Raw genomic sequence first — 164,918 nt, forward strand, 5'->3', positions numbered from 1 at the left:
GATTGCTCCACCGCGGCGAAGTTCAGGTTGCGTGCCGGAACAAATGTGCGGGCTCGCGTGCGTCGTCCGTCATTTGTTCTGGAAAGGCACCCGGTTCTAACCAGGCGGCGGCGGGGAGGGGGCTATGGGAGCCGAAATGGAGGCGCTGTCTGGCAGACCGCGACGGCAGGCGGTCTTCAGGAGCAAGCGCATCAAGCTCGCGGCGGCAACAGTGCCGAAAGCAGCCGGCGCAACTGCGCCAATTCGCTTGCCGTCAGCCTTTCAGTGAGAACGCGCTCGACCTGCTCGACGCGCGGACGCAAGGCCGAGAGCTGCTTCTTACCGGCAGTGGTGAGAAACAGCACATAACTGCGCTTGTCGACAGGATCGTCCGCGCGCTCGATCTGGCCATTGCGCACCATGCGTGCAACGAGATCGGCAATCGTCGAACGATCCACGTCGAGTTTGTCTCCGAGTTGCCGCTGACTGACGCCAGGCGTCTCGTGCAAGACCTCGAGCGCCGCGTACTGCACGCTTGTGATCTCCGCGGAAACCTCGCTCAGCCAGACCGCTGCATGGCGCTGTTGGGCACGGCGCACCAGGCTGCCAGTAAATTTGGGGAGCGCGCCGGCGTCTTCGGGTTTGATCGGCAATTTCGGAGGTTTGGGTTTCGTTGTGGTTTAACGCACGCGAAAGATGGGCCGAAAGAAGGCGTTCAACTCCGCATACGCATTCAATGGAAGAACATGGGCCACGTATTGATCGGGACGTACCACGACGAGTGCACCTTGTTCGCGATCGATGCCGCGCTCGTCGAAGATATCAGTCGTCGCGTCGCTCGTAAATGCCTTTTCGTAGTCGATGAGGCCGTAGCGACCCTTGCGCGGCATCAGGACGGCGGGGACGTCTTCGAGGCGGACTTCGCGATGCGGCTGTTGCAGCACCGCGCGCAGATCGAGAACGCTGTCCACGTCGGCGTCCTTCGGCGTGAAGAGCCTCAAAACGGAATCGGGCGACTTGTCGAGATGCTCGCACAGCGCATCCAGCGCACGACGCGACGCGTCCGCGAAAGCGTACAGGCGCCAGCGGCCGTCCGCTTGCGCGGCATGCCCTAGATGGAACGGTTTTGCATCAGCGAGGCGAACGACAGGCGACGAGTGAAAGCGCGTACCGATCGCAAAGCCTTTGGCGAGCGCCTGATGCGTCGCTTCACCGGTCAGGGTGGCCGGCCGGTAACGCGTTGCGACGCCAGCCGTGTAGCGGCCAGCACGAACGAAGTACGCCTGAAGCTCCGCGGGATCGACGCCGCCCGCCTCGGGCCGGTTCGGATCCTTCGGCGGCGCGGCCATCATCGCCGACCATTCCTTGTCGAAATCGATCAGCTCCTGCGCAATAGGTTGGCGCTCGTCCGAATACGTGCGCAACAGAGCGGCGTCGCTGCGCCCCTCCAGCACCGCGCCGAGCTTCCAGCCGAGATTGAAGCCGTCCTGCATCGACACGTTCATGCCCTGACCCGCTTTGGCGCTATGCGTGTGGCAGGCGTCGCCCGCGATGAACACGCGAGGCTCGCGCGAAGTGCCGTCGGCGGCGATGGCATCGTCGAAGCGGTCGGTGAGGCGCTGCCCGACCTCATAGACCGAGAACCACGCCACTTCTTTTACGTCGAGCGTATAGGGATGGAGGATGCGCTGCGCCGTCTCGATGATGCGATCGACCGTGATCTGCTTGATGCTGTCGCGGTTCTCCGGGGTGACATCGCCGAGGTCCACGTAGAAGCGGACCAGATATCCGCCTTCACGCGGAATGATCAGCAGGTTGCCCCTGCTCGCGGACTGAATCGCCGCTTTCAGCCGGATGTCCGGAAAGTCGCTGACCGCCAGCGCATCCATCACGCCCCACGCATGGTTGGCCGCGTCACCGCGCAGCGTTTGTCCGATGGCGGTGCGTACGCGGCTGCGAGCGCCGTCGCAACCGACGACATAGCGCGCACGCACGGACATCGTCTCGTCGAGCCGCGCGGGATCGGTATGGCGCAGCGTGACCAGCACCGGGTATTCGTGCGTATCGTCGCGCTGAACGTCGACCACTTCGAGGCCGTAGTCCGGTTCGATCCGTCGCGCGGAGCGGCGCATCACGTCGAGCAGATATTCCTGGATGCGGGCCTGATTGACGATGACGTGCGGAAATTCCGAAACGCCTGTTTCGGTATCCTGAACTCGGCCGGTACGACTGATCGCGCCGCGGTCATTTGCATCGGGTCGCCAGAATACTGTTTCATTGACCCAATAGGCTTCTTGCAGCAGGCGGTCACTGAGGCCGAACGCATTGAACATCTCGACGGTACGGCACGCCACGCCATCGGCCTGACCCATCTGCAACGGTCCGTCGCGACGCTCGACGACGCGCGTGCCGATCGACGGGAATTGCGACAGCTGCGCCGCCAGTACGAGGCCGGCAGGGCCGCTGCCGACGATCAGCACGTCGACCGTCTCGGGCATCTGCGCAGCATGCGCATTGCTGATGACTGGCTCGATCGTCGGATCGCCGACCCGGAAACCGTTGAGATGAAATTGCATGACGTCCTCCTCCGTTCAGTAGATATCTGCTGAACGCGAATATACTCCGTACCCAAACCATTTTGAAGTGCTTCGTGGGAGGATGGATGTTTACCCTGGTTCGGTAGAGCGCTCGTGGACTTTCGGGAACGGCTGTTTCAATGACCGTGCGAATGGCCCCCATGGCCACCCCAGTAGCCGCCAATGCCGATGCCGAGGCTCACGGAGGGCGCGACGTAATACCCGGGGGCATAGCCATAGGCGGGCGCTGGCTCATAACCGTAGCCATAGCTGGGCGGCGGCGGGGCGACGACGCAGCCCGCCAGGCCGGCCGATATGATGATTGCAAAGAGTAGTCTGATCATGATCGTTTTCCTCCAATCATTGAGGAGGCGCAAGATTCAGTCCAGCCGTCTTGTGCCACCACGTCGACAGTGTCGTCCTCGGCAATGGCACCCAGAAACTCAGCGTCAGCGATGCACGTCGTTAATCACGGATGACCTCGCGCAGCACATGACGCGCGTCGAGCTGTTCGGACAGGCACTCGCTGACCCATTCGCTCATCTGCTGGAAAGAGGGATCGTTGGCCATTTCTTCGCCGAACTCGCGCAGCAACAGCAGCTCGACCACGGCACGAAAGAACTGCCGCTCGTCGTCGACACCTGCCGCGCGTAACGTGTCGATCCGCGTTCGAATCGCATCAGGCAGACCTTCGGCAGTCGACGGCGGTCCGCCAGGCTGCATGGAAGATGCCCCCTTGCGGCCGGAGGCCGTCCGTTCGCCCCGCTGCTCCTTTTCGGCGAGTTGTTGCCGTAGCACCTGCATTGCCTGATTGAGCGTCGAAATGGGGTCCATGGCGCGGCCGCGAATCAGTGACGGGTCTGATTGTTCTGATAGCCCGACAGCAGCAGATGGTCGTGTTGCGCCGCGGAGCTTTCTTTCGCCTGATCCGCGGGCTCGGCCCCGGCGGTCAATGTCGCGATCAGCGCGCGGACATAGGCGTTGATCAACGGATACTGCCGATTGAGCTCCATGCCGCGATTGAGCTTGTCGAGCGCGTCATCGAACTGATCGTCGGCAAGCCTCAGCAGCCCATCCTTGAGCACGCGCAGTGCGTCGTACTCAGCCAGGCGATCGAGTGGCAACCAGCTTCGCGACGCCTGCGCGACGAGCCCGTTTTGCAGTTCGAGAAGCCCCAGCATGAAGCGGGCGACGTGAAGATCCGGCACGAGCGTCAACGCCTGAACGAAATCAGTACGCGCTTCGCCGTGTCGACCCTGGTTGGCGTACACCGAGCCGCGCAGGAACCACAGGCGTGCATCGAGCGGCCAGCCAGCGAGCGTCTCGTTCAGCACATCGAGCGCATGTTCATCGGTGCCCTGCATCGCGGAGAGGACGGACGACATGACGCCATCGTTGCAGTGCGTAGGAGAATCGTGTTCATGAGTCATAGTTCTAGCCAGTGATATGCAGATGCTCGGTATTGCCGAGCAGGTTGCGCAGATCGAGCAGCGCACCGCGATGCAACTGTGAGATGCGGCCCTTGGTTACGCCGAAAATGTCGGCGATTTGCTCGAATCCCAGTCCATGAAAATAATGGTAGCGGATAATCTTCTGCTCGCGCGTCGATAATCGTGCGACGGCCGAATGCAGTTGCTCCGTTGTCTGCCTCCAGGCGATGATTTGATAAGCGGTTGCATACGGCGCGGCCTGCGCGGCGGATTCCTCGACGATGCCGGTATCGTCGAGCATGAAGCCGATCGCGAGGCCCGCGGCGAGCGTCGCGAGAGCCTGGAACGTATCGGACTGCTTGCTCGTGCGAGCGGGCGTTTCTAGTGATGCAACACGCTCGCGCCGTATCCGTTTGCGCAGCGCGATTTGTTCCTGCGCATCGCTCAGACGCTGTACGCCGGTCAAAACGTTGCCTCTGAGGCGTGGGGTGCAGAAGGTGCGAAACGACACGCCGCGCCCGGATTCGAAGCGGTCGATTGCTTCGAGCAGACCGACGCAGGCAAGTTGCAGAAAGTCCTTGAACTCGACGTCGTCGCGGTGCCGGCCTGCGTATAGTTGCGCCGCGAGCGCCTGTGCGTAGGGCAGAAAGTGCGCGAATACGGCTTCGCGCGCTTGCGGACCGCTTTCGTCGCGTAGCGCTGCCCATAGGCTCTTCTCCAATGCGGACGCCGCGGCGTCACCGTGGGTCTCGTCGGCATTCGCATACTCCGCCGGCAAGTTCATTTGAAGCTACCCAGCACGCCGCGCAACACGAGGCTCCAGCCGTCCACCAGCACGAACATCAGCACTTTGAGCGGCAATGAGATCGTTGCGGGCGGCACCATCAGCATACCGAGCGACAGCAGCACGCTCGACACGACGAGGTCGATCAGCAGGAACGGCAGCAGGATCACGAAGCCGATCTGAAACGCAACGCGTAATTCGTTGAGGATGAACGCGGGCGTCAACTGCACCAGGCTGACGTCGGCCGGCGTCTGCGGCAGCGCCTGTTGCGACATCTCGTACATCAGCCTTAGCTCATCCTCGCGCACCTGGCGCAGCATGAAATCGCGAATCGGCGCGGTACTGCTGTCGAGCGCGTGAGCGAGGTCGATCTGGCCGTGCATGAATGGCTGCAGCGCGTCGTGATTGATCACCTGCAGTGTCGGCAGCATGGCGAATGCCGTCAGGAACAGCGCGAGGCTGATCAGCACGGGTGTCGGCGGCGTTTCCGGCATGCCAAACGCGTGCCGGATCATCGACAGCACGATCGCGATGCGGATGAATGCCGTCATCGACACGATCAGTGCAGGGGCGACACTGAGTAGCGTGAGCAGCGTCGCAATGCGTACCGCTTCAGATACGCCCTTACTGTCCGCGATGACTCCGGATGCGGAACCGGAGAGCGACAGCATGCCTGCGTCACCGCTGTGCGCGATTGGCGCGATGGGCGCAGCGTCGGCGAATCCGGCATACAGGCAGAAGACTCCTGGCAGCAGCGCGATCAGCCAGCGCCACGCGTGAAACCGACTTCGTTGCATCATGCTTCGCGCGCTCCGTCAGGTCGATCGCGCGCGTCCAGCAGCTTGACACCGGTTGCATCCGAGGCGAGCAGGACGACGCGGCTATCGTATTCGATCAGATGAAGCGTCGTGCGCGGGCCCAGACGCAGCGATGCGGCTGCGGTGATCCGCGGCGTGCGGCTCGACGACGAACCGCACGCGCCGACCCGATGGCTTCGCCGCAAAAGCAGAATCGCAACGATACCAAGCGCGATGCAACACACGAGTGTGATGCCGACGCGCATGACGTCGACCCCCGCGAGTGCGAGGCCGGTTGCCGATAACGCATGTTGGCCTGCGGTTGCGTCGCTTGCGCCTTGCAGCCATGAGGCCGGGGTTGAAACGGTCATGGGTGCGTCGAGATTTCAGTGATTCGAATGCCGAACTGCTCACCAAGCGCGACGATCTCGGCGCGCGCAACGCTCTTGTCGTTGAGCAACACGTCGACGGCATCGCCGAGATGACGATCGAGTTCGACCACAGCGCCGGATTGCAGCGCCAGCAGTTCCTTGATCGACATCTCGGCTGAGCCGAGGCGGATGTCGACGGTGACCTTCACTTCTTCGAGCAGCGCCAGCTGCGGGCGTGTCGTGTTGCGGTCGTCGTAGACGGGTTCTTGTTCGGGAAGGTCGACACGCATGACGAGCGGTCGGGTGGGTGGGGTACTCAGAGTCATGGGGTATCGGGCCCGGCTATCGAAGTCAGTTGAATGGATAATTTGCCGCCGTGTTGTCCAGGCGTGCCGGCGGCGATGGGGGGGAGTCGTCCGCAATCGGACTGCGCCAACAGCAACGGGATCGGCTCGGAAATCGTCTGGTCGAGTCGGATGACGTCGCCAACGGCGAGCGTGGCCAGTTGCGGCACGCTCAGTTCGCACTGCCCGAGCATCGCCCAGAGCGATACGCGGCTCGATTCGACGGCCGTGCTGCGACGCGTGGTGGCCGGTGAGTTCGCTCCATGAACCGTCGACTTGCTGACGGGCAAACACGACCACAGCGCCGGCGCGCCGCAGACGAGCGTCAAGACGGTCTCGCCGCTCGTGTTCCGTATTCGGAAGCAGGCGCCGCCAAAACGAAGACGCGGTGTATCGGTGTTTCCTGTCGTACGGACGCGGGCAGCGGACTGTTGCCCTGGAGATAACGCCGCACCGATCGCATCGAGCAGTTCGTCGACAAGCTGCTTGCCGACGTCCGCGAGCAGGGGCGCGCGGGCGTCGTCGGTCAGGGCGAACGTCTTCGGCAGATCGAGCGTCTCGTTGACCAGCATGTCGATCTGCCGAGACTCGGTGAATAGCCAGACGTTGTCGCCGATTGACCACGACTCGCATTGGCCCGAAGGCGGCGCGCTGTCGAACGGATCGAGCAAGTCCACGGCTTCGACAGTGAGCTCGGGCGCGGCTAGCCACGCCTGCCGCCACGGATCGATTGCGCGCGCAAACCACGCCGCGCCGGCTGCGAGATCGCGCGCGCCGAGCGGCCGCCAGCGGATTGGCACGACGCTCATCCCTGACCTCGCATCTGGAACAGCTGCATGATCATTTCGTTGGCGGTACTGATAACCTGCGACGACGCCTGGAAGCCGCGCTGAATCAGGATCAGTTGACCAAACTCCGTCGATAGATCGACGTTCGACGCCTCGGTCGCGCCCGCGAGCAGTTGCCCAACGCCCGCGCCATTGCTGGTGCGATATTGCGGCGGCGACGCGTGCGACGCATCGAATAGACCATTCCCCTGTTGCACCAGTTGCTGCGGATTCGCAAAGCTCGCGAGCGCGATCGTGCCGAGCTCATCGGTTTGTCCGTTCGAGTATTGCAGCACCAGTCGCCCATCGACGTCGACGTTCATCGACGACAACGTACCGGTCCCGTAGCCGTCCTTGTCCGACACACGCAGGCTCGAGAAGCTGCCGGCGGAGAAGCCGGTGACGCCGGTCGAGAAATCGAGTGTGACGGTGAGCGGCAGCGCGTCGGCGGAAGTCAGCGTGAAGTCGATCCGGTCGCGTCCGGGCTCGGGAATACCACCGTTGAACTGCAGCGTGCCCTGCTGGACCGGTATGTTGTTTTCGTCGGAGACGGTCACCTGCCAGCGCCCGGGAACGATGCTCGAATCGGGCGCGAACGCGATTGTCAGCGTGTGCTTGCCGCCGTTCGCGTCAAAGACGTCAACGTCCGGAATCGAGAAGCTGGTCGAACCCGTCGACAGATTGTCGGAAAACCTGATCACCGTCGTCGCTTGCGGTGGGCTGATCTGTTTGCCGGCGAGCGAAATCGGACCGAGGCTGCCCGATGCGCTCAAGGCCGCGAGTTTCAAACCCGTCGCCTTGTCCTCGATAAAGCCGTCGTTGCCGACCGCGAACTGACCGGTGCGGGCGTAACGTGCGGTGTCACCGTCGAGCAGCGTCAGAAAGCCCTTGCCCTGAATTGCAAGATCGAGCTGGCCGTTACTCACGCGCAGATCACCCTGCGCGAAATTCAACGACGAGTAACCGTACTCGACGCCGCTGCCGAATTGCGTCGTGTTCATCGCGCCTGGTTCGCCCCGCGCAAACTGCTGGCCGTAATACAGATCGGCGAACCCCGGCGTCGAGGTCTTGAAGCCCGCGGTGTTCAGGTTCGCGACGTTATTGCTGATGGTTTGCAGGCCCTTCGCGTACGCCGTCAACCCGCTCATGCCGATGTAAATGCTTTCCAGCATGGAAACTCTCCTTTAAGAACCACTCGTCTGGCGCACTGCGACGATCTGCGAAATATTGGCGTTCGTCAGGAATTCGCCGCTCTCGGTTTCGATCGTCAATTGCGGCTGAGAATCCTTGAACGACACGCTCTTCACGATGCCGCTCAGCAGCGCCGTGTCGGTCTGCACGTCGACGTTGCGGCCGAGCAGGCCGAGCGTCTGCGTGGCTGACTGAACCGACAGCAGGTCGTTGATCTTGTCCGTGATCTGGCGTGTCTGTTCGAGCGACGTGAACTGCGCGAGCTGCGACACGAACTCGAAGTTGTCGACCGGCTTTAGCGGGTCCTGATAGGTGAGCTGCGTCAGGATGATCTGCAGCAGCGATTGCATGTCGAGACCGATCGAATCGATGCGGTTGCCGACGTCGCTGCTCGAGCTGATCGGATTAGTGGCCATGAGCGATGCCTTGCGATGTAGTCGGAATGTGTTCGACGCCGTTGACGACGACTCGCACGGCGCGCGGTACGGCGCGGCGCAGCTCGTCGAGGGCGCGCTGGGCGCGGGCGTCGGGTTCGTCCGCGTTCGTGATCGCATGGTTGATGCATAGTGCGATCGACACGCCGGCTTCGCCGGTCATCACGGTCAGACGATAGGGCGTTGGCGCGCTCCCGGCGCTGGCGCCGCTCTCGGTATTAGCGGCCTTAGCGGCTCGTGAGGCGATCGATGCGGCGGACGAAGTGATACGAGCGGCCCGGTACGGTACGGCCTGTTCGCGCGACAGTGCGTCGTGAACAGTGCTGCCCGATGCTGAGAAAGACGAACTGGCGACCGTGATCGGCGACCTGGTGACGTGCCCGGCGTGAGCGCCATCGTGGTCAGGGAGCGCAGGCTCGGTGTCGCGCGCATGCGATTCGACATCGATGCGAGCGGATCTCGCCGATGCACAGCCGCGCGGCTCGCTCGCATGGTCAACGGACCTATCGCGAGCATAGGAGCGGGCGTCGAATGCCGGCGCGTTGTCGTAACGTTCCGCTGGCGTGCGTTGCTGTCGTGCGGGCGTAGGATCTTCGTTCAACGCGCCGGCCTTCGCGCCCGACCACATGACTTTCTCCATCACCCGCAATACCTGATCGAACGCCGCATGCCTGGCATCGGGCTTGGGCGAACTTGCTGTGGACACCGGCGCATTGCGCCACGTTGGAAATACGGTGAGCTTCATTGGCGCTCCTCCCGCGACAGATACATGTCCTCGATCCGGCTCGCACGCTGCTCGTCGCGCTGAAGTTCGAATTGCCGCTCGACTCTGGCGGCCACGCCGCAAGCGTGCTCGGTTTGCTGTTCGTGGCGCGCCAGCACTGCGCGCTGTCGTTCGACACGGCTTGCGGCATCGCGTGTGTCCTGTTGCGCGTGCAGATGGGCGGCGCGAGCCGAGGCGAGCGCGCCTGCCCAATTGGCCGCGAGCGCAGGCGACAAGCCGTCCGGCGCCTGCAACGCGTCGCGCCATTGCGCGACATGGGCGTCGAGGCTCGCACAAAGCGATTGTTCGCGTGCGTGGCTGCGCTGATGGAGTTGAATGACTCGCACGGTATCCAGGCGCGCGCGTTCCAGTTGCAGTCGACGCAAGTCGGCGATCTCTCGTGCCGTTTCAAACTGGTGGCGTTTTTTCATGAATGACTCGTCATGCAACTTCCCGAAGCAAAGCAGCGAGCGCGTTGATGGTCGTCGCGCGCGGCGTCGTCGCATCAGGGGCCTGACGCAGAAAATCGATTAGCGCGGCGCGCTGTTGCAGCGCGCGATCGAGCGCCGGGTTGCTGCCTGGCGCGTAAAGCCCCGATTCGACGAGCGTGCGCGACGCTTCGTACGCTGCAAGCTGCGCGACGGCTTCGGCGGCGAGCCGCCGTTCGTTGGGCTCAGCGACGTACTGCATCACGCGGCTAATGCTTCTCGGCACCTGAATCGCCGGGTAGTGACCCTGTTCGGCGAGTTCGCGCGTCAACACGATATGGCCGTCCAGCAGCGCGCGCATCGTCTCGGCCATCGGATCGTCGATGTCGTCGGTCTCGGTGAGCACGGTCATCAGCGCGGTGATCGCGCCACTGTTCCTGATTGCGCCGCACCGCTCGACGATTTTCGGCAGCGCGGCGAACACGCCCGGTGTGTACGCGCGAACGGTCGGCGGCTCGCCGGCGGCGAGGCCGATCTCGCGCAGCGCGAGCGCATAGCGCGTGACCGAATCGAGAAGCAGCAGCACGTGCGCGCCCTGCGCACGAAAATACTCGGCGAGCGACAGCGCCACCTGCACGCTGCGGGCGCGCATCACGGCAGGCTGGTCGGAGGTTGCGACCACCATCGTGGAGCGGGCGCGCGCGCTGTCGGACAGCGCACGCTGCCAGAACTCCTCCGCTTCGCGGCCCCGCTCGCCGACGAGGCACAGCACGCAGACGTCGGCTTCGACGTGGCGCGCGAGGCTCGCGAGCAGGGTCGTTTTGCCGACGCCGCTGCCCGCAAAAATGCCCACGCGCTGGCCGACGCCAAGCGTTAGCAGGCCGTCGAGCGCGCGAATGCCGGTCTCCAGCGGCTCGACCGGCGACAGGCGATCGAGCGGCGGCGTGCAGACGCCGGCGAGCGGCCATGAGGCGTCGTTCGCGGGAAGCGGTGCACCGCCGTCGAGCGGCCGGCCCAGGGGATTGACGACGCGTCCGAGCCAGCGTGGCCCAACGGGGATCGTTGCTCCCACTCGCATCGCGCATACCGGGTCGCCAACGCAGATCCCTGCCGTCGACGTGTACGGCGCCAGCGTGACGCGGCCCACCTCGACCTTGACGACTTCCGCCTCGCATTGCTGCGGACCCGGCGCGCCGAGTGAGCAGCGCGAGCCGAGCGGCACGCCGGGTCCGTCCGCTTCGACGAACGTCGGCATTACGCGCGTGATCGCGCCGACCCGGGTCGCCGGATCGACCTGACGCATTGCGGCAAGATAGCGGTGGAGCGAGGGACGGTCAGTCATCGGCGCGAAGTTCGTCGAGCGTGCGATTGAAATGCGAGAGCTGCCGCGGCAGGCTCACGTCGAGGCGGCCGAGTGTCAGATCGATCAGGCACGCGCCGGCAGCCAATTGCGGATCGGCGTCGACCGTCAGTGCGGTATCGCGCGTGAGCGTGGCGAATGCGTCGCGCAGCGCATCGGCGTCAGGAAAGTCCTTCGCGGACACGCGCACGCCGATCGCCGACCCCGCCGCGATCTGCGCGAGATGATGGCGCGCGGTTTGCACGACGAGCGCCGCACACGCAGTGGTGTCGCCGAGGGTTTTCCGCAGCGCGGCTTGTGCGACATCGAGCGCGAGGCTTTCGACTGCTTGCAGGCGGTCGCGCAACGCAGCGAGCGCCGCGTCGATGCCGGCGACGAGTGCTTCGATCCGCTGCACGTGATCGAGCTTGACGCGCGCTACCCCCTTTTCGATGCCTTCTTCGATGCCTCGCTGATAGGCGGCGCGTTCCCGTTCCTCGAAGTCGCGGATTTGCTCGGCATGCGTTTGCGCGAGTTCCGCCAGCTCGCGTCTGAGTTCGTCGATCTGTGCGTTGGTTTGGAAAGCATGCTGAACTTGCACCGGCACGTGTTCGGACGGCTCGGCGGCTACGGCAACCAGCGTGGCTCGACCGAGCGTCTTGCGTCCGCTGCCCAGCGTGACCTGCGCGGCTTTCAGCAGCAGACTCATGCGGACCGCCCCATCCAGCGGCGAAGCTTCTGGTGGAGCCGCAATGGTTCGACCTGCGGCGGCTTGCCGTCATCATGAGAGATATCGCCGAGTTGCGCGCTGGCTGTGAGCGCCGCGGCCTGCAGCGCCGTACGCGCGCGCTCCGTGATGTCATATGCACGCCCATGTGGCGCGAGCATTGCGCGGCGCTCGGGCGGCAACGCAATGATCACGGCCTCGCGGGTCGGTGCGTTCACGCAAGACATCAACCGGCAAAGCAGTTCATGCGGCAAGGTCTCGGCGAAACGCGCAAGCCGTGATGCGGAGAGTCGCGCGTCTTCAGGCGAATGGCCGTCGCTGGCAATCGCAACGCGGTCATCCGTCGCCGGGGCCGTCATCGCCGCCACCAGATTTCCGGGTGCGACGCGCGCCGCGTCAGCGAGCAGTGGTCGCAAGCGCGCGCGCTCGTCGTGCGAGAGCGCGCTCCAGATCGCCTCGATATCGTCGATCGCAAGCCCGCTCAGATCGGCAACCGCGCGCCTCAGACGGCGTTCGCGCGATGCGTCGCGCTCAGGCGTGGCCATGCTGCTCTCCTTCTTCGGCGAGCAGCGCACGCAAGCGCAGCACGTAGGCTTCGCGCTGATGCAGACTCAAAGCACGTGACGACGAGCGGCGGGAAGCACGACGCCGGCGCATCGCGAGCAACGCACCAATGATGCCGACGAGCAACAGGGCAGAGCAAACGCCGGCGGTCGGATGACTGGCCATCCATTGCGCGAGGTGTTCGACCACAGCCTCCACGTGCCGTGCGTCGGCGTCGCGTGCAGCGGAATTTGCGACGGCCAATGCGACGGGTTCGGATGCGTCGCGAATCGTGGCGCCGGCCTCCAGATCCGCGCTCGCGTCGGGCTCGACTGGTGCCGCAACGCCGGCGTTCGCGGGCGTCGTTTGCGCAACCACACTCGTCGCTACGTCGCCGGAGTGACGCACATAGATAGACAGCACATCACCGCGCGCCGCGTCGAAACCGATCGACGCGCCCAGCATCGCGTTTATGCGTGCCATATCGTCTTGCGGCAAGGCATAGTCGAGCACGATGCCGACTGATAGCCGGCGGATCGAACCGGGTTCCGACACGATCTGCTCGAGACGGCGATCGGTCTTTGTCCCCTCCACGGAGGGCATTGCGGGCAGCGGTGGCGTGCCAGCGGGCGGCAACGCATTTGCGTTTTTCGTTGACGGTAGCGGCGGCGTGGCGCTGGCCGCGCCGTCGGCGTTGACGATGGGCCGGGTGACACCCGACTCGCGCGTCGTGCGCGTCTGCGCGAAGTCAAGCGCCGCGTCGACGCTGACGCTCACATGACCGTCGCCGACCAGCGGCGCAATCTGCGTAAGGATCTTACGTTCGTAGCGTTGCTCGATCGCCTGCTTCAACGTGAAGTGCGGGTCGTCGGTCATCGCGTTTTCGCCGGCTTTCGTGCCCGCGACGCCGCCGCGTTGATCGAGCACAGTGACGTCGTTGGCGGACAGCTCGGGCACCGCTGCGGCCACGAGCCGCTGGATGCCGCGCACCGTTTCGGGAGCGAGCGCCTGGCCGTCGCGCATGAACAGCGCGACCGAGGCCTTGGGCCGCGCCGCATCGCGCCGGAACAGCGACGACTCGGGCAGCGTCAGATGCACGCGCGCGAGGTCGATCTCGTCGAGCGTCATGATCGTGCGCGCGAGTTCGCCTTGCAACGCGCGCTGATAGTTGACCTTCTGCGCGAACTCGGTGAGGCCGAGATCTGAGTTATTGAACAGCTCGAAGCCGACCGCGCCGTGCAGGCGCAGATCGCTGCTCATCAGCTTCAGACGCAGTGCGCGCGTATCGCCGGCGGGCACCAGAATCGCGGAGGTCTCGTCGTCGATCCGGTAGGGTACCTTCTGTTTGTCGAGTTCGGCCACGAGTGCGGACGCGTCCTGCGGCTTCAGATCGCGGAACAGGACCTGATAGCCGGGCCGTGACAGGAAGAACGCGGCTGCCATCGCGCCGCACAGCAGCAGTGATAGCGCGCCGACCATCAAGAATTGCCGCTCGCGCGGCGCATCGGCAAAAAACGACTTGAAGCGGGACATGCTGGCTTCCATTTCAGAGTTGCATCCGCATCAGTTCCTGGTAGCCCTCGACGAGGCGCGAGCGGATCTGCAACGCGAATTGCAGCGATATGCGGGCCTGTTCGAGCGCCATCATCACTTGATGCGGCGGCAGGTCCGCGCCGAGCGCGAAGTCGGCAATCGCTGCATTGGCGGTGCTGACCTGCGTGTCGACCGATTGCAGGCCATCGACGAGTAGAGCGCCGAAGCCGGGTTGAGTGGTCGCGCCGAGGCCTTGCTCCACTTGCGACGCGAGCGACGGCGCCAGGCCGGTTTGCCACGTCGGCGCGAGAAAGCCCGGTTCGAGCGCGGAGATGACGGCGATGCTCATCAGTGGCTCCCCATTTCGAGGGCACGCATATACATCGAGCGTGCCGCGTTGAACATCACCGTGTTGGCTTCGTACACGCGCAACGTCTGCACCATGAGCGCCATCTCGCCGGCATGATCGAGACCGGCGTAGGACACGAAGCCTTTCGCGTCCGCGTGCGGATGCGACGGGTCGTAGACGAGGCGCGGCGGCGCGTCGACCGTCTCGATGCCATACGTCTGCACGCCCCCGAGCCCATGCGTGGTGGGAAGTCCCGCGGCGCTGTGCGCACCGGGCGTGCCGCCGTTGCCGAGCAGACTGGGGAAGTCCCCTGCGGCCAGGCGCGGCCCCGACACGAGCCGCAGCGGCTGATAAGACGCGCCGCTTGCCGTGCGCGTCGTGCCCGCATTGGCCAGGTTCTGCGCAATGACTTCCATGCGTTGGCGCTCGACGTCGAGTCCGGAGCGCGCAATCGCGAAGATGGAATCGGTCATCGGTTCAGCCTCCGCCTATCGCGAGTTTCTCGATCTGCATCGTGCGATCGAGCATGCCGGCCAGCATCGCGTAGCGTGCCGAGGTTTCAGATGCCGTAGCAATTTCGTCGTCGATTCGCACGGTATTCGAGGCGAGCGGCAGCGGCGCGTCGATGCGAGGCGCGACACCCGCGACACGCGCGAGCACGCTGGCCGGCGTGTCGCCGGGGTGCAACGCGGCGGCGTCGCGCAAGGCATCCTCGAACGACACCCGCAGCGGCGTGAAATTCGCCGAGCCGGCGTTGGCCACGTTCTGCGCGGTGGCCGTTTGCCGTGCGAACAGCCCGTCGAGGGCCTTGCCGGCGATGGCGGCGACGAGGTTGAGCGTCATAGCGGTTCCTCCTGTTATTGAACGATGATGTCGGCGTGCAACGCGCCCGCCGCCTTGATGGCTTCGAGAATCGCGATCACGTCGCGGGTGCTGACACGACTGCGCGAGAGCGCTTCGCTTGCACGAGTTCGCCGACCGAGCCGTAGGGGAACGTTGCGGCGACGGTCTGGCCGGGTTCGTCGACGGAAAGATCGCTGTTGCCGATCACGAGGCTGCGCACACCGCGGCCCGCAATGCCGATCTGCTCGGGTTGCGACGCCGAGTATTCGGTCGTGACCGTCACGCGAATGTCGCCGTGCGAAATCGTGATCGGCGAGATGTGCGTGTCGCCGCCAGCGACCACGGTGCCCGTGCGTTCGTTGATGACGACACGTGAGCCCTGATCGGGCACGACGCCGAGCGTCTCCACGCGCGCTACGAAACTGTTGAGCGCGCTGCCTTCACCGGGCGCGCGGATCTGGACGGTTTCCGCGTCGAGCGAGCGCGCGCTGCTGGCGCCGAACGCCTGGTTGATACGCTGTGCGATGCGCTCTGCCGTGGTCGCATCCGCGTTGCGCAGGACGAAGTTCAGATAGCCGTCCTGCGTGACGAGCTCGGCGCGCACCGGTACTTCGACGATCGCACCTTGCGGCACGGTACCGACCGTCGGATGATTTTTCTGGCGCAGATTGCCGTTGGCGTCGAAGCGGTAGCCGCCGACCGTTATCGGTCCTTGCGCGAGTGCGTACGTCTTGCGGTCGGGGCCGCGCAGCGGCGTCATGATCAGCGTGCCGCCCGACAGGCTTCGTGCATCGCCCATCGACGTGACGTTGATGTCGATCCGGTCGCCGATGTTGGCGGTCGGCGGCAGCGAGGCCGTAATCATGACCATGGCGACGTTGCGGCTCTGGATCTGGTCCTGGGTCAGATTCAGATCGAACTGCGACATCATGTTCATCATGGCCTGACGCGTGGCCTGATTGCGCGGCGTGTCGCCCGAGCCCGCGAGACCCGACACGATGCCGTAGCCGACGAGCATGTTGTCGCGCCAGCCGAGAAAGCGTCCGAGGTCTTTGAGGCGCACTTCATTTGCCGCGTGCGCTGGACCGCTGCCCGCGGCCATCGCGCATACGAGCAGCAGTACGGCCTGGATGACCCGCATCGTGCGAGAAGAGAGCCGCATTACCATAAGCCCAACCATGCGAGAAAGCGGGGAATGAGGCCGGGTCTCGACCGATCGGTGATGAAGCCTTCGCCGACGTAGTCGATCTTCGCGTCCGCGAGGCGGTTCGACTGCACTGTGTTGTTCGCGGCGATGTCGACCGGACGCACGCGGCCTTGCAGATGGATGCGCGTCTTTTCGCCGTTGACGTCGATGGCCTGTTCGCCGGCGACGATCAGGTCACCATTCGGCTCGGTCACCTCCACACGCGCGCTGATCTGCGCGAGCAAACGGCCCGTGCGCTGGATCTGTCCGCGTCCGCCGTAGCTATCGCCGAGGCCGATCTGCGCAGCATTGCTGCCGGCCCACATCGTCGACACGTTGCCCTGCACCGCCACGTTCGTTTTGGTCGACGTGTCCGCAGTATTGCTCGCGGTCGAGTTCTCATAGACGAGGATCGTGACGATGTCGCCCGGGCGCGAGGCGCGGCGGTCCGAGGTCAGCGACTGGTAGGCGTCGCTGTGGAAGAGGTCGGCGGCGTGGGTGGGCGTGAGCGCGCACCAGGCGATGCCTATCGTTGCCAGCGTTGAACGGATCTTGGGTTGCATGACTGAGTTACTTCGACAGCGAGGTGGTAGCAGGAATGGCCACGATGTCGTGATCGCCTGTCGCGATCATGGTTACGCGGCCACTCGCGCTGTCCGTTAATGCGATGCCGGTTCGCCAGACGGTGACGGCACCCGTTCGTACGACGGCCACAATGCGTTCGCCGCGAATGACCTGGGCGAGACGTTGTGAGGGGATGCCGGTTATCACGTCGCCGGGCACGAGGTTTTGAGCCGCACGCGCGACGCGCGCTTTGTCGTCGTAGTGAACACCACGTGTAACCGCGTCCCGCGGGCAAGCGATATCACGCACGCCGTCGAACGTGATTGCATCTCCTTTCGAGAGATCACGAAGTAGTTCGACGCAGCGTGCCGCCGGCACAGACCGGACTTCGCGCGCTGGATCAGGCGTAGCGCGAACAGGTCGGCTGATGATGACGGCCGGTTGTCCGTCCTGCGTCGCAAGCCACGGCGTGAGAGCCGGAATCTGCCGTCGGGCCGCTTCGGTCAGACGCCGCGGCTCGATGGCAACACTCGCATCCGCTTCGCGTAACCTTGCGACGACGAGATCGGCCGCCTGCTTTTGCAAGGCGACAGGCAAAGCGCTCACCTCCGCGACATCGCCGAATCGCACTATGCTGCTGTCGAAGTCGGCGACGTTTCGGAATGTCAGCGTTGTACTGGACGCGTGAACCGCCGCGCTCGCCGCCATGCAGGCAAGCGCGATGGCTAACGGGTCGAGCCGGCGAAAACGGATAGGCGACATGAGATCGGGCACGCCTGGATTGAACACGGGGCGGCCTTATCTGATCGTGAGTGCGAAGCCGGCGACGACCTCACCGAACGGAAACGTCGACCAGTTGGTGTAGTTCAGTACTCCACCAATTTCCTCGCCTTTGGGGCCGTAGAACCGGCCGCTGATCCGTCCGGTCGATGGATAGCCGTCGTTCGATTTGAGATCGCACGAGAACGCGTCGTTGACCACATCGATGTGGGCGTCGCAGGTGAACAGAGGCGGTGACATTTCGGCTTCCGCCACGCTCCAGTCATTTGCCACTGAGATCTTGGTCACCTTCGGCACCTGAAAAGAGATCTTCCTCGCGTCCATATCGGCCACGCCCTGAATAACAGCCCCGGCGAGCGGATAGCTCGGCGAGCCTACCCAGTCGGTCTGATAGCGCAACTTGCCGACCAACGCTCCGGCATACGTGCGCGAGTGAATCTGGCCAAAGTCTTCCGGGCGAGTCTGGCTGCCAAATGCGAATCCGCCCGATGTGACCCAATAGTCGGTGACGTAGATAGCGGTTTGGCTCGCCTCCCAGGCGCCGGCCGCGACATAACCGCTACCGTTCTGTCCGCGTACGAGCGCGAACCTCAACGGATTGCCGGATGAGATGTCGTAGTTGATGCCGAGGATCCGCTTCTGACTATTTATCAGGGAAACCACGAGTTCGTCGAATGACGGCGCGGTCGGTGCACCGTCGACGCTGGCCGTGGCCGGCATGCTTGCGCCGATCTGCGAAAGATAGCCGCCGGTGACCGATGATTTGGAAACCAGCCGCAGTTTGATATCCCCGGAAACCGGGTTCGTAATCGTATCGATCACAGCAACAGGGTCTGGCGGGAAGGTATAGCTGAGCTTCGAACGAGCGTTCATCGCGACGCTTTGCACGCCTTCGATGGACCCGAGAGGGAGGTCGGCGATCTTCACGTAGCCCGGCGTCGGCGGCCCGACTTCGGCGTCGGGCGGGGGCGTCGCGCCTGCGTTGTCGGGCGGTGAGGTTGGCTCGCCGGGTAGCGTCACCGCAGACGTTTTCGGGGCGGACGCGTCGACGCTGCCCGAATCGCGATCGGGATTCGACGCCGCGTTTTGTTCGCTGGCGTTGGACGAACTCGCATTGTCCGAGTTACCTCCGCCCCCGCAGCCGATGAGAGTGAGCGTGCAACACGCTGCGAGCAGCGTTTTTTTGAACGTAAATTGCATGGTGTGTTTTTGGGTTCGTCCCACTGTTGAATGTCGGTCGATGCATTCCAGCGCTGATTACCGCTTCAATCCATTCGCAATCGCCATCAACTCATCGCCGGCCTGCACGAGTCGCGCATTCGACGCATACGCACGCTGATACAGCATCAGACTGACGAGCTCATCCGACAGCGACACGTTCGAGGCTTCGCTGAATCCTTGCGCCAGCGTCCCAGCGTTGTCTTCGCCGGGACGCACGCGGCTGACAGTGATCCCGTCGTCCTGAATGCGATAGATTCCGTCGCCGGCCGATTGCAGCGCGCGCACATCAGTCGGCATCACGAGTTCGATTTCGCCGAGATCAATCGGGTCGGTCTGGTTCGGCAGAACCGCCTGCACCTGGCCGGTCGCCGAAATGGTGATGCTGGAGGCGTCGCGCGGAACGGAAATCATCGTTTTGAGCGGCAGGCCGTTCGACGCAGTCAGATAACCGTCGGCCCCGACGTGCAGCGTGCCGCCGCGCCACAACGTGGCCGGTCCCGAGTCCGACGCCAGTTCGATGAAGCCGTCGCCCCGAATCGCGAGATCGAGCGCGCTGCCGGTCGGGCGCAACTCGCCCGCCGTGAAAACGTGCAGCGACGGGTCGGCCGCCACGCCCGCGGCGATGGTGACGGTTTCGTTGGCCGGGGCGCGGCTGAGTGGGGCGGCCGCCGACGTCAGCAACTCGCTGAAGGACACCGTGCCGCGCTTGAACGCCGGTGTGTTCATGTTCGCGATGTTGTTCGCGGTGACGTCGACGGCTGTCTGCTGCGCGTTCAAGCCCATCGCGCCGATATAAAAAACGTTGTTCACGCTTACATGTCTCCCAAACGCTGCAAAACGGCGCCGACCATGTCGTCGTACGCATGCACGAGCTTCTGGCCGGACTCGACGCGGCGCATTGCCTCCATCATCTGCATCATGTCGTTACCGAGCGCGACGTTCGACGATTCGATAAAGCCCTGCGCGATGTGCGGCTGTTCGGCGTCGACGGCCTGCGCGTCCGTGGCATGGAACAGGCCGTCCGCGCGGCGCTCGAGTTGGGTCGGATCCGTAAAAGTTGCGACGCGTATCACGGCCGAAGGCGTGCCGTCGTCAATCAGCGTGCCGTCGCTGGCGATCTGCCAGTTGCCCGAACGCAAGACCACGTCGCCGCCACCCGCGGCTTGCAACGCCCAACTCTGAGCCGTGACGAGACGTCCGTCGGCATCGCGCTGGAATGCGCCGAGCCGAGTGTAGGCCGGACCGCTCGCTGTCATGACCTCGAAGAAGCCGGAGCCGCTGATCGACAGATCGAGCGGATTGCCGGTGTGGACCAGCTTGCCGGCGGAGAAGTCGGTGGCGATGCCGGTTGGCGGCGGCGCGAGCATGGCAGACACTGGGACCGTCCCGGTGCGTCCGGCTGCCAGCACGTCGTCGAACGCGATCTGCCGCTTGTAGCCGGGCGTGGCCACATTCGCGAGGTTTTGCCCAGCGGTTTCGATCCGGCGCGTTTCGTGCGAGATCAGGCTGGCCGCGACAGTCATCATGTTATCCATCAGGAATCCGTTTCAATTTGGCAGGCAGGTGGCAAGCTGCTCGACACTCAGGCGGCGAGCGCTGTAGCGTTCGAGGGCTGCGCGGCGCGCGCGGGAGCCCGAGCCGCAGTTGCGTCGAGACTGACCATCGCGAACGATCTCAGGCTGATCGAGTGCGGAACCTCGTTCATCGACAGCACGGCGAGCCGTGGCGCAACACGATGCGTGAAGGTTTTCAGATGACGACGAATTTCCGGGCGGCACAGCAACGCAGGTTTGAGGTTCTGCCGCATCATCGCGTCGACCTGCGCGGCGAGCCGGGCGAGGAAGCTTTCGGCCAGACGCGGGTCGAGCACGAACGCGCCTGCGCCGTCAGCACCCTGCAGGTTCTGCACGATCGCGTTTTCGAGCGCGGGGTCGAGCGTCAGCACCGCAAGCGCATCGTGATCGCTCTGGATTGCCTGACAGATGCCGTGGCCGAGCCGCTGGCGCACACGCTCGCTCAACGCGGCAGGGTCTTTTTCATGCCGACCCGCGTCGACCAGCACTTCGACGATCAGGCCGATATTGCGGATCGCGACCTGCTCGGTCAGCAGATTCTGCAAGACGTGCTGCACGTCGCTGACGGCGAGCACGTTCGGCACGAGTTCCTCGACGAGGCCGGGTATGCGTGAACGCACTCCTTCGAGCATCGCAACGACTTCGGTGCGCGACAGCAACGCGGGTACGTTGGCCTTGATCACCTCGGTGACGTGCGTGATCAGCACGGTCAGCGGATCGACCGCGGTGTAACCGAGCGAGCGCGCGCGCGACAGGTCGGCCGTATCGATCCATACCGCGGGCAGCCCGAAGGCCGGATCGTGAGTGGCGATGCCGGGCACCTTCTCACCCTTGTCCGACGAGTGAATGGCGAGTGTTTTTTCCGGATACAGCGTTGCCTGACCGAAGCGGTCTCCGAACAGCAGGATCCGGTAGTCGTTGGAGCCAAGCTGCGCGCCGTCGCGGAACACCACGGGCGGAATGGACACGCCCATCTCGGCCGCGTACTGTTTGCGAAACGCCGCGATGCGTTCGGCCAGCAAGCTTTGCGTCGGGATCCATGCGGACGTCAGCGCGGCGCCGAACGACACTTCGACGGCCGGCAGATCGGTGGCCTGGGTGGCCGCGGCCGCGTCGCTGTCGTCTCCGTCCGTCGCGGCCTGGTTATCCGGCGCCGCACTTCGTTTGCGGCGCGCGATCCACCAGGCGCAACCCGCGATCGTTGCAAGGATCAGCACGGGCCACTTCGGCATGCCCGGCAGCGCGAGCAGGCCGGTCAGCGCGACCATGACGAGGATCTGTATCTTCGGGAATTGCACGAGCTGACGCAGCACCTCGTTGCCGAGTTCCCCGTCCGCAGACGAGCGCGTGACGATGATGCCGGTCGCGACGGAAATGATCAGCGCGGGCACCTGCGTGACGATGCCGTCGCCGATCGTCAGCAGCGTGAAGGTCTGCATTGCCTGGCTGAGCGGCATGCCCATCTGCGCGACGCCGACCGCCCAGCCGCCGAGAATGTCGATCAGCAGGATCATGATGCCGGCTACCGCATCGCCTTTGACGAACTTGCTCGCGCCATCCATCGAGCCGTAGAAGCCAGCTTCCTTTTCGAGCGCCTTGCGTCGGCGCTTCGCTTCGTCCTGATCGATGAGACCCATGTTGAGGTCGGCGTCGATACTCATCTGCTGGCCGGGCATCGCGTCGAGTACGAAGCGCGCGGCGACTTCCGACACGCGCTGCGCGCCGGTCGTGACCACCACGTATTGCACGACGATCAGGATGAAGAAGACGATCAGGCCGATGACGAAGTTACCCTGCACGACGAATGCGCCGATTGCCGCGATGACCTGGCCCGCTTCGGCGCCGGACAGGATCAGACGGGTCGCGGCGATGTTCAGCGACAAGCGGAACAGCGTCGCGATCAGCAGCAGGGAAGGGAACGTCGAGAACTCGACGGGTCGCGACACGTAAAACGTCATCAACAGGATCGTGAACGCGAATGCGAAATTGACGATGATGAACAGGTCGAGCGCCCCTGCCGGAATCGGTGTAAACAGCAGCAACAGGATCGCGACGACGGCGAAGACGAGCGCGAGGTCGGAATGATTGCGCAGGCGGGATCGAAGCGTCATGCGGACATCACCTGCGACGGCGCACGTCGCGCCTGCAAATACATCGCCGCGGTATCGCGATACAGATCGCCCGGCACCTCGCGTTCGAGCACTGCCTTGAAATAGAGCGCGCGGGCGAAACGTGGCGACTCGATGACCGGCACGCCATAGATGAAGGCGAGCTTCTTCAGACGCAGTGCAAAATCGCCGGCCCCTTTGGCGACGACATGCGGCGCGGCCATCCGTGACGGATCGTATTTCAGACCGACCGCATAATGCGTCGGGTTCGCGACGATCACGTCCGCACTACGCACCGCCTTCATGCTGCGCGAACGCTGCAGCAATTCGCGCTGCAACTGGCGGCGCCGCTGCTTGATGCGCGGATCGCCTTCGCGCTGCTTCATTTCCTGCTTCTGCTCGTAGCGGCTCATACGCATCTTTCTCGCGAATGAGCGTCGCACCAGCACCTGGTCGAGCAACGCGAACACCGACGCGGCCGCGAGCAGCATGAAAAGCAGGTGGACGCCGCTAGCGAGCAGCGTCTGCGCAATGCGTATCGCGGACAGGTCCTCATGTGCGAGCGAGACGGCCGCATCGACGATCGTGAAACGGATGATCGCCACATAGACGACCATCTTGAAGCATGCCTTGGCGGCTTCGATCAGCGTCTGTATCGAGAAAACACGCCTGAGACCTTGCACCGGATTCAGCTTGCTGGTGTCCAGCCTGAGTGCGCCGGGGGCGAACAGGAAGCCGGTCTGCATCAGCGCTGACAGTAGCGCGCTACCCATCGCAATCGCAATCAGTGGCGCAACCGCGTGCGCGCCCTGCAGCAGCAGCGCCGCGCACGCGACCAGCATCGCACGGCCGCCTGCGTCGAGTGACGCGGCTTCGCTCAGCGCATGAGCGCCGAGCGAAGCGAGACGTGCCGCCATTTCTCCGCCCCACACTGACAGGTAGCCGGTACTCGCAAGCAGGCCGAGCACCATGCCGAGTTCCTGGCTGCGCGGCACCATACCCTTCTTGCGCGCCTGCTCGAGCTTGTAAGCGGTGGCCTGTTCCGATTTGTTCTGTTCCGTATCCGACATGACTAATCCAGGGACGGTACGAAAGTCAAGGCGTGCGTCAGCAAACGCAATGTTGCAGGTGCGAGTAGACCCGCTGATAGCGCGATCATGACGGGCGTCGCGATGACTTTGATTTGCAGACCCAACATCAGTGCGTTCATTTGCGGCAACGCGCGGGAGAGAAAGGCGATCGCTACATCGATTAGAAACAGTGTGACCATTGCGGCCGCGATGACCGACAGACCCGTGCCGAGCGCAATGCCGAAATAGCCGATCAGCGCATCGGGAGTGACGGCGACTCGCGCGTAGCCAACTGGTATGACGCTCGTTAGCGCCATCAAAAGCCGTACCAGCTCGAGATGACCGCCCGAAGCAAAAAACAGCAGGCCCGCGACGAGCGTGAGTATCGTGCCGAACAGCGGCGCCTGTGCACGCGAACCCGGATCGATCACCATCGCGAGACCGTAACCGGCCTGGACGTCGAGCACGCGGCCAGCAAACGTTAGCGCGGCAAACGCGGCCTGGAACGCGAAGCAGATCGCGAGGCCCAGCATCAATTCGGCTGCAGCGGCGATGAGTAGCGCTGCGCCGTCCATGTAGACGTCGGGTGCAGCGCTATGTGCCAGACATGCGGCGAGCGCCAGCACGAAGCACACGCGGACCCGCGCGGGCACCTGCGTTTGTGAGAACGGCGGCGCAAGAACGAACACCGGGCCGATTCGCAACGAAAGAAGAAGAACGCCGAGCGTCCAGCTCGTGCTGGCTTCAATTGTCATTGCGTTAGCCCAGATCAGGAATGCTGCGGAAAAGCGACGCTGCGAAACCGGTAAGACGCGCGAGCATCCACGGGGCGAGCGAAACCGTCACGATGACGGCAACCGCGAGCTTTGGCACATAGCTCAGGCTCATTTCCTGCAGCTGCGTGACGACCTGAAAGACACTGATCAGCAGACCGACCACGAGCGTGGCAATAACAATTGGCCCCGCAATGAGGAAGCTGTTCCAGAACAGCTGCGTCATCATTTGGATTGCCTGGTCGGCCGACATGGATGAGGTCCCGTGTTTAAGTGGGCCGCATTATGAAGAGTTTTCTTTCGAATTGGAAGTTGTGAAATTGAAAAAAATAGTGAGGCAAACGAATGAAAATAGTGAGGCAAACGAATCAAAAACGAATGTAATCAGAGAGGTAGGTGCTTATATCAAAATAGTCGATCGTCACGTATTTTTAGGACAAGTTCTATTTCGCAGATGATCGACCATTCGCGAAACATTAGGCGTTTGCCTATTCCAGTTCTTGTGACGATTTGTTAAGGGGAGGGGTCTTATTGCTCCGGGTCACCCTTCTCGCGATCGCTTTTGCAAGCGTATTGCCTTGTGGGTCCAAGGGCCGATTCAATGCCGCATCAAGGACTTGACTCGCTGTAGTTTGATCGCCTGCGGAGGTGCTGAGCAGACTCTTCGCAAGCGCGGCAGACAGACACTCGGGGTCCAGCCGCAACGCCACCTTCGTGTGCGCACGCGCCTCGTCGAGTCTGCCTTCGCGCAGCGCCACGATGGCCAGTGCGCCTGGGGCTTCGGCAAAACCGCGATCTATGTGAGCGCCTTGTTCGAAACGCGACCGCGCCAGTTGTAGATCGCCATTGAGCAAATGGGCCCAGCCGGCCGCAATCCAGGAGCCCGCATGGGTGCGGAACGATTCGGATGGGGCGTCGATGTGTTGCGCGGCCTGCTCGAAGCGGTGCTGTTCGAGCAGCACGAGCCCTGTGCCGAGAAGCGCGCGGCTGTGTGCCGGCTGGATGCGCAGTGCCTCCGCGAACAGCGCCATAGCGTCGAACTCGCGGCCTTCGCCGAGTGCCAGCAAACCACCTATGGCGAGACCGTCGGGAGAGCGCTTTGCAAGAGACGCGAACTGTTGCGCGCTGTCGGGATGTCCGGCATCGAACAAAGCAGCGGCGAGGAGTCCGCAGACTTCGATGCCGGTCTCCGGATGATCCGCATACCGCTTGCCAACTTCGATGACCTCGTCGAGGCGGCCTTGATGGTGAAGCGACCGCATTTGGAGCGTGATGGCTTGCGGAATCGTTGTCAGCACGCCTTCATCCAGCAGCGCTAGCGTTTCGTCAAAAGCGCCGAGCATGGCGTGCGCATAAGCTTTGTTATAGCGAATCGCGGGATGGCTTTCACCGTCCGGTAACGCGGCGAATGCCCGGAGCGCGTCCTCGAATTTGCCACGAGCCATGGCACACAGTCCACGCAGATGCATCGACTCCGGCGGCACCGCACCGAGCGCTTGCTGACGTGCGAGCAGTTCATCGCACCGTTCGAATTGCTGTGCGTCGAATGCGCACGCGGTGGCGTCTCCTAGCAACGACAGGTTGTTGGGGTCGGACTCAAGGAACGCAAGCAGCCGGGTCAGTCGGGCAGATGCCAAAGCAACGGCGTGTTCGGAAGTGGAGTTCATTTGGCGTCGGGTGTTCGCTGCGTCGGTGGACAAAGCCGAAAGTGAGGAATCGGAAGTGAGTAGCCCTTTTCTAGCATAGCAGTCTGGAATTGCTGCGGGATCCTTATTGCGAGATCAGGCCGGCAATCGCCGCCACAATTTATGCTTCATCGCACGCAAGGACGCACGAGATCCTGAGCGCCTGAGATTTTCGCTAAACAGTTCTAAAAATCTTCGGACAACTTGTTCGGAAGCGGTTCGGGAAACCAATCGCGCAAGGCTTAACGAACAGGTACGGGGCATAGATGGTAGCGATCGTTACGGGCAATGGTTTGGGTTTGCAGTCGTCGTCGGCATTGGGGCTTGGAGCCCATGGCCAGGTCGGCAATGCGGCATTCGGGCAGACCGGAGAGCAGCTCTATGTGAACGCGGCGAACGGCAATCTGGTGATTCAGGATCGTGACCAGTTGCTGCTCGGCCAGGGGGTGAACAGTTCGATCTACCGCGCCTATAACAGCCTCGGACAGTTTGCTGGAGACAACTGGCGCCCAGGCGGATCGCGCACGGTGGATGGCCTCACTGGGACGCTGAATAGCATAGGCAGTACGGTAACCCTGACAGACTGGGATGGTTCGAGTACGGTGTACGAGTACGATGCGTCGCGCCAGTTGTATGTGTCGACCGCGTGGCTTGGCGCCAGCGTTGTCCAAGGCGACTTTGAGCCCGGCTATGCCGATGCTACTGGCACAGGGGCGTACGCGACGCTGTCCTTTGATGAGGCGACCCGCAACTGGCAGTGGAACGACGGAAACAACGGGCTGAGCGAGCTTTACGATGCCACGCGAGGCGGCAGGCTCGTGTCAACCCGCGACAGGGACGGCAATACGGTCGACTACGCCTACAACGCCGCAGGGCAGCTCGCGCAGGTAACGACTGCAGGGGGCGACGTCACCTATCTCGACTACAACGCAGCCGGCGGAAATTTTCAAGCTAGTTGTCGCCTCAACGAATAAATTTCAGGCGGCCTTTCGCTCCAGATTGCGGCGTTGTTGATGGATGCCCTGGTCATCGATGCGATCAGGGTTCAGATGCACAGCATCGACGCGCTGCCAGTTGCGCGTGCGGCCCTTCCATCGAAGCGGATTGCGCTGCCGAGCACTCGCGTAAAGCGCCGTGCGTCGTTCCAGAATATCCTGATCGAGGTTGGCATGACGCTGCGCGGGCGTCACAAACCGGATTGCGCTGTGACGATGCTCATCGTTGTACCAGCGCACCAGTGCGCCGACCCAGGTACGTGCGGCCAGCAGGGTATCGAACGCTTTGAGCGGGTAAGCGGGCCGGTACTTCAGGGTCTTGAACAGCGACTCGGAATAAGGGTTGTCGTTGCTCACGCCCGGGCGACTCAACGACGGCATGACGCCCAGCGCCTGGAGGGTGGCGAGCATCGTCGCGCCTTTCATCGGGCCGCCGTTATCCGAATGCAGAATCACCTGGTTGGGCCGTATCGCTTCGCGCGCGCAGAGGTCCCTGAGGACTTCGCTGGCCAGTACGCTGCTTTCCTCGGCATAGACCTGCCAGCCGACGATCTTGCGACTGAAGACATCCAGAAACAGGTAGAGATAAAAATACTGTCCACGGATCGTCGTCGGCAAATACGTGATGTCCCAGGAATACAGCTGGTTCGGCGCGTCGGCGCAAACTGAACGGGGTTTGCTGCGAGCGTGGGCCGGCCGTTCGCTGCGCCGGTGGGCGAGTTGCTTCTCGGCCTTCAGTACCCGGTAGAACGTCGATTCGGAGGCAATATAGCGTTGCTGGTCTGCCAGTCGCGGCACGATCTGGCTTGGCGGCAGATGACCGAATTCGGCCGAGTTCGCGACTGCCAGAAGCTCGGCGCGTTCCTCGGCAGAGAGCTTGTGGCGCGGCTCGTGGTGCCGTAACGAGCGCCCGTCCATCGCGTCAGGCTCGCCCCGCTGCCAGCGCTGAACTGTGCGCGCGCTGAGCCCCAGAATCTCGCACGCGTGCGCCTGCCGAGCCCCGGCCAGGGTCGCCTCGTTGATGAGGCCGATCAATGCCTTGCGCTCTTCAGGGGCCGTCATTCGGCCTCGTCCCCGAGGAGCGCGCGGTACTTTTTTTGCAGCACCAGTAGCGCCGCAGCTTCGGCCAGCGCCTGCTCCTTGCGCTTCAGTTCGCGCCGCAGTTGAACATTGGCCTGCTTCAGATCCCGTACTTCCTGGGCGCTCTCACGTCGGCTACCGGCTGCGCCAACGGCGCAAAAATCCGCTCGCCACTGCGCGAGATGATGCAAAAACAGGCCGCGCTCCCGACACCAGCCGTTCAATGCTTCGTCCGCCAGGCCGTGGCTCTCCTGCAAGGCAATCAGGCGTTCTTCCAGCGACCAGTCTTCCGGACGCCTTGTGTGCCCAGAACTCGAGCTCCGGTTCGCGGCGGCGGTGCCTCTCATCCAATTCCTTAATGTCAGTACGTTCACGTTCAATTCGTCAGCCACGGCGCCAACCGTTCGGCTCCCGCGCTGCAGAACCTTCGACAGCGCCTGCTCCTTGAACTCAACAGAATACGTTTGTTTCGTCTTCAACTTGTACCTCTGACTCTTCTTGATAAGAAAGTTCAGAGGCGACAACTACTATGACGCCGGGGGCCGGTCAACTGACGGATCTGCGCTCGGTCTACCGGGGGATGGGCAACAGTCTGGTCACGTCGACCACGATCCGTTACGCGTACGACACACAGGGCCGACTGTCGCGGGTGACAGTCGACCTGAGTCCGGAAGACAACAGCATCGCCGACGCTCACGTCTATACGACGACCTATACGTACGACGGCACGAGCAGCCGGATCGCCTCGATCACCCAGTCGGATGGATCCCAGGTGATGTTCACCTATCTTCAGGTGAACGGCGAGTACCGGGTGGCGACGATTGGCGAAAAGGCCGACGACGGGGTGTTTCGGATCACCACGCTTAGCTATGACACCGCGAACAGGCAGACGACGGTGACCGATCCGCTTGGCTACAGGAAGGTCTTGACGTATGACGATGCCGGCAGGTTGACCAGCATCCGGTCGACTTCGTCTCTGGACGGACAGTGGGTAAACCTGAACTTTACGTATAACGTCAACGGCGACAGCGACCTGCGGATTCTGAATGATGGTAAGGGCAAACCGATCTACTTTATTTACGATGCCGCGGGCAATCTGATCAGCCAATCGGACAGCTCAGCCGACGTTACCCGTACGTACGGGTCGAACAATGAACTGTTGACCGAGACGGTCTTTGACAAGACCAGCAATTTTGCCAATGGTTACGCGAACCAGTACCTGACGACGCGCTATGTCTATGACGCAGCCGGGCATCTGCGATACGTGGTGAGTGCGGCGGGCCGCGTCACGGAGTTCAGGTACAACGCGGCGGGCCAGAAGGTCAGCGAGATCCAGTACACATCGGGGGCATTCGACGTCAGCGCCTTGAGCAACACCGATGCAGTGTCGGAGGCGACGTTGAATGCATGGGCGGCGGGCCTTGTGAATCCCAGCGAGGCGATCCGTATCGATTCGACGTATGACTACCGTGGGAACCTCGCAACGGTCACGCGCTATGAGAAGCTGCTGGCCGACGGCACAGGCGATGTGACGGGAGCAATCATCCAGACACGGTACGTCTATGATGCTGCCGGTCGTCTCCTACAGCGTTTTGCGGGCAGTCCGGGCAACGAGAAGGCTGAAACTTTCACGTATGACGGGCTCGGCCGCCTCCTCTGCGCGATTCAGTTCGACGGCGTCACGACGCTGTATCAGTACGACGATGCGCACCACACGGTTTCAGTCACCTTCAGCAACGGGCTGACGCGTACCTCTACGTATAACGCCGCGGGGGAACTGGTCGCCGTGGTCGATTCGGTGCAGGGCAAAGTGCAGTCGCAGATCAGGAACTACTACGACACCAACGGCCGGTTGCAGATGACGACCGATGCCAATGGACTGAATACGCACTACCTGTACAACGGGCGTGGCCAGTGTGTCGCACAGATCGCCCCTGATGGAACATTGACGGAGTATGTCTACGACACCACATTCGCGAGGCCGCTGCGCACGCTCACCTATGCAACCAGGCTTACGGCCGCGCAACTCGCCTCGTTGACCAACGTCGACGGGACACCCGCCGAAAGGCTGAAATCGGGGGCATTGCTGACGCTCGACTCCTCGAAGCTGCGCCCGCCTGCATCGGTGGACGACCGGACGGTATGGGCTTTTTATCTCAACAACTTCATCGACCATACCGTTGACGCGGACGGAACCGTCACCCAGGTTCAGTACGACGGCAGCGGACGTCCCGTGGTGAAGACGGTCTTTGCGAACCGGGTCGACACCAGCGTGGCGCCGACACAGGTCTTACCAGATGCCGATCCGGCCAACGATCGCGTCACGCGCTACTTCTACGATCAGGATGGTTTGTTGCGCGGGGAACTTGACCCGGAAGGTTTCCTGACCGAATACCGGTACAACGGCGCAGGGGAGCGTGTTGAAACGGTTCGTTATGCCGCGGCAACGGACGCCTCGTTGCGCAGTCAGGGCATGTTTGCGCAGCTGATTCCCGGTAGCAGCGACGCAGACGCTCACCTGAGCTACTTCTATGACTCGCGCGGCCTGTTGTGTGCAGAAGTCGATGCCGAAGGTTACGTGACGCACTATAGCTACGATGCGTGGGGCAACGTCACACAGCGCGTGCGCGGCCAGCAAGTCGATCTCGGCTCGATGCAGGCGCCACAGCAGATCCCGGTCACGATTAACGTGACCGGGACGCTGGGTTCAAGCGGCAGTGTTGAAATCTGGATCGATGGCGTGCAGGCGGGAGCGCTCACGTTCGACTTACCATTCGGAGGCTTCGCCACCGGTACGCTTGACGTACCGAACGTAGTGCCGCTTGCGCATCATACGATCGAGTTCCGCTATCCGGCGGACAGCGGCCTCTCGATAGGGTCCGCAACCTTTGGCGCATCCTGGCTGAGCAAGGCTGACGAGCTGAGCACGCCGGTAGGCGGTAACCCCTCGCAGCAAAGCCTGCGCTATGTGCTGCGGGCCGACGCCATGCTCGCGTGGACAAGTCGTCCCGGGCAGATGGAGTTCACCTACTACACCTACGACGCAATGGGACGGCTCACGGGCCGCACTACGTATTCGCAGGACGGTATGGGCGGCAATGTCTCCACTAGCTGGACCTGGGACGACGAGGGCCGCGTGGCCAGCGAGACGACCGCTGGGCGCACGACGACCTACCGCTACGATCTGCAGGGACGGCTGATTGCGCAGCTGGGCGGCGAAGGCAGCACGGCGCTCGCAGCGCTTGGCGCGAACGCAACGCTTGCACAGATCGATGCCGTATGGCAATCGTGGGGGGTGAGCTACACGTACGACGCGGCGGGCCTGCGCACCTCCATGACGGACGCGAACGGCAACACCACGTACTACTACTACGACGTGGCGGGCCACCTCACCCACGTTGTCAATCCGATCGGCGAAGTCGTCGAGTACCAGTATGACGCATTCGGTGACGTGACGGAGACGCTGGTCTACGCGACGCGCGTTGCAGCGGACACGCTGGCCAGTCTGGTAGGCGGTCTCCTGCCCGACCCGCTCAGAAGCACACTCGCGGTGCTGGGCGATGATAGTGACGTCACGCGCACCGCTTTCACTTACAGCGCCGCCGGCCGCCTCGTCCAGCGTACCGATGCGTTAGGTCTGAGCACACGCTATACCTACAACACGTTTGGCGAGCAGATTTCCACCGTTCGTGACATTGCCTCCAATGTTCAGGTGCGAGACACGATCGACTACGACCGGCTCGGTCAGGCGATCCGCCATACGTCCGACGCGGGCGGCCTCAACCTGATCACTCAGGCAATCTACGACGCGTTTGGGCGTGTGATCGAATCGATCGATGCCAACGGTGTGCTGCGCCGCCAGGACTACGATCGCAACGGCAATGTGGTGGTGGTGACCGACGGCACTGGCGCGCGTATGCACATGACGTACGACGCGTTCCGCAACATGCTCACCCGCACCGACGCGACGGGCAGCACGACGACATGGTCATACTCGGAGTTCGACCGCGCGGTGACAGTGACGACCGCCGAGGGCATCAGGACCACATTGACGTACAACGACGCCGGCCAGATCGTAACGCTGACCGACGGGCGCGGCAACACGACAGGCTACACGTACGACCGTGACGGCAACCTGGTCACCACGACCGATGCAACCGGTGCGACGACCACGCAAAACTACGATCACGCAGGCCATCTGATCGATACGGTTGACGCGCGCGGTGTTCACACCACGTATAGCTACGACGCGACGGGCCGCGTGCTGAGCTGCACAGTCGACCCGAGCGGCCTGAATCTCACGACCCGCTACGAATACGACGGCAAGGGTCAGGCGACCCGCGTGACGGACCCGTCTGGCGTCGTGACTGAGACCCGTTATGACGCAGCCGGACACACGGTTTCCGTGACGGCCGACGTAGGTGGACTGAACCTGTTGACGACGTTTGCTTACGATGGTGTTGGCAACGTCCTCACCGTGACCGAAGGTGCGGGCAGCAGCAACCCGCGTGTCACGCAGAACGTATACGACACGGCGGGGCGGTTGACCAGTACGGTCGTCGACCCGGCAGGACTCAGACTCACAACGGGCTACGCATACGACGCCAATGGCGTTGTCGTGTCCGTGACCGATGCGGCGGGTGGCGTCACGCGCTACGTTTACGATGAGGAGGGGCGGCAAATATGGTCGGTCGGACCGACCGGCGCGCTCGTCAGGAGCGTGTACGACGCCGCAGGGCGTGTCGTCGCGCGAACGGCGTTTGCCTTCCCTCTGGACGGTTCGCCGGACAATCTGACCGACGCGTACATCACGGGAAGTCAAACGCTTCAGCCGCTGCTCGACCAGACCACGCAATACGTGTATGACGCAGACGGCCGCTTGCGCTACGTGGTGAACGCGCTGAACTACGTTGCCGAGAACGTCTACGACGCCAACGGCAATGTGATCAGCACGATCACGTATGCAAGCCCCGTCAATATAGCGGGTGCCCTCACCGTCGACGCCGTTGCCACAGCGCTGAGCGCCCAATCGGCTCAGGCGCATGCGAGCGATCGCACGACGCGCATGGTTTATGACGTGGCAAACCGGGTGGCAGCCAGTATCGATGCGCTCGGCTTCGTCACATCCAACCGTTACGACGCCGGCGGCAATCTCCTCGAACGCACGCAGTACCAGACGCCGTATGCGGAGGCCGGCATTCCAGACGCCTCGGCGCTGGAGCTCTGGCTCGCGTCACCTGGCGTCGCGAAGCCGTCCGGGGATCGCGCCACTACGTGGATTTATGACACCGCCACCCGGCCGGTCTATGTGATCGATGCCGAAGGCTACGTCACGGAGCAACGTTACGATCCAGCGGGCCATCTGCTGACGACCATCCGCTACGCGGACAGATACGAAGCGGCGCGCGGCGCCAGCCAGAAACAGGCTGCCGCTCTTCTGCCGCAAATCATTCCGGCTTCGACGGCCGCGACGGGATACGACTATGACAGCGCCGGACGTCTGACGAGCACGACGAATGCGGCAGGCGTCGTCACGCGCTATGAACTTGACGCGCTTGGACGCGCGGTGAACACGAGCGTCGCCGATGGTCTGCCCGAACAGAGCGTCACGCACGCGGTATTCGACGCAGCTGGGCGCATGATCGAACAGACCCGCGCGTACGGTACGTCAGTCGCTGCGACATCACGTTACACGTATGACGGGATGGGACGTGTGACTGCTGAGACCGACCCTCGCGGGGTGGAGCTTTCCGAGCGGGACACCGCCTGGGCACTTGCCGAGCGCAAGGCGCGTGGCTATGTCGACGCGAATGGCGAGGCGCTCGAGGCAGCAGCGCTCAGCCCCAGCCAGCGGAGCAATCTGCAGGCGGCGTATCGCATGCGCTATATCTACAACGCGAGGGGTGATCTACTGGTTACGGTCGATGCGCTCGGCTATATAACCAGTAACACCTATGACGCTTTCGGCAATAGGGTGACGGCGGCCGACCAGAACAGGAACATCATCAGCCAGATCTCCTACGACGTGCTGAACCGCGCGGTGCAGGTCGTCTCGCCGACGGCGAGCATCGTGCTGACCGAATACGACGCGTTTGGCGATGCGGTCAAGGTGACGCAGGACACGAAGGCGGTCACCCGCATGGAGTACGACCGGCTCGGCCACGTGGTGAGGTCGACCGACGCCGAGGGCTACGGCGAAATCTACGCGTACGACGCATTCGGCAACCGCACCGGCTATACGAACAAGGTCGGCGGGCAGTTTTCTTATACGTATGATCGCCGTGGACTGATGCTGTCGGAAACACTACCGGTTACTTCGGGTGGCAAGGCGGTTGTCAACACGTTCGAATACGATGCGCGCGGCAATCGCATCGCGACGATCGAAGCGCAGGGGCTCAAAGAGGAGCGTGTTACGCGCTATGGGTATGACCTGCTCGACCGGCAGATCACGCTGACCGGCGTGTCGGTGTACCAGGCTGGCTTTCCTGCGAGCACGACCGAGACACGGGTCTATGACGCGCAAGGCAATCTCACATCGATTACCGACGCGAATGGACATACCACCACGTTGTACTACGACGTAGCGGGCCGGAAGACTGCGCAGGTCAGCCCGACCGGCACGCTCACGCTATGGGCGTGCGATGCGGTGGGCAATGTCATCGCGACGAAGGTCTACGCGGATCCGATCGTGGCGCAACCTGGCTCGCAACCGCCTGTGCCTGCCGATGCGGCCAACGTGCGCGAAACGCGATACGTCTACGACGCGGATAACCGGCTCACTCAGTCCCGCGTGCAGAATGTAGCGACAGGCTATTTCGATCCGAGCGCGGGTGACGACGCGCGGGGCGAATACTTCATCACGTCTGGCAGCGAGCTGGTGACGACGTGGGAATACGATGGTTGCGGCCAGGTTACCGCGACCGTCGATCCGGCCGGCAATCGCACAACCTACTTCTATAACAAGGCCGGACAGAAGACGCTCGAAATCGACGCGAAGGGATTCGGCATCGCGTACACGGTGAATGCGCAAGGCAACGTCACGCAGGAAACGCGGTTTGCACTGCCGTTCCCGGACCCGGTTTCGGCGAGCGCCTCCGTCAATACCATCGTCAGTTCGTGGCCCCGCAGCCCCGACGATCGCATCACCAACTACACCTGGGACAACAACGGCCGGTTGCTGAGCGAGTCGCGCGTCGGCGTTGAGTTCGCGAAGGTCGACGCCAACGGCAAGCTCGTGCAGTCGACCGGTGACGCCACGTCGAACTATTCATACGACGGAGAGGGGCACCTGCTGCGCAAGGTCGACGCGAACGGCAGCCAGTACGACTTCACCTACGACGCGCTCGGACGTCTGACGGGCGAGATGCTGCCGCAGTTCGCCGACTATCAGAACCGGCAGGTGCGCGTCACCACGATATACGACTACGACGGCCTGAACAATGTCGTCAGGGAAACCCGCAAGGGTGAGTCGGACCAGGTGACCACGTACCTCTACGACGCGGGTGGTCGACTTCATTCGAAAGTCAACGCGCTGGGTGTGGCGACGAATTTTCGGTATGACGCCGTGGGCAATGTCACGAGCGTCTTCTATCTACGCAGCGATGTGGACGGGAACCAGCGGCTCGACTCCACCACAATCACCTATGACGCGGAAAACCGCGAAATTTCGCGCGTCACCCAAACGAGTGACGCAGCGACGGGTGCACGGGTGTCAACTGGTGCACTGATCGAGCAGCGCTACAACGCGTATGGCGAAGTGACCGGACGGCGTACGGGGGGCGGCGGCGCGAACGGTGAATGGCAGGAATATGCGGACTATGACAACGCCGGCCGGGTGGTGCGCACGAACTTTGATGACGGGGTGTCGCATCTGTTCATGTATGACCGCAATGGCAATGCGACGCTGAAGGTCGAGTCGATGGAGAGCGATCTGCGCTATCGCGTGATCACGACCGGGGACGATCTCGTCGCGCTGCTGCAGAGCGTCGACATGATGCAGACTTACACGCGCTATGACGAGCGGAATCAGGTGATTCAGATTCGGCAGCCGAAGACGTCGGGCGGGATACCGACCATCAGCTTTAGCCCGGTCGATATTCCGATCGATGGTGGGGTGTTCGCGAATACTGAATTGAGCATCTCGGGGTGGATCGATTCGTCAGCGCGGAAGGTGACCGGGCCGACGTTAAGTCTCGTCGACGGAGACGCAGGAATTTCTGCAGGAGGCGGGAGCGTCGCGGTATCCGTTTCCGGCCAGTGGAGTTTCACGCCCTACATTGACGGCAGTATTGGCGGTCGAGCCACAGTTTCATCGCTTTCGATCAATCTTCCAGACCTCAGCGGAATCTACGGCGCGTATCAGATCCAGGCGGTCGTCCACAGCACGGCAACGATCACGCAGTGGACTGGCGCCAATACGAACAACGGAGGCCTTGAGCACCTCGGCACGTCTCAGGACTCGACGGACTCGCCGGTGGTCACCAGTTCGATCAATGGAACGCAAATTACCGTACCGGTCAATTGGTCGGAGTTCGGCAGCATTACCAACGTAGATTTCGCCTATACGGTCGATCTGACGTTGATCCCGCTTAATGGAGGGGCACCGCGCAGCTTGGGCTCTATAGGCAATTCGGCCCATCTGTATGGTTCGGATAACGGACTGTCGAACGGAAAACCGGATGCGCTCAATACGGATACGGTGTTGGGCGACATGTCTGTGACCAACGTTATTTCGGTCGCGCGTGGCACATTGCCCGACGGTTCGTATGGGATGTTGTATTACCGACCTGCCGGAACAGATCAGCCCTTTCAGACTCTCGGCAATAGCACCGCCAGTCTGGCAAATTCGTTTAGTGCCGACATCAGCGGTTTGCCCGACGACGACTACGAAATGATCTTCATGGCGGTCAGCGACGGTGGCTACGGTCCAGTGGGGACGCTGCTCCGACGCGACAGCTTTGCAGTCCACCTTTCCCGCAGCGACAATTCGACCATTTTTCAGACCGACCTCCCGGCGCATGTCCCAAGCTCCCGCCCGGGCTTCACGGTTGACGCATCGGGCAGCTATATCTGGTCGGCACCGCAGGTACTGAACATCTACTCGCTGGAAAGCACGGAGTTGCAGCTGGCCGATCACATCGTCGTCCATCTGCGCGACCCCAACAATCCAGGTTGGGCGCTGGATTATCCGGTCTGGCGCGATCCGGCCACCGGCGCGTTCCCGATAGACATGGCCGCGCTTGGTGCGGGGAAGTACGACATATCGCTTGACCTGTTCGACGCGGCTGGGACACAGATCGATGCACTGCGTGGCTTGGTCAATCTGCCGGGCAATGGGCAGTCACCGTCGCTGTCGTCGTTTGGCTATCTCGCTGATCTGAAGTCGACGGTCGTTTTTCATACGCAGCCCGCGGACACAGACCACGTGATCGTTTCGTGGGAGCAGAACGGCTTGACGCAGTACCAGACGTTGTACCGCATGGGCAACGCCTTCCAGTGGGACACGACGCAGTCGGGCTTGCTGCCGGACACGGATTACGCAATCAAATTCACCGCTTACGACACGGCGGGCCGGCCGCTCTCGATGGGTCAGGGCGACATCAGGATCGGCGTCAACACGGATTCGGGCGTGACGCTGACGGGCAGCGCACTGCCGTCGATTTTCCAGTTTTCGCCGACGGACAGCAGCGGCGCGCCGCTCACGAACGTCGATACGATCACGCTGTACTACCGCGAATCGACAAAGCAGGATGGCGACTATGATCGGCCGTTCAAAACGGCGATCCTCACTCGCGACGCTGCCGGCCGCTTTCTGTTCGACGCGGGCGATCTGCCGACGAATGTCGAGTACGAGTATCGCTACCTCGCAATGGACGCCGCGGGCAACGTGCTGATGGAGCGCCAGAGCTACTTCCTCACCGGCACGCGTAACAACCCCGTCACCAATGTCGACATCGTCGGTGTGATCGAGGAACTCGCGAAGGACATGACGATCGATCGTCTGCAGCAGCACGACGCGTTCGGTGAGGTGTCGGCGGAGAGGGACGGGCGCGGCAACTGGACCTACTCGTCGTATAACACGATGGGTTCTCTCACGCTCAAACGCGAGCCGACTGTCATGGTCACGCTGGAGAACGGGGCGCAGATAGAGATGGCTCCGCTCACCACGTACTACTACGATCTGACCGGTAACCTCGTGGGACTGAGGGACGCCAACGGCCACCTGAGCACCCAGCAGTGGAACTATGGTCTCGCGCAGCCGGCGGTGGCGCAGTCGTGGGATGCGATGGGGTTCAGCAAGAACTTCTCGTATGACGCCGTGGGAAATCTGCGCGTGTCGACCGACGAGCTGGGACGACGCACCGATTACACGTACGACAGGGCCAACCAGCTGATCGAGATCGCCCGGCCGGTGTTAGCCAACGGGCAGCGCAGCATCGACCGCTATGAGTACGACAGTGCGGGTAACCGCATTGCCCACACGGACGCGTTGGGCGGACGCGAACGCATCTACTACGACGCCGACGGTCGTATCGTGAAGACCGTCAGCGCGGCGGGCCGCACGGTGCAGTACGACTACCGCTGGGCGAGCACGATCAGCTCGATCGGCTCGGTCGCGAGCGGTGGATGGGTAAAGACGACGATCGATGCGAACGGCCGCTCGATGGTCGACGAGGTGGATCTGTTCGGCCGGGTGACGAAACATACCGATCTTGGTGGCCACGTGTTCCAGTACACGTACAACTGGGCCGGTCTGCTGACAAAACAGGAAGGCACGAGTGGCCAGCATGTCGAATACAGCTATTACTCGCACGGTCTGGTGCGCTCGATCATGGATTACGGCACGCAGACCCAGTCGCTCTACGAATACGACGGCGACGGCAACCGTACGGCGGAATTTTTCACGGACTTCGGCAACTCGTACGTGTTCGCGCAGTCGCGGGTCGAATACGACGCACTGAATCGCGTCGTGGCGATCCGTGACAACAGCTACCAGGTCGGTTACGAGTACGACGCGCTCGGCAATCGCCGCCGGATGATGGCGACCTACACGGACATGGTGGGTTATCACGCGACGGAGCAGGAGTACTGGTACGAGTACGACGCGTTGAACCGCTTCACGGTGTCGATGGGATCGCTGTCGGGCGCGCGCGCCACCGATCCGGACGACACCGGTGTGCATATCGTGGCGGGCGCGGCGGGCGGCGACGGCGTGCAGCTTGGCTATAACGCGGCCGGCGAGCGGACGATGGTGGTCTATGCCAAGGATGGACGCACGGAGTACTACACGTACGACGCGAACGGCTTGCTGGCGACGCAGACGGTCGACGGCATGGTGATCCGGCAGCGCACCAATGATCTGCTGGGGCGCGTCACGGAGATCATCGAACGGGACAGGAGCAGCGGTCAGATCGTGACGGCGGTGACGCGCGACTGGGACGCCGACAGCCAGTTAATGTCCGAGCATGACAACATCGAAGGTACGACGACGACCTATACGCGCATGGCCGACGGCACGCTCGGGCAGGTCGCCACGCGGCCCGACAATGGCAGCGGCGCGACCATGACATCCACCTATTCGTACGAATGGTGGGACAGCGCGAAACAGAGCCAGATCCTGGCGCAGGGGAGCAACCCGGACGCGCCGGGCTGGAGACCGGCATCGAGCTATTTCAACTACGACGTCAACGGCAACCTGAAGGCCACCTACGACGATGGTGGCGGCCAGGCGGGCAGCGCACGCGCGTTCACGTACTACACCGATCTGCGCGGCCAGGTGCAGCGGCGCGACGAACTGGTGGGCGTGACGGTGGCGGATGACGGCACGATCCGGGGCGCGACGGGAGACAGGAAACACAACTACTACTACCTGAACGGCAACCGGGTGGGCAACCAGGGCAACGACGGGGTCGAGACGGTCGACTACGTGCAGGAACTCGCGGGCAAGCTCGCGAAGGGCAGCGAGAGTCAGTACAAGGTGTTCACGCCGGTGGGCAGCGCGGACTTCGACGAGAACTTCATGGCGATCAACGGGGTGTATCCGGGCGTGAGCCCGGGTACCTGGACGGTGCGCGATGGGGACACGCTGCAGTCGATCGCGTCGTCGCTGTGGGGGGATGCGACGCTGTGGTACATCCTGGCGGACGCGAACGGGCTGAAGGGCGATGACGTGCTGAAGGCCGGGCAGATGCTGACGGTGCCCAACCAGGTCACGAACGTGCACAATACGGCGACGACGTTCAAGCCGTATGACCCGGGCAAGGCGATCGGCAATACGCAGCCGACCTTGCCGGATCCGCCGCCTCCGCCGGGGAAGGATGGGGGATGTGGTGGGGTGGCCCAGATTTTCGCGGTAGTCATCGCGGTCGCGGTATCGGTCGTGTCGATGGGTACGGGCAGCATTGTTGGCGCAATGCTGATTGGCGCCGCGGGAGCGGCCGCGACGCAGGGCGTCATGATCGCCGCAGGCGAGCAGCATGGATTTGACTGGAAGGGGATGGCAATTGGAGCTGTGTCAGCTGGTATCGGGGCGGCGGCGGCCCCTGCCACCAGCTTCTGGACCGCGGCTGCTCAGGGGGCGGTGCGTTCAGCCGCGACTCAGGGTATGGCGCTCGCTGTTGGTGCTCAGCGCGGGTTTGACTGGAAGGGCATGGCAGCGTCCGCTGTGGCATCTGGAGTCGGCTTCCAGGCGGCACGGACGATTAATGTCGGCGGCAGCAACGTGGGCTTTAACATGGGCTCGGATCCAGGCAGGTTTGTAACGGGCATGGGTGCGGGAATAGCTGCAGGGGCTGCTAGTACAATCGTGCGTGGTGGGAGCCTTGGGCGCAATGTTGGGGCGATCACGATGGATGCCATCGCCAGCACCATTGGCAGCCTCGTAGTAGACCAGGTGCAGGCGGCGTCGGTTGGGAAAACGGACTACACGAAGCAGGCCATCGAGAACATGAACGCCCAACTCTTGCCGGGTGGGTTGGGTGGTGTCGGCAGTGGGTTCGTGGCGCCAGAAGCGCCGTACAGCAGTAACGCTGCACTGTTCGGTGTGTATGGTGGGCTGGTTGATAACAGCGCATCGTCATATAGCGCATCGTCGACGCTGTTTGGCCCATCGATGGGATTGCAGGGCCGGCAGCGGGCGATCATGCTGGCCGATGCCGGCGGCAATCCGGAAAACACGCTGCTCGCGTGGGAGCATGCAGCGAAGCAGGCTGCATCGGATAGCGTCAATTTCGTGAAGGGACTGGCCAACACGCCGATCCAGTTTGTAAACGGCGGCTTGGCAGCGGGTCACGCGGGCGTGGCTGGACTGGAGGCGCTGGGCGTGTTCCCTCCGGGAGCTTCGGCTGGCAAGACGCCGCAGATTCCGTATTTCCAGGCCGAAGATACCTTTGCGGCGCGCTCAGGCAATGCTGCGGGATTTGCTTTGAGCATGATCGGGCAGATTCCTGAGCAACTCGCCATGAAGGGAATGCAGTTGCTTGACGCAGTATTGCCTGGCCAGGTTGCTCGATCAGTTTCCATCAGTAGTAGCTCAAATGCGATTCGTGAAACGGTCCTGGCGAACATTGCGGAGAGTCAGGCTGCACGTGCTGGTTCAAACTTCAGCCAATTCAGCAAGGCTGAAGGTCAGCTTCAAGGAACCCTTGGTATTTGGCCGCCAAATAGCGGTGGCTATTCTCCTGTTTCGAATGTGACGCTGGATGTTGGAATGCAGCTTGATCGTTATGGATTTCCTGGCGGTAACTATGTTTCCCCACTTGGAGCGTCGTTTGCTGAACGTGCGTTGCCTTCTTCATATGAAGCCACGAAACCGTACTTCCAATATGAGGTTACGCAACGGCTTCCTGGGGTAACACAAGCGAGAATCTTGCCATGGTTTGGGCAGCCGGGTATGGGGACACAGTTTCAACTACCCAACTCTGTTCAATGGTATTTGGATAATGGATATTTAAAGGTGATTCCGAAATGACACGAGACCAACTGGAGTCGAATCTCGCCGCAATCGGCGTTCATACCAACAGCTATTCACTGGACGGCATTCGGCACAGCGATTGCGTTTGCGTCGTCGGCGAGGATGAGAAGTGGAAAGTTTACTACGTGGAGCGTGACAAGCCGGTTGAGCTTGCCGTGCTTGATACGACGGAGGAAGCGTACGATTTCGTGTATGCAACATTCTGCAAATGGCTTGGTGTGAAAAAGCCATAGTCATAACCTACAGCTAGCAGATCGTTTCGGCAGAGGAAGAGAAACCAAGGGCGGCGAAGGCGGCCCTTGGTTCGTCTGGCGGTGATTGGGTTGGTCGTATGATGAGTTGATCAATCCGTGATGAACGGGTTGCGCCGCCTGATCTCCTGCTCGGTCATTTGCTTGCCCGCGATGGTGTAGTTGCGATCGAGAGAAATGGTGATCTCGCCGAACCTGTGGTCAACGCTGAGCATGACACGCTGGCCGGGGAGGAAGCCCACCTGTTCGAGCAGTGCATCGGCGATCTGCATCCACGGAAAGGCGAGGCGAGGCGGGACGAAGACGAATAAGGAGATGGCGTGGAGGGGCATCTGTGCGGCTAGAATCGTCGGTTGGGAAAACGGACACCACTGCGTGGCGTAACCAGCAGGCCATCGATGACATGAACGGGCAGATCCTGCCGGGAAGGATGCCGAGATCCAGGCGCGGCAGGACACCTTCCTGAACGATCCAAACACGCCGAGGCTGGTGCCACTTTATGGCAGTGCTGCACCACGGGCGAGCGACGACGCGGCCTTCCTGCGATTCATGGACTCCCAGCAACAACAGCCGATCGGCGGGCTGATGGCAAGCGCGGCGATGCTGGCCACACAAGACACACGCTACTCGGTGGCAGTGGCCGAGGCAGCGGGGCTGCTGGATGCGTTGTGGGCACCGGGCGGGGTCCGTAGTGCGTCGTTGGCGGGCGTAAGGCGAAGTGAATCAATCCCGCATGGCTTTGCGAATGCGGAGACTTTCTCGCAGTTTGGCAATGACATACGTATTGGCCTTAGTAGAGCGGGTTACGCTGACGCCGAACCGATACTTCAGGGAAGTGCTGTAACCGGTAAGAGCTTCAGGACGGGGCAATTCTTCGATGTTGGCCGGGTAAGCGATTTCGATATCGGACTTGCGAGCCCCTCATAGTTAAATCGTGCCGACGTGATGGGTATCGGCTTACGTTCAGGCGGAACCCGCACTGGACCACTTTCGGCAAGAGATTTGCAGTTGCTAGGCTTGAGAGACTTAGCAAACCAGATGAGCCAGCAGGCTGGCAGAGATGTCAATTTTATGATTTACAACGCGCCGTCTCCAGCTATTCAGAGGGCGCCGAGTATCGTTCTACCTAATACGGCGAAATAGCAATATGACGATCTATGATCTGTACGGGTCTTTATCGGCTGACATAGACGAAGCGAAAGCCCTTCTGGAAGCCGCGATAGGCATTCAATTTGAAGCCCATGACAGCTCCTATCAGGGAGGGGGTTACTTGCGTTCTGGGAAAGTCACGGGCGAACACTTCGTCTTAAAAAGGAATCTAGATCCGTTCGATGATGAACCTGCAGAACTCTCATTTCCAGACCATGCGATCTTGCTATATGTGAATGACACGCTGCGTTCGGCAGATTTGCGAAACAGCATCACTCTCATGGCAGGGAGCTTTGCGTTGCTAAGGCATGAAGAATTATGAAGGGCGTCGCCAAATTCGCTTTGCAAGCTTGAGGGGGATGAGCGTCGCGATGACCTCGATCCAGTAGCGTTTACGGGCGTCGCATCGCGCGACGCCGTAAGCAAAGAAAAATACATTCGTTGGCGTAGTAGAAGAAACAATAAATGAAAATTTACACCCGTATTGGAATTGCTCTTTTTAGCTGTGCCCTCGTAGGCTGTGCCTCAATTCAACCCAAGGCTCTCGCTCCTGAGCAAGGTGAGGCACTTCGTGGCACGACGCTCGTCGTAGACGAATATCAGCGGCCGACGTTTGCTGCCACGACGCCAGGAAAAGCCATGTTTGGCATGATCGGCGCAGCGTTGATGATTGCCGAAGGCAAGCGATTTGTTACGGAGAGTGAGATTCACGACCCCGCAGCGCACATTGGTAACCAGGTTGCACAGCGTATCGCATCTCAGCATGGCATCACGCTCAGATCGATTGATGCCGCGCCACTTGATAGCAACGCAATCGATGCGATTGTGGCTCGATATCCGGAGAGTGATCTGGTGCTGGACAGCCAGACAACGTACTGGTCTTACGTCTACTTTCCGACGCACTGGGATAGTTACCGGCTCATGTATGTCGTGAGGTTGCGCCTGATCGACACGCATTCCAGGAGCGTACTAGCGGAAGCAGTCTGCAAGCGTATTCCGGAATACTTAGATGATGCGCCGAGTCACGACAGATTGATTGCCAACTCTGGCGAGTGGGTGAAGCAGCGTCTCATGATCTATGCCGATTCATGTGTTGACGAACTCGCCAGCACGATTCTTGGCGTTGCAACTGCCACCGCACAAGCCGCCGAAGATCATGCGGAAAAAGAGTCGACGGCCGCTCTGAAGTGAGTGATTGGGCGCGAGAGCGGGCCGCTATGGATCGGGGATTCACGCGGCGGTGCGTCTTCTGATGTGCGACACCGTACTTCCGAAATGTGCGACGTGCCTCTCGATGGCTCGCCTGTCATTCGGGCCGGTTGCGTCGAGCGGGCACCGCAGTTCGGCCTGCTGCAATTCGAGCAATTCGATGCGCTGCGTGTCCGGCACCGGGCGATGCAATTCGTCGTGAATTGCTGTGGCGAACTGAGCGATGCGCCGGTCGATGACGCTGCACATGGCCTCGTAACCGGCGGTCGCGGTAAATCCATCACTGTGCGTTGGGATGTTGGACATGGACGGTCCTGAGATCGGCCAAGGATGGCGACTACGACCGGACTTTCAGCACGATAACGCTCACTCGCGACGCCGCCGGTCGCTTCTTGTTCGACGCGGGCGATCTGCCGACGAATGCCGAGTACGAGTACCGCTACCTCGCCATGGACGCCGCCGGCAACGTGCTGATGGAGCGCCAGAGCTACTTCCTGACTGGCACGCGCAATAACCCCGTCACCAATGTCGACATCGTCGGAGTGATCGAGGAACTGGCGAAGGACATGACGATCGACCGTCTGCAGCAGCACGACGCGTTCGGTGAGGTGTCGGCGGAGAGGGACGGGCGCGGCAACTGGACCTACTCGTCGTATAACACGATGGGTTCTCTCATGCTCAAACGCGAGCCGACTGTCATGGTCACGCTGGAGAACGGGGCGCAGATAGAGATGGCTCCGCTCACCACGTACTACTACGATCTGACCGGTAACCTCGTGGGCCTGAAGGATGCGAACGGTCATCTGAGCACCCAGCAGTGGAACTATGGTCTCGCGCAGCCGGCGGTGGCGCAGTCGTGGGATGCGATGGGGTTCAGCAAGAACTTCTCGTATGACGCCGTGGGAAATCTGCGCGTGTCGACCGACGAGCTGGGACGACGCACCGATTACACGTACGACAGGGCCAACCAGCTGATCGAGATCGCCCGGCCGGTGTTAGCCAACGGGCAGCGCAGCATCGACCGCTATGAGTACGACAGTGCGGGTAACCGCATTGCCCACACGGACGCGTTGGGCGGACGCGAACGCATCTACTACGACGCCGACGGTCGTATCGTGAAGACCGTCAGCGCGGCGGGCCGCACGGTGCAGTACGACTACCGCTGGGCGAGCACGATCAGCTCGATCGGCTCGGTCGCGAGCGGTGGATGGGTAAAGACGACGATCGATGCGAACGGCCGCTCGATGGTCGACGAGGTGGATCTGTTCGGCCGGGTGACGAAACATACCGATCTTGGTGGCCACGTGTTCCAGTACACGTACAACTGGGCCGGTCTGCTGACAAAACAGGAAGGCACGAGTGGCCAGCATGTCGAATACAGCTATTACTCGCACGGTCTGGTGCGCTCGATCATGGATTACGGCACGCAGACCCAGTCGCTCTACGAATACGACGGCGACGGCAACCGTACGGCGGAATTTTTCACGGACTTCGGCAACTCGTACGTGTTCGCGCAGTCGCGGGTCGAATACGACGCACTGAATCGCGTCGTGGCGATCCGTGACAACAGCTACCAGGTCGGTTACGAGTACGATGCGGTCGGCAATCGCCGCCGGATGATGGCGACGTACACGGACATGGTGGGTTATCACGCGACGGAGCAGGAGTACTGGTACGAGTACGACGCGTTGAACCGCTTCACGGTGTCGATGGGATCGCTGTCGGGCGCGCGCGCTACCGATCCGGACGACACCAGTGTGCATATCGTGGCGGGCGCGGCCGGCGGCGACGGCGTGCAGCTTGGCTATAACGCGGCCGGCGAGCGGACGATGGCGGTCTATGCCAGGGATGGACGCACGGAGTACTACACGTACGACGCGAACGGCTTGCTGGCGACGCAGACGGTCGACGGCATGGTGATCCGGCAGCGCACCAATGATCTGCTGGGGCGCGTCACGGAGATCATCGAACGGGACAGGAGCAGCGGTCAGATCGTGACGGCGGTGACGCGCGACTGGGACGCCGACAGCCAGTTAATGTCCGAGCATGACAACATCGAAGGTACGACGACGACCTATACGCGCATGGCCGACGGCACGCTCGGGCAGGTCGCCACGCGGCCCGACAATGGCAGCGGCGCGACCATGACATCCACCTATTCGTACGAATGGTGGGACAGCGCGAAACAGAGCCAGATCCTGGCGCAGGGGAGCAACCCGGACGCGCCGGGCTGGAGACCGGCATCGAGCTATTTCAACTACGACGTCAACGGCAACCTGAAGGCCACCTACGACGATGGTGGCGGCCAGGCGGGCAGGGCACGCGCGTTCACGTACTACACCGATCTGCGCGGCCAGGTGCAGCGGCGCGACGAACTGGTGGGCGTGACGGTGGCGGATGACGGCACGATCCGGGGCGCGACGGGCGATCGCAAGCACAACTACTACTACCTGAACGGCAACCGGGTGGGCAACCAGGGCAACGACGGGGTCGAGACGGTCGACTACGTGCAGGAGCTGGCCGGCAAGCTCGCGAAGGGCAGCGAGAGTCAGTACAAGGTGTTCACGCCGGTGGGCAGCGCGGACTTCGACGAGAACTTCATGGCGATCAACGGGGTGTATCCGGGCGTGAGCCCGGGTACCTGGACGGTGCGCGATGGGGACACGCTGCAGTCGATCGCGTCGTCGCTGTGGGGGGATGCGACGCTGTGGTACATCCTGGCGGACGCGAACGGGCTGAAGGGCGATGACGTGCTGAAGGCCGGGCAGATGCTGACGGTGCCCAACAAGGTCACGAACGTGCACAATACGGCGACGACGTTCAAGCCGTATGACCCGGGCAAGGCGATCGGCAATACGCAGCCGACCTTGCCGGATCCGCCGCCTCCGCCGGGGAAGGATGGGGGATGTGGTCCGGTGGCGGCGATCATTGCCGTCGTGGTTGCGGCGGTGGCAACGGTGTTCACTGCAGGGGCGGCATCGATGGCGCTGGCCGGGACGCTGTCGAGCTTGACCGTGAGTGGCGCGATGACGGCCGGCGCCGCCGCGCTGGTAGGCGGCGGTGCGGCGATGGGCTTCGGTACTGCGGTAGCGGCGTCTGTGATCGGTGGTGCCGTAGGAGCGGCAGCGGCCCAGGGCGTCATGATCGCGGCTGGCGAGCAGAGCGGCTTCAACTGGAAGGGGGTGGCGATGGGCGCTGTCGGCGCAGCGGTCGGCTCGAGCGTTCTTGGCGTAACCGGAGTTGGCACGGCGGTCGGTAGCGCGTTCGGCGGAAGTACCGCCAGCCAGTTTGCCGGTGCCGCCGCGCAAGGAGCAATCCGGTCGGTAACTACGCAGGGTATTGGCGTGCTGACTGGCGCACAGCACAGCTTCGACTGGAAGGGGGTAGCTGCTTCTGCGATCGCGTCGGGAGTCGCGTATGGCGTGGGCGCCGCAGTGCGTAGCGTCGGGGCGGACTTTGGCTTCAATATGCAGTCCGACAGCGGTCGATTTGTGACGGGCGTGAGCGCGGGGGTTGCTGCAGGTGCGGCTAGTACAATCGTGCGCGGTGGGAGCCTTGGGCGCAATTTTGGCGCCATAACGGCAGACGCACTGGCATCGACCGTTGGCAATCTCGTCGTCGACCAGGTGCAGGCCGGCTCCGTTGGGAAAACCGATACGACCGCGCAGCGTGTGCAGGAAGCGATCGGCGGCATGAATGCGCAGGTGCTGCCGGGCGGGCTTGGTGGCGTCGGCAGCGGGTTTGTAGCTCCAGAGGCGTCATACAGCAGTAGCACTGCACTGTTCGGTGTGTATGGCGGGCTCGTTGACAGCAGCCAGACGCTGTACAGCGGGGCTGCAGCGCTCTTCGGCCCGTCTTCTGGGCTGGCAACCTCACAAATCGATCCACGTCCTGCAGTGCTGGCCGATAACAGCGGCGGTTCCGATAATCTTCTCTACGCGTGGGATCGTGCGAAACAGTACGGGGCTGATGGCTGGAATGCGACCAAGCAGTTCGCGCACGACATGGTCGGCGCGACCAGCATGGATGCCGCACGGGCGAACTGGGATGCGGGGAATTACGGCACGGCTGTAACGAAGGGTGCCCAGTCGTTTCTGGAAGCGGGCATGACTGCTTTTACCTTGGGAGCGGCTGCGTCGATCAAGACGGGTATTACTGCGCTCGTGAATGGCGGTAGCGCGTTGCGCGCGAGCGAAATACTCGGCGGCGGAGCGCCGATCTTCAGTTCCGGTGGCTTGCTGGGTTCGCAGATGTGGGCCTCATCGGTAGGCACGGGAGCGATTAGCGCGGGTGTCAATGCGGGAGCGCAATTTTACGCGACTGGGAATGTCAATCCCATTGATATTGGTGTGAGCTTTGCAGCAGGAGCACTGGGTACGCGCGGTGGCTTGCGATGGAATATGGGAGTGAATGCGGTTGGCGGGACTGCTGGTACTGCGATTAATAACGTTGTCTATAACAAGGACGATAGTATCGTAGGGGCTGGTCTTGCGAGTGGATTGTTTAGCATGGTCGGTTATGCCTCAGGGGGATTGGCTGGGAATGCAGTGAATTACCTTGGCAGGCCAACCATCAGTAATCCTGGGGTATGGTCAGCTACTGACGTTTGGTCTCGGAGTGGGTATAACATATTCTTGCCGAACAACACGGCGTCTATTGGAGCTACCTTCTCCGGTGGCGTGACGCAGGAATTAGCACAAGGCACGTTTTATGGATTATTTAATCAAGAGGCCAAAAAATGATTGGTCGATTGATTTCAATATTCACCGTCGTTCTTGGCATATGGTTTGTCGCATGCTCGATTTCATGGGTCGGCGGGGCATACGTGTACGCATTATTTAACAGCAAGAGTTATTCTCCTGGATGGATCGATATTGAAGGGATAATAAAACTTGATTTAACAATATCCTTTTCGTTTACTTTTTTTGCTTGGTTAAAGATTCGTCGACAGTAGTTAGGTGGGGAGGCTTGCGCGGATGACGAGTCCGGATCGACTCTGTCATCCGCGTTTTTGCGACGAAATTCGAGGGGTGGTTAAGATTATGTTGTTCATTCGACGCGTCTTTGCAACATTGATGGGACTTCTTGCTTTTTCATTTTTCTGGGTGGCGTTGGTCATCGCTTTGCCTGTCTTGAAGTTTACGATCAGGGACTTGCTAGCGTTTGCCGTAGTCATATGCCTTGGCACTCTGGGGGGGCGAACGGCAATCTGGTTATGGCGCCGCGAACCATTATCGGAGAATGGCGCAAGGCGTGCCGAAGTAGTAACTTTTCTCGTGGCCGCCATAGGGGTATTTGCCGGAGCTAGATTTGAATCCATGCTATCCCCCATCGGTAAGGATGCCGCCCATATTGGGTACCTGCTTTCGCTCCTCGTGATCTATGTTGCGGTTCGCCATTTCGCGCGTTCATCTAAAGTAGCCTGACGCGCGAGTAACAACCGGCGAAACATTGGCGCGATCTCGATGGATGCCATCGCCTCGACGGTTGGCAATCTGGTCGTCGATCAGATGCAGGCGGGGTCTGTCGGGAAAACGGACTACACGCAGCAGGCGATTGATGCCGTGACCGGGCAGATCCTGCCGGGTGGACTGGGTGGCGTCGGCAGCGGGTTCGTCGCGCCGGAGACGACGTACAGCAGTGGTACCGCACTGTTCGGTGTGTATGGCGGGCTCATTGACAGCAGCCAGACGCTGTACAGCGGTGCTGCCGCACTCTTCGGGCCGTCCTCTGGGCTGGCAACCTCACAAATCGATCCGCGTCCTGCAGTGCTGGACGATAACGGCATAGTCCCAAGCGAAGTGAGACTTGGTATCGGTGTCGGATTGGGTGCTCACGGATATCTGAAAGCGGCAGGCTCTTCCGCGCAAGGCTTTTCTGTCGATTTCATTTCCAAGGGAGATAGCAATCTCCAAGTCGGCGATTATCGGATCGGCGCGTCACTGGGCGCCAACGCAGTAGTTGGCCCTGCGTCGTTTCAGTTGGGTTCGGCGGGGATCGGCGGCTATTCCAACATCATGCAAACGCCGAAAGCCGGCACGTACGCGTACTTCAAGAATGGCACGGCCCTCACTCCCTCGCTTGGACTGGGCCTTGAATTCAAGGGAAATATCATTGAATTTGATTACAAATGGAGATGAGTCAGTGAGATCCGATCTGCAACGCGTTCACCGATTTAATATGATCAGATGGACTTTGATTCTTGGTATCGCGATATGGCTAGGACTGATGGTTCTCCTGAAATTCTATGGAGCGGGACACTATGACTCACTTGCGGTGTACATGTTTTTTCCAGGGATACTCGGAATGGTGCTCGTAGCAATCCAATACAAGTGTCCATTCTGTAAAACGATTCCACGGGGGCGTTTCATCCGGTTTATCGATCTCAACCCGAGAGCCTGTGCAAAATGTGGTCGCTCGCTCAGAGTAAAAGGATGCGAAAACAAGAGCTGAATAGTGTTCTTTGGGCCATTTGCGGTGTCGAGCTCTTACGCACTGGGCGATATCGGGGGCGGACAGCACGATGCACGTATGGGCTGGCTCAACGAAAAATTTGCGAAAAAGACGTATTGCGGTATTGATCTTCGGATCGGACACCGCACAATCCGGCCGAGGATGGCTTTATCTGTGAAGAATACCAGGTGGGTTTGTCGTTTCCTCGGGCGTAGGCATTAGCCCGGCCTGCGTTCGGGTACCGGTGGTTTCTCGAAGGTTGTTTCCTCTATCACTAGCTTCACGGGCAGCAGCTCGCGCAGCCGATCGAGCTTGAATTTGTAATATAAATCAAAGAAAAGGGAGTATCTTGAAGAAAATCCGTGCTGTCGCAATGCTTGCGAGTCTCGTTGTTCTTACCGGGTGTGCTCGCCCGCCGCTCACCCAGTCTGTGGAGCACGATGTTCTGACAACCATGCAACCCGTCGAAGTTCGGGTGGGTATCGCGCAACCAGAGTTGTATGCGGCGTTCGTCCCGTCGACCACGGGCTTGGCTGCGGCCGCGACCTGTGGGGTGATTCCCGGCATTGGCATTCTACTGGCCGCTGCCTGTGGCGGTGCTCTCGGCGCGGTGGACGCAGGTATCAATGCTTCGCGTGCTAAGAGCGCTGAGGAAACGATCCATCCTCTAAAGGACCAACTGGTCGAGCTAATTTTCGACCAGCAGATGCGCGAATCGATATTGAATGCGCTTCGAGAAGCGCCGGAGATGCAAGTCGAGCGCGTTGAAGTGACTAAGGATGTAAAGGACCAAGCCTATAATGAATTGTTCATCGCCTCGCAGTCAGGCTCTGTGATGTTCGTGACTGTTGACTATCACCTATCGCCTGATTTTTCCACATTTGAGCTTTCGACACGCAGTCTGCTGTTTCCGCGTAGCTCCAAGGCTCGCGCCGCGGCCAGACTGCAGCCAATCGTTCAAGCGACGGCACCCGACAACGGACTAGCGGTTGCCCCGAAGAACTCAGTGTACCGGGCCAGTATCACGTACCGCGCCAAGCTAGTGACCTCTGGCAAAGATTCGACACAGAACGTCGCGATATGGAATGACAACAATGGCCGTCTGCTGCGAGCAAGCATGCATGATGGTATTGCGCAGATGGGCCGTTTGGTGGCCGAGAGCCTGCAGCGCAAGTATGAGATCAACGGAAACGACACTCAGGTCAAGGACGATAACGGCATTGCCGCGAGTCAAGTATCGATGGGGAACACAGGGTCGCTGCTGCGCTATCCTGATGGGTCCCTGCAATTTAACGCCAACCTTGAGGTAGCGCTGGCGAACTTCGACGTAGTGCGACAAGCGGCGAGTGTATCTGAGGCATCGGCGCAAGCGGCTACTCCCAATGCGGATTAGAGGTCACGGTAGGTGTTGCGCACTTCGTATCCATTGCATTTTCGAAAGAGAAACGGCACGACGCGCCACGCGACCTTCTTGAACATCGAATCGTCACTCGCGACGGGCGCGGCGCAGCCGATCGCGTTGCCATCGAGGGAATGCTGCATGTCGCGCTCCGCGTGCGGAGCGCGCCTTCATGGTCTAAACGGAAGTGAGGAAAGACCGAACGGCCTTTCCCCCAATGCACAGAACGATCAGTTCTGCAGCGCATCCCACATTTCCTTGTCGCGCTGCGCGGTCCAGATGCGCGGATGGCTGATGCCGCTCGCTTCGTCGTAGGCTCGCGACACGTCGAACGGCAGGCAATGCTCGTAGATGAAGACGTTGCCGAACTTCGGGTCCATGGACTTGCGCGTGAGCGCCATCGCGCCCTTCAGATCGAGCTTGTCCTTGAATGCGTCACGGCCCGCCTGCAACAGCATGGTGACGAAGTCTTTCGTGTAATCGAGGCCCTTGTTCACTTCCGCCGGCGACAGCAGCGCGGGGCCGCGACCCGGCACCAGCTTCTCCGCGTTCAGGGCGCGCAATGCTTCGAGCGTTGCCGGCCATTGTTCGAGTTGCGCGTCGCCGCAGTAGCAGGCCGCGTCGTACTCGACCAGGTCGCCGGAGAACAGCACCTTCTGCGACGGCAGCCAGACGACCGTGTCACCCTTCGTGTGGCCGGAGCCGAGATGCGCGATGCGCACTTCGAGCTTGCCGAGAAAGAGCGTCATTTCCTTTTCGAACACCAGCGTCGGCCACGTCAGACCGGGCACCGTTTCGACGCCTGCAAAAAGACGCGGGAAGCGTTCGATCTCCGACTTCATATCGGCTTCGCCGCGCTCGACGATCATTTCGTAGGTGCCGCGGCTGGCGATCACCTGCTGTGCCCCTTCCTTGAAGTACGCCGACGCACCCAGCACACGCACCGCGTGATAGTGCGACAGCACGACGTATTTGATCGGCTTGTCGGTGACGCTGCGGATCTTCGCGATCAGGTCTTGCGCCATGGCCGGCGTGGCGGTGGTGTCGACGATCAGCACGCCGTCGTCGCCGATGATCACGCCCGAGTTAGGGTCGCCCTCGGCCGTATACGCATACGCGTTTTCCGACAATTGGGTCCACGTGATCTTCTTCTCTTCCAGGTCGGCCTGGGATGCGAAAGCCTTCGCCATGTCTGTCTCCGTCTCACGACTCGTTGGGGGATGACTAATAGTCGTCGTCACAGTTATATTTGTCAATGACAAAATACCTTGTCATTCACTAAGCTAGGGTAAACTCCGTTGGTTGGTCGGCACGGTCCGATCGGATACCATCTAGGCCTTCCACGGGCGACACCGGACGGGTCGAATCTCCTTCGGGTCAAGGGCGGACAACACGATGGCTGATACGACAAGCGAAAAGAAACAGCGGGGGATTCAGAGCGTCGAGGTCGGCGGACGTCTGCTGCAGGCGCTGGCGCGACAGCGCGAACCGCTCGGGCTGACCGAACTGGCCGGCGAGGCGCAACTGTCGTCGGCGCAGGCGCATACCTATCTCGTGAGCCTGACGCGCCTCGGCCTCGTCAAGCGCGATGCCCTGACCGGCAACTACGAGCCGGGGCCGCTGTCGTTGCGGCTTGGCCTCATGCATATCGAACAGCAGCCGGTCTATCGCATCGCGGCTACCCACGCGGCTTCGCTCGCGGAGCGGATCGGTCTTAGCGTGGCGATCTGCGTGGCGGGCGTGCATGGCCCGACCATCGTCCGATACGAGCGCAGCGGTGCGCCGCTGCATGTCAATCTGCACATCGGCACGGTGATGTCGCTCGAAGCGACATCGACGGGCCGCGTATTCTGCGCGTTCTGCGCGCCCGAGCAGGTCGCGCAAATGGCGCGAAGCCAGGCGCATTCGGCGGACCCGACGCCGGCGCGCGGCCGCGCCGCCAAAGGGCCGACTAGCACGGAGTGGCGCAAACGCTTCGATGAGATCCGCGCGCGCGGCATCGAGCGAGGAATCGATGCGCCGAGTCCGGGCATCAGCAGTCTGAGCGTGCCGGTGTTCGATGGCGATCAACGGATGCAACTCGCGTTGACGGCGATCGGCTCGTCGGGCTCGATCGAAGTCGCGTGGGATGGTGTGGTCGCGCGTCAGTTGCTCGAAACTTCCCGACGTATCACCGAAGCGCTGGTCACACCCAGCTGAGAATCATGCAGATCGAAACCCCGGACGCGTCCGACGCGAACACGCCCCAACTCAACGACACGAAAGCTCAGCGCGGAATCAGCGCGCTCGACAACACAGGCGAACTCCTGCTGGCACTCGTTGCCGCCGGCCGTCCGCTGTCGCTGCGCGATCTGGCCGCGGCCGCCGATATGCCTGCCGCCAAGGCGTTTCCGCATCTGGTGAGTCTGCTCAAGGTCGGCTTGCTGAGCCGCGACGACGCCGGTCTTTTCAGTGCGGGACCGCTCGGCATGGAGCTCGGCCTGATCGCGTTGCAGCGCATGTCGCCGATTCGCGATGCCGAACCGGAGATCGTCACGCTTGCGGCGGAGTCCGGCATGAGCGTCGCGGTGGCGATTCTTGGACCTTTGGGTCCTACGGTAATCCGCTTCGAAGAATCGGCGAGACCACAACACGTGAGCCTGCGCGTGGGCACCGTGATGTCGCTCGTCAACACGGCGATAGGGCGCGTGTTCGCCGCGCATCTTGCGGACGACGTATTGGTCGGGCTGTTGTCGCAGGAATCGATCAGACTCGCGGGCGCGCCGGTGGCGGAAGTGCTCGTGGCGCCGAAAAAGGGCCCGCCGTCGTTGGCCCCGGCCTATCTGGCACGTCGTGCGAAGGTTGTGAGCGACGGCATCGATGACGCACTCGATGCGCCGGTGCCGGGCATCGGCGCGTTGGCCGCGCCCGTGTTCGATCATACGGGCAGCGTCAGTCTCGTGGTCGCGGTGATCGGTCCGTCGGGCGGCTTTGATTTCAGCACGCACGGCACGACCGCACAGAGGCTGCTCGCCACGACACGACGGCTGTCGTGGCGGTTCGGCTGGATCGGACGCTGAGCCTGGGTCGTCAATCCGCGCGCGCCAGCGCCAGCGCTTCGAGCAGCACGTCGGCATCGCCGATGTGGTTCGCGAGCAGCAGCACGAGCTTTGCGTTCATGAAATGGCTTTGCTCGTCGGTCAGTCCATTGTGCGCGTCGATGAGCTTTTCATAGAACGCATCGGGATCGGCCATATTCGTTTCGATGTTCAGCTTGGTCATGATGGTTATCCGTTGCAGGTTGCGCGATCCACGGCCTTGGCGACCGAGGCGGTGTCGAGGGCGCGCCAGCGCGCGCAGACGTGCTGGTCCGGACGCAGCAGATAAAAGGTGCCGGGCCGCGCATCGAAGCGATGCGTGACGATGCCTTCGACGTCCTCGATCACCGTGACGTGAGGCATCTCCGGCAGCGCGGTCGCGGCCGCGCCACGCGGCACGACGATCAACGAGTGAACCGGCACCGCGAGGCATGCGAGCGCGCGAAGCCGTTCGGCGCATTTCGTCAGGTCGTCTCCCGGGCCGCAGAATTGCACACCCGTGAAGCCGCCATGTCCGGTCTGATTCAGGAACCAGGCGTCTTCGCCAGCGAGCCTGACCGGCGCGTCGGTGCTGACCGCGCCGGGCACCATCGCACCGGTGACCGCGTCGGCGTCGGGCGTGTTCAGCGGCGAGTCGCGCAGCACCGCCGGCACCGACAGACGGCCGCTGTTGACGATGCGCCGCGCGAACGGACACTCTTTCGCGAGCTTAAGCGTGGCATCGCGGAACATCCGCGAAACCGCGCTTTTCGGCGTGATGAAGTCGGTGGCGCGCGATGAGTTCAGGATGTTTTCGTCCGCCGCATACTCGCGCTCGGATGCATAGGTATCGAGCAGCGCCGGCGGCGCGTCGCCGTTGACGACGAGCCGCAGCTTCCAGGCGAGATTGTCGGCATCCTGCACGCCGCTATTCGCGCCGCGCGCGCCGAACGGTGACACGCCATGCGCCGAATCGCCCGCGAACAGCACGCGGCCATGCCGGAAACTGTCCATCCGCAAACACGAAAACGTGTAGACGCTGACCCATTCGAGCTCGAACCCGGCATCGTCGCCGAGCAGCGCTTTCACGCGCGGAATCACTTTTTCAGGCTGTTTTTCGGCGACCGGATCGGCGTCCCAGCCGAGCTGGAAATCGATGCGCCAGACGTTGTCGGGCTGCCTGTGCAGCAGTACGGATTGATTGCGATGGAAGGGCGGATCGAACCAGAACCAGCGTTCGGTCGGAAACGGCGCCTTCATTTTCACATCCGCGATCAGGAAGCGGTCCTTGAAGGTCCGACCATGACTGTCGAGACCGAGCGCCTTGCGCACCGCGCTGCGCGCGCCGTCGGCGGCGACCACGTATTGCGCGCGCATCGGATAAATGCCGTCGGGCGTTTCGACCCGCAACTCGACGTGGTCGTCTTGCTGGGTCACACCGATCACGTTGCTTTTCCAGCGCATCTGCAGATTCGCGGTTCGCTTCGCCTCGTCTACCAGATAGCCCTCGACGTAGTACTGCTGCAGATTGATGAATGCCGGGCGCGCGTGGCCTGTCTCGGGCAGCAGGTTGAACGTATAGATCAGTTCATCCTGCAGGAACACCTTGCCGACGTTCCAGCTCACGCCTTTGTTGACCATCTGCTTGCCGCAGCCGAGCCGATCGAAAATTTCCAGCGTCCGCTTCGCAAAACAGATTGCGCGCGAACCGCTCGACAGCGTGTCGTCATTGTCGAGCAGCACGGTGCGAACGCCCTGCTGGGCCAGATCGATGGCCGCTGACAACCCGACCGGGCCAGCGCCGATCACCACGACCGGATAGGTGAGCGGTGCACCGGCATCGTGGTCGGCGGCTCGCTCGTAGTCGAACCGCATCGTTTGGTAGTCGATCTGCATGGCGTCTCCGGGTTCTGCGGGATGTCTTTTATTAATCTATAGCAAGCAGTATTGCTCCTTGCTAATATTAGCCATTCTATAAAGCTTTTTGAGCGATCGAATCTGTATTTACCCTGGTGCGGTTCCATTGCACGCAAACCCGGCAACGAATATCCCGGCGAATCGCACTTTCGACAACGTCGAGGAAGCGCACGCCGCGCTAGAGGAGCGTCGGCAGGCAGGGAAGACGGCGGTCGAGATCGGCTGAAGGCAGACGCGTAGCGCGCCGCCAAGCATTGAAACGTCGGGTTGACCTTGGCAAGTGGCATTCGTGATACGTTAGCTGGCACAAGCAGCGATGGAGACCACCCATGCTGATTCCTCTGCTGTTACTTGTGGGGCTTCTTTGGTGGATGTTCGCGATCCATCCGGGGCATGCGGCGCTCGAGCGACTTCGTGCGATGATGGAATTTGCCCGCTTGGACTTCAAACATTTTCCGAAGCTTGCCTCGCAATCGACTGCCCGGTCTGCGATTGCCCTGGCTCTTTACGCCATCGCTTGCGCGATCAGCACAGACAACCTTGGCCTCGCGCAGGCTCAAGCACAGCCGCCGTCGTTCGAGAGCTTCGCCGTCCCGGCCGGCAGCGCACCGCATGACGTCGCACCGGCGCATGACGGCACCGTCTGGTACACCGCGCAGGCGCGGGGAGCGGTCGGGCGGCTGGACCCGCGCAGCGGCAAAACCGACACGATCGCGCTCGGCGCCGGATCGGCGCCACATGGCGTGATCGTCGGCCCCGATCGTGCGGTGTGGGTCACTGACGGCGGCCAGAACGCAATCGTGCGTATCGATCCGAAGACGCTCGCCGTCACGCGTTTTCCGCTACCCAAGGACCGGCCGGACGCCAATCTGAATACCGCCGTGTTCGACAAACAGGGGCATCTGTGGTTTACGGGGCAAAGTGGTATCTACGGCGAACTCGATCCGCAGCGATCGCGCATGCGCGTCTTTGATGCCCCACGCGGCGCCGGGCCCTACGGTATCTGCGTGACCCGCTCCGGGGATCTGTATTTCGCTTCGCTGGCGGGAAATTACGTAGGTCGCATTGACCCGACCACGGGCGCGGCACAGGTCATCGAGCCACCAACGTCGAATCAGGGCGCACGCCGCGTCTGGGCCGATTCCAGGGGGCGCATCTGGGTCAGCGAGTGGAACGCCGGAAAAGTCGGCGTGTACGATCCTGGCACGCATCATTGGCGCGAATGGCGACTGCCCGGCAACGATCCGCACGCGTATGCAATATTCGTCGACGACCAGGACATCGTCTGGCTCAGCGAATGGAGCGCTAATGCGCTAGTGCGCTTCGATCCGCGTGCCGAGCGGTTCGACGTGTTGCCGCTGCCGCGTGACCACGCGAACGTGCGTCAGATGATGGGTCGTCCGGGCGAGGTCTGGCTGTCCGAATCCGGCACGGATCACCTGCTGCTCTTTCGATCCCGTGCAGCCGATGTGAGCGGGCAGTGATCACGCACTGCACCGGGAGCGGAATTGCGCGGTCCGCTGCGCCCCGCGTGCGCGGGACCGCTACCAAAATGGTCTAGAGCAGCTGGAGGGTCCGCGGATCGGCTTCTCCGCCGAAATACTTGCGTAAAGCTTCGACGAATACGTCGTTGTCGTTCGTGGCGCGCGCAAACAAGGTGACCGACGAGCGAAACTTCAGGTCATCCGGATACCCGAATATTTCCTCGACGGAGCGGTCGCTAACGAGGTTGACCAGGTGCGTCGTTTCGCGCAGCCGTGGGCCGAGTATCGGGTGGCGCAGATAGGCTTGCGCTTCGTCCAGCGACGAAAGCGCGAATCGCTGAGCCATTGCGCTGGTTCCGAGCCCCTCGATTTGAGGAAACACGAACCACATCCAGTGGCTTCGCTTACGTCCGTGCCTCAGTTCATCGCATACCTGGTCGTAGACCGGCTCTTGTGCATCGAGGAAGCGCTGAAGATCATAGGGATCGTCCATTTCGTACTCCGCTGCAGGTGTGGAAACCATCGTTAAACCACGATTCTCGAGCGCATGCAGGCACGGGTCTACGATGGATCTTCGCGCCGAACCGACCATGGAAGAGACTTAAGTAGCCTCACGAGCCTTGCTCGCTGCAACGGAGTCAGCCCTTGTGTAGCGCTCAGTTGCTGAACCCGTGCGCGCCAGTAGACACCTGAGCCGTAGCCCATGAATGGCCGCCGCCGCGGCGGCCGCAGCAACGATTGCTGCCCACGGCGCACCAAGCGCGTCCAGCAGAAACGCGAGCAGCGTCACCGGAATGACGGTCGCTTCGACGAATCGCCAGCGTCTCGCGCTAAAACCCGGAACGGCATTGGCAGTAAGCGACGGAATGATGCGCCCGCCGATGATCGTCACGAACAGAACGAGCATACCGACCGCGAGCCACGCACTGCGCAGCGCGCGGTCGCCGTGACCATGCGTTGCCCACACATGGAAGAGGGCATTGAGAAGCGCGAGCAATCCGACTGCGACCGGCAGAAAGACGTTGTGGCGATTCTTCGCCCGCAGGAGCACGCGCAGCAGAACAAGCGCAACCACGGGCAGAAACGCCACGTTCACGACGACGCCGACCGGACCCGAACCGCGCCACATCAAGATCCGGCCCACGAGCCAAAGAAGCAACAGTGCCGCGAGACCGGCGCCATGCGCGGGATTCGTGCCGGTCCACGCGCGAACCGCTGTCAGCAGAAATCCCGCGACGATCGCGGCGCCAAATCCAAAGATCATTTCGTGAACGTGCCACAGCTTTCCCGACATATAGGACGCGGAGTCCAGCAGCAACCACCCTGCCAGCGCGCCGAGCCAGAGCAGCATGGCAATCCTGCCGAACAGAGCACCGGCCAGATAGAAAGGCCTGAATCAGAGCGCCCACAGAGCGATGCGCGGCGATGTGTCGACTTGATCTGATTCGATCCTGATGGTCCGCTTCATGACTGCTCCAAACGGCAACTAGCTGTTGATTTATCTTATACGCAGGCCCTTTTCGCCGCATGCGACGAATGTTCGCGATAGGGGAAACGGCTGGATTCCGATCGCGCGCAGACTATTTCCGATCGAACGTTGATTCGCTCCGTCATTAGCGATACCTTTACGTCTATCCAGGTCGTCGGGTGCTGGTCAACGAAGGGAGAACCGTTTCGTGAAGAGAGCGTGGGCTGTCTCCTGCATCGTCGCATTGAGCGCGATCTTCGGCGGATGCGGCAAGCAGGGACCGCAAAGCGCCACTGAGGCATCGGGCGCATCCGCGAGCTCGGCGCCGGTTCAGCCAGCACAGGGTGCGAGCGATGCAACCGCTGCATCAGGCGCCCAAGGAACGGGCGCGCTGGTCACCGTCACCAAGGCGCAGTTGCCGGCGGAGGCGGCCGAAACTCTGCGACTGATCAAAGCGGGCGGCCCCTTCCCGTTTAGCGATGACGGCGTCTTGTTTCGTAACAGTGCGGCTTTGCTGCCGAAGCATCCGCGCGGTTACTACCACACCTATACGGTTCGCACACCAGGCGCGACGGATCGCGGGCAGCGTCGGATCGTATGTGGTGGGCCGCGCAAGCAAACCGGCGAGTGCTATTACACCGACGATTACTACGCCAGCTTCAAGCGCATTGGAGAATAAAGACGTCGTGCCATTGAGGCCCACAACGATGAGATACCTGCCGACAGCATCAATCCATCGACCAAAAGTGTGAACGTCGATGGCTTCATCCTGATCACCACAGATCTGGCGAAGAACGACCCCCAGCCGTCAGCGCGGCACCTACGATCATCCCTTTGACGACCACACCGAGTGGAAGGGCGCCGAACTGCGTTCAGCAGTACGTTGGAGCGCCTGGCCATCGCGGCGAGCCGACTGCGCCGAAGTGAAGTCGCGCGTCGGGTCTTGGGGCTCGTGCGTGTGAACCTGGAGGGGTTTCCAGACAGTGCGAGTACGCCGTTGAGGGCGAGGTCAGTAGGAGATCTCTCAATCAGAAAACCTGAAGGCAACCATCAGAACTATGAGATTTTCCTGCTGTCGGGCTTCTGCGATAGTTGTTCTCAACCATTGTGTTGGATTTCCGTACCGCGCGTCGTCGACCTGGGAGAATCTGCATGCATCGTTTTGTGATCGTGGGAGGAGGGGCGGGCGGCATCGAACTCGCAACGAGGCTAGGCGATCGTTATGGTGGTCGGCGAAGCGGGGCGCAACGTGCCTCCATTACGTTGATCGACCGCAACCCGACGCATATCTGGAAGCCCCTGTTGCACGAGGTCGCAGCGGGAAGTCTGGACCCATTCGCACAGGAACTGGCGTACGCCGCGCAAGCCCAGTGGCACGGCTTCCAGTTCATCCATGGCGAACTTGTCGGACTGGATCGTGGCTCGAGGCACGTCCTGCTTTCGCCACTGCTCGATGACGACGGAGCCGAACTGGTACCGCCGCGCCGAATCGGGTACGACTCGTTGATTCTTGCCATCGGTAGTACGACGCATTACTTCGGCGTGCCGGGCGCGGCGGAAAATTCTCTCGCGCTTGACAACGTCGCTCAAGCGGAACGCTTCAGAAAGCGCCTGATTGCAGCTTGCATTCGCGCCGAACAACAACGAGACGCCGGTGAGCGGAGTGCATGTGGAGTGCCCGTCGATCACGCGCCTCGTGTCCAGGTCGCGATCGTTGGCGGGGGCGCTACGGGCGTGGAATTGTCCGCCGAATTGCGCAATACGGCGAAGGTACTTTCATCATACGGCTTGCATCGGCTCGACCCCACACACGACGTCGGGATCGTGCTCATTGAAGCTGGGCCGCGGATTCTGCCGGCGTTGAAAGAACGCGTGTCCACCGCCGCTGCCGGACTGCTGGGCAAACTCAATGTCAAGTTGATGGTCGACGAGCGGGTCGCGGAGGTCGGGCCCGGACTCATCCGCACGAAAAACGGCAAGACGATACGTGCGGATCTCACGGTGTGGGCCGCGGGCATCAAGGCACCCGCGGTGCTTTCAACGCTCGATGGGCTGACCGTCAATCATCTGGGGCAACTCAGTGTGCGTCGCACGCTTCAAACGGATCTTGACGACCATATATTCGCATTCGGCGATTGCGCGGCCTGTCCATGGTTGGGTTTCGAGCGCAATGTTCCACCGCGCGCCCAGGCGGCTCATCAGCAGGCATCGTTTTTAGTCAAGGCACTTGCGCGACGCATCGAGGGGCAAAAGCTTCCGGAGTTTGCCTATCGCGATCTCGGCTCGCTAGTGTCGCTCGGGCACGCGAATGCGGTAGGGAGTCTGATGGGAGGTCTTATCGGCGGCAGCATGCTCGTGGACGGACTGCTTGCTCGCTTCATGTACTTGTCGCTGTATCGGATGCACGTTGCAGCGCTGCATGGCTATGCACGCATGATCGTCAATACCCTCGCGCATCGGCTCCGTCGAAGCACCGCGCCGCACGTCAAACTGCACTGAGCACCATTTCGCTTTGGATGGCGAAAGGGTCTGGCCGCCACAAGTCAATCAACCGGTTCTAAACCCTGGAAGACGGAGGGAACGCTATGAACAGCTCCGATCTATCGCCTTTGGATCGTCCTCTTCAACGGTGATTGCACGTTCCCCGTATGCTTTATCTGCACGGGCTCGATCAGCACGATCCAGCATTCGTCGTGCTCGTGGTCGTGCCACACGAGCTGCCCGCGCACTTTCGCGACCTTCACGTACTGATCGTTGACCTGTGCGACGACTTTCGGCGACCAATGATCCGACACATCGGCGAACGCGGCTTCAAGGTCGAACGATTCGGCGAACGGATGGGAAGACATGCTTATCTCCAGGTCGGAATGAGGGATGCGGCGAGCAGCACACCCATCGCGAGATTGAGAATGCGCCAGTGGCGCGGCGTCCGAAACAGCCGCGCGAATAGCACGCCGAGCGCACACCACAGCGCGAGCGACGCGCACGCAGTCACCCCGAACGCTGCACCGAGCAGCATCGCGAGGCGGTTCGGATTGTTTGCGAGCAGCGCGAACGACGCCGCCGCGCCAACCGTCATCGCCCAGCCTTTCGGGTTGAGCCAGAGCAGCAGGAAACCGTTGACGAGCGAAACCGGGCGCACGGGGCCATTGCTCGCGTTTGGCGGCCCGCTGCGCGCGATGCGCCACGCGAGCCACAGCAGATACGCGGAGCCGAGTGTCCTCACCGCCGTTTGCAGCGACGGCAGCGTGAGAAGCAGACCGCCAAGCCCGAGTGCGGCGAGCGCAGCGAGCAAGGCGAGGCCCATAGCGATGCCGAGCATCAGCGGTATCGAGCGTACGAAGCCGAAGCGTGCGCCTGAGGCGGCGGCGAGCGTGGTCGCGCCGCCGGGCGTCACGGTCGCGACGGCGACGAACAGCAGAAGCGGCAGAATCGAGGTCATCGGTGCACAATCGGATCATTGAATTCGCACTGTACGGATCGTCAAAGCAACGTGAAAGCTAATAATATTGATGCGGTACATTACGCCGCATAATGCATAGATGAGCCGAAATCTCGACCTCGATCTGATCCGCACCTTCGTTGCCGTCGCCGATAGCGGCAGCATGACGGTCGCCGCGAATCTGCTGCACATGACGCAAGGCGCCGTGAGCCAGCAGGTGAAGCGTCTCGAAGACGTACTGGATTGCCTTCTATTCGTGCGCAAGACGCGCAAGCTGGAGCTGTCGCGCCAAGGCGAGCAGTTTCTTGTGAATGCGCGCAAGCTGCTGCGGCTGAACGACGAAATCTGGGCCGACATGACCGGCCAGCCGTTGCGCGGCGCCCTGCGTGTGGGGGTGCCATACGATCTCGTGATGCGGCTCGGGCCGGCGCTGAAGGCATTCGCCGAGGCGCATCCGCACGTCGACATTTCGTTGGTGTGCGCGGCGTCGCCAGAGCTGAGCGAAGCGGTGAATAGCGGTCGCGTTGACGTGTCGTTGGCCGAATACGTCGCGAGCGAAGCCGAAGGCGAAGTGGTCCGCGTCGAGCCCTTGGTGTGGGTCAATGGGCGCGGCAGCGACGCGTGGCAGAAGCGGCCGTTGCCGCTGTCGATGGTGGACGAGCGTTGTGCGTTCCGACCGGTGGTGCTCGGCGCGCTCGCAGACGAGGGCATTGCGTGGCGCACGGTGTTCGAGAGCGGCAACATCGAGGCGACCGCTGCGACGGTACGCGCGGGCCTCGCGATCGCGACCTGGCTCGTCTCCACGGTGCCGGCCGATCTGGAAACGCTCACGCCTCAAGCAACCGGCTTGCCTGCGCTGCCTCCGTTCGCGATCTGCCTGCGATTGCCTGCAACGGTTCAGCCCGCGGCGCAGGAATTCGCGCGCCGCGTACGCGAATCGATGTCGAACGACGCAGGCACTCGACGCGCGCAGCTTGCGAACATTGCGTGACGGACGGCGTTTGAAGTGCGCGCCGGAATCGGCTGATTCAGACGCACGCAGTGCCGCCAGCCAGCTTTTAGTTCACGGACGTCGCTCCTACAAGCGCTGCGGCAGCGCAGCCGAAAAATACTCAGTCACCCTGCGCACGCGCGCAGGCACGAAACGACGCCTCGGCCAGATGATGCTTACATCACGGGCGTCGCGAATGAAGTCGTCTAGCACGGTCACAATGTCGGGATGCTTGAGTTCGTCGGCGAGCGAGAGCTTCGCGAAGAGGCCGATTCCCACGCCCGCGAGCACGGCCGATCGTATTGTCTCGACGCTATTCGACGACAGGTTGCCTCGCACCGGTACGCTGAATCGGCCTCGTGGCCCATGAAACGGCCAGTTTGCCGACTCCATCAGACCGCCGTAGAGCAGGCAGTTGTGATTGGCGAGTTCGGTAGGATCCTTCGGTACACCGTATTGCTCGAAATAGCGACGCGATCCGACGCAGACCAGCGGGGTGCTGGCAATCCGCTTCACGACCGAATCCGGATCGTTGACGGAGCCCACTCGAATCGCGAGATCGATTCGATCCTCGACCATATCGCGTACGAAATCCGACAACACGAGATCGACCCGCAGACCAGGATAGCGCGACAGCAGCTCGGGAATGAGCGGAACAACGTGCAGGCGACCGAACGTAGAGGCAGAGGCGATCCGGACAAGCCCCGAGACATCCAGCGTGCTGCTGGTCAGTTCGCTATCGGCCACCTCAATCTCGTCCAGCAACGGCTTGGTGCGTTCGTAGTATTTCTGCCCCTGATCCGTCAGGGTCACGCTGCGTGTGCTTCGGTTGAATAGCAGCACGCCCAGGCGCTTTTCCAGCGCGCCGATCGACTTACTGATCGCGGACTGTGACTCGCCGGTTCTACGCGCCGCGGCGGAAAAGCCACCCGCTTCAACGACGGCGAAGAAGGCGTTCAATTCGTGAAACCGATCCATTGTATTTCTCTCGTGCGATCTATTCTCTCGGTGAATGGATCTTATGATAAATCCGCCGATTATCATTCGCAGTGGCCGCAATTACGATGTCACTTCCATTCACCAACAGGCAGAAGCTTCAATGTCTACTCTCACAGGGAAGATCGCCGTGATTAGCGGCGGAACGACGGGTATCGGCCTGGCGATCGCCAGGCGATTCGTCGCCGAAGGTGCTCACGTCTTTATCTTCGGTCGGCGCCAAGGCCAGCTCGACGAGGCCGTCAAACTGCTCGGACCCAACGTTACCGCGCTTCAGGCCGACGCCGCGAATCTCGATGACCTCGACCGTGTCGCTGCGGCAGTCAGGGACGAAAAAGGTGTCGTCGACATCATCGTGTCGAACGCGGGCTTTACCGAGCAGGCTTCGATCGACACCATCACGCCCGAGCATTTCGACAAGGCATTCAACCTCATGGCGCGCGGCCCGGTATTTCTGGTGCAGAAGCTGCTGCCGATGATGACAGGTGGCGGGTCGATCATCCTGGTTTCGTCGGCCATGCACGTCATGGGCATCCCAGGTCATACCGCCTACGCGGCGACCAAGGCCGCGTTGCGTTCCTATGCCCGCACCTGGGCCGCCGAATTCAAGGATCGCGGCATTCGCGTCAACATGCTGAGCCCCGGTGTCACCGACACCCCGATTCTCGACTCCCAGTCGGCGACACGCGAGGATCTGGTGAGCATGTACAAGAGCATGGTCCCGATTGGTCGACTCGCCCGCGCCGAGGAGATGGCCAGCGCGGCGCTCTTTCTCGCCTCCGAACAGAGTTCCTATATGACGGGCGCGGATTTGATGAATGACGGCGGCATCGGCCAGGTCTGAGGCCCGAGGCTCTCACCTCCGCGATTTTTACTCGTGCGATTTAGCGGCCGCGTGGTACCACTCGACAGCGTCCTCGCCGGCGGGGATGTGGAACGGGCTCGATGAATCGGTCGCTGCGAGCCAAACCGCTTCGGCGACATCCGATGCGTGCGTGACGGCCGTTTCTTTCTGCCAGTTTGCGAAAATCTGCTCCACGAGCGCGCCGTACGGCTCGGCGAATCCGTCTTTCATACGTGCCTGCGCGTTCTCGCCGAAGCGGGTGGAAGGCGCGCGTCCCGGCAGCACGACACGCACGCGCACATTGAACTGCTCCAGTTCGAGCGCGAGCGATTCGCTGAACGCGTTGACCGCGGACTTGCTCGCGGTGTAGACCGACAGCAAATGCAGCGGTCTGCAGGTGACGGTCGACGTCACATTGATGATCACACCTTCGCGGCGCTCGCGGAACTGCGGCAACACGGCCTGCGCCATCGCAATGGTACCGAGCGTGTTGGTCTCGAAGATATCGCGCACGGTGTCCATCGGCGTTCCTTCGAGCGCGTTCAGAAAACCGATACCCGCATTGTTGACGAGCACGTCGATCCGACCGGCGGCCTCGATGACGGCGCGAATGCTTTGCGGGTCCCTCACGTCGAGGGCGAGAATCGAAAGACGATCGGAGCGCGGCAAGACGTCTTCGCGTGGCGCGCGCATCGTGGCGATAACGCGCCAGTCGCGATCCAGAAAATAACGCGCGATTTCGAGGCCAAAGCCGGACGAGCAACCGGTAATCAAGACGGTCTTCATGTCGAATCCTGAGGTTGGTGACAGTCCCAACACAATAAGTCCTGACCACCCGGACTCGCTACAATTGAGCGTCCAGGTTTCATTCGAAATCGTCCGATCATGATCGACCCGCTCGCCGAAATCGTCACATTGCTGAAGCCGACGCCCACGTTCTCGAAAGTGCTGAGCGGCGCCGGGCGCTGGCGCGCGAGCCGCACGGAAGTCGGCCAGCCGTTCTATTGCGTGGTGCTCGAAGGTTCCTTCCGTCTATCCGTCAATGGTTGCGAGCCGCTCATTCTTCAGGCCGATGACTTCGTGCTCGTGCCCGAAGTTTTTAGCTTCACGATGACGAGCATCAACCCGCCCGACGATGACGACGTCTCCGATATCGCGCCCGCGGCACTGCCCGACGGCAGCTTTCGTTTCGGCGATGCATCGGTCGCGCCAGAAGCCCAATGGCTTGCGGGCCTCTGCGAGTTCGGTTCGCCGGATGCGGCCTTGCTTGTCTCGCTCTTGCCCAAGCTCGCGCACGTGCGCGGTGAACCCAGGCTGGCGACGCTCGTCAAGCTCGTGAGGGAAGAATCGCGCGCGCAGCGGCCCGCGCGCGAGGTCGTGCTGGCGCGACTGCTCGAGGTGCTCTTCATTGAAGCGTTGCGAGCCACGGGGACGGGGGCGTCGCCCGGACTCGTCCGCGGCCTCGCCGACGCCCGTCTCGCGCTCGCCATCCGTCATATGCACGAGAGTCCGCACAAGCCCTGGACGATCGCACAACTCGCAAAAACCGCCGCGCTTTCACGGTCCTCTTTCTTCGATCGATTCAGCCGCGCAGTCGGCGTGGCACCGATGGAGTATCTGTTGTCGTGGCGCATGGCCGTCGCCAGGAGCCTGCTGCGCCGGAACGAAGTCAGCATCGCGGTGATCGCGGAGCGTGTCGGTTACGGCTCGGCGAGCGCATTCAGCGTCGCGTTCACGCGTCATGTCGGGCTGCCGCCCACGCAGTATGCTCGAGACGCAGCGAATGTCGTCGCTCGATAGCGTCATAAAAAGGCTATCGGGCCTGGGGCCGCGAGCTTTCGCCGGATTGCAATCCGTTCGAGGCAGGCCTGGCGTTCGCCTGCAAGCTCGACCAGGACATCGCCTTCCGCGGTCGCGACGCCCTTCTGCGTCTGCGCGAGGCGCCGCTGCGCCGGCGTCTCGTTACCCTGACGCTCGACGGCGCCGCACATCTGACGCTATGGGGTGGCGAAGCAATCTTGCGCGACGGCAAGCCAGTAGGGGCGGTAACCTCAGCCGCGTTTGGGCATACATTGCGATGTCCGGTTGCAATGGGTTTCGTGAACCGTGCCGATGGTGCCGCCGATGCCGGGTGGCTCACGCAAGGCCGCTATACGATCGACGTGGCGGGCGAACAGGTGAGGGCAACCGTGCATCTTAGGGCGCCGTACGATCCGCGATCGGAACGCGTGAAGGGCTAAATGCAGCGAGCTGAGGCGCGAACGACCCCAAAATCAGGTTTTCGCCCAACAGTCGCGCGTTGCGCCTTCGTGGAGCTTCAGGTCGATCCGGAGATTCTCACGAGAGCATCGTCTACGCCGAAGTGATGAAATCAACATCGAGCCTATCCGGCCGATGCCGCGAGACGTTGCTCAATGCTTGCTGCATCGCTCTTTCGCACTGTCAATCTGTTCGTCACCGCCTTGACTCCCAGCACTGATCTCGATGCATTGCCAGCGCGCGAGATCTGCCAGCTTTCCGGCACCGATCCGGTGAGCGTGACGACGCCGTGGCTCGCCCTGATGTGAATTTCTGAATCATCCATATCCGGTACCCGCCTGAGGGCGCGGCGAACGTCACGAACTATCGAAGTATCCGGCCTAGGTCGAGGCGGCGAGCTTGAGGCCGCCACCCTTTGTGCGACCGCGCCGGCCGTCGCGCTCATACCTTGTTGCGCGTTCGCATAGGCCGCGCCACTCGCGATGGCCGCAATTAACATTGCGCCGATTATTCTGCTCGCATTGCTTATGTTCATGCTGGCTCCTTTGGGTTCTGCCAACCTTGCAAAATCCGCTGTCCGTGTCGAACGATTTCTTTGACCAGCAGATCCAGGTCGCCCTTGCGAGTTCGGTGGTTGCATATCGCGACCCTGAGACAATGCACGCCGTGCACCGTTGTGTCGGACAAGGCCGCGATGCCAGCTTCCTGAAGCTGCAACATGATCTCGATGTTGAGCGCCTTCAATGCTGCCTGTTCCATCTCCTCCGGTCGATATCTGAAGCATACGATGTTGATGTTGGTTGGCACGACCAACTCGAGGTGTCGCTCGGAGTCGATGAGGTCACCGAGGTAGCGAGCCTGCGCGATGTTTTGGTCGATCAGACGGCCGAACTTCTCGACTCCATGCTCTTTTAGAGCCATCCAGACTTTTAGCGCACGGAAACCTCTGGACATCTGCAATCCATACTCGTAGAGCCAGGGGGCCGAAGCAATTCCGCGCGCTGTTGGTTGCAGATATTCCGGTGTCACCGCGAATGCGCCTCGATGCGCCGCGGCGTCGCGAACGAGGGCGCAGCCGACCTCAAACGGAGCGTGCAGCCACTTGTGAGGATCGAGGGCGATCGAATCAGCGCGTGCAATGCCCGCGACGCGATATGAATTGTCGGGTGCGATCGCAAGCAGCGCGCCGATGCATCCGTCTACGTGTAACCAGACGTTCTCTTCAGCGGCCAGATCCGCCAGCGCCATCAGATCGTCGATCGCACCTGTATTGACTGTCCCCGCCGTTGCGATCACGCAAGCAGGCTGAAATCCCGCTGACCGGTCCTCTGCGATCGCAATCCGCAGCGCGTCGACGTCGATTCTCAGCGCCGCGTCTGTCGGGATCCGCCGCAACGCCGCGTTTCCCAGGCCTAGCGACTCCATCGCCTTACGATGGCAGCTATGCATCTGATCCGAGCCATAAAATCGCAACGGTCGGTCGATGGCGGCTACACCATGCTCGCGCACGTCGATTCCAGCCTTCGCATTGCGTGCCACTGTCAGGGCAATGATATTTGCCATTGAGCCGCCGCTGACCAATGTGCCGCTGGCGGAAACTGGAAAGCCAACCATCTCCTTGCACCAGTTGACGACCTGCTGATCCATCGAAGCCGCCGCATGATTGCCGCCACCCAGATTAGAACCCTGAATTGCCGCCAGGAAGTCTCCCAGTGCGCCGGTGAAGTTGCTTGCCCCCATATACCACGACCAGAAGCGAGGATGTACGTTGCCCAGTGGATAGGGCATCAAATTCTCGTCAAGCTCGTGATAAATACTTTCCACTGGTGACGCCGAGCGTGGCAGCGTCTGCTCGAATAAGGCCTTGGCGCTCTCGGGCATGCTTCGCCACACTGGCCGGCTGCGCACGTCGCGCAGGTAGTCGACCGCATCGTCGACGATGCGGTGCGAGAGTGTCCGCAGCGCGGTCCAATCGTCCGGATCGAGCGTTTCCTCGGAACGCGGCTGAACGCCGTGCATAGGGAGCAAACCGGCTGCGTTGTTCTTCTCCATCTCGGCACCTGTCGGGTTCGACGTTGAGCAAACAAGAATAGCCTCCAAGAGGAGGCAAGATCGGCGCCGTAAGCCGTCACCACTCGGACACGATGCGATACACGCTTGCCCTGCCCTGGAGGCCGCGAAGCGGAGCCTCAAATTCGACGACAGTGCGGCCACCAAGGAGGTCGCGGACCCCAGGCGCACTATAGAGCGCTTCCGAAATGCAAATCTCCCCGGCGTCGGCGAGAGACTGCACGCGCGCGGCGACGTTGACGGCCTGACCGAAATAATCGAGATTGTCGTTCAGTGTCACCGCAATCGACGGCCCGCAATGTGCCCCGATCTTCAGGATGATCGCCGGTTCTCCACGTTCGCGATTGAAGCGCCCGATTTCCTCCACGATACTCAACGACGCGGAAACTGCGTCCGTTGGTCGACAAAAGACGGCCATCACAGCGTCGCCAATCGTCTTTACGATAGCGCCGGAATACCGTTGTGCGATCATCTCAAGCAAGGCGAAATGCTGTCTGACGAGGCCGTACGCATTCAGATCGCCGATGCGTTCATACATGGCCGTCGAACCCTTGAGATCCGTGAAAACGAACGTCACTTGCCGAATCCCAAGGCCTTCCTTCTCGTCAACGTTCTCCGAGCGGAACAGGCGCCGGAAGGTTTGTCGCGCCACCAGCGCCCCGCCGGAGAGATACGGTTCGAATTCGAGCGGCGGCTTGATGGCCTGAGCGACGACCTCTGGAGGCCAATTGATCAAGAGCAGCGACCCGCGCGTGCTCCCGGTATTCCTTACTTGAATGACGACAGGACCCGGCGGCACAACGGAGAGCGCCGGGGCAAACCGTTGACCGTCATAACCGACCTGCAACAGTGTCGGCGAGGTAGCGGCCTCACCAGCGATCGGAACGATGAGAGCGGCTTGTGTCTCGACATTCACACCCGTCAAGGCACCGGGGCCAAGAACAGCCTGCAGGGTCGTCGTCGAAGCTGGCGGCAGGAACGTGAGGCCGCGCACGAGCCCCCGCAAGAAGTCGAGAAACCGGACTTGCTGGCCGGCGAACCGACCGTCACCGTTAAATCGCAGTTTCCAGTGGAAATCTTCAACGGAAAGCGACTCGGGATCGTGGAACGTCAGCCTCCGAAGTTCGGGCGATATTGAAAACGTGACCTGGATGAAATCGTCGAGGTCGGTTTCGCCCGTAACGTCGCATAGCCCACAGACGTAATGGGTCTTAAGAGTGCGCAATGATCCGAAGCTGTGGAGGACCATTCCCGACTGCGGACAAAGAACGTCCCAGTTCATCTCGAACAATCCGTATCGCGCCGCATGAAGAAAGAGGTCAATGCATTCAGCCTCGCTTATGCCGCGATCTCGCGCAAACGCCAGCGGATTGACCCGGTAGACGGACAGCTCGTCGCCGCTCCTGATCAGAGTCTCGAGCTTGGAAATGACGCGCGGACTCCATGATCTCGCCTGCTCGATCGCGATCATTTTGCTCTCGAGAAGCCGATCGTCAATGTTCATCGTCGTGGCCAGGTCAACGGAAAACAGTCAGACACAACTGCCGTGTCATGTCGCTTTACCTTGGATTGCAAGATACGGTGATGGTTGGACGGCGTCAACAGGAGTGAGCGCGGCGACCTTATCCTCCTCTATCGGCCTCGCCCGCAAGCGCGGCCTCGATCGCCTGGAGCGCATAAAGGAAACCCAGGCCGGGGCCCTCCTGCCGTAGCCGCTGGAGTTCCTTCAGCGATGCCGGATCGCGATTGCCGGTTCCATGCGAGACAAGCGCCCGTGCGCGCGCCACGAAAAATCCGGAAAAAGGCGATGGCTCGCGGCGTGCGTAGTCTTCAAGGGCCGCAGCATGGTGCGCGGCCGCATCCCAGCGTTTGCGGTCGATGCATGCATCTATCGCATCACGTCGAAACAGAAAGTGGTTGTGGCTCACCGCTCCGGCCGCGAGCAAAGCCTCGCCTTCCGCGAGCGCCTGTGCGAAGACAACGGGGTCGTCCGTCGTGCGCGCGAGCACGCCGAGATAAGCGGGGCCCAGGTAGTTCATGCCGGTCTCCCGGCTGATCGACAGCGCCGCTTCGATATCGGCGCGCGCTTCGCGCGGACGGCCGGCGACCCGATGCAATTCCGCGCGAAACGCGAGCGCTTCACCTTCGAAGCGCCTTGATTTCAGCTCGCGCGCGCACTGTAGCGCAGGAGCGACGTGCTCCCACGCACGATCCCACTCCGCGCGATCGTGCAGGCAGTGCCAGGCAGCGTGATGGGCGACGGCGAGTGCGCGGGGATGCCCCACCTTCTGCGCTGCGGCGACGCTGGCAAGCGCGGCGTCGAGCGCGCGCGCGGCTTCGCCGGTAAACCACGTCGTGATCGCCCGCATCGGAAGGTTGGCCACCTCGATCCGTCCGAAGCCATGGCATTGGCAGAGTTCGATGCAGCGGCTGAAGGCCGCGTGGGCGCTGATCATCCGGCCGCGCATGTACTCGCCATCGCCAAGGCCGCCGAGTGCGGCCGCCTCCTGTTCGGGATCACACGCGTCGCGCGCGAGTGCAAGGCTGCGCCCGTGCTCACGCACGCAGCCGTCGATATCGCCGCGGGGAAAACACAGATTGCCGCGCAGGAAGTGAATGCGCGCCTCTTCGCGCAACAGGCCTTGGGAGGCTTCAGCGGCGTAGTCGAGGTCGGCCCATGCACCGTCGAGATCGTCGATGATCCGCTTCACCGTGGCCCGCCCGATCCATGCGCGGCAACGCTCCACGTCCGTCGTCGCATATTCGAGGGCGATTTCGAATGCATGAAGTGCCGACTTCATGTCGCCGAGGTCATGCAGGACGTTGCCATGTAGACACTCGAGTGCGGCGCGCCGAATACTGCCATGACGCAGTCGCCGACGTGCTTGTCGACGTGCCCGCCATGCTGCTCGATGGTGCGGTCAACCTGCTCGAAGTAGCGATCGAGCACGGCGAGTACTTCCTCCGCGTCGACTTCACGGCTCATCCGCGTGAAGCCACACAGATCGGCGAACAGGACGGCGACCTGCCGTCGTTCGCCTTTCGCCTCGCCTGGGCTCGCGGCGCTATGCCGGGGCCCGGTTCGCGCCCGCAATTCAGTCAAGGCATCGAGCAGTTTGCGGCGATGACCAACCGACGCAATACCCAGTTCTTTCAGATCGTCCGCGGTGAGATCGCGAAGCACGTCGGCGTCGATGGCGTTCTCGCGAAACACCGGTTCATACCGCTCCATTCCGAGGCTGTGCAGCCACACGGCGACGTCCACCAGCCCTCCTGAGAGGAAGGTGTCGAATCCGTCAAAGATAGCACGGGGCTGGCTTCGTGGAGCCCTGCGCCCCGGGCGGCGGCAGCTTCGGCACTGGCTCGAAATGAGCGCGGTGGCCGTCAAGGAAATCACCAGCCGCGCGAAACGGCAGTGAGGCTACACCGCGCCTGTGCTGGGCTTTGAGCGTGCCAACGCTAGCGCCAGCCTTGCGCCGACCTCGGCGTTGTGTTTCACGAGCGCGATGTTTGTCGCCAGGCTGCGCCCGCCTGTCAACGCCTTGATGCGCGCCAGCAGGAAGGGGGTGACGGCCTTGCCGGTGATTCCTTGTGCAGCGGCCTCGTCGAGCGCCTGCTGGGTCAGCGCGTCGATCTCTTCGAACGACATCGCTGCGGCTTCCGGCACCGGAGTGCTCAACACCACACCGCCGTCGAGGCCCAGGTCCCACTTGGTGCGGATGAACCGTGCCTGTTCCTCCGCGTCGTCCAGCCTGAAGTCCGCGCGAAAGCCGCTGTCCCGCGTGTAGAACGCCGCAAAATTGTCCTGTTCGCAACTGAGCACCGGCACGCCGTGGGTTTCCAGGTATTCCAATGTGAGCCCGATGTCCAGGATGGACTTCGCACCGGCACAGATCACCGCCACCGAGGTCTTCGCCAGTTCCTGCAGGTCGGCCGAGATGTCAAAGGTTTCATGCGCGCCTCGATGTACGCCGCCAATGCCTCCGGTGACGAAGACCTCGATGCCGGCCAACGCCGCACATATCATCGTGCCAGCGACGGTCGTGGCGCCCAGCCCGCTGCCGGCCAGCACGGCCGGCAGGTCGCGGCGGCTGACCTTATGTACGCGGTCCGATCGGCCGATCGTTTCCAGCTCGTCATCCGAAAGGCCGATGTGGATTCGCCCATCGATCAGCGCAATAGTCGCCGGCTCGGCACCCGCGTCACGGATCAAGGCTTCCACTTCGCGCGCAGTGCGAACGTTCTCCGGGTAGGGCATGCCGTGGGCGATGACGGTCGATTCCAGCGCCACGAGCGGGCGACCGGAGGCCTGCGCAGCGGCTGCAGGCGCGCTCCAGGTCAACCAGGAGCGTGCAAGGTCAGCAACCATGTCGATCCTTTCGGTGGTGTGATTCACTGAAGTATGCGGTACAAGACCGGTCCACTCAACGCGCGAGCGAAGGCCGCGGCCCGTCAGGGGCGTCGGCCTTCAGCGAGTGGTTAGGCGTCCGTGTGCCCTTGGCGCCTTAGGACGACATGCGTGGCCTTCTCCGACGCTACGAATTCAACGCATTCGTATCCAAGAGCCCGCAAGTCGACCCCTTCGAACAGCGATTCTCCCCGGCCGAGCAGGACCGGCGCGACGGCAATGTGCAGATCATCGATGAGGCCCTCGCGAAGATACTGCTGAATTGTGTCCGGCCCACCGCCAATGCGCACGTCCATTCCGGCAGCGGCCTCGCGTGCACGGTCGAGCGCCTCGCGAATGCCTCCTGTTATGAAGTGGAACGTCGTGCCGCCTGCCATCTCGATGGGGGCACGAGCGTGATGGGTCAAGATGAAGACTGGAACGTGATACGGTGGATTGTCTCCCCACCAGCCTTTCCAGTTTGTGTCCGGCCAGTCCCCACGAATGGGTCCGAACATGTTCCGCCCAAGAATCCAGGCCCCGACATTCTGAAAGCCACGGGCGGCGAAATCATCGTCAACCCCGGTCGTACCGTCGTCCTTGCCGAACAAGGCTTGCTGGAACGTGTGTGTTGGGACTAGCCACTGATGCAGTTCCGTCCCGCCAACGCCGAGCGGATTGTTGATGTCTTGATTCGGGCCTGCACCGTATCCGTCGAGCGAAATGGTGAAGCCCGCAACGCGAACGCGTGTCATTGTTTGCCTCCGTTTAGACGCCTAACGTAATGTGGACCGCAAACCTGCATGGTTTGCCGGAACTACGCGAAATAGTCTGGCAGCAGATTCTTGCTCAACCCTATGTCTCCAGGAGAAGTTTTCAGAATTTGTAAGCTGGCATACAGCGGCGACCATCCATCCAAACACGGCACGCACCTGCCCGGAGCCAACTTTTGCCTGCCGCAGGCGTACGATGAACGGCATCGTCCCGTTTGAGGACGGCTTGATTGATGGAGGGTCGAGATGAGACGTCTTTATTTCCTCACATCTGACATGACGACGGCGAAGGCGATCGTAGACGACTTGCTGCGGGCGCGGATCACATGGCGACATATCCATGTTCTCGCGAATCACAGCGTCGCACTCGAACAGTTACCCGAGGCAACTTTGCTGCAGAGCAGCGACGTCGTGCACTCGCTCGAACGAGGCGTGGCGCTCGGCGGTGCGACCGGAGCGCTTGTCGGCCTCGTGGCGCTGGCGTTTCCTCCCGCGGAGCTCGCCATTGCGGGCGGAGCCGTCATCGCATTGACGTTGGCGGGTGCCGGCTTCGGGGCCTGGACGGCCGCGATGATCGGCGTCGCCGAACCGAATGCACGGCTCGAGCGCTTTCGGGACGCCATCCGTGACGGCCAGCTCCTGATCATGGCCGACGTGCCTGGATCGCGCGAACAGGAGATCGAGCTGATGGTCGCGCAGCATTTTCCGAAGGCCGATATCGAGGGCGCGGAGCCCACGACACCGATCTTCCCCTGAGAAGCAGTCGGGAGGAGGCGAGCGGCGCCACCTTTGGGGCGACTGCGATCGAAGAAGGGCGGGGGCGTCCCGGCCGATGCCGTTGCAGGCAGCTTTCGTTAGAATCTGTTTTCGATTCTTTTACTCGTCAATGACCGGAGGCGAACGTGCCAGGTTTACTTCCCGATGTCGACCGCGATGGACTCCTCGAATATTCGGTCGTCTACACCGACCGATCGATCAATCACATGTCGCAGCTCTTTCAAGGAGTCGTACGCGATATTTCCGGCGCCCTGAAAAAAGTCTACAACGCGAAGTCGGCCGTTATCGTCCCGGGCAGCGGGACTTTCGGCATGGAAGCCGTCGCCCGGCAGTTCGCGACGAACAGGAAGTGTCTGGTCATTCGCAATGGCTGGTTCAGTTTCCGCTGGTCGCAGATTTTCGACATGGGCGACATTCCGTCTGAATCGGTGGTGTTGAAGGCGCGTCCGGTCGAACGAGGTAGGCAGGCCGCATATGCACCGGCTCCGATCGAAGAAGTCGTCGCTGCGATCAAGGAAAACAAGCCGGATCTGGTCTTTGCGCCGCATGTCGAAACCGCATCCGGGATGATGCTGCCTGATGCCTACTTGCGCGCGGTGTCCGACGCGGTGCATGCCGTCGGCGGCATGTTTGTACTGGATTGCATCGCCTCCGGTACGATCTGGGTGGACATGCAGGCCAGCGGCATCGATGTCCTGATCAGCGCACCGCAAAAAGGATGGAGCGCGTCACCCTGCTGCGCAATGGTCATGCTCAGCCCTCTCGCCCGCGAAAGAATCGACGCAACGACCAGCACCAGTTTCGCTTGTGATCTCGGGAAATGGCTGCAGATCATGGAAGCCTACGAGAACGGCGGGTTCGCGTATCACGCCACGATGCCCACGGACAGTCTCGCGACGCTGCGCGACGTCATGAAGGAAACCGAGGCATATGGCTTCGAGAAAGTCAAAGCTGAGCAGCTTGAACTCGGCAAGCGCATTCGCTCGCTCATGAGTGACAAAGGTTTCAAAAGCGTGGCGGCTGAAGGTTTTCAGGCTCCTGGCGTCGTGGTCTGCTATACGGACGATGACGGCATACGATCCGGCAAGAAATTCGCCGATGCCGGCTTGCAGATCGCGGCCGGTGTTCCCCTTCAATGCGACGAGCCAGAAGACTTCAAAACCTTCCGCGTCGGATTATTTGGCCTGGACAAACTGCATGACGTCGAAGGCGTGGTCGCCAGGCTCGCCAAGGCGTTGGACAGTATTCTTTAGAGCGTTTTTCCAAAGCACGTGCGCGTGGCTCGCTCTCGCGACCGGCCGCCGCACGGCGCCGCGAAACTTCATTTCTCATCCGACGCATCAGTCGGATAACCTTTTCAGTCTGCTCTTTTCATCCCGCCAGGATCCCAGCTCTCAATCGGAGTTCCTAACACGCTTTAATTCGGCGTTTTTTGAGATGGTGCCTTGTTGCACAATCCGGCCTCCTTTATTGCCTGTGAGGCACTATGCATTCAGTTTCCCTGGGCTCTCATCGCGGCGCCCATGAAAGGCGGCACGGACATTTCTTTTCGATCAGCCTTAGCAGATCGTTCTACCTTCACATCGAGTCTCCCTGGCTGTTTGACGTGGACCGGTGGTTCCACTTTGCATTGCCGGCGAGCGTACCTCGCGAAGCACACGACGACACTGTGCAGGCCATGGAAGAAGCGCGCGCAGCGTGGCTACAACATAGCCCATCCGTGCTGGTGTCGCATCAGTCATACGAGTTACGCGATATGCTCGGCCGGAGTGAAAACCGCTTTCATATGCACAGGATGGACGACCATGAGATCGCCAAGGCCCTCTACAACGAATTGAAGAACTGCCTATCGGATGGCAATGGGTGGGCAGAGATTCATGGATGTGTGCTCGCAGAGAGCATTTCAGCACTATCAACGATGCAGAGGATATTGAATGGCAACTCACCCCCAAAAGCGATGTGTCGTGGTCATGTGGTCGGAGGAAAAGCAGGCACTGGTCTCCTATACGCTTGACGTTGAAAAGGTGCTGGCGGTTACCACGCGACAGTTTCCTTTAGAACTGCCGGTGGCCGACTACAACAATACGCTGGACGATGAGTTCGCGCGTCGGTTCGGCGGGGCGACGCTCAATCTTCTCGCTCTCTCAAATCCTGAACTCAGGCCGTTCATCAAGATTACCTCGGCTAACGACTGACTTGCTGAATGGAAGCCCTCGACGGGATCATCGGGGGTAACGAATGCCTGAGGAAGTCAACCGAATGTTAGGTTCACTGCACTGAACAGTAGTCGACCCGATCCCCTCGACCGCTCGCGCCGCCTCGACGGCAATTTTCAAGTCGAAGCGGGTACCGCTTCGAAAATAGGCCGGTGTATAGCGTGTTCGGGGCTTTGCGAATGCTACGGAGTCACGGGATCGTGACAACAAACGCAAATCCTGTTTCCCTCCGGGTCGCGGAAGTACGCCCCGTAATAGTCCGGGTGATAGTGTGCTCGCAAGCCGGGAGGACCTTCGCAAGAACCTGAGTTTGCCAGCGCGCTAGCGTATGCGTTGTCGACTGAACGACGATCAGGCGCAAGCAATGCCACCATTTGACCGTTTCCGTGTTCTGCTGAGTTGCCATCATATGGCCTGCCGATAAGGAAGAGCGGACGCGGCATACCCTCAGCCATCCAACCAGCCCACGGTTTATCTGGCTCGCAAAACTTCAGTCGATGTCCCAACTCGCTCATGACGGCCGAATAGAATTTCAAGGCTCGGTCAAAGTCATTAACCCCAACGAAAACATGCGAAATCATCCTGATCTGTTCCTGTTCGAGTTGCGATGTCTTTGCACGTTATCACGGCGGAGTTGCGCTCGACCTCTTGAACGCTCGCGAGCGTCGGGCGTGCGAGTGGAAACCTGGAAGCTTCGATTAATGAATATGTAATGACGAGCGGCAGAACCGTGCACGCATGCCCCCGATTGGACGGACGACAGGGGAACGCGCTCGCACATGGTGCCTGGGTACATTCAGTCCGTCCGCCGCATTCCGCCAAGAAGCCTTCTGACAGTGCTGCCGCCCAATCCCGCTCCCTTCCTCACAACATCCGTCTGACCGCTGAAGGACCCGAAGTTCGGCTCCTCCGATAATTCCCCGCTCCAATACCTGTCGTGCGAATGGCATGACAGTTGCTTTGAACGTCTCCGCGCGCTGAGCCGCGGTCATTCGCAGCGAGCATCGGGATGGGCGATCAACGGAGAGGCAAATTGAAACTAATCAGTGCGGTCATCAAGCCATTCAAGCTTGATGAGGCTCGAGAAGCCTTGTCATCGCTTGGCGTCTCTGGAATCACGGTTACGGAGGTCAAGGGTTTTGGGCGTCAGAAAGGGCACACCGAACTGTATCGGGGCGCGGAGTACGTCGTCGATTTCCTGCCGAAAGTGAAGATCGAGGTCGCCGTCCCGGACGACATCGTCGATCAGGCTATCGAGGCGATCGAACGTGCGGCGCGTACCGGAAAGATTGGTGACGGGAAGATCTTCGTGACGCCGATCGAACAGGTGATCCGGATCCGCACCGGCGAGACCGGCGCCGACGCCCTATAAAAAAACACTGGGATAAGAGGAAAGAGAGATGCGCAAACTGTTGATGACGTTGTTGATGGCCGGCTCATTGCTCGCCGGCGGCCTGGGCTCCGCATTCGCGCAAGACGCCTCGGCGCCCGCGGGCGCCTCCGTACCGGTCGCGCAAGCGTCCGCGGCTCCAGCGGCACCGGCCGCGGCGGATGCCGCTGCATCGGCACCGGCCACCCCGACCGCGCCGTTCTCGGTCGATTCATCGAAGATCAACTCCGGCGACACCGCGTGGATGCTGACCTCCACCGCGCTGGTGCTGTTCATGACGATCCCGGGTCTCGCGCTGTTCTACGGCGGCATGGTCCGCAAGAAGAACGTGCTCGCGACGCTGATGCAAAGCTTCGCGATCACCTGTGTCGTGACAATCGTCTGGACCGTGGTCGGCTACAGCCTCGCGTTCACGCCGGGCAGCTCGTTCATCGGCGGCTTCTCGCGCGTGTTCATGACGGGCATGAACTACATCAAGGGCGACAAGGCCACGACGCTGACCGTCAGCCACCTCGCGCCGACGATCCCGGAGACGGTCTACTTCGTCTACCAGATGACCTTCGCGATCATCACGCCGGCGCTGATCACCGGTGCCTTCGCGGACCGCATGAAGTTCTCGGCGATGCTGGTGTTCATGACGCTGTGGTCGATCATCGTCTACTCGCCGATCGCGCACATGGTGTGGGAGCCGAGCGGCTGGCTGGCTAGCGCGGGCATCCTCGACTTCGCGGGCGGCACGGTGGTGCACATCAACGCCGGTATCGCGGGTCTGGTCTGCTGTCTGGTGCTCGGCAAGCGCGTCGGCTATGGCAAGGAAGCAATGGCGCCGCACAACCTGACGCTCACGCTGATCGGTGGCGCGATGCTGTGGGTCGGCTGGTTCGGCTTCAACGCGGGTTCGGCCGTTGCAGCGGATGGCCGTGCCGGCTTCGCGATGTTCGCGACGCAGGTGGCGACCGCCGCGGCGGCGCTCGCGTGGATGTTCGCCGAATGGGCGGCCAAGGGCAAGCCGTCGGTGCTCGGTATCGTGTCGGGCGCGGTCGCGGGTCTGGTGGCGATTACGCCGGCGTCGGGCTTCGTCGGCACGCTCGGCGCGCTCGTGATCGGTATCGTCGCGGGTGTGGTCTGCTTCTGGGCGGCCACGTGGCTCAAGCACAAGCTCGGTTACGACGATTCGCTCGACGCGTTCGGCGTGCATTGCGTGGGCGGGATCGTCGGTGCGCTGCTGACCGGCGTGTTCGCGGTCAAGGACATCGGCGGCGCGGACGGTGACGTGATGCTGCAACTCAAGGGTGTCGCGACGACGCTGATCTACAGCGGGGTGGTCTCGTTTGTTCTGCTCAAGGCAATCGACGCAGTGATGGGGTTGCGTGTCGCCGAGGAAGAAGAGCGCGAAGGACTGGACCTGGTGCTGCATGGCGAGGCGGTCGAATAACGGTTGCGCCGCGGATGGAGCGGGTACGACGGTCACCGCCCCTCCTTTGGGGTGCCGCGTACCTGCCGGGATCGCTGCCATGCGGGGCAGGGCGCCTGCGTGCCTTGGGTTGGGGCCTGGCGCTTACAGCGGCCAGGCCGCGACAGAAGTCGGAGCACCCTCCGTACTTGAGAGCATGCGGGTGTCTACCAGGTACGCGCCCGTACTGCCGAAGTTCGGCCAGACGAGCGAGGAGGTCGTGCCGGGTTCGAGCAACCGGATTTCCGCCAGCCGATGAAAAAGAATAATCAGCAGCGTGTTGTCGTACTGGTTGTTCTCATATCGCAAATCGCCTTTTTGGCAATGTTCGCATTCGCCGAACATGTCGTCAGGCATAACAGATGGCTCGCCGCAGGATTCGGATTCGACTTTTTATTCGGGCTGATTCTGTCGGTCGGCTTTGTCGGGATGTGGCGCACGCGCGCCGTCGATTCAGACTTTCTCGGATTTCTTCTGGCCAATCCGGTTGATCTGGCGATCGTGATTGCGACCGCCGGTCAGCTAGTGGCCATTCTGCTTGTTTGATGCGATTGGAAAGCACATTTCGATTTAGAAGCAGATCGGCGCGAGCTGACCCTCCCAGGTGGAATGTCCCGGGATGGAACTCCAATTATTGATTTTTCCGTAAATCATGACAACCGTTGAGTGTCTCAAGCGTTATATTTTCAGGACGGTCCTGGAGACAAGTTGGCATGGCGCAAAGGCGAATGAGCGAAGCAGCAAAGAAGCGATTGAAGGCGGGTCGGCTGCTGCTGGCGGGCAAGGGCTGCGCCGAGGTGGCGTTGGCGGTGGGTGTGGCTCGGCAGACGGTGTACACATGGAAGCGGCTGCTCGATGAAGGCGGCATCGATGCGCTGCGAGAGGTGGGCGAGCGAGGGCGCCCGGCCCAACTCGATGAGCAACAGTTGGCGGCTGTTCGCGCCGCCCTGCTGCAAAGCCCCGTCGAGCATGGATTTGGCACTGAACTGTGGACTCTCAAGCGCGTGGGCGCGGTCATCGAACGCATGCACGGCATTCGCTTTGGCCAGACGCAGGTTTGGCGCATCCTGGGCTCACTGGGCTTTAGCCCGCAAAAGCCCGAGAAACGGGCCATCGAGCGCAACGAGGATGCCGTGCGCAACTGGAAGCGCCGCACCTGGCCCGCCCTTAAAAAAAAGCCCGACGAGAAGGCCGGCTGATTGTCTTCGTGGACGAGTCCGGCATCAGCGAGCGCCCGACCAGAGTCCGCACCTGGGCGCCCAAGGGACAGACGCCCATCATCCAGTTTCACTTCAACTGGAATCACGTCTCGGTCATCGCCGGGCTCACGCGCACCAACTGTTTGTTCCGGCTGCACGAGGGGAGCATCAAGAAGGAAGAGATCGTCCAATTCCTCAAGGCGCTCAAGGCCCACCTGAAGCAGCCGCTGCTGGTGATCTGGGATGGCCTGAAGGCGCATCGCAGTCGTTTGGTGCGCGAGTACCTGGACAGCCTGGACGGACACATCCAGATCGCGTTCCTGCCGCCGTACGCGCCGGACATGAACCCGGTCGAATACCTGTGGGCCTGGCTGAAGCGCCACGCGCTGGCCAACTACTGCCCCAATGATCTCGGCGAACTGCACGCGAGCGCCCGCAACAAGCTCAAGAGCGCTCAAAAGCGGCCTTCGATCATTGCCGCTTGCTGGATGCAGGCTACGCTGTGGTGATGTCATGAATTATGGAAGTCTCAATAAGAAAAAGCTGTTCTATTTTTCTGTAATCGCAAATGGGGCATAAAGACATGAAAAAAGCCTTGCTGGCAATCGGAGTCCTCGGCGCATTTTCGGTTTCCGCGTATGCGCAAAACAGCGTGACCCTGTACGGTCTTATCGACACGGGACTCATCTATACCAACAATCAGGCCGGTCATAGCAATTGGCAAATGGCGACCAGCTCCACGCAGAATACGGTGTTTGGCCTCAAGGGTACTGAAGATCTGGGAGGTGGTGTTCGTACGATCTTCAAACTCGAGCAGGGCTTCAATCTAAACAACGGTAGCCAGGCCTTTCCGGGTGACGCCTTCGGTTCTCAGGCCTGGGTCGGGTTGCAAAGCGACAATCTCGGCACCGTGACGTTGGGCCGCCAGTTCGATGTACTGAACGACCAGCTCGGACCGATCACCGCGGGGAGCAACACGTGGGGTGGCAACCTCGCCGCACACCCGTTCGAGAACGACAACCTGGCGGCTGATTCCGTGGTCGTCAACAACTCGGTCAAGTATGTGAGCCCGAGCTATGCCGGCGTGACGTTCGAAGGCATGTATTCGTTCAGCAACAAGGCGGGAGGATTCGCTGACAATCGCGCGTACGGCTTTAGCGTAGGTTATGCGCAGGGCCCAGTGAATCTTGCTGGCGGGTACCTGCAGTTCAATAACGCAGGCGGCGGCGTATCGGGCACGAATCCGAATGGGGCAATCGCGCAGGGCGACGGCAGCGCGAACTTCATCGCGGAGCGCCAGCGTATCTGGGGCGCCGGCGGCAATTACACGTTCGGCCCCGCAACTGTCGGATTCGTGTGGAGCCATACTCAGATCGACAACATGGCGGGCGTCATCTCGCTGGGCCTCGGCAGCTATCTGCCGCTTGGCGGTAATCTGCGATTGGACAATTACGAGGTGAACGCACACTACTCGGTGACGTCCGCGTGGAGTGTATCCGGTGCCTATACGTTCACTGACGGTGCTTACAACCAGGGGGCCACGAAAGCCTCTCCAAAATGGAATTCGGTCATGCTGCAGACCGACTATTCGTTGAGCAAGCGTACCGACGTGTACCTGGAAGGCGTCTATCAGCATGTTCATGGCGCGCCGGCGGATTCCGTGCTCGCAGATGCGATGATCAATACCCTCTCGCCATCGTCGACGGGCACGCAGGTCGCGGTCACCGTGGGACTGCGACACCAGTTCTGATCTTCTGATTGCACGAATCGTGCGCTGTAGCGATGCGGCTGTGGGCGTAACGTGATGCACGGACACAGCCGCGTTGCAACAGAGGTCGCCTGACTCTCGCAACTCGTCGCCCCGGGCTACGAGACGCCCCGGGCTACGAGACCTATCGCGGTCTCGGCCGGGACGGGTTATCCGTCAACGTCTCACGCAGGTCGAATTGACCGTAGGCAGCGCGCGGACTCAGCGAGTGCGCACGCTCAGCTATCGGGATGGCTCGCGACAAAACTCGCGAACGCATTGTACGGAAGCGCAAGCGCCGTGCCGTTGATCACCAGACCGTAAGTTGCGTCCCCGCTATCGAGCTCGTAATACATCGCCGATTGAATGTTCTTCGTCTTTCTCGCCTGATAGTAAGTGAGCAGGCGCGACGTGATGTAGTTGGCCCGGTACGCCTCGGTCTTCTCCGGTCCTGTGTTCCATTCCGAGATCACGAAGGGGACGCCATATCGGGCCTTGCAATAGGTGGGCAAATCGAAGCCCGGGCCGGACCCGTCGGAGCCGATATCGAAGATGTCGCCGTACACCTCGTAGTTGTGCCACGTAGTCAAGTCCCACCTGACGGTCGGATGGCCGCTCGTGCCATCGGGCTGCTTGCCATCCCACAGAGCGTCGGATGCGCCGGTGTCCGCGACGCAAAAGTTGACGCCGCATTTAGCATCCGCCTGCACCGACTTGACCCCGTCGATCATGCCGCGCATCACGCCGCGCATCAGCGGCCAGTTCGCATTGTTGAAGTCGACGACGCTCGTTCCTGCGTTGGTGGGGTCGAGAATGATCCCGTTCGCGCGCGTCAGTTCGTTGCCGCATTCATACAGGGTCACGCCGTGGGGTTGCAACGTCGTCGCGACAGTTACCGCGCAATTGAAGCCGCGTGTATAGGCCGCCGATTCGCTCGTGAACAGGTTGCCGTTACTGTCGTAGATGCCGGCATCGATCAGCACGAAAAGGGTCAAGCCCGCTGGCTGGAATGCTTGTGCCAACGCCACGACCGCGGCGAGTTGCGGTGCGTAGTCGGTACAGCTGAGCCGGTACGTCGAGCAGCCCAGGGCTTGCATGATCGACACGAGCTGCGACGTCGAATACAAATAATCGTAATGCCCGTTGATACCGTGAAACGAGCCGGCCGGCGCCGCGGTCGCGATGCGCGGATCGTTGCACGGCAACCATTCATCCGCATCGGCGCACACGTAGAACTGACCGCCGGTCGATTGTGCCCAGAACTTGCCGCCGTACCACAGCAGAAGCGCAGCATTCGACATTGTGCCGACGGCACTCCGATTGCGGTACACGACACCGTTCACGACGGTCCATATCGCGCCGACCTTGTCGATCAGATACGACGCGGGCGGGATCATGGTGCCGTCGACGGAGGTGCCGCCCAAACGTGGGTCATTGCACGACTGCCATCCCGAACCATTCCATCCGTAAAATTGGCCGCCGGTTCCCTCGTGATAGATCGTACCCCCGTACCAGAGTATCAACGAGACGTTGTAGGTGTTGCCCGCCGCGACACCGTTCCTGTAGACGGATCCGCCGACCAGGGTCCACGACGCGTTCTGGCTGTCGATAATCACCGTCGCCGGGGGGATGGTCGTGTTCTGTGGCGAAGCGTTCGAAGCGTTGCCGGGTGACCCCGAGTTCGGGTCCGATGGAGCGCCAGAACTGTCGCCCGAGGTCGAGCCGGACGTACCGGTGGAGGCCGTTCCAGTCGAGGCGGTCGGCGACGAGCCGTTCGCCACCGTCGTCGTGCCGCTAGTCGAAGTCGTAGTACCGGAACTGGTCGTGCCCGTCGAGGTCGCGATACCGGAGGTTGCCGTGCCCGTAGAGGGTGCCGCCGTCGTGCTCGACGGGTTCGTGGAATTGCCCGTGGACGAGCCGCCGGCATCCGCAGTACCGCTATCACCACCACCACCACCACCGCACGCGCTCAATACGACGCTTCCGCCGAGCGCAGTGAGACAACCAAGAAATTGACGTCGCGCAATCATGACAATAGCGCGAGCTGCCGCGAGGCGGCCCGCAAGGAATCCGGAGAGAAGTTGGGGAGTCCTTCGGGTCGCGAGTGCTTCGCGTGAGCCGTTCAGGACATTCGATGCGCGGTCGTGGGTGGTCTCTCGTTGCGACCGATCACTGAGTCCGGCAAGTCATGCCTGTCTGTCGGCACAAACTGCGCGTGGGAGCAGGGTTGTGCCGAAATAAAATCTTTTCGCTCGCGATGGACGAACTGCGAAAAGATTTCACTCTGCGGGTGAGGGCGTGGGAATCGGACGCTGTCTGCACAGCGGCAGACTCAGACGGGCGATCGCAATGCCGCTTATGTGCGATGCGGCCCGACGATGCCCAGCCGCGCGATGCGCCGGTACAGCGTCGCGCTGCGCAAGATTGCCGCGTCCGCGTTCGAAGGCGGCGTGCAGCGCCGCGTCTATCGCGAACGGCTCGACACGCTCGCGCCGCGCACGCTGGTGATCTGGGGCGCGCAGGACCAGATCATTCCGGCCGCGCATGCGCAGGGGCTACCCGCTCAGGTGCGTGTGCACGTGATCGACGGCAAAGGACACATGGTCCAGATGGAGGCTGCATCGGAGGTGAACCGCCTGCTCAACGAGTTCTTCGGATAACCGCGATGGACGCCGCTCCTCATACCGACAGCCTCACGGCGCTTGGCCAGCATGGCAAGCGCAACCACGACAAGCTCGCCCGCATTCCGGTGAAGATCGTGCCGGCGGACCATTCGACCGTATTGCCGAAGCCGCCCTGGCTGCACGCGCGGCCGATGATGAGCGAAACCGTCGCGGGCATGGCGGCGGTGCTGCGCGAGCACAGCCTGCATTCGGTCTGCGAGGAGGCGATGTGTCCGAACATCGGCGAGTGTTTCGCGCAGCGCACCGCGACATTCATGATCATGGGAGGGATCTGCACGCGGCGCTGTGCGTTCTGCGACGTGGCGCACGGACGGCCGCAAGCGCTCGACGACGACGAGCCCGCGCGGCTTGCCGACGCCGTCGCGGCGCTCGGGCTGCGCTACGTCGTGATTACATCGGTGGACCGCGACGATCTGCGCGACGGCGGCGCCGCGCACTTCGCGCGTTGTATTGCGCTCGTGCGCGAGCGCGTGCCGGGCATTCGCGTGGAAATCCTGACGCCGGATTTTCGCGGGCGAATCGACCGCGCGCTCGATGCTCTGTCCGAGGCGTGGCCAGACGTTTTTAATCACAACATCGAGACGGTGCCGTCGCTGTATCGGGCGGCGCGGGCCGGCGCGGACTACCTCGGTTCGCTCGAACTGCTATCGCGCGCGAAACGCCAGAACGCGGCGGTGTTGACCAAATCCGGCCTGATGGCCGGGCTCGGCGAGACCGACAGCGAACTGCTCGCGACGATGCGCGATCTGCGTGCCCATGACGTCGACGTGCTGACGATCGGCCAGTATCTCGCGCCGTCGCGGTTTCACATGGCGGTGCGGCGATACGTGCCGCCCGCGACGTTCGACATGCTACGCGACGAAGGTTTGAAGATGGGGTTCATGGAAGTGGTGTCGGGGCCGCTCGTGCGGTCGTCGTATCACGCGGATCGGATCGCCGGAAAGCTCTGAATGCATGTGTGCCGGACCTTTGGTGGCGCAATCCGATGAATACCTCCCCGTAACCTCGGCTTTTCGAACGATTGACCGCCGGGGAAGTACTCGACAATTCGTAGGTATGCGAGGCGAGTCCCAGCGCGGGGCCGCCTCCCGAACGACGAAACGGTATTCGTCACCACGTGCACTTTGTCGAGGCAGGCATGTCAAGCAACATTACGATCACGGACGAACTCGTCGCTGAAATCGCAAACCGGTTGGCCGAAGAAGGCGAGAAGGTGTCTCCGGTAGCCATCTGGTCCGAAGTCCATACAGGCTCGGTGGTCGCGGTGGCAGCGGCATTGCGCAAGTGGCGTGAAACGCGCGCCCCGCGCGTGCCGCAGGTCGTCGAACGTCCTGCGTTGCCGGAAACCGTGACCGACACCATGCGCGATGCGCTCGACCGGCTCTGGAGCTCAGCGCAGGATGAAGCGGAACGCGCGGTGGCGCGACGCCTCGCCGCGATGCGCCAGCGCGTCGAGGACGCCAGCGACGAGCGCGACGACGCGCTTGCGGAACTGCAAACCACCGTCTAGGAACTCGATGCGCTGCAAGTCCAACTGGATAAGATGACGAGCGCCTACGACGAGAAAGTCGACGCAGTAGCCGGTCTCGAAGAGGACATTGCGCTCGCCGTGCAACGGACCGACGCGGCGGAGAAGCGCGCGCAGGAACTTGCTGACCGCGTTTCGCTCCTCGAAGCGGAACTGCAGAGCGCGGAACTGGCCGCGGAGCGCCGAGCCGTTTCGCACGAGGAGACCGCCGCCGCGGGCGAGGGCGAGGTGGCGAACGAGTCGGCTGGGTCAGTCGTCGAAACGCCGGCCGACGAAACGGAGCGTGCGGCGCTGGAAGCGGCGCATTCCGAAGCGGTCGCTCGTCTTCAAAGCGAGCTCGAAGCGATTCGCGCGGAGCTGCAGGCCGAGCAGGAAGCGCACGCGGCCCGCCGGGAAGAGGTCGCGGGCGCGCAGGCTGAACGCAATGCCGCCGCACTTGAATTGCAGAATGTCCAGACGCAGATCGCCGGCCTGACCGATGAGCGTGACGCGGGCGCCTCCGAAATCGCGAGACTGTCGGCCAGCTTGTCGGAGGCGCAGGAGCGTGCCGACGCGGAGCAGCAGCGCGCGGCCGAACTGGCCGAAAGCGCGGTGGCGAGCGAGAACGTCGCGGGCCCGGAGTCGGCGTCGCCGGTGACTGCCGACTCTCAGCAGCTCGAGGCATTGAAGGCGCAGATGACGCGCGACGCGGACGCGCATGCCGCCGCAATTGCCGAAGCGCGGGAGACCGTCAGGAAATGGTCCGACTACTCGAACGCACTGAAGCAGCAACTGGCTCAGGCGAATGAAAAAATGGTGGTCGTCCTTGCCCGCGGCGCAGGCGAAGCGACATTGAGCCGCCGGCTTGCCGCTGAACTGGGCCAGATCAAGCCGGAGCATGAATTGCTGCGCAAGGAGATTCAGCAGCAAGTGGTCGTCGAAACGATCAACGCTCACCTCGAGAAACAAGGCTACCGCTACGACGAGAAGACGGGTGCGGTGTCGAAGCTGAACACCGAAACCTCGCCGGCGTGACGGGATCGTCGATGGGATGGCGCGCGTCGCGAGCATGGCGACGCGCAATGGGCTCGTAGGGAGGGCTCGCATTACGGGATCGATGATTACCTTGAAGTACCTGTGCATGGCGGTTTGACGCCGGTCCGATAGTCAGCGTGCGGCGCGGCCAAGCGTAGAATTGCGGGCGCAGCGGCGAGTCCATTCGTCGCCGGACCGGAGACCGACGGCTGATGGAAATCAAGTGGATCGAAGACTTCATCGCGCTCGCCCGCTATCAGAGCTTTTCCCGGGCGGCGGAGTTTCGCAACGTCACGCAGTCGGGTTTCAGCAGACGGATCCAGTCGCTCGAACAATGGGTCGGCGCCGATCTCGTCGATCGCAGCGGCTTTCCGCCGACCCTGACCGCGGCAGGGCAACTGTTTCGTGACGCGGCCGAAGACGTCCTCGACAAGCTGTTCGACACGCGCGCCATCATTCGCACCGAACAGCGCATCGCCGGCACGAGCCTGCAGATCGCAGCCGGCCACACGATCGCGCTCAACTTCCTGCCCGCGTGGCTGCGCACGCTGTCCAAGCATGTCGGCGAAGTGCGCGCGCGCGTGATTCCGGCGAACGTGCACGATTCGATACTGATGCTGGTCAACGGCAACTGCGAGCTGATGTTCGCTTATCACCATCCGCAGCTGCCGTTGCATCTCGATCCGACCAGGTATGAATGCGTGACCGTGGGCGTCGATACTTTCATGCCGGTATGCAGGCCCAATCAGCGGCTTGCGCACGTGTACCGTCTGCCCGGCGTGATCGAACATCCGATGCCGTTCATCGCCTATACGGAGACGAGCTACTTTGGGCGCTGCTTCGCGTTGCTGATGGAGCAGAGCAAAGCGTCGCCCGCCTTGCATCTTCACTATGAATCCGACATGGCCGAGGTCTTGAAGAAGCTCGTGCTGGAAGGCGAGGGTGTCGCCTGGCTGCCGAAGAGCTCGATCGCCGCCGAACTCGACAGCGGCCAGCTTGTCGCCGCCGGCCGCTCCGAATGGCAACTGGAGCTGGAGTTGCGCGTGTATCGCGACCTCACGAACCGCACTGAACTGCTCGATACGCTGTGGCGGCATCTGCGGGCCTCGTCGGGGTCAGCCGAATAGCGCCGCTAGGGTTATCCCGCGTTATGCGAAACTTGCATAGCCGTATGCAACACTAGCATTCACGTCTTTTCTGCCGTCTCTAGAATTCCGTCCAGTCACAAATAATCTCAGGACGGAGACACATGAAGAATCGGCTTACCCTCTACATCCTCGCCGGCATGCTGCTCGGCGTGGCCGTCGGTTATGTCTGCCATCGCACGGCGGCCGATGCCGCGCAGGCGAAGGAGATCGCCGGCTACTTTTCCATCGTCACCGATATCTTCCTGCGGCTCGTGAAGATGATCATCGCGCCGCTGGTGTTCGCCACGCTCGTGTCAGGTCTCGCCGGCATGGAAGGCACGAGCGACGTGCGCCGCATCGGTCTGCGCTCGATCGCGTGGTTCCTGTGCGCGTCGCTGTTCTCGCTCGCGCTCGGCCTCGTGCTCGCGAACCTGCTGCAACCGGGCGCGGGCTTGCATATGTCCCAGACGAGCGCTGACGTGGCCACCGGCCTCAACACGTCGAGCCTGAACTTCAAGGACTTCGTCACACACGCGTTCCCCACCAGCATCGTCGATGCGATGGCGCGCAACGATATCCTGCAGATCCTCGTGTTCTCGGTGATGTTCGGCATCGTGCTCAGCGTGATCAAGTCCGACCCGCGCGTCGCGCCGCTGATCGCGGGCGTCGAAGGGCTCGTGCCCACCATGCTGAAACTGACCGACTATGTGATGCGTCTCGCGCCCGTCGGTGTGTTCGGCGCGCTGGCATCGGCGATCACGGTGCATGGCCTCGACGTGCTGACGACGTACGGCAAGCTCGTCGCCAGCTTCTATACGGGGCTCGCGCTGCTGTGGGCGGCGCTGATCCTCGCCGGCTACGCGTTTCTCGGCAAGCCGGTCTGGGCCTTGCTCAAGGCGATCCGCGAACCCGCGATGCTGGCGTTCTCCACCGCGAGCAGCGAGGCGGCATATCCGCGCCTGACGGAGAAGCTGGAGGAATTCGGCGTCGACAAGAAAGTGGTCGGCTTCACGTTGCCGCTCGGCTATGCGTTCAATCTCGACGGCTCGATGATGTATCAGGCCTTCGCCGCGATCTTCATCGCGCAGGCGTTCGGCATCGACATGCCGATCGGCACGCAGATCGTGATGCTGCTCGTGCTGATGGTGAGCAGCAAAGGCATGGCGGGTGTCGCGCGCGGCTCGGTGGTGGTCGTCGCGGCCGTGGCGCCGATGTTCCATCTGCCGCCATCGGGCGTCGTGCTGGTGCTCGCGATCGACCAGATTCTCGACATGGGGCGCACGGCGACCAACGTGATCGGCAACAGCATCGCGACGGCAGCCATCGCGAAGTGGGAGGGCCAGCGCGTGACGCGGCAGGAACGCCGCACGGCGATGGCGACGGCTTCGTTCGGCCGGCTCGAAGGCGAGACGAAATGAGCGGCATGGACGCAACGTCTGCCACGAGCGCGCGCAAATTCGGCGTGGTGGGCGGGCTCGGCCCGCTCGCGAGCGCGGACGTGTTCTTCAAACTGATCAAATCGACGCCGGCCACGCGCGACGCCGAGCACTTCGATGCGATCTTCGAGCAGCAGCCGTTTCGCAGCGCCGATGCCGACAGCGAGACGTTGACGCAGCGCAAGCTGTACATCTTCGATCTGATCAGCAGCTTCGAGAAGCGCGGCGTGACGACGGTCGTGCTGCCGTGCTTCCTGAGTCACACGTTCATCGACGAACTGAAGGCCAATTCGCCGCTGCAGATCGTCGACATGATCGATGCGGTGCGCAGCCACGTGCGCAGAAGATTTCCCGCGGTGCGCCGCGTGGGCGTGCTCGCGTCGGCGCATACGCGGCGCAGGCGCCTGTTCGAGAAGTACTTCGCGGCGCCCGAGTTCGAAGTGATCCACCCGTGCATCGGCGACGGCATCGATTTCGTCACCGAGGCCGTTTATGGCGAGGATGGCGTGAAGAGCGGCAATCTGCGTGGCCGTCCGGCCGAGTTGCTGCGGGCGGCGTGCGAGGACCTGATCGAACAGGGCGCCAACGTCATCGTGCCGGGGCTCACCGAGATCGCGCTGGTCGCGGACGAACTCGGTGCGTTGCGCGTGCCGCTCGTCGATTCGAACCTGGCTTATGCGCAGTACGTGGTGTCCGGCCAGTACCACACGCCCGAGACGATTTTCAAGGTCGGCGTGGTGGGCGGCGTGGGTCCGGCGGCCACCGTCGATTTCATTCACAAGATCGTGCGCGCGACGCCCGCGCGGCGCGATCAGGACCACATCAAGCTGCTCGTCGAGCAGAACCCGCAGATCCCGGATCGCACGGAGAATCTGATCGGCGATGGACCCGACCCGACCATCTCGCTCTATGCGACCTGCAAGAAACTCGAAACGGGCGGCGCGGATCTGATCGCGATCCCGTGCAATACGGCGCATGCCTTCGTCGAGCGGATACAGCCTTATCTCGGCGTGCCGATCGTCAATATGCTGACGGTGACGGTGCGTTACCTGCGCGAGTCGTTTCCCGCGCTGCGCTCGGTCGGCGTGCTCGCGACTTCCGGCACGCTCGCGAGCGGCGTCTACGAAAAGGCGCTCGAATCGCACGGCTTGCGGCAGGTCGTCCCGGCACCCGCGCTGCAGGCGCGCGTGATGGACGCGATCTACGGCAAGGAAGGCGTGAAGGCCGGATTCACGGCGGGGCAGTGCCAGCAAGACCTCGCCGCGGCGATCGACGGGCTTGTCGCCGACGGCGTCGAAGTGATCGTTCTCGGCTGCACGGAACTGCCGCTGCTGATTCGCGAGCCGTATGTGATCGGCGCGAACGGCGTGCGCGTGAGCGTGGTCGATCCGACCGACGTGCTCGCGAAGCAGTGTGTCGCCTGCGCGACAGCGCCGCCTCGATAACCCAACCGCATCACCCAGTCAATGCGACGGACCTGCACACGAGGTGTGCCGGATGACCCCGCTCGCCTGTCGATTTCAGAACCTGAGAGGTAATCATGCTTGCACCGACCGAACGTATCGAACACGACCTTCTCGGCAATCTCGCCGTGCCCGCGACCGCGTACTACGGCGTACACACGCTGCGCGCGCTGCAAAACTTTCCCATCACGGGTATTCCGATCTCCGTGTATCCGAACCTCGTCAACGCACTGGCGAGCGTGAAAGAAGCCGCCGCGCTCGCGAATTACGATCTCGGCCTATTGAGCGCAGTGAAGATGCAGGCCGTCGTGCACGCATGCAGGCAAGTGCGCTCAGGCACCGCGCACGAGCATTTCGTCGTCGACGTGATTCAGGGCGGCGCGGGCACGTCGACCAACATGAACGCGAACGAGGTCATCGCCAATCTCGCGCTCGAACATCTCGGGCAACAGCGCGGCGAATACGCGGTTCTCCATCCGAACGAGGACGTGAATCTCGGCCAGAGCACCAACGACGTCTATCCGACCGCGCTCAAGATCGCCACGTACGCGGGCATCATGCAACTGGTCGACGCGATGGGCGTGTTGCGCGCATCGTTCGAACGCAAGGCGGTGGAATTCGGCAACGACCTGAAGATGGGCCGCACGCAGCTTCAGGACGCCGTACCGATGACGCTCGGCCAGGAGTTCAGCACCTTCGCTGTGATGCTCGGCGAAGACGAAGAGCGGCTGAAGGAAGCGGCCCAGCTCATCTGCGAGATCAATCTCGGCGCGACGGCGATCGGCACCGGCATCAATACACATCCGGAATACGCGCAGCTTGCATGCAGGCACTTGAGCGAAATAACCGGTATCGGGTTGACTACGTCGCCGAATCTGATCGAAGCGACGCAGGATGTCGGTTCGTTCGTGCAGCTCTCCGGTGTACTGAAGCGCGTCGCCGTAAAACTCTCCAAGACCTGCAACGATCTTCGCCTGCTTTCGAGCGGTCCTCGCGCGGGCCTCGGCGAAATCAACCTGCCGCCGGTGCAGGCGGGTTCGAGCATCATGCCGGGCAAGGTGAATCCGGTGATTCCGGAGGTCGTCAACCAGATCGCGTTCGAAGTCATCGGCAACGATGTGACGGTGAGCTTTGCCGCCGAAGCGGGGCAGCTCCAGCTCAACGCGTTCGAGCCGATCATCGCGCACAGCCTGTTCAAGAGCGTCGCCCATTTACGCGCAGGGTGCCTCACGCTCGCGTCGAAATGCGTCGACGGCATTACCGCGAATCGCGAGCGGCTGCGCGCGATCGTCGAGAGCTCGATCGGCATCGTGACCGCGCTGAACCCGTACATCGGCTATACGCACTCGACCGAAGTCGCGAAGGAAGCGCTTGCGTCGGGCAAAAGCGTCGCGCAGATCGTGATCGACAAAGGGCTGTTGAGTCAGGCGCAGCTCGACGAGATTCTTCAACCCGCCATGCTGACGCAACCAAGAAAGATGTCGTCGGCGGCGTGAGCGACGAAGCTTGTTCCGGTCACAGGTCGCGTGCATACGCACGCGACTCTTTTAAACGATGGAGGAGAGAAAGATGAACGGCAACACGATCGATCGAAAAGCAAGGCGGCTGTGCGGTTCGGCGGCACTGCTGATCGCGGCACTTGCCGCGGGTACCTGCGCACAGGCTGCCGACGCGCCATCGCAACAGGCAAGCGCCGTCACGGCAACGCCGCGTGTTCTGGTGCTGGCCACCGGCGGCACCATCTCGGGAACCGCCGATCCCCGTTCGGCGATCGGCTACAACTCGGGCAACGTGAAGGGGCAGGAACTGGTGCGCGGCGTGCCGGGCATCGAGAAGCTCGCGAGCATCAGCGCGGAGCAGATCTCGAACGTCGGCTCGCAGGACATGAACGACAAGATCTGGTTGCAGCTTGCGCGGCGGATCGACGAGGTCTTCGCGCGGAACGAGGCCGACGCCATCGTGATTACGCACGGCACCGATACGATCGAGGAAACGGCGTTCTTCCTGAGCAACGTGCTGCGCTCCGATAAGCCGGTGGTGCTGGTCGGCTCGATGCGACCGGGCGGTTCCGCGAGCGCCGACGGTCCCGGCAATCTGTACGAAGCCGTCGAAGTGGCGGCGAGCCCGCAGTCGCGTGGCCGAGGCGTGATGGTCGTGATGAACGACCAGATTCACGCGCCGCGCTGGATCACCAAGACCAATACCACGGCGGTACAGGCGTTCGCGTCGCCGAATGCCGGCGCAATCGGTTATGTCGATCCGGCCAGCGTGCGCTTCGTGATGCCGGCGGTGCAATCGACGCGCGCTGCGCTGAGCCTGCCCGCGAGTGGGCAATTGCCGCGCGTCGATATCGTCTACGCGCATAGCAACATGGATGGCCGCCAGATCGATCATGCGATCGCCGATGGCGCGAAGGGCATCGTCGTCGCCGGCGAAGGCGATGGTGACATGTCGAAGCAAGCCCTCGCGGCGCTCGACCGCGCGGCGGCAAAAGGCATCGTGGTGGTTCGCTCGACGCGCCTGGTGTCGGGGTTCGTGAACCGCAACGTCGAGGTGGACGACGACAAGCGCGGATTCGTCGCATCGCTCGATCTGAATCCGCAGAAGGCGCGATTGCTGACGCAATTGCTGGTGGTCAACGGCGTGACCGATCCCGTCAAGGTACAGCAGGCATTCAGCGGGACGTGGTGACGGGTTGGGGGCGCCGCCGGTCAGGGGCGCTGCCGCTCATAAAGCCGCGCGTAGTGCCTCATCGGCCACGGCAAGACGCAACGCAATGGTCTTCACGAGAAACCGATGCAACTGTTGCGCCGTCGCCGGATCCTGCTGTTCGAGTTCGAGCAGCCGGGAGATCGACAGGCGGTACACGCGCGTCGGTGCCTCGGCAATCACATCCGCGCTGCGCTGTTGCTGCGTGTACACCGCCATTTCCCCCACGACCGTGCCCGGGCCGAACGAGCGCAGACGCGCCGAGCGGCCATCGCCGAGCGGCAGCGAGATCGCGACACGTCCTTGCTCGACGAAATACAGCGCGTCGCCCGGCTCGCGATGACGAAACAGCGCCTGCCCAGAAAGCAGATCCTGCACCTCCAGACACGCGATCAAGCCGTTCAACGCGCCGGCCGTGAAATGCGGCTCGAGCATCGCCCGCAGATCGCCGCCATGCGCGATCGCGAGCGAGTTCGACGCAAGCAGTTTGTCTTCGATCCACTCGAGACCCGCATCGAGCGTATCGAATTCATGGATCTTCAGGTTGAGCGTGCCGGTCTTCACGAGCAGATCGCGCGAGCGCGGCGGCAGCGCGGTCAACACGAGGTCCACGCTTCTTGCTGCGCAGAGCTGCCTGAGTTTGACGAAGCTGATGGATACGGATGCATCCATGCCATGTGTCGCCGCAAAGTCGAGCACGACGAAGCGGACCTGCGACGGAGTCCCGGCGCCGAATCGCTCGCGAAGGCGCTGCAGAATCGAATTGGCCGTGCCGAAGAAGAGAAACCCTTGCAGGCACATTCCGCATACCTGGGGGCCGATTGCGCGCAGAGCCTGGGTGTCTTCGATGCTGCGCTCAACATTCGAGGTCCGCGCGCGCAGGTCGAACTCCATGCGTATGCAGCCGACCCGACCGTAGAGCAGCGTGAACATCACACACGCCGCAACGACGCCGACCCCTACGCCGACGATCACGCCATACGCCGCGATAGTGCCGAGAATCACGGGCACGAGCAGATACTCATACCAGTTGAGCTTGGTCCAGGCGCCCGCCAGCCAATGCACGAGCAAGCGCAGCCCCATGAAGAGCTGAAGGCCGACCAGCACCGGCACCGGAAAGAGCGCCACGATGCCCGGCGAAGTGGCGAGCACGACCACACACGCGAGCGAGGCGAACACGCCCGCCACCCGGCTCGTCGCGCCCACCCGCGCGTTGAGCATCGAGCGATTGAACGACTGGTAGCCGACCATGCCGCCCAGCAGTCCGCTCGCGAGATTGGCGAGGCCGGCGGCGCGCATCTCGCGATTGAGGTCGACGTCCTCCCCGGTGGCCGCGCCGATCGCCGTTGAATTCATCAGGATCGTCACGGCCGACACCGAGGTCACCACCAGACTCTCGGGAAGATGCGCGCCGACCGCCGACCAGTCGATGCCGCCCCGTCCGAGCCTCGCGGCCAGGTGCAACTCCGGCAGCCCGGAAAGGTGCAGCTTGACGCGCGGCAGCAGCAGGCCCATGCCGCGCGCGTCGTCGATCGAAACTCCGGCAACCTGCAGCAGAACGTAGAAAAGCACGACGCCGAAGGCCAGCGTGAGCGGCAGCGCGGCAATGTGCTGCCACGTGCGCATCAGTACCGTGGCCAGCACGCCCACCACCAGCGCCGGAACCCACGTGAGCCAGTGAAGGTGCGCGAGCAACGCGAGCGTGTGCCACTGCAGCGGCTGGCCCGTCAGCACGCGGAACGCCCCGGCGAGCAGCAGGTAGCCCGTGCCCGCGAGAAATCCGCCGAGCACCGGATAGGGCAGGAACTGCAAGGAGCGGCTGCGCTTCGACGAGCCGATCGCATAGAGCACGACGCCCGTCATGAGCGAACAGAGCGCGATGGCAATCAGCACAGTGAGGATCAGCGTCTGCGGTGAACCGCCGTCCGCGCGCACGCTGCTGGCCACCCCCGCCGCCACGCCGGCGAGAAAGGCGGCGGCGTTGCTGTCGGGGCCGCCAATGTTGACGCGCATCGAACTCGTCAAGGCGATCACGAGCGCCGTGACGACGCAGCTCACGAGCGCGGTGGGCACGCCCAGCATCGCGTAGCGGGCAAGATCGGCGCTAAAGATCATCGTGCCGAGGCTCATCGCATAGCACAGCATGACGAGCGTCGAAACGGCGCCCGCCGCCACGTCGCCTGGCAGACCCGCCAAACGCGAGCGCAGCGGAATCTCGGAGACGGAAACGGAAACGGTCTTGCCCGGCTTCACGTGGATTCCCGGTCGAATGCAAGGGCGCCGTGAGGCGCGCCAGCCAGTATCCTGCGCGGCTCGAACGGCTGTCAAACGCGATGCAGCGTGCTTATCGGACACCTACACTGGTTATTCATCGGCTCCGTACCTGGCGAACTCCACGCAAAGGCCATGCAGCTCCGGAGCCGTTCACACCGGCGGCCGGCACGCGCGCGATTCGTCTGAGCTTTTGCCCGCGGGGCCACGCATCGGAGGCGGGGCGACGAACATGGATATCGAGAAATGGCTGCGGGACCTCGGGCTCGAGCAGTACGCCCACGCGTTCGCGGCAAACGACATCGACATGTCGCTGCTCGGGCAGCTGACCGACGTGGACCTGAAAGAGCTGGGGGTACAGTCGCTCGGCCACCGTAAGCGCATTCTGGCCGCGGCGGCAGGCGCCCTAACGGCGGCCGCGCCGCTACCGTCTCAGACATCCGCCGACAACGAGGTGCCCGCGGACGAGCGCAGGCAGGTCACGATTCTGTTCGCCGATCTCTGCGGCTACACGATGCTGTCGCGCTCGCTCGATCCCGAAGACTTGCGCGCGCTGATCGGACGCTACACGGCGCTGGTCGACGGGATCGTGCTCGCCTATGGCGGCACGATCGACAAGCACATCGGCGACGCGGTGATGGCGCTGTTCGGCGCGCCCCGCTCGCACGAGACGGACACGCTGCGCGCCGCCCGTGCCGCTCTCGACATTCACGACGGCCTGGCGCGGCTGGCCGCGCAGACCGGGCGGCCGTTGCAGGCGCACATCGGCATTGCGAGCGGCGAGGTCATCGCGGGCGCGCTGGGCCGCGCCGACGCGCAGGACTACACCGTGCATGGCGATCCGGTGAACCTGGCCGCTCGGCTCGTGGCAGCCGCGGCCGCCGGCGAAACCTGGATATCCGACGACGCAGCGCGCACGCTCGGCGACGCCGCCAGTTGCGAAGCAATCGGCGAGCGGCGCTTCAAGGGCATCGACACGCCGGTGCGGGCATGGCGGCTCGTCGCGCTTGGCAGCGAGCCCGTCAGGACGAGCCGCAGCCGCTTCGTCGGACGCGAAGCCGAGCTCGAACAGTTTCACGGCATCCTTCATGCGTGCATGGCAAGGCGAGCAGGGCATGTCGTTCATGTGCGGGGCGAAGCCGGGATCGGCAAGACGCGGCTCGTCGACGAGATGCGCCGCCATGCGCAGACACAGGGCTTCACGCTCCATCGGAGCCTCGTGCTCGATTTCGGCGTCGGCAAGGGCCAGGATCCGGTGCGAACCATCATTGGAAGCCTGCTCGGCTTACCGGCCGGTGCATCGAGTGAAGCGCGGCAGGCCGCCGCCGCGCAGGTCGCGACCCAAGGTATCGTCAAGGCCGAGCAGATCGTGTTTCTGCACGACTTCCTCGATCTCCCGCAGGCCGCCGAATGGCAAACCATCTACGAGGCCATGGACCACGGCGCGCGCAAGCGCGGCAAGCAGGCGCTCGCCGTGAGGCTGACCGAGGACGCTTGCGCCCATGCGGCGACGCTCATCGTCGTCGAAGACCTGCATTGGGCCGATGCCGAAGTCATCGGCTACCTGTCGGCGTTCGCGTCAGGCATTGCCAACGGCACGGGCCTGCTGGTCACGACTTCGCGCGTGGAAGGCGATCCGATCGACGCAGGCTGGCGCGCACGTTGCCGCGACACCCCGTTCGCGACGATCGATCTCGGACCGCTTCGCAAGGACGAGGCCCTGAGTCTGGCGGGCAATTTCATCGATGCGACCCAGCGCGTCGCGCTCACCTGCATCGAGCGCGCGGGCGGCAATCCGTTGTTTCTCGAACAACTGCTGCGCAACGCTGAAGAAGGCAGCGGCGGCAACGTGCCCGCGTCGATCCGCAGTCTCGTGCTCGCGCGGATGGACCGGCTCGCGCCCCGTGACCGCCTGGCGTTCCAGGCGGCCGCCGTGATCGGTCAGCGTTTCGACCTCGCGCTGCTGCGAGAGCTGGTGGACGATCCTGGCTACGTCTGCGACGGCCTGCTCGTCAATGCACTCGTGCTGCCGGAAGGCGAGGACTTCCTGTTCGCCCACGCATTGATCCAGGAGAGCGCCTACTCGACGTTGTTGCGCGCGCGCCGCCGTGAACTTCATCTGCGCGCGGCCGAATGGTTCGCACAGAGCGATGTCACGCTGTACGCCCAGCACCTCGACCGCGCCGAAGACGAGCGCGCGCCGCACGCCTACCTGGGCGCTGCAGCCGCACAGCGTGCCGCCCATCGTTTCGAAGCGGCACTGCGGCTGGCCGAGCGCGGCATCGAAATCGCGCAGTCGGAGGCAGACCGCCATGCACTGAGCTGCTGCAAGGGCGAACTTCAGCGCGACCTGGGCGACATCGCAGGATCGATCGTGACGTACCGCACCGCACTCGCCGCCGCCGACGACGACGCCGCCCGATGCGACTGCCAGCTCGGGCTCGCGGAAGGTCTGCGTGTCAGCGAGGGTCTCGACGAAGCACTCGGCTTACTCGCGCAAGCGCAAAAGATCGCGGAGCGAGACAACCGGCTGGCGGAGCTTGCAAGCCTCCACTATCTGCGCGGCAACATTCTCTTTCCGCTCGGCAAGATCGAGGCCTGCAGCGCCGAGCATGAGCGCGGTCTTGGCTACGCGCGGCGTCTCGGTCTGCCCGAGGCAGAGGCTCGCGCGCTCGGCGGCCTGGCGGATGCGGCGTATGCGCAGGGGCGCATGCGGACCGCGTTCCATCATTTCAGCGAATGCGTCGCGATGAGCCGCGAACACGGGTTCGGCCGCATCGAGGTTGCCAATCTGTCGATGCAGGGCTTCAGCCGCATTTACCTGAACGACGCAAGTCAGGCTCGCGAGGACGCAAGCGCCGCCGCCCGCGCCGCCGAGTTGATCGGGCAGCCTCGCGCGCAATTGCTGGGGGAGACGCTGGGGGTGTTCGCCTGCCAGGAACTGGGCGATGCGCAGGCGGCCAGCAAGCATCTGGTGCAGGAAATGCGTGTGATCCGGCAATTGGGTGCGCGCCGCTTCGAAGCGCAGAATCTGGAGATGCAGGGTCGCCTGTTACTGGACGAAGGATGCCGTAGTGAAGCGGTGAAGGCGCTGCGCGAAGCACTCGCCATCTCACGCGAGGTAGGGACTCAGTTTTCCGGGCCAAAGGCCTTGAGCGCACTGAGCCGCGCGGTTGACGATAACGGCGAGCGTACGCGGCTACTGGCTGAAGGCGAGGCGCTGTTGCGCCTCGGCGCGGTCGGCCACAATCACCTGTGGTTTTATCGCGACGCCGTCGAAGCGATGCTGGGGGCGGGCGATCCTGCTGGCATGCTGCACTACGTGGACGCACTCGAGGCCTATACACAGCGCGAACCGTTGCCGTGGTCCGAGCTTTTCGCGGCGCGCGGCCGTGCGCTTGCACTCGCGCTTCAGGCGCCGCTCAGCGAAGCCACGCGACATGAACTGCTGCGGCTGCGAGAGGCGCTGCAGCAGGCCGGCTTTCGCAATTACGTAAGCGCGGTCGAAGCGGCCCTTGCGGCTTGAGGCACGCGCGTAGCCGATCCTCAGCGTGGCGCGGAATCGTCGTCGGGCGGGTCCTTGTGGACGACCTCCATGTCGATGGTGCGGGCGTCGTCGCCATACGCGACCGTCTGCCGGCGCAACGCGCGCATCTTCCACCACAGATACCCGACCACGATCGTGCCGACCGCGAACAGCACGGCGAACAGCACGATCGACAGCATCGCGGCCACCACGAACAGGATCGCGCTCAGGGCGACGGCCAGCAACCGGCCGAACCAGCCGGGGCCGCCGATCCGGATCCCTTTCTCATATGTCACCCGCCGCGGCGGCGGTCTGTCGTTTTGCATCGCTCGTCTCCCGGCCGCCGTTCGGCGGATGATGCGGGTAAATCCTCATGCGTGGTCATTATGCAGGATGCGAACCGCTAACGTCGTCGGCGCGGCTCAGCGTATAGTCGACTGACGTCGTTAAGAAGCCCACGCGTTGACTCGTTTAACTTCGGTAGTAAGTTCCCGCTCGCCAAGGCTGACAGGCGTGGTGTTTAGCGTGCAGGCCTTCTCTGTCTACCCGGTTGCAACTGCCAGGGCACGTTATGAAATCCGCCGGTTTTCAGTTACCTCGGTTGCCCGCGTGATCATGCGACGCCTGCATCTGCTCGAAATCGAAGACCAGCCGTGGTGCCCACGGGCGATCCGTGACGGCGGGACGGACTGGCTGCATTTCCTGGCCAATACCCTCAAGGGCTTCAACGTCATCGCGGGCAAGCTGCGCGAAGCGATGCGGCGGGTCGGCAACGACCGGATCGTCGATCTGTGTTCGGGCGGCGGCGGCCCGTGGCAGACGCTTGTACCGTTGCTCGCGCAGTCCGGACGCGTGACGGTGCAGCTGACCGACTTCTATCCCAATCGCGCCGCGTACGAGCGCGTATCCGCCGGGGCAGCCGGCCGCGTCACCTATGTGAGCGAACCGGTGGACGCGATGGACGTGCCATCGGGATTCGACGGTGTGCGCACGATGTTCAACGCTTTCCACCATTTTCGGCCGGACGATGCGCGGGCGATCCTCGCCGACGCGGTGACGAAGCGTCGCGCGATCGTCATCGTCGAGGGTGCCGATCACCGGCTGCTCGGTATCGTGTTGATCCTGGCGATGCCGCTGATGATGCTCGCGCTGACTCCGCTGATCCGACCGTTTCGCTGGTCGCGACTAGCGCTCACCTATGCGCTGCCGGCTATCCCGCTGCTGTGTCTGTTCGACGGCATCGTGTCGATGCTGCGCATCTACAACCCCGACGAATTGCGTGAGATGGTGGCGAGTATCCCGGACCAGCAGAGCTTCGAATGGGACATCGGCACACTGCCGGTGCAGGGCTCGCCGATCGGTCTGACTTACCTTGTGGGCGTTCCGCGGGGACGCGCCGGCTGAACGCAAGCGGGCGCCGTCGGCAGCGGCGGGCCGATCACTTGCCGGCCAGCTGGTCAGGTGTCTGGCTGCTGCCCGCCGGCAGCTCGCCCATCGCCTGAAACAGCGTCGCCGTATCGGCCAGGCGCCGGCCGATCAGGCGGATTTCTTCGAGCCTCGCTGCTTCGTACTGCTGCTCGCCGCCGCGGGCGGATGCAGCGGGCAGCGCGCCGAGCCGGTGACGCGACGTGGCATCGTCGAACGCCTCGCGTGCCTCACGGGCAGCGCCGCTCGCGGCGTCGAGCGCCTGCGCGTCGTGTTCGAGCGACGCAAGCGTGTCCGCGACGTTTTCGAACGCCGCCAGCACGGTCTGCTTGTACTCGAACACGGCGGCCTCGTAGGTGTCGATTGCCGCGCGCCGCTGTGCGACGAGCGCGCCGCCATGAAAAAGCGCTTGCGACATCGTCGCGGCGATGCTCCAGATCGCGCCTGCGCCCGACAGCGCGAGCGGCCAGTTGAAGCCGCCTTGTCCCATCGAGGCGTTCAGCTTCAGGCTCGGAAACAGCTGTGCCGTCGCGACGCCGACGTCGTCTGCGGCGGCCTTCAGCGCCGACTCGGCGGCCGCGATATCGGGCCGCGCGCGCAACAGGTCCGATGGCAGCACGACGGGCAGGTCCTGCGGCAAGTGCAGGCTCGCCAGCTCGGGCTCGGGCGGCGCCGCGTCGGGCGTGCGGCCGAGCAGCACCGCAAGCGCATGTCTCGTCACCGTCAGCCGTTGCCGCAGATCGGCCACGCTGACCTCGAGCGCGGCGATGCTTTGCCGGGCAGTCGACACGTCGCCGCGCGTCAGCGATCCGAGTTCGTAATGCCGTTCGGTATCGTGAGCCTGATCGCTCGCAAGCGCGATCAATCGCTCGGTCGCGTCGATCTCGGCGCGCAACATCGCCGCCGCGATCGTCGCCGTGACGATGTTGGTGGCCAGTGCGCGGCGCGCGGCTTCGCGTTGATACGCGTCGATCTCGACACGCGCTGATCGGGCCGCGTTGGCTTTACGCGCCGCGCCGAACAGGTCGAACGTATATTGCGCCTGGACTACGCCGATGAACTCGTTGTAAAGCAGCGTGTTCGGGCCGCCGGGGACCGGAATGCCGAGATCGCGCCCGCGCGAGGCCTGCCCGACCAGATCGACCGACGGCAGCAGCGAGGCGCCGATCTGCGCCCGTAGTTGTTCGTGTGCGGCGGCCAGGTGCCTGTCGGCGGCAGCGAGCGTCGGGCTGTTGCGCAGACCTTCTTCGACGAGCTCATTCAACGCTGTCGATTCGAACAGCCGCCACCAGTGCGGCACAGGTTGCGCGCCGGTGGTGAAGTGCTGCGCGACACCGAGCGCGGCGACCGTTTGCGCGGGCTGAGGCTCGACGCCGTAATGGGCGGGAGAGGGCATCGCGGGCGGCTCGCCGTTCGGACCGAACGAGCATGCGCCAAGCGCGATCGTCGCGGCCGCGCCGAACGCCGCGCGCCAACCATGGATCGCCGCTGCCCGCGCTCGACCCGGCGCGCCGGCGAAATGCGGCGCGCTCGCGAGCGCCGGCCCGTCGACGGGGTTGCAGTCTGTGCCCACGATCAGCTCCACGTATATTCGATTGGCGGGGTCGCGGTTCGCACACCGCGTTCGAAGTGCCGCACCTTGAACGCGGTCGCGTACAGCGCGGGAACGAAGAACAGCGTCAACACCGTGGCGCCCGTGATGCCGCCCATCAGTGCGGTCGCCATCGGTCCGAAGAAGGCCGATTGCAGCAGCGGGATCAGCGCGAGCACGGCTGCCGCGGCGGTCAGCATGATCGGGCGGAAGCGCCGGACCGTGGCACCGACGATCGCATCGAAGCGCCCCTGGCCCGCGGCGATATTGCGTTCGATCTGATCGACCAGAATCACCGAGTTGCGCATGATGATGCCGGACATCGCAATGACGCCGAGCATCGCCACGAAGCCGAACGGCTTGCCGAACAGCAGCAGTGCGGCGACCACGCCGATGAGCCCGAGCGGCGCGGTGAGCATGACCATCAGCACGCGCGCGAAGCTGCGCAGTTGAATCATCAGCAGCGTCAGCACCACGACGAGCATCAGCGGAAGCTGCGCGATCACCGACGCCTGCGCCTTGCCGCTGATCTCGCCGGCGCCGCCGGTCTCGATCCGGTAGCCGATCGGCAGCGACGCGCGTAGCGGCGCGAGCGTCCGATCGATCGCCTGGGTCACGTCGATATCCAACGCGTTGCCGCGCACGTCGGCCTGGACCGTGATCGTCGGTTGACGGTCGCGGTCCCAGATCACCGCGTATTCGAGCTCGTTGTTGAGGTGGGCGAGCGCGCCGAGCGGCACCGGGCCGTTCGGCGTCGGCATCGCGAGGTTCACGATCTCGTCGGGATCGACCCGCTCGCGCTGGGGCGCGCGCAGATCGACACTGATCGAGCGGTCGCGGACCCGGTACTGCGTGAACGTATAGCCCGACAGCGTCATGGCGAGGAAGCTCGCCACGTCTTCCGACGTGACGCCGAGCTCGCGCGCCTTCTGCTGGTCGATCTCGAAGCGCACCGAGCGTTCGCCGGGTTCGTCCCAGTCGAAATGGACGCCCGTTGTGCGGGCATCGGCTTTCATCGTCGCCGCGACCTTTTCCGCGATCTCCCGCACGGTGGCGAGGTCGCTTCCGCTGACGCGAAACTGCACCGGATAGCCGACCGAGGGGCCCGTCTGGAGCGGCGAAACGCGCGCGCGCACGGCGGGAAAGCTGTTTTGCAGCGTGCTCGCGAGCCAGCGTTCGAGCTTTGCGCGGTCGTCGACGGACTTCGCGGTGATCACGAGCTGCGCGAAGTTGGGCTGGGGCAACTGCACGTCGAGCGGCAGGTAGAAGCGCGGTGCGCCCGCGCCGACGAAGTCGACCAGATGATCGATCTCGGGCCGGCCGGCCAGCGTCTTTTCGAGGCGCGCGGCTTCGCGCAGCGTCGCTTCGAACGACGCGCCTTCGGGCAGCCGCATGTCGACGAGCAGTTCGGGCCGCTCGGAGCTCGGGAAGAACTGTTGCGGCACGAGCGCGAAGCCGGCCAACGCGGCAACGAACAAGGCGGCCGTGACGCCGAGCACGACGAGGCGCCGCTTCACGCACCACGCGATGCAGTCGCGCAGGCGGTCATGAAAGCGGCTGGCGCGCGGCGCCGCCACCGGGGTCCGGCGCGTCTGCGCGTCGTCGCGCCGGCGGAGCTTGCGAAGCGCGCGCCGAGGCGTCTCGCGTGCGGTCGTGTCCTTGCGTTCGGGTAGCAGGTGATAGCCGAGCAACGGAATCAGCATGACCGCCGCGAACCACGAAGCGATCAGCGCAATCGCGGACACCTGAAAGATCGAGCGCGTGTATTCGCCGGTGGCCGATTTCGCCAGCGCGATCGGCAGGAATCCCGCCACCGTGACGAGGGTTCCCGTCAGCATCGGAAATGCGGTACTGCTGTAGGCGAACGCCGCGGCCCTCGCGCGGCCCCAGCCCTGCTCGAGCTTCACGGCCATCATCTCGACCGCGATGATCGCATCGTCGACGAGCAGGCCCAGCGCCAGGACCAGCGTGCCGAGCGAGATCTTGTGCAGGCCGATGTCGAAGCCGTTCATGCATAGCGCGGTGACCGCGAGCACGACCGGGATCGAGATCGCCACCACCACGCCGGCGCGCCAGCCCAGTGAGATGAGGCTCACGGCCAGCACGATCACGATCGCTTCGGCGGCGGCCCGCAGAAAACCGTTGACCGAATGCGAGACCGCGTGCGGCATGCTCGACACCTCGACGAGTTCGAGCCCCGCGGGCAGACGCGCACGCAATTCCGCTGTCTGCGCATCGAGCCGCTTGCCGAGCTGAATCACATCGCCGCCAGCCTGCATCGTGATGCCGATGGCGAGCACCGCGCGGCCGCCGGTACGAACCTGCGAGACCGGCGGATCGTCGTAGCCGCGCCTGATCGTGGCAATGTCACCGAGACGAACCAGGCGGTGATTGATGTCGATCAGCGTGTCGGCCATCGCCTTCAGGTCGGTGAACTGGCCGCTCGGACGCACGTACACGCGGTCGAACGCGGTGGTCAGCGTGCCGCTCGGCGTGACCGCGTTTTGCGCGTTGATCGCCCGCGCGAGCTGTTGCGGCGTGATACTGAGCCGCGTCAATTGCGCGTTGGGAATCTCGATCGTGATGTGCTCGTCGGGGTCGCCGAAATAATCGACTTTCGCGACCCCGGGCACGCGCAGCAGCACGCCGCGCAGTTCGTCGGCATAGTCGTGCAATTGCGCCGGCGAGAACCCGTCGCCGGCGAGCGTATAGATGTTCGTGTAGACGTCGCCGAACTCGTCGTCGAAGTACGGCCCCCGCACGCCGGGCGGAAGCGTATCCGCGATGTCGGCCATTTTCTTGCGTACCTGGTACCACGTCTCGCGCACTTCGTTCACCGGCGCGGAGTCTTTCATCGTGAAGACGATCAGCGATTCGCCGGGACGCGAGTAGCTGCGCAGATAGTCGAGATGAGGCGTTTCCTGCAGCTTGCGGCCGATCCGGTCGGTCACCTGTTCCTCGACCTGGCGTGCGGTCGCGCCGGGCCAGAAGGTCCGGATCACCATCGCGCGGAACGTGAACGGCGGGTCCTCGGATTGTCCGAGCCGGGAATAGGCGAGCACACCGAACAGCGTCGCGAGCACGACGGCGAAGATGACCAGCGCCTGGTTACGGATCGCCCACGCGGACAGATTGAAGCGGCCGGTATCGTCCGCTGCCGGCCGCCGCGGTCCGCCCGCTCCACCGGGTCCGCCGGGTCCGCCCGCTCCGTCGGGCCCCTGACCGAACGGCGCTCTCATGATGCGAAGTCCTCGGGATGCAACGGCGCTACCGCGCGCACGGTTTCGCCGGCGCTGACGGTATGCACCCCTTGCAGCACGACGCGCTCGCCGTCGTTGAGGCCTCGCGCGACCGAGATCGTGCGGTCGTCGTAGCGGCCGACCTGGACCCGGCGCAGTTCCAGCGCCTGGTCGCCCGGCCGAACGACCCAGACGGCCGGCGCGTTGCCGTCGTGAAAGAGCGCGCTCGCGGGCAGCGTGATCGGGTCGTCCGTTTGCGCCTCGCCGGCCGCGGCGAACGTGACGGTGGCCGTCATGCCGAGGCGGACCTCGGGGCCTGGCGCATCGAGCGTCAGTTTCGCGCGATAGGTGCGGCTGCCGGGGTCCGCGGCCGGCGACAGCTCCCGCACGTGTGCCGTGAAGCGTCTGCCCGTAGCGGCCGGCAGCGAGACGCTGGCCGCGCTGCCGATCGCCAGCGCGTTCAGCAGACTCTCGGGTACGTCGCAGAGAATATCGACCTCGCCGGACCAGGCGAGATGGTAGACCGCTTGTCCCGCCGCGACGTTCTGCCCGGTATCGGCGTCTTCCGCGGTGATGACGCCGGCATGGTCCGCCGTGAGGACCGTGTACTGCGTCTGATTCGTCAGCAGCGCGAACTGTTGTAGCGCCTGATCGCGCTGCGCGGCGGCCGCCACATACGCATCCTGGGTCTGCTCGAGCTGCGCTGTCGAGATCAGCTGTTCCTGCGCCTGCGCCCGGTCGCGATCGAGTTGCTGCTCGGCGAAGGTGAGCCGATGCTGCGCCGCCATCAATTGGGCCTGCGCGCTCGCGAGGCTGCGCTGCGCGTCGTCGGCATCGAGCCGCGCGATCGCCTGGCCGGCCGTGACCGTATCGCCGAGCCGCACCTTCCGCTCGATCAGCTTGCCCGCGATGCGAAACGACAGCGGCGTCGCATAGCGTGCGTTGACTTCGCCCGGCAGCGTCGCGAGCACGGGCTTGCTGTCCCGATGCACGACCACGGCGATGACCGGGCGCGGCAGCGTCACCTCGGCTTCTTTCGCGTGACAGGCGGCGAGCGTGAGCGCGCCCGACAGCGTCAGCATGATCTCGCGCCAGCGCATGCTCACGAGTGTTCCTCCAGCTCGCCGGCTTCGAACTGTGCCTTGGTCCGGCGGCGCTGTACCTTGCCGCTCGAGGTCCGCGGCAAGCTGCCCGCCTGCACGATCGCAACGTGACCGACCTGCAGGCCCGCGCATTCGGCGACCTTCTGCGCGATCGCACGCCGCAGCGCCGTGGCCTCCGCCGGCTTGCCCTCGGCACAGACGACCAGTGTCTCGTCGCCGTCGCGCATCACGCTGAACGCGATGACGCCGCGGCTTTGCACGCTCGGCAACTCGGCCACCGCCCATTCGATGTCCTGCGGATAGAGGTTCGAGCCGTGAATGACGATCAGGTCCTTGCTGCGGCCGCAGATATAGAGCTGGTCGCCGGCGAGGTAGCCGAGATCGCCGGTCTGCAGCCAGCCGTCGCGGTACGCGTCGGCGCTCGCGTCGGCCTGGCCGTAATAGCCCACGGTGATGCTGGGCCCGCGCGTGACGATTTCGCCGACGCAGCGTTCGGGCAACGCTCGCCCGGATTCGTCGACGATCCGCAACTCGTGGCCGGGAAAGCAATGGCCGCAGCCGACCAGTTCGATCGTGCGTAAGCCGTTATCACGCGCAGCCGGTATCGCCCGACCAAGCCCCAGCGCGGCCGCATAGACGACGTCGGTGACGAGTGGCTGGCCGTGGTCGTGAAACGTGATCGCGAGTGTTGCTTCGGCCATCCCGTAGCACGGCAGCAGCGCTTCGGCACGAAAACCGGCCGGCTCGAAGCGCGCGCAGAACTGGCGCAGCGCTTGCGCGTTGATCGGCTCGGCACCGCAGCCGGCGACGCGCAGCCGCCGCAGATCGAGGCCTTCGAGGTCCTGGTCGCGGCTACGGCGAGCGGCGAGCGCGTACGCGAAGTTCGGCGCGAAGCTGATGGTGCCGCGGTATTTCGTGATCGCCTCCATCCAGAGGCCGGGCCGGCGCACGAACGCTTCGGTTGCCAGCAGCACGCACGGCAAGTCGCAGATCAGCGCGCCGAGCACGCTGATGAGCCCCATGTCGTGGTGCAGCGGCAGCCAGCTGACATAGACGTCCTGCTCCCGCAGATCGATGCCGCGGGGTCCGAGGAACGCTGTCGCATTCGCGACCAGATTGCGATGCGTGACCATCACGCCTTTCGGCAGCGACGTGCTGCCCGACGTGTATTGCAGGAAGCACAGGTCATCGGGATGCAGCGTGGGCAAATCGCACGCGGGCGGCTCGCCGTCGAGCAGCGCTTCAATGGTCACGATACGTTCGAGACCGGTGTCGACGGCGAGCACGTCCTCGATGGTCTCTCTTGTCGAGTTCGACGTGAGCAGCATCCGGGCGCCTGCCGAGCGCACGATGTGACTGACGGTTTCGGCGTAACGTGTGCGGGTCCTGAAGTTCAGGCTTCCGCGCGGAAATATCGGTACCGGGACGAGACCGGCGAACGAGGCGCCGAGGAAGCTCAGGATGAACGCTTCCGGGTCGAGGATCACGAGCGCGACGCGCTCGCCCTTGTTCAGCCCCAGTGCCACGAGCTTTTTCGCGTGGTTGCGCGCCTCGCGTTCGAGCGCCTCGTAAGGATAGTAGTGCTCGTCGCCGTGCGTGGAGACAAAGCGAAGGCCTCGAGCGTCGCCGCGCGGCAGCGCTGCAACGGCGTCGACTAGCGTCTGGTTCATGGTGACGGGTCCCCGGTCAGGTAATCGAGATTCAGTGATCGAGCGAAGCAGCGGGCGTCCAGTCGCGGATCGGCTGCAGACGGCGACGCAGCAGCGCGATCACCTCGTCGTCGCTGCGCACCGGCGCGCCCGGCAAGCGCACGAAATGCGTGGCGAGCTTGCGGTGCTGGCGCGTGACGAGCAGCAGCCAGATCTGCGCGATGTCGATGCGATCGAACACGACCGCGTCCTCGCGACCGTACTTCTCGAGGTTCGCCGCGAATTCCTTCGTGAGCTCGCTGAAGTGCGTGCCTTTGCGGACGTGGTGGTAGATGTGATAACCGGCGTTGAAGACGCGCGCATTGAAACGCGAGTCGATCGTATTGGTGCTGCTCGTGTACGGGTTGTCAGGCTGATCGGGGTCGATGAACGCGTGCTGGACCCAGTTGCCGATCATCATCATCAGCCGCACGAACACGAACGGAAACACGAACACGACGAGCGTCGCCCGCAGGTTCCAGTACGCGGCGGCGGCGACCGCCGCGTAGAACGCGACCTCACCCACGAGCAGTTGCCTGATCAGCTTCGTATTACGCGAGCGCCACAGATAGACGGACAGATCGAGCGGCACCAGCGCGGCGAAGCGCAGGTAGTAGTGCAGAAAGCCGATGACGCTATCGCGCTGAAACCGCATCGTGGAGCTCAGGTCGCGTGGCAGGTTGTCGTCGATGTGATGCATGCCCATGTGATGGACATAGAACGTGCCCGGCGTCTGACCGAAGAACGGACACAGCACCCAGTCGAGCAGGATCTCGAGCGCCCGGTACTGCTTCCTGAAGAGCCGCCGATGCAGCGTGCAGTGGTAGCTCATCGTGAAACGGTCGCCGAACGCGTTCCAGACGAGCACGTATGCAACGCCTGACCACCAGGGAAAGCGGCCTAGCCCAAACAGCACGGCTGCGGCGGGAATGAATATCAGCGCGCACTGGAGGTAGAGCCGCAGATGCGGCAGGTCGCGACGATCGTTGAGCAGGCGGTACATGGCGGTTTCCTTCAGGGGCGGTTTCAGTGGTCAACGGGCGGTCAATTCATGTCAGGTCGGCTCGGGCAGTTCGATCACGCCGCTATGGCCATCGACCTTGAGCTGCATGCCCGACTGCACGCGCGTGGTGAGGCCCGGAATCTGGACGACGGTCGGGATGCCGATTTCGCGGGCGACGATCGCGGCGTGGGTCAACGGACTGCCACGCTCGATCAGCAGCCCGGTCGCCGACGCGAATACGGGCACCCAGCCGGGATCGGTCCGATAGGTGACGAGGATGCCGCCGTCGAACTCGTTCGCTTCGCACACGACCTTCGCCCGTCCTTCGGCGAAGCCCGGCGAGCAGGGCGTGCCGCGCAGCGTCGCGCCGGCCGCGTGGGCAGGCGCCGCGCGCAACGCGGCGAGGTTCGCCGGGTTGCTGAGCCAGGCCGCCACCGGGCCATGCGTGACGAAGCGTGGCGGCAGGTCAGCCATGTCGCGATAGGTGGCATCGTCGCGCTTGCGCTGCTCGATGAGCGGGCGCAGTTCGCGGTGGGAGACGGTACCTTCGAAGCACCCGCGAATTTCCTCGAGGCGCAGATGGAAGATGTCGCGGCCCGTCGCCAGCACGCCGTCGGCGGCGAGACCCTCGCCGATTGCGCGGAACATCCGGCGCGCGACCCCGAACGCGCGCGAACGGCAAAAGCGCACGGTCTCGCGCGCCCGGATCGCGGCGCGCACGCGGCCGCGCGCGCGTGCAAAAATCCAGCGCTGCAGCGGATTGAGCCGCTCACGCAACAACGCGTCAATGCGCGCTTCGGTGGCGCTGCGATCGATCGACGCGGCACCATGCGCGAGCGCGGCCTTCAACATATCGAACAGCACGGCCGGGTCTTCGCGCAGATCGGGCTCTTCGAGCTTCAGTTCGTTGTTGCTGCGGTACGCGAAGTCGGCGAGGTAGCGCTCGATGTCGGCGACGATCTCGGGCGCGCCGCATCCGCGCAGCGCCGCATACGCAACGGCAGACGGCGTGTTGCGGATCAGCGCTTCGACCTGAGGCTTCGCCCGCACGGCTTGCGCAATCGCGCTCAGCCTGCGGACCGGCTCGATCGACTCGAGGTCGTCCATGCCGCCGATCACCGCCACTTCGAGCCAATCGGGCGCACCGGGCATCCACCGCTTGATCAGCCGCCGGACGACGCCGTAACTGAGACCGATCGCCGACTCGAGCACGATCATCATGCCCCAGCGTGCTAGCAGCGCCTGCTCGAAGCGGCAGTAGTGCGCATAGACGGCGTCGGCGGGAAGCGAGCGATAGTCGAGCGCGTTGAACTCGTCGTAGACCGGATAGAAAAACGCGCGGAAGCGCTCGACGTTGCGCACGAGACGCGCGAAGTGCCACGCGAACTTCGTGCCGCTCAAGGCCCGGATGCAGGCGAGTCCGGCGCGCGAGCCGGTCTTGTACGGCGCGATCAGCGCGGCGAAGCTCGCCAGATCGAGCGGCTCGTCGACGCCCATCTGGACTTCCATCATTTTGCGCCCGAGGTTCTGGAACGGCGCGAGCCCGGAAAGCTTGTACCAGTGCAGCAGGTTGTAGTACACGCGCCCGTTCAGGAACGCGAGCGTCGAGCCAAGGAAGCCATCCATCTCGCGCCGCTGCTTGTGCGGAATCGCGAGCAGCCGGCAGAACTCGCGGAACACCTGCGCATAGACGTGCTGCGCGAAGGTGAAGGTCAGTTGCGTCGTCACGCCGGGATAGTTCTCGACGATGTTGGAGTTGTCCCACAGCTGAAATTCGCCGGTCCGCGAGGGGGCCGGTGCGATCGGCGTGGTCACGGGGCGCGCCTGCAGAATCCACAGTTGGTGCTCCGCGATACACCATTCGATATCGAGCGGCTCGCCGAGCTCGCTTTCGAGCGTGCGGGCCGCCGCCACGACGCGCTCGATCTCGTCGTTAGAGAGGGCCGCTGCGTCGCGCAGCGCGGCCGGCACCTCGCGGATGTGGCGGCCGTCATGACGCTCGTGTTTTTCACCGATCACCACCTGCCTGGGCTGTCCGGTGTGGCGATCCACGGTGATCGTGTCGGCGTCGACCGCGCCCGACACGAGTCCTTCGCCGAGCCCGTAGACGGCGCTCAGCACGAGCTCGTCGCGGTTGCCGTTGGCCGGGTTGATCGTGAACACGACGCCGCTCGTGTCCGCCTGAACGAGGCGCTGCAGGATCACGGCCATACCGGCGCCGGCGATATCGAGTCCGTGCTGATGCCGGTAGCGCAGCGAGCGCTCGGAATACGCGGAAGCCCAGCACCGGCGTACATGTTCGAGCGTCGAGTCGAGACCGCGGACGTCGAGGAACGTGTCGAACTGGCCTGCGAACGAGAAGCTGGCGCTGTCTTCTTCGATGCCGGACGAGCGCACCGCGAGCGGTCCGTCTCCAATGATGTCGTGCGCGCGTGCGATGTCGGCGCGCAACGCGGCGCTGATGTCGCACGTCAGCACGGCCTCGCGGATCGCGCTCGCGATCGCCGCGGCGTTCGCAGGCGTGAAGTCGCTGAGCAGCGTGGCGATGGTCTGATCGAGGCCGCCGTCGCGGCGGAACTCCGCGAAGCAGTCGGTGCCGAGAATCGCCCAGTGCGGCACCGCCACGCCGAGGTTCGCAAGCCGATGGAGCGATCGTCCCTTGTTGCCGGCGAGCCGCTCGATCGTTTCGGCCGGACTCGCCGCGGTCAGGATCAGGCGTGGCGATGCTGTCGGGGCGGCGCAGCTTTCGGCCGATTCGAATTCGCCGCGTGCGCGCGTAGTGGTGTCGAAAGTCATTGAGGTCCCCGTTGCTCAGGTGCTCGACGAAGCGAGCAGGTCTCTTGCTTCCTCGGCGGTACCGCGCCCGCCGTGAGCGGTCTGCGGGAAGCGCGCGTGCAGATGCGCGCCGAGGTTGATCCAGTCGTAGGCGGCGTGGATCGTCCCGCGCCAGCCCGACGCCGTATCGAAGCTCGCCGGAAACTGCGGGTCGCCGCCGAGGTCGCGCAGACGCTGCGCGAGTTCATCGGCGAGCGCGACGTAACGCTGTGCATCGCGAGCCGATCCGATCGAGCACTGTTCGAGTTCGCGGATGCCGTCGATCAGCGCCGCATCGAGCGGCAGCAGCCGGATGGCGTCGAGCGTCGCTTCTTCCATCGTCGACTGCGGCGTCACGCCATGCGCGCCGAGCGTGACCATGCAGGCGGTCTGCATCATCCGTTGCAGCGCGTACTCGAGCACCTTCCATTGGCCGCGCTGGAGTGCGCCCTGGGCATCCTCTCGCGCGTTCTCGAGACCGATGTTGGCCCAGATCATCTCGAGACCCGCTTCGGCGAAGCGCCCGGCGGGCATCGGCAGCAACTGGGCACCGCTCGCGCGGCCGCCCGCGAGGCGCGCGCCGTCGATCGAAATCAACGGCGCGCGCGACACCGGCATCGACGTCGCCTGCTGACGTGCGTGGATTTCTCCGCTGCCCTTCCAGCGCAGGCTGACGAGACCCAGCCGGCTGAAGTCCGCGATCAGCGCGCGCTGCCGGCTCGCCGCTTGCGCGTCGCCACGGTTGGCGATGGCCGTGCATGGCGTGTCGAAGGTGATCGCTCGCCAGGCCTCGGCCGCTTCGTCGTCGAGCGCAAAAACGTCGCTACCTCGCAGCACGTGGAGCCGTTCGCCGATCTGCCAGGTCGTCGTGTCCTTGCCGGGGCCAATCAGCACGTTGTCGGCCATGAGGCTCACACCGTTGACGCCGAACTCGCGGATCAGCGCGACCCCCGCCGCGAGGAACCCGCTTTCGGCGCCATGCTCGCGCGGCGCGTGCAGCAGGCTCCACAGACGGCCGACGCGGCCGGCGTCGACGGCCGCGCGTTCGAGTTGCAGCGACAGCCATTTCGGGCTCATGTAGCACTCGCCGAGGCGCGCCACGTGACTCTTCGCCGCATGAAACGCGGCGGTCCTGATCCAGGCGCGTGCGTAGTCGGGCTCGCCGAGCGCGAACATCGCCACCGCATAACGGCCGGTCTGACGCGCGAAATCCTCGAACCACAGCGCCACCGCCTCGCAGAGCGCCTCGCGGCCAAGCTCCGCTTGCAGCGTCTCGATCAACGCCGGGTTGTCGATCGGCAGCGCGCCGATAAAGCGCTGGCACCGTTCGAGCAGATTCCACGACAGACGCGCGACCGCGCGCCGGCCTTTGCCGAGCGCTGCGCGAACCTGCGCGAGTTCGCGGCGCAGCCGCGCCGGACTCAGCAACCTGACCTCGACGCGCCGGCCGTCGATGAACAGGATGTACGGCATCGTGGCTGGCTCCAGCCCGCTATCGACGATCGCGACGAAGTCGACGTCGGAGCGCTCGTTGCCAAAGCCTTCGGCGATCGAGCCTTCGAGAAACACGGCGCTCGGTGCCCGCTGTTCGAACTGGGCGCCGAGCGCGGCCCGCGCTTTTTGCCAGAGCTCGGAGAGCATCGGATCAGTCATCAACATGGTTAGGCTCCCTGAGCGTCAAGCCGTACGCGGCACGAAGTAGCCCGCCGCGATCCCGTAACGAAAGATCCTGCGCAGCAGCGTTTTGCCCGTCGCGCGAGGCAGGGCCGGCAGGATCGCGGCGGTCGCGTCGCGTGCAAAGCGCACCTGGCGCGTCAGGTACGACTCGTACAGTTTCACGACCTCGTCGTAGTAACGCCGCTCGAGCGGTTTCATCGCGGCGGCGTCGAAGACATGCCGCGGCACATAGCGAGGCACGTGAAACGAGGGAAACTCCGCGCAGACGTCATTGATTTCGCGCAGCGTCGTCGGCGTGCCCGAGGTCAGATGCAGCGTGCGTCCGCGCACGAGCGGAAACTTCGCCAGCGCTTCGACGACGCAGTCCGCGACCCAGTCGATCGGCACGATGTTCAGCGTCGCGCCGTAGTCGCCCGGCATCGTGCGCACGAGTCCCGCGGCCGTCAGGCGCACGACGGTGTACAGCGTGTCGAACTTGCGGATCACGCCGCTCGCCGAGTCGCCGACGATGATCGACGGGCGCAGCACCGCGGCCGGCAGACCGCTGCGCATCGCCGCTCGCACCGACTGTTCCGCGCGGTACTTGCTCTGCTCATACGGGTTGCCCAGACGCTGACCGAGCTCGAGATCGTCCTCGCTGAACACGCCGGGGCGCTCGCCGCAGACATAGGCGGTGCTCACGTAGAGCAGCGGAATCGGCGCGTCGCCGCTACCTTGCGCGAACTCGACGATGCGCTCGGTGCCGCGAAAGTTGATCGCGTCGTAGACCTCGGGCTTGCGCCCGAAGCTGGTTAGCGCGGCACAGTGGACGATCGCGCCCGTTGCCGCGCGCAGTGCCTCGTAGGTGTGCGGATCGAGCCCAAGCCGTGACTCGGCGACGTCGCCCCGCACACATGCGAAGGTTCCGGCAGCGGGTGTGTGGCCGCCGTACGGTGTTGCCGCGAGCGGTGTGCCGTCGTTGCGGACAACCGGTCCATCGGAGCGCAAGAATGCGACGACCGGGTACCCCATTGCCGTCAGCCGGGCGATCACTTCGGCGCCCAACAGACCTCGCGCACCGGTGACGAGAACGTGCTTATCCATCGTGGGTGACCATCCAGGGTTGCGTGTCATTTGAGGAGAAGCCCGGCCAGCAGTCCGAGCTCGACGGCGACGATGAAGCGGGTGCCAGCCCAGCGTGGCCGGCCCGGTCTGCTCGCGGGGCCCGGCCAGCTCGCGTTGAGCCAGACGAGCCACACGAGCGGCAGCGTTGCGGCATAGATCGAATACGTTTGCGACAGGCTTGCCAGGCGCGAGAGCGACACGTTGATGCCGAGCGCCAGAATCAGCAGGGCATTCAGCGCGACCCGAATGGCGCGCGCCGACAGGAGATAGGGCTGCAGTGCGTTGGTGCCGACCTTGCGCGAGAACTTCCAGAATTCGTATCCGGTCCACATCGAACCCGCTACGCACACCACGACGTAGAAGCTCAGTTCGCGCCCAGCAACGTCGCGCCACAAGAAAAAGCCGTACATGAAGATGGCGAAGGGCGCGCCCTCGAAAACGGGTAGGCACGGCAGCGGGTGGGTCGGGAGCAGCCGCTTGAAGACGAACGGCGCAGCGAAGGCCAGTGCGGTGGCGGCAGCGGCGGCCGTCCTCGCGTGCCCCATGCCGGTGTTCAGCGCAACGAGCAGGATCGCGCTTGCCGCGAGGCTGGCGACGAGGCGTGTGCGTCGTGCCGCGCGTCGCGCCAACAGCGCGTGCCCGGCGGGATAGTCGCGTTCGAGGTCGTCGAGGTCGTCGATCAGGCGAAGCTGGACGAACAGCAAAAAAAACGACGCAAGACCGGCCAGCAAGCGCCAGCCCGGTTCAATGGCGACGCCGGCTATCCGTCCGTATAGCAGCAGCGAGCAGACGAACGCGCCGGCGATCGGCACCGCCTCGGCCGCCAGAGGCAAGCGGCCGAGCGTGTTGCCGAAAGCGGCTGCCGCGGCGGCAAGCCGGCCACGTCTCGCATGCGCGGTGGCCAGCGAAAGGCGCGGGCTCATGTGCGCATCCCCTCACTGGCGTCTATACGGACCGCCGCGTGCCGGATGCACAGGTCCACTAGCGAGCCGACCGTGAAATACGCTTCGGCGCGCTCTTCGTTCAACGCTTCCAGAGGCAGACGCTCGATGCCAAACGCCTGCTCGATTGCGACCACGGCTTCGACGAGCGACAGCGAGTCGAGGCCAAGATCGGCGATCAGCGAACTGTCGAGGTGAATTTCAGTGTTGAAGTCACGCTGATGCTCGCGGCAGACGCGCAGTAACTGCGTGCGTACGACTCCGAATACGGTGTTGCGCGTCGACGCATTTTTCGATGTGCTGGCCATGCTGGATCCCCTTCCGTTCACGCGTTGCTCGACGCGGCGTAGCGCCACGGCAGTGTCTGGCCGCCGGCCAGGATGCCCTGTGGATGCGCGAGCGCGACAGGCTCGATCGCCAACTCCAGGCGGACGGCTTCAAGTGGCCGCTGCAACGCTTCTTCCCAGCGGTAGGAAAGGGGAATGCGCGCGCGCTTGCCACGCAGCCACGCGCGCCGCAGAAAACGATGGACCCAGAAGTTCGGCCACCACGGCGCAGTCAACGCGGTGCCGAGCAGACCGACGATGCGCGCGCGCATCGGTTCGAGCCCGCAGTCGAATGCGAGAAGCGAGGTCTCGCCGGCCCAGTCCTGGCCATAGCCCGTCAACACGTGCAGCAGGTCATGAATGCAGCCGGTGCGCTCGATGAACCACTGACGGTCCGGGCCGGGGAGGATTTCTTCGAGGCCCGCGGCAAGTCGGCTCGCCTGCAGCAGACCATCGGCGCTGTAGCCGCTGTGCTCCATCATCGCCATATAAGCGCGGCCGAACGATCCCGGCGGCAAGCGCAGCAGCGTGTCGGAATCCGCGAGCGTGCCGAGCAGTGACGGCTGCTCGGCAAGCAGCGCGCCGGCGCCGGGCTCGCCGAGAAAACGCTGGTACATCGCCTCCATCTGGCCGCCGTCGAGCGCGATCATCACTTCGTAGGCATGCTGAATATCGTCTACGTTCGCCCTCAACGCCTTGATCGCCCGCAACGCGCGCGGCCAATCGATGTGGCGTCGCGCCAGCGCGTCGTCCTTCAAGGTTGCTGTCATCTGCGGCTCCCGGCAAAGATCAAGAGGGCGAGTCACGAGTGGCAATCGACCGGTGCCTCGCGATTCGGGTTCGGCTACGGCAAGAAGGAATCGAGGCAGGCCGGCCACCAACTGCGGATGCTTTTTGCAGGGTTCATGCCAGTCGTGCGTCGGCAGCACGAAGGTCGTCCTCATTCCCTGCAAGAACGGACCGAAGTGCCCAGATCTCAAAAGGCGGCGCGGGTATCGCGCCGATTGAAGCGGAGTCTGCGATTTGCCGACGCACGTTCGGAGCGAGCCCGTCGCAGCCTGCTGGATGTCGGTGCCGGGCCAACAGGTGAAGCGCATCTGTTGGTTGCAGATCGACTGCGGGACATTCGAGACCGGCCCGGTACGCATGCCGACGTCCAAACATCTAAACGTGCGCATGTATCGCGCTGCCCTTTGAAATCTGGCTGCCCGCTTGCGTCATTGCTTTTGACGAGGACTCACGTCGCGCTGCAAGAGCGTGCCTGGCACGAACCGTGCGCCAGGAGCGCGAACAGTGAGTGGTGCGCATTGATGGTCGCGAAACGTATCGCTTGGGAATACTCACGAGGATGGAGGTAGAGCAATGAATCAGGCATGGAAGGCGAAAGCGGGGCAGTTCCTGCCGGGCGCGAATCTGACTGTGCTGCCGCACTGGGAGCGCGACGCGGTACCGAGCTACGATCGTGCCGAGGTCTCGGTGCCAGGGCGCCTTCACTTCGCGGTATTCGACTTTATGCAAATGGCGCCCGGCTTCGGCGGCGGCGGACTCGGCGTATCGACGAGCACGGTCGGACACCGGATCACCGTCACGAAGACGACCAACGGCGAGGGCGGCTGCGACGTGCCGAGCGGGCGGCACATGCTCGAGTTGTTCAAGCGAGCCGTCGGCTACGCACGTGACGACATCCGCGTCGATCGGGTGCGCAGCATCCAGCATCAGCACAGCGGCTTCGGCTCGAATGTCTCGTTCAATACCGCGACGCTCGCCGGCTTGAACGCGTTGTTCGGCTCACCGTTTTCGCCGCACGACATGTGGGAAATGATCACCCGCAACTACGTCGAGACCGCGAAGGATGACGAGCACGTGTATTTCGGACTGGAGACCGGCGTCGGCGAAGCGTGCCTGTTCTTCGGCGGTCTGGTCTGGGTCGACGAGAAGCACGGCAACGGCCGTTTCCTCGGCAACCTGAGTTCGGAAAACCTGTGGGTGACCACCGCCGTTGGCAACTACGACACGCTATCGACCGAAGCGCTGCGCGCCCATGGCGAAGGCGCGGACATGTCCGGTACCACCGAGGCGGGCTTCGTGCCGACGCATTTTGTCGAGTGGCAGAAGCGCTACGGCATCGCGTGGCGCAACTTCATCGAGCAGAAGTTGCGGCCGGCACTGCATCGCAACGACCTGTTCGCGTTTCTGAAGCACGGCTGGGAACTCAACAGCATGAGCAACATGAAGGTGCTCGAAGGCATTTTCCGGACCGACGTGATGCGTGAGTTCGACGAGACGATGCAACGCGAGGGCGCGGTGTACGCGGGGATGAGCAGCGCGGGTCCGGGCTTCTATGCATTCTCCGACTGCGAGGACAAGGCGAAGCACCTCGCGGCGGTGATGATGCATCGGTTCGGTGAATTCATGAGCGAGATGACGGTGGCCCGCGCGGGCCAGAAGATGTCCATCGACGTCGCCGTCTAGGCGCATTCCTGCGAGCCCTCGCGAACCTTTCCACCGAGACCGATCGAACATGGCCAAGCGCGTCACCTTCGTCAACACGAACCAGATCAAACCGGCGATTGCGCCGATTGCGTTCGACTACCTTTCGGCGCCGATGGAGCGAGCCGGGTTCGAGCTCGATTTGCTCGACCTGTGCTTCTCCGACGATTGCGAGGCGGCCATTGCCGCGCACTGCCGCACCGCCGCGCCGGATTACTGGGGGGTGACGCTGCGAAATACCGACGACGTCTATTTTTCCAGCGGCTACAGCTTTCTCGACAGAATCAGGGACATCGTCGCGTTGCTTCGGCGCGCGCGCGCGGTTCCGGTCGTGATGGGCGGCGCGGGCTACTCGGTGATGCCGGAAAAACTGCTTGCTTACCTCGACGCCGACTTCGGCATCGTCAGGGAAGGCGAATTCAGCTTTCCCGAGCTGCTGACCTGCCTCGAAGAAGGCAGGAGTTTCACGCACATACCCGGCGTGGTCTACCGCGATACGGCCGGGGTGCGCGCTACGCCGCTCGCCCCGAACGCATGCGGACCGCTGGCCGGCATAGGGCCTCACAAACGCGAGCTGGTCGACAACCCCCACTACTTCGCCAAAGGCGGCCAGATCGGCATCGAAACGAAGCGCGGTTGCAATCGCTCCTGCATCTATTGCGTCGAGCCGCTGATCAAAGGCCGCACGGTGCGCATGCGCGAACCCGATGATGTCGTCGCCGAGATGGCATCGCTCGAAGAGCGCGGGGTCAACGTCTTTCACATCAACGACTCGGAATTCAATCTGAGCGTCGCGCATCCTCTTGCGCTGTGCGCGGCCATCATCCGGCACGGGCTCGCCGGCAAAATCCAGTGGTATGCGTACGGTATGCCGCGGCCGTTTCCCGATGAACTCGCGGCCGCGATGAAAGCAGCCGGTTGCGTCGGCATGAACTTCGGCGTCGACACCGCCAGCGAAACGATGCTGAAGATACTGCGCCGCACCTTTAGCGCCCACGACATCGAGCATGCGGTCGATACGGCGAAGCGCCACGGCCTCGAGCACATCATCGAGCTGCTGTTCGGCGCGCCCGGCGAGACGCAGGAAACCGCGCGCGAGACGATCGAGTTCATCAAGCGGGTCGATCCGGAGCGCGTTTCGGTGACGGTCGGGCTGAGGATTTTCCCCGGCACCGAGCTCGAGCAGATGATTCGCCGCGAAGGCCTGCACGTCGGAAATCCGAATCTTCACGGCCATATCGAAGGCAACGACGATCTGCTGCATCCGGTGTTCTATCTGCCGACCGCATTGGGCCCGGACCCGCAGCAATTCATTGCCGATCTGATCGGCAATGATCGGCGGTTCTTCGGGACCAACGCGAGTCTGTTCAACTACAACGCGAACGACGCGCTGGTCGAAGCGATCGCGCAAGGCGAACGGGGCGCGTATTGGTCGATCCTGAACCGGATCGAGAAACGCTTCGAAGCGGCCCACGACGCGCGCGGTTGTCACCGCACGTCCGCGGCCGGCGGCGATGCGGATCGGGCACCGATCGAGGTTGTGCCGATCGAGCAAAGTGCCTGATGCGGTGTGCGATGCCCGAAGCGGCCAGTCATCCAGTGGCCTGCGTACTTTCAACCCAGGAGGAGTGCATGCTTTTAGAAAACAGCCAGCCTGAGCCGTACAGGATCAAGATGGTCGAGCCGATCAGGCTGATCGACCGCGAGCAACGGCAGGCGCGGCTTGTCGCCGCCGGGTACAACGTCTTTCGCCTCGAAGCAGACGACGTCTACATCGATCTGATGACGGACAGCGGCACCTCCGCGATGAGCGCGAACCAGTGGGCCGGCATCATGACCGGCGACGAATCATATGCCGGTTCCCGCAGTTTCACGAAGTTGACGCAGGCCGTGCGGGACATGCTCGGCTTCGAATACGTATTGCCAACCCATCAGGGCCGGCCGGCCGAGCACTTCCTGTTCCGGACCCTCGTGCGCCCAGGCCAGGTGGTGCCATTCAACGCGCCGTTCGATTCGACCGAGGCACACGTATCGATTGCCGGCGGGACCGCGATACCGTGCGTCGCCGAAATCGGCTACCAACCCGCTGTCGAGCACCCGTTCAAGGGCGACGTGGATGTGCAGAAGCTGCGCAACGTGATCGAGAGCGAAGGGCGCGACAATATTCCGCTGATCATGGTCTCGCTGACGAACAACGCGGGCGGCGGCCAGCCGGTATCGATGGCGAACCTGCGCGCGGTGAGGGCGTTGGCCGATGAGTTTGCGATTCCGGTCTACTTCGATGCGGCGCGCTGCGCGGAGAATGCTTACTTCATCCAGCAGCGCGAGAGCGGCTATGCGAACCGGTCCGTGGCGGAAATTCTGAAGGAGCAGTTTTCCTATGCCGAGGGCTGCACGTTCAGCTGCAAGAAGGACGCGCTGGTCAACATCGGCGGCTTGCTCGCGACACGGTCGCGCACGCTCTATGAGCAGGTCGTGCCGCTGCTCGTGCTGTACGAAGGTTTCGTCACCTACGGAGGGATGGCGGGCCGCGATCTCGAGGCGCTCGCGATCGGTCTGCGCGAGATGGTCGACGACCGATACCTGCAACACCGCGTAGGTCAGGTCGAACGGCTAGGGGACACACTGCTTGCCGGTGGCGTTCCGATACTGAGGCCGACCGGTGGACACGCGGTGTACGTCGATGCGGCCGCCTTCCTGCCGCACCTGCCGCGCTCGCAGTTCCCGGCCGAGGCGCTGGCTGCCGAGCTTTATCTGGAGGGCGGCGTGCGCGCCGTCGGTCTGGGCTCGTTGGCGTTCCTGAAAGAAGTTCCGTCGACGGGCACTGTCAGCGCCCCGAGGCTGGAACTGCTGAGGCTGGCCATTCCTCGCCGCGTCTACACCGATAGCCACCTCGCGGCGGCTGCCGCCGCGTTGATCCGGGTCTACCAACGACGCGATGCGATCCGGGGAATGCGCATCGTCTCGGCACCGTCGATGCTCAAGCACTTCACCGCGGTCCTCGCGCCGATCGAGGACCGTGACGAGATGCTCGCGGAGTCTCGGGAAGTTTTGGTCTGAGGTGATTTCATGTCGAATGCTGTCTTCGAAACGCTCGAGCTCAAACCGCATGCTTATCCGGGGGTTCTGGTCACGTTGTGCGGTGTGGATGGGGCGGGGAAGTCGTCACTGATGGAAAGGCTCGAAAGCGCGTGCACGCGTGCGGGGCTCAACTGCGTGACGACGTTTACGCCGACCCGTAGGATCCGCAAAGATGCGCTGTTCCGGGATATGGTGGACAGCCACTGGCATACATCGAGCGCCGGTTCCGGACTCGACGTAAACCGACGGCGCGTCGACATGCTGGGCATTCTGCTGTCCATCATGGGAGACCTCGTCCAGCATCTGACCGACACGGTCATACCGGCACTGGAACGCGGCGACGTCGTTTTCTGCGACCGCTACGTGTTCACCTCTCAGGCTGAAATCGGCACGCGTTCCGATCCCGCTGAGACTGCGCCTGTGCTCCGCAGTATCGCTGGTCATTTGCTGCGTCCCGACGTCGCCTTTGGTCTGAACGTTTCCGGCGCGACTTCACACCGTCGCGTGCGGGCAAGGAACGACGAGAACGACCAGCCGCCGCCGATGAGCTTTCTGACGCGTCAGGTGGCGGCCTATCGCGCCGTGTTCGAGGTCAACGGCGTGGTCGCGCTGGATGCGGAGCGGAGTCTCGACGAGACGTTCTGTCAGGCACTCAGTCATCTCGTGGCGATCGACCGTGTTGCGGGGCGGTTGGGCTCTCTCGGGGCGGAACGTCCTACACGAAGCGTGGCGGCATGCTGAGGCTTCGACCTGCCCCCCGGAAGCCGGAATCGGGCATCGAGGTATGCGACAAAATGCGCGTCGACACGTTTTGATGAGCATCTATCCTTCGAGGAAGGACCATGATGCATGGAACATCAGAGCCAGGGAGACGACGATGCTTAGCCCACATGAGATCGCAACGCTCATGCTTCTCGAGACAAACCCCCGTCCAGAAAATATCGATCCCGGCGATCTCGACGCGTTGTGCGAGCGCCAACTTGTATTTCTGGAAAAGCTCGCATCTGGATACGCGCGAGGGCGTCTGACTGCGCAAGGACGCTCGGTATTGCGGTGGGTCGGGAGGGTGAACTAGTGCCTCGCTCTGCATCGCCTGGGAGCTGTGACCTTCAGGAGCAATCACATGCAATACCCAGTCGCGCGGCGGGCGGTGCAGACCATTGTTCGCGAACATCAACACGAGGCGTTCGACGCCAATCGCGATCCGTTCGGCGGCAGCGAGATCGAAGGTGAAATGGACCGTTTGTTTTCGTTGATCGTCAGTACCGTTTCCGAGTCGATTCAATAAGAGTGGGCAGCACCGGAATGTGACGGGCGACGCTCGCGCTCAGCGGGCTAGGCCGCCAACGGGACAGCGCCCGTACATTTGATTTCATCGAGGCAAACGCTGGACTTGACTCCGCTCACGCCCGGAATGCGCATCAGCGTATCCAGCAGAAACTCCGACAGCGCTTTCAGGTCTTGCGCCACGACCTTGAGCATGTAATCGATATCACCCGTTACGACGAAGCATTCCTGAACCTGGGTGAGTTCCGAGATCATTCGCTTGAACTTCGACAGGTCGCGGACATGGCCTCGCTCCATCGTCACCTGGATGAAGGCCACTACGCCAAAGCCCAGCAACTGCGCGTCGAGCCGCGTCTCGTAGCGTTTGATCACACCCATTTCCTCGAGCCGGCGATGCCGCCTCAGCGTTTGCGCGGGCGACAGTTTGATCGCCTCCGCAAGTTCGAGATTGGAGATGCGCCCCTGGGACTGAAGAATCTCCAGTAGACGCACGTCGATACGGTCGATGTCGATTGTATGCACTTTTATTTCCCCGTTAGCCAGCGAAATGAAATATTAATGCACAAATCAGGGTTTGTCTGCGTCTGCAAGGAAATCCAATTGCGTCGATAAAAACTTACACTGAATCCAGATGTCGCTGCGAGGCCGCCGGCTAATGCGTTGAGAGAGTGGTCCGAGGACGCTGCCTGCGTGGCGATTGGAGAAATTTTCTTTCATTATTCCGACACCCAGCGCCACTCGGTGCCGGTTGCTCGCCGCAAATCATTCACCCTCTGCTGAACCTGAGAGATCATGGCCGACCTGTTTGACAATCCAATGCAACTGATGGGCTTCGAATTCGTTGAATTTGCCTCGCCCGTACCCAATGTCCTTGAACCGCTGTTCGAGCAGATGGGCTTCACACTGGTGGCTCGCCACCGTTCGAAGGACGTGCTGCTTTACCGCCAGGGCGAAATCAACTTCATCGTCAATCGCGAGCGCAACAGTGCGGCCGCTTACTTTGCCGCCGAGCATGGCCCGAGTGCGTGCGGCATGGCATTTCGCGTGAAGGATTCGCACAAGGCCTACGTCCGCGCGCTGTCGCTAGGGGCTCAGCCGATCGAAATCGCAACCGGTCCAATGGAGCTGAGATTGCCGGCAATCAAAGGCATTGGCGGCGCACCGCTTTATCTGATCGACCGCTTCGAGGACGGCAAATCGATCTACGACATCGATTTCGAGTTCATCGAAGGTGTCGAGCGGCGGCCGGCCGGTCATGGCTTGCGCCTCGTCGACCACCTCACGCACAACGTCTATCGCGGCCGCATGACGTATTGGGCCAACTTCTACGAGACTCTGTTCAACTTCCGTGAGCTACGCTACTTCGACATCGAGGGCGAATACACGGGTCTCACGTCGAAGGCGATGACGGCGCCGGACGGCAAGATCCGCATTCCATTGAACGAGGAATCTGGCAAGGGGAGCGGGCAGATCGAGGAATTCCTGATGGCCTTCAATGGCGAGGGCATTCAACACATCGCGTTCCTGACGGACGATCTGATAACGGTTATCGACAATCTGCAGATGGCAGGCGTGCCGCTGATGACGGGGCCGAACAGCTACTACTACGATGCGCTCGAGACGCGCTTGCCGGGCCACGGTCAAGCGGTGGGCGAATTGCAATCGCGCGGCATCCTCCTCGACGGAACGACGGCAGACGGGTCGCCGCGCCTGCTGCTGCAGATTTTTTCCAAGCCGCTGCTTGGCCCTGTCTTTTTCGAATTCATCCAGCGCAAGGGTGATGAAGGTTTCGGCGAAGGCAATTTCAAGGCGCTGTTCGAGTCGCTCGAACGCGATCAGATCGAGCGGGGCACGCTGAAGGTTTGACGCGCGGTACAACCCCGTCGATAGCTCTCGACCAGAGCAGGCGAAAAGCGAGGCGTGGCGTCCAGAACCAACCGCAGGACACAGGAGACAACATCGTGGCACACCAGCAACAGGGCACGCTACAGCGCGGCCTGAAGAATCGTCACATTCAGTTGATCGCGCTAGGAGGCGCAATCGGCACCGGCCTCTTTCTCGGCATCGCGCAGACCATCAAGACGGCAGGACCGTCCGTGTTGCTCGGGTACGCGATCGCGGGCATCGTCGCCTTCTTCATCATGCGGCAACTCGGCGAAATGGTCGTCGACGAGCCGGTGGCGGGATCCTTCAGCTACTTCGCAGGCAAATACTGCGGCCAATTCTCGGGCTTCGTGTCCGGCTGGAACTACTGGGTGCTGTACGTTCTCGTGTCAATGGCAGAACTGTCGGCCGTTGGCATCTACATGCAGTACTGGTGGCCCGGTCTGCCCACGTGGGTCTCCGCGCTCGCCTGCTTCTGCGTCATCAACGCGATCAACCTCACCAGCGTGAAGTCGTACGGCGAGCTCGAGTTCTGGTTCTCGATCGTCAAGGTCGCTGCGATCGTCGGCATGATCGGCTTCGGCGGCTACCTGTTGATTTCGGGCCACGCAGGCCCTGACGCGGGCGTGGCCAATCTCTGGCGCCACGGCGGCTTCTTTCCGAACGGCGTGTCGGGCCTCGTGATGGCGATGGCTGTCATCATGTTCTCGTTCGGTGGACTGGAACTCGTCGGCATTACGGCCGCCGAGGCGGAAGATCCTTCGCACACCATCCCGCGCGCGACCAACCAGGTGATCTACCGGATCCTGATTTTCTACGTCGGCGCACTCGGCGTGCTGCTGTCGCTGTATCCGTGGGAAAAAGTCGTTACGGGCGGTAGTCCGTTCGTGCTGATCTTTCACGCGATGAATAGTAACTTCGTCGCCAACGTGCTCAATGCGGTGGTGCTCACCGCCGCGCTGTCGGTCTACAACAGCGGCGTCTACTGCAACAGCCGCATGCTTTACGGCCTCGCAGGCCAGGGCAATGCGCCGCGCGCTCTGCTGAAGGTGAACGCCCGCGGGATTCCGCTCGTCGCGCTGGGTGTTTCCGCCGTGGCGACGGCCACCTGCGTGGTGATCAACTACCTGATGCCCGGCAAGGCATTTGAACTACTGATGGGGCTCGTCGTCTCGGCGCTCATCATCAACTGGGCAATGATCAGCATCATTCATTTGCGCTTTCGCAGCGCGAAAGCGCGAGCCGGTGAGACGACCGTATTCCGCAGCCTGGGCTATCCGCTTACCAACTATCTGTGTCTGGTGTTCCTTGGCGGCATCCTGGTGGTGATGTGGCTGATACCGGATCTGCGCATGTCGGTCTACCTGATCCCCGTTTGGCTCGTTGCGCTGGGCGTCGGCTATCGCTTGCGCAATCGACGCGCGGGCGCCTCGGTACCGGTTGGCGTGCCGATGCGCTAGGCACCGCGCTTTTGCAATCTTTTGGCCTAATCCAGGGAACCAGCATGTTTGAACACATCGATGCCTATGCGGGCGACCCGATCCTCACCTTGAACGAGAACTTCGCGAAGGATTCGCGCGACCATAAGGTCAATCTGAGCATCGGCATCTATTACGACGATCAAGGCCGCTTACCGGTGATGCAAGCCGTACGCGAGGCCGAAGGACAACTGCTTGCCGAGCTCGGTCCAAAGCCGTACCTGCCGATGGCGGGCTTCGCCCACTACCGCGATGCCGTGCAATCGTTGCTGTTCGGCGACGACTCGCCCGCACGTACCGAGGGGCGCATCGCGACTGTGCAGACCTTGGGCGGCTCGGGCGCGCTCAAGGTCGGTGCGGATTTCATCAAGCGCTATTTTGCGGGCTCACGGGTATGGGTCAGCGATCCGACGTGGGAAAACCACCGTTTCATCTTCGAGCGCGCGGGATTCGAAGTCGACACGTACCCGTACTACGACGAATCGAGCGGCGGGCTCAAGTTCGAAGAGATGCTATCGGCCATCGACGCGCTGCCGGCGCGCAGCGTCGTCCTGTTGCACGCGTGCTGTCACAACCCGACGGGCGTCGATCTGAACGACGCGCAATGGGTGCAACTGATCGAGGTCATCAGGAAGCGGACCCTGCTGCCATTCATCGACATGGCGTATCAGGGCTTCGGCGCGGGCATCGACGCGGACGCATTTGCGATTCGTGAACTCGTGCGCCAGAACGTGCCGGCGTTGGTGGCCAATTCATTCTCGAAGAACTTCTCGCTGTATGGCGAGCGGTGCGGCGGACTGTCGGTGATTTGCGAGTCGCCGGATGTTGCCGGGCGCGTATTGGGTCAATTGACGAGCGCCGTGCGCGCGAACTACAGCAATCCGCCGACGCACGGCGCAAAGATCGTAGCGCGCGTGCTGACAACACCGGCAATGCGGCAATCATGGCAACGAGAGCTTGCATCGATGTGCCGGCGCATCATGCGTATGCGTGCGGAGATCCATGAACGCCTGCGCGGCAAGGTGCCGGACACGATGCTCGCGCGCTACCTCGAGCAGCGCGGTATGTTCACGTACACCGGGTTGTCGGCAGACCAGGTCGACACGCTGCGCGAACGGCACGGCGTCTACTTGATCCGGTCCGGGCGCATGTGCGTCGCCGCGCTCAATGACAACAACGTTGCGACGGCTGCGGAGGCCATCGCGAGGGTCATCTCGCGGGCAGGCGATTGAGACTACTGCCGCAAGCCTGGAGCCGCGGCTGGACACGCGATCGGTCCGGCTAACGTGCGCGCGATGGCGGATCGGTTCCAGACCGACGTCGAAGCCGTCGCTAGCGCTCTCAATGCGGTGCGCGGCATGGAAATCGTCCTTTTCAGTTTCGTCGCGCGCTCGCGTTGCCGCTGTGCTTGAGCGTCGGATCGAGCAACGAACCCTTGACGTCGAGCGAAGACGCTTGCCCGAGTTTCGCGTAGTCGTTCTCGAGCCATACGTTCGCCACTTCGCGGCCACGCTCGAAGAGCGTTTTGAGCAATGACCAGGACGTGCTGCTCTTGGAAACAAAACCGAACTTCGCGAGAAAATCGTCGTCGCGAATCAGGTGAAACCTGACGGGCTTGAAGCGGCTTTTGCGCGCTGCTTCCTCGCCGACCGAGTCGAGCACACGGTTGACCGCTTCGATCGCGTTGATCTCCAGTACGACGGACGCGTTGAAACCGATTTCATTGAGCCGGTCGAGAATGCCGCGCGCGTCTTTAGGCGGCATGTCGTGGCGCACGAACGGATTCGCGAGAACGAGAATCAGGTCCTGGGCATGGGCGATCAACGGTGCCAATGGGGGGTTGCCCAGATAGCCGCCATCCCAGTACGGTATGCCGCCCACGCTGATGGTGCGAAACTCGCTCGGCAGGCATGCGGAAGCGCGCAATACGTCAATGGAAATCTCGGGGCGGGTGAAAATTGCGCGTTGGTTGGTTCGTACGTCGGTTGCGCAAATGAACAGTTGCGGGCCATCGCGCGTGGTATTGAGCGCGGCGAGATCCTGTTCGGGGAGGGCGGAACGAATCAACGGCCCGAGCGGATCGCGGTAAAACGGATTGCCGTAAGGCGAAGTGACGAGTCCCACGGCCTCCAGCATGATGGCGGCGGGATTCCAGTCGATATTCCAGCCGCCGAATGGGCCGGGTTCGGAAAAGCCGAGGAGCGCGTTGCCCGCTAGCGCACCGGCGCGCGATACCGCTTCCCAGAAGGCGCGCAGCATCTCGCGTGCTTTCGGTGCGCCGCTAGTTGCGAGACCCGCCGCGCACAGCGTCGCATTGATTCCGCCCGCGCTTGCGCCGCTGATTGCCGCGATATCGAGCGGGGTTGCCTGCGACGAAGCCTCCAGCAGACGGTCGAGCACACCCCACGTGAAGGCGCCGTGCGAACCGCCGCCTTGCAGGGCAAACGCGACCTTGGGGCCGTTCTGTCGCGTCGGGTTCCGGGGTTCCTCCATCGCCATCGCTCCTTCGCGTCTTCATCGCCTTCCCGGCAATCTTACGCGCACGCGAGGATACTTGCGTCGGAAACGTCGAGCTTTCAATGGTTCGTCCTGTCCCGCATGCCATGGCGGCTCGCCCTGGATACTGCGATACTATTTATAGTCGCGCGCTGCGTAACCTACTAAAACGGTCCATGACAAAGAGGTTGACTGACACAAGCCGGTGTGCCGGGACGGCATCGCGGGCTCACAGCTTTCGTCCGGGGGTACCTGGATGAATCGGGATCTCGATCTGGATTCCCGAGGCGCGATCACGCTAAACGGGCTGGCGCGCAGGCTGGGGCGTACCCGTGAGCAACTGATGCATCGCTGGATCGCCGAGACCTCGGAGCAGGGAGCGCACACCGATGCGGACAGCGGGCAGGGACTCATGGGCTGTTTCGCCTATATGCTGGCCGAAGTATGCGCTGCCCTGCTGGTCGCCGAGCGCGACGCGTCACTATCCGCGCATGTGGCTGTCGCGCATCCCGGCAGGTTCTGGCCAGAGGGCTGGCGGGTCACGGATCTGTTTCGCAACATCGATCTGATGCAGCGCTTTCTGAAAGACGAGATCCGCGCGTATTTCGGTCCGGTTGCGGCTTCCATCGACGTTCACATACGGGCACACGACATCGTCGAGCGCACGTTTCGCGCGATGATCGAAAACGCCATCGAGGCGCAAATGCAACGTCAGGCCGCCGAGGTGGCGGCGGCGCAGGACAGCCTGCACACGGCGCTGACTGCGCTGAAGCTCACGGAGGAGCGGCTGCGTGTCGCGACGAGCGCGGCCGGCATCGGCATCTTCGAGTGGTGTGGCGCCTCGCGACAAGGCGTGTGGGAAAACCGCCAGATGTACGAAATCACCGGGCAGCCCGAGGAGAGGGGGCCGTTGACGGAAACCGAGTTCATGACGTCGGTCGTTCATCCCGACGATGTCGAACTGCTGAAATGCCATTTTCAGTCCCGGCTGGTCTCCGGCGAGCCGGTGCATGTCGCGTTCCGGCTGCACCGCGTAACCGACCGCGCGCTCAGGACCGTAGAAATGTTCGGGTATCTGCGTCCGCCCGTTCAGCAGGACGATTACACGTTCATTGGCAGCTTGTGCGACGTGACGGAGCGGACCGACGCAGAGGCGAAGTTGCAGGACGCCGATCGCCGCAAGGACATCTTTCTGGCCACGCTCGCGCACGAGCTGCGCAACCCGTTGGCGCCCGTGCGCAACGCCGCGCATCTGCTGGGCCACGGCGCGGGAGCCGATCCCGCCAAACGTGAGTGGCTGCGCAATGTGATCGAACGCCAGACCGGCCACCTGTCGCATCTGATCGACGACCTGCTCGATGTATCGAGGATCACCACCGGCAAGATCGAGTTGAAGCGCGAGGTCTTCGATATCAGGCTGGCACTCGACCACGCTCTCGAGATCACGATGCCGGCTGCGTTGCAGCGGCATCACGACATCGTGCGTCTGCCGCTCGCGCACCCAGTGTACGTCCACGGTGACCCGGCGCGGATCACCCAGACATTTTCCAATCTGCTGGATAACGCGATCAAATACACCGACGAGGGTGGCCGGATCGTCGTATGCGCGACGCTCGTCGGTCAGGAGGTATCCGTTACCGTGTCGGACACGGGCACGGGTATTTCGGGCGACGCACTGCCTCACGTGTTCGATCTGTTCGTACAGGGTTCCTGCCACGGCGAGCCGTCCAGGGGCGGTCTTGGGATCGGGCTCTCGGTGTGCAAGACGCTGACCGAGATGCACGGCGGGACCATTGTCGCCAGGAGCGAAGGCAAGAACAGAGGCAGTGAATTCGAAATACGTCTACCCGTTTGCCAGGGCAGCAACCAGCAGGCGAAGGACGGTGCCGAAGCAGGTCGACCGCCGTCCGACCCATTGCGTATTCTGATCGTCGACGATAACAGCGATGCCGCGCTGTCGCTCGCAATGATTCTCGACGCGCACGATGTGCGCACCGCACACAGCGGGGAAGAAGCGCTTCAGATTGCCGCTGCCTTCGAGCCGCAGATCGTTTTCCTTGATCTTGGTCTGCCGGGAATCAGCGGCTATGAGGTTGCGCGTCGGCTGAGGGATCGTCAGGCGGCCGGCAAGCGCCTTGAAATCGTCGCCGTGTCGGGCTACGGACAGCCCGAGGACGTGGCTCGCTCAGCGGGAGCGGGGTGTGATAGTCATCTCGTCAAACCCGTCGATATCGAAGAACTGCTTGCGATCATCAGGCGAATGACCGGCGAAAATCCGTCCACCGCGTAGTTTTCGATCGACCTTCTTTGTGCGAGGCGGCGTTCTGGGGCGACGACGAAAAGCACTGTTCGGATTTTCCCGCTTATCAGTCGAATTCCCTCGCGGGAACGACGTGGTAATTTTCGCACTGCTCCACCATCAATCCATCCAGGAGGTAGTGATGTCACGGACCGTCAGGTTTGCCGAGGCCGGTGGGCCGGAAGTGCTTCGATTCGTCGACGAATCGGTCCGCGGCCCCGGCCGCGGTGAAGTTCGCATCAACGTGAAAGCGATCGGTCTCAATCGCGCGGAATCGATGTGGCGCACCGACCAGTATATCGAGCCAGTCCGCTTTCCGGCCGGGCTCGGGTACGAGGCGGCCGGCATCGTCGACGTGGTGGGCGAGGGCGTCGGCGGTTTCGCGCCCGGAGACGAGGTCAATGTGATCCCGTCGTTCTCGATGAATCAGTACTTCACCTACGGCGAAGTCATCATCGTGCCGGACCATGCAGTCGTCAGGCACCCGAAATCTCTTTCCTTCGCCGAGGCCGCGTCGGTGTGGATGATGTTCGTCACCGCATATGGCGCGCTGATCGAAGATGCGAAGGTGGGCGCCGGCGACTATGTCGTCATACCGGCCGCTTCGAGCAGCGTTGGACTGGCAGCGATCCAGCTAGCGAATTACGCGGGGGCGACGTCGATCGCGGTCACGCGCCATGCTGGCAAGCGGCAGCAGTTGCTCGACGCGGGTGCCGCACACGTGGTCGTGACGGACGAGTCGGACCTTGTCGAAGCGATCATGCGGATCACGGATGGAAAGGGGGCTCGCGTCGCTTTCGATCCGGTCGGCGGCCCGAACTTCGCGAAACTGGTCTCGGCGCTGTCCTTCCAGGGGATCGCGTATCTGTACGGCGCGCTAGACGAACGTGCCACGACGCTGCCCGTGCTGCCGATGATCGCCAAAATGAATTCCGTGAAGGCGCACAACATCTGGCTGACGAGTGGCGACCCAACGCGCCGAAAGGCTGCGGTGGAGTTCGTGCTCAAGGGGCTCGAAAGCGGTTCGCTGAAGCCGGTCATCGATCGCACCTTTGGGTTAGACGAGATCGTCGACGCGCACCGCTACCTCGAAACCAACGGGCAGTTCGGAAAGATCGTGGTAACGGTGTAGCCCGCGAACCGACATTTCCGTGTATTTCTGCGATCCGAAACACCCTTGGCAACGCGGCTCGAATGAAAATACCAACGGCCTGTTAAGACAGTACTTTCCGAAAGGCATCGACCTGTCGGTCTACTCACAGGCCAAACTCAACGCCGTGGCACGAAGGCTGAACGAGCGACCACGAAAGACCCTGGATTACGAAACACCGGCTGAACGATTCCATCGAACTATTGCATCGACCGGTTGAATCCGCCGTAGGAAGCGGTCAGTCCCGCGGATGCCGCGACCAGCAGCATCCGCTCGAGCGCCTGTCCCGCCGCGAGCCATGCCTCGGGGTCGTCGCGCATCGTGGCGATGCCGACCATCAGCGGCGAGCCTTGCACGAGGTGCTGATGCGTAGCGGGCTGTCCCGCGCCCACATCGAATACGCGGACGGCCAGGCTGACGAGCGGCGCCGCGAAGTCGAGCAATGCTCCGACGGCGGTACCGTAAGCCGGCATGCCATCGTCGCGCCGGCGCGGGTGGATCCAGCTGGCGAGCTCGCGCCGGAAGCGTGGGTCCGCGAACTGCGCGTGATCGGCGTCGGCGATCAGTTGCGCCAGCGCCTCGCGCGCGGTCGTTTGCTCCACGCAACAGGCAATCGCACCCTCGTCGTCGCAGGCGTCGCTGAGCTTGCGTTGCAGTGCCGCCGGAACGGCTTCGTCGACGAACGGCGCACGCGTCGTCACGCGCGCCGTCAGCGCGTCGAAGAGTTCGCGCAGGTGGGGATCGCGAGGCCCGTCGCGCGACACGCGCACGAGCGCCACGATGTCGGGGTCGGCTTCCGATGGAAACAGCGTGATCGCATAAGCGAGACCGAGACGGCACAGCGCCACGCGAAGATTGAGCAACGCCGCGCCGCAGCTCATCAGAAGTTCGCGATCGAAAGGATCGACCACGGGAAGCGCGCGCATGCGGTCGGCGCAGATCTGTACGGTCTCGCCGTCGACGATGAACCGCCACGGTTGCGTGTTGTGATTCGACGGCGCGAGCACCGCATAATGCAGCGCAAAGCGCAGCTGGTGTTCCAGTGGCGTGGAGGCGTGGAAGTGCGGTTCGCCGATTTCCCACGCGTCATGTTGGGCGGCATCGTTCATCTCGAAGTCTCCTTTCGGATCGTTCCCGCGAGCACGCGGTTCGTGTCGTCATCGTGTCGCCGGGTACCGTGGCAGGTTTGTGGCAGGTCGACGTTTCAGATGTCTCGCGTACGCTTTGCGCGGGTCTCGCAGCGGAGAAGCGCTACAGGTCGTGTTCGTCGTCGAACAGCTTATGGCGGATCGCATAGCGAACCAGCCCGTTCTCGTTCGGCATCTGCATTTTTTCGAGGATGCGCGTCTTGTGCGTGCTGATCGTCTTCACGCTGACGCATAGTTCGTTGGCGATCTCGGTGATGCTCTCGCCTTCGACCAGGCGCCGGAACACGTCGAATTCGCGATCGGACAGCCGCTGGTGCGGCAGCGCGTCGGCAGGCTCGTTCAGGTTCTGGGCAAAGCGTTCGGCCATCGCGAGGCTTACATAAACGCCCCCTGACGCGACCTTCGTCACCGCGCCGACCAGTTCCGCGCTCGCGCTTTCCTTGGTCAGATAGCCGGACGCGCCCGCCTTGAACGCTCGCACCGCGTATTGCTGCTCGGCGTGCATCGTTAGCACCAGAATCCGCAGGCCGGGTTTTTCCTCCTTGATCTGCTTGATCAGTTCAATGCCATTGCGCCCCGGCATCGACAGGTCGAGCACGAGCACGTGGGCCTGCGTCGCGCGAATCAGCCCGATCGTCGTCGCGCTGTCGCAAGCTTCGCCGGCCACTTCGAAGCCGCTCGCCTGCTGCAGGATATGGCGCAGTCCGTCGCGCACGAGCGTGTGGTCGTCGGCCAGCAACACCTTGATCATGGGGTGATCTCTCCCGGTTGCATCCATTGCCAGGGAAACCTGACCGCAATCGCGAAATCGGCGCTTTGCGCTGTATCGATCCGCATGGAGTCGCCGAGCATCGGCGCGTGTTCGCGCACGCCGATCAATCCGAACGGCATTTCGTGACCGCTGGCTCCAACCGTCTCGCGATCGGCGTCTCGTTCGCGATCCATTATCCGCTATCCGTGGCGGGCAGTCGGGCCGTTTGTGTGAGATGTCACTTCGGCCGTGTTTCGCCTTCGCATGGCGGCGACCTGGGTCGCTGCCCTCCACGTAGAGGTCGCCGGAATTCCCGCATGATCTGGCCGAATACGCCCAGCTCGAAGAACCGGCGGTGCAGCATCCGGCTGTCCCGGCCGTGTGGGAGCACCGCACGCTCCCATTTTCTGGAAGCCAGTTCAGCGGCAGATTCGCGAGGTCGTTGTCGGTCAGCAGCAGGTATTCGCGGTGCGCGTTGCGGAAACCTTGCAGCCACGCGAGCGCGACCAGCACCGCGCGGTCCTGCGAGCTCGATTGCAGCGGCAGCACGTCCAGGCACTGGAACAGCAGCGAGCGCTGGGTGCGGTACGGCACGAGCATGAAAGGCAGATCGAACTGCCCGGCATAAGCGATGTGCTCGTTGCATTGCGCGAGCGCTTCGGCCGGGTCGCCGAGCGACTCGCGGATTTTCGGTAACCGCTTAGGCTCCGGTACGCCCCCATCCTGGAGAATCTGCAGGACGTCCCGGAACTGCCCGACCAGCCCCTCCGCCATACCGGCGTGTTCAAGCTGGTATTTTTGCAGTCGGACCTTTGCGTAGGACTCCAGCTTGCGCACCACCTTGATGAAGATCTCGGCGACGTCACTCATCAAAACTACGCCAGTAGCGGGGCTTTCGGATCCCAGCGCTGCGGTGTCACTGGCAGACGCCTCTGGACGAGGTACTGATCGAGTGCAACGCGCGCGAGTGGCGGCAAAGCCACCTTGCCGGGCTTGCCTCCCTTACCCACGAGATTGAGCCAGTGGGCACCGCGTTCATCTATCCGGATGTCACCAAGCTTCGCGCCGACAAGTTCGCTCGCACGCAGACCGGTCGCGTAGGAAAAGTCAAGCAGGAAGCGCAGCCGCTGCGCGGCGGGTGCTTCCAGCCGTAGGACCATTCCAGTCCGTTGGCGATCGTGCGAGCCAGCCCCCATTCGCTTTCCGTGAAGCCGCGCGACGTGTCCAGTGGCGTGACGCGCGTTTTGCCGCGCACCTTGATGCCGGCAAACGGATTAGGGAAATTACGGGCGGCATTGACACTCGACCGCAGGGTACACCGGGAACCGTCTGCTTAAGATCGCGCGCGAAGGCGCGCAAATGACACCTCACGATCTGGCGAAGTTCGAAGCGCAACGCCGTCACGCGACCTTGGCGGCCATCGTCATGGAAGCTACGGCGACGGTCACCGACGAAATCGACCACCTGCACGATCGCATCATCGGCCGGCTCTTCAATGCTGCGAAAAAGCCAACCATTTGGAAGCGGCGGTGGCTCAAATATTCCGTCCTCCAGCGAACGAGTCCTTAGGCCGTGTTCACATTTAAAAGCGGCCCAAACGAGCAGGCAAGGGACGCGAACACGAGATGGCTGTCAGCGAGCTTGTCATACCGGGTGGAGACACGGCGAAAATGCTTGATACGGTTGAAGAAACGCTCGACCAGGTTGCGTGTGCGGTACAGCGCTCGACTGTAGCGGCGCTTTGTCTTGCGATTCGAGCGCGGAGGAATGACAGCCTTTGCACGAGCGGCCCGAATCTGATTCACGAAGGCATCGGAATCGTAGCCCTTGTCCGCGATGACTGCTTCGGTGCGCAGATGCTCGACCAGTTCTGCGGCGCACGAGATGTCGGCAACCTGTCCTTCAGTGATGATCAGTCGCAACGGACGACCTGCCGAGTCCACGGCCAGATGCAGCTTGGTACTCAATCCGCCCCGGGAACGCCCGAGCGCTTGCGGCCCACTTTTTTGAGGCTCCGGCCGAATGCTGGTGCGCTCGCACGACGGTCGAATCGATCAGGACGTGGTCGATTTCCGTCTCGCCTGCCAGTGCATTCACCACCTGTTGCCAGACACCTGTTTGCCGCCAGCGTGAGAAGCGCATGTACACCGTATGCCATCGGCCGAATTCCGAGGGAAGATCGCGCAATGGACTACCAGTGCGGGCAATCCACAGCACCGCTTCGACAAACCAGCGATTGTCGGCCGCCGTGCGACCCCGATCGCCTTCCTTGCCCGGCAGGATGGGTTCGATCTTTTTCCATACCTTGTCGCTTAGTAACGTGCGAATCATCCCGTCTTGCAATTGCAAAAAACAAGATGTAAACACATTTCGTCAAATGTAAACAGACCCTAGGACTGTCAGGCGCGGATCCCGTCGAGGTGCGGGGAGTGATTCTCACAACGACGCCGAATAGATTTATGCAAGCCAACAACGACATCGAAGATCAGGGTTGCAAAAATGGGGGGTGACCATAGATTTTCTGAAGCGCCCCCTCTCCAGATCGGCAATACCCGCTGATCGCAACGTCGGCGCTGGACGGATTGCCATCGGCCATGTGCGGATGCAGTTCGTCTTCCGGCAGCCTCATCACCAGACAGTCCAGAGCTAAAGATTCGCTCCTATCACATAGATATCTCTTTACAACCTACTTCTTTTGATAGGTTTGTCTCAAAATTATTCGGGGTCAGAATTGAATCTATCACCAGCGGATCTACGAGCTGGGGTTCCGATGCGCAATTATCCGAAATCGTTTTCTTTTGGCTAGCGACCTCATACAGCGCCGGCGGCAAATTTGTAAGACCAGATTTTCTGGATGCGCCATATGGAGAGAAATAGTTATTAGATGGATATTGGGTAATCAAGTATATCCCAATCATTGAAGTTGAATATCTTTTTACTGGCAATTTAATCCGAAATGTCACTCGTCATAGAAAGCAATGTTGGGTCGGTCCGTGTAATCGCACTTAACCATCAAAACAGGAACAATCCGTTTAGCGAAGATCTCGAGAATAGTATCAAGCGCGCCCTTGCCACGGCTAACAACGACACGAGCGTAGACTCGATCGTGGTGACAGGTGGGTCCAATCGCTCGTTCAGCGCCGGTGGCGACTTCAATGAAGTACGGCAATTGTGCGGTGGCGAAGACGTCGATAAATGGATCGATCGTGTCACGGACCTCTATCTGAGCGTACTACGGGTTGACAAGCCCACGATCGCGGCAATCGACGGCTACGCGATCGGGATGGGATTCCAGTTTTCGATGATGTTCGACTGGCGGGTCGCGGCCTCATCCGCGGAGTTCCGAATGCCGGAGCTGAGGCACGGAATCGGGTGTTCCGTTGGAGTTGCGATTCTTCAGCATGCGATCGGATACACGGCCATGCAGGAGATCGTATTCGCCTGCGAAAGTATTTCCGCAGACAGGGCTGTTCGTTATGGAATTGTCAATCAACTTACAGAGCCTGACGGTCTGCTCGTGGAAGCGATTTCGCGAGCAAACAGCTTCGCAAAATACCCTCAGGTTCCGTATCGCTCCACAAAGCGCACCATCGTAAGCAGCATGGAAGAGGTTCTGCTGCGCTCAGCGCAATCCTCGAAAGAGGTACACAGAGCCGCTTTCTCCTCGCGCAGTCCTCACCCTCATTTCGACCGGGTTCTTGGTAACAGCAATCAGAACAATCGTGCATCGCCAATATCGGTTGATTTATGAATGTGATTCCCGAAATCAGGACTGTCAGTCCTACATGCGGCACGCAAGTAAAATTTCAAAATACGATCTATCGTAGTCGTTATTCAAAAGACGGAGTATTGAATGAGTGAAATTCTTTGCCTCTACGAGAATGAGTCAATGTTGCCCAGCGGTTTCGGGGCACACTTCAACAAAGATGCGTTCCTGAGCGCCGATCCTGAAATGGTCAAGGATATCCTGAAGCAGAAAGGCTTTGCTCTTGTGCGAGGACTTGACCTGGACAAGCGGGACTTCCTGAATCTCTACTCGAAATTCGGAAACGTCGTCGCGTACGTCAACGATCGCGAGAAGGTTGGGTAGCCGAGCTATTGACGTCAAGCGTATCGTCGAGCGTCGATACCGCCGGGCGCATTCTGATTCCGCTTTCGGGTGGACTGGACTCGAGCATGGTAACGTCGTTGGCTTCAAGAAAACGTGCTGATATCGAAACGTTCGCGCTTGGTACTGGTCGGAGCAACGAATTTCCATTTGCACGAATCGTGTCGGATCACCTGAAGACCCGGCATACAGAGATTGACTACTCATCGTCCGAGATCATTGACGGTGTGCATCAGGCCATTTACCACAACGAAATCTTCGACGGACTGTCCGCCGAGATCCAGTCAACACTGATGTGCTTCTACCGAAGTGTTGGCGCAAAGGATGCACGCGTCGTTACCGGTTATGGATCTGACCTGCTGTTCGGGGGCGTGCTCGGTCAGAACGATGCCATGGAAGACATCAATGCGCGTCTGTGGGCACAAATTTATCGTACCCGTTGGACGGGAGAGTTCTCCCCGTTCGGTGCAGCTGCGTTCGGCCTGGATGTTCAGCATCCCTTCTGGCGCCCGTCGGTCCTAGGCTTCGCGGCGAGCCTTGCTCCGCAACTGAAGCTGTCCGAACGCGACGTAAAGATTGCATTGCGCGAATGTGCCGAAGAGCGTGATTTGCTGCCCGCGAGCATCGTATGGCGCAAGAAGATCGGCATTCACGAAGGTTCGTCGGTGAATGCCATTTTTGCTGATCACGTTCGGGCGAGTGCCTTGGATTACACGTCGAAAACGGCTTATTGTTACGAAAAGTACAAGTCGTACATGAACGGTCAAGCCACGCCACAAGATTGTCTGGCGTAAGCGTCGCCTGAGTCCGACCTGCTACATGCGCCACTCTGCGGTCATCGGCCGGGCTTCGAGCCGATGACATATTACCTCGCGAGTCTTTTTCCAAGGGGAGTTCCAATGCCGGGAACCTTCTCGCACCTGATCCAGGGATCGTAACGTGGATTTATACGATAATATGCCCCAACCGCTGGGGTTTAAAACACTTGTGGGAAGTATCGGGATCAAGGATGGAAGTGACGATTTCGCCTGCGTCTTCTCTACCGAGCCATGCTCGGTGTCGGCGATGTTCAGCCAGAACCTGTTCGCTGGACCCAGTGTCAAGCTTAGCCGGCAGCATATGGTGCAGGGCCAGCCGCGCGCAGTTGTGGTTGTAGCGAAAAACGCCAACGTTGCTACGGGCAGGGAAGGACGGGCCAATGCGGTCGAACTGACGCAACGGGTCTCGGCTAAACTTCATTTCGCACCACATGACATTCTGGTGGCGTCGACCGGCATCATCGGACGACCCTATCCGATGGACAAGGTTCGCGTTTTCGTTGACGGCCTTGAACCCGAGACGGCCGACTGCAGTTTTCCCGCGATCGCGCGGGCGATCATGACCACCGATACGGTTCCCAAACACGTCGCTGCACGGGTGGGTGGCGCGACTATCGTCGGCATCGCCAAGGGCGTTGGCATGATTGAGCCCAACATGGCGACGATGCTGGCGTTCTTCTTCACCGATGCAGCACTGGCGCAACCGGTGCTGCACCGTATCTTTCGCAAGGTTATTGATGCAACCTTTAATTGTCTGAGCATCGATAGTGACACGTCCACGAGCGATACGGCAGCCATTTTTGCGAACGGGTTGGCTGGTGCGGTGCCGGAAGATGAGTTCGAAAACGCGCTACATGAGCTGGCTCTGGCGCTGGTCAAAAAGATCGCACGCGACGGCGAGGGCGCGACGAAGTTACTGGAAGTCGGCGTCAAAGGCGCGCGTGACAACGCACAAGCCAGGCGCGTCGCGAAGGCGATCGTCAATTCCCCGCTGGTCAAGACAGCGATTCACGGTGCCGACCCGAACTGGGGGCGTGTGGCGATGGCAATCGGCAAGTGCGAACAGGACATCGACATCGAACCCGAGCGCGTGCGTATCGGATTCGGCGATCTTCAGGTTTATCCGGTTCAGTTGGCAGCACGTGAACTTGAGCGACTTTCGGATATGATGCGCGCTGAGCACGTGCGCATTGCTGTCGATCTTGGTTGCGGCGGAGAGGAAGCTACCGTCTGGGGATGTGACCTGTCTGCCGAATATGTCAGCATTAATGCCGACTACTCGACCTGATTGCACCGCTTCCAATGAACGGCCTCACGGTGCGGCAGGATCGATCAACGCTCTTGGTGATGGCATCGCAAAAAGTGACATGTGCGAGCCGACCCGCTCCGGTTCGTCGGTCCAGTCGCGAGGGGTCACCTGGAAACAGCTCCCAGTCCGAAGCGATCGCATTGCGCCCGGAGCGCATACTTTGCTTCTTCGATTCCTCGCGCGCCCGCCGTGCAATACCAGTACCCGGATTTACAGAAATTTCGGGGTGTCCCGTACCCCTCAAAAAACATAAATCCCAGAATAAATGAGGCTTCTACATCACCCCGCATCGCCGCTCTTTCGAAAAGACGTAGTGCACGCGAGAAATCCTGTGGCCCTTTCGCATTACGGAAGTAGCTAGTCGCCAGCGTAAAAGGATCCGATCTGATTTGGTCGCTGTCAACTGACCTGATGTCCATCATCGTATTGACGTCCTGCAATGTTCCGACACTACGCAACAGTTCCGCATTGACACTACAGGTCATTGCACTGCTATTTTGCGCGAAGGCAAGCGACCACGTCGCCAGGATGCCCATCATGATACCGCCCAAAATGTATTGCTTACGAGGCATCGTCGTGTCGCTATTCGGCTCACATAAACAGGTTAATGAGGAGTTTAAAACAATCTCATTATATCTGCCATGACGAGTCACGACGATCGCCGTCGAGTACGCGGCGTCACGCAAACCCAGAACAGTCCGACCGGAAATCACGCATGAATTGCTTGATAACAAATTTTATTCCTCTCCCATTAAAGGCGTCTCCGATGGGCCGGACCTGCATAGTGGCCATCGACTTCGCATTTAAATCAGTGGCTTAGGTAGAGATGTGGCGGATTTCTTGCGAATCCCGGCCAACCCTCAGGACGGTGTCGCGTCTCGCCGTGAATGGTTCGCATTGAGCGGACCGAGGCGGCGCGGGAGTTGATGCGCGACGCGCAGGCGCGCGGCGTGTACCGTCCCACGCCGCGCAGCAGCGTTCGTTCGGCACGGCGCCCTGTCAATGCGCCATTAGCACGGGCACCGTCATCGATTCGAGCATCGTCCGCGTGACGCCGCCCCACACGCGCTCACGCGCACGCGAATGGCCATACGCGCCCATCACGAGCAGATTGGCGTGCAGATCCGACACCCGGTTCAGCAGCGTCGCGCCCGTTCCGGCGATGCCGAGGCGCGGCGTCGTCGAGAACGACGCGCGCACGCCGAGCGCTTCGAGCCATGCCGCGACGTCGATCGCGCTGGGTCCCGCTTCATGGTCATGCGTGGGCTCGACGACGGCGACGCCAACGAAGCGCGCCCGTTCGAGCAGCGGCATCGCGTCGGCGATCGCTCGCGAGGCTTCGCGGCTGCCGTCCCATGCGATCAGCACGTTCTCGCCGAGCGTCGGCACGGCGCCCGCGCGCGGGATCACGAGCGCGGGACGCCCCGCGCCGAGCACGACCTCGCCGACGAAATGCCGGTCGACGTAGCTGGCGGGATCTCGGGGGTCGGGCTGGCCGAGCACCAGCAGGTCGGCGTGCCGCGCGTGAAGCGTCGTCACGGCGACGGGGGAGCCCTCCGGCGCGCGCCATTGCGCTGCGCGGCCGGCGCGCTCGGCCGCGGCGAGAAATGCATGCCGCGCCGTCTCGCGGCGATCGGTCGCCAGTGCGGCGCGTTGGGCAACGAAACTGTCGTCGGTGCCGAACAGCGGTTTCGCGAGGCCCTCGCACACGACATACAGACCGATCAGGTGTGCATCGCAACGCTGCGCAAGATCGAGCGCGAGCGCGACGCGAGTGTCGCAGCGGCGGCTGTCGTCGATCTGAACGAGCAGGGTCTTATAGCTCATGTCAGTTCCTTTTCGGCTGAGGCCGGGACGGAATGGTCGGCTGGTTCGACGCCTGCATGGGCCGGGATCGTCAGAACCAGGCAGCGGGCACTGCGCAGCACGCGCTCGGCGACGCTGCCGAGCATCAGTCGTTGAACACCACGGCGGCCGTGCGTGCCCATCACGATCGCGTCGGCGTGCCATTCGAGCGCCGCCGCGACGATGCGCTTCGCGACATCCTCGCCAGGTGTCGAGGCTTCCACCGTGCGTGGCTTGTAGCTCATCGCCAAAGCGCCGTGACAGAACATGGGGACACCGGCGTAAGCCCGTTGTCAAATGGAGTCTATGGGCCGGCCCGGCGCGACTATTGACGCAGATCAAGCGCGCCGATGCCGCACGCCAGTTGATGTAGGTCAAGCGCTGCCGGCTGCGCGCAAATACAGTGATAGCAGCGGACGTCGCGCCGTAGCGGTGCCTGCAGTTGCGTGCCGTCTGTGGAGGGCAACGATCACGGCCAGGGAATGTTCCGGTTAATCCGGGCTGCGTCCACACCCCGGCTCGGCGTGCGCGCTTCGCGCACGCAACGAGTGACGCCCAATTGGCGGACGGAGCGCCCAGTGTCTGCTGCTGGAGAAGGAACATGACCGAGCATTGCGGGATTCTGATCGCCGACATCGAACCGATCCGCGAACGCGCCGGGCCAGGATCGCGTGATGGCGCACGCGGCTACGTCAGATCGGTGATCGATGCGCTGTGCCATCGGCGCGCCGCCGTGATGCCGGCGCTGCTCGACGTCGCCGCGTACGACCTGGTCGTCGTCGGCGCGCCCGTCTGGGCAGGCGGCGCGTGCGCGCCGGTTCGGGCGTGGCTGGAATCGAACGGAGGACAGATCCGTCACCTGGCGCTGTTCTGCTGCAAGGGCGCGCGCGGCAGCGGATCGGCGCTGAAGCAGATGTCGGAGGCGGCGGGCAAGACGCCGCTTGCGGCCTGCGTGATCAGCGGCAGCGATCTGTACCGCCGCAGGGACGCCGACAAACGCGACGCGTTCGCGCAGAAGATCAGGCAAAGAATGGCGGCGCGGCGGGAGACGGAGTGGCTGGTGTAGCGCGGGCGGTCGCACGCGCGGTCGGGAAGGATGCAACTAAACCCGCAGCGAACCGCGCAACGCGCCGAAGTCGGTGCGTGGATGACGGTGCACCGGCGTTGCGTCCGGTACCGTGAAAGCCGGCTTGTCGAGCTCCGGACGAATGACATCCGCGAGGTCGAAAGGGAAACGGTGACGCGCCGCGTCGTAGCGCCGTGCCGCTTCGTCATAGCGCTCGCTCGCGCGGTTTGATCGTCGTCAATGGAACGTGGCTCGGCATTGCCGTGCGGATGTCTCCGAAGGCCGTGGATACGCGTCGCTTGCAAGGTTTGATCCGGATCAGCTTGCATGCTGGGCGGGCCGCTATCGTGAGGGAGTTGCGGAGCCGCTCGTCGAGCGCGCGATGCACGAACGTGCGCGCGCGGCGCAACCAGCAGGGAGTCCCGATGAGCGGCAAGCTCAGTGAGATCGAAAGCCGCACCGCTTCGGCGAGGCAACTCGAAACGGTGATTGGCGCCATGCGCGGCATCGCCGCCGCGCGCGAGCGCGAGGCGCAGGCGCGGCTCGCGGGCATCCGCTCGACGGCGGCGACCGTCGGCGAGGCGATCGGGATGGTGCTGGCTGCCGTATCGTCGGCACATGCGGCGCAATACGCGCCACCGGAAGGCACCGCGCGCATTCTGATCGTGCTATGCACCGAGCAGGGTTTCGTCGGCGGCTTCAACGAGCATCTGCTGGCGCGTGTCGAACGACTGAAGGCGGACGAGCCGGGCGAGATTTTCATCGTCGGCACGCGCGGCGTGATGCTCGCCCAGGAACGCGCATTGCATTACGGCTGGTCCGTGGGAATGGCCTCGCACGCGGAGGACGTGATGCGCGTGGCCAGTCAGCTCGCGGACGCGGTGTTCGCGCGCTTTCGCGATCAGGCGTCGTCGCAGGTGTGGCTCGTGCACGCGACGCCCGGCCCCGCCCTCGACGAGCGCATCGTGACGCGGCGGCTGGTGCCGTTCGATTTCACGCGTTTCCGGGTGGCGTCGCGCGGGCAGGCGCCGCTTTTGAACCTGCCGCTCGACGGCTTGCTGAGGGGCCTCACCGAGCGCTACGTGTACCTCGAACTGTGCGAAGGCCTGATGCAGTCATTCGCGGCGGAAAGCGCGGCGCGCGTCGGGGCGATGCTGGCGGCGAGCCGTCATGTGAAGGACCGGCTGCAGGAACTCACGCGCGACTATCGGATCGTCCGGCAGGACGAGATCACCGCCGAAATCGCCGAACTGGCCGCGACGGGCGCCTGCGTGCCGCCGGCTACGTCGGCACGGGGGCAGTCGTGAAGCGCGCCGCGTGCTGGCTCTGCGTGTCGCTGCTCGGTTCGGTGACGTGCGTTTGAGCCTCGGCGGTGGAGCACGGACCGTGTCGTCCGATCGTTCAACTGGGGTCAGCCGATTCCTACGACCGGCTACGACGGACTAACCCCATTTCCGCCGTCGCTGATTTAGATAACGCCAGCCGTTGCCGATAATAGATTCGACGACACGCCGCGATGTCCGGCGCCAAGGTCGGCGAGTCCAGGGAGGCGGCAATGAACGACACCATCATCCCGCTGCGCGCACTGGTCGAGAAATGGCTTGCGCCGACCGGCACGACACCGGCGCACGTGGTGCGCACGGGCCGCCTGGCGATCACCCGGGCGCGGTATGTCTGGCTCGAGGGCGCGATTTCTTCCGGACCGCTGACGATCGTATTTTCCCGGCACGGCAAGGGTTCGTGGGACGTGTTTCCGCCCGTTGAACAGGCACCGGCAATGAGCGCGCGCTACTTCTAAGCGCCCACCGGTATCAACGGATCTGGTGAAGCATCGGCCAGCCGTGGTCGACGCGCACGCGACCTCGATCACGCGCGCAGATCAATGACCCCGCTTCGCGTCGGAACATGATCAGCGGGTCGCAAACGGCGCTGACTGCATCAGTGCAAGCACGGGTCGCCAGAACGCGGGGGAGTCGAACGCCGCCATCGGTACCGCGGTGTCGAATGACAAGGTCAACGCCTGTTCCGCCGGCGTCAGTGCGTCGGCGCTCGCGAGTTGACGCGCGAGCGTCGCGGTGTCGGCGTCGGATAGATCGCGCGGACCATGCCGGCGCGCTTCGACGCGTTGCGCGAGCACCGTTGGTTCGGCACGAAAGTCGAGAATGCGAGCCGGTACGCCAAGCCGTTGGGCGAGCGCGAAAAACGTGTCGCGGTGACGGAACTCGAGAAAGGTCGCGTCGACGATCGCGCTGTGGCCGCTTTGCAGCACGCGGTGCGCGAGTCGAAGAAGGTGGTCGTAGATCGCGTGACGTGCAGCTGGCGTGTAGTGTTCGGCGCCAAGCGAGGTTTGCGCGTCGGGCGCCGGCCGCAGACGCTTGCGTTCGGCATCGCTCGACACTCGCACCGCGCCGCACAGGTCCGCAAGGGCCCGGCTCGCGACCGATTTCCCCGAACCGGAGTAGCCATGGCACAGCAGCAAAACGGGTCCCGGCTTCTGCGTTTGCGCCCGTGCCACCTCGAGGTAGCGCAGGGCCGGATCCGGGATGGCGACGTTGCGGCCCGCTACGTATCCCGCTTTCAGGCACGCGACCCACGCCCGCACCAGCGCGCGATAGGCGACGTACAAAGGCATCAGCGACAGCGCCGCATAATCGCCCGACGTTTCGAGCCAACGGTTCAACAGTCGATTGGCCAGACGGGGCTCCGCTCGCGCGCACAGGTCCATCACGAGAAACGCGACGTCCGCTGCGACGTCGATCCAGCGTAGCGCATCGTCGAAGTCGATACAGTCGAACATCGCGATTGCGCCGCGCCAGCGAACCACGTTGTCCAGATGCAGATCGCCATGGCAGCCACGCACGAAACCCTCGGCGCGGCGCCGCTCGATCAGCGGCGCGAGTTGGTCGAGCTGTCGCGCGCACCACGCGGCAATGCCGGGCAGCGCGGGATGGCTGCAATTGGCCAGCAGCGCCGCGTTGATCGTTTCGATCTGCGTTCGCACCAGCGTGGCGCTCCCGTAGCGCGACGACGGCGCGTTGCGGGGCGCCCTCAGGTGATAGTCGGCGAGCCGCTTCGCCGCGCCGTCGATGTCGCGCGGCGTCAGTGCTCCCTTCGCCGCGAGACTCGAAAAGAGCATCGCCTCGTCGAAGCGGCGCATCTTGACCGCGTGATCGACGGTCACGCCGCCGTCCCCGAATGTCAGCACGCCGGCGTGGCGCGCAATCGGCAGCACGCCGGCGTAAATACCTTGCGCGAGTGGCCGGTTCAGACGGAGCTGGGCTTCGCAGCAGCGCTTGCGGGTCGCGGTGGCGGTAAAGTCCGCGAAACCCGGGGCGACGGGTTTGATGATCTTGTACGCGAAGCGCCCGGCGAGATACACGACGGATATGTGCGTTTCGACCCGGACGATCCTGCCCGCCGGATGACGGTACGTGCCCGGCCTGCGCAGCGTCGCGTCGAGTCCGCGCACGCTGCGGCGCGCGGCGCGGAGCCGGTTGGCGAGATGCTGGATGCCGCGCATGCCTGCATTGGCGCGTGCTGAAGAAAGCTTGCGGCTCCGTGGCGAACTCATGCCGGACTCCACCTCGCGGGCAGCTGCGCGCCCATTTCTTCGTGGCGACCGCTCAAATCGACCGAGCCCGCGACAACCAGGCCGGAATTCGCGACGAGCGGCACGCCGGGCGCGCGTTCGACGATCACGCTGCGGCCGCCGAAACCAGGCATGACCTTGACGGCCTCGGCGAGCGCATTGACGCCATCGAGCAGCCATTGCCGGGCGTCATGGTGAAGCACGAGCGTCTCATTCGGCACGGTTGACCTCCGCGTGGTGGGACGGCCGGCGCCCGCCTTGCGCGCGAGCCGGAATCGTCTACTCATTTAAGCCATCGGGTATGGTAACCGGCTTGATCTGAATCAACGAGGCGGTAGCCGGGCATCGCCAGTCGGTCGGCAACTGCCTGTACGCTTCCATACGAAATGCAGCGTGGGCCACCGATTGACCGCAGTCAAGCCGCGTGCGATCGTGGCAGCAACGCGCCGGTGGAGCAGCGGATGAAGCGATTCGATATTTTCAATGGCGACGCCGACGGCATCTGCGCGCTGCATCAGTTGCGGCTCGCCGAGCCTGCCGACACCATCCTGATCACGGGAGCCAAGCGCGAGGTAACGCTTCTGCAACGCGCGAACGCGCAGCCGGGCGACAGCGTGACCGTGCTGGATATTTCGCTCGACTCGAACCGCGAGCCACTCATCGCGTTGCTGGATCTTGGTGTAAAGATCGACTATTTCGATCATCATTTCCCCGGTCCCATCCCCGCACACGCGCTGCTGACGACGCATATCGATATGTCACCGGATAGGTGCACTGCGCTGATCGTGGACCGCCATCTTCAAGGCCGGTACACGCGATGGGCGGTGGTCGCGGCCTATGGCGACAACCTGCACCGGGCGGCGCATCGGGCCGCCAGTGCGTGCGCGGTGAACTCGTCCGATGAGCGCAAACTGCGCGAACTCGGCGAAGCGATCAACTACAACGCCTACGGGGACAGCGTCGTCGATCTTGCCGTCGATCCTGTCGAGATGTATCGCGCCATTCAACCCTATTCGGATCCGCTCGAGTTCATTGCGTCGACCGGCGTGCTGCCCGAACTGCAGGCGCGACGAACGGAAGACCTCGAACTGGCCTTGGGACTCGCGGTAACGCGGCGGGTCGCCAATGGAACGCTGCACATTCTTCCCGACGCGGCGTGGGCGCGGCGCGTGCGAGGCGATTTCGCCAATCTCGTCGCGCGACGCGACCCGGCGCAAGCGCACGCGGTGCTGACGGCCGGCGCCGATGGCCGATACACGGCGAGCGTACGGGCTCCGCTCGATTCTCCGCGAGGCGCCGACGTCCTTTGCAGGAAGTTCGGAGGAAACGGCAGGGTCGCTGCCGCCGGTATCGACGGGCTCGATCGCGCGCGGCTCGACGAATTCGTGACAGCGTTCAGCGTTGCGTTTTGACGCGACGTTCGTGGAGCGGGTGACCGGTAATTCACCGCCGCATCGCAGTCGGCAGTGCGAATTCCCCAGGTGGCGCATCGACATGGGCGCCGTCACTGTCGCTTGGACAGAGGAGGGCGGGCTTGATGCTTGATGCAAATCAACAATGGTCCGCCGCTACGCATCGATCATTGGGCTGTACTCGAACCCGGGGCTCATCACGAGTGGCCGGATCTTTGCGATAGGCGCATCGCACGGCGGAATCGAGGCGTTGCAACGACTGGTCGACGCGGACTTCGTCCTGGCGGCGCACCGCGCGAGCGGATTCGAAGTTGGCGCCGAAGGGAGCACGGCGACGCGTCCTTCAGCGCCTGTCAATTGCGTCGCCTCGCGCCTGCCTGCACCCATGTGCGACAGCGCAGGGCACTCGATATGGAGATCACTATGCAAGCCTCGGACATCATGACGACCCGGGTGGTTTCAATCGCAGCGGAAAGTTCGGTCTATGACGCGGCAAAGCTGCTTGCCGACAGCCGGATCAGCGGCATGCCCGTCGTCGACGACGCAGGCAGCGTGATTGGCATCGTCAGCGAGGGCGATCTGCTCCGGCGCGTCGAAACCGGCACCGAAACGCAGCGGCGCTCGTGGCTCGCGGAGTTCCTCGCGCCTACGCGTCAACTCGCGGTCGAGTATCTGAAGGAGCGTTCGATTCGGGTGCGTGACGTGATGAGCGCCCCCGCCGTCACCGTCGACGAATCGACGCCGCTTGGCGCGGTCGCCGAACTGCTTGGGCGCAAGCACATCAAGCGGTTACCGGTCTTGAGCAAGGGCAAGCTCGTCGGCATCGTCAGCAGGGCCAATCTGGTGCGCGCGCTCGCGAGTTGCGCACCCGCGCAGCTCGATGCGCAACCGTCGGACGATCAGATTCGCAGCGCGATCACGAAGGAACTCGACGGACATCGTTGGGCGATGGTCGCCGACGGCCTGATCGTCACGGACGGCGTCGCTCATTGCTGGGGAGCGGTGCGCTCCGAGGAAGAACGCGAGGCGATCCTCGCCGCCGCCGCGCGGGTGCCAGGGGTAAAAGGCGTAAAGGATCATCTGGAATATCCGGACGCGTTCACGCCTATGTGAACAGGGGCGCGGCAAATCGCGGGCATTCCGGCATGCCCTGCACGCCGTGCCGCGCCATGGTCCCGACGCAGTGCCTGGACCTCGACCGTCCGTTCCAGACGTCGCAGTTCTTCCGCTCGGTGACGATCTTCGCGCCATCGCGCTACAACCTACAACCGTGATTTTTCTTGATGCGGCCGATTGATGGCATAGTGGGTCTGGCAACGCGCACCGACGTTGCGGGAGGAAAAGCGATGGGCAACCTGTTTCGCGACCGCGCCGACGCTGGCAGACAACTGGCCCACGCAGTGCGCGACTATCAGGGTCGCGGCGATCTGGTGGTGCTGGCTCTGCCGCGCGGCGGCGTTCCTGTCGCGTTCGAAGTCGCACGGGCATTGCATGCGAAGCTCGACGTTCTCGTCGTCAGAAAGCTTGGGGCGCCGCAAGACGAGGAACTGGCGATGGGCGCCATCGCGACGGGGGGCGCCCTTCATCTGGAAAGGTCGGTGCTTCGCGAACTGCAAATCAGTGACGCCGAATTGGCCGACGTGATCGCGCGCGAAACAGCCGAACTCGCGCGCAGGGAACTGGCGTACCGTGGGGAATGCCCGCCGGTGCCAGTACAGGGCAAGACGGTGATCGTGGTCGACGACGGCATCGCGACGGGGGCGTCGATGCACGCGGCGCTCGACGCACTCCGCAGCAGACATCCCGCTCGGATCGTGGTGGCGGTCCCGGTGTCGCAATCCGATGCGTGCACGGCATTCGAAGGAATCGCGCACGCGTTCGTGAGCGTGCTGCAGCCCGACTGGTTGATGGGGATCGGCGGGTTCTATGCGAATTTCGACCAGACGACCGATGAAGAAGTCCGCGCCTGTCTCGCCGCCGCGCGCGGTTGGGAGCCCGAGCAGGGCTCGGCGGGATGATCTCTGTCTCGCCGCCTCGCGAATGCGTTTGAACGGCGTGCGGCGCCTGCCCGTCGTCGACGCCGCTGGCGGGCTGACCGGCATCGTCTCGCTCGACGATCTGCTCGAGGCGGTGTCTGGGCTTCTGTCGGAGCTATCGCTCGTGACGGGTCGCCAGCCTCACATCGAGCAGAAGAACCGCGGGTGACGGCAAGGCGGCTCATGCATCGACCCCGATCAACATTCACGTCACCGGCCGCCGTGGGCCTGGAAGTGGAACGCGGCTCGGAGAGCGGCCCGCATGGCGGCGCAATTGACCGGATGCGATTCGATTGTCTTGATCGAAGGCTCCGCGAATCATGGAAGACGCTCTCGAAAGGCGCGCCCTGCTGCTTCGTCCGGGGCGGTTGATTGGAGCCCATGACCGAAGAGTCGCGCTACGGCCGGAGTTTGAGCATCGACGGCTCACGTTCCGACCGACACGTACAAGAGCACGATCGGCGCCTTCGAACCATTTGGTGTCGCCGAGCGTAATGGCGCGCCATAGGTGCAGCGCAAATCCACGAATCTCGACCATTGGACGCGCACGCCCGCGCCGACGCCCGCGAGCAGACCGGGGTTATTTTCGGCTGGCTGGTCGATCGTGCTCCATACGCGGCCCGCATCGAAAAACACAAAGGGTTGCACGACTGCGTTGCTCGCGCCGAGCGAGATCGCAGGCGTGCGCACCTCGGTCTGAATGTTCCAGCCGCGATCGCCCAGCGTGACGTATGGGTCGTAGCCTCGCACACTGGACTCCCCGCCGAGCCCCATCTCCTCGCTCGGTAATAACGTGTTCGGCGTCCACTGGAACGTTCCGTTCGTGATCAGCGTGAAGCCAGCCCCAAGCGCGGTGGCACGAGACGCAGTCAACTGCATATAGATGTAGCGGGCCGTCGCGCCCTGCCGCGCGGCGTTAAATGCCGAATCCTGATTGTTGCCATCCAGTCCGCCCGGACTGGCGACGAGTGTCGCCGCGGCGTGCGCCGTGCCAGCCTCGGTCGGTTTGCTGATGTCGTAAGACAACACGAACTGATGTATGTGCGTATTCGAGTTGAAAACCTGGGAGCCGCCGAATTCCAGATCGTTGTTGCTGCGCTTGAAGTCGTATCCGATCTGGATCAACTGTGTCGTGTCCGTGATGGTCGGCAGACGCAAGTCGTAGCGAAAGCTGAACTGCGCAGAAATGCCCGTTTGCCCATACGTGTCGGGCAACCGTGGCGTGCTCTGCGCGTAGACGCCGAACAACTCGATACTGTCGAGCCAAGGCAGCGGCGCCGTGTAGTTCAGCGCGTGCGCGGTGAAGCGGGCACGGTTCGGGCGGCCTTCGATATTCGGATTGCCGCTGAAAAAATCGTTGCTGGCCGTGAATTGATAGGCGATCTGCTGATCGAGACCAAGCAGGTTGCCGTAGCCTATGCCTGCAAAGAACCGATCACGGCCGAGCTCCTGCACGCCTTCATTGTCGTAACCCGCGCTTACGCGAAGCGGCAGCCGGTCTTCGGTTTGCAACACGACGTCGGTCGTGTCGGCGGCCTCACCGGGCGCAAAAACAGCATCGACCCGTCGATAAGGATTCGCGTTGAGCACCGCAAGTCCCTTCGAGACCGCCGATTGCAGGACCGGTCCGCCGGGCTCGAGCGGCATTTCACGTTCGAGAAGCCTGCTCGAAAAGTAGGTGTTGCCGCTGGCATGAACCCGACCCAGTTTGAATTCGGCAATGGCGATACGCACGACACCCGAGCTCACGTCCTGTTCCGGCACGTAGACGTCGACGAGCGGCTTTCCCGCCGCCCGATAACGCGCGACCACGGCGCGGCGTATCTCGGCGAGGCGGCCGAAGGTCAGCGGCTTGTCGAGGTCCGTGGCGAAGCTCTGCAGGAAGGCGGCGTCGAGTACGGGCAATCCTTGCGCGACGATACGACCTTGCTGCCTGGGCGATGCCGCCGCGGACGCGCCGGCCGGTTCGAAGATGAGCCCGGCAAGCCGCTCGACAGCGATCCGTGCGGACTCGGCCTGCGCTTCCGGGGAGGAGGGTGACGACGCGCTTCGCGGCGCCTGCGGTGCGGGTTGCGGCGCGAGGTCGCGCCATGCCTGTGCCGCTACTGGTGAGGTCTGCATGATGCCCGCAATGCACGTTGCGATCATCAGGACAGCAGTGCAGGCGGCGGATCGCGATTTCATCGATCGCTTATATGCAAAGCGCTGTGCCTATTGGCAGCCTGGCAGCAGGCTGCGGCGACCAGCAGGCCGCCGCCCTCAACCCGATGTCGCGCATGTAATACGAGCCTTCCGTCGTTCATGGCGATACCTATTAACGGGTGTGGTGCATCGAATCCGGAGCCGCACGTCGAAATTATTCTAGTCGAAGCGCCTGCGCGAGTTTTCCAAAGCAACCCGAACCAAGTTCACGCCTCGCGAATGGTATGGAGGAAACATTTGGTAAGGGTTTCCTCCATGTGTACGGACCCGCGTCTTGTCTTTACTCTTTGGACTTGTCATACAACATGCGCGATGACGATTCTCTCGTGCGCCTACAACTATTTGTCCAGAGGGGACTCCATGTCCAAGCTGTCGTGCGATCTCGATAAAAATGCGCCCGCAACGGGCGACACCTTGCGCATTTCGCGCCGTGGCTTCATTGGCCTCGGAGGCGCGCTCGCCGGCAGCGCACTCCTGCAGGCTTGCGGCGGCGGCAGCGGAGTTTCCGCTGCCGCGGCAGGCGGAAGCAGTAGTTCCACGCCAGCGACGGGGAGCACGCCGTCAACGGCTGCGGCCGACCCGATCTGGGGTCCCAACGGCTCAGCGACGAACATCATTAATGCGCTGCAGAAGATCACGCAGAGCGCGTTCCCGGCCGTTGATTTCCAGGTCGAACAGTACGGTGCGCAACCGTGCGCGGTCATTGCCCAGGCCAACCCCTACACCGGCAGTTCATCGCCCGTGAGTACGGGGGCCGGCGCGACCAACGCACCGGGATCGTTCGATTCACGTCCCGCTTTCCTCGCGGCAATCGCGGCCTGCAGTGCAGCCGGTGGCGGCCGGGTCGTGGTGCCGGCGGGCACGTGGTATTGCGCGGGTCCCATCGTGCTGCAGAGCAACGTCAACTTCCATCTGAGTGCGAACTGCACGATCTATTTCAGCCCGAATCCCGCCGACTATGCGAAGGACGGTCCGGTCAACTGCGGCGCCAACGGCAATCTTTACTACAGCCGCTGGCAGGCGAACGACTGCCTGAACTTCGGCTCGCCCGTGTACGCGCGAAATGCGAACAACATCGCGGTGACTGGCGAAGGCCCGACCTCGGTGCTGAACGGTCAGGCGATGACGCCGTTCGCCGGAAGCGGAAACACCAGCACTTGCTGGTGGACCTACAAGGGTTCCAGCGGCGCATACGGCTGCGCGGGGTCGACCACGCCGTCCCAGGCCTATACGAATCCGAATAACGTCGATCTGATGGTGGTCGCCCCCACCATTTCGGCCTCGCTCTACACGCTATTGACCAATCCGGCTACGCCGTGGCAGCAAGACCAGAACTACCTGCCGGCGCTCTCCGAAGCGGGCGTGCCGGTCGCGCAGCGAATCTTTGGTCTCGGCCACTATCTGCGGCCGTGTATGGTTGAGTTCATCGGTTGCACGAACGTGCTGATGGAAAACTACCGAACCAACAACACGCCGTTCTGGCAGCATCATCCGACGGACTGCACGAACGTCGTGATCCGTGGCGTGACAGCCGACAGTATCGGACCGAACAACGACGGCTTCGACCCCGACGCCTGCAACACGGTGCTGTGCGACAGCGTAACGTTCAACACCGGCGACGACTGCATCGCGATCAAGTCAGGCAAGGATCTCGACACGGAGTACGGACCCGCGCAGAACCATGTGATCCAGAACTGCATGATGAATAGCGGTCACGGCGGCATTACGCTCGGCAGCGAGATGGGTGGCGGCGTGCAGAACATCTACGCGCGCAATCTGACCATGCTCAATCAGTTCTGGGCAACGAATTCGCTGAACATCGCGATCCGTATCAAGACGAACATGAACCGTGGAGGCTACGTCAAGAACTTCTACGTGAATGGCGTCACGCTCCCGCACGGCGTGAGCCTGACGGGTGGAGGCTACGGCAGCAAGATGCTGACGGGCAGTCCGATCAACGGCACCGTGCCCATCGGTGTGGCCACCGCAACAGCCGCCAACCCGTCCGCGTCTCAAGGCGGCCTGATCACGTTCGATTGCGATTACCAGCCTGCCGCCGACGCGATTCGCACACGCCCCGCACTCATTGACAACGTCAACATCACGAACGTCAATGCTTCGAACGTGGCATTGGGCAGTACAACCGGCTCCTGTTTCCAGGCCATCGTTGCACAAGGTCCAGTTGCGTTCGATTACAACGGTCCGGCGCCTGCGCCGACCGTACCGGCAATCACGGGAGTGACGATTTCCAACTGCGACTTCGGCACGCCTGTGGCCGCAGGCCCCGCGAGCGCCAGCACGCCGGGTCCGATCTACCTCTACAACGTGCACGACATTACGTTGCAGAACGTGATCATCGCTGGGCAGACGCTCAATCAGACGCTGTCGGATCCGCGTTAAAGACGACGCACCAATGAGCGGCGAGGCGCCGCTCATTGGCGTCGCACAGCTAAAGTGAAGTCGTCGCGCCGGGGGCTCTCAAGACGAGCCACTTTGCAGCTCGCTCATCAGGCTCGCCGCGTAGGCCGGAATATTCGCCGCTGGCTGTGGCGCGGCGAAGTAGTATCCCTGAACGATCTCGCAGCCGGCCTCGGCAAGGAAAGCCAATTGTTCGGCTCGTTCGACGCCTTCCGCGACGACTTCGAAACGCAGATTGCGGGCGAGTGCGATGATCGCACCGATAATCGTCTCATCCGCAAGACTGCTGCCAATGCCGCGGATGAACGACATGTCGATCTTCAGACGGTCCGCGTGAAAGCTGCGCAGGTAAGCCAGGCTCGAGTAACCGGCGCCAAAGTCGTCGATCGCTATGGACACGCCAATGTCGTGCAGGGCGCGCAGGGTGGGCAGGGCGCCCGGTGCAACCAGGCCTCCTTCGGTAATCTCCAGTTCGAGCCGGTCCGCGGCCAATTGTGACGCGGCCAGAGCACGACGCACGACGGCGCCGAAATCACTCGAAGTAAGCTGGCTGGGCGACACGTTGACCGACATGCGCAGCTCCGGCAGCACTTCCTCCCAGCGCTTTGACTGTGCACAGGCAGTTTGCAGTACCCATTCTCCGATTGACGCAATCAAACCGATGTCTTCGGCCAGGGGTATAAACGTCGTTGGGCTGACCGTGCCGAAGTCCGCGTCGTGCCATCGGATGAGCGCCTCGACTCCAGTCAGCCGGTAGCTGCGTATGTCCACTTGCGGCTGGTACGCGAGCTCAAAGCCGTTCTGCTCGACGGCGTTGCGTAGCTTGTGCGATAGCGCGATGCGCTGAGTCGCCGCATGCGCGAGCGAAGGGGCAAATCGCTCGACGCCGTTACGCCCGCCTGCCTTGACGCGATACATCGCAAGGTCGGCGTGTTTCAGCAGAGTTTCGCAGTCCGTGCCGTCTTGCGGATAGCAGCTGACCCCGATGCTCATCCGGACCCGCAGTTGCATGTCGTCGATTTGCACTGGCTTGTCCAGCGCTTGCGTCACGCGCGTCAACAGCGCGGAGAGTTCGTCATCGTCGGTTGAACCCTTCAACATCGTCACGAACTCGTCGCCGCCATATCGCGTCACCACGCCATCCGTTCCGACCGATGTCGACAACCGCCGCGCAACTTCCTGAAACAGGCGATCGCCTGCGCCGTGGCCCAAGCTGTCGTTGATGTCCTTGAAATGATCGAGGTCGATGAACAGCAACGCGAATTCGTGACCATCGAGAATCACCGTGTCAATCAGTTCACGCAGCGTCACGCGGTTCGGCAAATCCGTCAGCGCATCGCGACGTGCCTGCCTGACCAGTAGATCGCGCGATTCAATGAGTTCCGTCAGGTCGCTCACCACGCTGATGTGATGCGTAACCTTTTCCGCCTCGTCGCTCACCGGTGCCACGTACAGCTGATACCAGAACTCTGTTCCGTTCGCGCGTCGGCTTTTCGTGAGCGTGGTTGCCTCGCGTTTCTCGGCAATAGCGGTACTGATCTGTTTCCACAATCCAGGTGTTTCCGGCCGCGCGGAATGATCTGCGATCTGCGGGCACTCATAGCCGGTTATTTTCTCGAATGCCGGGTTCGCGTATTCGACCACGTCGCCGCTCGGATCGGGTCGGGTGATGAGCACGCCGTTGCCAATTGCGTCGAGTGCACGGCTTCGCAGCAATAACGCGAGCTCGGCGTGCTTGCGCTCCGTTACGTCGACGGCCGTAGTGAAGCACGCCCGACGGCGGGCATAGGTGAGGAAGTGATACGACAGCTCCACGTACACGGGCGTGCCGTCGCTGTGTCGATGCCGGCATACGCCGGCCGAGCCGTTCGTGGTAGCCGCGGCCAGCAGCGCGTGCAGATCGTGCAGAAATGACGGCAAGTCGGCGTTCGCATACAGAGAGGCCATGTCGAGCGAACACAGCTCACAGCGCGTGCGTCCGTATTGCGATGCGGCGGCCCGGTTCGCAGCGAGAATCGATAGCGTCTCGACGTCGAAAATCAACATCGGAAGTGGATGATGATAAAAGTACCGACGAAACCGGCGCTCGCTTTCTGAAGCAATGACCCGCGCGCGCTGCCGTGCGAGACGGGCGCGATAGTGAGCAACCAACGCATAGCAAAGGAGAAAACATGCCGCCAGCGCCGTGATTGCAAGCACGGTCCGCTCTATCACCAGGTGGCGCGCCGCGCTGTCGGATGCAGCCCTCAGGGAAGCGGTCTGCGCGTCGCGGAGAGTCACCAGTTGGGTGACGATGTTCGCCAGCATACGGTTCGCTTCGAGCAGCGCCGGGCTGTCGACCGACGCGCGGCCATCCGCCGCGCGCGCATGTACCGCGATGTCGGCAAGAAGCCACGCCCAGCGAGCCGTCTCACCGCGCAGGTGCCTTACCATCAGTTGGCTTCGCGGGTCGCTGGCGTAACTTTGTTCCAGGCGGTCGAAACTGGTGGCGGCCGAAACTACCCGCTGCACTGGCCACGCGAAAGATGCCACCCGTGCACTGTCGAGCCCCACCAGGAAATCGGCGTTCGCCCGGATGTTCACTGCCTGCAGCGTCTCGATGTCGTCGCGGGCACGCAGAGCGTGAATGCGCTCCGCGTCGGACCGCTCATGCGATATAAGCGTGTAACCAATGCCGAGAGCGAAAATGACGAGGCCAGTCAACACCAGTGCGACGGTAATGATCAGTTGCCGGTCGACGCCATGTCGCCGCCTCCACCGGCCAATAATGCCGGCGATGCCTAAACTCGAAATAGATTGCATCGGTCAAGAATCAGCGCGCGCACGAGTACATAACATTGATACTCGACGGCGGCGTGGCTGTGCGTCAGCATCTTTTACCGGTTACTGCGCGCGGTAACCGGGCTATTGTCTCCTCGATGGTGATATCGGCAGCGATACGAAGAACTTGAGAATGACTTTGCAAGAGCCACACGACCGGGTGCATACCGCGCCGCCTGGCTGGACGGAGAAGATTTGAAACGTGAGCCGCCATCAGCTTGAGATTTCGCCAGGAGTTTGCGCGTAGAATTCATTCACGAATCCAATACGCCAGCGTCCGGCCAGCCATGCATGCCACGTCACGATACGATGCATCTGCGTGTGTTATCCACTGGCTTGCCGTGTCGCGGTCGTGCCTACCGTTCGTCGATGGGCACACATCGGGAGCGCTATAGTGAAAAGCTCTGCCACACGCTACGGTTCGATTGCCCAATTCCTCCACTGGTGCACGGCAATTGTCGTGCTCGTGACGTTCATGTATGGGCCCGGCGGATCTGAACAGCGCGTCTACTCTTCGGTGCACGAGTTCGACCGGCGACTGCACGAGACTTTGGGTTTGTGCGTGTTCGCGCTCACCCTCATCCGCCTGCTGTGGCGAGCATACGACGCGCGTCCCGAGACACCTCCAGTTTCTCGCTGGATGGCTGTGATGGCAACAACCGTTCGATGGATGCTGTATCTGCTTCTCCTCGCGCTACCGCTTACCGCCATCTCGGGCGCGTGGCTCGAAGGGCATCCGCTGACGCTGATCGGCGGTTACGACATTCCGCCTTTACTCAGTAGTTCGCACGGAGCAGGCTCAGCCCTCGCGTCGCTGCACGCGTGGCTCGGCGACGCCATTATGTGGCTTGCGGGGTTGCACGCATTCGCGGCTATTTTTCATCACGCATTCCTTAAAGACGACGTCCTGATCGCGATGCTTCCACGCTGGTTTCCGGCGGGACGGGCACGTACTGGCCGATAAGCCCCGAATGCCACGAGGCGAGATTGGGCGACGATGTTCCTTGAACACCCGTGGTTGGGCCGCCAGCTTCGCCGAGAATCAGGTCGCTTGCGTTCCCAATGATCCTGTCGACACAACGGAAATCCATGTTGTCCGATGCCCAGTGGCCGATCCAGCTTCCATCGCTTCCCTGATGGTCGTAGTTCGAGTAGGTAAATTGCGTGAACGCACCGATCCTGTCGGTGATCTTGCCGGCGAGGAAGATGCTGGCTGAATCGAAAATCGGCAGACCGTCTTTGGGAGAGACGATATTGCCGCTGGCATCATGGTTGAGCCTCGTCCTGGTCACGTCGAGCATCGCCATCACGGCCACTGGAATCGTACGTTCGCCGAAGGTATATCCGTTCAGCTTGAACATTCGACCGTACGGCGTCAGTTCGGGAAACTGTCCGCCCGCGTGACATGCCACGCAGCTTTGCCCTGTTTGACGGGCAAATGTAGGCAGCGCTCGAACTACCGCTAGATCTTCATGCGCTGCAGAACGCGGTCGCCGGCGACGAACTGATGAAACATCGCCGCTGCGATATGCAGGCAGATCACGCCGAATAGAACCCAGGCGAGGACGCCGTGAACATCGCCCATCGCATGTCCGAATGACGAACCCGGTGCCGACAGTGAGGGCAACGAAGCAAGTCCGGCGAGGCGGACCGTCCACGTGCGCGACGAAGCGTTGATCCAGCCGAGCAGCGGCACCAGCACCAGCAGCACATACAGCGCGAGGTGCGTGAGCTTCGAAGCGGCGCGAAACAGCGGCGGCAGGTTGTCCGGCGGCGACCGATGAGTCACGCGCCACAGCACCCGCAACACCATCGCTGCGAGCAGCGCGGTGCCGACGCCAAGGTGCCAGGCGATTTCGCCGTCCGGCACGGTATCGCGGTGCACGTCCGGCATCGTCCAGCCGATCACGAACTGCGCGGCAACCAGCCCGACGACGAGCCAATGGAGCAAACGTGCGACGATGTCATAGCGGTGTTCAGTGGAGACTTGCATAGGGGGAGCCTGTGAGTTGGATTCAGTCGAAACAGATCGTACACGACCGCGCCTTAAGGCCAGGTTAAGGGCCGGTTGCCAAGGCCACCTGTCTGCGCCGTTCCAACGACTCGAAGACCGCCATTCCCGCGATCATCGCCGCCACGAACACCCACGCTTTCACCGACCCGAGTCCGAGCGCAACGAGCGCCGGGCCGGGACAGAGCCCTGCAATTCCCCAACCGACGCCGAACGCGAGGCTGCCCACCATGAGCCTTCGCGTGACGTGCGTTGACGCGGGAATCTGCATCGGCAATCCGAGCAGCGACTTGTCGCGGCGCTTCGCGATCGCGAAGCCGATTGCTGCGACAGCCACCGCGCCGATCATCACGAACGCGAGCGACGGATCCCAGCGTCCTGCGAAATCGAGGAAGCCCAGCACTTTGGCGGGGTTGGCCATGCCCGACAACAGCAGGCCGAAGCCGAACAGCAGCCCGCATACGAATGAAACGACTGTTGCCATCCTAGGCTCCGAGAAGATGTCGCATGATATAGACGGTGACGAAGCCGGCCGCCATGAACGTCGCCGTCGCTACGAGCGAGCGCGTGGCGCCGCGTGAAATGCCGCACACGCCGTGTCCGCTCGTGCAACCGCTGCCATAGCGGGTGCCGATGCCGACCAGAAAGCCGGCCGCGATCACGGCCGGCCACGACGCGTCGACGGTGATCGCGACGGGCGCACCGACCGCGCGCGCGATTACCGCGGCAGCGACCAGCCCGGCAACGAAGGCGGCGCGCCATGCGCCGTCTCGCCTGGTCCAGCGCAGCAGGCCGCCGACTATCCCGCTGATTCCGGCGATGCGGCCCAGCAAAAGCACCATCGCCGCAGCCACGGCGCCGATCAGCAGGCCTCCGCACAGGGACGCGATCGGGGTGAAATGGTCGAGATCGATCATCGTTCAGGTTGACTGTCGTGTGAGTTGGAGGGAAGCGGCAGCGCTTACATCAGCGCCGCTTTGACCAGCAGGCCGAGCGCCACGCAGACGAGGATGCTCGCAAAGCCCAGTTGCACCTGACGCGCGGCGATGTGATGCGATGCAAGCCGGCCGCTGAGCATACCGGCGGCGGTGGCGCCAGTGAACCACAACGCGACTTCGAGTGGAAGCGTTGCGCCGTGCGTGGCCGTCGCGAGAACGCCGCCACTGCCGACGAGTGCGATCACCATCAGCGAAGTCGCGACGATACCGTGCATCGACACGTCCGTCAGCTTGCGCATCATCGGCACGATGATGAAGCCGCCGCCGACACCGAGCATCCCCGTCATCAATCCCGTCAGCGAACCGGTGGCCGCGAGCGCGGCTGCGCGTTTCCGATTCATTTGCCCGCGGTGCGCG

At 62.7% G+C, this 164,918-nt stretch carries 140 protein-coding genes and 12 pseudogenes (1 of these 152 running past the window's edge); 65 read left to right on the top strand and 87 right to left on the bottom strand.

From position 1 onward, the window contains the following. The 14 genes and pseudogenes from OKW30_RS03560 to OKW30_RS03625 all read right to left on the bottom strand — a co-directional run. Window positions 1-20 (bottom strand): annotated as a pseudogene (locus OKW30_RS03560) (sulfonate ABC transporter substrate-binding protein) (its annotated part extends 361 nt beyond the left edge of the window); the annotation flags it as partial. A gap of 171 nt (window positions 21-191) precedes the next feature. Next, the gene (locus OKW30_RS03565) at window positions 192-632 is read right to left on the bottom strand and encodes a MarR family winged helix-turn-helix transcriptional regulator (protein WP_184040718.1); all 441 of its coding nucleotides are present in this window, start codon (window positions 630-632) and stop codon (window positions 192-194) included. A gap of 27 nt (window positions 633-659) precedes the next feature. Continuing rightward, window positions 660-2,555 carry an FAD-binding monooxygenase gene (locus OKW30_RS03570; RefSeq protein ID WP_429345975.1) on the bottom strand — a complete coding sequence of 632 codons (1,896 nt, stop codon included), beginning with the start codon at window positions 2,553-2,555 and terminating at the stop codon, window positions 660-662. Window positions 2,556-2,692: 137 nt separating this feature from the next. Further along, complete coding sequence (locus tag OKW30_RS03575; protein WP_429345976.1) at window positions 2,693-2,899, bottom strand: hypothetical protein; 207 nt, start codon at window positions 2,897-2,899, stop codon at window positions 2,693-2,695. 121 nt (window positions 2,900-3,020) lie between these two features. After that, window positions 3,021-3,389, bottom strand: a complete 369-nt coding sequence (locus OKW30_RS03580; protein WP_429345977.1) for a hypothetical protein — start codon at window positions 3,387-3,389, stop codon at window positions 3,021-3,023. A 14-nt stretch (window positions 3,390-3,403) separates the two neighbouring features. After that, window positions 3,404-3,940 (bottom strand): tetratricopeptide repeat protein, encoded by a 537-nt coding sequence (locus OKW30_RS03585; RefSeq protein WP_429345978.1) that lies wholly within the window; start codon window positions 3,938-3,940, stop codon window positions 3,404-3,406. A gap of 49 nt (window positions 3,941-3,989) precedes the next feature. Beyond that, complete coding sequence (locus OKW30_RS03590) at window positions 3,990-4,769, bottom strand: sigma-70 family RNA polymerase sigma factor (RefSeq protein ID WP_429345979.1); 780 nt, start codon at window positions 4,767-4,769, stop codon at window positions 3,990-3,992. Then, on the bottom strand, window positions 4,766-5,569 hold the full coding sequence (gene fliP, locus OKW30_RS03595) for a flagellar type III secretion system pore protein FliP (protein ID WP_429345980.1): 804 nt from the start codon (window positions 5,567-5,569) through the stop codon (window positions 4,766-4,768). Before fliP ends, OKW30_RS03590 begins: the two co-directional genes overlap by 4 nt. After that, window positions 5,566-5,937: a flagellar biosynthetic protein FliO gene (locus tag OKW30_RS03600; RefSeq protein WP_429345981.1), complete on the bottom strand. Its 372-nt coding sequence runs from the start codon at window positions 5,935-5,937 to the stop codon at window positions 5,566-5,568. The genes fliP and OKW30_RS03600 overlap by 4 nt, the downstream gene beginning before the upstream one ends. Further along, complete coding sequence (fliN, locus tag OKW30_RS03605; RefSeq protein ID WP_260328418.1) at window positions 5,934-6,263, bottom strand: flagellar motor switch protein FliN; 330 nt, start codon at window positions 6,261-6,263, stop codon at window positions 5,934-5,936. Before fliN ends, OKW30_RS03600 begins: the two co-directional genes overlap by 4 nt. Then, window positions 6,260-6,952, bottom strand: coding sequence for a FliM/FliN family flagellar motor C-terminal domain-containing protein (locus OKW30_RS03610; protein WP_429345982.1), 693 nt, complete (start codon window positions 6,950-6,952; stop codon window positions 6,260-6,262). The genes fliN and OKW30_RS03610 overlap by 4 nt, the downstream gene beginning before the upstream one ends. 134 nt (window positions 6,953-7,086) lie before the next feature. Next, window positions 7,087-8,280, bottom strand: coding sequence for a flagellar hook protein FlgE (locus OKW30_RS03615; protein WP_429345983.1), 1,194 nt, complete (start codon window positions 8,278-8,280; stop codon window positions 7,087-7,089). A gap of 12 nt (window positions 8,281-8,292) precedes the next feature. Continuing rightward, entirely contained in the window at window positions 8,293-8,715 is a 423-nt protein-coding gene (locus OKW30_RS03620) for a flagellar hook assembly protein FlgD (protein WP_429345984.1), read from the bottom strand. After that, window positions 8,705-9,478, bottom strand: a complete 774-nt coding sequence (locus OKW30_RS03625; protein WP_429345985.1) for a hypothetical protein — start codon at window positions 9,476-9,478, stop codon at window positions 8,705-8,707. The genes OKW30_RS03620 and OKW30_RS03625 overlap by 11 nt, the downstream gene beginning before the upstream one ends. On the opposite strand from OKW30_RS03625, the gene OKW30_RS03630 reads away from it, so the two are divergent. After that, a complete protein-coding gene (locus OKW30_RS03630) occupies window positions 9,478-9,933 on the top strand; it encodes a hypothetical protein (protein WP_429345986.1) in 456 nt (151 codons plus the stop codon). The genes OKW30_RS03625 and OKW30_RS03630 overlap by 1 nt on opposite strands. 4 nt (window positions 9,934-9,937) lie before the next feature. Here the strand turns inward: OKW30_RS03630 and OKW30_RS03635 are convergent, their stop codons facing one another. The 19 genes from OKW30_RS03635 to OKW30_RS03725 all read right to left on the bottom strand — a co-directional run bounded on the left by OKW30_RS03635 (window position 9,938) and on the right by OKW30_RS03725 (window position 26,201). Further along, complete coding sequence (locus OKW30_RS03635; protein WP_429345987.1) at window positions 9,938-11,266, bottom strand: FliI/YscN family ATPase; 1,329 nt, start codon at window positions 11,264-11,266, stop codon at window positions 9,938-9,940. Next, the gene (locus OKW30_RS03640; protein WP_429345988.1) at window positions 11,259-11,972 is read right to left on the bottom strand and encodes a FliH/SctL family protein; all 714 of its coding nucleotides are present in this window, start codon (window positions 11,970-11,972) and stop codon (window positions 11,259-11,261) included. The genes OKW30_RS03635 and OKW30_RS03640 overlap by 8 nt, the downstream gene beginning before the upstream one ends. Next, a complete protein-coding gene (locus OKW30_RS03645) occupies window positions 11,969-12,535 on the bottom strand; it encodes a hypothetical protein (RefSeq protein ID WP_429345989.1) in 567 nt (188 codons plus the stop codon). The genes OKW30_RS03640 and OKW30_RS03645 overlap by 4 nt, the downstream gene beginning before the upstream one ends. Next, on the bottom strand, window positions 12,522-14,066 hold the full coding sequence (gene fliF / locus OKW30_RS03650) for a flagellar basal-body MS-ring/collar protein FliF (RefSeq protein WP_429345990.1): 1,545 nt from the start codon (window positions 14,064-14,066) through the stop codon (window positions 12,522-12,524). Before fliF ends, OKW30_RS03645 begins: the two co-directional genes overlap by 14 nt. A gap of 13 nt (window positions 14,067-14,079) precedes the next feature. Continuing rightward, window positions 14,080-14,415, bottom strand: coding sequence for a flagellar hook-basal body complex protein FliE (gene fliE / locus OKW30_RS03655; RefSeq protein WP_429345991.1), 336 nt, complete (start codon window positions 14,413-14,415; stop codon window positions 14,080-14,082). Further along, entirely contained in the window at window positions 14,415-14,888 is a 474-nt protein-coding gene (gene flgC / locus OKW30_RS03660; protein ID WP_429345992.1) for a flagellar basal body rod protein FlgC, read from the bottom strand. The genes fliE and flgC overlap by 1 nt, the downstream gene beginning before the upstream one ends. A 4-nt stretch (window positions 14,889-14,892) precedes the next feature. Next, complete coding sequence (locus OKW30_RS03665; protein ID WP_429345993.1) at window positions 14,893-15,258, bottom strand: flagellar basal body rod protein FlgB; 366 nt, start codon at window positions 15,256-15,258, stop codon at window positions 14,893-14,895. 14 nt (window positions 15,259-15,272) lie between these two features. Continuing rightward, complete coding sequence (locus OKW30_RS03670) at window positions 15,273-15,338, bottom strand: hypothetical protein (RefSeq protein WP_429346101.1); 66 nt, start codon at window positions 15,336-15,338, stop codon at window positions 15,273-15,275. Further along, window positions 15,335-16,426, bottom strand: coding sequence for a flagellar basal body P-ring protein FlgI (gene flgI / locus OKW30_RS03675; RefSeq protein ID WP_429345994.1), 1,092 nt, complete (start codon window positions 16,424-16,426; stop codon window positions 15,335-15,337). The genes OKW30_RS03670 and flgI overlap by 4 nt, the downstream gene beginning before the upstream one ends. Then, entirely contained in the window at window positions 16,420-17,007 is a 588-nt protein-coding gene (locus OKW30_RS03680; RefSeq protein ID WP_429345995.1) for a flagellar basal body L-ring protein FlgH, read from the bottom strand. The genes flgI and OKW30_RS03680 overlap by 7 nt, the downstream gene beginning before the upstream one ends. 7 nt (window positions 17,008-17,014) lie before the next feature. Further along, window positions 17,015-17,797, bottom strand: a complete 783-nt coding sequence (locus OKW30_RS03685) for a hypothetical protein (RefSeq protein WP_429345996.1) — start codon at window positions 17,795-17,797, stop codon at window positions 17,015-17,017. 9 nt (window positions 17,798-17,806) lie between these two features. Continuing rightward, complete coding sequence (locus OKW30_RS03690) at window positions 17,807-18,988, bottom strand: hypothetical protein (RefSeq protein WP_429345997.1); 1,182 nt, start codon at window positions 18,986-18,988, stop codon at window positions 17,807-17,809. A 57-nt stretch (window positions 18,989-19,045) separates the two neighbouring features. Further along, the gene (locus OKW30_RS03695; protein WP_429345998.1) at window positions 19,046-19,819 is read right to left on the bottom strand and encodes a flagellar hook-basal body protein; all 774 of its coding nucleotides are present in this window, start codon (window positions 19,817-19,819) and stop codon (window positions 19,046-19,048) included. 2 nt (window positions 19,820-19,821) lie between these two features. Then, window positions 19,822-20,544, bottom strand: coding sequence for a flagellar hook-basal body protein (locus tag OKW30_RS03700; RefSeq protein ID WP_429345999.1), 723 nt, complete (start codon window positions 20,542-20,544; stop codon window positions 19,822-19,824). Window positions 20,545-20,591: 47 nt separating this feature from the next. Continuing rightward, window positions 20,592-22,694 carry a flagellar biosynthesis protein FlhA gene (locus OKW30_RS03705; RefSeq protein ID WP_429346000.1) on the bottom strand — a complete coding sequence of 701 codons (2,103 nt, stop codon included), beginning with the start codon at window positions 22,692-22,694 and terminating at the stop codon, window positions 20,592-20,594. Further along, complete coding sequence (locus tag OKW30_RS03710) at window positions 22,691-23,761, bottom strand: EscU/YscU/HrcU family type III secretion system export apparatus switch protein (RefSeq protein WP_429346001.1); 1,071 nt, start codon at window positions 23,759-23,761, stop codon at window positions 22,691-22,693. Before OKW30_RS03710 ends, OKW30_RS03705 begins: the two co-directional genes overlap by 4 nt. 2 nt (window positions 23,762-23,763) lie before the next feature. After that, window positions 23,764-24,516 (bottom strand): flagellar biosynthetic protein FliR, encoded by a 753-nt coding sequence (locus OKW30_RS03715; RefSeq protein WP_429346002.1) that lies wholly within the window; start codon window positions 24,514-24,516, stop codon window positions 23,764-23,766. Between the two features lie 4 nt (window positions 24,517-24,520). Then, window positions 24,521-24,787, bottom strand: a complete 267-nt coding sequence (locus OKW30_RS03720) for a flagellar biosynthetic protein FliQ (RefSeq protein WP_184058948.1) — start codon at window positions 24,785-24,787, stop codon at window positions 24,521-24,523. A gap of 235 nt (window positions 24,788-25,022) precedes the next feature. Beyond that, window positions 25,023-26,201 carry a tetratricopeptide repeat protein gene (locus tag OKW30_RS03725; RefSeq protein ID WP_429346003.1) on the bottom strand — a complete coding sequence of 393 codons (1,179 nt, stop codon included), beginning with the start codon at window positions 26,199-26,201 and terminating at the stop codon, window positions 25,023-25,025. 284 nt (window positions 26,202-26,485) lie between these two features. Between OKW30_RS03725 and OKW30_RS03730 the strand changes: the two genes are divergently transcribed. Then, complete coding sequence (locus OKW30_RS03730) at window positions 26,486-27,193, top strand: RHS repeat domain-containing protein (protein ID WP_429346004.1); 708 nt, start codon at window positions 26,486-26,488, stop codon at window positions 27,191-27,193. 3 nt (window positions 27,194-27,196) lie between these two features. On the opposite strand, the pseudogene OKW30_RS03735 reads toward OKW30_RS03730, so the two are convergent. Continuing rightward, a pseudogene (locus OKW30_RS03735) lies at window positions 27,197-28,773 on the bottom strand (IS3 family transposase). Window positions 28,774-28,823: 50 nt separating this feature from the next. Between OKW30_RS03735 and OKW30_RS03740 the strand changes: the two are divergent. Then, window positions 28,824-42,263 carry a glycohydrolase toxin TNT-related protein gene (locus OKW30_RS03740; RefSeq protein WP_429346005.1) on the top strand — a complete coding sequence of 4,480 codons (13,440 nt, stop codon included), beginning with the start codon at window positions 28,824-28,826 and terminating at the stop codon, window positions 42,261-42,263. Continuing rightward, entirely contained in the window at window positions 42,260-42,499 is a 240-nt protein-coding gene (locus OKW30_RS03745) for a hypothetical protein (RefSeq protein WP_429346006.1), read from the top strand. The genes OKW30_RS03740 and OKW30_RS03745 overlap by 4 nt, the downstream gene beginning before the upstream one ends. A gap of 110 nt (window positions 42,500-42,609) precedes the next feature. Here the strand turns inward: OKW30_RS03745 and OKW30_RS03750 are convergent, their stop codons facing one another. Further along, the gene (locus OKW30_RS03750) at window positions 42,610-42,849 is read right to left on the bottom strand and encodes a hypothetical protein (RefSeq protein WP_429346007.1); all 240 of its coding nucleotides are present in this window, start codon (window positions 42,847-42,849) and stop codon (window positions 42,610-42,612) included. An 815-nt stretch (window positions 42,850-43,664) separates the two neighbouring features. Between OKW30_RS03750 and OKW30_RS03755 the strand changes: the two genes are divergently transcribed. Together OKW30_RS03755 and OKW30_RS03760 are read left to right on the top strand one after the other, a co-directional pair. Continuing rightward, on the top strand, window positions 43,665-43,988 hold the full coding sequence (locus OKW30_RS03755; RefSeq protein ID WP_429346008.1) for a hypothetical protein: 324 nt from the start codon (window positions 43,665-43,667) through the stop codon (window positions 43,986-43,988). A 143-nt stretch (window positions 43,989-44,131) separates the two neighbouring features. Next, window positions 44,132-44,857 (top strand): hypothetical protein, encoded by a 726-nt coding sequence (locus OKW30_RS03760; RefSeq protein ID WP_429346009.1) that lies wholly within the window; start codon window positions 44,132-44,134, stop codon window positions 44,855-44,857. 39 nt (window positions 44,858-44,896) lie between these two features. Here the strand turns inward: OKW30_RS03760 and OKW30_RS03765 are convergent, their stop codons facing one another. Further along, entirely contained in the window at window positions 44,897-45,181 is a 285-nt protein-coding gene (locus tag OKW30_RS03765) for a hypothetical protein (RefSeq protein WP_429346010.1), read from the bottom strand. Between the two features lie 86 nt (window positions 45,182-45,267). Here OKW30_RS03765 and OKW30_RS03770 point away from each other — a divergent pair, with 86 nt between their 5' ends. From OKW30_RS03770 to OKW30_RS03785, 4 genes are all read left to right on the top strand, one after another. Beyond that, window positions 45,268-49,617 (top strand): LysM peptidoglycan-binding domain-containing protein, encoded by a 4,350-nt coding sequence (locus OKW30_RS03770; protein ID WP_429346011.1) that lies wholly within the window; start codon window positions 45,268-45,270, stop codon window positions 49,615-49,617. Window positions 49,618-49,905: 288 nt separating this feature from the next. After that, window positions 49,906-50,301: a hypothetical protein gene (locus OKW30_RS03775; protein WP_429346012.1), complete on the top strand. Its 396-nt coding sequence runs from the start codon at window positions 49,906-49,908 to the stop codon at window positions 50,299-50,301. Window positions 50,302-50,340: 39 nt separating this feature from the next. Continuing rightward, window positions 50,341-51,015: a hypothetical protein gene (locus OKW30_RS03780; RefSeq protein WP_429346013.1), complete on the top strand. Its 675-nt coding sequence runs from the start codon at window positions 50,341-50,343 to the stop codon at window positions 51,013-51,015. A 662-nt stretch (window positions 51,016-51,677) separates the two neighbouring features. Continuing rightward, window positions 51,678-52,721, top strand: a complete 1,044-nt coding sequence (locus OKW30_RS03785; protein ID WP_429346014.1) for a hypothetical protein — start codon at window positions 51,678-51,680, stop codon at window positions 52,719-52,721. Here the strand turns inward: OKW30_RS03785 and OKW30_RS03790 are convergent. Further along, a complete protein-coding gene (locus OKW30_RS03790) occupies window positions 52,718-52,870 on the bottom strand; it encodes a hypothetical protein (protein WP_429346015.1) in 153 nt (50 codons plus the stop codon). The genes OKW30_RS03785 and OKW30_RS03790 overlap by 4 nt on opposite strands. 87 nt (window positions 52,871-52,957) lie before the next feature. Next, a complete protein-coding gene (locus OKW30_RS03795) occupies window positions 52,958-53,917 on the bottom strand; it encodes an MBL fold metallo-hydrolase (RefSeq protein WP_184058923.1) in 960 nt (319 codons plus the stop codon). Window positions 53,918-54,122: 205 nt separating this feature from the next. On the opposite strand from OKW30_RS03795, the gene OKW30_RS03800 reads away from it, so the two are divergent. Then, entirely contained in the window at window positions 54,123-54,926 is an 804-nt protein-coding gene (locus OKW30_RS03800; protein WP_429346016.1) for an IclR family transcriptional regulator, read from the top strand. A 5-nt stretch (window positions 54,927-54,931) separates the two neighbouring features. Beyond that, entirely contained in the window at window positions 54,932-55,786 is an 855-nt protein-coding gene (locus tag OKW30_RS03805) for an IclR family transcriptional regulator (RefSeq protein ID WP_184073859.1), read from the top strand. Between the two features lie 10 nt (window positions 55,787-55,796). On the opposite strand, the gene OKW30_RS03810 is transcribed toward OKW30_RS03805, so the two are convergent. Next, window positions 55,797-55,988: a DUF2783 domain-containing protein gene (locus OKW30_RS03810; RefSeq protein ID WP_013094246.1), complete on the bottom strand. Its 192-nt coding sequence runs from the start codon at window positions 55,986-55,988 to the stop codon at window positions 55,797-55,799. A 5-nt stretch (window positions 55,989-55,993) separates the two neighbouring features. Beyond that, complete coding sequence (locus OKW30_RS03815) at window positions 55,994-57,679, bottom strand: FAD-dependent oxidoreductase (protein WP_429346017.1); 1,686 nt, start codon at window positions 57,677-57,679, stop codon at window positions 55,994-55,996. A 350-nt stretch (window positions 57,680-58,029) separates the two neighbouring features. Between OKW30_RS03815 and OKW30_RS03820 the strand changes: the two genes are divergently transcribed. Then, on the top strand, window positions 58,030-59,184 hold the full coding sequence (locus tag OKW30_RS03820) for a virginiamycin B lyase family protein (protein WP_429346018.1): 1,155 nt from the start codon (window positions 58,030-58,032) through the stop codon (window positions 59,182-59,184). Between the two features lie 73 nt (window positions 59,185-59,257). Here the strand turns inward: OKW30_RS03820 and OKW30_RS03825 are convergent, their stop codons facing one another. After that, window positions 59,258-59,677 carry a DUF1810 domain-containing protein gene (locus tag OKW30_RS03825; RefSeq protein ID WP_184073894.1) on the bottom strand — a complete coding sequence of 140 codons (420 nt, stop codon included), beginning with the start codon at window positions 59,675-59,677 and terminating at the stop codon, window positions 59,258-59,260. Window positions 59,678-59,875: 198 nt separating this feature from the next. After that, window positions 59,876-60,652 (bottom strand): annotated as a pseudogene (locus tag OKW30_RS03830) (NnrS family protein); the annotation flags it as partial. Between the two features lie 208 nt (window positions 60,653-60,860). Here OKW30_RS03830 and OKW30_RS03835 point away from each other — a divergent pair. Next, window positions 60,861-61,331, top strand: coding sequence for a ribonuclease (locus OKW30_RS03835; protein WP_184039907.1), 471 nt, complete (start codon window positions 60,861-60,863; stop codon window positions 61,329-61,331). 473 nt (window positions 61,332-61,804) lie between these two features. After that, the gene (locus tag OKW30_RS03840) at window positions 61,805-63,151 is read left to right on the top strand and encodes an NAD(P)/FAD-dependent oxidoreductase (RefSeq protein WP_429346019.1); all 1,347 of its coding nucleotides are present in this window, start codon (window positions 61,805-61,807) and stop codon (window positions 63,149-63,151) included. 101 nt (window positions 63,152-63,252) lie between these two features. On the opposite strand, the gene OKW30_RS03845 is transcribed toward OKW30_RS03840, so the two are convergent. Next, window positions 63,253-63,501 (bottom strand): hypothetical protein, encoded by a 249-nt coding sequence (locus tag OKW30_RS03845; protein ID WP_429346020.1) that lies wholly within the window; start codon window positions 63,499-63,501, stop codon window positions 63,253-63,255. 2 nt (window positions 63,502-63,503) lie between these two features. Further along, window positions 63,504-64,094, bottom strand: a complete 591-nt coding sequence (locus tag OKW30_RS03850) for a LysE family translocator (protein ID WP_090811625.1) — start codon at window positions 64,092-64,094, stop codon at window positions 63,504-63,506. A gap of 100 nt (window positions 64,095-64,194) precedes the next feature. Here OKW30_RS03850 and OKW30_RS03855 point away from each other — a divergent pair, with 100 nt between their 5' ends. Further along, window positions 64,195-65,085, top strand: coding sequence for a LysR substrate-binding domain-containing protein (locus OKW30_RS03855; protein ID WP_429346021.1), 891 nt, complete (start codon window positions 64,195-64,197; stop codon window positions 65,083-65,085). A gap of 87 nt (window positions 65,086-65,172) precedes the next feature. Here the strand turns inward: OKW30_RS03855 and OKW30_RS03860 are convergent, their stop codons facing one another. After that, the gene (locus OKW30_RS03860; protein ID WP_184073855.1) at window positions 65,173-66,063 is read right to left on the bottom strand and encodes a LysR family transcriptional regulator; all 891 of its coding nucleotides are present in this window, start codon (window positions 66,061-66,063) and stop codon (window positions 65,173-65,175) included. A gap of 121 nt (window positions 66,064-66,184) precedes the next feature. Between OKW30_RS03860 and OKW30_RS03865 the strand changes: the two genes are divergently transcribed. Beyond that, on the top strand, window positions 66,185-66,925 hold the full coding sequence (locus OKW30_RS03865; RefSeq protein WP_184073854.1) for an SDR family NAD(P)-dependent oxidoreductase: 741 nt from the start codon (window positions 66,185-66,187) through the stop codon (window positions 66,923-66,925). A 27-nt stretch (window positions 66,926-66,952) separates the two neighbouring features. Here the strand turns inward: OKW30_RS03865 and OKW30_RS03870 are convergent, their stop codons facing one another. Continuing rightward, a complete protein-coding gene (locus OKW30_RS03870) occupies window positions 66,953-67,711 on the bottom strand; it encodes an SDR family oxidoreductase (protein ID WP_429346022.1) in 759 nt (252 codons plus the stop codon). Between the two features lie 99 nt (window positions 67,712-67,810). On the opposite strand from OKW30_RS03870, the gene OKW30_RS03875 reads away from it, so the two are divergent. Together OKW30_RS03875 and OKW30_RS03880 are read left to right on the top strand one after the other, a co-directional pair. Further along, the gene (locus OKW30_RS03875; RefSeq protein ID WP_429346023.1) at window positions 67,811-68,725 is read left to right on the top strand and encodes an AraC family transcriptional regulator; all 915 of its coding nucleotides are present in this window, start codon (window positions 67,811-67,813) and stop codon (window positions 68,723-68,725) included. 8 nt (window positions 68,726-68,733) lie between these two features. Further along, window positions 68,734-69,165 (top strand): annotated as a pseudogene (locus tag OKW30_RS03880) (glycine cleavage T C-terminal barrel domain-containing protein); the annotation flags it as partial. A 143-nt stretch (window positions 69,166-69,308) separates the two neighbouring features. On the opposite strand, the gene OKW30_RS03885 reads toward OKW30_RS03880, so the two are convergent. From OKW30_RS03885 to OKW30_RS03915, 7 genes are all read right to left on the bottom strand, one after another. Next, a complete protein-coding gene (locus OKW30_RS03885; protein ID WP_429346024.1) occupies window positions 69,309-69,824 on the bottom strand; it encodes a BON domain-containing protein in 516 nt (171 codons plus the stop codon). Then, complete coding sequence (locus OKW30_RS03890) at window positions 69,716-71,236, bottom strand: pyridoxal phosphate-dependent decarboxylase family protein (RefSeq protein ID WP_429346025.1); 1,521 nt, start codon at window positions 71,234-71,236, stop codon at window positions 69,716-69,718. The genes OKW30_RS03885 and OKW30_RS03890 overlap by 109 nt, the downstream gene beginning before the upstream one ends. Window positions 71,237-71,312: 76 nt before the next feature. Then, complete coding sequence (locus OKW30_RS03895; protein WP_187618609.1) at window positions 71,313-72,758, bottom strand: adenylate/guanylate cyclase domain-containing protein; 1,446 nt, start codon at window positions 72,756-72,758, stop codon at window positions 71,313-71,315. Between the two features lie 118 nt (window positions 72,759-72,876). Beyond that, window positions 72,877-74,055, bottom strand: a complete 1,179-nt coding sequence (locus tag OKW30_RS03900) for a hypothetical protein (RefSeq protein ID WP_429346026.1) — start codon at window positions 74,053-74,055, stop codon at window positions 72,877-72,879. Continuing rightward, entirely contained in the window at window positions 74,052-74,642 is a 591-nt protein-coding gene (locus OKW30_RS03905) for an adenylate/guanylate cyclase domain-containing protein (RefSeq protein WP_429346027.1), read from the bottom strand. Before OKW30_RS03905 ends, OKW30_RS03900 begins: the two co-directional genes overlap by 4 nt. Window positions 74,643-74,675: 33 nt before the next feature. After that, complete coding sequence (locus OKW30_RS03910; protein WP_429346102.1) at window positions 74,676-75,623, bottom strand: pseudouridine-5'-phosphate glycosidase; 948 nt, start codon at window positions 75,621-75,623, stop codon at window positions 74,676-74,678. A 110-nt stretch (window positions 75,624-75,733) separates the two neighbouring features. Beyond that, on the bottom strand, window positions 75,734-76,396 hold the full coding sequence (locus OKW30_RS03915) for a dihydrofolate reductase family protein (protein WP_429346028.1): 663 nt from the start codon (window positions 76,394-76,396) through the stop codon (window positions 75,734-75,736). Window positions 76,397-76,660: 264 nt separating this feature from the next. Here OKW30_RS03915 and OKW30_RS03920 point away from each other — a divergent pair, with 264 nt between their 5' ends. The 3 genes from OKW30_RS03920 to OKW30_RS03930 all read left to right on the top strand — a co-directional run bounded on the left by OKW30_RS03920 (window position 76,661) and on the right by OKW30_RS03930 (window position 79,386). Beyond that, window positions 76,661-77,170 carry a DUF1269 domain-containing protein gene (locus OKW30_RS03920; protein ID WP_184073845.1) on the top strand — a complete coding sequence of 170 codons (510 nt, stop codon included), beginning with the start codon at window positions 76,661-76,663 and terminating at the stop codon, window positions 77,168-77,170. A gap of 146 nt (window positions 77,171-77,316) precedes the next feature. Then, entirely contained in the window at window positions 77,317-78,444 is a 1,128-nt protein-coding gene (locus OKW30_RS03925; protein WP_184058865.1) for an aminotransferase class V-fold PLP-dependent enzyme, read from the top strand. Between the two features lie 681 nt (window positions 78,445-79,125). Beyond that, entirely contained in the window at window positions 79,126-79,386 is a 261-nt protein-coding gene (locus OKW30_RS03930) for a hypothetical protein (RefSeq protein WP_184055669.1), read from the top strand. Window positions 79,387-79,589: 203 nt separating this feature from the next. Here the strand turns inward: OKW30_RS03930 and OKW30_RS03935 are convergent, their stop codons facing one another. Then, window positions 79,590-79,988: a VOC family protein gene (locus OKW30_RS03935; RefSeq protein ID WP_184055671.1), complete on the bottom strand. Its 399-nt coding sequence runs from the start codon at window positions 79,986-79,988 to the stop codon at window positions 79,590-79,592. A gap of 452 nt (window positions 79,989-80,440) precedes the next feature. On the opposite strand from OKW30_RS03935, the gene OKW30_RS03940 reads away from it, so the two are divergent. From OKW30_RS03940 to OKW30_RS03960, 5 genes are all read left to right on the top strand, one after another. Further along, the gene (locus tag OKW30_RS03940) at window positions 80,441-80,779 is read left to right on the top strand and encodes a P-II family nitrogen regulator (protein ID WP_026226100.1); all 339 of its coding nucleotides are present in this window, start codon (window positions 80,441-80,443) and stop codon (window positions 80,777-80,779) included. A gap of 28 nt (window positions 80,780-80,807) precedes the next feature. Continuing rightward, window positions 80,808-82,232 carry an ammonium transporter gene (locus OKW30_RS03945; protein ID WP_429346029.1) on the top strand — a complete coding sequence of 475 codons (1,425 nt, stop codon included), beginning with the start codon at window positions 80,808-80,810 and terminating at the stop codon, window positions 82,230-82,232. 273 nt (window positions 82,233-82,505) lie between these two features. Beyond that, the gene (locus OKW30_RS03950; protein WP_184073140.1) at window positions 82,506-82,796 is read left to right on the top strand and encodes a hypothetical protein; all 291 of its coding nucleotides are present in this window, start codon (window positions 82,506-82,508) and stop codon (window positions 82,794-82,796) included. A gap of 167 nt (window positions 82,797-82,963) precedes the next feature. Further along, a protein-coding gene (locus OKW30_RS03955) for an IS630 family transposase (protein ID WP_184074580.1) occupies window positions 82,964-83,958 on the top strand; the annotation gives its coding sequence in 2 pieces (ribosomal slippage) (window positions 82,964-83,429 and window positions 83,429-83,958; 996 coding nt in all). A gap of 74 nt (window positions 83,959-84,032) precedes the next feature. Beyond that, a complete protein-coding gene (locus OKW30_RS03960; protein WP_429346030.1) occupies window positions 84,033-85,199 on the top strand; it encodes a porin in 1,167 nt (388 codons plus the stop codon). Between the two features lie 236 nt (window positions 85,200-85,435). On the opposite strand, the gene OKW30_RS03965 is transcribed toward OKW30_RS03960, so the two are convergent. Beyond that, window positions 85,436-87,226, bottom strand: a complete 1,791-nt coding sequence (locus OKW30_RS03965; protein ID WP_429346031.1) for a hypothetical protein — start codon at window positions 87,224-87,226, stop codon at window positions 85,436-85,438. Between the two features lie 381 nt (window positions 87,227-87,607). Here OKW30_RS03965 and OKW30_RS03970 point away from each other — a divergent pair. The 9 genes and pseudogenes from OKW30_RS03970 to OKW30_RS04010 all read left to right on the top strand — a co-directional run. Then, window positions 87,608-87,856: pseudogene (locus tag OKW30_RS03970) on the top strand (alpha/beta fold hydrolase); the annotation flags it as partial. A gap of 5 nt (window positions 87,857-87,861) precedes the next feature. Continuing rightward, complete coding sequence (gene lipA, locus OKW30_RS03975) at window positions 87,862-88,830, top strand: lipoyl synthase (protein WP_429346032.1); 969 nt, start codon at window positions 87,862-87,864, stop codon at window positions 88,828-88,830. Between the two features lie 188 nt (window positions 88,831-89,018). Further along, window positions 89,019-89,390, top strand: a complete 372-nt coding sequence (locus OKW30_RS03980) for a DNA-binding protein (RefSeq protein WP_429346033.1) — start codon at window positions 89,019-89,021, stop codon at window positions 89,388-89,390. Between the two features lie 33 nt (window positions 89,391-89,423). Continuing rightward, window positions 89,424-90,422 (top strand): DNA-binding protein, encoded by a 999-nt coding sequence (locus OKW30_RS03985; protein WP_429346034.1) that lies wholly within the window; start codon window positions 89,424-89,426, stop codon window positions 90,420-90,422. 212 nt (window positions 90,423-90,634) lie between these two features. Next, on the top strand, window positions 90,635-91,549 hold the full coding sequence (locus tag OKW30_RS03990) for a LysR substrate-binding domain-containing protein (protein WP_429346035.1): 915 nt from the start codon (window positions 90,635-90,637) through the stop codon (window positions 91,547-91,549). Window positions 91,550-91,671: 122 nt separating this feature from the next. Then, window positions 91,672-92,967 (top strand): dicarboxylate/amino acid:cation symporter, encoded by a 1,296-nt coding sequence (locus OKW30_RS03995; RefSeq protein ID WP_184073154.1) that lies wholly within the window; start codon window positions 91,672-91,674, stop codon window positions 92,965-92,967. Further along, on the top strand, window positions 92,964-94,430 hold the full coding sequence (locus tag OKW30_RS04000) for an aspartate/glutamate racemase family protein (RefSeq protein WP_429346036.1): 1,467 nt from the start codon (window positions 92,964-92,966) through the stop codon (window positions 94,428-94,430). Before OKW30_RS03995 ends, OKW30_RS04000 begins: the two co-directional genes overlap by 4 nt. 95 nt (window positions 94,431-94,525) lie before the next feature. Continuing rightward, the gene (gene aspA / locus OKW30_RS04005; RefSeq protein WP_429346037.1) at window positions 94,526-95,944 is read left to right on the top strand and encodes an aspartate ammonia-lyase; all 1,419 of its coding nucleotides are present in this window, start codon (window positions 94,526-94,528) and stop codon (window positions 95,942-95,944) included. A 73-nt stretch (window positions 95,945-96,017) separates the two neighbouring features. Further along, complete coding sequence (locus OKW30_RS04010) at window positions 96,018-97,139, top strand: asparaginase (protein ID WP_429346038.1); 1,122 nt, start codon at window positions 96,018-96,020, stop codon at window positions 97,137-97,139. A gap of 36 nt (window positions 97,140-97,175) precedes the next feature. On the opposite strand, the gene OKW30_RS04015 is transcribed toward OKW30_RS04010, so the two are convergent. Further along, entirely contained in the window at window positions 97,176-99,410 is a 2,235-nt protein-coding gene (locus OKW30_RS04015) for an SLC26A/SulP transporter family protein (RefSeq protein ID WP_429346039.1), read from the bottom strand. Window positions 99,411-99,660: 250 nt separating this feature from the next. Between OKW30_RS04015 and OKW30_RS04020 the strand changes: the two genes are divergently transcribed. Beyond that, entirely contained in the window at window positions 99,661-102,954 is a 3,294-nt protein-coding gene (locus OKW30_RS04020) for an adenylate/guanylate cyclase domain-containing protein (protein WP_429346040.1), read from the top strand. A gap of 20 nt (window positions 102,955-102,974) precedes the next feature. On the opposite strand, the gene OKW30_RS04025 is transcribed toward OKW30_RS04020, so the two are convergent. Beyond that, entirely contained in the window at window positions 102,975-103,280 is a 306-nt protein-coding gene (locus OKW30_RS04025) for a hypothetical protein (protein WP_184011883.1), read from the bottom strand. A gap of 289 nt (window positions 103,281-103,569) precedes the next feature. On the opposite strand from OKW30_RS04025, the gene OKW30_RS04030 reads away from it, so the two are divergent. Beyond that, window positions 103,570-104,358, top strand: coding sequence for a class I SAM-dependent methyltransferase (locus tag OKW30_RS04030; protein WP_429346041.1), 789 nt, complete (start codon window positions 103,570-103,572; stop codon window positions 104,356-104,358). 34 nt (window positions 104,359-104,392) lie between these two features. On the opposite strand, the gene OKW30_RS04035 is transcribed toward OKW30_RS04030, so the two are convergent. Genes OKW30_RS04035 through OKW30_RS04085 form a run of 11 tightly spaced genes read right to left on the bottom strand, consistent with a single transcriptional unit; the run spans window position 104,393 to window position 120,635 of the window. Further along, entirely contained in the window at window positions 104,393-105,952 is a 1,560-nt protein-coding gene (locus OKW30_RS04035; RefSeq protein ID WP_429346042.1) for an efflux transporter outer membrane subunit, read from the bottom strand. A 2-nt stretch (window positions 105,953-105,954) separates the two neighbouring features. Further along, window positions 105,955-109,209 carry an efflux RND transporter permease subunit gene (locus OKW30_RS04040; RefSeq protein WP_429346043.1) on the bottom strand — a complete coding sequence of 1,085 codons (3,255 nt, stop codon included), beginning with the start codon at window positions 109,207-109,209 and terminating at the stop codon, window positions 105,955-105,957. Continuing rightward, window positions 109,206-110,309, bottom strand: a complete 1,104-nt coding sequence (locus OKW30_RS04045; RefSeq protein ID WP_429346103.1) for an efflux RND transporter periplasmic adaptor subunit — start codon at window positions 110,307-110,309, stop codon at window positions 109,206-109,208. The genes OKW30_RS04040 and OKW30_RS04045 overlap by 4 nt, the downstream gene beginning before the upstream one ends. A 2-nt stretch (window positions 110,310-110,311) precedes the next feature. Then, window positions 110,312-111,982, bottom strand: a complete 1,671-nt coding sequence (locus tag OKW30_RS04050; protein WP_429346044.1) for a fatty acyl-AMP ligase — start codon at window positions 111,980-111,982, stop codon at window positions 110,312-110,314. A 31-nt stretch (window positions 111,983-112,013) separates the two neighbouring features. Beyond that, entirely contained in the window at window positions 112,014-113,003 is a 990-nt protein-coding gene (locus tag OKW30_RS04055; RefSeq protein ID WP_184073170.1) for a fatty acid desaturase, read from the bottom strand. Between the two features lie 51 nt (window positions 113,004-113,054). After that, window positions 113,055-115,799, bottom strand: coding sequence for a phosphoenolpyruvate synthase (locus OKW30_RS04060; protein ID WP_429346045.1), 2,745 nt, complete (start codon window positions 115,797-115,799; stop codon window positions 113,055-113,057). Between the two features lie 15 nt (window positions 115,800-115,814). Then, entirely contained in the window at window positions 115,815-117,476 is a 1,662-nt protein-coding gene (locus OKW30_RS04065) for a nucleotidyltransferase domain-containing protein (RefSeq protein WP_429346046.1), read from the bottom strand. A gap of 18 nt (window positions 117,477-117,494) precedes the next feature. Further along, window positions 117,495-118,577 (bottom strand): SDR family oxidoreductase, encoded by a 1,083-nt coding sequence (locus OKW30_RS04070; RefSeq protein WP_429346047.1) that lies wholly within the window; start codon window positions 118,575-118,577, stop codon window positions 117,495-117,497. 26 nt (window positions 118,578-118,603) lie between these two features. Further along, window positions 118,604-119,521: a hypothetical protein gene (locus OKW30_RS04075; RefSeq protein ID WP_429346048.1), complete on the bottom strand. Its 918-nt coding sequence runs from the start codon at window positions 119,519-119,521 to the stop codon at window positions 118,604-118,606. Then, entirely contained in the window at window positions 119,518-119,847 is a 330-nt protein-coding gene (locus tag OKW30_RS04080; RefSeq protein ID WP_429346049.1) for an acyl carrier protein, read from the bottom strand. Before OKW30_RS04080 ends, OKW30_RS04075 begins: the two co-directional genes overlap by 4 nt. 17 nt (window positions 119,848-119,864) lie before the next feature. Beyond that, window positions 119,865-120,635 carry a Coq4 family protein gene (locus OKW30_RS04085; RefSeq protein ID WP_187629297.1) on the bottom strand — a complete coding sequence of 257 codons (771 nt, stop codon included), beginning with the start codon at window positions 120,633-120,635 and terminating at the stop codon, window positions 119,865-119,867. A gap of 592 nt (window positions 120,636-121,227) precedes the next feature. On the opposite strand from OKW30_RS04085, the gene OKW30_RS04090 reads away from it, so the two are divergent. The 6 genes from OKW30_RS04090 (at window position 121,228) to OKW30_RS04115 (ending at window position 126,724) form a co-directional block, all read left to right on the top strand. Further along, window positions 121,228-122,337 carry a hypothetical protein gene (locus OKW30_RS04090; protein ID WP_184073184.1) on the top strand — a complete coding sequence of 370 codons (1,110 nt, stop codon included), beginning with the start codon at window positions 121,228-121,230 and terminating at the stop codon, window positions 122,335-122,337. Window positions 122,338-122,386: 49 nt separating this feature from the next. Beyond that, window positions 122,387-123,919 (top strand): B12-binding domain-containing radical SAM protein, encoded by a 1,533-nt coding sequence (locus OKW30_RS04095; RefSeq protein WP_429346050.1) that lies wholly within the window; start codon window positions 122,387-122,389, stop codon window positions 123,917-123,919. A gap of 68 nt (window positions 123,920-123,987) precedes the next feature. Next, window positions 123,988-125,415: a tryptophanase gene (locus OKW30_RS04100; protein WP_429346051.1), complete on the top strand. Its 1,428-nt coding sequence runs from the start codon at window positions 123,988-123,990 to the stop codon at window positions 125,413-125,415. Window positions 125,416-125,424: 9 nt separating this feature from the next. Beyond that, window positions 125,425-126,177 (top strand): dTMP kinase, encoded by a 753-nt coding sequence (locus OKW30_RS04105; RefSeq protein WP_429346052.1) that lies wholly within the window; start codon window positions 125,425-125,427, stop codon window positions 126,175-126,177. A gap of 136 nt (window positions 126,178-126,313) precedes the next feature. Further along, a complete protein-coding gene (locus OKW30_RS04110; RefSeq protein WP_262421515.1) occupies window positions 126,314-126,511 on the top strand; it encodes a hypothetical protein in 198 nt (65 codons plus the stop codon). Between the two features lie 48 nt (window positions 126,512-126,559). Beyond that, window positions 126,560-126,724 (top strand): hypothetical protein, encoded by a 165-nt coding sequence (locus OKW30_RS04115; RefSeq protein ID WP_429346053.1) that lies wholly within the window; start codon window positions 126,560-126,562, stop codon window positions 126,722-126,724. Between the two features lie 47 nt (window positions 126,725-126,771). Here the strand turns inward: OKW30_RS04115 and OKW30_RS04120 are convergent, their stop codons facing one another. Beyond that, a complete protein-coding gene (locus OKW30_RS04120) occupies window positions 126,772-127,245 on the bottom strand; it encodes an Lrp/AsnC family transcriptional regulator (protein WP_184073192.1) in 474 nt (157 codons plus the stop codon). A gap of 270 nt (window positions 127,246-127,515) precedes the next feature. Between OKW30_RS04120 and hppD the strand changes: the two genes are divergently transcribed. The 3 genes from hppD (at window position 127,516) to OKW30_RS04135 (ending at window position 131,317) form a co-directional block, all read left to right on the top strand. Beyond that, window positions 127,516-128,589 carry a 4-hydroxyphenylpyruvate dioxygenase gene (gene hppD / locus OKW30_RS04125; RefSeq protein ID WP_429346054.1) on the top strand — a complete coding sequence of 358 codons (1,074 nt, stop codon included), beginning with the start codon at window positions 127,516-127,518 and terminating at the stop codon, window positions 128,587-128,589. 95 nt (window positions 128,590-128,684) lie between these two features. Then, entirely contained in the window at window positions 128,685-130,067 is a 1,383-nt protein-coding gene (locus OKW30_RS04130) for an amino acid permease (RefSeq protein ID WP_410452456.1), read from the top strand. A 44-nt stretch (window positions 130,068-130,111) separates the two neighbouring features. Continuing rightward, window positions 130,112-131,317, top strand: coding sequence for an amino acid aminotransferase (locus OKW30_RS04135; protein WP_429346055.1), 1,206 nt, complete (start codon window positions 130,112-130,114; stop codon window positions 131,315-131,317). A gap of 142 nt (window positions 131,318-131,459) precedes the next feature. Here the strand turns inward: OKW30_RS04135 and OKW30_RS04140 are convergent, their stop codons facing one another. After that, window positions 131,460-132,578, bottom strand: a complete 1,119-nt coding sequence (locus OKW30_RS04140) for a patatin-like phospholipase family protein (protein WP_429346056.1) — start codon at window positions 132,576-132,578, stop codon at window positions 131,460-131,462. Window positions 132,579-132,837: 259 nt separating this feature from the next. Between OKW30_RS04140 and OKW30_RS04145 the strand changes: the two genes are divergently transcribed. From OKW30_RS04145 to OKW30_RS04155, 3 genes and pseudogenes are all read left to right on the top strand, one after another. Continuing rightward, the gene (locus tag OKW30_RS04145) at window positions 132,838-134,871 is read left to right on the top strand and encodes an ATP-binding protein (RefSeq protein ID WP_429346057.1); all 2,034 of its coding nucleotides are present in this window, start codon (window positions 132,838-132,840) and stop codon (window positions 134,869-134,871) included. Between the two features lie 151 nt (window positions 134,872-135,022). After that, entirely contained in the window at window positions 135,023-136,012 is a 990-nt protein-coding gene (locus OKW30_RS04150) for a zinc-dependent alcohol dehydrogenase family protein (protein ID WP_429346058.1), read from the top strand. A gap of 7 nt (window positions 136,013-136,019) precedes the next feature. Next, window positions 136,020-136,250, top strand: a pseudogene (locus OKW30_RS04155) (IS30 family transposase); the annotation flags it as partial. Window positions 136,251-136,257: 7 nt separating this feature from the next. On the opposite strand, the pseudogene OKW30_RS04160 reads toward OKW30_RS04155, so the two are convergent. The 4 genes and pseudogenes from OKW30_RS04160 to OKW30_RS04175 all read right to left on the bottom strand — a co-directional run. Next, window positions 136,258-137,139, bottom strand: a pseudogene (locus tag OKW30_RS04160) (Acg family FMN-binding oxidoreductase); the annotation flags it as partial. A 142-nt stretch (window positions 137,140-137,281) separates the two neighbouring features. Continuing rightward, window positions 137,282-137,929 carry a response regulator gene (locus tag OKW30_RS04165; protein WP_184073202.1) on the bottom strand — a complete coding sequence of 216 codons (648 nt, stop codon included), beginning with the start codon at window positions 137,927-137,929 and terminating at the stop codon, window positions 137,282-137,284. A 279-nt stretch (window positions 137,930-138,208) separates the two neighbouring features. Continuing rightward, window positions 138,209-138,793, bottom strand: a pseudogene (locus OKW30_RS04170) (Tn3 family transposase); the annotation flags it as partial. Window positions 138,794-138,810: 17 nt separating this feature from the next. Beyond that, a pseudogene (locus OKW30_RS04175) lies at window positions 138,811-139,205 on the bottom strand (tyrosine-type recombinase/integrase); the annotation flags it as partial. Window positions 139,206-139,252: 47 nt separating this feature from the next. Here OKW30_RS04175 and OKW30_RS04180 point away from each other — a divergent pair. Further along, window positions 139,253-139,435 (top strand): annotated as a pseudogene (locus OKW30_RS04180) (hypothetical protein); the annotation flags it as partial. A gap of 59 nt (window positions 139,436-139,494) precedes the next feature. Here OKW30_RS04180 and OKW30_RS04185 read toward each other — a convergent pair. Then, window positions 139,495-140,260 (bottom strand): IS5 family transposase gene (locus OKW30_RS04185; protein ID WP_429346059.1). Its coding sequence is split into 2 segments (ribosomal slippage): window positions 139,495-139,930 and window positions 139,929-140,260, totalling 768 coding nucleotides; the frame shifts between segments, so codons are not numbered across the junction. 625 nt (window positions 140,261-140,885) lie between these two features. Between OKW30_RS04185 and OKW30_RS04190 the strand changes: the two genes are divergently transcribed. The 4 genes from OKW30_RS04190 (at window position 140,886) to argJ (ending at window position 144,143) form a co-directional block, all read left to right on the top strand. Beyond that, the gene (locus OKW30_RS04190) at window positions 140,886-141,680 is read left to right on the top strand and encodes an enoyl-CoA hydratase/isomerase family protein (RefSeq protein ID WP_429346060.1); all 795 of its coding nucleotides are present in this window, start codon (window positions 140,886-140,888) and stop codon (window positions 141,678-141,680) included. A gap of 102 nt (window positions 141,681-141,782) precedes the next feature. Continuing rightward, a complete protein-coding gene (locus tag OKW30_RS04195; RefSeq protein ID WP_429346061.1) occupies window positions 141,783-142,019 on the top strand; it encodes a hypothetical protein in 237 nt (78 codons plus the stop codon). Between the two features lie 8 nt (window positions 142,020-142,027). Beyond that, window positions 142,028-142,831: an asparagine synthase C-terminal domain-containing protein gene (locus OKW30_RS04200; RefSeq protein WP_429346062.1), complete on the top strand. Its 804-nt coding sequence runs from the start codon at window positions 142,028-142,030 to the stop codon at window positions 142,829-142,831. Between the two features lie 145 nt (window positions 142,832-142,976). After that, the gene (argJ, locus tag OKW30_RS04205) at window positions 142,977-144,143 is read left to right on the top strand and encodes a bifunctional glutamate N-acetyltransferase/amino-acid acetyltransferase ArgJ (protein WP_429346063.1); all 1,167 of its coding nucleotides are present in this window, start codon (window positions 142,977-142,979) and stop codon (window positions 144,141-144,143) included. 125 nt (window positions 144,144-144,268) lie between these two features. Here the strand turns inward: argJ and OKW30_RS04210 are convergent, their stop codons facing one another. The 3 genes and pseudogenes from OKW30_RS04210 to OKW30_RS04220 all read right to left on the bottom strand — a co-directional run. Next, the gene (locus OKW30_RS04210) at window positions 144,269-144,817 is read right to left on the bottom strand and encodes a tetratricopeptide repeat protein (RefSeq protein ID WP_429346064.1); all 549 of its coding nucleotides are present in this window, start codon (window positions 144,815-144,817) and stop codon (window positions 144,269-144,271) included. Between the two features lie 346 nt (window positions 144,818-145,163). After that, window positions 145,164-145,991, bottom strand: a complete 828-nt coding sequence (locus tag OKW30_RS04215; protein WP_429346065.1) for a universal stress protein — start codon at window positions 145,989-145,991, stop codon at window positions 145,164-145,166. Then, window positions 145,988-146,242: pseudogene (locus tag OKW30_RS04220) on the bottom strand (universal stress protein); the annotation flags it as partial. The pseudogene OKW30_RS04220 and the gene OKW30_RS04215, both read right to left, overlap by 4 nt. A 368-nt stretch (window positions 146,243-146,610) precedes the next feature. On the opposite strand from OKW30_RS04220, the gene OKW30_RS04225 reads away from it, so the two are divergent. The 3 genes from OKW30_RS04225 to OKW30_RS04235 all read left to right on the top strand — a co-directional run bounded on the left by OKW30_RS04225 (window position 146,611) and on the right by OKW30_RS04235 (window position 148,873). Then, on the top strand, window positions 146,611-147,075 hold the full coding sequence (locus OKW30_RS04225; RefSeq protein WP_429346066.1) for a flavodoxin family protein: 465 nt from the start codon (window positions 146,611-146,613) through the stop codon (window positions 147,073-147,075). A 425-nt stretch (window positions 147,076-147,500) separates the two neighbouring features. Then, window positions 147,501-148,382, top strand: coding sequence for a F0F1 ATP synthase subunit gamma (locus tag OKW30_RS04230; protein WP_429346067.1), 882 nt, complete (start codon window positions 147,501-147,503; stop codon window positions 148,380-148,382). 248 nt (window positions 148,383-148,630) lie between these two features. Next, window positions 148,631-148,873 (top strand): hypothetical protein, encoded by a 243-nt coding sequence (locus OKW30_RS04235; RefSeq protein ID WP_429346068.1) that lies wholly within the window; start codon window positions 148,631-148,633, stop codon window positions 148,871-148,873. A 111-nt stretch (window positions 148,874-148,984) separates the two neighbouring features. Here OKW30_RS04235 and OKW30_RS04240 read toward each other — a convergent pair whose 3' ends face one another. Together OKW30_RS04240 and OKW30_RS04245 are read right to left on the bottom strand one after the other, a co-directional pair. Beyond that, window positions 148,985-150,646 carry an AAA family ATPase gene (locus tag OKW30_RS04240; RefSeq protein WP_429346069.1) on the bottom strand — a complete coding sequence of 554 codons (1,662 nt, stop codon included), beginning with the start codon at window positions 150,644-150,646 and terminating at the stop codon, window positions 148,985-148,987. Next, the gene (locus OKW30_RS04245) at window positions 150,643-150,951 is read right to left on the bottom strand and encodes a hypothetical protein (RefSeq protein WP_429346070.1); all 309 of its coding nucleotides are present in this window, start codon (window positions 150,949-150,951) and stop codon (window positions 150,643-150,645) included. The genes OKW30_RS04240 and OKW30_RS04245 overlap by 4 nt, the downstream gene beginning before the upstream one ends. Window positions 150,952-151,125: 174 nt before the next feature. Between OKW30_RS04245 and OKW30_RS04250 the strand changes: the two genes are divergently transcribed. The 4 genes and pseudogenes from OKW30_RS04250 to OKW30_RS04265 form a co-directional block, all read left to right on the top strand. Beyond that, window positions 151,126-152,076: an acetyltransferase gene (locus tag OKW30_RS04250; protein WP_187629309.1), complete on the top strand. Its 951-nt coding sequence runs from the start codon at window positions 151,126-151,128 to the stop codon at window positions 152,074-152,076. Between the two features lie 423 nt (window positions 152,077-152,499). Next, window positions 152,500-153,189 carry a CBS domain-containing protein gene (locus OKW30_RS04255; RefSeq protein ID WP_429346071.1) on the top strand — a complete coding sequence of 230 codons (690 nt, stop codon included), beginning with the start codon at window positions 152,500-152,502 and terminating at the stop codon, window positions 153,187-153,189. 233 nt (window positions 153,190-153,422) lie between these two features. Then, on the top strand, window positions 153,423-154,094 hold the full coding sequence (locus tag OKW30_RS04260; RefSeq protein ID WP_429346072.1) for a phosphoribosyltransferase: 672 nt from the start codon (window positions 153,423-153,425) through the stop codon (window positions 154,092-154,094). Next, window positions 154,090-154,281: pseudogene (locus tag OKW30_RS04265) on the top strand (CBS domain-containing protein); the annotation flags it as partial. The gene OKW30_RS04260 and the pseudogene OKW30_RS04265, both read left to right, overlap by 5 nt. Before the next feature lie 257 nt (window positions 154,282-154,538). Here the strand turns inward: OKW30_RS04265 and OKW30_RS04270 are convergent. Then, window positions 154,539-156,260, bottom strand: a complete 1,722-nt coding sequence (locus tag OKW30_RS04270; RefSeq protein ID WP_429346073.1) for a ShlB/FhaC/HecB family hemolysin secretion/activation protein — start codon at window positions 156,258-156,260, stop codon at window positions 154,539-154,541. A 414-nt stretch (window positions 156,261-156,674) separates the two neighbouring features. Between OKW30_RS04270 and OKW30_RS04275 the strand changes: the two genes are divergently transcribed. Continuing rightward, the gene (locus tag OKW30_RS04275; protein ID WP_429346074.1) at window positions 156,675-158,714 is read left to right on the top strand and encodes a glycoside hydrolase family 28 protein; all 2,040 of its coding nucleotides are present in this window, start codon (window positions 156,675-156,677) and stop codon (window positions 158,712-158,714) included. A 78-nt stretch (window positions 158,715-158,792) separates the two neighbouring features. Here OKW30_RS04275 and OKW30_RS04280 read toward each other — a convergent pair whose 3' ends face one another. Next, window positions 158,793-160,778 (bottom strand): putative bifunctional diguanylate cyclase/phosphodiesterase, encoded by a 1,986-nt coding sequence (locus OKW30_RS04280; RefSeq protein WP_429346075.1) that lies wholly within the window; start codon window positions 160,776-160,778, stop codon window positions 158,793-158,795. A gap of 237 nt (window positions 160,779-161,015) precedes the next feature. Between OKW30_RS04280 and OKW30_RS04285 the strand changes: the two genes are divergently transcribed. After that, window positions 161,016-161,516, top strand: a complete 501-nt coding sequence (locus tag OKW30_RS04285) for a hypothetical protein (RefSeq protein WP_429346076.1) — start codon at window positions 161,016-161,018, stop codon at window positions 161,514-161,516. 496 nt (window positions 161,517-162,012) lie between these two features. Further along, on the top strand, window positions 162,013-162,516 hold the full coding sequence (locus OKW30_RS04290; RefSeq protein ID WP_429346077.1) for a cytochrome b: 504 nt from the start codon (window positions 162,013-162,015) through the stop codon (window positions 162,514-162,516). Here OKW30_RS04290 and OKW30_RS04295 read toward each other — a convergent pair. The 5 genes from OKW30_RS04295 to OKW30_RS04315 all read right to left on the bottom strand — a co-directional run. Next, window positions 162,446-162,913, bottom strand: a complete 468-nt coding sequence (locus tag OKW30_RS04295) for a hypothetical protein (RefSeq protein WP_429346078.1) — start codon at window positions 162,911-162,913, stop codon at window positions 162,446-162,448. The two genes, OKW30_RS04290 and OKW30_RS04295, sit on opposite strands and share 71 nt — an antisense overlap. Before the next feature lie 101 nt (window positions 162,914-163,014). Continuing rightward, a complete protein-coding gene (locus tag OKW30_RS04300; protein WP_184058744.1) occupies window positions 163,015-163,545 on the bottom strand; it encodes a cytochrome b in 531 nt (176 codons plus the stop codon). Window positions 163,546-163,609: 64 nt separating this feature from the next. Then, window positions 163,610-164,047 (bottom strand): DUF6691 family protein, encoded by a 438-nt coding sequence (locus OKW30_RS04305; RefSeq protein WP_429346079.1) that lies wholly within the window; start codon window positions 164,045-164,047, stop codon window positions 163,610-163,612. A 1-nt stretch (window position 164,048) separates the two neighbouring features. Then, the gene (locus tag OKW30_RS04310) at window positions 164,049-164,480 is read right to left on the bottom strand and encodes a YeeE/YedE family protein (RefSeq protein ID WP_429346080.1); all 432 of its coding nucleotides are present in this window, start codon (window positions 164,478-164,480) and stop codon (window positions 164,049-164,051) included. 44 nt (window positions 164,481-164,524) lie between these two features. Continuing rightward, window positions 164,525-164,918, bottom strand: a 394-nt coding sequence (locus OKW30_RS04315) for a TSUP family transporter (protein WP_429346081.1), incomplete at its 5' end; no start/stop codon positions are given.

The organism is Paraburkholderia sp. Clong3, from assembly GCF_050436485.1.
Classification (GTDB): domain Bacteria; phylum Pseudomonadota; class Gammaproteobacteria; order Burkholderiales; family Burkholderiaceae; genus Paraburkholderia; species Paraburkholderia tuberum.

What these genes read in the sequence shown, in the direction of transcription:
- OKW30_RS03570 (WP_429345975.1), bottom strand. Translation starts at nt 2,555, where the DNA reads ATGCAATTTCATCTCAACGGTTTCCGGGTCGGCGATCCGACGATCGAG.
- OKW30_RS03575 (WP_429345976.1), bottom strand. Translation starts at nt 2,899, where the DNA reads ATGATCAGACTACTCTTTGCAATCATCATATCGGCCGGCCTGGCGGGC.
- OKW30_RS03580 (WP_429345977.1), bottom strand. Translation starts at nt 3,389, where the DNA reads ATGGACCCCATTTCGACGCTCAATCAGGCAATGCAGGTGCTACGGCAA.
- OKW30_RS03585 (WP_429345978.1), bottom strand. Translation starts at nt 3,940, where the DNA reads ATGTCGTCCGTCCTCTCCGCGATGCAGGGCACCGATGAACATGCGCTC.
- OKW30_RS03590 (WP_429345979.1), bottom strand. Translation starts at nt 4,769, where the DNA reads ATGAACTTGCCGGCGGAGTATGCGAATGCCGACGAGACCCACGGTGAC.
- fliP (WP_429345980.1), bottom strand. Translation starts at nt 5,569, where the DNA reads ATGATGCAACGAAGTCGGTTTCACGCGTGGCGCTGGCTGATCGCGCTG.
- OKW30_RS03600 (WP_429345981.1), bottom strand. Translation starts at nt 5,937, where the DNA reads ATGACCGTTTCAACCCCGGCCTCATGGCTGCAAGGCGCAAGCGACGCA.
- fliN (WP_260328418.1), bottom strand. Translation starts at nt 6,263, where the DNA reads ATGACTCTGAGTACCCCACCCACCCGACCGCTCGTCATGCGTGTCGAC.
- OKW30_RS03615 (WP_429345983.1), bottom strand. Translation starts at nt 8,280, where the DNA reads ATGCTGGAAAGCATTTACATCGGCATGAGCGGGTTGACGGCGTACGCG.
- OKW30_RS03620 (WP_429345984.1), bottom strand. Translation starts at nt 8,715, where the DNA reads ATGGCCACTAATCCGATCAGCTCGAGCAGCGACGTCGGCAACCGCATC.
- OKW30_RS03625 (WP_429345985.1), bottom strand. Translation starts at nt 9,478, where the DNA reads ATGAAGCTCACCGTATTTCCAACGTGGCGCAATGCGCCGGTGTCCACA.
- OKW30_RS03635 (WP_429345987.1), bottom strand. Translation starts at nt 11,266, where the DNA reads ATGACTGACCGTCCCTCGCTCCACCGCTATCTTGCCGCAATGCGTCAG.
- OKW30_RS03640 (WP_429345988.1), bottom strand. Translation starts at nt 11,972, where the DNA reads ATGAGTCTGCTGCTGAAAGCCGCGCAGGTCACGCTGGGCAGCGGACGC.
- OKW30_RS03645 (WP_429345989.1), bottom strand. Translation starts at nt 12,535, where the DNA reads ATGGCCACGCCTGAGCGCGACGCATCGCGCGAACGCCGTCTGAGGCGC.
- fliF (WP_429345990.1), bottom strand. Translation starts at nt 14,066, where the DNA reads ATGTCCCGCTTCAAGTCGTTTTTTGCCGATGCGCCGCGCGAGCGGCAA.
- fliE (WP_429345991.1), bottom strand. Translation starts at nt 14,415, where the DNA reads ATGAGCATCGCCGTCATCTCCGCGCTCGAACCGGGCTTTCTCGCGCCG.
- flgC (WP_429345992.1), bottom strand. Translation starts at nt 14,888, where the DNA reads ATGACCGATTCCATCTTCGCGATTGCGCGCTCCGGACTCGACGTCGAG.
- OKW30_RS03665 (WP_429345993.1), bottom strand. Translation starts at nt 15,258, where the DNA reads ATGACGCTCAACCTCGTCGCCGCCATCGCCGGCAAGGCCCTCGACGGG.
- flgI (WP_429345994.1), bottom strand. Translation starts at nt 16,426, where the DNA reads ATGGTAATGCGGCTCTCTTCTCGCACGATGCGGGTCATCCAGGCCGTA.
- OKW30_RS03680 (WP_429345995.1), bottom strand. Translation starts at nt 17,007, where the DNA reads ATGCAACCCAAGATCCGTTCAACGCTGGCAACGATAGGCATCGCCTGG.
- OKW30_RS03690 (WP_429345997.1), bottom strand. Translation starts at nt 18,988, where the DNA reads ATGCAATTTACGTTCAAAAAAACGCTGCTCGCAGCGTGTTGCACGCTC.
- OKW30_RS03700 (WP_429345999.1), bottom strand. Translation starts at nt 20,544, where the DNA reads ATGGATAACATGATGACTGTCGCGGCCAGCCTGATCTCGCACGAAACG.
- OKW30_RS03705 (WP_429346000.1), bottom strand. Translation starts at nt 22,694, where the DNA reads ATGACGCTTCGATCCCGCCTGCGCAATCATTCCGACCTCGCGCTCGTC.
- OKW30_RS03710 (WP_429346001.1), bottom strand. Translation starts at nt 23,761, where the DNA reads ATGTCGGATACGGAACAGAACAAATCGGAACAGGCCACCGCTTACAAG.
- OKW30_RS03715 (WP_429346002.1), bottom strand. Translation starts at nt 24,516, where the DNA reads ATGACAATTGAAGCCAGCACGAGCTGGACGCTCGGCGTTCTTCTTCTT.
- OKW30_RS03720 (WP_184058948.1), bottom strand. Translation starts at nt 24,787, where the DNA reads ATGTCGGCCGACCAGGCAATCCAAATGATGACGCAGCTGTTCTGGAAC.
- OKW30_RS03725 (WP_429346003.1), bottom strand. Translation starts at nt 26,201, where the DNA reads ATGAACTCCACTTCCGAACACGCCGTTGCTTTGGCATCTGCCCGACTG.
- OKW30_RS03730 (WP_429346004.1), top strand. Translation starts at nt 26,486, where the DNA reads ATGGTAGCGATCGTTACGGGCAATGGTTTGGGTTTGCAGTCGTCGTCG.
- OKW30_RS03740 (WP_429346005.1), top strand. Translation starts at nt 28,824, where the DNA reads ATGACGCCGGGGGCCGGTCAACTGACGGATCTGCGCTCGGTCTACCGG.
- OKW30_RS03745 (WP_429346006.1), top strand. Translation starts at nt 42,260, where the DNA reads ATGACACGAGACCAACTGGAGTCGAATCTCGCCGCAATCGGCGTTCAT.
- OKW30_RS03750 (WP_429346007.1), bottom strand. Translation starts at nt 42,849, where the DNA reads ATGCCCCTCCACGCCATCTCCTTATTCGTCTTCGTCCCGCCTCGCCTC.
- OKW30_RS03755 (WP_429346008.1), top strand. Translation starts at nt 43,665, where the DNA reads ATGACGATCTATGATCTGTACGGGTCTTTATCGGCTGACATAGACGAA.
- OKW30_RS03760 (WP_429346009.1), top strand. Translation starts at nt 44,132, where the DNA reads ATGAAAATTTACACCCGTATTGGAATTGCTCTTTTTAGCTGTGCCCTC.
- OKW30_RS03765 (WP_429346010.1), bottom strand. Translation starts at nt 45,181, where the DNA reads ATGTCCAACATCCCAACGCACAGTGATGGATTTACCGCGACCGCCGGT.
- OKW30_RS03780 (WP_429346013.1), top strand. Translation starts at nt 50,341, where the DNA reads ATGGATGCCATCGCCTCGACGGTTGGCAATCTGGTCGTCGATCAGATG.
- OKW30_RS03790 (WP_429346015.1), bottom strand. Translation starts at nt 52,870, where the DNA reads ATGCAGCATTCCCTCGATGGCAACGCGATCGGCTGCGCCGCGCCCGTC.
- OKW30_RS03795 (WP_184058923.1), bottom strand. Translation starts at nt 53,917, where the DNA reads ATGGCGAAGGCTTTCGCATCCCAGGCCGACCTGGAAGAGAAGAAGATC.
- OKW30_RS03800 (WP_429346016.1), top strand. Translation starts at nt 54,123, where the DNA reads ATGGCTGATACGACAAGCGAAAAGAAACAGCGGGGGATTCAGAGCGTC.
- OKW30_RS03805 (WP_184073859.1), top strand. Translation starts at nt 54,932, where the DNA reads ATGCAGATCGAAACCCCGGACGCGTCCGACGCGAACACGCCCCAACTC.
- OKW30_RS03810 (WP_013094246.1), bottom strand. Translation starts at nt 55,988, where the DNA reads ATGACCAAGCTGAACATCGAAACGAATATGGCCGATCCCGATGCGTTC.
- OKW30_RS03815 (WP_429346017.1), bottom strand. Translation starts at nt 57,679, where the DNA reads ATGCAGATCGACTACCAAACGATGCGGTTCGACTACGAGCGAGCCGCC.
- OKW30_RS03820 (WP_429346018.1), top strand. Translation starts at nt 58,030, where the DNA reads ATGCTGATTCCTCTGCTGTTACTTGTGGGGCTTCTTTGGTGGATGTTC.
- OKW30_RS03825 (WP_184073894.1), bottom strand. Translation starts at nt 59,677, where the DNA reads ATGGACGATCCCTATGATCTTCAGCGCTTCCTCGATGCACAAGAGCCG.
- OKW30_RS03840 (WP_429346019.1), top strand. Translation starts at nt 61,805, where the DNA reads ATGCATCGTTTTGTGATCGTGGGAGGAGGGGCGGGCGGCATCGAACTC.
- OKW30_RS03845 (WP_429346020.1), bottom strand. Translation starts at nt 63,501, where the DNA reads ATGTCTTCCCATCCGTTCGCCGAATCGTTCGACCTTGAAGCCGCGTTC.
- OKW30_RS03850 (WP_090811625.1), bottom strand. Translation starts at nt 64,094, where the DNA reads ATGACCTCGATTCTGCCGCTTCTGCTGTTCGTCGCCGTCGCGACCGTG.
- OKW30_RS03855 (WP_429346021.1), top strand. Translation starts at nt 64,195, where the DNA reads ATGAGCCGAAATCTCGACCTCGATCTGATCCGCACCTTCGTTGCCGTC.
- OKW30_RS03860 (WP_184073855.1), bottom strand. Translation starts at nt 66,063, where the DNA reads ATGGATCGGTTTCACGAATTGAACGCCTTCTTCGCCGTCGTTGAAGCG.
- OKW30_RS03865 (WP_184073854.1), top strand. Translation starts at nt 66,185, where the DNA reads ATGTCTACTCTCACAGGGAAGATCGCCGTGATTAGCGGCGGAACGACG.
- OKW30_RS03870 (WP_429346022.1), bottom strand. Translation starts at nt 67,711, where the DNA reads ATGAAGACCGTCTTGATTACCGGTTGCTCGTCCGGCTTTGGCCTCGAA.
- OKW30_RS03875 (WP_429346023.1), top strand. Translation starts at nt 67,811, where the DNA reads ATGATCGACCCGCTCGCCGAAATCGTCACATTGCTGAAGCCGACGCCC.
- OKW30_RS03885 (WP_429346024.1), bottom strand. Translation starts at nt 69,824, where the DNA reads ATGCAACCACCGAACTCGCAAGGGCGACCTGGATCTGCTGGTCAAAGA.
- OKW30_RS03890 (WP_429346025.1), bottom strand. Translation starts at nt 71,236, where the DNA reads ATGGAGAAGAACAACGCAGCCGGTTTGCTCCCTATGCACGGCGTTCAG.
- OKW30_RS03895 (WP_187618609.1), bottom strand. Translation starts at nt 72,758, where the DNA reads ATGAACATTGACGATCGGCTTCTCGAGAGCAAAATGATCGCGATCGAG.
- OKW30_RS03900 (WP_429346026.1), bottom strand. Translation starts at nt 74,055, where the DNA reads ATGAAGTCGGCACTTCATGCATTCGAAATCGCCCTCGAATATGCGACG.
- OKW30_RS03910 (WP_429346102.1), bottom strand. Translation starts at nt 75,623, where the DNA reads ATGGTTGCTGACCTTGCACGCTCCTGGTTGACCTGGAGCGCGCCTGCA.
- OKW30_RS03915 (WP_429346028.1), bottom strand. Translation starts at nt 76,396, where the DNA reads ATGACACGCGTTCGCGTTGCGGGCTTCACCATTTCGCTCGACGGATAC.
- OKW30_RS03920 (WP_184073845.1), top strand. Translation starts at nt 76,661, where the DNA reads ATGAGACGTCTTTATTTCCTCACATCTGACATGACGACGGCGAAGGCG.
- OKW30_RS03930 (WP_184055669.1), top strand. Translation starts at nt 79,126, where the DNA reads ATGGCAACTCACCCCCAAAAGCGATGTGTCGTGGTCATGTGGTCGGAG.
- OKW30_RS03935 (WP_184055671.1), bottom strand. Translation starts at nt 79,988, where the DNA reads ATGATTTCGCATGTTTTCGTTGGGGTTAATGACTTTGACCGAGCCTTG.
- OKW30_RS03945 (WP_429346029.1), top strand. Translation starts at nt 80,808, where the DNA reads ATGCGCAAACTGTTGATGACGTTGTTGATGGCCGGCTCATTGCTCGCC.
- OKW30_RS03950 (WP_184073140.1), top strand. Translation starts at nt 82,506, where the DNA reads ATGAAAAAGAATAATCAGCAGCGTGTTGTCGTACTGGTTGTTCTCATA.
- OKW30_RS03960 (WP_429346030.1), top strand. Translation starts at nt 84,033, where the DNA reads ATGAAAAAAGCCTTGCTGGCAATCGGAGTCCTCGGCGCATTTTCGGTT.
- OKW30_RS03965 (WP_429346031.1), bottom strand. Translation starts at nt 87,226, where the DNA reads ATGATTGCGCGACGTCAATTTCTTGGTTGTCTCACTGCGCTCGGCGGA.
- lipA (WP_429346032.1), top strand. Translation starts at nt 87,862, where the DNA reads ATGGACGCCGCTCCTCATACCGACAGCCTCACGGCGCTTGGCCAGCAT.
- OKW30_RS03980 (WP_429346033.1), top strand. Translation starts at nt 89,019, where the DNA reads ATGTCAAGCAACATTACGATCACGGACGAACTCGTCGCTGAAATCGCA.
- OKW30_RS03985 (WP_429346034.1), top strand. Translation starts at nt 89,424, where the DNA reads ATGACGAGCGCCTACGACGAGAAAGTCGACGCAGTAGCCGGTCTCGAA.
- OKW30_RS03990 (WP_429346035.1), top strand. Translation starts at nt 90,635, where the DNA reads ATGGAAATCAAGTGGATCGAAGACTTCATCGCGCTCGCCCGCTATCAG.
- OKW30_RS03995 (WP_184073154.1), top strand. Translation starts at nt 91,672, where the DNA reads ATGAAGAATCGGCTTACCCTCTACATCCTCGCCGGCATGCTGCTCGGC.
- OKW30_RS04000 (WP_429346036.1), top strand. Translation starts at nt 92,964, where the DNA reads ATGAGCGGCATGGACGCAACGTCTGCCACGAGCGCGCGCAAATTCGGC.
- aspA (WP_429346037.1), top strand. Translation starts at nt 94,526, where the DNA reads ATGCTTGCACCGACCGAACGTATCGAACACGACCTTCTCGGCAATCTC.
- OKW30_RS04010 (WP_429346038.1), top strand. Translation starts at nt 96,018, where the DNA reads ATGAACGGCAACACGATCGATCGAAAAGCAAGGCGGCTGTGCGGTTCG.
- OKW30_RS04020 (WP_429346040.1), top strand. Translation starts at nt 99,661, where the DNA reads ATGGATATCGAGAAATGGCTGCGGGACCTCGGGCTCGAGCAGTACGCC.
- OKW30_RS04025 (WP_184011883.1), bottom strand. Translation starts at nt 103,280, where the DNA reads ATGCAAAACGACAGACCGCCGCCGCGGCGGGTGACATATGAGAAAGGG.
- OKW30_RS04030 (WP_429346041.1), top strand. Translation starts at nt 103,570, where the DNA reads ATGCGACGCCTGCATCTGCTCGAAATCGAAGACCAGCCGTGGTGCCCA.
- OKW30_RS04040 (WP_429346043.1), bottom strand. Translation starts at nt 109,209, where the DNA reads ATGAGAGCGCCGTTCGGTCAGGGGCCCGACGGAGCGGGCGGACCCGGC.
- OKW30_RS04045 (WP_429346103.1), bottom strand. Translation starts at nt 110,309, where the DNA reads ATGCGCTGGCGCGAGATCATGCTGACGCTGTCGGGCGCGCTCACGCTC.
- OKW30_RS04050 (WP_429346044.1), bottom strand. Translation starts at nt 111,982, where the DNA reads ATGAACCAGACGCTAGTCGACGCCGTTGCAGCGCTGCCGCGCGGCGAC.
- OKW30_RS04055 (WP_184073170.1), bottom strand. Translation starts at nt 113,003, where the DNA reads ATGTACCGCCTGCTCAACGATCGTCGCGACCTGCCGCATCTGCGGCTC.
- OKW30_RS04060 (WP_429346045.1), bottom strand. Translation starts at nt 115,799, where the DNA reads ATGACTTTCGACACCACTACGCGCGCACGCGGCGAATTCGAATCGGCC.
- OKW30_RS04065 (WP_429346046.1), bottom strand. Translation starts at nt 117,476, where the DNA reads ATGTTGATGACTGATCCGATGCTCTCCGAGCTCTGGCAAAAAGCGCGG.
- OKW30_RS04070 (WP_429346047.1), bottom strand. Translation starts at nt 118,577, where the DNA reads ATGGATAAGCACGTTCTCGTCACCGGTGCGCGAGGTCTGTTGGGCGCC.
- OKW30_RS04075 (WP_429346048.1), bottom strand. Translation starts at nt 119,521, where the DNA reads ATGAGCCCGCGCCTTTCGCTGGCCACCGCGCATGCGAGACGTGGCCGG.
- OKW30_RS04080 (WP_429346049.1), bottom strand. Translation starts at nt 119,847, where the DNA reads ATGGCCAGCACATCGAAAAATGCGTCGACGCGCAACACCGTATTCGGA.
- OKW30_RS04085 (WP_187629297.1), bottom strand. Translation starts at nt 120,635, where the DNA reads ATGACAGCAACCTTGAAGGACGACGCGCTGGCGCGACGCCACATCGAT.
- OKW30_RS04090 (WP_184073184.1), top strand. Translation starts at nt 121,228, where the DNA reads ATGAATCAGGCATGGAAGGCGAAAGCGGGGCAGTTCCTGCCGGGCGCG.
- OKW30_RS04095 (WP_429346050.1), top strand. Translation starts at nt 122,387, where the DNA reads ATGGCCAAGCGCGTCACCTTCGTCAACACGAACCAGATCAAACCGGCG.
- OKW30_RS04100 (WP_429346051.1), top strand. Translation starts at nt 123,988, where the DNA reads ATGCTTTTAGAAAACAGCCAGCCTGAGCCGTACAGGATCAAGATGGTC.
- OKW30_RS04105 (WP_429346052.1), top strand. Translation starts at nt 125,425, where the DNA reads ATGTCGAATGCTGTCTTCGAAACGCTCGAGCTCAAACCGCATGCTTAT.
- OKW30_RS04110 (WP_262421515.1), top strand. Translation starts at nt 126,314, where the DNA reads ATGCTTAGCCCACATGAGATCGCAACGCTCATGCTTCTCGAGACAAAC.
- OKW30_RS04115 (WP_429346053.1), top strand. Translation starts at nt 126,560, where the DNA reads ATGCAATACCCAGTCGCGCGGCGGGCGGTGCAGACCATTGTTCGCGAA.
- hppD (WP_429346054.1), top strand. Translation starts at nt 127,516, where the DNA reads ATGGCCGACCTGTTTGACAATCCAATGCAACTGATGGGCTTCGAATTC.
- OKW30_RS04135 (WP_429346055.1), top strand. Translation starts at nt 130,112, where the DNA reads ATGTTTGAACACATCGATGCCTATGCGGGCGACCCGATCCTCACCTTG.
- OKW30_RS04140 (WP_429346056.1), bottom strand. Translation starts at nt 132,578, where the DNA reads ATGGAGGAACCCCGGAACCCGACGCGACAGAACGGCCCCAAGGTCGCG.
- OKW30_RS04145 (WP_429346057.1), top strand. Translation starts at nt 132,838, where the DNA reads ATGAATCGGGATCTCGATCTGGATTCCCGAGGCGCGATCACGCTAAAC.
- OKW30_RS04150 (WP_429346058.1), top strand. Translation starts at nt 135,023, where the DNA reads ATGTCACGGACCGTCAGGTTTGCCGAGGCCGGTGGGCCGGAAGTGCTT.
- OKW30_RS04165 (WP_184073202.1), bottom strand. Translation starts at nt 137,929, where the DNA reads ATGATCAAGGTGTTGCTGGCCGACGACCACACGCTCGTGCGCGACGGA.
- OKW30_RS04190 (WP_429346060.1), top strand. Translation starts at nt 140,886, where the DNA reads ATGTCACTCGTCATAGAAAGCAATGTTGGGTCGGTCCGTGTAATCGCA.
- OKW30_RS04195 (WP_429346061.1), top strand. Translation starts at nt 141,783, where the DNA reads ATGAGTGAAATTCTTTGCCTCTACGAGAATGAGTCAATGTTGCCCAGC.
- OKW30_RS04215 (WP_429346065.1), bottom strand. Translation starts at nt 145,991, where the DNA reads ATGAGCTATAAGACCCTGCTCGTTCAGATCGACGACAGCCGCCGCTGC.
- OKW30_RS04225 (WP_429346066.1), top strand. Translation starts at nt 146,611, where the DNA reads ATGACCGAGCATTGCGGGATTCTGATCGCCGACATCGAACCGATCCGC.
- OKW30_RS04230 (WP_429346067.1), top strand. Translation starts at nt 147,501, where the DNA reads ATGAGCGGCAAGCTCAGTGAGATCGAAAGCCGCACCGCTTCGGCGAGG.
- OKW30_RS04235 (WP_429346068.1), top strand. Translation starts at nt 148,631, where the DNA reads ATGAACGACACCATCATCCCGCTGCGCGCACTGGTCGAGAAATGGCTT.
- OKW30_RS04240 (WP_429346069.1), bottom strand. Translation starts at nt 150,646, where the DNA reads ATGAGTTCGCCACGGAGCCGCAAGCTTTCTTCAGCACGCGCCAATGCA.
- OKW30_RS04245 (WP_429346070.1), bottom strand. Translation starts at nt 150,951, where the DNA reads ATGAGTAGACGATTCCGGCTCGCGCGCAAGGCGGGCGCCGGCCGTCCC.
- OKW30_RS04250 (WP_187629309.1), top strand. Translation starts at nt 151,126, where the DNA reads ATGAAGCGATTCGATATTTTCAATGGCGACGCCGACGGCATCTGCGCG.
- OKW30_RS04255 (WP_429346071.1), top strand. Translation starts at nt 152,500, where the DNA reads ATGCAAGCCTCGGACATCATGACGACCCGGGTGGTTTCAATCGCAGCG.
- OKW30_RS04260 (WP_429346072.1), top strand. Translation starts at nt 153,423, where the DNA reads ATGGGCAACCTGTTTCGCGACCGCGCCGACGCTGGCAGACAACTGGCC.
- OKW30_RS04270 (WP_429346073.1), bottom strand. Translation starts at nt 156,260, where the DNA reads ATGATCGCAACGTGCATTGCGGGCATCATGCAGACCTCACCAGTAGCG.
- OKW30_RS04275 (WP_429346074.1), top strand. Translation starts at nt 156,675, where the DNA reads ATGTCCAAGCTGTCGTGCGATCTCGATAAAAATGCGCCCGCAACGGGC.
- OKW30_RS04280 (WP_429346075.1), bottom strand. Translation starts at nt 160,778, where the DNA reads ATGTTGATTTTCGACGTCGAGACGCTATCGATTCTCGCTGCGAACCGG.
- OKW30_RS04295 (WP_429346078.1), bottom strand. Translation starts at nt 162,913, where the DNA reads ATGTTCAAGCTGAACGGATATACCTTCGGCGAACGTACGATTCCAGTG.
- OKW30_RS04300 (WP_184058744.1), bottom strand. Translation starts at nt 163,545, where the DNA reads ATGCAAGTCTCCACTGAACACCGCTATGACATCGTCGCACGTTTGCTC.
- OKW30_RS04305 (WP_429346079.1), bottom strand. Translation starts at nt 164,047, where the DNA reads ATGGCAACAGTCGTTTCATTCGTATGCGGGCTGCTGTTCGGCTTCGGC.
- OKW30_RS04310 (WP_429346080.1), bottom strand. Translation starts at nt 164,480, where the DNA reads ATGATCGATCTCGACCATTTCACCCCGATCGCGTCCCTGTGCGGAGGC.